The sequence below is a fragment of the Ruegeria sp. AG6 genome, from assembly GCF_056541565.1.
Genome location: NZ_JBQFYQ010000003.1, coordinates 171,206 through 359,587, shown reverse-complemented (window position 1 = coordinate 359,587; position 188,382 = coordinate 171,206). Strand labels below are relative to the sequence as shown.

The following is a 188,382-nucleotide window of genomic DNA, read 5'->3' as shown; positions in this document are numbered from 1 at the left end:
CCGCCTTCTCACGGCACTGCTTATGCTCTCCCATGATCCCCAAAGGATACTGAACAGGCATCTCCCAACCCGCAAAATCAACCATCTTGCCACCAAGTTCGACGTGAAGGTCATACAAGGGCGTGCGCTTCGGTGTGGTCATTTCTTCAACCTTTCAATCAGCGGGACTGGTCGCGGACGACCATGACGGTGCAATGCGCATTGCGCACGACACGGGCCAGGTTCGGGCCAATCTCGTAGTTCGGGAAATCGCCCTTGGTCGATGCCATGACGATCAGATCAAAGCCTTCCTTGTAGGCAAGCTTCAGGATTTCGCGGTAAACACTGCCTTCTTCGACATGGACCGGCACGTCGGAAGCCTTGGCATGATCCAGAATCGCCTGAACCGCACCCCGCACGTGGTCCTTTGCGCCGGCACCATAGTTGGCGGGAAGGTTCGGCAGCTGGATGATCTCGGGGATGACGGCAACCGCATGCAGTTCGGCACCGTAGAATTTTGCCTGTTCCAAGGCGGTCGACAGGGCCAGTTTCCACGAGCGGTCGTCGGTGTGATCAATGGGCAGCAGGATTTTAGTGGCCATCACGTCTCTCCTCGAGATATGGAATTCGGTTTCAAAGGCGGGGGGCCGGGATGGCCCCCCGTTTTGGTTGGGCCGAGCTTATTCGGCAGGTGTGCCGCCCGGCTCTTCGGACTTGCCGCCCGAGGCGAAGAACTCTTTCGTCAGTTTGAAGACGATCGGGCTCAGCAGCGCCAGGGCGATCAGGTTCGGGATGGCCATCATGGCGTTCAGCGTATCGGCCAGCAGCCAGATGAAGCCCAGATCCGCAGTTGCGCCGAAGTAGATCATCACGATCCACAGAACGCGGTAGGGCATCAGGGATTTCACGCCCAGCAGGAACTCGACACATTTCTCGCCGTAGAACGACCAGCCGAGGATGGTGGTGAAGGCAAAGATCGACAGCGCGATGGCGATCAGATACCCGCCGATACCCGGCAGCGACAATTCGAACGCGTGGCTCGTCAGCGCCGCACCGGATTCACCCGATGTCCATGCCCCCGACGCGATGATGGCCAGACCGGTGATCGAGCAGACGATGATGGTATCGATGAACGTACCCAGCATCGCGATCAGGCCCTGGTTGACCGGACCCTTGGTTTCGGCAGCGGCGTGCGCGATCGGGGCCGAACCCAGACCGGCCTCGTTCGAAAACACACCACGTGCCACACCGAAGCGGATGGCGGCCCAGACGGCTGCACCCGCGAAACCACCTTCTGCGGCGGACGGGGTGAACGCATAGGTAAAGACCAGCGACAGCGCATGTCCGATGTTGCCGATGTTGATCAGCAGAACCAGCAGGCCCGCGATGATATAGGCAACGGCCATGAAGGGGACCAGCTTACCGGCAACCGCACCGATGCGGGTGATACCACCCAGGATAACGGCTGCAGTCAGAACCATCAGAACAACGCCGGTGACCGAGGTGTTCAGGCCAAAATTGGCTTCCAGCACCTGAGCAACACCGTTGGCCTGCACACCGTTGCCGATGCCAAAGGCGGCAACCGCGCCGAACAGGGCGAAAGCCACGCCCAGCCAGGCCCATTTCGCGCCCAGACCGTTTTTGATGTAGTACATCGGGCCGCCGACATAGTTGCCCAGCTCGTCTTTCTCGCGATATTTCACCGCGCAGACGGCTTCGGCATATTTGGTGGCCATGCCCACCAGGGCGGTCATCCACATCCAGAACAAGGCGCCTGGACCGCCCAGGAAGACAGCAGTGGCCACACCGGCGATGTTACCTGTACCGATGGTCGCCGACAGCGAAGTCATCAGTGCGTTGAACGGGCTGATCTGCCCTTCGCCCTGACCTTCACGGCCTTTGAACAACAGGCTGAAACCTGTGCCGATGCGCAGGATCGGCATGAACTTCAGCCCGACCTGCAGGAAGAAGCCAACGCCGAGGATGAGGACCAGCATCATCGGCCCCCATACGACGCCATTGATGGCCCCTACGATTGAATTTAACGCTTCCATGGTTTCCCTCCCATTTGCGTTTGGTTATGCCCCGGTGGCGATGGCCCGCTGACGGGCCTGCTTGAGGGCGGCAAAGTCTTCGTCCGCATGGAACGACGAACGGGTCAGCGGCGTGGCTGACACGTGCAAAAAGCCCTTGGAACGAGCGATCTGTTCCAGTTGGGCGAACTCCTCGGGCGACCAGAACCGGTCAATCGGATGATGTTTCGGCGTCGGTTGCAGATACTGCCCGACAGTCAGAAAATCGACATTGGCCGCGCGCAGATCATCCATCACCTGACGCACGTCGTTGAGGCTTTCGCCCAAGCCGACCATCAGACCCGACTTGGTGAAAATCTCGGGGTTCGAGCGTTTGGCATCGTCCAACAGCCGCAGCGAGGCATAATAGCGCGCGCCGGGGCGAACCGTCGGATACAGGTGCGGGACGGTTTCCAGGTTGTGGTTGAACACGTCCGGCGTTGCGTCAAAGACGATTTTTGCGGCGTCGCCCTTGCCCAGGAAGTCGGGGGTCAGAACCTCGACCGTGGTGCCGGGGTTCTGATGGCGTACGGCGCGGATTGTCTGGGCGATATGCTCGGCCCCGCCATCGGCCAGATCATCGCGATCAACAGACGTAATCACCACGTGGCGCAGGCCCAGTTTCTTGACCGCCGCCGCAACCCGGCCGGGTTCGAACGCGTCCAGCGCATCGGGGCGGCCGGTGGCCACATTGCAGAACGAACAGCCCCGTGTGCAGATCTCGCCCATGATCATCATGGTTGCATGGCGCTTGGACCAGCATTCGCCGATATTGGGGCAGGCCGCTTCTTCGCAGACCGTTGCCAGATCGTGATCCCGCATCAGACGTCGGGTTTCGTAATACGCGGCGCTGTCACCTTTTTTCTTGCGAATCCACTTGGGCTTACGCGGGATCACGCTGTCGGCCTTTTTGGCCTTTTCCGGGTGGCGTGGTCTAAGCTGGATTGTCATCTGGCAAACCTCGTTAAGCGTGAATCGCACGCCCCATGGCGTCGAGACAGGCTTCCTTGACCGCCTCACCCATGGCAGGATGCGCATGGCACGAGGCTGCAACATCGGCGACCGCGGCACCTTTGGACATGGCCAGAACCAACTCGGCGATCAGATCGCCGCCATGGGCACCACAGATATGAGCCCCGAGGATCTTGCCGTCGGAACCGGCCAGAACCTTGACCGCGCCATCTGTTTCACCTGTCGAGCGTGCCCGCGAATTGGCCATGAAGGCAAACTTGCCGACAACATATTCGACGCCCGCGTCTTTCAGAGCCTCTTCGGTCTGACCAACCGAGGCCACTTCGGGATCGGTGTAGACCACACCCGGCACGGTGTTGTAATCGACATGACCGGCTTCGCCGGCCAGCATCTCGACACAGGCAACACCGTCCTCTTCGGCCTTGTGGGCCAGCATCGGGCCGGGAACACAGTCACCAATGGCATAGATACCGGGCACCGACGTCTGGAATGTGCTGTCGACTTCGATGAAGCCACGCGAGTTCACGGCCACGCCCAGCTCTTCCAGCCCAAGCCCGCGCGTCACCGGGCGACGGCCCACAGCGATCAGAACCTTGTCGGCCTCGATCACTTCTTCCTTGTCCTTGCCAACACGATCCACCGTCAGCGACAAACCCGTATCGGTTTTATCGACAGACTTCAAAGCACGGCCCAGTTGGAATTTCAAACCGCGTTTTGACAGGGCCCGCTGCGCCAGCTTGGCGATCTCGCCATCGATGCCGGGCAAAACGCGATCCAGATATTCGACCACAGTAACCTTGGCGCCCAGACGTGCCCAGACCTGCCCAAGTTCCAGGCCGATCACACCTGCACCGATCACAACCAGATGATCCGGAACGCTCTGCAACGCGATTGCACCGGTCGAACTGAGCACATCCTGCTCATCAATCTCGATCCCCGGCAGTGAGGTCGGCTCGGATCCTGTCGCAATCAGGATGTTCTTTGCTTCGTATGTGCTGTCGCCGACCTTGACCTGACCAGTGGCCGGGATGCTGGCCCATCCTTCGATCAGATCGACGCCGTTCTTCTTGAACAGGAATGCGATGCCCTTGGTCAGATCACCGACGATCTTGTCCTTGCGCCCCATCATCGCACTGACGTCGATGCTGGCCCCCTCGACCGCAATGCCATGGGAGGAGAGATGTGCAAGCTCGGCATATTTGGCCGAAGAGGTCAGCAACGCTTTGGAGGGGATGCACCCCACGTTCAGACAGGTACCGCCCAGTGCGCCGCGCCCTTCGACACAGGCCACTTTCAGCCCCAGCTGAGCCGCGCGGATCGCGGCAACATAGCCACCCGGTCCGCCCCCGATAACGATGAGGTCATAGGTATTCATTTCGCGTACTTTCAGTAGATCGGGTAGCTTGCGCAAAGAGCGCGAACCTGTTTGCGGGTTTCCTGTTCGACGGCTTCGTCACCTTCCGGCGACTGCGCGAGCGCGTCCAGAACATCACCGATCAGATGGCCGATCCTCCTGAATTCTTCCGGGCCAAAGCCACGGCTGCACCCGGCGGCGGTGCCCAGACGGATGCCGCTGGTGATGGTTGGTTTCTCTGGATCTCCGGGAACGCTGTTTTTGTTGCAGGTAAACCCGGCGCGCTCCAGCGCGGCTTCGGCGTCCTTACCGGTGACGCCCAAAGGTCTCAGGTCGACCAGCATCAGGTGGTTCTGGGTGCCGCCGGAAACGATATCACATCCGCGCGCCATCATGACGCTTGCCAAGGCCGATGCGCTGTCAACGACGCGCTGCATGTATTCCTTGAATTCGGGTTTCAGCGCCTCGCCAAAAGCCACCGCCTTGCCTGCGATGACGTGCATCAGCGGGCCACCCTGTAGGCCGGGGAAGACGGCAGAATTTATCTTTTTCGCCAGCGCCTCGTCATTGGTCAGGATGATGCCACCACGAGGCCCGCGCAGCGTTTTGTGCGTGGTCGAGGTCACGACATGTGCGTGCCCTACAGGCGAGGGGTGCAGGCCGGTCGCCACCAATCCGGCAATATGAGCCATATCAGCCAGCAACCATGCGCCAACCTCGTCCGCGATTTTACGGAATCTGGCAAAGTCGATCTTTTGCGAGTAGGCGGATGCGCCTGCGATGATCAGCCTGGGCTTTTCCGCCCGCGCCAATTCGGCAACCTGATCATAATCGATCAGCCCTGCATCGGTCAGGCCGTACTGCACGGGCCGGAACCATTTGCCGGACTGCGCCGGTTTCGCACCGTGGGTCAGATGGCCACCTGCGTCCAGCGACATGCCAAGAATGGTATCGCCCGGGTTCAACAACGCCAACTTGACGGCCCCGTTGGCCTGTGCGCCGGAATGGGGCTGAACGTTGGCATATTCACAGCCAAACAGCTTCTTGAGGCGTTCGATCGCCTCGACTTCGACCTCATCGACATATTCGCAGCCGCCATAATAGCGGCGGCCCGGATAGCCTTCGGCGTATTTGTTGGTCAAGACCGAACCCTGAGCTTCGATCACGGCCTTCGAGACAATGTTCTCCGAGGCGATCAACTCGATCTGTTCCGCCTGGCGTTCACCCTCGCGCGAAATGGACGCGGCAATGACGGGATCTGCCTCAATCAGCGACGTTTTGAACATGGTCTCCTCCTTTTGCCCCGAATCCTTAGTACGAAACTTTGTTTCCTATAAGGGAAATAATGCGCTTTGGGCAACAAAAATCTCTTATTCAAGAAGTTGCGTATTTACCGGGAGGTATGTAACCTTTGATAAAACAGGGGGAATTAAATGGGCGACGAAAGCAGAAATGATGTTTCCGGACAGGAAGATCTGGATGAAGGAGAGGCTCTGGGCCGGTCCATCCGCGATGCTCGGCGCGCGAAAGGGTGGACTCTGGAAGAAGCCGGCCGCGCTGCGGGTATCGGGCGGTCGACGCTGTCCAAGATCGAAAACAACCAGACAAAGCCAAGCTTTGACATCGTACGGCGTCTGACTCAGGCCCTGGATATGAGCACCCCGCAGTTGTTTCTTCAGTCGGGTCAATCCGGCATTTCAGGCCGCCGTGATTTCACTCCGAAAGGCGAGGGGGAAATCAAGAATACGCCCACTTACCTGCATGAACTGCTTTGCCCCGAACTGACCAGCAAGCGGATGCTGCCCTATATCGCGACTATCAAGGCGCGTGACCTGTCGGAATTCGAGACGTGGATCCGACATTCCGGAGAAGAATTCATGTATGTGCTCAGCGGTGAACTTATCTTCGTGTCTGAACACTACCGCCCCTTGCCAATGAAGGCCGGTGACTCGCTTTATTATGACAGCGGAATGGGGCATGGGTGTATTTCGACCAGCGAAGAAAACGCAAAGGTGCTGTGGGTTTCGCTGGAATAGCCCCCAGGGTTCTTTGGTTTTCCAGGAAAGCGGGCATCGCCATGCGCACCCCATTCAGCCGTCAGACAAGCTCCGGTGGCGAAACGCCGTCGGTGTCTGGCCGAATTCTGCCTTGAACGCTCGCGTCATGGCGCTGGCGTTTTCATATCCGCAACGACCGGCGATTTCGGCGATGGACTGCTCGGTATCTTCTGCCAGATTGCGTGCAAGGTTAAGCCTCAGCCGACGATACAGCGCCTGCGGCGTGGTTTTGAGCTCTGCCTGAACGCGCATTTCGATCCGCTTTTGTGAACACCCGATCTTGCGGGCCAGTTCCCTGATCGAAAGAGGTGTTTCAAGGTTCGCCTGCATGACAGCCAGTGCGCGATTGACCAAAGTGTCTTCGGACTTCAGAGGCAAAGGGTAATGATCCTGCCCATTTCGGCTCATCAGAAGATGCCCGACTTCCATGGACAAAAGGGGGCCGTGATCCTTGCGGATCAGGGCCGAGGCCAGATCGAACGCGGCCATCGCCCCAGAACAGGTCAGCCTGTTGCCATCGATGACAAAACGTTCCTGCACCGCATCCACGGCCGGAAAACTTTCTTCGAACCGGGAAAGCTCGTCCCAGTGAATGGTCGCCCGGTGCTCATCCAGCAAACCGGCGCGGGCCAGCAGCCAACTGCCGGTATCCAATCCGGCCACTTGCCGGTGTTTTCGGGCCGCAGCCAGCACGGTGCGCGTGGTCGATCGCGTGTCCAACTTGCGATACCCATAAGACGGCATGACCACCAGAACGTCGCCTTGCTGATCCAAGATTGAACCATTCGGTGTAACGACAAGGCCGCTGGAACTTTGAACGGGGTCTCCGTCAATGGAGCAGAAACACCACGAATACAAAACCTGCCTCGACAAGTTGTTCGCAGCCCTGAGCGGTTCGACCATGTTTGCAAGGCAATGGTTCGAAAACCCGTTGAAGAGCAGGATGTTGTATTGTCGCGTCAAAATTTTCGAATTTGGCATGATTTGATATCAACTCTGCATGCCGTGACCTTGAGCGATGGCGTTTGGTTGGTCAACCACCGATCCAGGGAACACGCGCCATGCAGTTTGGTCTGACAGAAGAACAGGACATGATCGTCTCGACGGTCCGAAGCTTTGTTGAAAACGAAATCTACCCGCATGAAGACGCGGTCGAGCGTTCGGGAACCGTGCCTCCTGAGCTGGGTGAGCAGATCAAGCAGAAATGTATCGATCTGGGCTTTTATGCCTGCAACTTCCCCGAGGAGGTCGGCGGCGCAGGTCTGTCTCATCTGGATTTCACCTTGGTCGAGCGCGAGCTTGGCCGCGGGTCAATGGCACTGACGCATTTCTTTGGGCGCCCGCAGAACATCCTGATGGCCTGCAACGACGAGCAGCGCGAACGGTATCTTCTGCCTGCCGTACGTGGTGACAAGATGGACGCCTTGGCGATGACCGAACCGGATGCGGGTTCGGATGTGCGTGGTATGAAATGCCAGGCGGTGCGCGATGGCGGCGACTGGGTTGTCAACGGATCGAAACATTTCATCTCGGGCGCGGAACATGCGGATTTCTTCATCGTCTTCATCGCGACCGGCGTGGACGAAACCCCCAAGGGCCCGAAGAAACGCATCACCACTTTCCTGGTGGATCGCGGTACGCCGGGGTTTGAAGTGCGCGAGGGCTACAACTCGGTCAGCCACAAGGGCTACAAGAACTATATCCTGTATTTCGACAACTGCCGTCTGCCCGATGCACAGGTCTTGGGCGAGGTTGATGGCGGCTTTGCCGTGATGAACGAATGGCTTTACGCAACCCGCCTGACGGTTGCGGCGTTCTCGGTCGGTCGCGCGCGGCGCTGCTTTGACTATGCGCTGAACTATGCGGCCGAGCGCAAGCAGTTCGGCCAGCCTATTGGTAAGTTTCAGGGCGTCGGATTCCAGATCGCCGACATGATTACCGAGATCGATGCCGCCGATTGGCTGACACTCGCGGCCGCGTGGCGTCTGGACCAAAATCTGCCATCAAACCGCGAGATTGCCTCGGCCAAGCTCTATGCCTCGGAAACGCTGGCGCGGGTGACGGATACCACACTGCAAATCTTCGGGGGTATGGGTTTGATGGACGATTTCCCGATCGAACGGTTCTGGCGCGATGCCCGGGTCGAGCGCATCTGGGACGGCACCAGCGAAATTCAGCGCCACATCATCAGCCGCGATCTTCTGCGTCCCTTGGGCGCCTGACCATGAACAAAGACCTGACCCGGCTGCTGCGCCCGAAATCCATCGCCGTCATCGGTGGCGGCGCGTGGTGTCAGCAGGTTGTTCTGCAATCCGAACGCATGGACTATGCCGGTCAAATCTGGCCGGTTCATCCCAAAGCGTCTGAAATTGCAGGACACAAGGTTTATGCCCACATCGAAGACCTGCCCGAAGCCCCGGATGCGGTTTTCATCGGGATCAACCGCCACGCCACCATCGAGGCCGCTCGTGTCCTGTCCAGTATGGGCGCAGGTGGGGCGGTGTGCTTTGCATCGGGCTTTTCCGAGGCCGTTGCCGAAGATGACACCGGCGGGGACTTGCAGGATCAACTGATTGCCGCAGCCGGTGACATGCCCATTCTTGGCCCGAACTGCTATGGCTTCATCAACGCGCTGGATGGGGCGCTGTTGTGGCCGGACCAGCACGGGGCCACCCCTGTGGACAAGGGCGTGGCGATCCTGACGCAAAGTTCGAACATCTCGATCAACCTGACCATGCAGAAACGTGGGTTGCCGATTGCCTACATGATGGCATGCGGAAACATGGCCCAAACCAGCCAGGCCGAAATCGCCTCGGCCTTGATCGATGATCCGCGCGTAACCGCCGTGGGTCTGCATATCGAAGGGTTCAAGGACATCCGGGAATGGGAGGCGCTGGCCGCGAAGGCCCACGAAAAGGGCATCCCGCTGGTCGCCCTCAAAGTCGGTGCATCCGAACAGGCACAGGCCGCAACCGTCTCTCATACCGCGTCTCTCGCGGGCAGCGATGCAGGCGCGCAGGCGCTGCTGGACCGATTGGGCATCCCGCGTCTTTCGACGTTGCCGGATTTCCTAGAAACGTTGAAACTGCTGCACTGCTACGGGCCGCTCCCCGGGGGTAACATCGCGTCGATCAGCTGTTCGGGGGGTGAGGCGAGCCTGATCGCAGACATGGCCGTCGGCACCGGCCTGAGTTTTCCACAGTTGAGCGATGACAAAAGGGCGCGCTTGCGTGACGCGCTTGGCCCTATGGTCGCGTTGAACAATCCGCTGGATTATCACACGTATATCTGGCGCGATGAAGAGGCGATGGCACAGGCCTGGTCGGGCATGACGGGTGACGACATCGACCTGACGTTCTCGATCGTAGACTATCCAACGACGGATCCGACCGACTGGAGTTGCGCGACCCGAGCTGCGTTGAGAGTGCGTGCCGAAACCGGCGCACGGTTTGCGATTGTTGCGACGCTGCCTGAACTTCTGCCTGAAGACGTCGCGCAAGACCTGATGGCCGGTGGTGTCGTTCCATTCATGGGATTGCGCGAAGCACTGGCGGCCACGCGCGCTGCGGGTCAGATTTCGCCCCCGTCCGCGCATCCTGTCTGGTTGCCTGGAACGGCTGAGGCGACCCAAACCCTGACCGAAGGCGAATCGAAACGGGCGCTGGCCGAATGCGGCCTGCACGTTCCGCAAAGCCGTACGGTTTGCGGCCCGGCAGAGGCCCATTCGACCGCGCAGGACATGGAAGCCCCCTTTGTCGTGAAAGGTGTTGGGCTTGCGCATAAATCCGAACACGGCGCTGTTCAGCTGGGCATCAAGGCCGAGGATGTGGCCGATGTCGCAGCCGAAATTGGCACAGATAGCATCCTGATCGAAGAGATGATCACCGGAACCATTGCCGAATTGCTGGTCGGTGTCGTCCGTGACCCGGCGCATGGGTTTGTCCTGACATTGGGGGCGGGGGGCGTACTGACCGAAATCCTGCGCGATACGGCGTCGGTGCTGGTGCCAAGCACGCACGAGGACATCCGTGCCGCGCTTGGCAAATTGAAAATTGCCCCGCTTTTGGCGGGCTATCGCGGCCAACGGGCGGCTGATATGGATGCAATCATCGCCGCAGTCGAGGCCGTTCAGGCCTATGTCATGCAAAATGCCGACACGCTTGGCGAGGTCGAGATTAACCCGCTCCTGTGCACGCCGGACAAGGCCGTTGCCGTGGATGCTCTGATAAGAAAGGCCTGAGATATGGACCCGATCAAAACCCGCCGCGACGGAGCGATCCTTGAGGTGACGCTGGACCGGCCCAAGGCCAACGCCATCGATCTTGTCACCAGCCGCAGGATGGGTGAGGTATTCGCCGCGTTTCGCGACGATCCAGAGCTGCGCGTGGCCATTCTGACGGGCGGCGGAGAAAAGTTCTTTTGCCCGGGCTGGGACCTGAAAGCAGCGGCCGACGGGGATGCGGTAGACGGGGATTATGGCGCCGGAGGGTTCGGCGGCTTGCAAGAGCTGCGCGACCTGAACAAACCCGTGATCGCGGCCGTCAACGGCATCGCCTGTGGCGGCGGGCTGGAGCTGGCCTTGTCAGCCGACATGATCCTTGCCGCCGACCACGCCACGTTCGCCCTGCCGGAAATCCGCTCGGGGACTGTCGCGGATGCGGCCAGCGTCAAACTGCCCAAGCGCATCCCTTACCACATCGCGATGGAGTTGCTGCTTACCGGCCGGTGGTTCGACGCAAAGGAAGCCAATCGCTGGGGTCTGGTGAACGAGATCGTCGCCGCGGATCAACTGATGGATCGCGCCTGGGAACTGGCCCGGTTGTTGGCCTCAGGACCGCCCCTGGTTTATGCCGCGATCAAGGAAATCGTACGCGATGCCGAAGATGCCAAGTTTCAGGATGCCATGAACCGCATCACCAAGCGTCAGCTCAGAACCGTGGACGTTCTCTATGCCAGCGAAGATCAGCTGGAAGGCGCGCGCGCCTTTGCCGAGAAAAGAGACCCGGTCTGGAAAGGGAAATAGGCAGACGTTTACCGTGATCGCAGAGCGTGAATTTACCATTTACTGATCCGCACGGCACGTGCACAGTTAGGCATGCCGTATTTCGAACGAAAACCATATGTTAGTGCATCTCGGGCGGTCAGCCCGATTGCGCCGCAGCCCGACGATCAACTGATTTCCGATATAGCGCGCCGCGTGCTCGAAACAGAGCGGGGCCCGCGGCAACATCTGGACGGTCCGTTCAGGTGTCGCAAATCCTGTCACCCCGGCAGCACCGCCACCATTCTGCTGTCCTTTGAAGCACCCGAAGGCGCGGCACCTGTTCAGATGCAGTTCGAACCGGGTGATCTGACCAATCCGAACGGCGACATTCTGCCGGCCAACCGCATCAGTGTGATCCCGCCACAAATCCAGCTTGAACCGGGGGAAGCAACGGATGTTGCTGTTGCGGTGACCATACCCGACCTCTCCAAACCCGGAGAATATCACGGTCGGATCGCCTGTACAGGAACGGACCAAACCTCGGTCGTGGTAATTTTCGAGGTGGCGGGCGCTCAGACCTGACGGGTCACCAGATAGTCCATGAACTGTCCCAGAAATGCGCGCGGCGCGTCTTCTGTGCCCGCGAACACCCGCGCGAACTCATTCCGGGCCGCGGCCAGCAGATCATTCGCTGCGTCCTGCGCATAGCGGATGCTGCCGTAGTGGTTCATGCGCTCCAGCACCCAGGCGACATCTTGCGTCGACCGGGCATCACGCGGGTTTGACAACATCTCGGCCAACCGTGCCTGTTCAGGCTCTTCCGCTTTCAGGCCAAGCTGGCCCAGCATCAGCGTGCGTTTGCCTTCATAGATGTCGCCGCCGATTTCCTTGCCGTAACTGTCCTGTGAGCCGACGAGATTCAAGACGTCGTCCTGAATCTGAAACGCTGCACCCAGGAAAAAGCCGAAGGCGTTGAAATCATCCAGATTCAGCGCACCGGACGCGACATCATGTGGCCGCGCAATCAGGGCCCCGATGCGCATCGGGTGAATGAAACTGTACCAGCAGGTCTTTTTCAGACACATCCTCAGATAATCTGATGCATCGACGTTCAAACGATTGTCGCGGATCCAGCCAAGCTCCAGCGCCTGACCTTCGATGGATTGCTGCAACAGATGGTCGAACTCATCCACCACGCGCATACCGGTTTCCAGGCCCAACGGCCCCAGGTTCTGACGCAGCAGACGCAGGGCAAGCGATTGCATCCCATCGCCGGTATTGATCGCCAGGGGAACCCCAAGCCGCTTGTGCATACATTCGCGCCCGCGCCGGAAATCGCTTTGATCTTCGATGTCGTCGTGGATCAGAAAAGCGTTGTGCAACAGCTCAAGAACCGCGGCCGAGACCCTTGCATTCTCGCTGTTTCCGCCGAAGGCTTCGCATGTCGCCAACAGCAGGGCAGGCCTCAGGCCCTTGCCCGAGGTTTCGATGTAATCGCGCATCGGGCCATACAGATAGGCCTGAGGCTCACCCGTCGGCAACAGGCCCAAAAGCGTTTCGCGCGCCTGATCCCCGTAGAAGGTCAGGGTTTTTAGAAAATCCTGTTTCGCCGCAGGATCCAAATGCGCGGTTCCGGATTTCACAGGCTCAGCCCTTCTGGATGATGATCACGCGGCTTTTGTTTTCCCGCGCGCCGGATCGTTCCGGACCGGCGCCAAGCGCAGAAAGCGGTTCGTCAGAAATTGGCAACGCCCTGGACAAGGCACCTGATTGACCACTGTCCCGACCCAGATCATACGCGACATCTTCCGCCAGCTCATCCCCCGGGATCGGCAGATCCGCGGTGGGCTCGTAGTTCGCGATGAGGTCGAACAGCTCTTTCGGGGGGCAGATCATTCGAAGCGCTTCGGCAATGGCTGGCTCCTCGGTGATGCCGCCGGGTTTTGAATATTCCGCCGCCGGTTCCCCAATGGCGGCAAGAGGGCCATCACCGCCACGATCAACTCCTGCCGTGTCCTGACCCATTTTCAGCGCGGCTTCGACCGCAACCGCGAACCGGTTGTCCCACGGAAGGCCAGCCTGATAGCGGGCATAATCATAAGCGCGCAGCGGTTTCAGGATGTCGGGCTCGTGCAGGTCCCAGATCTGGCAGGGCTCGGCATCCGATCCACTGCGTTGAAGAATGGCGTTGACGGCCCGACGCGCGGCCTCGTTCGCCCCTTCCATCGTGGCAAGGTCGGTAAAAGTGCGGACGTAATCCGATGCCAGGAAGAAATTCGGGATCAATGTGGCCGCATCCGGGCGCAAGCGCCAGCTGTTGATACGGTTGACCAACAAGGGTTCGACATTGCTTTGACGCTTCGGGTCGTTCGGGTCTTGAACGATATCAGGATCGAGGAACCAGTAGTGCATATCCTCGTCCCGCAGAATGGTTTGGCCATCCACGTTGATGCTGCGCTTGAGCTGTTCCCAAACCTCTTTTGCGATCTCTTCCCGGGTGCAATCGCGCGCGGTTTTTCCGTTCAGCCCCGGCTTGTCCCATTCGGAGATATCGATTGACAGCAGGCCTTTGGTCTTTCCTTCGGCCCAGTTTTCGAAATTGATCCCCGGCCAGAACTGTTTTTGCGACACAGCCGTCAAAGCCCATGGGCTGTCGATGAAAATGACGTGGCCATGGGTCAGCTCGACATCCTTGGTCAGATAGAACTGAATGCCGTTCATCCATTGCACGTCATCGGCCAGCAAAGGCAGTTTGGCAAGTGCAGGGTCAACCGCCATCATTTCCGGGGTCACAAGCGGTGCCATGCGTTCAATCGGCATGGCGCTGATGAACCAATCCCCCGTGACCTGCTTTTCTTCACCATCCTGTTCGACCGTTGCGCCAATGATCTTACCGTTCCGGCACTCGATTCCGGTGACTTTGGAGTCAAAATTGTACACGACCCCCTTGCTTGTCAGGTAATCCAGCCACGGTTGAATCCAGACAAGATTGGTGGGCCCGTTCAGCAGCCTGTTGCAGTGGGGTTCGGGCGTGGCAATGCCCAGCTGAAGCTGAACCGCAATGTCCCCCACTGTCTTCGTGCTTGCCGTCGTGGCCTTGGCGGCCACCAACGAACGGGTCAGGCCGATGGCAAGGAACTTCTGATAGGCTTCCGAGCGGTCCTGCGCACCGATGAAATCCCACCAACCGATCCGTTCATATTCGTCGAACCGGCGTTCCTTGCAAGAGCTCGCGATCCGCCACATGCAGGCGACAAAATGCTCGACATCCTCATACGCAATCTGGTCCCTCGGCGAAAGCGCGAAGGCAATGGTCTTGAAGGCATCCGCAACATCCTTGAGCGTGCGGGGGAACCGTTCCGGGACAATGATGCCGGGCTTGTCAAACTGGCTGACCAGAACTTGCGTGGTCGGGACAAGATTGTCAAAGCATGTGCCCTTGTCGTAATACGGCGTTCGGGCCATCGTGTCGGTGATATGCCGATAAAAGTTCGGAAAGAACCTGAACCCATGTTCACCGGGCAGCCAGGGCCGTTTCACGCCGGGCGGATAATTGGCTCCATCCATCTCGGCCCATTTTTCCAGTGCCTTGATGTGTTTCGCTTTCGAGCCATGATCCCCTTCACCCTTCATCACGGGAATGCTGCGGGCTTTGCCGCCGGGGATCAGCTGGCGTTCGTGGACTTCTACCTCGAACCCGCGTTCAATCAGTTCGTGCGCGGCGCTCATGCCAGCCACGCCTCCCCCAAGAATGACAACCTTGTCAGGCATCGGAAATTCCTTTCGCGGAATAGACGTCAAAGCGCAGGGTGACGTCTGACAGGCTGGCTTCGCCAATGCCAAAACCCTGCACCCGATTCATCCAGCTGTAATGCGGATTCGAGGTCAGGTAACGCGGTGCAAGCCGTACCGGAGCCGAAGCGGGCAGATTGCCCTTGGACAATGCCGCATATCCGTCCGGGCCGAAGTCACACACACCCGTATCTTCGAATAGGATCGGGGCTTGTCCGATGGACGGTCTGATAAGCGCCTTTGCATGAAGCAGCCCCACACCATCGGGCCGCACGCGCATCCAGTCTCCTCCGATCGGCTCGATCGTCCCCTTTAGATGTGGGCCTTCGACGGTGCCCCCTTCTTTGATGGCGAAATGCAGCCAAACCCCATCCGGCGTCTCGCCCGAGGGATGAAAGCTGCTATCGAACGGCACCAGAAATTTGGCAACATGTTCCAATACCGGCGACGTCACTGTGGTTTTTGCCGGTTCTGGCGCGGCAGGTTCAATTTCTTTTTCGGGCCCGGGGTCAAACTCGCGCCCTCCCGACGTCAGCACCGGACGCCAGGAAAAAGTTTTTTCCTGTTTGACCGACGGCAGAATGGCTGCGAATTGTTGAAACCCGGTTTGCGGGTCCCGCAACAAGGGCCACCCGCGAATGGCACGCTCGGCGCCGCCATCTTCCGAACAGATCAGACGTAGCGTGTCATGCGACGACACGGATGGACCGGCTTCCACCAACACCCGACTGAGACCGTCTGCGTTGATCGCCTCGGACCAACGCAGCGTCACGCCCCGATCTGAAAACTCGCGCACGACCCGATCTCCGGTCAACAGGTTATGGTGCGGACGGCCTTAGCTTCCTTGATCCTGAGATGGAACTTCTGCTGCACGCGGAAGACGTGCTCGCCCTCGGCAGAGGTTTGCAGATACTTCACGGCGATATCCGAGGGCACGACGATTTCAACCGGTGCACCCAGCAGGGACACAAGCACTGCCTTGTCCTGGGGCAGGGTGCTGGAACGCAGCAACGGCCCGTCCAGGAACGGGAGAATGCTGTCACGTGGCAGTACCATCGAATTCGGCAGCGGGGTCGTGACCGCACGGAACAGACCGTTGCCCATCACACAGGCATAGGGGCCCAGATAGCCATGCGTTTCTAGCGTGCTGATGCCCTCGACGACGGCCTCGAAAACATCGGTTCCGCTGTAGTTCTTTTTGGTCGTGGATTTGGTTTTGCCTTCGCCCGCTTCAAGCAATCCCGGATATTTGCCACCGCCGCTGATCGTATAGATCTGCGGCAATGAGGCGTGCGCGCCGCCGGCGTGTTTGGGGGCCTGTCCGGTGCCGGGTTGACCGTTGAAAATGATGTCATCTTCTACCCGTGCCACAACGGCGGCCGCTCGGCGGAACATGATCTGAGCCGCCGTCAGTTCCGGATCAGCCACCTGTGCGCCTTTCAGGTACACGTTCACCGATACGGTGGTAAGGCGCAGCGTATCATAATCGTTCACGTCAAGACGTTCTTTGGATGCACCAGATGAGTTCTCGACCAGATCCAGCTTGTTCAGCGGGACGGACTGCGTGTCAGCGGGCAGCGGTCCGTACAGGGGCAGGAAACTGGCGGCCACTCGGGCGCGAAGCGCCTCATCATGGACGGCCTTTTTCACGGCGCTCCACTGATCTTCATTCCAATCCAATGCATCGGTCATTGCAAATCCCTCTCGGTGCTGCTGCCCAATTTGGCGGGGCAGTCAATCTTGTTCATTTTTCTTCTTTCAATCTGCCCAGCAGATCGCGGGCCCGCTGCTCCTGAACAACTCCACGGCAATCCCGCGCAAGCGAAAGCGCTTTTTCCGCCTCGCTGATTGCAGCGTCCAAGTCCCCCTTTGCGGCCAAAGCCTTTGCTCGCACACGGTGATATTCAGGTTTGTTCAACGTCTCGCCGCGCTCCCAGCCGGGAATGCAAACGGTTTCCAGCCGGTCCAAAGCCTGATCAACATCTCCGTGATCAATCATCAACTCAGACAGAACAATCTGATTCTGAGGAAAAGTAAAGTTTCCACCAGATTTGGAAATCAGGTTCATGCATGTCTCGATGCGTTCCGGAACACCTGCGATATCGCCCTTTCCGGCCTGCGCGAGACCCATATAGATGTCCTGCATCGCGTGAAGGTAAAGAAACCCTTCCTCATCCGCGACTTTTCTGGCTTCTTTCATCGTTACGTCAAGCCGGTCCCATTCCCCCGCATAGGGCAGGAACATGCTGCAAGCGCCCATCACGTAGACAAGGTTGGGTGCGTGGTTCAGCGCTCTGCTGACCTCGATGGATTCCAGACGCGCGGCCTCGGCTTTTTCGAACTTTCCTTGCTGCCACAGCAGGCATCCCTGAATGGCCAGCAATGACGCGGCCGTGGAAGACTGGGTCATGGGCATCATGGCCATATCCAGCTCGGGTGTGATCAGGGCGAATGCGCGTTCCAGCTGTTGTTCGCATTCCGAAAATTCCCCGCGGAAGTAATGAGTAAAGCTCAGCGCCCGTGCCGCCAGCACATTGGCGACGGGGTCTTCGGACATGCCGGCCATCATATCCAGCGCTTGTCCCATTTCCATCGCTCGGTTCATCTGACCGGCAACAAAGAAATGGGTCCAACGGCAGAAGGTTGCGGCAAAAAGCGTCTCGCCGTCGCCCAAAGACTGGGCCAGTTCCATCGCCCGGGCGGCAGTCTCGCCGACCTGATCGGACGACCATCCGTAAATCGCCATATAGGCGGGCAGAATGTTCATTTGAACCCGAAGTTCGAAGCCATCGCGATCCGCGTTGACCTTCATAGTTCCGATGTTGCGCAGGGCGGCCCGGAAAGCGGAAATCGCGGGCAGGTTTGCCAGTCGGGACAACGCCAGTTCACCTGCCGTGACCCAATTCGTGACAGCCTCATCTTTCAATCCGCCAAGATCGCAATGATGCGCGACGGTATCAGGAGCCGGGCTGCCGAATGCTTTGTGACCGTCCAGCAATGCTTGGGCGATTTTCAGATGCACCTTCTGCCGGTCTTCCCGCAGCAACGAATTATAGGCCGTATCCTGAACCAGCGCGTGGTTGAACGTGTATGTGGCCGACCCTGAATCGCTGGTGATCAGCACGACGCCAGCCGCCATAAGCTGCATGAGGGCGCTTTCCACATCCATGTCTTCATGCGCCACCGCGTGGATCATCTGAGCGGTGAAACTGCGCCCGATGACCGATCCGAGCTGGGCGACTGGTTTGGCATGTTCCATCCGGTCAAGACGCGACATCAGCGAGTCCTGAAGGGTGGCCGGGACGCTCAGCGCATCCAGAACTTCGGCGTTGATCGGGGCATCCTGGGGCAGCTGGTCCAGAACCGCCTTTGTCATTTCTTCGATATACAGCGGCACGCCATCCGCCTTTTCGATGATCTGCCTGATCAGGATGACAGGCAGGCTGTACGGCTCGGCCACGCGCCGGACCAGTTCGGATGCCTCGGTATTGCCAAGCGGAGACAGATCAATGCGCGCGGCTCGGCTTTCGAAATGTTCCGGAGGTTCGTATTCAGGTCGGTGCGACAGAACCACCAGTACCGGAAAGTTGCTCAAGGCGGATGCAAGCGCATCCAGTACATCCAACGTGGTCGCATCGGCCCAATGAACGTCTTCGACCACCAACAACAACGTGCCGCGCCTGTCACACAGGCTGCCCAGACTGCGCAGCATCACGTCAAGGGATTTGCGCGCCTTCTTCAACGGGTCGGATTCTGACGGGGCGCCGGTCTCGATACCTGCCAGATCCAGAAGAACGGGCAAGTCTGCGTCACTCAGCCGTGAGGCCGATTGCACGAAGTCCGAAATCGCCGCCCGGATACTGTCATTTGATTTGTCGCCGGAAACGCGCCTCAATTCTCCGACAATGGGGTGCAGCGGAAGACTGGTCAGGTGCGGGATGCACTGCAATGTAAAGGGTTTGACCCCGATTGTTTCAGACAGTGACTTGATCAGCCTCGACTTGCCGATTCCCGCAGCCCCCCCGACAAGCGCCAGCCGGCCCGAGCCTTCCTGCGCTTCGCTCCAAAGCCGGGTCAGGGTTGAAAGATCATCATGCCGGGCGACAAGATCGACCGCGGATTGACCCACCCGCGCGTCGAACCGGCTGGTGGACATGATTTCCGACACCACGCGATACACTTTGCGCTGATTGTCAAAGCCTTTCAGCTCGTGGCTGCCGCGTGGCTCGAATTCAAAGGCACCCTGGGTCAGCCTCCGGGTCTCTGATGAAATGATCACTTCACCCGGTTCGGCCAGCCCTTGCAAGCGGGATGCAAGATTCGCCGTTTCACCCACCAGAAAGTCCTGAGATCCCAAGCTTTTCGAAGAAACAACGCCCACGACAACCATTCCGGTCGCAATGCCTGCCCGCAGGTCAAGCTTTTCTCCGAACTCGTTTTCAAGGTTCTGAACGGCCTCGATAGTCTCCAAAACGGCTCGTACGGCCCGTTCGGCATCATCTTCCATGGCCTTCGGGTATCCGAAATACACCATTATGCCATCGCCCTGCCGATAGGCCAGATGGCAGCCGTGCTGTTTCAAGGTGCCGATCGCCGTATCCAGATACAGGTTCATGATCTGCATCAGGTCTTCCGGATCATATCGCTGAGCCAGCCGTGTCGACCCCACAAGATCGCAGAAAACCAAAGTCAGTTGCCGACGCTCGGCCTTGGACTGGACTTCGGGCCGCTTCGACGCTTCCTGCGATTTCAGCCTGGCCTGCGCCTTTCGAAAGCGCTTCCTTTCACCAACCGTCAACCCGAGATCACGCAGTTCCGGATCAGTCAATTCGTCCAGAATGTCGTCGTCCACGCCCTCTCTCTGAAACAGAGTGGCATAGTCATTCAGATCTGCCAGATGAAGGACTTTTGAAATGCGTGGTGATGCCTCAAGGACTCGCGTCATTGGCTTGCGACTCCTTCCATAACTGTCCCCCTGTTTTCCCCTTAGTACATAAACATAATGTATATGTATAATCCAAAAATAGAGAGGAATTCATGCTGAATCCATAGCAGGAACAGATGGCACTGTTAACTTGTTACATTGATTGACCGATTTACTTCATAATTACCACACCGTCACGCGCTTTTCCTTGAATATCATAAGGTTCAAGTCTCAAGTTGACTTCACTGGCAAGGTTTTAGGGGGACCGGATATGCCGGTCTGCCCTGACGCCACGTCACGGCTGAATGAGGTTCAAAAGTGCCGTCGCCGACATGAGATACCGGGCAGAATAGCAGACTCGACCCCGGCACCAGCAAGAAGCCGAAGCGCGCTACGAGCAGATACACTTACGCTCCGGCGCATCCCGTATTTTGCCCGCCCGTTCTTCAATGGGATACAGGTATCAGGGAAAGCGGCTCAAAGATCTGAGATAAGCTAGGAAACATCCGGTATCCAGGGCGGATCTGGCTGTGGATGAAACCCTATTCCTCGGCCACGGCTCTTACATGGGCCGCAAAAGACGGGGCCAGCATCAGGGACTTGCACCGCTCGAACCGGTTCGTGGCATAGGCCCAGAAATCTTCGGCGGGGTTTTCATCCGCATGCTGAATCAATCCCCATAGCGTCCACAGCAGGTCGCACATGGCTTTGTATATCACCATGCGCCCGATCTGAGCCTCGTTCGGCGGGCCGTCGAAATAGGCGGTTAGCATTTCCAGTTCCTGTTCGTGGTTCAGCCCGGCTTCGACCGACAGATCACCCAGATCCCAAAGGGCATCGTTCATGCCTGAATACTCGTAATCCACGATCCACATGCGCTGGCCGTCATCCAGAAAATTCTCGCACAGCGGGTCGCAATGGCTCGGGACCAATGTCCCAGGTTTGTCCCGCAGCACCTCGCGGATCGGGGCCGCCTCGGCCACGACGTCCGCGTACCCATCCGGCAGGATCGCGTTTTTGTCCGCAACCACCTTCATGTAGTCGTTGATCATCGAAAACAGCTCGAACCGAAACTTGAACGGCTCGGGGGCATCGTGCAACTGCCTCAGCGCCTTTCCCGCGCGGGCGGCAGACCCGGGGCGCGTCGCAAACATCTCGGGTGTCATCGTCACGATGTCGGGCACGCAATCACTGATCATCACGCCGGATGATGCGTCTGCCCACAGAACTTCGGGGCCGACCCCGGCTTTTGCGGCCACCTGCGCGTTGTGGATTTCAACCGCGCGGTCGATATAGGCTTCGGTGCCCTCGCCGGGGATGCGCACGATCACCGTCCTTGGCCCGCCTTCGACGCGGTAGACCAGATTGGTCAACCCGCCCAGCCGGTTGGTGCGAAGGCCCGCGTCGGCAAGGTTGTCAAACCCCGCCACATTGCGAAGGGCCTGCATGATCTCAAGTTTCGGCTCGTTTTGCATCGCTCTCTCCCTCAGGCTTTCAAACGGCTGTTTGCCGGGTCGTAAAGCGGTCCGTCCACATGCTGGATAGGGTGACGCTCTCCGAACACTTCCACTTCGAATTCTGACCCACCAGCCAATCCCGCAGGCAGATAACCGTAGAGGACGGTCTTGCCGACGGTAAACCCATAGCCACCACTGCACGCCAGCGAGACTGTTTTGCCGGAATGCAGTATGGTCTCTCCTCCGGTGATCGGCAGCCGCTCATCGGTGATGAACGTGCAGAGCTGCCGCTCGGGGCCGGTCGCTATCTGCGCCTCCAGCACCGGTCGCCCGATGAAGCCCTGTTTGGATTTCAGATGGACCCGCGCGCCAAGGCCCGCTTCGATTGGCGAATAGTCGGGGGTGATGTCGGCGCTCCAGTAGAGATAGCCTTTTTCCAGCCGCAAGGACTCGATGGTGCGGTAGCCGATGTCGCGGATGCCATGGCTTTGGCCGGCTTGCCAAAGCAGGTCATAAACATGCAGGGCGAACTCGGTCGGGATATGCAGCTCCCATCCCAGCTCTCCGACGTAACCTATGCGGATCGCGCGGACCTTTGCCGTTCCCAGGGTGATCTCTCTGGCCGTTGCAAAGGGAAACGCATGGTTCGAGACGTCTTCTTCCGCGACAGCCTGCATCACATCCCGCGCCTTGGGGCCGCAGATATTGATGACGGCGCGTGCCGACGTCATTTCGATCAGCTGCGCGCGCCCATCGCGGGGCAGGTGACGTCGGATCCAATCCGCGTCATGCACGCCGAATCCGGACCCGGTGACGATGTAAAAATGGTCCCGCCCCAATCGGGTGACGGTGATATCGGCTTCAACCCCGCCGCGATTATTGCACAATTGGGTGTAGATCACCGTGCCATCCGGCTTGTCCATATTTGAAACGGCAAGGTTTTGAAGGGCCTCCAGTGCGCCGGGGCCGATCAGTTCGAACTTTGAGAAGCTGGTTTGATCGATCAGAACGACCCCGTCGCGCGCGGCCTTATGTTCCTGTTCGGCATAGGTTTTCCAACCCGGCGACAGGAAATCCAACTGATCCACCGGCTCTACACCGGCCGGAGCGAACCAGAGCGGCCGCTCCCAGCCATTCTTGGACCCGAACACCGCGCCATGTTGTTTCAGCCGCTCATGCAGGGGCGACAGGCGCAGGTCTCTGGCCGTTTCCGCCTCCTGCCCCGGATATCGCATCTTGTAGTGATGCGCGTAATGCTCGACCGCGCGAGGATACATGAAGGCGCGCGTGGCGTGATGCGGACTGAACCGGCGCACGTCCAGAGGCCACAGATCAAGGCTCGGGCGGCCTTCGACAATCCACTCCGCGATCATCTCTCCTGCGCCACCACCTGCCGCGATGCCGTACAGAAATCCGGTCGCCAGCATCAGGTTTCGCAGTTCAGGCGCCCATCCCATGACAAAATCGCCATCCGCGGAATAAGGGATGGGGCCGTTGATCACCTGCCGGATTCCAACCGTGTTGACGACCGGCGTAACCTGACCTGCCAGTTCGGCAAGGGGGGCAAACCGCTCCAGGTTGTCCGGCAAAAGCTGCCGGACAAACGCGCCCGGAATACCCCTGTCGCCGAATGGCAGCGTGTTGTCCTCATACCCGCCGATCACAAGCCTCCCGCCTGCATCCGGTTTGTAATACACCAGCCGCTCGGGATCCCGTAGGGTTGGCAAGCGTTTTACAAGTTCCGGGTCGGGCATAGGTTCGGTGACGATATACTGGTGCTCGACCGCACAGGCCGGAACAACGACACCGAGTTTCGCGGCCAGCTCGCGGCTCCACATTCCGGCGGCCAGAACGACGGTGTCCGCTTCATAGTCCCCTTCCGATGTCATCACTTTGGTGATGCGATCGTTATGGATCTCAAAATCGGTGACCTCTACGGATTGGCGGATCCGGGCACCGTGCATCCGGGCACCGGACGCAATTGCCTGACACAGGCCTGCGGGATCGACATGACCGTCCGACGGGATGAAGGCCGCGCCTTCCAACCCTTTCGCGTCGACATAGGGGAAAAGCGCCTTGGCCTCGGCGGCCGAGATTATTTCCATCTCCAGATCAAAGCTGCGGGCCATTGTCGCCAGGCGCTTTGCTTCCAGAAGCCGTTCCTTGGTTGCCGCCAGGCGCAGGCTTCCGACTTTCTTCCAGTCGAATTCCATCCCGGTTTCTTCGGCCAGACGATCATACAGCGCCACGGACCGTTTCAGCATCCGCGTCGTGTTGCGAGATGACCGCAACTGCCCGACAAGCCCCGCCGCATGCCAGGTGGCCCCCTCGGTCAGGGATGCCCTTTCCAGAAGAACAACATCCGTTTCACCGGACCGTGCGAGGTGATACGCGATAGAGCATCCGATGATGCCCCCGCCAATGATGAGATGTCTGACCGAATGCGTTGTCATGCGCCCACCCACTTCAAATGATATGTTGTCATCAAAAGTCGCAAAACAACAAAAAGCAACAAATATGTTTGAAAAATGTTGAAGTGGGTCGCTTGAACAGCGTCAACCTTGCAAGTAACCTGATGAAATCAACAAATATCGCGGCGCTTCATGTCGAAATACGAGCAAGACATCCTTAGCACGGTAAACCTGCATGGGCGAATTTCGGTCATGGAGCTGGCGCGCATTCTCAAAGTGTCGGACCAGACCGTAAGGCGAATCGTGAAGCCGATGGTCGCCAAAGGCAGCCTGTCCAAGGTGCATGGTGCATTGGTCAGCACTCAAAATGTGCTGGATCCTCCGTTTCTGGCCCGCATGGCGCAGAACCGTGCCGCCAAAGTCGCGATTGCCGACGCCGTTGCGGCGCGGATACCGGACGGTTCGGCCATTGCCATCGACACGGGGTCGACCTCGGGCTTCGTTGCTCAGGCACTTCGTGCGCGCAAAAACCTCACTGTGGTGACAAACTCGGCCTTCATCGCCGCCACGTTGTCGATGGAAGAGGGCAACAGGGTCTTCATGGCGGGAACGCAGTTGCGCAACCACGACGGCGCCGCTTTCGACCGGGTCGCCTATGACGTAATTGCAGGGTTCTCGGCCCGGACTGCCATATTGTCGGCGTCACTGGTGCATCCCAGCAAGGGCTTCATGGTCTATGATCAATGCGAAGCTGATATGGCCCGCGCGATGTCTGATATTGCGGACCAAACCTTTATGGCGGTTGATTCCACAAAATTCAACGAGGCCCAGACCAGCCCGGCTTTGCGCCTGCCCGGGTTGACAGAAAAAGACGTGCTCATCACCGATCGCACATTGCCCGCATCCTTCCAGTCCTTGCCCGGAGATGCGGAATTGGTGATAGCGGGCGTGAAATCACAAGAAGACAGTCATTGACTTGGTGACGACACTGCCCGGCCCGACGTAACTAGCCGGTTCCACCGAAACGGTGAAACCGGCTGTGTTTCAGGCTGTTGCGCCCTTGATGCGAATGGCAGTGCCGAGGCTGCCTGCACAGACGCCGACCACAATAGCGATGATCAGTTCCAGTGGCTCTACATGCGCAAACCGGAAGCCTGCGAAAACCAGCGTTTCGAATACGCCGACTGCGCCGCCCAATGCCGCACCCAGCCACAGCTTGCGGGTCATCATGCCTAGCGCCAGACCGAGTATGCCGGGCAAGCTCAGGACGTTGCCACCGATGGTTCCAAGTAACTCTAACATCTCTGCCCCCACATCAATTCGAGCTGTTGTTCAGGAAATCGCGGATGTCGTCACCCGCGGCAGCGTGCTCCTGCACAACTTCATCTTCCAATCCAGCAGTCACCTTTTCGTATGTTTCCAGATAGTTGGGTGGCAGGCTGTGGGCGATACCCTGGTGGCAATCAATACAGGTCATACCGTTGTCGATGGCGCGTTGGTGTTCCGAGGCAGCGCGGGTTTCCTGAATGGTGAAGTCCATGTAGTCAAAGTTGTGACAGTTGCGGCACTCGCGGCTGTCAGACGCTTTCATTTTCTTCCAGACGGCCGAGGCCATCGCCAGGCGGTGATCCTCGTATTTCTCGGGTGTGCTGATGGTGCCCACCAGTTCATGATAGACGTCCTTCACGGCCATGATCTTGGCTTTGATCTTGTGGTTCCACTCATCCGGAACGTGGCAGTCTGAGCAGATCGCACGCACGCCGGAGTGGTTGTTGTAGTGGATCGTCTCGCGATACTCACCCAGGTTCGTTTCCATCGTGTGACACGAGACGCAGAACTCTTCGGTGTTGGTCAGTTCCAGGGTCCAGTGAAATCCGCCCCAGAACAGGATACCGGCCAGAAATCCGGCAAGGATCAGAAAGCCCGAGCTGAACATTACCGCCGGCGTCCAGATCGCGTTCCAAAGGCGACCCAGAAAGCCGCGTTTTTCGGGGGAGTCTGCCATGTCGGTGCTCCTTTCAATCTTGTGTTGAATCAGTTGCCGGTCGAGGGCTGGAACACGTTTTCAACAAGCGGCGGCGCGTCCGCCTGCGGAACGTGACATTGGTTGCAGAAATAACGGGTCCCGGCGACGCGATCCAATTCGCGGCCTTCGCGATCCAGATAGTGTGTCATTGAAAGGGTCGGCGCGTTACGCTCACCTGCCTTGGACCAGTCATGGCAGGACAGGCACTGATTGGTGCGCACATCAATCTGATATTGCTCGATCGAATGCGGAATCAGCGGTGGCTGCTGGCGATAATTACGTTGCATCCGTCCTTCGACATTTTTGTGAATCTGATCCAAAGGGATCGGCTCGTCTACGTCCGCGCCCCGCAGCGTTTCGACTTGAGCGGACTGGGCAAAGGCCCATCCGCTCAGCAAAACTACGGGTAGAAGGGCAATTCCGCCTGTAACGATTGATCTTTTCATCTTGGCACTCCCCTAGATAGGTCTGGCAGCGCGCGGCTCAGGCGCGGCAACTGGATCGGAAGGTTGAACGACAAGGTCGTCGAACCGGTGAGTAAAGTTGAAGACGTCGACTGCGCAGACATCGATGCAGCGTCCGCAGTTTGTGCAGTCGGGTGACAGGATCAGGGGCGAGCTTCCCGGCTTGCCTTTCAGCGCGGGTGAGATCACCTGATTTTCAGGACAGACCGCATAGCAATCCATACAGTCATCACAGGCCGTGCGATTGGCGGCACTGACCCGCAGCAGGCTTTTCGACCCGATCAACCCGTAGAACGCGCCCACCGGGCACAAAAGGCCGCACCAGCCATGGCGTGAGACGAAGACGTCAAACACGAAGATGGCCGCGATCATGGCCCAGACAAAGCCCATGCCGAATACCAGCCCGCGATGCAGCATGGTGATCGGGTTGACCAGCTCCCACGCGATCACACCACTCAGGCCCGAGACCAGCAGCACGGTTGCCAGAATCCACAGCCGGGTGCCGCGCTTGGGTTGCCAGCCTTTCGGCAGGTCCAGTTTGCGGTGCACCCAGTTGGCCGCGTCTGTCACCGGGTTTATGGGGCAAACCCAGGAACAATAGACACGGCCACCAATCAGGGCATAGACCACCAGAACGATCAGCCCGCCGATCAGCGCAGTCACTTCGGGCCAATGACCTGCAACCAAGCTTTGCAACAGGATGAACGGATCGGTCAAAGGCAGCACGCCCAGCGTCAGTGATCCTGCCAAATTGCCCTCGACAATCCAGATGCCAAACCACGGGCCCAGCAGAAACAGAACCAGAAAGAACAGCTGGCTTGCGCGGCGCATCAGCAAAAAGCGATGCGCCCCGATCCACCCTTTGCCTTCAACGGCCTCCTGACCGACGGGCATGTGCGTGCGAGTACTCATTGCCCCACCCCCGGCAGATCATATTGAGGCGCAAAACCGCCGGGCGCGGCAAGATTGTCGGTTCCCGGTCCGGGCAAACGGTCCGGCAGATCGATGATCCCCTCGACCACTGGCGCGCCTTTGGCGGCTTTTTCCTCCCAACCCTTGCGGTAATGCTCGGCCGAACTGCCGCGCGCCAGCCGGGCCGGCAGAACCTTGATGGCGGCCTCGGGCAGAACACAGCTTTTCTCGCACATGCCGCAGCCGGTGCAGCGGTCGGCATGAACGGTGGGAATGAACAAAGCATGATGACCCGACCGGGTATTATGCGCCGTCTCCAACGTGATCGCCTCGTCAATGACGGGGCAGACGCGATAGCAGACGTCGCAGCGCAGACCGAGGAAATTCAGGCAGTTTTCCTGATCGACCAGAACGGCAACACCCATCTCGGCATCGTCGATATTCTCCAGCCCGGGGTCCAGCGCCCCTGTTGGACATGCGGCGACACACGGAATGTCGTCGCACATTTCGCAGGGAACATCCCGGGCGATGAAGAATGGTGTTCCCGTCGCCACCGCATCCGAGCCAAGCTCGGCCAGTTTCAGGGTATCGTACGGGCAGTCCCGCACGCATAAACCGCAACGGATGCAGGCCGACAGGAACTCCTTCTCGGGCAATGCGCCGGGCGGGCGCAATGCATCGGCGGGCAGGGCGCGGGCGTCGCGGGCCAGATAGGCCAGCAACGATCCGGCGACCACGCAGCCGCCCGCCGCCCGCGCCGAGTCCTGCAGGAACCGGCGCCGCTGCGGCGAAAGGGGTTTATCGACAAGAGACATGGGAACGCCCCGTATGATCCTTGCTGGTTACGCGCGCTCAACCTTGCAGGCGCACTTCTTGAAGTCGGTCTCTTTCGACAGCGGGCAGGTTGCGTCCAGCGTCAGCTTGTTGGTCAGCTGGTGCTCATCGAACCACGGCATAAAGACCAGACCGCGCGGCACCTTGTTCCGACCCCGTGTTTCAACACGGCTGGTGACCTCGCCGCGGCGGGTCGACAGAACAATCTCCTGACCCCGGCGCAGACCCCGATCCTTGGCGTCCTGCGGGTGCATGTAGACGACAGCGTTTGGATAGGCGCGGTGCAGTTCCGGTACCCGGCGTGTCATCGACCCTGAATGCCAGTGTTCCAGCACGCGACCGGTGCACAGCCAAAGATCGAATTCCGCATCCGGCTCTTCTGCGGCAGGTTCATAGGGCGCAAAGATGATTTTGGCCTTGCCATCCTTGTGGCCATAGAATTCCACGCCAGCACCTTCGGACACGTAGGGGTCATAGCCTTCGCGGAAACGATAAAGCGTTTCCTTGCCATCCACGACCGGCCAGCGCAGACCGCGGGCCTGGTGGTAGGTTTCGAATGGTGCCAGATCATGCGCATGGCCGCGCCCGAAGTTGGCGTACTCTTCGAACAGACCTTTCTGCACGTAAAAGCCGAAATGCTCGGATTCGTCATTGTCAAAGCCCTCGGCAGTTTCCGACAGCGGAAACTTGTCGACGCTGCCATTGGCAAACAGGACGTCATACATGGTCTTGCCACGATGCTCGGGCATGGCGGCCAGCAATTCTTCGCCCCAGACCTCTTCGACGGTGAAGCGTTTCGAGAACTCCATCACCTGCCACAGGTCCGATTTGGCCTCGCCCGGTGCCTTGACCTGCTGCCGCCAGAACTGGGTGCGGCGTTCGGCGTTGCCATAGGCGCCTTCCTTCTCGACCCACATGGCGGTGGGCAGGATCAGGTCGGCGGAAACCGCAGTGACCGTCGGGTAGGGGTCTGAAACAGTGATGAAGTTTTCCGGGTTGCGATAGCCGGGATAGCCTTCCTCATTGATGTTTGGCGCAGCCTGCATGTTGTTGGTGCACTGAACCCAATAGGCGTTCAGATCACCATCCTTCAGCTTGCGGTGTTGCAGCACGGCGTGGAAACCGGGCTTGTCAGGAATGGTGCCAGCGGGCACGTTCCATGCGGTTTCGCAGATCTCGCGGTGCTTGTCGTTCATCACCACCATGTCGGCGGGCAGGCGGTGGGCAAAGGTACCAACCTCGCGCGCCGTACCGCAGGCCGACGGCTGACCGGTCAGCGAGAAGGGCGAGTTGCCGGGTTCCGAAATCTTGCCCACCAGCAGGTGCACGTTATACATCAGCGAGTTCACCCACGACCCACGGGTATGCTGGTTGAAGCCCATGGTCCACAGGCTCATCACCTTGCGGTTCGGATCGGCATATTGCTGGGCCAGACGCTCCAGCTTGTCCGCCGGAACACCGGACAGTTCCGAGGTGTATTCCAGCGTGTATTTCGAAACGGCTTCGGCATATTCCTCGAAGCTGATCGGCTCCAACTTGCCCGAGTTCGGGTTTTCAGCCTCTTGTTGCAGGGGGTTGTTGTCCCGCAGGCCGTAACCGATATCGGTGGCGGTTTTGGTGATGTTGACGTGGTTCTTGACGAACTCTTCGTTCACCGCGCCATTCTGGATGATGTAGTTCGCAATATAGTTCAGGATCGCCAGATCGGTTTGCGGTGCAAAGACCATGCCATTATCGGCCAGCTCGAACGAGCGGTGCTCGAAAGTCGAAAGCACATGCACTTCGCAACCCGGTTTCGTCAGGCGGGTGTCGGTCAGGCGCGACCACAGGATCGGGTGCATCTCAGCCATGTTCGATCCCCACAGCACGAAGGTATCGGCGTGCTCAAGGTCGTCATAGCACCCCATCGGCTCATCAATGCCGAAAGTGCGCATGAAACCAACCACGGCCGAGGCCATGCAGTGACGCGCATTGGGATCAATGTTGTTCGACCGGAACCCGGCCTTCATCATCTTCGCGGCGGCATAGCCTTCCCAGACCGTCCACTGCCCCGAACCAAACATCCCCACGCTGGTCGGGCCCTTCTTGGCAAGGGCCTCTTTCCATTTGGCGGCCATCACATCAAAGGCTTCATCCCAGCTGACCGGTTCAAACTCGCCATTCTTGTCATACTGGCCGTTGGTCTTGCGCAAAAGCGGTGTGGTCAGGCGGTCTTTGCCGTACATGATCTTGGACAGGAAATAGCCCTTGATACAGTTCAGGCCCCTGTTCACCGGTGCGTCGGGGTCACCTTGCGTGGCGACCACGCGGCCGTCCTTGGTGCCCACCAGAACCGAACAGCCTGTGCCACAGAACCGGCAGGCAGCCTTGTCCCAGCGAATATCGGGCGCGCCGACCTGAGCGTTGGCCTGACCTGCGGCCATGGGAATGCCCGCAGCCGAGGCAGTGGCTGCCGCTGCGGACGCTTTCAGAAATGTACGACGGGATTCAGAGATGGTCATTGCATGGGCCTCCTGCTGGACGGTTGGCTTGGAGCATCAGGACGCGGAGTCGTCTCCGCGAGATCTTCGAAATGGTGATAAGTCAGTGACAGTGAGATCACTCCGGGGATCTGGTGCAGATCCATGATGGTGTCCGAGGCCAGCCTGTCGGCCGTATCCTCGACAACAACTACAAAACGGCCGTCCTCGGCTTCGGCATGAAGCTCGACGCCCTGAGTTTCGGCCATCGCCGCGCGTGCGGCATCGGTGTAATCGGGGGCGATGTGGACCAGACAGCCACAGATGTTCATTGGGTCACCTCCGGGTGGTGTGGGACGGGGCGGTGCATCACGATCGCCCCGGCGGGGCAGGCGGCGGAACAACTACCGCAACCGATGCAGGTTTCTGTTTCAAGCGCCGGTTCCGCGCGTCCGCCCAGTTGCAGGCGAAAGCGGATGGCATCCTGTTCACAATTGTCCTGACACAGGCGGCAGCTTACGCCGTTGGTCGACAGGCAGCTTGTGTCATCGATTCGTGCGCGCCATGGCCATTCGGCAACACGCTCGGTCAGCAACGCCGGGGTCGGACAAACGTCGGCGCAGTCACCACACAAGGTGCAACCGCCTGCGGACAGGTCCAGAACGGGGAAACCGGCATCGTCGAATGTGATGATGTCTTCAGGACAAGCCGCGGCGCAGTCTTCGCAACGTGTGCATAGATCGCTGAAGCCAGTTGCTACTGCCCCCGGCGGACGGATCGTATCTGGGTCCTCCCGCAGGACACGCGCGCTTAGAAAAGCGCGTCTGCTGGTCATCTGGCTCATAGCTGGCGACTCGAAATTGGATTGATAGGTTCGCGTCCTTACTTCCTAGCTGCCTTCAGCAGCGCACGAATTGACCTATATCATACTTTTTCGGATTTTTTTTGTTCAGTCTGAGATTTGTAATTCTTCATTAAACGTTTAATTCGATACGGGCGTCGGGGAAGAACGCTAGGATCTCTTTGGCTCTGTCGGCGGATGCCGCGCAAAGCGCAGTGGACAACCCATCCGCAATTGCCGCTTTCGGGGAAGAAACCGAAACGGTCCTGTCGTGGTTTGAAGGCCCATCCAAGGTAATGATGTGCCCGACGCCTTGGCCGAGCTGAGTCGCCAGCGTTGAAGATGTCGCCACTGCCCGATCGCTCAATTCAATCCGCTTCAGAACCGTTTGGTCCGGCGCCGCCAATCCAACTTTCCATGGCGCACCGTCACCAGGCGCACCCAGGGCGGCAACCTCTCCCATATTGACCAGAACATCACGCAGACCATAAGCACGCAGCAGGTCGGCGATCCGGTCGGTGATCGCGCCCTGCGCTATACCGTTCAACGTCAGCGCCGATTTTCCGGGCACCGGAAGGCGAATGGCCGAGGCGTCGAAAATTACCTTTTCCCAGCCTATTGCCTGTTGAACTTCAATCAGACCGTCCGGGCGCGCGCCCGCAGCCAATGCCGCCCACACGGGTTGAATGCTTGGATCAAATGCGCCACCCGATGCCTGATGCAGCGCTGTGCTGAGGCTTAGCACCTTCAACAATTCAGGAGCGGGCGCCGTCAGCACACCATCGCGGTTCAACCGGCTGAGCTGCGATTGCGGACGATACAGGCTGAAGATGTCTTCCAGCCGGGCAATCTCGGTCTCCATGGCGGCCATGATGGGTGCAGCTTCGGCGTCCGTCAGACCCACAAGGCGCAGGCTGGCGGTGGCACCCAGCGCGGTCCCGTGCCAGCGCGCGTCCGAGGCCGCAAGTGGTGTGGCCGCAGCACAAGCGGCTGAGATGATCAGAAATCGGCGGCGCGACAAGGCGGTCATACGGGGGTCTCCAACGACAGTTCAAGATCGACAGGGCCAAGCACTTCGGTGTCCGGAATGTCCGGCAGGCCCAGTGCCGTTCCGCCGTAAATCTCAATGAATGCCTGTGCATCGGCAGGATCGGCAAAAGGCACCACTTCGCGCGCACCCATGCCACCTGCCACATTGGCGCCGACAACAAAGGTCGCGCCATCCGCGGCGATCCAGTTCGAGATACCCGGCTGCCGCCAGCTTGGCGCAATACCCATGTCGCTGACATAGACGGCTGTGATGTCGGCATCACGTTCAGGGCTTTTGAGGTATGCCACCATGTCGCGCACCTGCGCAAAAAACAACGGTGCGGGATATCCTTCCAGATGGATCTGCCCCTTGGGGCCGCCATGTTCGGCGATGTTCATCTGGCAGAAATAGCTCAGCGCGTCCGGGGTCAGATCCACCGGATCGGGGGCCTCGGCCAGGTCTTCCTTGCAGGCTGCCAACGCGACCAGCGCGATCAACGCGAGACGCTTCATGGCTCGACCCTACGGAATGCGAGGCGGGCGAGGGCGAAGCTCAGCACCGGCCAGATCAGCAGGGAGACGGGTGCAGCCCAGACCGGCAGGGCCTGCGCCGCTCCTGTCATGCCGGATGCCATGGCAACGCCTTCAGTCGCCGCGATGTTCCACAGACGGAACGCGTCGGCCGGGTTGGCGACCATCACCCAGGGAAAGACGGATTGGGTGAAGCTGCCGCCCTTATCCATGACGACGGCCCCCAACAGGCCCAGATCATAGAGGACGACAAAAACCAGCCAGAGCCCGGCCGACATCCCCGCCGCCGCCGTGGCCCCCTTTGCCAAAGCGGACAGCAGGTATCCCAGCGCCAGAAACACGGCGCCCAACAGGATCGAGGTGAGGATCAGGCGCACCAGTGCCATCAGGCTTTCCGGTCCGGCCCCGCCAAAGAACGCGGCCACCGCGCCCGCGGTGCCGAAACCGACGGTCATGGCAAAAGCGAGAGCGGCCAGATGGGCGCAGAACTTGCCCAACAGGATTTCTCCGCGCCCCGCAGGGTAGGACAACAGCAGCGACAGGCTGCCCCGGTCCACGTCTCCGGCGATGGCATCGAACGAGATCATCAGCGCCAGAAGGGGCGCGAGGTAAACCGAAAGCGTGGTCATCGACGCAACCGAAACGGTCAGCATGTCAACGCCCAGCGTTCCGGTTGGCGCACTGCCCGCAAAGGTCAGCGCCAAGGCGAACAGCACCATGATCAGCGTTGCGACCAGCAGCCAGCGGTTGCGGCGCAAGATCAGCATTTCTGTGCGGGTGATGGCGAGGAAGCGGGTCATTGCAAATCCTCCTGTGCGTAGTGGCGATAGAGGTCTTCCAGCTTGGGCGGGGTCATTTCCACATCCGCTACCGCATCGCCCAACCCGGCGATCCGGCGCAGGGCCTCCATTTTGTCTTCGGGTGAGCAGAGCAATTCAACAGATGCCCCATTGATCCGGCTGCCGCCCAGTTCAGCGGCCAGCACATCTGGATTGGCGCTGGCGCGTACCTTCAGGCGGATCGGTAGACCGGCCAGAGCCGACAGATTGTTCAGGGTGTCGTCGGCGACCATCCGACCCTTGCGCATGATGGCGATCCGGTCGGTGCGGGCCTCGACCTCGGTCAGCGCGTGTGAGGCAATCAGAACGGCGGTGCCTTGGGCAGCCAGTTCGTCGATGATGGCGTACAGGTCCTGCCGAGAAATCGGGTCCAATCCGCTCGTCGGCTCATCCAGCAAGGCTACTTTCGGTTGGCCCAGCAACACCTGCGCCAGTCCCAGACGTTGCCGCATGCCTTTGGAATAGGTTCCGATCCGACGGTCCAAAGCGTCACTCAGGCCGACACGATCCAGCAAACCGGGCACATCGGCTTTTGCGCCTGAAAGCTGCGCAAACAGGGTCAACTGCTCACGCCCGGTTAGCGCGGGATGAAACGACACCGCTTCGGGCAGATACGCTGTTTCGCGCCGGGCCTGAGCACTACCGGGGGTGGCGTCTCCGATCCGAATGGCTCCGCCATGGATCGGCGTCAGGCCGAGGATGGATTTGATCAGGGTCGACTTGCCCGCGCCGTTATGGCCCAGCAGCGCAACGCGCTGGCCGGGGGCAAGGGACAGGGTGATATCGTCAAGAACGCGGGTTTTTCCTCGGTCCTTGAGAACATGGTCGATTGACAGGGCCTTATCCGTCATGAGGCACCTTTTTCATAGCTGGGGGTTCAGGGGCTTGCATCAATGGGTTGCTGTCCATCACGCCGCCCGGCAACAGGGCCGGGAAGGCAGATTGCGACCAGCGCACCAGTTGCACGGCGGGGGAGCCGAGCAGTAATTTGGCTGCGGGTTGGGTCCACAGCACATGGTCCATCGAGTCGTTTGGCCGATACGGGGCATCGGCGATGCCGTTGCCATCCACGTCATAGGCGGCAAAATCGGACCAGTAGTTGCCGCGCCCGTCTTCGGACCACTCGACCCATTTGGTCGAGACGTATTTCACCTGTGTCCGGTTCCCGATGAAGGAATTGCCAACGATGCGGTTGCGTTCGCTGCCGGCGGTAAAGTGGATGCCGATGCCGCATCCCTGGAACCAGTTGTCGGTGAATTCGTTCTTGTTGGAGTTATAAAGGAAGGTGCACTTTTCCTTGGCACCGATCACCACGTTTCCGGTGATCTGACTCTTGTTGGCATAATTCAGCATCACGCCATGTTCACGGTCACCGATCGAGACGTTGTCTGCGACCTTCACATTGGTCGTGAACATCACCGCATAGCCCAGATCGTTGCCGATCGAGACATTGTCGCTGACCACCGAATTGTCGGCATACATGTAATGCACGGCAAAGCGCAGATCGCGGAACAGGTTGCCGGTAAAGGTGTTCTTCTTGGACGAGTTCACGAAGATCCCGTCGCGCCCATAGCGGATGTGATTGTCCTCAACCCGCGCACCGGGCGCATTCCAGACATAGACGCCATTGCCACGGTCATTCATCCGCTGGTCCTGACGCCCTTCGATCCGGTTGCCACGCACAATGCTGTCCTTGGCACCATGAATGTCGATACCGTAAAGATTGCCCAGCAGTTCATTGTCTTCGATCACCGGCGCGCGGGCCGTCTTGGTCAGCTGGATGCCACTGTCGATCCCGTCATGGCTTGAACCCGAGCCGATCACTGTCAGGCCGCGCACGGTCACGCCCGGGCCGGTTACGGTGATGACGCTGCCGGTGCCTTGCCCGTCAATGGTGGCCTGTCCCAGCCCGTCGATCGTGACGGGCCGGTCCAGAATCAGATGTTCGGCATAAACACCGGGGCTCAGGCGGAGGGTATCTCCGTCCGCCGCCTGAGCCAGTATTTCATTGATGGCCCCCGCCCGGTTGGGCACATCCCAGTCCGCCGCCCAAAGGGGCGAGCCGAGCAGGAGCGGTATGAGCAGGGGCCAGCGCATGGGTCAGGCTCCTTGCGGTTCGACCAGCATCCGGCCGCGCATTTCCATGTGCAGCGCATGGCAGAACCACTGGCAATAGAACCAGTGCACGCCCGGACGGTCGGCGGTGAAGGTGACCGAGGCGGTTGCCATCGGTGCGACTTCCATCGCGATTCCGTAGTTGCCCAGGCAGAAGCCGTGGGTCACGTCGTCCACATCATCCAGGTTGGTGATGTAAACCGTGACCTCGTCGCCCTGTTTGACGGTGAACTTCTCGAGGCTGAAGGTCGGCGCCTGCGAGGTCATGTAGACCCGCACCTTGTTGCCGTCCCGGATCGGTTCTTCCGCACCTTCTTCCAGATCGATACCATCGGCTTCGGCCTGTTTGCGGGCGTCTTCCCAGGTAACGTCGTTGCGATCCCAGACGTTGACCGGGTTCACGATGTCGCTGCGAACGATGATCGAGTCGTGCGGCTCGGCAAAGGTCGGGCCGTCGTGCACCACTTTCATCTCATCCGACGAAATGTCGATCAGCTGTTCGTTCTCGGGTTTAAGAGGACCCACGTTCAGGAAGCGGTCTTTCGAGAACTTGTTCATCGAAATCAGCCACTTGCCGTCGGCATCCTTGGTCTCACCCATGGAAGTCGAGTTGTGACCCGGCTGATAATGCACGTCAACCTTCGAGATGATCGGGTCCACGTCCTCGCCATTGTAGGCGCGGATGGCCTTGTCGATGTTCCACTTCACGATCTGGCTGTCCAGGAACAGCGTGGTGAACGCGTTGCCCTGGCCATCATAGGCAGTGTGAAGCGGGCCAAGACCCAACTGCGGTTCACCTACGATGCAGGACCGCGGGTCGGCGTCGCTTTCGAACAGGGCGTCCAGCTTGGTGACGTCCATGATCGAGACGGTTGGCGACAGCTTGCCGTTGATGCAGACGTGCTTGCCGTCTGGCGCGGTGTTGATGCCGTGCGGAGAGTTCGGGATCGGGATGTAACGGGTGTATTTCTTGTTCTGCCCTTTGCGCCCGTCCAGAACCTTGACGCCTTTTAACTCCTGATAATCGCCGGCTTCGATGCCTTTTTCGATCTCGGCGATGTTGAAAACGACGACGTGGTCCAGCTCGTTCTCGGTCATCTCGGCCAGGTTCATGCCCATTTCCGAGTTGTACGAGGTCGAGAAGGCGTATTTGCCCTGATAGTCGCAGTCGGTGTTGTCGAGGTTGCCCGACACGATCACCTGCCACGCCACTTCCATGGTATCGCCGTCCAGCGCGGTGAAGATGTTCACGTATTGCGACGGATCGTCCAGCACGCTGCCATCGTTGACCAGCGGAGTTTCATCTTCACCATTGGCAAAGACATAGCCGGTGCGCGGGAATTTCTGCGGACGCAGACCGTGGATCGCCTTGGCGTTCGGGATCTCGGTGATCTTGTCGCATTTCATCACGTCACAGCGGACACGCGCGACGCGGGTGTTGGCCTTGTCGTTCATGAACAGATAGCGGCCGTCATAGGTGCCGTCGGTGAACGACATGTGCGGGTGGTGAAGGTCGCCGTTGTCATAGGTTTTCATGCCGCGCTTGGCGAGAAACTCCTTGGTTTCAGGCAGCAACCCTTCGGTCATGATCTTCAGTGACTCGTTGGTCTGACCCCAGCCCGTGGCCGAGCAGCGGTTGAACACCGGCACCCGCATCAGCTCGCGCATGGATGGGAAGCCCAGAATGCGCAGCTCGCCGGTCTGACCCGAGGACCAGAAACCGTAATACTCGTCCAGTTCGCCCGGTTCGAGATTGGCATTGGCCGCGGCGCTCGCCTGCTTCGCGGTCATCAGGGTCGAGCCCAGACCGGTCCCGGCCAGCACGGCACCGGTTGCTGTTGCACCCAGCATCCCACGGCGTGTGACGGTTAGTTTGTTGTCATGTTCCGACATGTTCGTTCCTCCTTTTAGGAAACGGATTGCGGTTTGGCGTTCGGATGGTTCGCCGGTGGTTGTCCGAGTGGGGTCTTCATCTGGACCGACCCTGTCTTGGCCCGCCGTTTCAGCTGGCGGATAACGACAGGACATTTGTCCTCGGACTGGTAGAGCACCTGACAATGCAGGCAGGTGACGCACTCGTTCGGATTTATCTCACCGGTGGGGTGGATCGCCTGAACGGGGCATTCATTGGCGCAGGTCTGACAGGGCGTGCCGCAATCCTTGTAGCGGCGCAGCCAGTCGAACATGCGAATTCGGGCAGGGATCGCCAGTGCGCCGCCCAGCGGGCAGAGATAGCGGCAATAGAACCGTTCAATGAACAGCCCGATCCCCAGCAGGGCCAGCGCAAAGACCACGAAAGGCCAATCGCGCATGAATTTCAGAATGATCGCCGTTTTGAACGGCTCGACCTCGGCATATTTCTCGGCCAGCGGGATCGATACGAAACTCAGGCCAAAAAGACCCAGAAAGATCATGTATTTCGCGGGCCACAGGCGTTCGTTCAGACCCCAGGGCAAAGTCCATTGCGGCACTTTGAACGCCCGCGCGATCTTGTTGGTCAATTCCTGCAACGCGCCGAACGGACACAGCCATCCGCAATAGGCCCCGCGACCCCAGAACAACAGCGCGGCGGCGACGGCGAACCATTGAATGAACACCAGCGGGTCCAGCAGGAACGCATCCCACGAGAATCCTGTGCGCAGGCTGCCTGCCAGTGCCATCAGGTTCACCACGCTCAGTTGCGCGTTGGCGTACCAGCCGATGAAGAACAGGGTCATTGTCAGGTAACCGATGCGGAACCAGTAGAAGACCCGCGCATTCATCGTCGCGTGGAACTGGAAGAAGAACGTCGCGGTCAGGACCAGCAGCATGACGCCGAGAACGGCGATTTCAACAGTGCGATCCTTCCAGATGCGCTGCCACAGGGCAGCCTTGGCGGCGGCTTCGCCGGTCGCATCCTCGACAACCTTAGAGGCTGCGACGGGCAGCAGGTAACGGTCGGGCAGTTTGTAACCCAGATCGAATGTCAGAAAGGTTTTCTCAACGGCACCCACGGCACGCTGTACCAGCAGTTGCAGGCGGAACGGCTCGGTCGGGTCGAACTCGGCATCGGCGGGGATCTTGAAGATGTCCAGCTCTGTGAAACTGGGCGCATCCGGGGCTGCAACCTTGCCAAGGCGTACTTGCTGTTTGTCGAAGAACCGGACCGAGTTGTCGCCCTGGATCAACTGGATCCGATCGAAAATTCCGCCGCGTACATAGCCTGACCCCTTGAAACTGTAGGCACCGCGCCCCAGCACCAGAATGGCCTGTTCGCCCTCGTCCAACCAGTTCACAAGGTTCTGGTACTCGGCGTCGCCCAGCAGTGACTTGCCGATCGACGGAACCGAGACAAGCGCCATATGCATGTCGATGAACGTGTCATCCGGTTCACCCGGTTCGGGCCGCTTGATCGCGCGCTGGTCTCCGGTGGCCTCGAAGGCGGCATTGACCTGCCCGACATCCAGCGTCAGCCGACGGATCGAGCCGTCGCCCGAAAGGGTTGACCAGTCATGGACCGCATTCTGCGCCATATCGACTTCGCGCTTTGGCCCGTCGGCCTGCAACGGTGACAGGCCGCCCAGACCCAATGCACGCGCCACCTTGATACCGCCACGCACAAGGCTGTCGTCGATCACCATGATCGTGACCGTCGCGCCCGAGATGATGTCGAGGTCGTGCCCCTCACCCCCGGTTTCGGCTTCAACCTTAAGGTCAAGGCCCGCATAGCCTTCGGTCAATTCAACCATGCGGGAATTGGGGATGCCGATCAGCACGATGGGTTCCGAGTGCTTGACCAGTTGCACTCCGGTCAACACCGCGTCGTTGTCGATGGCGGCAACGACGTGGATCGGTTTGCCGGAATAACCCGTCGTGCCAACAAAGTCCGAGGTCAGGAATGCCCAGGCAATGATCTCGCCGCCCTTCAGGACGGGGGCGACCTTGACGTCATCGCGCACCGGGCCAAAGGCATCGGCGCCGGGGGCCAGATCGGCAGGTTCGATGTCGGGCAGGAAACTGGCCAGGCTGTCGGCATGGGCGCTGATCGCCATCAGGCAGGACAGAGTGAAAGCCAGCAGGAAATGGATTGCGCGACTTACGACCACGGCGCACCTCCGGTTGCTAGGGTGGACGCCACGGACGCGCGCAGGGCGCGTTCAGATTCTTCTTGGGTCGCGAACGGGGGGCCTCGGGTTTCGGGCCACAGTCGCCTTGAGTTGTACAAAATGCACAGATCCCCGATTGCAGCGGGTACTGTCCGTACATTTTCGGATTGCATCAGCAGCGGCAGATCCGGCAGCGGGGCTGCCGTTGTCACCGCGCACAGCGCGCAATCGGCGCATTTCGGGCAAGGCGCGGTCGGGTCATCAGTGCCTTCCTCAAGGTCCACTTCAACCCAGACCGCCCCTGCCTCCGAGCAGATCTCGATCCACATGCTGTCCCCGGGACTCGCCAGCACCGGGCCAAGCATCTGCAAAAGCAACAGGAAAATACCCACCAAACCGCACACCGCGCGGGACACGCGATCAAACAGGCTATGCGGGGGGCGGACGGTAGGCATTGAGAATCCAGCTCGGCGTTCTTTTCTGAAACTTAGGGGATTCTTTGAGGCGGAAACTTGACTTAGGTCAGGTGCCTGAAAATTTGCACCTACCCGTCGGCCTCATCCATCAATCCACGCAGCCACCGACCGGCCAGCCATGCCGCAGGAATACCCAGTGGAATCGACCAGAGGATTGCAGGCACCGGTTCGATTGCGCCGAACCCGACGCTGTGCAGGATAAGCCCGAGCAAAAACAGGTTGATGGCCACGGTCAACGCCGTGGCCGGATACAGCAGAATGGCCAGTTTCCAAACTGGCCATTTCCCCTCAGTGGCTGGTTCCTTCCGAGAAGGTGATCTTGTTCCAGACATTGTATTTCCCCGAAGGTTTGCGCATCGGCAGGCGGCGAATTTCCTCCAGCGTCTGCGCGTCATAGACGATCACCGCGCCGTCATCTTCCCAGATTGAAACCAGCGCGTGGCTGCCATCTCTGGTGAACTCGACATGGGCCACGGTCTTGCCCGGTGCAGGGCGCAGGGTCTTTACGATTTCAAGGCTTTGCTTGTCGATGACGTGCATCGCGTCCTTGTTGGGGCCAAAGAAAACATCGGCCCAGACATAAGGCGAATTCTCATGGCTGCGCATGAAGAACCCGGGCCCTTCGGTCTTGATCCGTTTGACGGTTTCCCAGCTTTCCATGTCGATCACCGACACGGCGCCGTCTGTCAGGTGCGGCGTAGCCATCACGGTCGTATCGCCGTGTTTCCATGTGATCCCCGAGCCCAGATGCGGCATTCCGGGCAAATCCAAATCGGCCACCTTGTGCCCGATCACCAGATCAATCACTTGCCCGCCCTTGCCATCGCGGGACGCCCCCATGACATATTCATAACTCTGGTCGAAAAAGAAATCGTCCAGATAGTCAGCTGTGGTGATCTTGCGCACAGGGAATGGATCAGGGTTCTTGAACTGGCCTTCGATGCGGAAATCATGACCAAGCCCGGATTGCGGGGGATTGGCGCCGTAGAACACTTCCCAAATCTCGGGCACATCCTTCAGCGCCAGAACAAAGCTTTCCCGCGGAGGGGCCTGGTAGACTGCAGAGACGCGGCTGGGCAGGCCCTTCTTGCTTTTGACCTCGATGACCTTTGCGACGGAAAGGTCTTCGGTGGACAACACCGTCAGGCTGTTGGGCAGGTAGTTCGCCACGGCCACCCATTTGCCATCGCCCGACATGGCGATGTTGCGGCTGTTCAGGCCGGCACGCACGCGGCCCACCTGTTTCAGCGCCCAAATGTCGTACTTCTGGACCCAGCCATCGCGCGACATGATGAAGACATACCGCCCATCCGGGCTGAACTTGGGGCCGCCATGCACGGCGAAGGGGGTTTCGAACCGGTCCAAAACCTCGAACGTGTCGCCGTCCAGAACGCTGACATGGTGATCGCCGGTTTCCACAACCAAGGTGATGTTCATCGGGTCGCTGTCCCAGACGGGCGCATCCACCGGCACATATTCCTCGTCCAGCGTCCGGCTGGCCAATATCTGGGCCTCGCCCCATTCGGGGTCGGATTCCAACGGCGATTTCAACCAACCGGCCAGCTCTTCGATTTGCAGAGCATCCAGCTCGTGCGAGAAGGCCGGCATTTGTGTCGCCGCGCGCCCTTCCGCGATTACCGCAGCGACCCGGGGACCCCGCATGCGTTTGAGCGTTTCAGGGATCAGCGCGGGGCCAACCCCGCCCAGACGGTTCTCGCCGTGGCATGAGGCGCAATGTTCAGCGTAATCCGATTGGGCATCCGCCCAGGCGGTGCCCGCCAGCAACACCGAGCACAACGTACCGAATGTGAGTGTCTTAAAAGAACTGATGCGCCGGATCATGGCTTTTCCCCCGAAACGGTGTGACCTGAAGGCGTTCCCCTGCGTCATCCACACCGATTTCCTGGTTGGACAGGTAACAGGCCGGATCCTCGGCCCACGGATCACCGGTCAATTGCAGGGCGCGGATGCGGGTATTGCCGCCGCACACGTCCTTGAGTTCGCAGGCTCCGCAGCGCCCCTTCAGCGGGCGTGGGCGGGTGCGGAGCATGGCAAGCATCGGATCATCGCCGGTCCAGAGTTCGGAAAACGATTTGGTCTTTACGTTGCCCACCGTGTAGTCAGACCAGTAAGTGTCCGGATGGACCCGGCCGAGATTGTCGATATTGGCAACGCCCAAGCCACTTGAGTTTCCACCCCACGCAGCCAGGTGCGCGCGCACATGTGCAGCCTTTTCGGCGTCGAAATGCGTGCGAATCCAGTTCAGGAAATATCCGGCATCAGCGTCGTTGTTCCCGGTCACGATATCCAGCGGACGGCCGCCCGATGCGGCTTCCCAGGCGCGTTCCAGCAACAGATCCAGGCCCTTGCGCGTGCGCTGATGCGCGGCATCTTCGCCCCGGTTCTTGTCGCCGCGCCCCGCATAGACAAGATGCGACAGGTAGAATTTGTCGACACCTTCATCATCACAAAGGCTCAGCAAGTCAGGCAAGTGATGTTGCGTGCCTTCGGTCAGGCAGAACCGCAGGCCAACCTTGATGCCGCGCTTTTTACACTCTCGCACGCCGCGCAGGGCGTCCGCAAAAGCGCCCTCGACGCCGCGAAACCAGTCATTCGTCGCTCCGATCCCGTCCAGCGAAATGCCGACATAGTTGAAGCCTACATCCGCGATCATATCGGCGGTTTCGTCATAGATCCGGGTTCCGTTGGTCGACAAGGCCAGCATTGGCACCAGATCACGGGCGCGTTTTGCAATGTCGAAGAAATCGAACCGGTCCAGCGGTTCCCCACCCGAGAGGATCAGGGCCGGGACGCGAAACTGGCCCAGATCCTCAAGGGTTACCATGGCTTGCTCATGGCTGAGCTCACCTGGGAACGCGACATCCGCCGAGACGGTGTAGCAATGGCGGCACTTCAGGTTGCAGCGCCTCGTCAAGTTCCAGATCACAACCGGCTTTACCGGACCGGGGCGCCGTTTGCGCACCGGTGTCGGCTTGACCAGCTGATGCATGTATTCGGTCAGGCGGAACATGTTTCAGCCTTTCTGTTTCAGGCGCAGCCCGGTCTTTTTCAGGATGCGCGTGGAATAGAGGATGTCGCTGCCGCAGCAGGCCGATCCCAGAATCGCGGCAATCTGGCCGCGTTTATCTTCGACCTCATCGCGCGAGCTGCCGTGGACCATGGCGAACAGGTTGTAGGGCCAGTCGGGCAGGGCGCGGGGCCGTTCATAGCAATGGGTGACGAAAGGCAGTGCCCCGATATGAGCGCCCAGTTCGGTGATCAGGTCATCCTGCACGTCCCAGACGGTCATGCCGTTCGACGTCATGCCCAGCTTGTAATGGTTGGGGGCTGCCGCGATCCGTCGGATCACCCCGCGCGCCTTCAGCGCGGCCAGCCGGTCCAGCAGGGTGGCCTCGCTCAGGCCCAGATCGGCAGCGACCTGCGCATAGGGCGCGACCACCAAGGGCAGTCCACCCTGGAGCGACTCGATAATCTGTCTGTCTGTTGCGTCGATCATGCCGCCACCCGGAAGCCGATGAAAAATTCCTGAAGTTTGGGGAAACGGAGAACACGGATCCCCGTTTCCCGTTCGATGGCATCGGCGGTGGCCTCGATCCCCTCGGGCGTTTCGGTGGCCAGCACGAACCACATGTTCAGCCGATGCGTGCGTTCATAATTATGTGCCACTTCGGGATGTGCATTGACTTTGGTCAGGACGGTTTCGAATTCTTCGTCTGGAACGGCCATTGCGCAAAGGCAGAAAGCCCCACCCATGGCCGCGGCGTCAAAAAACGGACCGAACCGCGTGATGACGCGGTCATTTTTCATGCGGCTCAGACGCGACAGCAATTCCGCCTCGGACAGGCCAAGCTCTGTGGCGACGGTTGCGTAAGGGCGCGAAGTAAGCGGCAGATCCTCTTGCATACGATTCAGGATCGCTCGATCCGTTTGGTCCAGCGTCATGCGGCGACCTCCTTTGCCTGAATCAGCGCGCCGGTCTGTTTGAAACAGCGGGTTGAGAACAGGACCTTGTTCCGTGCGCCGGCCAATTCGGGCAATGCAATCGCACCCGCCAGAACATCCAAAGCCTCATTGCGTGTACGGGCGTGGATCATGGAATACAGGCGATATGGCCAGACATCGGGAACCGGATTACGCTCATAACACAGGGTCACCCCCGGGAAGGCGGCCAAAGCCGGACCGGCGGTTTCAATCTGTTCTGCCGGCAGGTCCCAGACCACCATCGCATTGGCCGACCAGCCAAGCGCCCGGTGACGCACAATGACGCCGAGTCGCGAGATTATTCCGGCGGCATGCAGGGCTTCGACCCGCTCCATCACGTCGGTCACATCCCGTTTCAGCGAACGAGCCAGAGCGGCATAGGGTTCTGAGACCAAAGACAGCCCGGAACTCAGAGACTGTAGCAGGCAGCGATCGCCCTCGCGCATGACGGATGCATCGACCTTTCGCGCCGTAGGTACGTTTTTGACTCCGCCAGTCATGCGAAAACCAAGATCCACGTTGAAAGGGCGTACCAGCCGCAGGTCCAGCACCTGCAATCCGGTGGATCGACTGATCCGCGCCAGAGTATCGTTGACATGCGTGCGGTCCGGTCCGGTCGCAACAAACCACAGGTTCCACGCGTCTTCGCGTTGATAATTGTGATTCACGCCGGGTTCGGCATCGATCAGGGCGGCAACCTCCTCCAACCGATCTTCCGGAGCCGCCACGGCAGCCAGGGTGCTGGCCGTCACCGCGCCGGGTGTGATGGTGGCGCCAACCCGTGTAATACGGCCCGTGGCGCGCATCCGGGACAAGCGATGAATGACTTCTGCTTCGTCCAGCCCGAGTGCGTTACCCAGCATCTGGAACGGTCTCTCGGTGATCGGGAAGTCGCGCTGAAATTCGTCCAGCAGGCGACGGTCGATCGGGTCCGTGATATGTCGCATCGTTTACAGCCCCGTTCTGTGCGCACGGGCGGTGAAGAAGATGCCAGACGGGCTGTCGGCGTCGATCTCGCGCAGTTTTTCAAAACTGTGCGTGTCGTAGACCATGACCTTGTTGGCGTCGCGCACGCTGATCCAGACTTCATGCCCGCGCGGCGTGAACTCCATGTGCAAGACTGCGGGGCCGGGCTTGAATTCGTGGATGATCTGTTTGCTGACACTGTCGATCACCTGAATAGTGTCATTCAGCGGGTGGGCGAAATTCACCCAGACCTGCCGTCCATCGGGGCGGGCCATGGCAAAGACCGGTTGCCCGTGGGTTTTGGTCCGTCCCGTTTCGGTCAGAGTGTCGGCGTCGATCCACAGAACCTCGTGATGGCCGACAGCGGGCAAAACGAACTCTCGGCCCGTCAGCGCCCAGCCTTCCAGATGAGGCATCTTGTAGACCGGCATTTCTTCCTGACCACGCCCGTAATCGGGAAGAACCCGGATCGGTTCGGGTGTTTCGGCCCACAGATCCAGCGCGGTCAGGCCGTCCTCGCCAAACAGACCGGTGATATAGGTGCGGCCATTGGCAGTGATCAGCGCGTCATAGGGGTTCTTGCCCATGTCTGGGATCTTGGTGATCTCTGGTGTGCCTTTTGCGAAATCGGCAATCCAGGTTTCCCCAGTGTCCCACATCGTGAAAACGAACCGCCGACCCGGCGCATCGACCAGGCCGATGGTTTTGCTGTCGGTCGGGATGTCAGCGACCATCTCAAGCGTGTCCGCATTAAACACACGCACGCCGCCGGGTTCGTAATTCGACACGGCCACAAGCTTGCCATCGTCCGAAATCGCCCCGCCGATGGCGTTGCCGGCCTGCACGACGCGGTTCACGATCTGGCGGGTCACGATGTCGATCTTGGTCAGCCCGCCGTCGCGGCCAAACACATAGGCAAACCGTTCATCAGGCGAATAGACCAAAGACGCATGCGACAGATCACCCAATCCCTCGATCCGGGCCAGAGCTGCACGGTCGGATTGATCCACAAGAAGCACCGAGCCCTTGGCGCGTTCGATGACCAGACCAAGGTCGCCTGTCGCGGTCGGTTCAGCCTGCGCTGTGGTGATCATCAATGTGGCTGCAAGGCCAAGAATGAAATGTTTCATTGTGCCTCCTGTTCCAGCAGGTAACGGGCGATCCATTCGGCCTCTTCTTCACTGATCAGGGGCCGCCATGGGGGCATCGCGGTGTCGGGGATGCCGTCAAGGATGACGCTGGTCAAAACATCCGCGTCGTAATGTTCAAGTGTCTCACTGCGCAGATCGGGACCAAGACCGCCTTTCAAGGACAGGCCGTGACAGGAACCGCAATCCTGATGCACAAGTCTTTTCAGGGTATCGGGATCGATGACATCCGCCGCGAAAGCAGAGGTCGCGGCCAGAACGGCAATGGTCAGACAGGTTCGCGCCGCCCACCCCGAGCGCCCCGGCGATCTGTCGGTGCATGTTTGGACAATCCCCTGATCTCGTCTTCCCAGCTTAGCCATGGGCCTGTTCCAGAAGCTCGGCCACAGGCCGTTCGGCATAAAGCGAAACCACCTTGCCAATGATAAACAGCGTCGGCGCCTTCAGGTCGGCCGCGCGAACATCAGTGGCCAGCTGGTCAAGCCGTGACACAAGACGACGCTCATCAGGTGTCGTGGCCTTGCCCACCGCCAGAACCGGCGTCGAGCCCGGCAGGTTTTCGGTCATCAACCCCATGGCGATCTGACCGATATTGGCGACGCCCATGTAAACCACCAGTGTCGAGTCCGGATCGGCAAGACGTTTCCAGTCCAGATCCAGTACTTTGTCGGCCTGCCGATGCCCGGTGACATATTGAACCGAAGTCGCCAGCCCGCGATGGGTCAGCGGCACACCCGTCGAACAAGACGCCCCCTGGGCTGCCGTGATGCCCGGTGCGTATTCGACAGCGACACCGCGGGCCATCAGATAGGCAGCCTCTTCCGAGCCGCGACCAAAGATCATTGGGTCGCCGCCTTTCAGCCGGGCAACCGTGTGACCTGCGCTGGCTTCTTCAAGCAGTATTTCGTTGATGCGGTCCTGCGGAACGGTGTGGCATTTGGGGGCCTTGCCGACAGGGATCAGCCGGGCGCCTTCCGCATGCAAGTTCAGAATGTCGGCAGACACCAACCGGTCATAAACCACGACATCCGCTTCTTGCAGCATCCGCAGTGCGCGCAGGGTCATTAGCTCGGGGTCGCCGGGGCCTGCGCCAATCAGAAAAACCTTACCGCTCATGTGCAAACTCGCTTGGTCTGAAAGTCTTCGAGACCCGGGATCCCATGCATATCCGTTGCGTTTGCAAGACGTTGCTGGGTGGGCCGGGCGTGTCATGGGGGAAGATTGGCCCAATCGAAAACCAACCTCCTTGACATAAGTTAAGGAGCGCGGGATTTGCGCCCGCGCTCCTTCATCTTGCCTGTATTGTGCCTTGTTTCAGGGTTCGACGGTGATCATTCCGATCATGTTCTGTGTCTCCCAATGCGGGCCGCACAGATAGTCCTGTGGGCCGGGCGTGAGAAAGGTCAGTTCAACCGATTCCTCGGGGAACAGCCGATCACTTTCAGGTTGGCTGCCATCCTTCAACAGAACGGAATGGCTGGTGCGTTTGTCGACATTCACCCATCGGACAGTTGTGCCTGCCTTCACCGTCAATTCGGATGGGCAAAAATTGTATTTGTACATCAGCACCACTTCGGCGTCTTCGACGGCCGACGAAGGCTGACCGAACAACTCGACATAGCGCTCTTCGGCCTCGGCACAGATTTCGGCGGTTTCGTCCGCCCAGGCGGGCGCGGCCAGAAGCAGCAGCGCGGGAAGAAGGCGTAGGGGTTTCATGGTCCATGTCTCCTTTCCAAAAGTGGCCGGGGCCGGTTTACCCGGCCCCGATCCGTCATTGTTTGACTACGTTGATGAACGCGCTGTCATCATCCAGCGCCAGGCTGGTATTCAGCGTCACGTGGTGGAACCGTGCGGCGGTAAAATCGTCGTGGATGGCAAAGCCAACGGTATAGGTTTTGCCGGCCTCCAATGGCACATCACCGGGCGCGCCCGAATTCAGGGGGCGTGTAAACACCACGGTCCACATGCCACCGGACAGTTCGGCCGATGCGGCGATTTCACCATCATTGACCACGCGCTGTTCCAACAGATAGCCATTGGTGGCGCTTCCGTCGGCGTAGACACGCATCAGGTCAAGATAGGTGCCGTCGGCCAGATACTGCTCGATCTGTTCCTCGGCCTTCAGCTTGTCCCAGCCCCCCAAGGCCTTGCCGCGGCGACCTTTGATCTCAACATCCGTGCGGCTTTCGCTGATGTACTTGGTAACGGTGTCCGTGGCATTGAGGCGACCGGCAACATCCGCATTGGCGGCGATCGCATCCGCTTCGGGCGCAAAAGGCATATAGGTGTTGTCGGCGTGGCACGAAGCCCAGCATCCCACCTGATCGCCAAGCTCGATACCAGTGCCGGTAATCATCATGGCAACCTTGATCTGGTTGTCCGGGTCCATCTTGCCGCCATCGACGAACGGGGCAGGGTTGTGACCCGCGTCCGGCCATTGCAGGCGAATGTACAGGTTTTCGTCGTCATGCGCCGCCTGAACGGTTGCGTCGATGACACCGCGTTTGCCCGGAATCGGGGTTGGCTCAAGATCTCCACCCGCAACGATCTTGTTGCCGATGGTGTCCAGTTCCTTGGCGTGACAGGTGGTGCACTGATCCCCGCCTTTGGTCAGGGGGCGCGCGCCACCATGGAACTTGCCATTCTGGACCCATTCAAACGAGGCCTGACCAGGGTAGAAGAGTTTCAGATCCGCCGCGGCCACTGCGTTCCAGTCGATGTTGGACCCAACGTCGCTTGCTCCGCCAGAGGGCGCCGCGGCGTCTTCACCGGAGGTTTTTGCGCGTTCTTCCTCTAAAGCAGCGTCAACAGCCGCTGCGATCTGGGCTTGAACGGCCTCTTGCTGAGCCTTTTTGGCGGCTTTTTCTGCTTCTGCTTCAGCGGCCTCTTTGGCTTCGATCTTTTCGAGACTGGCCAGATATTCCGGAGGGATGGGCCGGATGAAGTCCGGGTTCGGTGCTTCAAGCTTTTCCAGATACTCTTCGTCCGCCCGGTCGCGTGCATCCGAGTGTGCAATCCCCTTGTGGCAGTCGATACAGGTTTGTCCTACAGTCATCGCATTGAGGTGCTGCTGACGGGCGCGTGGTTTCTGGAATTCGGGCATCATCGATTCGAAATCGTGACAGTTACGGCATTCGCGCGAGTCTGTGGCCTTCATCCGCTCCCATTCGTTCATGGCCAAATGTACACGTTTGGCCTCGAACTTTTCACGGGTGTTGATGGTACCGACCATCTTGCCATACAGCTCTTTGGACGCCTTGATCTTACGGATCATCTTATGGGTCCAGTCTTTGGGCACGTGGCAGTCGGAACAGACAGCCCCCACGCCCGACCGGTTCACGTCATGGATCGTGCCGGTGTATTCTTCGTAAACAAAATCTCGCATCTCGTGACATGAGATACAGAATTCCTTGGTGTTTGTGGCTTCCATTGCGGTGTTGAACCCGCCCCAGAAGATGATGCCGGCGGCAAAGGCCCCGGCGATACCGGCCACAGGCATTCCCCATAGGAAATACCGGCGCCAGATCGGTTTTTTCTTTTCCGGTTCGGAGGTCATATCCGGGCTCCGTTTTGGCTGTATTGTCTGGCCCTTGGTGGCAGGCCGGTGAGTTTGGCTGATGACTCAAACAAGGAAAGGGCGGGCGAGGGGCCCGCCCTTTCCTGTAGTCGTCCTGACCTCGTCAGGTGACGTGGTTCGACCGGTTGTAGACGTTGAACTTGCCGGTCGGGGCGTAAAGCCCCTCAATCCGACCGATTTCTTCCAGCGTCTTCGCGTCGAAGATCACGATCTGACCGTTGGGTTCCTTCGAGTCCGACAGGTTCCACTTAGAGACCCAGACCTCGGTGCCATCCGCGTTGAATTCGAAGTGAACAGCGGCGCTGCCTTCGTCTTCGGTGATCTGGATGGTTTTCACGATCTCACCGGTCTCTTTCGAGATGACCTGCACAGATTGCTGAATCTCAGGCTCCGGGTGCTTGGTCTGGTCAGCCCAGATGTAGTCCGAATTCGGGTGGGTGCGGACAAACAGGCCGGGGCCGTCGGTTTCCACTTCGTAGCAGATCTTCCAGGCATCATCCGGACGGTTTTCAGGATCGTTCCCCCAGACAGTCACGGTGCCAACGCCAAGGTGGGTTGTACCAGCGACAGGGCCACAGTTCGGGTCGACCCAGTTGGCGCCCGGACCAGGGTGCGGCAGCGCGGCTGTGTCGATCATCGCCTCAAGCTTGTGGGTTTCGGTATCGACAACCACCATCTTGTTCGACGCGTTTGCAGCGATCTGGAAGTAACGGCCTGTCGGATCGAAGAACCCGTCATGCAGGAACTTGGCGCTGTCGATCTTGTCGATCCGAAGGTTGTCTAGATCGGTGTAATCGACCTGCCACAGCTGTCCCAGTTCTTTCACTGCAACGATCCAGGTGGGTTCGTTCGGAGTGGTGTAGATGGCAGCCACCCGGGCTTCTTCCACATACTCGCCGTCAACGTTCACGCCGCGGGTCGATACGACCTTGACCGGTTCCATGGTCTGGGCATCAACGATTGCAAAGTGCGGCGGCCAGTAGCCACCACCGATGACGTATTTACCATCGCCGGAAACGGCGACGTCACGGGCGTCATATGCAATCTTGACTTCGGATACCAACATCTTGTCCGGCGTCTGCCAAAGGTCGATCTTGGTCATCTTGCCGTCGCGACCCATGGTGTACCAGAACCGGCCAGGCTGTTCAGGCTCTTCCAGCGAGTGGTGCTCGGATGCTTTCAGAACGTGCACTGCATAGCCGGTGGGGATGTGCGTCAGCACTTCTTTGGTGTCGCCGTCGATCACGGCCACCTTGCCGACGTCACGTTCGATGACGACAAAGAAGTTTTCCCAGTTGCGGCCGTGCAGCGGCTCGGTCGGATAGTCCTCTTCTTCGACATAGACCTTACGCGTCGCCATCATCTGTTCCAGCGACATTTCAGGTGGTTTTGGCGGCTCCATCATGATGTAGGTCGCCATATCCTTGATTTCCTGCTCGGTCATGATGTCCGAGAAGTTGTTCATGCCGCCTTCGGTACCCCAGGCGATAATCTTTTCAAGACGTTCCTGCCCCAGTTGGAGGGTGCCGCCTTCTGTTACTGTGCCGTCGGCGGCGGTCTTTTTCCAATGCGGTTCCAGGTTTTTACCCGTGGCACCTTTGCGCAAGACGCCGTGGCAGCCTGCGCATTGTTCGAAATAGAGCTGTTTAGACGATTCAAAGGCTTCTTCGCTCAAAGTTGGCTCTTCGGCGAAAGTCGGAGCAGCGACGCTGCCCAACAACATTGCCAATCCGACCCCGAAGGCGCGGCCGGGTTTGTTGTAGCTGATTCCAAGTGACATGATCACTCTCCATATGCGTGGTGAGGCGGTGTCGAGAGTGAAACATCACGTGGATGTCATCCTTGACCAAAGTCAACGGGAAGGGCGCAGACCAGGCACTTTGGACAGAAAACACGGATCAAAACCCCCAATAAAACTTGTGTTTTTCACACATGTTTAAGCCCGGTCTTGATTTTGGTTAAGGGCGCCGGGTCTTGTGGGCACTACACATTGTTCAACGGCGGAAAAAGCTATGGAGAGCAGGCATGACAGCTGTAATCGCGCGTGTTTTCAGTGAAGGGTTCCGGGTCTTTTTTCTTTCGGCGGGTCTTTACGGTATGTTTGCAGGGGTCGCGTGGGGCGTATGGTTGGCGTCGCTCGACGGACTGATGCCCTATATGGACCAAAGCTATGCGATGCCCCCGGTGATGTGGCACGCGCATGAGATGATTTTTGGGTATGCAACGGCCGCCTTGGGGGGGTTTTTTCTGACCGCCGTGCCGAACTGGACCGGTGCGCCCGAGGCGCGGGCCCGTTTTATCACGCTTGTCGCATTGATCTGGATGGCCGGGCGTCTGGCGGTCTGGTTTTCCGGAGTGTTGCCACCCTTGTTCGTCGCTGTTGTGGACCTGATCTTTGTTCCCATTCTGGCGCTGAAGATTGCCAGTCAACTGGTTCGTCGACCCAAGCCCCAGAATATGGTGTTTCTGTATCTTCTGGTTCTGATGTTGGCCTCGAACGTTATGGTTCATTTGGAATGGATGGGGGTCACGGTGGATACGCTGAACACCGGTATTCGGGCCGGGCTTTTGACCTTGTGTTCGATGATCGCGATCCTGGGTGGCCGGATTACGCCGGCTTTTACACGCAATGCCATGAAAAGAGCGGGTCAACCCGAAGCATCGTGGCCGGTATCCGTGGCCAGGCTGGACAGGGCGACGATGATTCTGGCGCTGTTGCTGCCCCTGCTTGTGCTTGCACTTGATGTCGGGCTTGTTGCGGGGGCCGTTGCTTTGGTGATGGGCAGTATTCAACTGATGCGCATGGCGCGTTGGAGAACAGGCTGGGCCTTGCGTCAACCGATCCTGATCGCGCTGCATCTGGGTCTCGGGATGCTGGCGCTGGGTCTGATTCTCTGGGGGTTGGCTGCCATCGGGATGGGAAATGAGATCGGCGCGCTCCACGTTCTGGGCATTGGTTGCGTTGGCGGCATGACCCTTGCCGTAATGAGCCGCGCCGCCTTGGGCCACAGCGGTCGCCCCCTTGTCGCGCCAAAGCCCATGGCGATTGCCTATGGCTTGATGGCGGTTGCAGCGCTTGTGCGTTGGCTGGGATCCGACATGGCGGGAGGGTACATGACGGCGATGCTGACTGCGGATGGATTTTGGATCGCGGCAATGGGGCTGTATCTGTTTGCCATGTGGCCTGCCCTGACCGGCCCCCGCGCCGTGCAACAGTCCTGAAGTCTGTTCGGGCGGCGCTTATCGTTCAGCGATCAGCGGCCGCGCGTTCTTGATATGACGATGGACCAAGGCACGAGCGCGTTTCCCTTTTTCCGGTATCCGTCGTGCGGCCAGCGGAACGTAATTGCACTGATCCAATTCAGGGAACAATTCAAGAATTTCCGCCCGTGCGTCCGGGTGAACACTGGACAAGGCCTGCGCGCCGGTAAGCAGGCTTTCGGAGGGTGCGCCTTCCGCATAGATGATTTCGTGACGGTCGAACAAAAGATGGACATAGGTCACAGCACGAGTGTCATCAGCGATTGAAATGCCGGGCACGCCGACAAGAATGTGAGCAGGAACAAGAACCTCTTCGGCGTCGAACATTCTGACGGCAATCGGCGACCGGACCAACATACGGTGTTGCGGTGACACGAAAAGATCACGCTGGGGCAAGTGATCACCCAGTGAACCGGCTTGGATCCGGATGGGCTTCAGCCTGGGACGGGCGCGAAGCGCTGCTTGGTCCAGATGCCGCGTGCCGATCCAGCGTATGTGTTGCAGTCCGTTGTCCGCGGTGACGACCGCGTTACCCACCTTCAAATCCTCGATAGTCCTCGGACCTTTTGGAGTCATTATCAATGTTCCGGCTACGAAGCACGGCACGTCAATGATAGTAGTCGGATCTGTTGTGTCAGGAGCATTGGTCGGCGTAACATTCACGATGTTCATCGAGTATGTCGTGCCGGGCACAAGGGGTTCAGAGGTTATGTAACCACCCAAAGTTCCGGCAACTTCCACACGATAAACTGTAATCGTACCCCCGCCTGGTTTGGACAGAATATAGGATTCTTCCAGGTAAATTGGGCCACTAAGAAAGGTGGTCGAGCCATCAAGGGTGGTGATGGTGCCGGTCTGCGTCAGATCATCGCCGTCTTCGTTGTCGAAGCGATCACCGTTGAAAACATCGCCAGTATCGACAATGGGTGGTCCGCCGCCGTTTTGAATAAATCCACCGGCTGCGTCTGTCACGCTGAACAAACGACGATCCGTGTCAGGATCAAAATTGACATCCAATGTAACCGTATCCGGCCCAATCGTATTCACCGTGATTACGCCGGGCGTATAACCGATATAGGAATAGTTTGCCATTTTAACCCATCACTCTTTGACGCGGAATTTACACTTGTTCTCTCAAGCGCTTGGATAGCTCTGCCATACTAAAATGTCGACGCGACATTCCTCACGATTGGTTCAGATATCAAGGCGAACCCCAGGCTTTTTCGTGGTTCTTGCTGTTTGTCAGGCATCTGACCTCGTTCCAGAGCATACTTGAGAAGTCTTGACTTTCGTTAAGGCACTGCCGCGTCCCGCCCGTCATGTTGCTGACACTAGCTAATCTGCGCAAAGGAGAGCGCAATGCGAGACGTCATGACAAAGAGCATGGCCCGCAATATTTTTTATGGCGGGTCACTGTTCTTCATTCTTATCTTTCTGGCCCTTTCGGCCCATTCCCACTGGTATATCGTCAATTCCGAAAATGCCGCAAAGCTGGATGACAGTGTGGTCCGGGGCAAGCATGTCTGGGAAAAACACGCGTGTGTAAACTGTCATTCGATTCTGGGTGAAGGGGCTTACTTTGCTCCGGAAGTCGGCAACGTGATGACCCGCTGGGGCGTGCTGGACGACCCGGAATCAGCCTTTGAATCCCTCAAGGGCTGGATGGAAGCACAACCGACCGGCATTCCCGGTCGTCGGCAAATGCCCAATTTCAACCTCAGCGACGAAGAACTCCGTGACCTGACCAACTTCCTGATCTGGACGGACAACATCGACGCGCAGGGCTGGCCGCCCAACGAGGCAGGCTGAGAAAGGGAACGAAACAATGAAATACGAATCCCAAAAAATCGCCTATGCCTACTTTGCGGTAGCCATGGCGTTGTTCGCGATACAGGTGATCGGCGGCCTTCTGGCCGGTTTCATCTATGTATTCCCCAATTTCCTGAGTGAGCTTCTGCCGTTCAACATCGTGCGGATGCTGCACACCAACTCTCTGATCGTCTGGCTGATCCTGGGTTTCTTTGGCGCGGCCTACTTCCTGATCCCGGAAGAAGCCGAGCGCGAGATCCACTCGCCCAAGCTGGCCTATCTGCAACTGATCATCCTTGTTGTCGGCACATTGGGCGTGGTCGTCACCTATGTCTTCAACCTGTTCGAAGGCAACTGGCTGCTGGGCAAAGAGGGGCGTGAGTTCCTGGAACAGCCCAAATGGGTCAAGGCCGGTATCGTCGTGGCTGCATTGATCTTCCTTTACAACGTGTCGATGACCGTTCTGAAAGGCAAGAAGACAGCCATTACCAACATCCTGCTTCTGGGCCTTTGGGGTCTGGCGCTGCTGTTCCTGTTCGCCTTCTACAACCCGGGCAACCTGTCGCTGGACAAGCAATACTGGTGGTATGTCGTCCACCTGTGGGTCGAAGGTGTGTGGGAACTGATCATGGCCTCGATCCTGGCCTATCTGATGCTCAAGCTGACCGGTGTGGACCGTGAGGTAGTCGAAAAATGGCTATACGTCATCGTCGCCGCTGCGCTGTTCTCGGGCATCCTTGGCACAGGTCACCACTATTACTGGATCGGTACGCCTGCATACTGGCAGTGGATCGGTTCGATCTTCTCGAGCCTCGAGGTGATCCCGTTCTTTGCGATGATGGCCTTTGCCTTCGTCATGGTCTGGAAAGGCCGTCGTGACCACCCCAACAAGGCCGCGCTGCTGTGGTCGCTGGGCTGTGCTACGCTTGCGTTCTTCGGTGCCGGTGTCTGGGGCTTCCTGCACACGCTGCACGGGGTGAACTACTATACCCACGGCACGCAGATCACCGCAGCCCACGGTCACCTGGCCTTCTATGGCGCCTATGTCTGCCTCAACCTGGCGATCTTCAGCTATGCGATGCCGATCCTGAAGAACCGTGATCCCTACAATCAGGTTCTGAACATGGGCTCGTTCTGGCTGATGACCAGCGGCATGGTCTTCATGACCTTCGTGTTGACCTTCGGCGGCACCGTGCAGACACATATGCAGCGCGTGGTCGGAGACTACTTCATGGACGTACAGGACCAGATCGCGATCTTCTACTGGATGCGTCTTGGCTCTGGTCTGGTCGTTGTCCTCGGGGCGCTGCTGTTCATCTATTCGATCTGGGTTCCCCGCAAAGAGGTCATCGAACCCGGCGCGGCTGAAACCCCTGCGGAGTGATGGATATGGATGGCTCCATGAACCTGAAAGAGGGGGCGGCAAACGCCCCCTTCTACCTGCCCCAGGGCGATGAGTGCGACGTCTTCAACGCCGCTTACAAAAACGACCTGCCGGTTCTGCTGAAAGGCCCGACGGGTTGCGGCAAGACCCGGTTTGTCGCCCATATGGCCGCGAAGCTTGGCCGCCCGCTTTATACAGTGGCCTGCCACGACGATCTTGCTGCCGCCGACCTGATCGGGCGCTATCTGCTGAAGGGCGGCGAAACCGTCTGGGTCGATGGCCCCCTGACCCGCGCGGTGCGCGAAGGTGCGATCTGCTATCTCGACGAGGTGGTCGAGGCCCGCAAGGACGTGACCGTGGTGCTGCACCCGCTGACCGACGATCGGCGCATCCTGCCGATCGACCGCACCGGGGAAGAGCTTGAGGCCGCGCCCGGTTTCATGCTGGTGGCGTCCTACAACCCCGGCTATCAGAACATCCTGAAAACCCTGAAACCTTCGACCCGCCAACGGTTCATCTCGTTGGAGTTCGACTTTCCCTCGCCTCAGATGGAAGCCGAAGTGGTCGCGCAGGAAAGCGGCCTGCCGCTGGAACGCTGTAAGCCGCTGGTGCGGTTGGCGGGCAAGCTGCGCGGGCTCAAGGGTCAGGACCTCGAGGAAGGCGTGTCCACCCGGCTGGTCGTCTATGCTGCGACGCTGATCGCGCAGGGCATGTCCACCGACCGCGCCATCCTTGCCGCCATGATCGAACCTCTGACCGATGACGAGGATATCAAACGCGGGCTCCTCGATCTTGTCACCGCCGTCTTTGGGTGAGGCCGGCGATGGTCAGGATCGACTTTGAGCCATGGGAACCCGAAGAAACCATCGGGAAACTGTGGCACACCCTTGCCAGCCGCCTCGATGCACCCCAGGTGCATGTTGGAGCCGCGGTCGACCTTTCCGAGGTCGCGGGGCGGCTGGCAGTCCTCTTTCGGGGGCTTGGGGGTAGTCCGGGCGTTGAATTGCGCCCGGTCTCACCCGAGGTTTCGCGCCACCGCCTGAGTTGGCGCCGCAAACTTGCAACCGAAGTGGAATTGATGCCGCGCGCCTCGTTCGACGGAGAGATTTTGCGTCTGCCCGACCGTCTGGCAGTATTCCCCGCGCGCGAGGCAAACGGCGCGCTCTATGTCTGGTTGGCCGCCGCCGCGGCCCATGCCGGAACCCGAATTGACGAAGAAGATCCTCTGCGTGCCGACCTGCGTGCCTTGATCGCCGCCCGGCATATGGTCGAGGCGACTCTGGACGATGCGCCAGGCTTGCGTCCGCTGTATACCGAGCTGTGCAAGGGTGTGCTGTATCAGCGCGACATCCCCAGCCTGCCGCCTGCCGAGGCCGCGGTCGAAGAACTGATCCGTCATATGCTGGGCGATCCCAAGCCCCTGTCGGATCAGGCCGAGCACCTTCTGGCACTTGACGACGACCTGATCGCCCCGCGCGGCTATCAGCCGTTGCGCCCGGTTCCCCTGTGGCCGGAGTTGCGCGCAGTTGGGTTCTCGGAACACAACGAGGTTGAAAACCCCGATACCGAAGGCCCGCCAGAGGAATCCGGCGAAAAGACACACCGTGCCCGGCGCCGCAAATCGGATCAGGCCGAGCGCAGCGACAGTTTCATTCTGCACAAGTTCGAAGCCATCCTCAGTTGGGCCGAGTTTCTGAATATCAACCGCCGCATCGATGACGACGATCCCGACAACGCCAAGAAGGCGGCTGACGATCAGGAAGAGATCGGTCTTGGTCAGATCTCAAAGGCGCCGCCTACCAGGTTGAAGCTTCACCTTGATCTGGCGCCCGAAGACGTCAACCGCGAACGCCTGTCAGGCCGTATTCTATATCCCGAATGGGACGTGCGGACGGGTCAATACCTGCCGGATCATGTGAACGTTCTGCTTTCGGATGCCGATATCCGCGACGATGCTGCCGAGTTCGGCAAGGATCCGGCCACTGCGCGGCGCATTCGTGCCGTCAAGCGCCAATTCGAGGCACTGCGCCCGGGGCGCGTGATGACCCGGGGCCATCTGGACGGGGACCAGCTGGATATGGAAGCCGCCGTTCGGGCGCAGGTTGACCGCTGCGCAAATGGTGAAGGGACGGAACGCGTCTGGATGCAATCCCGCCCCGAGGCCCGCGATCTGGCGGTGTCGATCCTTCTGGATGTCAGCCGATCCACCGAAAGCGCGGTCACAGGCCGCGCCGTGATCGATATCGAACGCGAGGCGCTGGCGGCCTTGGCCTGGGGCCTGAATGCTTGCGGTGACGATTTCGCCATTCATGCGTTCAGCTCCCTCAAGCGTCAGCGCGTCTATGTGCAGCGTTGCAAACGGTTTGACGAACCGATGGGAACCAAAGTTGAACAGCGCATCGCGTCGCTGCGCCCCGGACATTATACAAGGTTGGGCGCGGCAATCCGACACTGTTCAGCAGATCTGGCCAGCCAGTCCCGCAAGCGCCGATTGCTGCTGGTCATTACCGACGGAAAGCCAAACGACCTAGATCACTACGAGGGGCGCCACGGCATCGAAGATACCTGCATGGCCATACGCGAGGCGCGCCGGGCCGGACAGTCGGTGTTCGGCGTTACCATCGATAAAACCGGCAAAAGCTGGTTTCCGCGCATGTTCGGGCAGGGCGGTTTCGCCGTCATTCCAGATCCGCATCGCCTGACCATGGCCCTGCCGCAGATCTATCGCCAGTTGGTCGGCGGATGAGTGATGCCCCTCTGATCGACGAACTGCCGGGCGAGTTCCTGATGTGGGTTCTGATCATTTCGGAACTGCTGGTCTTTGGCGCGGGGATGATCGCCTTCATGGGGGTACGTCTGACCGATCCGGCGGGCTTTGCCGAGGCGCAGTCGCATCTGCATCGCACGGGTGCGGCCTTGAACACGGCGGTATTGGTGACTTCCGGCTATCTGGCCGCACAGGCGTTGCATTGGCGGCGGAGCATGCAACGTTTGCGGGCCCGTTTGGCGTTGATCTTTGCCGCGCTTCTGGGTGTCGTGTTCCTGATCATCAAGGGTACGGAATACGCCGACAAGGCGTCTCAGGGGATAGGATACGAAACGCATCCATTCTTTCTGTTCTACTATATGCTGACCGGCTTTCATGCCGCGCATGTCCTCGCCGGGGTTGGAATTCTGTTGCTGGTGTCCTGGCGAGACGACCCCAGTAACGTCGAAGCGGGCGCGCAGTTCTGGCACATGGTGGACCTGGTCTGGATCATGCTGTTTCCAGTGATCTATCTGCTGGGATAGTCGGATGGCCCAACCTTCATCTTCGACGAACAGTTCACGTCAGAGGTCGCCGAACTCTCTGACCCAGGCGTGGCTTGGGCTCCTGGCACTCAGCGTGGGATCCGCGCTGCTAACCTTGATTGGGGCACCGACCGCGATCATTGCTGGCGGTATCCTGTTGTTGGCGCTGATCAAGGCCCGCGTGATCCTGAAACACTATCTGGATTTGGAGAACAGCCAAAGCTGGCTGCGTGGGTTCACCATGGTGTTGACGGGATTTTCAGTAGTGATCTTTGCGCTCTACCTGATCTGAGGCAAAAAAATGCCGCCCCGAGAGGCGGCATAAGTCAAGCAAAGGGGGGCCTTGATTACTGAGCGGCCAGTGGGATCCGCGCGATCTGACAACGCTGCCAGAGCGCCGACAAAGCACCGACCAGATGATCGATATCCTCATCTGTGTGAACCGGGGACGGCGTGATCCGCAAACGTTCGGTGCCTTTGGGGACAGTGGGATAGTTGATCGGCTGGATATAGATGCCGAATTCTTCAAGAAGCGTATCCGAGATGAACTTGCACTTCAGCGGGTCGCCCACCATCACCGGGATGATATGGCTGGGGTTCGGCAGATGCGGTATCCCTTCCGCATCCAGACGGGCGCGCACCTGATCCACACGGGCTTTTTGCAGATCACGCTCGGCGCTTGACTGTTTCAGATGCCGGATAGATGCGGCAGCACCGGCCGCGATCGAAGGCGGCAGGGCCGTGGTGAAGATGAAGCCGCTGGCAAAACTGCGAACGAAATCGCACAGCGCCGCGGAGGCTGCGATGTAGCCGCCAACCACGCCGAAGGCCTTGCCCAGCGTGCCTTCGATCACGGTCAGGCGATCCATCAGGCCCTCACGCTCGGCAATGCCACCACCGCGCGGGCCATAGAGGCCGACGGCGTGAACTTCGTCCAGATAGGTCATCGCGCCGTATTTCTCGGCCAGGTCGCAGATTTCCTTGATCGGCGCGATATCACCATCCATGGAATAGACGGATTCAAAGGCGATCATCTTGGGCGCGTCGGGGTCGGCGGCGGCCAGTTTGGTCTCCAGATCCGCAAGGTCGTTATGTTTCCATATCACCTTCTGCGCCCGTGAGTGGCGGATGCCTTCGATCATCGAGGCATGGTTCAGCGCATCAGAGAAAACGATCAGACCGGGGATCTTCGCAGCCAGCGTTCCCAGAGCGGCCCAGTTTGATACATAGCCCGAGGTGAACAGCAAAGCGGCCTCTTTGCCATGGAGATCTGCCAATTCTGCCTCAAGCAGAACGTGGTCATGCGTCGTGCCCGAAATGTTGCGCGTTCCGCCCGCACCGGCGCCACAACGCTCCAGCGCATCGTGCATGGCGTTGATGACCGCAGGGTGTTGCCCCATTCCAAGGTAGTCATTCGAGCACCAGATACGCACATCCCGCTGGATCGAACCATCGGTCTGGCGAGCGTTCGGGAAGGCTCCGCAACGTCGCTGCAAGTCGATGAAAACCCGATAGTTCCCTTCATCTTTCAAAGCGTCGAGGCTCTGGCTGAAAAATCGCTCGAAATCCATCTGACATGCTCCCCGGATAACTGGCTGTGAACCGAACCTAGGACAGCGACGGGCCCCGTGACATGACAATTGTCAAGTTGATCTTCAAGAAAAAGGCTGGCACTGCCACGCCGGCTTTGGCATAGCAGGGCATTGGGGATGATATCCCGGGCCATCGCCCGGACTGGATGAAGAAGGGAGTGCCTTCATGTCACACGAGGCACAAAAGGCGATTGCGCGGCAGTCTCTGCTTCTGCGCAGCTTGCCGGATCAGCATGTGGATACATTGCTGCGGCAAGCGATTTGGCGGCAATATGACCGTGGCGAGACGATCTTTCTGCAAGAGGAAGAAGCCAAGGCCGTGCACGTCGTGCTGGCGGGTTGGGTCAAGCTGTTCCGTATCTCTCCGACCGGGGCAGAAGCGGTGGTGAGCGTTTTCACCCGCGGAGAAAGCTTTGGTGAGGCCGTTGCGCTGCGCAACGTGCCGTATCCCGTGTCCGCCGAAGCCGTCTCAGCCTGTGAAGTGATGCATATTCCCAGCCCGGTGTTGCTGTCCCTCATGAAAGAAGACCCGGAAATCGGCGTTTCAATTCTGGCTGCGACGTTCACGCATCTGCATGCTCTGGTGGCGCAGCTGGAGCAATTGAAGGCGCAAACCGGGGCGCAACGCGTTGCAGAGTTTCTGTTGAACCTGTGCGATCGCGAGTCCGGTCGCTGCGAGGTGGAACTGCCTTACGACAAGATGCTGATCGCCGGACGTCTTGGGATGAAGCCCGAAAGCCTGAGCCGCGCGTTTTCGCGGTTGAAACCCATTGGCGTCAAGATCAACAGGAACCACGCGGATATCGCCGACATGGACGATTTGCGCAACTACGCCGAAAGCGACACCAGCGAGAGGTGATTGATCACCGTCGACCGGACCCTTTGACGTTGCAAATTCACGGAAAACCCGTGATCCGAAACTGGCCCGCTTCAACGGGGGCTCCAGTCGGACGCTTTTGCGCGTGACCGGCTGTCTTCCACGCTTTCCAAAACCTCACTATCCTGATCAGCAGTGCCATCCATCGGCACGAGTCTTTTGCATGAAAATAAAGGGCACCTGGTCCATGATAGACGCAGCGCTTTCAAACTATCCCCGCGCAAGGTTGATGACATCGGTCACACCGGTCGAACGGCTTGAGCGTCTTTCTGACCAACTGGGGCTGGACCTGTGGATCAAGCGCGACGACCTGACCGGGCTCAGCTTCGGCGGAAACAAGACCCGCCAGCTGGAATTTTATTTGGGCGAGGCGCTGAGGCAGCGGGCGGACACCATCCTGATCACAGGTGCCGTGCAATCCAATTTCGTGCGCACTGCGGCAGCTGCGGCGGCAAAGCTGGGAATGTCATCCGTTCTTCAATTGGAGGACCGCGTGACGAATATGGGCGAATACTACCATCGATCCGGAAATGTTCTTCTGGCACAGCTTCTGGGGGCGGAACATATTGGCTATCCCTGGGGTGAGGACGAGGCGGGCGCTGACGGCGTTCTTCACGAACGTGCCGAGGATCTGGTTGCCATGGGTCGAAAACCATACGTGATCCATCTGGGCATCGATCACCCTCCGCTGGGGGCATTGGGCTATGTGGCGGGGGCGGCCGAGTTGCATACTCAGATCAGCGATTTCGACGCCGCAGTGGTGCCGTCTGGAAGCGGGGCAACCCATGGCGGGTTCCTGGCCGGATTGCGTTTGGTCGGACAGACTGCGCCTGTTTACGGCATATGCGTGCGTCGCGATCAGAACCAGCAGCACGCGCGTCTGCAAAAGGTCCTGAGGCGATTGGCGACCATGATGGGTTTCGACCCTGCTTTGGTCATGGAAGACATCTGTACCTGGGACGGCGCCTTGGCACCCGGATATGGGCGGATCGGTCGAGCAACCCGCGAGGCGTTGACCCTGATGGCGCGCTCCGAAGGCATCTTTCTTGACCCTGTTTATTCTGCCAAAACCTTTGCGGGGCTTCTTGGACTGCTTGAACAAGGCATCATCAAAAAAGGTCAGAAAGTTGTTCTGCTGCACACGGGTGGTCAACCTGCGTTGTTCGGATACCAGGACGAGTTGCAACCGAGTTGAAACAGCGCAGCATTTTGCCTTTGGTCCTGCGGGGCGACAGGATGAACGGAAAGGTGTTGCCCGCAGAACTGGCCGGGTAAGTACTCTACGACACTTTCGATTGATTGAGCAAAGACATGGCCCGCGCGACATCGCGGGTCTGCGCGCTGCCAACGATCATAGCCAGAATCTTTCCAAGATCCGGCGGCGAGGCCGGTGAGCAGCCAAAGCGGTCGCAGGTTTGCACGTAATCCACCGCTGTGCGCAGTTCGAACATTCTTGCCTGCTGTTTGCGTGCGGTTTCCAGAGCCTCCGTGAACAGATCATCTGCGGCAGTGCCCATGGAGCGCACCAACGCCTGTATCCGATCCGTCTCGGGCTGAGCCCAGGCTTCATTGGTCAGAACCTGTTGTTCACGGGCTTCATCCAGCAGGCGCTGAGCCGCCTTCGGGTCGTTCGCCTTCAATGAAGCTTCGGCAAGGGCCGTCAGGAACACCGGTTTGTAGTTTCCGGCCCCGCTGGCCCACCAGGCTTCGGACGCGTCGCGCATTGCTCGGATCGTTTCCGGGCCTGGCTTGATCTGCGCGTCCGCCCAACACCGCCAGACATTCGCCGTCAGTGTCATGAAGGGGAAGGTGTGTTTGGTTGCCAGTTCCTCAAGGCGCGCGGCAACGTCGTAAACCTGTTCAGGTTCACGCCGCAACAGGTGCAACATACACAGATATGTCAGCGTCTGTGCCAGGCTATGAGCGTGATTGAGTTTCTGCGCCGCCGAGATCGCCTGATGCTGGATCTCGAGCGCGCGGTCGGGTTCTCCGCGCAACCAGACCGTCATGCTCAGGAAGCAGGATGTAATGGCAGCATGATCCGTGCCGTAGACATAGGCAAGACGGCTGTGCTGCTGAGGATCATACAAGTGCAACGCTTGTCGCAGATGTGCATAGGCGGCGTCCTGCTGCCCGATATGCAACAAGACGGCACCCATGGCCCGATGGGCAATCATTATGTGATGCGTTTCGTCGGTCAGCTTGGACAGGTCCAGCAACTGCGCCGCGACGTCCTTGGCAAGGTCGTATTCGCCGCGGACCAGATGATACGCATAGAGACCATTGAGCACAGGGAACAATTGTTCGGTTTCGCCCAGCCGATTGCACAGGTCGCGGATCCGGGCATACACCGCCCCCGTTTCATCGGCCGCGATGCCAGCGGTCGAGCGCAGAACGCCGGCCCGCAAGGTCTGGATCTTGGTTTCCATGCGGTCGCGGTCAACCGAGTCTTCCTGCTGTTCAAGCAACGCCAACGCACGCCCCAGCTGAGTGGCTGCTTCAATCCCGGCCGAGCGTTCCACGGCACGTTGTCCGGCCAGATACCAGTGTTCTATCGCTTCGTCCGGCATATCTGCCATCGTGTAGTGATGAGCCAGAATTTCCGGACCGGCAGAGTTTTCGTGCAACGAGGCAGAGTTCAGTGCTTGGACCACACGCGCATGCAGCGTTCGCCTCTCGCGTTTCAGCAGGCTGTTGTAAGCGGTGTCGCGAATGAGAGCGTGACGATAACTGAACGTTTCCTCGGGCTCTGAGTCTGAAACGATCACGATCCCGGCATCCACCAGCAAATCCAGACCGGAACGCAACGCCCGTTCATCAAAACGGGACACGCTTGCAATCATCGGATAAGAGAATTGCGGGCCAATGACAGCGCCGATCTGTGCCACTTCCTTGGCCGAGCTCAGTCGATCAAGACGAGCCATCAAGGCGTCATGCAGTGTTTTCGGCACAGTTTGTGATGGCGTGGACCGGTCCATCGTATAGGCGTCGGCGCGTTCGGTCAGAAGATCGGATTCCAGCAGATCCTTCGTCACCTCTTCTACGAACAGCGGGACACCGTTGGATCTGGCGGCAATCAGATGGTGAACTTCGTCCGGGACGGTCTTGCCCTTGGCAACATCGTTCACGATCTCTTTGACCTGCGCGAAATCCAGTTGTTGAAGCGCGACGTGCATCAAGGTGTGTGACTGCGGCCAGCCCGGATCAAAGCCTGTCCGATAGCTCATGACCATCAGCAGGCGCGCGTCCTCTATCCGGGTTACAAGCTGATCAAGCAGAGTCTTTGTCGTTGGATCGATCCAATGTGCATCTTCAAACAGCAACAGGGTCGGGGTTTCCTGCGCCATGCCGATCACATGGTTGACCAGCATGTCCAGCGTCTGCTTCATGATCTGCTCTGGGGTCAGATCCAGCGGGCCAAGCCTGTCTTCAAACGGGACCGACAACAGTGCCGCAGCCAGTTTCAGTGACCCTTCAGAAGGATCGCCCAGAACGCCGTGGATCTTGTTCAGTTTTTTGTCCACACTGTCACCGGCCCGAAGTTCGGCCGCGTTTTCAAGCTGGCGTATGATCGGATACAACGCGCTTGCGTCATGAAAGGGCGAACACTGAAATCGAAGCTGTCGGTGTTTTGCATCCGGGATCGTGCGGCGAAGCTCTTCGATCAGCCTGGACTTTCCTATGCCCGCCTCGCCCGAGACCAGCACCACCTGACCTTGACCCTGACGGGCCAGCTTCCACTTGCTTTGAAGGGTTTCATGCTCCTGCGCGCGCCCGACCAATGAACTCATCCGGGCGTCGTCTGCCGCAAGAAAACGGCTGAGAGTCTGGCGCGTGCCGGTAACTTGCCAGGCTTCGACCTCTTTGGCAAAGCCTTTCAATTGAAACGTGCCCCGGCGCACATATTCGAACGCATCACCCGCCAGTTCCCGCGTCGTCGGCGCGACGATCATTGTCCCCGGATCAGCCATCGATTGAAGCCGTGCGGCCAGGTTCGGGGTCTCGCCCATGGCGGTGCCATCCTCGAACATCTTCTCTCCACGCAGGTCACCGACGACAACCAGGCCGGTCGCGATCCCTATGCGGACTTCAAGATGTACATGCGTGCGGAGTTCCGGAATTTCGCGAACGATCCGAAGACCTGCATGAATGGCGCGTTCCGGGTCGTCTTCATGCGCATGCGGAAAGCCAAAAAACACCATGATACCGTCGCCATAGTAACTGGCGATATGCCCGTCAAAAGCGGCGACAGCAGCGGCGCAGGTCTCTTTGAACAGCCTCAGAACCTCGGCCAGATCTTCAGGGTCCAGCTTTTGCGATATCGCCGTCGATCCAACAAGATCAATGAACATGACCGTCAGCTGTCTGCGCTCTGCAATGATGTTGGGTTCTTGATGCGCGCGATGTGATCCCGCAGGCTGCCCGGTTTCATCCCGTATTGCTTTCAGAAAGCGGCGTCTGGGTCCAAGGGGCAGGCCGATCGTGACAAGGTCATCGTCGCTCAGTTCCGGCAGATCACCCAGTTCGACCTCGTGCCGGGAGAAGGCATCGACATATTTGGACAAGCCGTTTCGGATCAGCCATTCATCAATGTCAGCCATTTGACCACCATGCATGACCGCAACCAGGCGGATCCAAGCATTCCCCATTTCCCTATGGTTAAAAGGACCAGCCCCGGGCATAGTCCGGGAAAACACAGTTCTATCAAGGACGACCCGCGAATTCCGGTCAAGTGTTCAATTTAAGGGTGAGGAAATTTCATTGCACGAAACTGTATCGGAGCCTGCCATCTCTATTCGTCGGTCCGAAAATCGATGTGAATGTGATTGCCGTCCGGATCCCAGACGTTCAACTGAACGGTGTCGATCGCCGTCAGTTCTACACGGCGATAGGAGACGCCATTTGTTTTAAGATGCGCTTCGAACCGATCCAACCCTGTCGCCGAAAAAGCGAAATGCTCAAGCTTTAGGTCTGCGTCCGAACCCGTGGCCTCGGCCTCGACACCGACCAGATGCACGAAAGCGTTTTCTTCGACATAAAGCCAGGCTCCGGGAAAAGGGAAGGGCGGGCGTGGCCCGACCCGCATCCCCAGCAAGTTGCAGTACCAATCGATCATCTCGTCCAAACGCGTGGTGCGAAGGTTAACATGATCCAGTGACGTGATCTCCATGGCCTAGCCTCGGGTCCATTTGATCGAACATCCCATTGATGGAATCTGGTCCTGGGGGCCTTGCCCGGTCTCGGCAATTTGCAGCATCGCATTGACCAGTTCTGGTTCGCGCTTGCCCGTCTGGCCGCGGCCCAGATTGTCCAGACGGCCCCGGTACTGCAACTTTCCATCCGCATTCAATCCGAAGAAATCCGGAGTGCAAACAGCACCATAAGCCTTTCCTACGGATTGATCCTCGTCCACGAGATATGGAAAGTTGAAGCCGTTCTGCCGTGCGAATTCCAACATGTTTGGCGGCGAATCTTCGGCGTAATCGCGATAGTCGTTCGACATGACCGCCAACACGCCGATCCCCTTGGACATCAGCAGGTCCGTGTCCTGGGCAAGCCGGTCCGTGATCGTTTTGACATAGGGGCAATGATTGCAGATGAAGGCGATCAGCAACCCGTTTTGCAGGTGATCGGACATCTTGAAGGCCTGACCGTTCGGGTCCTTGAGCGTGAAGTCCGGGGCTTCCCAACCGAAATCGCAGATCGGAGTGTCGAGCAGCATGATTGTCCTTTTTGTGACCAGTTGGCATGTTCAGGCCAGCTTAGCTTACGGGCGCAAACAAGTAGAGCGTGATTTCCGGCACCATGTTTGCGACGGAATGCGCCTGCAAACGTATCTGGTTCAGATCAGCAGCGTTGACAGGCTTGGGTAATAGCTTAGCAGAAGCAACACCAAAGTTACTGCGATCAGGAAAGGCCAAAGCGATTTCAGGATTGAACCGGGCGATGTGCCGCTCATGGACGAGGCGATGTACAATCCGATCCCGACCGGGGGCGTCAGCAGCCCAAGCACAAGGTTCAGGCAGGCAACAATGCCGAACTGATAGGGGCTGATATCGTATGAACCGGTTGCAATCGGCAGCAGGATCGGAGTGATCAGGATGATCGCGGCGATGCCATCGATCACCATTCCAACCAGCAAAAGCGCAAGGTTAACGATCAGCAGGAACACGAACGGGTCCGAGGTGACCGAGGTGATTAACCCAGCCAGTTGCTGCGGTATTTCCTCATAGATGATGACCCAGCCGAACACGCTGGCGGCCGCGATCATGAACAGGATCATCGACGCATTGGCCGCCGTGCGTTTGAACATCTGTGCCAGGTTGCTCGGCTTCAGGTCCCCGTAAACCAACCAGCCCACCAAAAACGCGATCAGGGACGCGATTGCAGCGGATTCGGTCGGTGTGGCGATCCCGAACAGAATGCCGCCTATGATCGACATCGGAATCAGCAGGGCAGGGGCCGCGCTGATCAAGGCCTGGACGGCTTCGGCACGCGTCATCCAATGCCCTTTCGGAAAGCTCTGCCACCACCCGATCAGGGTGATGACCGATGCAAACGCCCCGGCAAGGATCAAACCGGGCAGGATTCCTGCAATGAACATGTCACCAATCGGGATCTGAGCCAGAACACCGAAGATGACAAACATCATCGACGGCGGGATGACCGGAGCCAGCAGCCCGCCCGCGGCCGTCGTGGCAGCGGCGAAACCCTTGTCATAGCCCTCCTCCTCCATCGCGGGGACCATGGCGCGCGACATCACCGCGATCTGCGCCGTCGCAGACCCGATGATGGCCGCCATGAACATGTTTGCCAGCAAGTTGATATAGGCCAGCCCGCCGCGAAACCCGCCGACAAACACCCGGGCCAGCGCGACAAGGCGCCGGGTCATGCCGCCTTCGTTCATCAATTCTCCGGTCAACATGAACAGAGGAATTGCCAGCAGGCCGTAATTCTCGAGACCGCCGAACATTTTCTGCGCGAAGCTGTCATAAAGAACCGTGTTGCCGCTTTCCCAGATGTACCAGATGGCCGTGATTGCCAGCACGATCGCCACGGGCACGGACAGTAGTAAAGTGGCCAGAAAGACGATGGGGCTCATGGCTGTGCCCCTTTGCCCGGGGCGCTCAGCAGATGCATGGTGGAATGCAGCGTCGCGCCCACTGCGAAAAGCCACATCACCAACCAGAACAGGTACTTTGGCAGGCCCAAGGTCAGCGTTGGCTCGGCGTAGATGAAATTGAATGTCTGACCTTGAAACGCCGCCACGTCAAATCCGCTGCTGGCGATGTCCAGCGGAAGGAACCAGCGCCAGCAGAACCACAGCATCGCAAGGGAAAAAGCAAACACGACCACGTCCACACCCTTGCGGATCAATGGTTTCGCGCGTTCGGGCACGTTGTCGGAAACGATGGAGATCGACACAGAACTGCGATGGTGCAATGCGGAAGACGCGCCCAGAAAGGTCATCCAGACCATCGCGTAGATCGCCAGCTCATCAACCCAGAACAGGGCGTTGCCCGCCGTTCGCGTTACGACATTCAACAAGATCAGAACCGTAATGCAGACTGCCAGAAAGGCAGCGCACCACAACTCGACCCGCGCCAAGCCTGCCGACAGCCGATACAACATCGCTGTTCTCCCGTGAAAAAGGGCGCAGGATCGAGCTGCGCCCCTTTCGTCATGCCGTTTTCGTTATTTTGTTTCTGCCGCAGTCTGCCGCAAAGCGTCAAGGGAAGAGGTCTTCTGGGACCAGATCCCGTTCCACTCTTCGATCGCGTCGCCAAAGAACGAGGCATCGACCTTTTTGTAGGCTTTGCCAGTGCCCTCGATCTGCTCCAGCCATTTGGCATCGTTTTCGACGTAGGCATCAATGGTGCTGTCCACATGTTTGGCCATGAGTTCCGCGATCATCGCGCGGTCTTCTTCGGACAAACCAGCCCAGACCTTGGCCGATACCAGCCCGACCATCGGGAACATCATGTGATCCGACTGCACGATCGTGTCGGCGTGTTCATAATATTTCAGAACCCAGATCAGCTCGGCATCCATGTCGATGGCGTCAACCTGACCATTGGCCAGCGCATCATAGACGGCAGGCAAGGGCATGGGCGTGGGTGCTGCCCCCACCGCGTTGTAGAAATCCAGAATCGGTGTGAAGGGCGTGATACGCAGTTTCAGGCCTGATAGATCTTCGGCGGAGGAAACCTCGCCCCGGCTGACGATCTGGCGCAATCCTGCCATCCCATATCCCAGTCCAACGACACCAACCTGCCCCGGCAAGGGTTCCAGCATGGACTTGGCCGTATCGGATCGCAGGATGCGCCCCGCGTGCCCAATGTCATCTGCCAGATAGGGCGCATAGAACGCCCCCAACTCGGGCGCGCGGTTGGAAACCTCGGCCACCGTCATGAAAGCCATGTCCAACGCGCCGGTCTGCAATTGTTGCAGCATTTCTGCCTCGTTCCCCAACTGGCGGGCCGGGAAGACCGATACCGAATGCGCGCCACCACTGGCCTCATTCAACTCGGCCCCAAACGCTTCGGCGGCTTTGGTCCAGATATGCGGTGGCGGCGTGATCAGACCTAACCGAAACTCTTCGGCGTGAGCGGCAACAGACGCCAGTGCCAACGCAGCCGCAGAGGCGGCGATTTTTGCGAAATGTCTCATTACTTCCCCTGTTTGATCTTGTTTTACAACGTGACCCAGCCCTCGGGCGGTTCCTTTCCCGGGTGCACAGCCTGACAATTGGGGCAGGTGCGGTCTTGTTCCGAGGCATAGAACTTCTGATAAACCGGAGGCAGGTCATCAACGATGGACTTTAGCTGCATTTCCGCTCGATGCACCAGTGATCCGCATTCAAAGCAATACCATTCGATGGCGTCCAGCTCTCCGGTCTGGCGCTTGGGTTCAATCACAAGCCCGATCGAGCCTTCCTGAGGGCGCTGTGGCGAATGGCGTACATGCGGAGGCAGCAGAAAAACCTCGCCCTCACGGATCGGAACATCATAGAACTCCTCTCCGTCATAGATTTTCAGCACCATGTCGCCTTCAAGCTGGTAGAAGAATTCTTCCACCGGGTCATCGTGGTAATCGGTTCGCTTGTTCGGGCCACCCACAACGGTGACCATCAGATCGGCGTCTTCCCAAACCTGACGGTTCCCTACGGGCGGTTTGAGCAGATGGCGATGCTCGTCGATCCAGGCCTTAAAGTTGAACGCTTTCAGTTTTGACATGTCCCACTCCCTATCCCTGAAAGTTTGGCGCGTTTTTGCATGACCGCAAAGAAATTATCAGCATCTCGCTATCCGATTTCCTTATACTGCCCGGCCTCACCCAGCTCAGACGCGCAGCCCGCATTCGTCGAACGCTTTGCGAATGATCGCTTTTTCCGCTTCGGTCAGTTCCAGCATCGGCGGGCGTACACGGCCACCGACCTGACCCAGCAACTCTTGCCAGTACTTTCCGAATGCAGTGGGTTTGCCCGCAGGGCGCGCGCGTTTCATCGCGTCGCGGACCGGGTTCAGACTGTCAAAGACACGCCGCGCTTCATCGGCCTTTCCCGCAAAGGCCAGACGCGTGTATTCGTTCATCCGCTGATCAACCTTGCTTTGCAGCTGATAGGGCGGGGACGAGCAGAGATACAACTTCCAGTCCAGTTCCAATATGTTGTTCAGCCATTCATGTTCGGCCGAGGTCGAGACATGGATCCTGTCGCCCACCATGTGGGTCAGCTTCACGTACATCTCACGCGGGACCGAGTATTTTATCGCAACGATATTGGGTAAGTCCGCAATGCGGGCGCATTCTTCGGGCTGCATCAAATAGCCACTGTCTGGATGGCTCCACATGGCGATGCCGATATCCAGTTCGTCACAAAAACGCTTGTAGTACTGGTACAAAACCTCTCCGCGATCCTGCACAAAGCTCAGAACCGGCGCGTGCAGAACGATGTAATCCGCGCCGCAATTCTGTGCGTGATGCGCCAGGTCCAAGGCCGTATTCATGTTCTGGTCCGAGACCGAGACGATGACACCGGCTTTGCCTGCGCATTCGTCAACGGCAATTTCGAAGTTGCGCTTGCGCTCTTCGATGCTCATCGAAAAGAACTCGCCCTGTTTGCCGGCGACGAAAAGGCCCTGGATGTCCAGATCGTCGATCCAATGGCGGATGTTGGCGCGCAGTCCCGATTCATCCAGAGACAGGTCATCATTGAACGGGTTCAGTGCCGCTGCCCATATCCCAGTCATATGTTCGCGGGCATAGGCCTTCGCGTCGTGTTTTGAGTATTTCATTTCCAACGTGGTCCCCGTGGCTTCAACAGGAACAAAACACACCAGGCGGGTCGGTCCAGTGCCATTTCAGGGAAATGGATATCTGAAAAAAATATACCACAAACTTACCAATTCAGATTTTTTCAATGCTGGTCTAGGGTCCAGACATGAAGATCGCAGTCATCGGAACCGGCGCAATCGCGCAGTTTGTGCAGCGCATGTTGCCAGAACATGGGCATGAGTTGGTAGCCATTCTGGTCAGACCACACCGCGTTGATCCAAAATCGCCCAAGTCAATTTGTTCGGTTGATGACCTGCCGGCTGGAATCAAAATTGTTCTGGATTGCGCGGGGCACGAGGCACTGGCCGGTTTGGGTCCGGACATTCTGGCACGAGGGCTGGATATCATCAGTGTCTCTGCCGGCGCACTTGCGGATCAGCAGGTCAGTGATCGGCTGGACAGGGCCGCGCGAAAGGGCGGGACGCGGCTGCATCTGGCAAGCGGTGCCATAGGTGGGCTGGACTGTCTCAGCGCCGCAGCGGTCGGGCCGCTCAAATCCGTCACATATGTGGGGCGCAAGCCGCCGGCGGGGTGGAAGGGATCCCTTGCCGAACACAGTCTTGACCTCGGCAATATCACCGCGGCTGAAACCCATTTTCAAGGTTCCGCAAGAGAGGCGGCGCTGGCTTACCCAAAGAACGCAAATGTCGCCGCCGCCGTCGCCTTGGCGGGCGTGGGGTTCGATAACACACAGGTTCGTCTGATCGCCGATCCGACGATCCACAAGAACATTCACGAGGTCGAGGCCGAAGGCGATTTCGGCACGTTTCAGTTCCGGATCAGCGGTACCGCGCTGCCCGACAACCCGCGAAGCTCGGCGCTTGCGGCCATGAGTGTGCTGTCCAAGCTGGATCAGCTTTGCAAGCCGATTGTGCTGTAGCCATGGTTGGGCGTCACTCTCGCATCGTTGACCGCGCCTTGACCCGCCTGAAGCTGCGGCAGCTGCGTCTGCTGGTTGCAGTTGGCGCGCATGGAAACATTCAGAATGCTGCGCGTGAGCTGGGAATATCTCAGCCAGCGGCAACCAAGATGATTCAGGATCTTGAACTGGATTTCGAAGTCAAGCTGTTCACGCGCACCAACCGAGGCGTTGTGCCAACGGTTTTTGGCGAAACTCTCATACGTCACGGGAAACTGATATTTGCTCAGGTTTCCAATGCCGCGCAGGAACTGGACGACCTGAACGAAGGAAATTCCGGCCGTGTCGTGGTGGGAACACTGCTTGCGGCGTCAACCAGCCTGCTACCTGCCGCCATTGAACTGCTGCTGGAAGACCGCCCGAACGTTGCGGTCAAGATCAGCGAAGGGACAAACGAGGTGCTCATGCCCCGGCTGCTGTCGGGTGAGATCGACATGGTTGTAGGACGCCTGCCGTCGCACCGGCATCGCGACAAGATTCGACAGGAAAAACTGTTCGAGGATCGGATATTGGCCATTGTCGGTCCTCAACACCCGCTTGCTGAGCGGGACGCCGTGACCTTTGCGCAAACCAAGCCGTTTGGCTGGATTCTTCCCCCGCAAGAGACCACGTTGCGACGTCAGGCGGATCATTTTTTCGTCGGCCAGCAGCAATACGTGCCACCGGTCGCCATTGAATCCGTGTCCTACCTGACGAACCGGGCGCTGCTGCAATCCCGCGACCTGATCGGCCTTATGCCAGCCGAAGTCGTCGTCCAGGATATCGAAAACAACCATCTTGCCCAGCTCACCTGGGAGGTTCCGTTCGGGCAGGGACCAATTGGAGTGTCTTTCCGCGCCGACGACGATCTGTCGCCCGCTGGGCGCGCTTTCAAAACGGCCCTGCATCGGGCGGCGCAGAGCAGACAGACCAGATATCCGCCAATTTGATATCCGTATTCGCGCAATGCGCTTGAACTCATGCGAGGCATCGCGCGATCAAAAATCAAGGCAAATGGAGGCGCCAGTTTCATGTATCCAGAGCTCAGGCTGTTCATTGGCGGCACGTGGCGAAAAACCGGGCGCGATATCCCGGTTGTCAACCCGGCAACCGAGGAAGAACTCGGTCGGTTGCCTTGCGCATCGGCGAAAGACCTGGACGACGCGCTGCAAGCGGCCGTCGAAGGCTTTCGACTGTGGCGCCGCACATCGCCGCGGGAACGCGCGGATACGATCCTGCGGGCGGCAGCCCTCATGCGTCAGCGGCAGGAAGAAATCGCGCATTCCATTACTCTGGAGCATGGCAAGCCTTTGAAGCAGGCCCGGCTGGAGGTCATTCGAGGCGCCGAGTTCTTTGAATGGGATGCGGGCGAGGCGATGCGGACCTATGGCAGGATCATTCCGGCGGCGCAGGGTCACAAATTTGCAGTTCATCACCAGCCTGTCGGCGTTGTCGCGGCATTTTCGCCGTGGAACTTCCCCATGAGCCAACCTGCCCGGAAAATCGCGGGTGCTTTGGCCTCGGGCTGTTCAGTGATCCTGAAAGCGGCAGAAGAAACGCCTGCCGGCGCTTTGCACATAGCAAAAGCGTTCGAAGATGCCGGTCTGCCGGCAGGGGTTCTGAATTTGGTGTCCGGTGAACCATCCGAGATATCCGGTCATCTGATCCCGCAGGACCCCGTTCGCTTGGTGGCCTTCACCGGATCGACAACCGTCGGGCGTCATTTAACCACTTTGGCGGCCCGGCACGACACCCGAGTGCTTATGGAGTTGGGTGGCCACGCGCCGGTCATCGTTTGCGAAGATACGGATGTGCAATCGGCGGCCGTTTCAGGCGCGGTCCGCAAAATGCGCAATGCCGGTCAGGTCTGCACATCCCCAACCCGTTTCTTCGCGCATGACAGTATTTTTGACGCCTATGCGGCCGGATTTGTTGCGAGGGCCGAGGCCACAGTTGTCGGCAATGGGCTTGACGCAACCGTTGAAATGGGCCCAACGGCCAACGACCGGCGCGTGCCAGCCTTGTCAGAGCTGGTTGAAGACGCAGTGGCGCAGGGGGCAACGCTTGCCACAGGTGGATCGCGGCTGGGTGAGCGGGGATATTTCTTTGAACCCACGGTGTTATTGAACGTTCCTAAAGCGGCTCGGATCATGCGCGAAGAGCCGTTTGGACCGGTTGCGGTGATCAACCCGGTGGCTTCGCTGGATGAGGCGATCGCTCTGGCGAATTCAGTTCCCTACGGGCTGGCGGGGTACGCTTTCACCAATCGGGCGGATTACATCGACCGTCTGATCGACGAGGTCGAGGTCGGCAATCTCTCGATCAACACACTTGAAGCATCCATGCCGGAAACGCCCTTTGGGGGCGTGAAATCCAGTGGCTATGGTCGGGAAGGCGGAACCGAAGGCCTTGAGAATTACATGACGGTCAAGAACGTCTGGCATTCGGCCAGGATCTGCTGAAAAAGATCCCGACACCTGCTCTTGTCGACTTTTCGCGACCAAGCCAGCCTTTTTCCTTTCGAAATCGACCAAAGGGCCAGCGCTGCGATTGTGATTTCATTACTTGCGGAACCGAAAGACGCGACAATGTGCCCTTTCTGATGGGACGCCCGAACGCGGATCATGACCTATGTCAATGACAGTAAACCCGCCTTGCTGTCCATTGGCCGGGAATTTCTGGCCGGACCGTGCGACAAAACCATCGCGTCCTTTTGCCGGTGATGATCAGCGTTTTGGCTGACCTGCGGGGGGTTTCCCGCCGGGTGGCCTGAGCTCCGGAGGGACGGATGAACACTTGGCTGACGCTATCTGCACCAATCCCTGCCAAGGATACCGAGGGCTTCGAGAGAATGGCTGGGCTGCCCACCGTAACGTCCACCTTTGGCATGAACTCTGACTGCGCGCGCGTGTCTGAGCTTTGCGGCCAACCCGAGCAGGATTTGTCGTCCGTGAAAGAAGGCGATGACGGCACAGGTCGCGCCGCACATGGTCGGCATAACGTGGGTACGCTGCCGGTCGTTGCTGATCCCAGCTCGGACTTGGAAAAATTCAACGACGGCCTGCCCAATCTGGATCCGGACGAACAGCCGGGATTTGCAGGACGCTTAATATTTTCGGAGATTCAAAATGGCTGATGGATGTGCCTGTGACCGCCACGCCGACATGTATCTGACTGTCGAGGACGCCCTTGAACGCGGTCTTTCCGTCGCCGATCCTGTTGCCGAAACCGAGATTTTGCCGCTGGAACAGGCTATAGGCCGGGTTCTGGCCGAGGATTGCGCCAGCAAGGTTGATATGCCTGCCTTCGACAACTCGGCCATGGATGGCTATGCCATCCGCACCGGTGATCTGGGTGACGGGCCGGTGTTCGAGCTGCCCATCGCCGGGCGCGTGGCTGCGGGTGACTGCGGCGACCATGATGCACCCGAAGGCAGCGCTTTACGCATTTTCACGGGCGCTCCGGTGCCACCTGAATTCGATGCCGTGCTGATGCAGGAAGATTGCGATCTTTTGATCGACAGGATTCGATTCAGCCGCCGCCCGAAACCCGGCCAGCATATCCGACGCTCAGGGGAAGATCTTTGTGCCGGGGGTCCGATCCTGCGACGCGGCTGTGAAATTGGACCGCGCGAGATGGCCGCCCTGGCATCCGCCGGGTATGGTGAGGTCCTGGTGTTTCGAAAACTGAAGGTCACGATCTTTTCGACAGGCAGCGAACTGCGTCAACCGGGCGAACCCCTCGACCCCGGCCAAATCTACAACTCGAACCGTTATATGCTGCTGGCGCTGTTGCAAAAACCCTGGATCGAACTGATCGACCGGGGACCGGTCGTGGATGACCCGACCCGTCTGGAACAGGTTCTGCGCGAGGCATGCGTTGCCTCGGATCTCATCGTCACGACCGGGGGCGTGTCCGTCGGGGATGAAGATCACATGCCCCGGCTGTTCAGCGCGATTGGCGGCGAAACCGATGTCATGAAAGTGGCGATGAAGCCCGGTAAACCGGTCATGTTCGGGCGGCGCGGGCGTGCTCTTTACGTTGGCCTGCCCGGCAACCCGGTGTCAGCCTATGTGACATGGCAGATAATCGGGTCGCAGATGATGGCGCGGCGCGCAGGCTTGTGCCACAGACCTCAGGTACCTGTTCAGGCCGTGTTGGCCGAACCGGTGCAGCGTCGCGCGGGTCGGCAGGAATATCGCCCGGTCCAGATTGACGGTACCTCGCCGCGTGGCCTTCCCAATGTGCGTCTGATGGCGCCCTCCTACAGTGGCCGTGTTGCCTTGCTGGCGCAGGCAGACGGGTTGGCGATCATACCGGCCGAGATCGAAGACCTGCCCGCCGGGCATTCGATTGAATTGTTGAGGTTCTGATCTTCGCACCAGGTGCGTTGCTTTTTATCCTGCAACCTCAACGCTGCGGTCATGGTGGGCACCCGGAAAATTGCCCGGTCGCGCGCCAATCAATCCCAATACCGGTCTGAAAATTGTCGCAACCGATAAACTCCGTGACGGATTACGTCGTGACTGGGGCTTTCCCGGCGGCACATGATGCTTCGGCGCACTGAGGGTTAAGGACACAAATTCATGCGGTATTCGGCACTCGCGATTATGCGGCAGGTTTTGAACGGGCACCGGGGCTGGACACCGGCTTGGCGTGATCCCGAGCCTCAATCAAGCTATGATTTCATCGTGATTGGCGGCGGCGGCCATGGCCTTGCGACGGCATATTATCTGGCCAAGGAACACAACGCCGCCAAGGTTGCCGTTTTGGAAAAAGGCTGGATCGGTGGCGGCAACGTCGGGCGCAATACAACGATCATTCGCGCCAATTACCTGTTGGATGGCAACCAGCCATTCTATGAGCTGTCGCTGAAACTGTGGGAAAATCTTGAACAGGACCTGAACTACAATGCGATGGTCAGTCAGCGCGGTATTCTGAACCTCTGTCATACGGACGCGCAGCGTGACGCGTATCGTCGTCGTGGCAACGCGATGATGTTCACCGGCTCTGGGGCCGAACTGCTGGATGCAGAGGGCGTTCGCGCGATGTATCCGTTCCTGAACTTTGACGATGCGCGCTTTCCGATCAAGGGCGGTCTGTTGCATCGCCGCGGTGGTACGGCGCGTCATGACGGTGTCGCTTGGGGCTATGCCCGTGCCGCGGATCAACGGGGGGTCGACATCATCCAGAATTGCGAAGTCACCGGGTTCCGCATCGAAAACGGAAAACTGCTGGGCGTTGAAACCACAAGGGGTTACATCGGCGCCAAGAAGGTGGGCGTGGCGGTTGCCGGGTCTTCCGGGCGCGTGATGGCACAGGCGGGGATGCGCCTGCCGATCGAAAGCCACGTGCTACAGGCCTTTGTGACCGAAGGGCTGAAACCGGTGCTTGACGGGGTGATCACGTATGGCGCCGGACATTTCTATGTCAGCCAATCGGACAAGGGCGGTCTGGTCTTTGGCGGCGATATCGACGGCTACAACACCTATGCACAACGCGGCAACCTGCCTGTGGTCGAGGACGTGGCCGAAGGTGGCATGTCCCTGATGCCGATGATCGGTCGCGCGCGCCTGCTGCGGATGTGGGGCGGCGTGATGGATATGTCGATGGATGGTTCGCCGTTCATTGATCACACCGGAATTGAAGGGCTCTATTTCAATGGTGGCTGGTGCTACGGCGGGTTCAAGGCAACGCCAGCATCTGGTTTTTGTTTCGCGCATCTGATGGCCACCGACCGACCGCATGACGTTGCATCTGCCTATCGTCTGGACCGGTTCAGAACCGGGCAGATGATTGACGAAAAAGGCGTGGGCGCACAGCCCAACCTGCACTGAGGAGGCCCGGACATGATCATCAATCATCCACTGCTTGGCCCGCGTGACGCGTCCGAATTCACCTATCTGGGCGACGCGAGTCTGATCAATCGGCCCGACTGGCAATCCGACACGGCCGCCGCCGAGTTTCACGACTATGTCTACCTGCGCGACAACCCGGCAGGAACCCACCGAGAGCTGTGGTTTCACGAGCAGGGCGACCGCTCGTGGCTGGTTGTGACACGCGACACGCTGACCCATGAAATTCTGGCTACAGAACTGGCGCGGGATGTAGCCCGCAAGACGGGACGGGGAAAATGACCCAGAACAATCGTTTGCAGGGCGGTCTGATCGACCGGTCCAAAAAGCTGCGTTTTACCTTCGATGGCAAATCCTACGAAGGCTATCAGGGTGATACGCTGGCCTCGGCGCTGCTGGCCAATGACGTGCGCCTGGTTGGCCGTTCGTTCAAATACCACCGTCCACGCGGTGTGCTGGCCTCGGGTTCGGAAGAGCCCAACGCGCTGGTCGAGCTGCGCACAGGCAACAGGCAGGAGCCCAACACACGCGCGACCACGGTCGAACTGTTCGACGGGCTCGAGGCGACATCGCAGAACCGCTGGCCCTCGCTCGCCTTCGATGCGCTGTCGATCAATGATCGGCTCTCGCCCTTTTTGACGGCGGGTTTCTATTACAAGACCTTCATGTGGCCTAAGGCGTTCTGGGAAAAGCTATATGAGCCGATGATCCGCAAGGCGGCCGGTCTGGGCAGCCTGACGCAGGAGGCCGACCCGGATATCTACGACAAGGGCTATTTGCATTGCGATGTCCTGGTTATCGGCGCCGGTCCCTCCGGCCTGATCGCGGCGTTGACGGCGGCGCGGTCTGGCGCGCGGGTCATTCTGGCCGACGAAGACAGCCGGATGGGTGGGCGTTTGTTGTCTGACTGTGACCGGTTCGAGGGCATTTCGAATGCCGATTGGGTCGCGCAGACACTGGGAGAGCTGGCATCGATGGACAACGTGCGCCTTCTGACGCGCACCACCGTGTTCGGCGCCTATGATCACGGCATTCACGGCGCGCTTGAGCGGGTCTCGGATCACCTTGCGGTGCCCGAGGCGGGGAAACCACGCCAGATTTTGTGGCGCATCTACGCGAAGCACACGGTGCTTTGTGCCGGCTCTGCCGAACGTCCGATTGCTTTCGAAAACAACGACCGACCGGGCATAATGCTGGCGGGCGCGATGCGGGCCTATGCAAACCGCTGGGCCGTGACACCGGGCCAGCGCGTGGCGACCTTCACCAACAATGACGAAGGACACCGCGCCGCACAGGATTTGATCAAAGCCGGGATCAATGTTGTTGCCGTGATCGACCCGCGCCACGATGCACCGCGCATTGCCGAATGTGAATTGCTGGCCGGGGCGCAGGTCACGAATACGCAGGGCCGTTTGGGGCTGAAATCGATCACCGTGCAGATGGCCGATGGTCAAACCCGCCCCATCGAAGTAAGCGGTCTGGGCGTTTCGGGTGGGTGGAATCCGAATGTGCAACTGACATGCCATCAGCGCGGCCGCCCGCAATGGTTCGAACCGCTTGCAGCCTTCATCCCACCTGCCGAACTGCCCAAGGGTATGAGTGTCGCCGGTGCCGCCGCTGGCAACCTGACCAGCCACGGGGCGATCGCCTCGGGCACCAAGGCGGCACTTGCGGCGCTTGACGGGCTGGGGATCAGGGCCTGCCCGGTCGACCTGCCGAAAGCCGAGGATGATGAGATCCTCATCACCCCGTTGTGGCATGTGCCCGGCAAAGGCCGCGCCTGGCTGGATTTCCAGAATGACGTGACCGTCAAGGATGTCAAACTGGCCGAACAAGAAGGCTTCCGCAGTGTCGAGCATCTGAAACGCTATACCACCCTTGGCATGGCAACCGATCAGGGCAAAACCGCGAACGTCGGCGCGCTGGCCGTGATGGCCGAGATCACCGGCAAGAGCATTCCCGAAACCGGCACGACCATCTTCCGGCCACCCTACACGCCCGTGGCGATGGGGGCCTGGGCCGGGCGCTCGGTCGGAAAAGAATTCAAACCCACGCGACTGACGCCCAGCCATCAATGGGCCGAAGAACAGGGCGCGGTATTCGTCGAGGTGGGCCTATGGCTACGCGCGCAATGGTTCCCCAAGGCTGGTGAGACCCATTGGCGCGAATCCGTGGATCGCGAAGTTCTGGCCGTACGCAGCGGTGTCGGCGTCTGCGACGTGACCACGCTGGGCAAAATCGACGTGCAGGGCGCGGATGCCGCGGAATTCCTCAACAAGATCTATTGCAACGGCTTTGCCAAACTGCCGGTGGGCAAAACCCGTTATGGCTTGATGCTGCGCGAAGACGGCATAGCCATGGATGACGGCACTGCCGCCCGCTTGGCCGAAGATCACTTTGTGGTCACCACCACAACCGCAAACGCGGTTGGTGTCTATCGCCACATGGAGTTCGTGCATCAATGCCTGTTTCCGGACATGGATGTGCAGATGATCTCGACCACCGACGCCTGGGCACAATATGCCATAGCGGGCCCGAAATCCCGTGAGTTGCTGCAAAGGGTCGTTGATGACGGCCATGACATCAGCAACGAAGGTTTTCCCTTTATGGCGTGTGGCGAGGTGACCATTGCCGGGGGGGTCCCGGCGCGGCTGTTCCGCATCTCGTTCTCGGGTGAGTTGGCCTATGAGCTGGCTGTTCCTACCCGGTACGGTGACGCGCTGATCCGACATCTGATGGCGCTTGGAGAGCCCTTTGGCGTAACGCCGTATGGCACCGAAGCGCTTGGCGTTCTGCGGATTGAAAAGGGCCATGCCACCGGAAACGAACTGAACGGAACCACCAGCGCCCACAATTTGGGCATGGGGCGCATTCTCTCAACCCAGAAAGACAGTATCGGTGCGACGCTCAGCGCACGCGAAGCTCTGACCGATCCGGATGGTCTGGCTTTGGTCGGCATTCAGCCGGTCAACAACGCCGATGCCGTGCTGGCCGGAGGCCATGTGTTCGACGAGGATGCGCCACACCTGCCGGAAAACGATCTGGGCTATGTCACATCGGCTGCCTATTCGCCGCACCTGTCCAGCAGCATCGGACTGGCCTTTGTAAAACGCGGGGCGCAGCGATTGGGCGACACCGTGCAGATTGTCAGCCCGGTGGATGACACCAACATCAAAGCGACGCTTGTCAGCGCGCATTTCGTTGACCCCGAAGGAGAACGGCTCCGTGCGTGATTTTGTTGCCAAGACCGCCATTGGCGGCAGTGAACCCAAACGGGACGTGGTCGGAACTCTGACCTTTCAGGAACGAGAGGATGTGGCACTGGCATCCGTCTCAGCCAGGCTGGGACACGAGGAAACCGTCAAAACCAAACTTCAAACCGTTTGCGGAATCCCGGTGCCTGAGGCGGGGCGGTGGGAAAAGGGCGAAACCAGCAGCCTGCACTGGCTGGGCCCGGATCAGTACCTGTGCGAAGAAGCTTTTGCAGGCCCGTTGGAGTTGGCCAGGCGTATGGAAACCGAGCTGGTCGGCATGGCGTCGGTGACCGATCAGTCGGACGCGTTCACACGCATCGACATGACCGGGCAGGGTGCCACCGTCTTGCTGCAACGCCTGACCGTTCTGGATGTCGAGCAGATGCAGGCCGGAGCCTTCAACCGCACCGCAATCCATCATGTGGGGTGCCTGCTGCGCTGCAATGAGGCGAGAACGGATTTTTCGATCTACGCGCCACGCAGCTATGCGATTTCAGTTCACCACATGCTGATTGAGGTGGCCAGGGCCCTGTGAAGGACGGTGCCCTAAGGACAAAGCCGCGTGTCTGGCGCCGCGGCTTCGTTCCTTGCGCTCCTGAGCTGGCGGCAGACCGAATGCGCGCCGATAGTTGCTTGAAAACGAACTGGCGCTGTCATACCCGACCGAAAGCGCGATTTCCTGCAAAGGCTGATCGGTGTAAAGCAGCTTCTGCCGCGCCGCATCCAGTCGCAGTCTGCGATAGTACCCTCCGGGGCTGATCCCGGTTTCCTTCTTGAAATGCCGCTCCAATTGCCGGATGGACATGCCAACGCGTTTCGAAACCTGCTCGATCGAGATCTTGTTTTCGATGTTGTTTGCAAACAACTCGATGGCCCGCCGCACCGGGCGCGGCAGGGCATTGCGGGTCTGATTTTTGCTGTAGCCCGGCAAAACCTGCAACGTATCCGCATCACGCAAAGTCGCGTATTGGAACCAGCAGGCCGTTTCGACGGCAACCGCATCGGACACCTCATCCGAAATCACGCCCAGCATGAATTCAAAAACCGCTGAAGTCCCGGCAAAGGACATTCGGTTGCGATCTATCGTATAGAGCGTGTCGCACAGGTTCACCCTGTCGAATTGTTCCTTCAAAGCAGCGGTATAGCAGAAATGCGCGCTACAGCTGTAACCATCGAAGAACTTTTCTTCCGCCAGCGCAAAAAGTGAACCGCTGACCGAACCGATCCGCGCGCCACGGGACAAAAGCCGTCGCAGCGCTCCGCCCGAAGCCTTGCGATCCTTCAACCGGGCTGAGGCCCCGGCAAAGACCAGCACGACGTCGGTTTCCTCCACGTCGGACAATGCCTTGTCAGGGTTGATGCTGAGGCGTGAGCTGGACATGATCTGTTGTCCATCTTCCGAAACGACAGTCCAGCCAAGACCATCGCTGCGGCTGATCTCATTGGCCACGCGCAGCGGGTCGATGGCCATGGACAGGGCAGCAAGCGGGAAATCTTCGAGGCACAGAAAGGTAAAATGGGTCATGCTTTGTCTCTTTGCCAGCACGATACCCCAACTACACCGATTTCGTCAGAACACCAAACGATGGGCGCGGCCGCGCTCGTATAGTTTTCGGTTCAACTCATCCGCTTCGGGCGCGCCGTATTCCAGCGCGAACACAAACGCATGTGTAAGGTAAAAACAAGCAGCGTCGAGATCCTGGTTTTGCTCGGCCCGGTCGGCTGCCTCGTGGTACAGCCGGATCAGCGCAGGCACATCATTATCCGCGTGAGCCTGCAACAGGTGCTTGTCGAGTTCTTGCAGATCCAAGGTCAGCCTCTTACCGGAAACGCGAAGTGTGTTGGCCTGTACGCAATCATACGCTTTCTACCTTTTTGCGCCTGAATCCTGATTTCCCAGCGCCGTCAACGATGCGGACCGGCCCTTGATGAACCCATCACACGCATCCGCACGCGTCTTTGCGCAATCTTGGAACATCGCCTGCATCTGCGATGTTCCTGATTGCAAATGACCGCGCAGGATACTTCCGTGGCGCCCTCAGCCCATGATCCGGCCGGAAAGCCGCCTATGCCTCGGCACGGGCTTTTTCGATCTGAGTGGCCACCCAGTGGTGGAAACAATGCGTTGGGCCATCCATCGCGGGCGAAAAACGGCCGCCGTCGAATTTGACACCGTGACGGCCTTTCTGCATGCCCTCGACCACGAACACATCCTCTTCGAAAACGGTTTTCCAAAGCTGCGCATTCTTTGCGCGCAACGCTTCGTGCTCGGGTGCGTCTTCCGGTTTTTTGGCGTAGTACAGCTCGATCCTTTCGTTTGACCGTTCATGCGTGATCGGATCGATGATGAAGGCAAATCCATGGTCGCGTTGAACACCCAGCAAGGTGTTCGGGTACACGACGATGTATTCCGCCCCTTCGTTCCACTTTTCGCTCAGATTCTGGAAGTCATCCAGTTTTTCGCCGTTCTGACCTTCGAACTGGCGATAGACATAGGTGCCCTGACCCGAATACTTGCCCAGTTCATTGATGTTGTAGTGGTCTTCCAGGCGCGAATAGCTGTTGAGACCCGGGTGAACCCAGGGCAGGTGATAGCTTTCGCAGAAATTCTCGACCGCCAGTTTCCAGTTCGACTTCAGCTCGAGCCGGACAGACGCGCCGGCACCGCCATGATACATGGGCTGTTCAAAATCTTTCCAGCGTTCCATCAGCTCGCCATGAACCTCTTCGAACTCCGGGGCGTTGCCATCCACATTCACGAAGACAACATCGCGCCAGACAAAGGAACGTATGCGGATCAGGCCCAGTTCAGCAAAGTCCAGATCTTCATGCGTGTTCTGTCCGGGGCCTCCGACATGCGGCGCCGTGCGCAGCTCGCCATTCAGGCCGTAACACCAGCTGTGATAGGGGCAACGGATCGCGCCGCGGATTTTCTGCGGCTTGTCGACCAAGATCATTCCGCGATGGCGGCAGGTGTTCTGGAAAACGCCGATCTGTCCGTCACGGTCGCGCACCATCAGAAGCGGCACGCCGAGAAAGTCGATCGGAAAGGCATCACCCGCTTCGGGAATGTCCTTGCCAAAACCGATGCCCGACCAGTTCGCGAACAGGACCGCCTCCCGTTCCTCGGCGAAGATATCGGGATCGATATAATGCTCGTTCGGCAGGCCCTTGGCGGTGTTTACCGGGGTCAGAACAGACGAAAGCGCTGAATGCTTGTTCATCGGTTGCTCCTGAGTAATTCGGAATGTGTTGAACGTTACCCCCATTGGCCGGTCGAGCCGGCTTCATTCAATATCAAAAAACCTCATGGCCGATTGAGGCAGACTAAACCGAACCGCCGGACAATTCATCCAGCAACCAGTTTTTCAGCGCCAGGGCACCTTCTGTCAGCTGGTCGTCCGGGCGACCGACGAGGTAAAAGTTGTTCGGGGCAGGGATGCTGAATTCTTCTAGCACAACAAGTTTTCCTGATGCCAGCATGGGCTGGATCAAGCGTTTCCACCCCAATGCAAGCCCGGCCCCTTTGCGGGCCAACTGCAAGGCCAGCGCATAGCTGTTTACGCGCGACTGTACCGGTACAACTCCGGTATATCCGAGGTCGTGAAACCAAGATGGCCAGGTGGTCCAGGTGTTGTCCTGCGTTTCAAGGTGGATCAGGCGACGTTCGACCAGGTCTTCCAGGCTTGCCCCCTTCAGTTCCAGGGCCATCTCGGGGCTACAGACCGGCGTCAGAGTATCGCGGTACAGTTTAGTATGGTTCAGCTGCGAGTTCACGTCACGACCGTAGCGGATGAAAAAGTCGATATCCGGCCTGTCCGAGAATGGCTTGTCCTGTGCCATCTGGTTCACTTTCACGTGCGGGTAGTCCTGCCAGAACCGGATGACCGACGGAGAAAGCCACAACGCCGCCACAGCGGTAGTGGACCCGACCGTCACTGGATTTTCTGAATCGCCGCTGCGAATCTTTTCGAGCACCTTCGATATCTGCCGGAACGACGAACCGAGCACCTCGAACAGGTCCTGGCCATCCTCGGTCAGTTCCACGCCCCTGTGCTTTCTGACGAACAGCGCCGAACCCAGTTCACTTTCCAGCGCCTTTATCTGGTGGCTGACAGCGCCCGGCGTAACCGACAGTTCGCTGGCCGCTTCTTTGAAGCTGAGATGCCGCGCGGCGGCCTCGAAGGCCGACAAGGTCGTGAGAGGTGGAAGATTATAGTGGCGTCGTGACATGGTTGCTGCGTTGCTCAAAAGGTAGAGGTGAGTTACATTCATCCGAATGTGAGAAATTTTGCAATTGAAATCTATGTTTTTTCCTGCTGTTTGCGATCGGGTACAGGACCAAAGTCGACCGAGAACGAACAGGATGTGTGATGGATACACAAGTTGCCCGCCTCGTGCGCAAAACACGGCTAAGCCCGGACACGTCCGATTTTTGCTTTGAAATCGAAAACGGCCGCTTCACAAGCCTTCAACCCGGCGCACATGTCGATATCCATCTGGCCGACGATCTGGTGCGGCAGTATTCACTGTGGAGCTGGAGTCAGGACGGCTGCGTAATCAATGTCGCCGTCAAACGCGAAGATGAAGGGCGTGGCGGCTCGGTGGCCATGCACGCGCTTCAAGAAGGGGCGATGGTCGAAATCGGCGGGCCGCGGAATCACTTCAAACTCGAAAACCACGATCGGCATGTCACGTTGATCGCAGGCGGCATCGGGGCAACTCCGCTGGTTGCAATGGCGCGGGAATTGATGAACCGCGGGCAGGATTTTCGGGTCTACTACCTTGTAAGGTCAAGAGAATTTGCAGCGATGGACGCGCAGTTCAGGGCCCTTGGGCTGGATGAATGGTATCATTTGCATTGCGATGACACAGACGGCTGGTTTGATCTGGCATCGGTCATGCAATCGATGCCCGTCGGTGCGGATGTGTATACCTGCGGACCTGAACCGATGCTGAACGCTGTTCTGGAAGCAGGTGCATCCTTGCGTGGCGGGGCAATCCATTTTGAACGATTTGCACCCGCTTCTGACATCGACCACGATCCAAACGCGGAATTTCAGATCGAAATTCAGTCAACCGGCGCGGTCTACCCGGTCGGAAAAGAGGAAACTATTCTCGGAGTATTGCAAAACAACGGCGTGCAGGTCGATTTCGGCTGCTCTGAAGGGTTGTGCGGGTCATGCATTGTTGACGTAGTGTCAGGGCAGGTCGATCACCGCGACGGAATACTCACACCGCAAGAGCAGGAAAGCCACGAATTCCTGTGCACCTGCGTTTCGCGGGCCAAGTCCGATAAACTGGTCCTGAAGCTGTGAAGGACGTAGTGGTCACAACAAATCATGTCGTCGCATTGTTCTCGCTAACATCGCAATCGAGTGAATTCGGTGGTCGCTTCATGTGATCGAAGTGTCGGATTCTCAGGTTAGAACATCTCACCCTTGCTATAGGTTTTTCGAAACTGGAAACCCAATAACCACTTAAGATGCTGCGACGACATTCAACCACACGCTGACTTATCACCGGGATCGGTGATGACAGCAGGCAGCGAGCAATCGGGAGGAAATTTGCAGTAAGAGACGTAATGGGAGCAAGCGTTGTTACTGCAAGCCCAAGTTTGGGCTGAACACAACTCAACATCGGTTCGTGCATCGTGCATGATTGTCCACGTCGTGCAACGCGATGTTTTCCAGCATTTTTTCAGAAGAACAAAGAACGACACACTCGAGGAGGAACGTGCGATATGTCGATACCCGAACCTTTCACGGACGTTGAAATAGAAACGGCTGATTCCGGATTCTATGAAAACTACAGCGTCCCAATTGCCCTGATCAGCAAAGCCATCATGGTCGGGCTGGTGCTGTGGGCCCTGGTTTTCCCAGCGAATGCAAACAGCACATTGGGCAGCCTGAACAGCCAGTTGCTGGAAGTCTTCAACAGCTTCTACATCGTCATTGTCGGTTTTTTCTTCTTTTTCCTTGCCGTTGTTGCGATCATTCCGTCCACGGGTCGTAGGATCATGGGAACGCCGGGGGAAAAGCCCGAGTTTTCGAACTTCTCATGGTTCTCCATGATGTTTGGTGCCGGTCTTGGTGTGGGGCTCATGGTTTTCGCCACAGCAGAACCGCTGGGCCTTTGGGGGTCTAACCCTGTGGTTTTGTCGGGTGAAGTTGCAGGAAATGACCCTGAATCCGTTCAATCGGCTTATCGTTTCACTTTCCTGCACTACGGCTTTCACGCCTGGGCGATCTATGTGGTAACCGGCCTGTCCCTGGCCTACTACGCCTATACACGCGACATGCCTCTGACGATCCGCTCTGCGCTGACACCGTTGTTTGGCCGTTTCGTCAACGGCTTTTTCGGCCACGTGGTTGACGTTTTGGGCGTTGTCGCAACGATCCTCGGCGTGTCCGTAACCATCGGCTATGGCGTCAGCCAGTTCATCGACGGCCTTTATGCCATCACCGGCATGCAGTGGATCATGGATCTGGGCGGCGAGGTGCCGACCCCCAGCAAGGTCGGTCTGATTTCAGGCTTGGTCGTTATCATGGGCCTGTCGATCATTTCGGCGGTTTCCGGTGTCGGCCGGGGTGTCAAGTACCTGTCCAACCTGAACCTGGTGCTGTCGATCATCCTGCTGGGCACTTTCGTGGTCTTCGGTTCGTTTGTCTTTGCCATGACCACTTATGGCACTGCGATGATCGACTACATCCTGCACTTCCTGTCGCTCAGCTTCAATGCCTATGGCCCGCTGTCGGCCGAAGCATTCGCAGCGGCTCTGCCGGCCGAGGCGCAAGCACATGCCGCAGATCTGATGGGTGGGGCGACCAATGCCTGGGGTAGCTTCGACGGCTTCAAAAGCGGTCTGGAAGGTGCAGCGGCCGAGTTGGACGAAGCAACCTTGGCCGCGTCCTACGCTGCGGGTGAGCAAGGTCGTCAGTTTGGCTGGCAGGCAGGCTGGACCACCTTCTACTGGGCGTGGTGGATCGCATTCTCGCCCTTCGTGGGGCTTTTCCTGGCGCGCATCTCCAAGGGTCGGACCGTCCGCGAGTTCATCTTGGGCTGCGTGTTCGCGCCTGCGCTGGTGTGCTTTGCCTGGATGACCGTTTTGGGCGGCACAGCGATCGATCTGGAACTGGCAGGCGCGGCAGAAGGTGCGATCATCGGCGCATCGAACACCAACAAGCTGTTCACGACATTGTCCTTCATGATCGATGGTGGGCTGCTGTCCATGCTGAACGTTATGTGCGTGATCCTGATCATGACCTTCCTGGTAACCTCGGCGGACTCGGGAATTCTGGTGATGAACACCATCATGTCGGGTGGTAGCCAGGAAACCGGTATCAAGCACCGCATCATCTGGGGTGTGATCCTGACGGCAGTGATCGGCGCGCTGATCCTGGCGGCGGGTGAAAACAACCCTATGGATGCGCTGCGCAATGCCATGATCATCGGTGCGCTTCCGTTCACCATGGTGATGGGCCTGATGTGCGTATCGCTGGCCAAGGCGCTGTTCCGCGACAGTCAGCGTGACAAGCACTCTGCCAACAGCGCGCAGGCAGCCGAGTAAGGCGTAGGCACAAGAAAAAACCTGGTCAGGCCGCCCTAACTGGGCGGCCTGTTCTTTTTCGGTAAAGCGTCGCCCTTGACGTGAAAAACTCCAATACCACCCCGGGGCTAATGCCGTAATGAACGGCGAACCAGGTCTGCCCCCTACCGACCGGCCGAATACCCCGTACTTCCGCCACCTCTGGCTGCTGAGGTGACGGTTTGCGCACCGGACCGGCGAGGGCCGCATCACCTGTCACGGTCGATTTCCTTGCGGCTGCAACTTTGGATGCAGGACTGCCTTAGGGCCGCGGGCAGGGACTTAGAACTTTCGTCGAATGTCCCTGCGAAGGGTGGAAAGTTAGTCTTTCGATCATGCGCGTACTCACAGGCATTCTGATGCTGCTTTTCGGCGGCCTAGTGATTTTGGCCGAACCTGTGTCGCGCGATGATATCGAATCCTACATCCGCGCGCCGTTCGCATTGGGGGCGGCGTTGTACGAAAACGGCGTCTACAGTCTGCTGAACTCCGGCGGGGCCGATGCAGGCTATGTCTTTGAATCGAAACCCATGGCGCCATTGCCCGGTTTTTCAGGCGCACCAATCAACATGTTGATCGTGCTGGATCTTGAAGGGCGTTTTCTTGACGTGCAGTTGATTGAACATAACGAACCGTTCTTTGTTTAAGGGCTCGGAGAGCCCCTTTCCACAAATTCTTCGAGCAATACAGGGGCCTTTCGATCTCGGATTCCATCGTTGTTGGAACCCCGTACGGCGGTGCAGCAAGCGGGTCGTCATTGGTCTATCTGGACGGGGTTACAAAGGCGACGGCAAGTTGTGCGGATCGTGCATGAATCGGTCATGGGCGCTGCTTTGACAGTCGCGCGCGAGAAAATGCAGGGATTGGCAACCGCGCCGCCTGCATTTCCGGATCCCGATTATCAAGAAGAACTCAACTGGCAGGATCTGATCGATCAGGGCATCGCCACATGCAAGGTCTACACGAATGCGCAAGTTGACGCTCTGTTCAATGGCACCCTTTGGGAAGATGACGATCCCGAGCCGCAGTACAGTCCCGACGACCCTTATCTGGATCTGTGGGTCGTGGATGTGGGCCCAAAAGCCATCGCTCGCGCTGCCTTGACCACGGACAGTTATGAAGAGTTGCAGCGCTTCATGGAAATTTCGGACAATGACGAGCTGATCCTTGTGATCGAAACGGTGCGCCATGGTCCGGTCAGCGAAGACTTTGTACGCAATACCGCGCCGGACTGGATTTCGGCCGAGCAGAGCGGATTGCCGGTCGCTCTGCGTGATGCCGATCTGCTGGTCGAGTTGGCGGATAACATGCCAGATGGCGTTGCCATGATCCTGCGCACCGACCGGCGCCTGGGGTTCGAACCTTCCCGAGAATGGGTGTTGAAGGTTCTTGCAGTTCGCGAACATGGCATGTTCCAGCCTGAAACAGGATCCGTCACTTTGGATGTTGCACATATCTCACCTGAAAGGTTCTTTGATCGACCAGAACAGATTGTTCCGGCACCGCCCTGGCTTGAAGCGCTGCGAAATCGCCAGTTGGATCTGGTTTTCCTGGGTGTGTTTCTGGCTGCGCTGTTGGCCGTTTAGGCCCTGCGAATGAATGCCCTTGCGGCGCGACCATTGTTCACTCCCGTACGTCTTGGCGTTCTTGCCCTTGTCACAGTTTTCGTGGGTTGGTGGGGGCAAGGGCAGCTATGGATCGTCACGGTTTTGGGGGCATTGCGTACGGCATTGGACGGCGGCAGTTCTGCCTTCCTGCTCTATGATCCGTTCTCGTTGCTGATCTGGGCCGTGACCCTTGCGGGTTTGATTGCTTGGGGCAGGGGATTGTTCTGCGGATGGCTCTGCCCTTTCGGTGCCCTTCGGGAATTCGCACATCATCTGGGCAAAGCCCTTCGTATCCCTCAGGTTGAACCGTCAAAAAAATGGGCAACCGTCTGAAATGGTTAAAATACGCGGTACTGACGGCCTTGCTTGCGTTGTCTTTGCCGCACCTGATCAGGTCGATAAAGCGGCAGAGGTTGAGCCCTTCAAAACAGCGATCACGACCTTCTTTTTTCGCGAATGGTATTATGTCGCCTACGCCATCTTCTGGCTGGTTCTGGGAATGGCGGTGTTCAAGGGCTTTTGCCGATATGCCTGCCCCTTGTGCGTGTTCCTTGCGATCGGTGGGTTGCTTCGGGGCCGCGACTGTATCGAACGCCGCGCCGAATGCGGGTCACCCTGTCAGCTACGCAAGGTCAAATGCAAATTTGGCGCGATCACGCAAGCCGGGCAAATTCAGTTTGATGAGTGTTTTCAGTATCTCGACTGCGTCGCCATATATAACGACCGCAACCGCTGCGTTCCCCTGATCGTCGCGGCTCGCCGCCGCACGAGAGAGGTTGTAGCCGAATGATCAACCGTCGCCGCTTTCTGGCCATATCTGCCGCAGCACTGGCATCTCCGTCTCATGCACAGCCTATCCGTCGGCGTGGCTACGCCATGGGGGCCGAAATCAGCCTGACACTGGATGCTGACCCTGTGGAGGCAGAACATGCCATTGCCGCTCTGCGATCCATTCTGGAGGAATGCGAGGCGCTCTTCAGCCTGTATCGCCCGAACTCTGCCCTGTCGGAGCTCAACCGGAAAGGGTATCTCAAAAGCCCCGATCCCACTTTTGTGTCTCTTTTGACAGCGTGCAGCGCGGCTTACGACCTCACAAATGGTCGCTTTGATCCCACAGTTCAGCCAATTTGGCTTGCCGCGTCCGAGAATGAGGCTCAACACGCGCGAAGGCTGATCGGGTGGAACCGCGTAGGTCTAACTAAGGAACTCGTGCAATTGGGCCCTGATCAAGCGCTTATCCTGAACGTCATCGCTCAAGGTTTCGCCACCGATCTGGTCGTTCGCGCCTTGCGCAAAGCCGGGTGGGAAAAGGTTCTGGTCAATATCGGAGAATATTATGCAAGTGGTCGTCAGCGGCTGCTGGGCGTCACGGATCCAGTGCACCGACTTGTCGAAGTCACGCATTTGAAGGACCGCGCCATTGCTACGTCCAGCGCTGACGTCATGCGCCTGCGGTCGGGCGGCGCTCACATCATCGACCCGATGGGCGGAAACGCACCGCTTTGGTCAACGGTCAGTGTCCAGGCACCGGATGCTACGACGGCAGACGCGCTTTCAACAGCATTCCGTCATGCTTCCGAGGCTGAAATAGCAGCGACCCTTGCGCAGGCAGCCGGCGAGCGCATCGCGATCCGTGTACGCCCCAATGGGAAAGTGGTGACGCTGCAAGGATAAAAAGCCCCGGATAACACCGGGACTTTTCGATTTTCCCGACCAATTCTTTACAAGCAGTCTTCAACCGCGCGTTTGGTCATGACCGAAACAAGATGCGCTCGATACTCCTTGCTCCCATGCAGATCCGCAATCATGTTCGCCGGGTTTACGCGCAGGTCCATAAGGGCATCAGGGCGAAATTCCTTGTTCAGCGCCTGTTCAGCCTCGGACCACCGGAAAACGCCGTCCTCGCTCGCGCCGGTTACCGCGACGCGCACCCCGTCCGCAAAGCGGGCCAGGTAGACCCCGACAAGCGCAAAACGCGAGGCTGGCTGAAGGAACTTCCGGTAGCTCGCCGCTTGCGGCACCGGGAAACGGACCGATGTGATGATTTCACCCTCATCCAGTGCTGTCGTGAACATTCCCTGGAAAAAGTCATCGGCGGCAATCTGGCGGGTATTGGTCCGGATAGTCGCCCCTGAACCCAATACCCCTGCCGGATAACAGGCCGCAGGGTCATTGTTGGCAACCGAGCCGCCAATCGTCCCGCGGTTGCGAACTGCCGGATCGCCAATCTGACCGGCCAGCGCTGCAAGCGCTGGATACGAGCCCACGGCCTCGCGGGCGACGACAGCGTGGGGCGTCGCGCCACCGATCGACACCGATCCGTCATCCTCGATGCAAACGCCTTGCATCTCGGGAATTCCGCTCACCGACACCAACTTGGACGGGGCCGCCAACCGTTGCTTCAATGTTGGGATCAGCGTCTGTCCGCCTCCCAACGCCTGCGCATCCTCTGCTGCCAATGCTGCAACCGCGTCAGCAATGGTCGAGGGCTTCTCAAACTCGAAATTGTACATTTCGTTCTTCCTTTCCGAAAAGGCGCTGATCCGCCCTTCATCTGGCTATAAAAATCCCGGGGAGCGCGAGGGGCTGGCCCCTCGCACCTTAACCTCTCAACCATGCATCGCCGTCCAAACGCGTGACGGGCTCATCGGCATGTCGATATGATCAACAGCCCTTCCACCTGAGTTCAACGCATCCAGCACCGCGTTGACCACCGCAGGCGGTGAGCCGATCGCACCGGCCTCGCCGCAACCCTTCACACCAAGCGGATTGTGCGTACACGGCGTCTGGCTGGAATGATCTACGCCGTAGAATGGCACGTCATCCGCACGCGGCATCGCATAGTCCATGAAGGACGCACTCAGCAGCTGGCCGTTCTCGTCATAGGCACAGTTCTCCAGCAGGGCTTGACCGATGCCCTGACCAATACCGCCATGCACCTGGCCATCAACGATCATTGGATTGACGATATTGCCAAAGTCATCCGCAGCCGTGAATTTCTCAATCGTGACCTGACCTGTGTCTGGATCAACCTCGACCTCACAGGCATAAGCCCCTGCCGGGAAAGTAAAGTTGGCCGGGTCGTAAAACGCGGTTTCCTCCAGTCCCGGTTCAACTTCCAGCGGATAGTTGTGCGGTACGTAAGCCGTAAGGGTCACATCCCCCCACGCCACCGACTTGTCGGTCCCCGCAACACTGAACTGACCGTCCTTAAGTTCGATATCTGCCTCGGACGCTTCCAGCAAATGGGCTGCAATCTTTTTGGCCTTGTCGATCACCTTCTCGGTGGCCTTGACCATAGCCGAGCCGCAGACCGCCAGCGAGCGTGAGCCATAGGTGCCCATGCCAAACGGGATCTTCGAGGTGTCCCCGTGCACGATCTCGACCATTGACTCGTCGATGCCGATCATGTCGGCCACGACCTGCGGGAATGCTGTTTCATGGCCTTGCCCGTGGCTGTGTGCGCCAACCATCACACTTATCGAACCGGTGGCGTTCACCCGAACTGTCGCCGCGTCGTAAAGACCCGCACGGGCCCCCAACATGCCGACGATATTCGAAGGCGCGATACCACAAGCCTCGATATAGCAATTGACGCCGAGACCGCGCAGCTTGCCTTTGGCCTCACTCTGCGCGCGTCGTGCTGCAAAGCCCGCGAGATCAGCCGCAGCCTCAAGCTTGTCCATCGTCCCGTTGTAATCCCCGGTGTCATAGGTCAGCGCCACCGGCGTGTCATAGGGGAACTGGGTGACAAAGTTCTGTCGCCGCAGGGCGATCGGATCGACACCCAGTTCGCGCGCGGCTTTGTCGATCACACGTTCCAACTGGTATGTTGCCTCAGGGCGGCCCGCGCCGCGATAGGCGTCCACCGGCACCGTGTTGGTGAACATCGCCTTCACGTTTACCTGAATGACCGGCGTCTTGTAGTTGCCCGCCATCAGCGTGCCGTGCAGCCAGGTCGGGACCGAGCTGGAAAAGGTGGATAGATACGCGCCCAGATTGGCATATGTGTTGGTACGCAGGCCGACGAAATTGTTGTCGGCATCCAGCGCCAGCTCGATCTTGCTGACATGGTCGCGGCCCTGTGCATCCGACATGAACGCCTCGGACCGGCTGGCCGTCCACTTGACCGGGCGGTTGCAGGCCTTGGCGGCAAAGGTGCAGAATGCCTCTTCCGCATAGTGGAAAATCTTGGTGCCGAAACCGCCGCCCACATCCGGCGCCACGACGCGGACCTTGTGTTCGGGCAGGCCGAGCACAAAGGCGCACATCAGCAGCCGGATCACATGCGGGTTCTGCGACGTGGTATAGAGCGTATACTCATCCGTGCCCCGGCTGTATTCCGCCACGGCCACGCGCGGTTCCATCGGGTTGGCAACCAGACGGTTGTTCACCAGTTCCAGAGTGGTGACATGCGCGGCGTTGGCAAACACCTCGTTCACCTTGGCGTCGTCCGCCTCACCCAGCTGCCAGTCATAGCAGATGTTGTTTTTCAGATCGTCATGGACCAGGGTCGCGCCATCCTGCGCGGCGGCTTTCATGTCGATCACCGCGGGCAGTTCCTCGATATCCACCTCGATGGCCTCAGCCGCATCGCGGGCCTGCTCAAGGCTGTCGGCCACAACGGCCGCGATCGGGTCGCCCACATGGCGCACTTTGCCCTGCGCCAGAATGGGGTGAGGGGGCTCTTGCATCGGCGCGCCGTGCTTGTCGGTGACTTCCCAGCCGCAGGGCATGCCGCCCACGCCTTCGAAATCCTTGCCGGTAAACACCTTGACCACTCCCGGCATGCCTTCGGCCGCCGAAGTGTCCACGGACTTGATCCGGCCATGCGCGATGTCGGACCGCAGAAAATGCACATAGGCCTGGCCATGTACGTTGATGTCGTCGGTATAATTGCCTGCTCCGGTCAGAAAGCGTACGTCCTCGCGCCGCTTGGAACTGGCTCCGATGCCACTGTCTTTGGGCATTGCTTATTCTCCTCCCATAAACGGATGCTGCTGCATCCCTCACTCATCCCACGGGCGTGTTTCCGACGCCCGCAGCGGCATCATTCCGCAGCGATGCTGCCCACGTCCTGGCCGGATGCGGCCATGATCGCTTTGACGATGTTGTGATACCCAGTACAGCGGCACAGGTTGCCCTCCAGATACTTCCGGATTTCGGCCTCGGTTGGGCGCGGGTTCTCTTTCAGCAGCGCGGCGGCGCTCATCACCATGCCCGGAGTGCAGAATCCGCATTGCAGACCGTGGTGATCCTGAAACGCCTGCTGTATCACGTTCAGTGAGCCATCCGCTGTTGCCTGGCCTTCGATCGTGCCGACATCGGCCCCATCTGCTTCGGCGGCCAGCATGTTGCACGATTTCACCGCTTCGCCATTCACATGCACCACGCAAGCTCCACATTGCGCGGTGTCGCACCCCACATGCGTGCCCGTCAAAGACAGATGATCGCGCAGAAAACCGGACAACAATGTCCGGCCCTCGACGTCTCCGCTTACGGCTTTGCCGTTCACGGTCATGGAAATTTTCATGACTTTCTCCTCCCTGAATTCCAAAGGATCAACCGCCTAACACGCGCTTGATCCAACCTTTCTTTTTTTCCCCGGTCTCGCCTTCTTCCGAGGTTTCGGGCTCGGGCACATCCTGAGGTTCGACCGCGTTCTGGAAGTTCTCAAAGAACTGGTCGGCCATTTTTCTGGCAACCCCATCAATCACGCGGCCCCCCAACTGAGCCAGTTTGCCACCGACGCGTGCATCGACCGCGTAGGTCAGTAGTGTGCCTTCGGGGGCATCCGACAAGGTGACGTCGGCCGCGCCTTTGGCAAATCCGGCGGCTCCTCCCTTACCTTCACCCGATAACTTCACGCTTTCAAGCTCCACGAGATCAGAAAGGGTCACAGAGCCTTTGAACGTCGCTTTGACCGGGCCTACTTTCTGCACGACGGTGGCCTCGAACCCGTCTTCGACCGAGCCTGTCATCTCCTGACATCCCGGCACGCATTCCTTCAGAACATCTGCCGACAAAAGCGCGGCCCAGACTTTGGAACGCGGCGCGGCGATGACGCGGCTGTCATTGAGTTCCATTTCACTTCTCCAAGTATATTTTTGTTACGCTACGCGGTGTTCGCAGCCTTGCCTATAAGACCTTGGGTGTAGTCACCGCAGTATGGACGGCGAATGTGTAAGGCCGTGACGTTTGAAGATTTCGGCGATGCGCCTGTCCTGCAACGCCGCATAAATGGCGTCGTCCACAGCATAGCAGAGGCCGCTATAGGCGAAATGAACGTCCACGCCAGTAGTCCATGAACTGACGGCAAAACCGGGCAGGGGTGGGGTATGGATGTCAAGCTCTGGCGTCAGCCTGGCCTCAAGGTTTTCGCCGGCAGCCACCAGATTGAAACGCGCGTCGACCCCCAGCTCTTCGGCGATCAATGTTCCGGTGTCGATATCCACGCCCTGTATCTTGCCGTCTTTCTCATAGGACCACGGGGCAAAGTCGTCATAAGCCGCAAATTTGATATAGCCGCGCGCGACGATGGTATCGAGATCAGCGCCAACGATATCCCGGCTGGCGTTTTGTGGTTTGGGTTGAGGCACATGATCCTCGCATCGGGCCATCGCCATTCCGGTTGAAAGAGTGGCAGCCAACAGAGAGAGAAAAAATGTGCGTCCGATCATGTGTCTCAGTCTGCCGTCCTATTGCGCGGCAGACAATCCAATTGTCAGTTGCTCCGCCGCCTATGAGAAATCAGGGCTGTCGCCCGAGATCAGAACAGCGGCGCGAAAGGCCACGCTGTCAGCCGCAGGGCGCCCGATCCTGTTTCCAAAGTGCCGGCAATCTGGCTGAGATCCGACTGAAGCGCTGCGGCATCACCTTCCCCGCCGTCGGCCATCGCGGCCAGCAGGTCGCGGGGCGACGTCTCCGTGCGAAAACGCCATGCCACCTGCGGTCAGGCCAGCCAGCGCTGTGTTGAAAAACACAAGACCCATCGTCTCCTCCTTCTGATGCTGGCTCTGGTCTTAGCTCAGGGAAAACCATCGTGAAATTCGACCTTGTTTGCAGATGAGCCGCTGCGTGCGACTAAGGTCGAATGGCATGCCGCCCAAGGACTCATTTTAGTGGAGCAGCATCGGAGGAGGAGCAAACACGGCCATGTTTTTTGGGTCTTTGCAACTCTTGTTCTGTTGCCAATGGTTGCTGCAGCTGAGGTCTCTGTATCTGCTGTCTATCTTCATCAACAGGTCAGACGACCACCGGTTTTGTCGAACCCTGACCCATTGCCCGACGATCTGGGCACGGCAGGTGCAGAACTGGCTTTGTCAGACAACCTGACAACGGCCAAGTTTCTGGGCCACACGTATGAACTGACAGTTTTGACCGTCCCGAAAGACGGGAATTGGCTTGATACGGCGCGCCGGGCCTTGTCCCAGACAAGCTTCCTGATATTGGACGCTCCGGCGCGGGCGCAACTGGCGGTCGCTGATCTTCCCGAGGCCGCCGACGCCATCTTGCTCAACGCGTCTGCCCGCGACCGCGACTTAAGACATACCGCCTAGCCGTGCCAACCTGCTGCACACCATGCCGTCCGATGCGATGCGCACGGACGCTCTGGCACAATTTCTGGTCAAAAGGCGCTGGGACGATCTGGTTCTGGTCGCCGGAGAACACCAGTCGGACACGGCCTTTGCTGACGCAATGAAACTGTCCCTGACCAAATTCGGACTGGAAATTCGGGCGGAAAAGACCTGGCGTTTCGATGCTGACATGAGGCACAATGCGGCGCAGGAAGTTCCTGTTTTCACGTAGGATTTCGTGGACTACGATGTCACGTTGGTCGCGGATGAGTTGGGCGACTTCGCAAGATATATACCGTTCAACACATGGGAACCCAGGCCGGTCGCAGGTTCGGAAGGGTTGCGACCGGTCACGTGGTCGCCTGTGGTCGAGCAATGGGGCGCGGTTCAGTTGCAGAGCCGGTTCGCCGGTTAAGCAGGCCGGTCGATGAGGCCAATCGACTATGCGGCATGGGCTGCGTTTCGGTCCTTGGGCGAGGCCGTGGCCCGAACGCAATCTGGCGATCCCGCGGTTCTGCGGGACTACATTCTGTTGGAAAAATTTGAACTGGCAGGCTTCAAGGGCCGGGCGATGAGTTTCCGCGCCTGGAACGGTCAGTTGCGCCAACCCATCCCGCTGATGACGGATCGAGCGGTCGTGGCCCTCGCACCGCTCGCGGGTTTCCTGCACCACAGGACTGAACTGGACACTCTGGGAATTGACCAGGCCGAATGCCTGTGCACGGCCTTTAGCGAGGACTAAAGATAAAGTTTTCCGTCTTTTTGGCCGCTGCTGCATTTTGCACTCCGGCGGTTTCGGACGAGATTTGGATCAGCAATGAAAAAGACGACACGCTCAGCGTGATCAATATCGAAACGTTTGAAGTGATCCGCACCCTTAAAACCGGAGAACGACCACGCGGGATCACATTTTCCAAGGACTACTCGGTTCTCTACATCTGCGCGTCAGATAATGACTCGGTGCAGGTCATGGATCCTGAAACCGGAGAAGTCCTTTATGATCTGCCGTCGGGCGAAGACCCCAAACAGTTCGTTTTGCACCCGAATGATCGGCATCTGTACATCGCCAACGAAGATGACGCGATAACAACTGTCGTCGACACGGTATCGCGGACCGTAATTGCCCAGATAGACGTGAGTATCGAGCCGGAAGGGATGGCGGTCTCACCTGACGGCATGATCGCTGTCACCACGTCCGAGACCATCAACATGGCTCATTGGATCGATACCGAAACACAGGAGTTGTTCGCCAACGCCCTGGTGGACTCGCGCCCGCGCCACGCGGAATTCGTCAAGGGCGGAACCGAACCTTGGGTCAGCTCTGAAATCGACGCCGGAAACTGAATCAAGCTCCTGAATTTCAGCGGCAATGGTGGTCGGTAGATTTTTGGGCGGCCTGAAAGGTCAAGGAAACATATCCCTGCATTCTGGGCGGGACGTCGCGGGACAGACCCGTTCCGAACGACGCGTGCAGGGCCAAATAGCGCAACCGTATCAAGATCATGTTCGTCCGGGAGAAGGATCGGCGCCGCGTCGCAAACCGTTGCGACAGATGCCCGAAAGTGGTCCGATAAGTCACCGCTGGTGCCGCCGAAACCATGAGTGTGGAGCCCGGATAAAATGCGCGAATTGCCCCCACGACCATTGTGCAATTTCGCCGACAGACCCGCCTGCGAATAGTTGCCGTGCCAACAGCTCTGACCTGTCGGCGATTCGGTGCGGAGGGAAGACACAAGTCTAGGGAGGACACCGATGAACCGGTTCACAATGGCGGCAGTTGCAAGCGTGATTGCAGTGGGCACGGCCCATGCAGAAGTTACCGAGGACGATCTGGCCAACGACCAGTCAATTGCGACCCAGGTCGTGACAAACGGGATGGGACGCCACTTGCAGCGCTACAGCCCGTTGGACATGCTGAACAAAGACAACGTCAAGAACCTGTTGCCGGCCTGGGCGTTCAGCCTTGGTGGCGAAAAACAGCGCGGGCAGGAAACCCAACCGCTGATCTATGGCGGCATGATGTATATCACCGGATCGTATTCGCGCCTTTATGCAATTGATCTGGAAACCGGCAAAGAGGTCTGGCGATACGAGGCGTGCCTGCCCGAAGGCATTCTGCCTTGCTGTGACGTGGTGAACCGGCGTGCCGCCATCTACGGCGACAAGGTGATTTTCGGCACCCTTGATGCCCGGATTGTGGCCCTGAACAAAGACACCGGCGACGTCGTGCGGCGTGACAAAATCGCGGACTACAAGGCGGCGTATTCTTACAACGCGGCTCCGCTGATCGTTGACGGGCTGGTGATCACCGGAAATTCCGGTGGTGAGTTTGGCATCGTTGGCGCTGTGCAGGCACGGGACGTGAACACCGGTGATCCGGTATGGGAACGCCCGGTCATAGAAGGCCATATGGAGACGCTGAACGATGAAGAAAGCACCATGACGGGCGAGTTGAATGCGACGTGACCCGGCGACATGTGGAAGACCGGCGGTGGCGCAACCTGGCTGGGTTGTTCCTATGACGCGGACACGGATACGCTTGTTTTCGGGGTCGGAAACCCGGCGCCGTGGAACTCGCGGCTGCGCAATGCGGGCACGCCGACGGAAGGTAACGCCGGAGACAACCTTTACGCGGCCAGCCGCATCGGAATCGATCCGAAAACCGGCGAAATCAAATGGCATTTCCAGACCACGCCGCGCGAAGGTTGGGACTATGACGGTGTAAACGAGGTTGTTGCCTATACCGACCGTGAAGGAAACAAGCGTTACGCAACCGCCGATCGCAACGGGTATTTCTATTTTCTGAACCGCGAAGACGGTGCCTTTGTATCGGCTAATCCGTTTGTCAAAGACATAACATGGGCGTCCGGCGTGGATGAGACCGGCCGACCGGTCTTTGTCGAAGAAAACCGCCCCGGGGATCCGTCGTCAGCGGCTGATGACAAGAAGGGTGAAGTGATCTTTGCATCGCCTTCTTTCCTTGGCGGCAAGAACTGGATGCCGATGTCCTTTTCGCAACGTACCGGCAATTTTTATGTACGGTCGAACGAATGGGGCATGGATATCTGGAACCAGCCGATCTCGTACAAGAAGGGTGCCGCCTATCTGGGCGCAGGCTTTACGATCAAGCCCAACTACGAAGATCACATTGGATCTCTCAAGGCCATCGATCCGGATACCGGCGAATGGGAATGGGGATACAAGAACAACGCGCCGCTGTGGTCAGGCGTGATGACGACAGCCGGTGGCCTGGTGTTCTTTGGCACGCCTGAAGGTGAGTTTATCGCGCTGGACGACGAGACCAGCGAGAAGCTGTGGTCGTTCCAGACCGGCTCGGGCAGCGTGTGACCTGGGAACAGGATGGTGAACAATATGTCGCGATCATTTCCAGCTGGGGCGGCACTGCACCGCTCTGGGGGGGTGAGGTGGCCAAGAAGGTCAACTATCTGAACCAGGGTGGTACCTTGTGGACCTTCCGCCCGCCAAAGGAACTGGCATCGGCGAACTGACACGGGATCCAGCAAAACCCTGATGCGTACCTCTGATCCGGGGTGCGCGTTACTATACGACCTTCCGCCAGTATGCGTGGTTTTCATTCATCGCTAGGATTGGTTAGGCTGGAGACCATTTGAATGCAAAAGGCTATACCAGATGCTTGCTGAATCCGCCGCGCGCAATAATTTCGAAAACGTGCTGATCGTTGATGACCATCCATTGTTTTGCGACGCCTTGTCGATGACCTTGCAAAGTGTGGCTCAGATCCGGAAAATCCATACGGCAGACCGGCTGGAGGACGCCTTGGATCTGCTGGCAAGTGGGCTGAAACCCGATGCGGTCATGCTGGATCTCAATTTGCCGGATGTGGACGGCCTGGAAGGTTTGATCCGCTTGAAGGCTGCCGCAAACGCACCGGTGATCGTAGTGTCGTCGCTGACGGACAACCGCGTTGTCAGCCAGGTGATACAGGCCGGCGCATCAGGCTATGTCCCCAAGCACAGTCAGCGCGACGTGTTCCGCACTGCATTCGAGACAGTGCACGCCGGTGACGTTTTCGTGCCAGAGGGCTGTGTTTTGATTGACACAGAGGAAGAGGACGAACACGACGAAGCGGTCAAACGACTGGCGACACTGACAAATCAACAGGCGCGCATCCTGCAACTGATCTGCGAAGGCAAACTGAACAAGCAAATCGCCTATGACTTGTCGATTGCGGAAACGACGGTCAAAGCGCACGTGACAGCAATAATGCGAAAACTGGGTGTTCAAAGTCGTACGCAGGCGGTTCTGATCGTCAAGAAAGCGTCCTTTGCCAGTGTCTTGCAAGACCAAGGCTAAGCGTCATACTCTCACGTCATCGTCGCGCTTTTAGGGAGGAGGCACGATGGACCAAGCAGTCGGGTGGGCAACAGCCCGGGCCCGCACGCCAGGCATCGTCAAAACGGCTTTTGCACGCCACGACACCGGGCAGTCGATCGAGACCCTCAGACGCCAGTTGGGTGATGACCCACTTGCGCTTGTCATTCTTTTTGTCAGCCCGAACGCCGATGCATCCGTGGTGATCGCGGATGCCGAGCGCGCCTTTGCGCCGACCCCGATTGTTGGTTGCACCACCGCCGGAGAGCTGGCGGATAGTGGGTATTGCGAAGATCAGATCGTCGCGATCGGCCTGCCGCAATCCCATTTCGACATACGCACGGTTCTTGTTCCGGATCTGAACGAATTCGAGTCCGACAGCATCATCAAAGAGATGATCCACAACAGAAATACGATGATGGCGAACGCACCCGACTGGAGCCATGAATTCACGTTCCTGATGATTGACGGGTTGTCGACAAAAGAAGATGAACTGACGTCGGAATTGGCTGTGGGGCTGGGGCCGGTGCCATTGTTCGGCGGTTCGGCCGGGGATGGAACCAAATTCGGGCGCACTTATGTTCTGTATCAGGGGCAGGCAAGAAGCAACGCAGCCGTACTCACGCAGGTTCGCACGCGGTGTCCGATCAAGGTGTTCAAGACCGATCACCTTCTGCCCACCGCCTATCGCATGGTCGTGACCAAGGCAGACCCGGCAAAACGCATCGTTCAGGAAATCAATGCCGAACCCGCTGCCCGCGAATACGCCCGTATTCTCGGCAAAGACCCGGAACAGCTCACCACATTCACATTCGCGGCCCATCCAGTCGTTGTGCAAATAGGCGGGCAACACCATGTCCGCGCGATCCAGCAGGTAGCGGGAAATGGCGATCTCGTCTTTTTTTCGGCGATTGACGAAGGCTTGGTCCTGACGCTGGCAGAACCTCGGGACATGGTTGAACATCTACAGGAAGAAATCAGCCTGTTGACCGAGAAGCAGCAACCCGACACCATTTTGGGTTGTGACTGCATCCTTCGCCGGCTGGAGGCCCAGCAAAAGCAGAAGACGCACGCGATCTCGGACATCCTGTCTCGCCATCACGTGGTCGGTTTCTCGACCTATGGAGAGCAATTCAATTCGATCCATGTGAACCAGACCCTGACCGGCGTGGCGATATACCCGCCCGAGAAAGAGTAAGGTATGATCGAGCATCTCACAGACCCCTCGGACTCCCTTGAACGTCAGAACGAAAAACTCAGGAAAATTGCCGAAGCCCTGATGCGGCGGGTCGAAGAATCCACCAATGCCTCTGGCGCGGCTTATGCTCAGTTCCAACGGGCGGCGGTGCTTGAACAAGAGGTTCGCGCCCGAACGGATGACCTTGAGCGCGCGCTTGAACTTCTGAATGACTCCAACGCCAGGTTGGCGCAGGCCAACAAGGAAACCGAAGCAGCGCGCGCAGATTTGGCAAATGCGATCGAAACGGTGCAGGAAGGCTTTGCCCTGTTCAATCGTGACGAAGAACTGGTGCTGTGCAACAGCAGGTTCGGGATGCATATGCCCGATATTCAGGAACAGCTGAACCCCGGCTTGTGTTTTGCCGACTACGTGGAACTGGTCAGCCGATCCAGGTTCCTGTCCTTGCCAGAGACAATGACCCCAGAGGACTGGGCCAAAAGCCGTCTGGATCGTCACGCAGATGACCACGTGGTGTTCAATGTTCGTCTTTCGGGCAATCGGTGGACGCAAGTGTCAGAACACCGCACGCCAGACGGGGGCACCGTGATCCTGCAAACCGACGTGACAGATATCATGCGGATCGAACGGCAAGAAAGGGATCGCATTCTTGACGACAAGGCGCGGCTGATCCGCGCCACGCTTGAACATATCGATCAGGGCGTCTGTATCTTTGACAACAAGCACCGCATGATCGGGTGGAACACCCGCGCAAGCGAGCTTTTGGCCATACCGATCACTCAGTTTCAGATGGGCATGCGGTTTGAAACCCTGTCCAATCGCCTGGGCGACAACATCAGCTTTCAGAAAGGCATAACCGAGGCGGATCTGCTGGATTGGGTCAGCCGACCAACCTACCGCCGCCCTCTTCAGTTCCAGATGCATCAGGGGCGATCGAAAATCCTGTCGGTCTTTGCGCAGGAAATGCCAGACCGGGGCTTTGTGATTTCCTTTACCGATGTAACTGCGGAACGGAGGTCTGCGCAGGCCTTGTATGAAGCCAAGGAACTTTTGGAACAACGTGTGGCGTCACGCACAATGGAGCTTGCGGATGCGCTGAACGAGGCTGAACGGGCGAACGCGTCAAAATCGCGTTTTGTGGCCGCCGCCAGCCATGACCTGTTGCAGCCTCTGTCTGCTGCAAAGCTCTATGTTGCGTCACTGGGCAGCGGTTTGGACACTGACACCGCCCGGACCGTTGCAGCAAAAGCAGAAAGCGCCCTGAACAGTGTCGAACACATTCTCGAAGCCCTGCTGGACATCTCAAAGCTGGATTCCGGGCGGGCCAAGGCGCATCTGTCCACAGTGTCGGTGGGCGAGCTTTTCTTGCAGATGGAAGACGCATTCAAGCCCGTCGCCCAGGCCAAGGGTTTGAGTTTGCGTTTTGTTGACACAAAGGCTCTGGTCACAAGCGATGCCAGTTACCTTCGGCGTATATTGCAGAATCTGCTGTCAAACGCGATCCGGTACACCGAGACCGGCAAAGTTCTTGTTGGTGTCAGGCATCGCAAGAACGCAATTGCTTTGGAAGTCTGGGATACGGGCATTGGCATAGCATCAGATCAAAGAGATATCGTGTTTCAGGAATTTCAGCGTTTGCATTCAGATGCCAGCGCCGCCGAAGGAATGGGGTTGGGTCTTGCGATTGTCGAGCGGGCCTGCGGGTTGCTACAACACCCCATCCACCTGTTTTCCGAAGTTGGAAAGGGCACGGGGTTTTCGGTCGAAATACCTTTGGCCCGGGTGAAACCAGAGGTTTTTCTCTGCTCTTCAGTGGTACAAAAACCAAACTTGAATGTGCTGGGCAACACCGTCGCCCTGTTGATCGAAAACGATGAAAACCTGCGCGGCGCGTTGACCATGACCATCGAATCCTGGGGCGTCGAGGTTCTGGAATGCGAAAGCGAAAGCGAAGCGATTGGCCTTCTGCGCGAAATAGGCATCCTGCCAGACTTTGTTGTCGCCGACTATCAATTGAACAACGGAAAAACAGGCACGGACGCCATGCGCGCCCTGACGGATGAATTCGGGCATTTGCCCGGCTGTATTATCTCAGCCAATCGATCACAAGAGCTTGTTCAGCAGTGCAAACAAGCAAAGCTGCCGCTGTTTTACAAACCGATAGATCCGCAACTGCTAAAATCGACGCTGGAGGCCTCGGTCGCGCGCGTCATCTGAGTTTTTCCGGTTGTCGCACATTTCCAAGTTCGGCCGGGTGTCTTTCAGAAGTCTTCCGTCCGCGGGTTGGCGTTGGTCTGATCCAGCATCGACACAACTTCCGCCTTCCATCCCGCTTTTATTTTCAGCGCCAATTGCGAAGGGGGGCGGTGATCCGGCGACAGGATGGCGTATTCGTATCTGAGGGGGTCCTTGAAAGGCAGGAATACCACACGGCCATGCGAGATATTCAGCTTCCGTTCCGTCGCAACAGTCAACGGATCGACAATCGAGCAGCACTGCCCCGATCCAACAAACGGAATGAGCGGAAGAAAATACTGGCACGTCACACTAGGTTTGTAAGTGGCGGCAACCATCTGAAAAGCGCGCTGCACTTTCTTCTGAAAAGGGTGGGTGTCATACAGTCCACCCATTGGCACATCATCGAGATCCGAAATCGTCACAGCCTTTTCTTGCGCCAACGGGTTGTCCCGATCCATTGCGCAAAAGCAGTCTCCGCTGATGATCTCTGCCGTGAATTGCGGCTTCTTTCCGACCGGGTGTTCGAAATCAGCAAACCCGAAATCAATGTTCTGAGTGCCTGCAAGTTCCATTATCTGTGGCGAACTGCGGGTGGACAGCGTAACCCGGATGTCCGGATTCCCGCCAACTGAACGGCTTATGAAATTCGGGAAGGCAAAAATGGACGGTCCCGGCATGGCGGCAATGTTCAGGCTGCCTGAATTTCCTTTAAGAAGACCGTGCATCGTACTGGAAACCGTAGATAATCTGTCCAGTATTCCGGTGGTTTCTGCCAACAGGTAATGCGCCTCTGGCACTGGGATCAGACGCCGGCCTTTTCGTTCGAACAAGGTCAGTCCCAGACTCCTTTCCAGGTTCTTGATTGCCAGGCTGATCGCGGGTTGTGTCCTGTTCAGCTTCTTCGCGGTTTGAGAGATGGACCCGGTTTCCATCACCTCACGAAAAACTGTCAATTGAGCAAGGTTCATATCTAAAACATAAGCTAAACTTTCATTTTGTTAAATATAACAAATTTGTATTTATGCTAAAACTCCATAGGCTGAACGGATCAGAATTCGAACAAACCGAATCCAATGATCCACAACTGGGAGCTTACGATGAAATTGATGAAATGCCTGACGGGTTTGGCTTTGGCGGGTGCATTGGCTGCACCGGCGTTTGCACAGGACCCAACCTTTTTTCGCATCGGCACCGGCGGTGCAGGCGGCACTTATTTCCCGATCGGCGGGACCATCGCCAACGGAATTTCGGCCCCTCCAGGCTCACGCCCCTGCGAAGAGGGCGGCCAATGCGGCGTGCCCGGGTTGATCGCGATTGCACAGTCGACAACTGCGTCAGTCTTCAACAATGCCGCCGTGCAAAACGGCGAGCTTGAGGCCGGCCTGGCCGCGGCAGATGTAACCCGTTCGATGTATCTGGGTGAGGGCAAGTTTGAAGGCAAACCCCACCCGAAACTGCGCATCGTCGCAAACCTGTTCCCGGAAGACCTGCACCTGGTGCTGCCAGCCGGTCAGACGATCAACGATCTGAGTGATCTCAAAGGCAAGCGCGTTGGTATTGCCCAGGCTGGTTCCGGCACGCAGGTGGCCGTTTTGCAGATGCTGGACGCCTGGGGCGTCAATCGCGACAATATGGACGAGGCCGAGCTGAACAACAGTCAGAGCGCCGAGCGTTTGGCCGACGGTCAGCTTGACGCCTATTTCTACGCAGCAGGCTGGCCGGTTGCCGCAATGGTGCAGCTGTCATCGACCAAGGGCATGAACCTGCATTCCTTCAGCGATGAAGATCTGGCAAAGATCAACGAGATCATTCCTGCCTATATCCCGTCCGCTATCCCGGGCGGTGTATATGAAGGCATCGATTCCGAAACCAAGACCCCTGCGGTCAGCGCAATGCTGGTTGTGTCATCGGATCTGTCCGAAGATCTGGTCTATCAGCTGACCAAGGCCCTGTGGAACGACAACACGCGCAAGCTGCTGGACAACGGCCACGCAAAGGGCAAGCAGATCACGCCTGATACTGCCCTCGACGGCGTCGAGGCGCTGGGTGTTCCGCTGCATCCGGGTGCTGAGAAGTTCTATAAAGAAGCCGGTCTTCTTCAATAACCACACCTGACTGAAACCTGTCGTCGGTGCCCCTTCTTGGGGCACCGCACTCTGGAATTTTGCGAAATCGGGGGGCCATCATGTCCGAGACCCAGAAACTTGATGACCACGAACTGACGGCCGAGGAGCTGGCGGCCATCGAAGAACAGTTCGACGAAGGCGCCGCTGTCCGGCAGGTCACGCCCACGGCAGGCAAGGTGTTGCGTGTCGTCGCCCTGATCTTTGCATTCTACGAATTCTTCACGGCTGGGTTCGGCTTGCCGGCCGACCACTGGCATATGGGCATCTATCTGGCTCTGCTGTTCATTCTGGTCTACGCCACGATCCCGATTGTCGGGACCAAAAGCCTCTATGCTCTCAAAGTCAGTCGCTTCCGCATCGGCAACGTCCCTCTTTATGATCTGGTGTTCATGGCGCTTGGCATCGTCGCCGCGCTTTACGTTGGTTTCGCCTGGCGCGGCATCCCGTTCCTGGGGATCGAGGAACAAACCTTCCGCATGGGCAACCCAAACAGCTATGATGTGATCCTCGGCGTCATCATCATCCTTCTGGTACTGGACATTGCGCGCCGCACGCTGGGTTGGGTATTGCCGCTGATCATCTGCGTATTCATCTCATACGCGCTGATGGGTCCCTATTTTCCCGGGTTGCTGCAACATCCGGGCGTGAACTTCAAAACCTTCGTGTCGTCGATGTACTTCCCGCAGGAAGGAATCTATGGCGTGACGCTTTGGGTTGTTTCGACCATCGTGTTCCACTTTGTCCTGTTCGGCGTGATCGCTCAGCGAACGGGGCTTGGACAATTGTTCATTGATAACGCAACCATTTTGGCGGGTCGCTATACGGGCGGTCCGGCCAAAGTGTCGGTGGTATCCTCGGCCTTCTTCGGCACGATCTCGGGCTCTTCGGTGGCCAACACCGTTTCGACCGGCGCGCTGACAATTCCCAACATGAAGCGCCTTGGATACCCCGGTCACTTTGCAGGCGGGGTCGAGGCCGCGTCTTCGGCCGGTGGTCAGATCACTCCGCCCATCATGGGCGCTGCGGCCTTCATCATGGCCGAGTTCCTCGAGGTGCCCTATACCACAATCGTGATCGCGGCGATCTTTCCGGCGATACTGCACTATGTCGGCGTCTTTGCCGTGGTGCACCTGATGGCGCGTAAGCTGAACCTGCAAGGTCTGGCGAAAGAGCAATTGCCACAGCTCAAGGCCGTCTGGGCCGAGGGTTGGGCCAATATCGTTCCGTTGATCGGTTTGTTGGTCGTCCTGTTTACCGGCTACACGCCGTTCATGTCGGCCTTCTGCGGTATTTCGCTGGCGGTTATCGCGGGCATGTCGCGGATCAAGCAACCGCCAACACTGATCTACGCGGTGGCGTTTCTTGCGTTCGTGCTTTGGAAGTTCTCCGACGGTGGGTTTGACCTGTCCATGACAGCGATTCTGTGCGGATTGTCGGTGATTGCCACGCTCAACCCGCAGAAACGAATAGAAGTGCCCGAGATGTTGGCCGCGGTCGAACTTGGGGTAAAGTACTCGCTGGCCGTGGGGGCCGCTGCCGCCGCTGTTGGTATCGTGGTGGGTGTCATCAACACTACCGGCATCGGCTTTCGCATCGGCTTCATGGTCACGCAGGGCGCGGGCAATCTGGCATCCGATCTTTACAACATGATCTCGTTCGGCAATTTCCAACTGTTTGCGATGGAAGACCTGCAATTGTTTATCTCGCTGGTCTTTATTGCCATCGTTTGCATTCTGATGGGTGCCGGCATCCCGACCACGGCGCTGTACATCATGCTCGTCTCGGTGGCGCAGCCTGCGCTGGCGCAGTTGGGGGTTCCACCCATCGCCAGCCATCTGTTCGTGTTGTATTATGGCGTGGTCTCCGAGATCACACCTCCGGTCTGTACGTCGGCCTATGCGGCGGCAGCGATTGCGAATTCCAACCCGTTCCGCACCGGGCTGTCCGCCTTTACGCTGGGACTGGGCAAGGTCATCGCGCCAATGGCGTTCGTCTATGCGCCGGTTTTGCTGTTCGTGTCTTCCACCGGGTTCGATCTTTGGGAATTCACCTATACCGCCGCCAGCTGTATCGCCGGTGTCATCGCCCTTTCGGCAGCGGTCGTGGGGTATTGGTTGCAGCCACTCAACCTCGTGTCGCGCATCCTGATGGCCATTGCCGGGGTTATCTTCGTGGCGCCCACGCTGACGGCTGACCTGATCGCATTGGCGGTGGCGTCTCCTGTCATCATCACACAGGTGATCGCCCGCAGCCGAATTCAAGCAACGGTCTGACATGCCTGAACAAGTGACCATCATCGGCGCCGGGATCGTCGGTCTGTGCTGTGCGCTCTCGTTGCAGGAGCGCGGTATTGCCGTGCGTCTGATCGACCGTGGAGAACCGGGGCAGGAGACATCGTTCGGCAATGCCGGTGTCGTCTCGCCCTGGTCGGTCATTCCACAGGCCACGCCGGGTATCTGGAAAACGATCCCCGGGATGCTGTTGGACCCGAAAAGCGCGTTGACCGTCAGACCTGCGTTCTGGCCCAGGATGATACCTTGGGGCCTGAGGTTCCTGAAGAATTCAAGCGTGAAATCCGTACGCAATATCTCGGACGCAATGGAGGTGCTGTGCCGCCCTTCGATAGATCTGTACCGAAGACATCTGCAAAATACCGGGCACGAAGACCTTATTGTTGATTCCAACTATGTCCACGCGTTTCGCAACCCGGATCAGGCTGACCTGAAAGAATTGGGATATCTGATCCGGCAGGAAAAAGGCGGACATCTAGAGCGGATCGACGGACCAGAATTGCGCCGGATCGAACCTGCGTTATCCAGAGATTTCAAGGCTGCGATCCTGATCAAGGGACAGGCGCGGGTCACGTCTCCTGGCCGGGTTGGTGCGGTTTTGGCCGACAAGGCCCGTCAACAAGGCGCCGAGTTCGTGCGGACAGAAGTCAAAGAACTAGAGCGCACGGAAGACGGCCAATGGCATTTGACCTCGTCGGCCGGCGCGCTTCACGCCGATACTGTCGTGCTGGCCGCCGGTGTTTGGTCTGCCGAGTTGCTGAAACCCTTGGGTTTGCCCGTGCCACTGGTGGCCGAGCGTGGATACCATGTCCAATTCCCGACCCCCTCTGCCAGCCTGGAAAACTCGGTGATGGACGTGGACGCCAAGGTGGTGGCCAGTTCGATGCAGGACGGTCTGCGCGTGGCGGGCACGGCCGAATTCGGCAGCATCGACGCGCCGCCAGATCCACGCAAACAGTCGCTTCTGACCGCACAGGCCCGCGCAATGATGCCGGATCTGAACACCTCGGATACACAGTTCTGGATGGGCCGACGCCCGTCTTTTCCCGACAGTTTGCCTGCGATCGGTCCGGTTGAGGGGCACAAGGGCCTGTTCACCGCCTTTGGTCATTCCCATTACGGTTTGATGATGGCCCCCAAAACCGGCGAGCTGGTGGCTGATCTGGTGTCAGGGCAGCGCCTCAACATCCCATTGGATTCAATCGCCTTGTCGCGATTTTGACGCGTAACAACCACCGTTTCTAAGAAGGATTACCCAATCATGCCGATCTATCAGGGTGGACAGAATATCTGCGGAGCCTCAATCGGGGTTTTGTGTCTGGAAAGCTATTTTCCCAAACCTCCCGGTCATATCAAGAACCCTTCCAGCCTGCCGTTCCCGGTGCTGTACGAGATGATAGATGGCGTCACGGTGCCAACGCTGCTGAACAATCCGACGCCTGATCTGCTGAACCCATTCATTAAAGGCGCGCAACGGCTTGAGGCTGAAGGCGTACGCGCCATTACCGGAAGTTGCGGGTTTCTCGCCCTGTTCCAAAAAGAGTTGGCCGCGGCCGTATCGGTGCCTGTCTTCGCTTCGAGCCTGATACAAGTGCCGTTGGCCTTTCACATGACCGGGGCCAGCGCACCGGTCGGGGTGATTACAGCGGATTCGTCAGCGCTGACGCAACGCCATTTCGAAGGCGTTGGAGCGGGGGGCGTTCCGGTGGCCGTACAGGGTCTGGAACACACCAGCGAGTTTGCCGAAGTCATCCTGCGCAACGCGCGCACCCGTATGGACACAGATCTGATCGAGGCCGAAGTGCTTGACGCTGCGCACAGGCTGAAGCGCGATACGCCCGAAATACGCTCCGTGGTATTGGAATGCACGGATCTTCCCCCTTATGCAAAACGCATTCAGGAAAACCTGAAACTGCCGGTCTTCGACCTTACGACGCTGGCGCAAATGGCGCATAATGTAAGCGCACGCACCGGGTATTGCGGGCTGATGCCGTGGGGGTGAGGCCCTTGCAGGCTGGTGTTTCCTTTCAATGGCTCAGAAGCGTCGAATAGCCGCGAAAACAGTTGCTATCCGCTGATGCCTTTGGACGGACCGGTACAAGGGACTTTCCCTTGCTGAAACGGCTGGTTAAGAAGCCCTTCCACTGCCGTTTCAGGAGGCCCCCTTGGACCGTATCGCCCGCACCATAGCCACCGAGATCAATGCACGTCCCGATCAGGTCGGTGCTGCGATCAATCTATTGGACGACGGAGCGACGGTTCCTTTTGTCGCCCGCTATCGGAAAGAAGCAACCGGTGGGTTGGACGACACCCAATTGCGCCTTCTGTCCGAACGTTTGACCTATCTGCGTGAGCTTGAGGCACGGCGGGAAACCATCCTGAAGTCGATAAAAGAACAGGGGAAGCTGACCGAAGATCTGAGTAAATCGATAGCTCGGGCAGAAACCAAGGCCCAGTTGGAAGACATCTATCTGCCTTACAAGCCCAAGCGGCGCACCAAGGCGATGATCGCGCGTGAAAACGGGCTGGAACCCCTGGTCGAAGCCATTCTGGCCGATCGCGATGCGGACCCGGAAACACTGGCCGGGGCATATTTGAGCGAAGCCGTTGCCACCCCTCGTGACGCGCTGAACGGCGCGCGGGACATTCTGACCGAACGATTAACGGAAAATGCGACACTGCTGGGTGAGTTACGGGCCTTCATGCAGCGCGAGGCGCTGCTCAGTGCAAGAGTTGTCGACGGGAAAGAAAAGGAAGGCGCCAAGTTCAGTGATTATTTTGACCATTCCGAACGATGGACGGATGTTCCATCGCATAGGGCTTTGGCAATGCTGCGGGCGTCAAAAGAAGGCATTGTTTCACTTGATATCGCGCCGGAACCGGAGTTCGGGGCAGCCCGGGCCGAATCCATCGTGGCCGCGCATTTGCAGACCCGTGGCCAAGGGCCGGGTGATGCCTGGTTGCGCAAGGTGGCCGGGTGGACCTGGCGGGTCAAGCTTTCGCTGTCCATGATGGTCGAACTGATGGCCGAACTGCGCAGTCGGGCACAGGACGAGGCAATTCAGGTCTTTTCACGCAACCTCAAGGACTTGCTGTATGCTGCTCCGGCGGGTGCCAAGGCCACTTTGGGCCTCGATCCCGGCATCCGCACCGGCGTGAAAGCGGCGGTGGTTGACGCAACGGGCAAGGTCGTGGCCACTGACACGCTGTATCCCTTCCAACCCAAAAACGATTTGCGCGGAGCGCAGGCTACCATCCTAAACCTGATCTCGGCCCACGAGATTGAACTGATCGCCATCGGAAACGGAACAGCGAGCCGCGAAACCGAACGGTTGGTTGCAGATACTTTGGCTCTGCTCCCCAAGGCGGTAAAAGCACCGACCAAGGTAGTAGTGTCCGAAGCGGGGGCTTCGGTCTATTCCGCGTCGGAACTGGCAGCACGAGAGTTTCCCGATCTGGACGTTTCGCTGCGTGGGGCGGTGTCCATCGCCCGGCGATTGCAGGACCCTTTGGCAGAACTGGTCAAAATCGAACCGAAATCCATCGGCGTGGGGCAATATCAGCATGACGTTGACCAGCACCGCCTGTCGCAATCCCTGGATTCCGCGATCGAGGATGTCGTGAACGCGGTCGGGGTTGACCTGAACACGGCCTCTGCACCTTTGCTTGCGCGTGTGTCGGGGCTGGGCCCCGCGCAAGCCGAAGCCGTCGTCGCCCATCGCGATCTGAACGGGCCGTTCCAATCGCGCAAGGACCTGTTGTCCGTTGCCGGGCTGGGTCCGCGTGCCTTTGAGCAATGCGCCGGGTTTCTTCGCATAAGGGACGGCGCCGAACCGCTTGATGCGTCGTCGGTGCATCCCGAAGCCTATGACGTCGCCCGCCGCGTCGTGTCGGCCTGCGGGCGGGATATCAGGCACATCATGGGCCATGAGGGGGCCTTGAAAGGGTTGCGGGCACAACAATTCGTAACCGAAGATTTCGGCCTGCCCACGGTTCTGGATATCTTTGCCGAGCTTGAGAAACCCGGACGAGACCCCCGGCCCAGCTTTGTCACGGCCACTTTCGCGGATGGCATCGAAGAGATAACCGATCTGAAGCCCGGAATGGTTCTTGAGGGCACCGTGACAAACGTGGCAGCCTTTGGGGCATTCGTGGATGTGGGCGTTCATCAGGACGGTCTGGTTCACGTTAGCCAGTTGGCCGACCGCTTCGTCAAGGACCCGCATGAGGTCGTCAAGGCCGGGCAAGTCGTGAAAGTGCGCGTTGTCGAGGTGGATGTACCCAGAAAACGGATCGGGCTTTCGATGCGCAAACAGGGCGGCGGTGGAAATCGGCGCGCCTGATCTGCAATCCGCACATTATCCGGGCTTAACGACATAAAGGCGTTACCCGCCGGAAATAGCGTGCAGACCGATACGGGCAGCCGGCATGCGTTGTTTCCATTGCGCGCTGAACTGGGTATCAGCAAGAGAGTTCTCAGTGTCGCCAAACGGATCGAAATGGAAACGACAGTTCATGCAGTACCACAACACGCCTTACGACAAGCTTCAGGTCGGTGATACTGCCGAGTTGGCCCGCACGTGCTCGGTTGATGATTTCTATGTGTTCGCCAACAATTCCGGCAATCACAATCCGCTTCATCTATCCAGCGAAGACGGCGACGGCGACCACATCAACGAAGCGGTTGCCCCTGCCATGTTCGTTGGGGCCCTGATCTCGGCCGTTTTGGGAAACGTTCTGCCGGGGGCAGGGACGCTCTATAAATCGCAGCGATTTGATTTTGTGGAAAGGGCGCATGCCGGTGATGAGCTGGTATCCAAAGTCACCCTTCTGGAAAAGCGACCAAACCGGGAAGTTGTCTTTGAAACGGTCGTTACGCGCCCATCGGACGGTGCCGTGATCGTCAGCGGGCAGGCCGTCGTGATCGCGCCGGAGAAAGAGATGGTGTTCGCCGAGTTGGATCTGCCCGGGCTGGTGGTGAAACGTCATCGTCACTTTGATGCCATGCTGGAAAAGGTGCGCCCGTTGCCGCCCATGCCGACCGCCGTTGTAGCCCCGGAAGAGCCCAACGCCTTGGGTGGGGCGCTGCTGGCCGCGCATGAGACGATCATCACACCCATTCTGATCGGTAACCCGGACAAAATCTCTCACGCGGCCGCCGAAATCGGAGCGTCGTTGGATGGGATTGAAATCATTGCGCAGAGCGATCACGTCGGTGCGGCCCATGCGGCGGTCGATCTGGTTGCAGAAGGTCGTGCGAAAGCGCTGATGAAAGGGCATCTGCATACGGATGAATTGCTGAAGGCTGCGCTCAGGCGTGAAAACGGCCTGCGCACCGGCCGCCGCTTTACCCATGTCTTTGTCATGGACGTGCCCGGCCAACCCAGACCTTTGTTGGTGACGGATGCGGCGGTCAATATCGAGCCGGACCTGGAAACCAAGATTGATATTGTCCAGAACGCAATCGACCTGGCCCTGTCGCTGGGGATCGAAAACCCCAGGGCGGGTGTTCTGTCTGCCATCGAAACCGTCAATCCGGCGATCCGATCCTCGGTTGATGCGGCTTTGTTGTCGAAAATGGCGGAACGCGGTCAGATCACGGGCGGGCTTGTTGACGGCCCCCTTGCCATGGACAATGCCGTCAGCCTTGCGGCTGCGCGTTCCAAAGGGATTGTGTCGGATGTCGCGGGCAAAACCGATATTCTGGTGGTGCCAAATCTGGATGCCGGGAACATGATGGCCAAGCAGCTGACCTATATCGCCAATGCAGAAGGGGCCGGTCTGGTCATGGGGGCCAAAGCTCCGATCATTTTGACCAGCCGCGCCGATGACGACAAAGCCCGGCTGGCATCCTGTGCCGTGGCGGCACTGCACGAAGCCTTTTCCTTACCGCGCACCGGAGCACCCGCATGACACATGTCGTGACACTGAACGCTGGATCGTCTTCCATGAAATTTGGTCTGTTCGAGCTGACCGATGACGATCCGATCATGGTGTGCACCGGCGCGGTCGAGCGGATTGGAGAACCAGAGCCGTTTGTCAAGGCGAAGTCTTCCGACGGAAGTGTCCTTGCCAGCGGCACCGCCGGAGAAATACGCGATCACGCCGCAGCGCTGGACTGGGTTTTGAACCTGCTTGCGCGCTCATTTCCAAACAGCGACGTGACTGCGGTCGGGCATCGTGTTGTCCACGGTGGACCTGACATCGACGCTCCGGTGCCATTGACCAAGGCGTCCATTCAAGAGTTGGACAAGCTGTCGCCGTTCGCGCCTTTGCATCAGCCGCACAATCTGGCCGGAGCCCGGGCCGCGATGGAACGTTTTCCGAATGCGGTTCAGATCGCCTGTTTCGACACCGCCTTTCACCGCAATCATCCGTGGGAGAATGACGTTTTTGCCTTGCCGCGCGAGTATTACGACAAAGGTGTTCGGCGTTATGGCTTTCACGGGCTCAGCTATGAATTCATTTCGGATCACATGGCAAAGACAGCGCCGCTTTTGCACGAAGGGCGCGTGGTCGTGGCCCATCTTGGCAATGGTGCATCGATGTGTGCGATGATCGGAGGGCGTTCCGTCGGATCGACCATGGGCTTTTCGGCACTGGACGGGCTGCCGATGGGGTCACGCTGTGGTCAACTTGATCCTGGCGTGGTCCTGTATCTGATGGACCAGGAAGGGCTGAGCGCTGACGAAATCTCAGACCTGTTGTTCCGGAAATCTGGGCTGTTGGGCCTGTCCGGGCTGTCCAACGATATGCGTACCCTGGAAAAGGCGGACACACGCGAAAGCCGACAGGCGATCAGCTATTTCACCTTCCGTATCCGGCGCGAGCTTGGCGCGATGGCGGCCATTCTCGGCGGTATCGACGCCTTGGTGTTTACCGGTGGGATCGGAGAAAACTCACGCCTCGTGCGTGACCGGGTGTGCTCTGGGATGGGATGGCTGGGCATCGAGCTCAATCCTGATGCAAATGCGGACAATGACCGGATCATTTCAACCGATCTGTCCCGCGTCGTGGTCATGGCAATCCCGACCAATGAAGAACTGGTCATTGCCCGTGCAGCGGCTGACCTGTTGGCCAAACGCCCACGGCTCAGAACTGCCTAGCGATCTAAGTTTCGACATAGGTCCAGCGATAGGCAGGCGGGGTCGGTCCCTTGTTCCGGCCGCCTTGCTGCATCTGTTCCCACGCATGGGCCAGAATGCCAACCGATCTGGATAGGCAAAACAGACCGCGTGCCAGTGGGGGCGCAAAGCCCAACTCGGCATAGATCACCGCGGTGGCGCCATCTATGTTCATAGGAACAGGCTTTCCTTTGCAGTGGGCCAACTCTGCCTCGATCGCCTGTCCAATCTGTAGGAACTGACCATCACAAGCCCCGTCCGTCACAGCATCACGGACCAACGCCATCAGACGTGGTGCGCGCGGATCCGTCGGCGTGTGGAAACGATGGCCAAAACCCGGCAATATCTTTCCTTCACGCTCGATCCACTCGTCCAGCGTTTGATCCAACCGGCCAGGATGTTGCGCCACGAAATGGTACAGCATAACCGCTTGCTCACCAGCCCCGCCGTGAATATCCCCCAACATGTTCACAGCGCTCGCCATCGCGTTGTTCAGGGGCAGCCCGCAGGTCACGGCCATGCGCGCCGTTGCGATGGAAGGGGCCTGAGGTCCGTGGTCCACGGCGGCGACCAGCGCGGCCTCGAACAACCGGACCTGCGCCCCAGATGGTCGGTCGCCACGAACCATGAACCAGATCATCTCGCTGAAACTGAGATGTCCGATCAGATTCTGGATCGGCTCTCCGCGCAGGTCGATCCGGCCCGGTTCCATATCGATGATGGAAGTCGTCCACCAATTGGACACATCGCTCATATGATGCCTTCCTTGCTCAAAGCGTCCATTTCCGCGCCGGTCAACCCAACTTCAGACCAGATCACTTTATTGTCTGCTCCAAGTTCAGGCGGCGCGGTTTGGGGCATTTGCCGTTCGCCGTCCATGACAATGGGGCTGCCTGCAAGTTTCATGTCTTCGCCCTGCACTCGAAAAGATCCGATCAGGCCACGACCGGCAAGCTGTTCGTCATCAAGCGCCTCGGGCACGGTCAATACCTGCCCGGCCGGCACTCCGATTGCGTTGAGTTCGCTGACCCAGTCCGATGCCGCTTTGGTCCGCAAGGTCTCCTCCAGCGCCGCGCGCAGGGCGTGGCGATTGCGCTTGCGGTCTTCGCGCGTTTCATAATCCGGGTGGGCCAGCAGGTCTTGCCGGCCCAGATGCCTGGCCAGTGCCTGCCACTGTTCGTCGCGGTTGGCGGCAATGTTGATGGGCGCGTCAGAGGCTGCAAATGTTCCAGACGGTGCTGACGTCGTGTTTTCGTTGCCATGGGCCCCGGGAATGGCACCGGCGATCAGATAGTTCGACACGACCCAACCCATTGTCGAGATCACGGCTTCGGACATCGCCACATCCAGATAGGCCCCGCGAGGATCCGCGTTCAGGGCGGCGGACACTGCAAAAGCAGCCGTCATCCCACCGATCGTGTCCGCCAAAGGATAGCCAACGCGATAGGGTGCGGTGTCAGGACCGCCGGTGACAGACATCACGCCACTGATACCCTGCACGATCTGGTCATAGGCCGGATCGCCTCGGCGGGGACCGTCCTGACCGAATCCGCTTATGGCACAGTAAATCAGGCTGGGTTTCACATCGCGCAAGACGCCATACCCAAGTCCAAGCCGATCCATGACCCCGGGGCGAAAGTTCTCTACCAACACGTCGGCTGTCTGGACAAGGCGTTTCAGGAGCGCCTTGCCCCGTTCTGATTTCATGTTGAGCGTGATGGACTTTTTTTCAGCATTCTGCGCCAGAAAGCTGACGCCCATACCGGCCTTGTTTCTGGCGGGATCAGCACCCAGGACGCGGGCAAGGTCGCCACCGTCAGGGCGTTCGACCTTGATCACTTCGGCACCCATGAGCGCCAGTTGATAGCAGCAATACGGACCCGCGAGGACATTCGTCAGATCGAGAACCCGTATTCCTGCCAGTGGCTCAGTCACCGTCGGCAACCCCTGCGGCCCGGGCACGCGCGCGGCGTGCGCGATAGCTGGGCAACAGCACCAGCAGCACCGCGACAACAAGCAGACCCAGCGTCATCGGACGTTCCCAGATGAAAGCAATACCGTCATAGAGCTGCATCGAGCGGGCAAAGTTGTCCTCCATCATCCCCCCGAGGATGAAACCGATCAGCAGCGGCGCAAGCGGGTAGTCGGCAAATTTCAACGCCGTGGCGCAAACACCGAAGCCAACAAGTATCAAAAGCTCGGTCGCATTGTTCTGCCCGATATAGGCCCCCATCAGAGTGAAGAACAAAATGAAGGGGATCAGGTAATTGCGCGGTACCGAGAGAACCTTTGCGATATATGGGATCAGCGGCAGGTTCAGGATCAGCAGAACGAGGTTGCCAATGAACATTGACATGATGACGGCCCAGAATATCTGCGGCTCGTCCAGCATCAGCCGTGGGCCGGGTGTCACGTTCAGGGCAATTAGTGCGCCAAGCAGGATCGCGGTTGTGCCGGACCCGGGAATGCCCAGTGTCAGTAGCGGCACGAAAGAACCGGTGCATGCCGCGTTGTTCGCCGTTTCGGGCGCGGCCAGACCTTTTATTGACCCTTTGCCGAATTCGTCCTGCTCCTCTTTCGGGGCAATGTTGCGCTCGACTGCGTAGCCGAGGAAGCTGGCAATCGTTGCCCCCGCACCGGGCAGAACCCCGATGAAGAAGCCCTGTACAGATTGGCGACCGATCACCGGCGCGATGGCCTTGGCTTCGCTGCCTGTGATGCGCAGGTCCTTGATCTCGCCGTCATCCCCCTGAAGGTTCTTTGGTTTGAGTACCAGAAACAGCGCTTCGGGCAGGGCGAACATGGCCATGGCAAGCGTGATGAAGCCAAAGCCCGATTGCAGATCCATGATACCCATTGTGAAACGTGGCAGGTTGAACAATGCACCTTCACCGACCGTTGCCATGATCAACCCAAGTAGCGTCATGATGACGGCTTTGGCCACTTGACCGGTGCCTGCGAAGGCTGCGATTGCCGACAGGCCCACGACCATAAGCGCGAAATACTCGGCTGAGTGGAACAGCAATGCCACCGAAGATAGAGCAGGGGCAAAGACCATCAACAAAATGGCCCCGATCGTACCGCCGGCAAAACTTGCAATAGCTGCAACAGTCAACGCTTTGCCTGCTTTGCCTTGGCGGGCCATCGGATAGCCGTCGAAACTGGACGCAACAGTGCCCGCGACCCCCGGCGCGTTGAGAAGGATTGAAGATGTCGAACCGCCAAAGATGGCGCCGTAATACACTCCGGCCAGCAGGATCAGCGCTGCGGACGGGTCGCCCATGGAAATCGCCACCGGGATCATGATGGCGATGATCGACATCGGCCCAAGACCCGGAAGCATGCCGATGAACGTGCCGATCAGGCACCCTGCGACCACCATCAGCAGGTTTTGAATTGAGAATGCCGTTTGCAGACCGATCAGAAGTCCTTCGAGCATGTCAGCCTCCGAAAATGCCCGGCAATGGGCGCATGTAGATGCCAAGAACTTCCTGAACCAGATACCAGACCGCGCCTGTGGCGATCAGCGCGACGGGTAGCATGACGTGCCATTTGCGCTCACCCAGAATGAAAGACCCGAGGATCAGAAAGGCCGAGGTCGAGATCAGAAACCCAACAGGGCGCAGGCAAAGCGCGTAAATCACCATCAAGGCCAGCAACATAAGCGCTTGATCAAGATGGTATTCCCCCAGTCGCCGGTAATCGATATCGGCTTCCTTTGGTTCCGCCTTTTCAAAGCCCAGCAAAATAATCGTGGTGGTGACGACACCCAGAACCGACAGCACTTTGGGGAAGGTGCTGGGCCAGATCGGATTTCGCTGCATGAAAGGGGGCAGGCTGCCGTCCATCGTGAACCAAGCGGCGTAGCCATATGTCAAACACACACCCAGAAGAATGAGCGCGATCCAGCGATCCAGCGCCATGAGAGCCCCTCCCTGTTCCTTTTCGTGGGAAGGCAGAGCGGCGGATCCGCTCTGCCGAAAATGGACTTAGAGGAAGCCCAGCTTTTTCATAAGATCGCCGATCTGCTGTTCCTGCTGCTCCAGGAACGTCTGGAAATCTGCGCCCGAGTTGTGGATGTTGACCCAACCATTGCGTGCACGAACCTCTTCCCATTCCGGGGTGTCGTACATCTTGGCAATCGCTTCCTGGTAGGCGGCCAGCTTTTCTTCGGGCAGGCCGGGGGCCGCGAAGAAGCCGCGCCAGTTCACGAAGGTGGTATCAATGCCCTGTTCCTTCATCGTCATCGCGTCAGGAGCCGCATCAACGCGCTCTTCGGATGTCACGCCGATAATCTTGACTTCACCCGCATTCGCCAGATCGACCGCTTCCGAAAAACCGGTGGACAAGGCGGCGATTTCACCCGACAGCAGGGCCGCCATGGCTTTGCCGCCCGCATCATAGGGGATGTATTTCACGCCAAGCGCATCCTTGCCTGCTGCTTCCATCACCATCGCGGCGACCAGATGGTCCATGCCGCCGGGAACCGAGCCGCCACCGATCGCTGTGCCGCCTGGGTCCGCATCAAACGCGGCAAGCAGATCCGCCATCGAGTTGATCGGGCTGTCTTTGCCAACAACGATCGCGGCATAGTCGCCGATAGTACCCGAAACCAGCGTCAGATCGCGGAAGTTGTGAGGAAATACACCGGTCAATGAGCGGATCACGATCGGCGTCGAATTCACCATCAGAGTGCCATGATTGCTGTCGGCATTTTCAATCAGATATCCGATGGCTTTGCCACCACCGCCGCCCGACATGTTTTCGTATGACGCCGTGCCGACAAGGCCAGCTTTTGTCAGCGCTTCGCCCGTGCCGCGCGCGGTTCCGTCCCAGCCGCCACCGGCGCCACCGGGGATCAGAAAGTGAATGCTGTCCACGACCTGATCTTCAGCCATGGACGGCCCGGCCAGACCAAAGGCAGCCACAGCTGCAATCAGGGCGCGACGGCCCAGTGTGAATGTCGTCATGATGTCCTCCCATTTGACAACCAGCCGCATGGCGGCTCAGATTGGGTGGAACAAAAACACATCAACCTGACATCAACCTGTCACGCAGAAAAAATAGCAAAAATCCCATGAAATTCCTCCTTGTGGAAGACAATCTTGATCTGGCGAACGCCATCTGTTCGCGCATGAGGTTAGACGGCCATGTGGTTGATCATGCGTCTAAATTGGACGAGGCGACTGCCTTTACCGAAACTCAGGAATACGACCTTATTCTGTTGGATATCATGTTGCCGGATGGGGACGGGCGCGACTTTCTCAAACGGCATCGCGCAGGTCATCTGGACACCCCCGTGATCGTTTTGACCGCACGCAGCCAGGTTTCGGATCGAATCGGTTCGCTGGATCTGGGGGCCGACGACTATGTTACCAAACCGTTCGACCACGCCGAACTCGAGGCCCGCTGCCGGGCCGTTCTGCGTCGCAAATCCGGGAATTCACGGACAACGATTGAAGTGGGAGGAATAGTCTTTGATCCATTGGCAGGCCATCTGACCGTAGGGGATGAGACTGTTTCGTTGCGCAACCGGGAGCTGCGCCTTCTGGAACTGTTCATCAGCGCGCCTGGTCAGGTTTTTTCGAAACAGAAACTGACCGACCGGCTTTTTTCATATGATGACGATGTCTCGGACAATGCAATCGAGGTTTACGTTGGCCGCCTTCGTAAACATCTTGAAGCGTCGGACCTGAAGATCACCACGCTTCGCGGTCTTGGATACAGGCTGGATCATGCCTCCTGATCCTTATGTGTCAGGATCGCTTCGGAACAGGCTGGTCCTGACTTTGATCGGCGGTGCCGCTATATTGGCGTTTCTTCTGTTTATCGCAGTTCGCAACTATGCCGCACAGGTCGCGCAACAAGGGCAAGACAGCATCCTGGGGGCGTCGGTCACCTCAATTCTGGACGCAGCCGCCTTGCGCGACGGTCAGTTGGAGGTTGATATTCCCTATGCAGCTTTCGCCATGCTCAGCACACCGTCCGACGACCGGGTTTTTTACGCGATTTTTCAGGATGGCGCGTTTTTGTCAGGGTATGAAGATCTGCCGCCGGCCACAGGGCAATTCGACGGCAAGTGGAGCTTTCAAACAAGTCGGATACGGGGTGAAACCATACGTCAGGTCAGTGCTCGGCGAACCCTTGTGGGCCTGAACAAACAAACCATCATCGAGGTCGCGTTGGGCCAAACGCAGGACGCGCTTGCGGAAACTCTGGACCAGATTTCACGCAACGCGGCGATTTTGGGCATCGGGTTCTTTGCTCTTGCCGCTGCGCTGTCATTCTGGGCCACCTCGTCCACGATTGGCCAATTGAACAGGCTTACGACCTCTGTCACCCGGCGCGGTCCGCAGGACCTGAGCCCGTTCAAAAAGCCCGTACCCCGCGAAATGGCGCCTTTGGTGGCGTCGTTGAACTCTTTGATGGGGCGACTGGATCAGTCACTGAGCCAATCGGAGGATTTCATCGCCGAGGCGGCCCACCGGGTGCGCACCCCTTTGGCAACCGTTCGATCTTATGCCGATGCCACGTTGCAGAGGGTTGAAAAGGAAGAAAATCGCGAAGCATTGCGCTCGATGGTGCGGGCCATTGATGAAAGCTCGCGCGCGGCGGGGCAATTGCTGGATCATGCGATGATCACGTTCCGCGCCGATCATCTGGAACGCGAAGACATTGATCTCAATGCTTTGGTCCGTGATCTGGTGCAGCGTCTCACGCCAATCGCCGAGATGAAGGACTTGTCGCTTTCCCTGAGTGGCGATCCAAAGGTTTCCTACTCGGGTGATCCGATTCTTATTCAAAACGCTGTGCGCAACATGATCGACAACGCTCTGAAATATGCCCCTGCCGACAGTGTCGTACGCATCGAGGTCGTTTCGGAGCCACGCATTCAGATAATTGTCAAAGACCGTGGGCCGGGGTTTCCTCCTGACGAGATCGGCACTTTGACGCGCCGTTTTGAGCGCGGGAAGAACGCAAGCGGAACCATCGGATCCGGATTGGGCCTTACAATCGTTCAGGACGTTGCATCTGCACATGGTGGCACACTGGAATTGACCAATCGACAGGGGGGCGGCGCGTGCGTTATCTTATCGCTTTGATTATCTTCAGTCTTCCTGTCGTTGCTGCCGCCCAAACCTGGGAGGACAGGCAGGTTTTCAACGCCTCGGCGGATGAGGCGCATCTACGCGTGATCTCAAGCACGGACACCTTTCTGTTCGAACCCTTGATTGCGGGTTTCATCGAAGAAAACCCCGGTATCTCTGTCGAATACCTGGTGACCGGCACCGCAGATATTGACCGAATAGTCCGCGCCGCACCGGAAGACTTCGATGTCGTCATATCCAGCGCGATGGACCTGCAACTGAAGCTGGCAAACGACGGTTTCGGGCGTATCATCGACGACATACCGCTGCCATCCTGGGCGCAATGGCATCAAAGCCTTTTCGCGTTCACATCGGAACCGGCGACAATCGTAATTAACCGCGCGGCCTTTGCTGGCGGCCCCATCCCCGAGACCCGGCAACAACTGATTGAAATCCTTCGTTTGCGTCCCGATGATTTCAGGGGCCGTGTGGGCACCTATGACATCCGTCAATCCGGTCTGGGATATTTGTTCGCAACGCAGGATGCCCGCGCGTCCGAGACGTATTGGCGGCTTATGGAGGTGATGGGTGGATTGGACGTACGCCTTTACTGTTGTTCGGCGGATATGATCGATGACCTCGTCAAAGGTGAGATTGCAGTGGCTTACAACGTTCTGGGCAGCTATGCCGAAGCCCGCGCTGGAAGCAAGGACACGGTGGAAATCATTCTGCCGTCGGATTTCCAGACGACCATGATGCGCACGGCCATGGTTCTGAATGGCACCCCTCAACCGGACGCGGCCACGTCTTTTCTCAAACACCTGATTTCCAACCAAACCAAACGGGTAGGCGACCCCGTTACCTTGCCGCCCTTGGCCCCACACGAAACTGGCACCGATCGGGAAACGATTGGGCTGGACCCAGGGCTCATGACATTTCTGGACAGGCTGAAACGCCGCCGTTTTTTGGCTGAATGGGAAAACGCGGTCATCCAGCGATAACCGCGTCCGCATCATTCGCGAAACGCGCGGTTGAAGTAGTCTGCCATCGGTTTCACAAGATAGGACAACGGCGTGCGTTCGTCGGTCTTGATCAATGTCTCAACCGGCATACCCGGCAAAAGTTCCTGGCCATTGAGCCGGTCTATCTCACCGTCATTCAGCACCACTTCGGCGCGGTAAAAGGTGAAACCGGACTGTTCATCCGTGAACGTGTCCGCAGAGACGTTGTTGACCTGTCCTTCAAGTTCGGGCGTTTCGCGTTGATTGAACGCAGGAAAGCGCAGGGCAACGGATTGCCCGACATGCAACTGATCCACATGGATCGCATCCACCCGCGCTGCGACCAACAGCGGCGTGTCCTGCGGAACCACATACATCATGGGTTCACCCGGCTGAATGACCGATTGCAGGGCAAAGACCTGACTGCCGTAAACCGTTCCGCTGACAGGTGCGCGAATTTCAAGCCTGGCCAGACGTTCCGCCAGGGACAAACGTCGTTCCCACAGCTCTGCCACCTGCGCCTGAACGTCCCGCAAAGTGGTGATCGCTTCTTCCCGCCGGGTCGCGGTCAGTTCGACAATCTTGATCTCGGTTGATGCAATCTGTCCTTTAAGGCGCGCAACGGAGGCTTCCAGTTTGCCGATTTCGCCTGTCAGACTGGCTTCTTCGCGTTGCAGCGCCAGCACGCGGCTGTTTTGTGTCAGACCCCTGCTCAACAGGCTTTGCTGATCCTTCAACTCCGCCTCGATCAACTCTGTCTGGCGGCGCAACGAGACCAACTGAGCCTGCGTGCCTGCGATCTCGCTTTCTATCTGAACCAACTGTTTGCGCAGTTGTTCGTCCTGCTTGGACAGCGTTTCCAGCCGGGCATCGAACAGGTTCTGTTGCCCTGCAATCAGGTCCGGATCGATATCGTATTCTTTTTGAACCTCAGCCAGGCGCGCCGCCAATTCTTCGGATGTCAGGCCATCCCGCTCGGCCTCCAGCCGGGCCCGGCGGGCCAAAAGATCAAAGAGTTGAGATTCTACGATCGTCTGTTCCGAAGACAGAAATGTGTCATCCAACCGCAAAAGCAAATCGCCCGAGGCAACCGTATCACCGTCGCGCACGAAAATCTCGCCAACCACGCCGCCGTCAGGATGTTCAACGACCTGACGGTTGCTTTGAACTTCGATGACACCCGAAGATACAATCGCCCCGGCCAGCCGCGTTTTCACGGCCCAAAGGCCCAACCCGCCGACCAGAATGCCAAGGGCAAGAAATCCCACCAACGCAGGTATTTTGATGCCCCAGACGGGGACGGGTGTCTTGGTTGATTTTTTCGCCATTATTCACCTACGGGGCTAAGCTTGCGCTTAATCGCGCCCGCATTCTGGACCATTGCGTTCAGAACCTCATCGCGACTGCCAAACCTCACCACCTGGCCTTTTTCCACAACAGCAAGATCGTCACATTCCGAAATAGCCTGCGGGCGGTGCGTCATGATGATGGCAGCCTTTCCCGCTTCCTTGAGGCCGCGCACGGCAGCATTCAAAGCTTCGGTGCCATCTGCGTCGAGGGCCGAGTTCGGCTCGTCCAAAATGAGAAGGACCGGGTCGCCATACAGCGCTCGGGCCAACGCAATACGCTGTTTCTGGCCGCCCGACAACTGACTGTCATTGCCTTCAAGAAAGGTGCCGTAACCCTTTTCCAATGACAGAATCAGTTCGTGTGCCTTGGCCTTCTTGGCCGCCGCCACCACCGCTTCTGAATCCGGGTTTTCCGACATCCGTGCAATATTCTCAGCAACGGTTCCGTTGAACAGGGTCACCTGCTGCGGCAAGTATCCTATGTGGCTGCCCAGATCGTTGGGATCGTATTGGTCCAACGTGGCGCCGCCCAACCGGATCTCGCCAGCTGCCGGTCTCCAAAGCCCAAGCAGAGCCTTGGCCAGGGTCGTTTTGCCCGACCCACTTTTGCCGATCACACCAAGCGCCTTTCCCGGCTCCAGTTTCAGGTTCACATTTCGCAAGGTTGGCGCAGAAGCACCCGGAGGGATTACTGTCAGGGATTTGGCTTCCAACTGGGATTTTGGGATCGGCAAACGAATCCGCTGTTCCTCTGGCGGTGTCTGGTCCAGAAACCGGTTCAGCGAATTCCAGGCCGTGCGGGCCCGTTCGACCAAACTCCATTGGCCGACAGCCTGTTCCACCGGGGCCAAAGCCCGTCCCAAGAGAATCGAGCCCGCAATCATCGCCCCGGGCGTCATTTCGTTTTGCAATACCAACCACGCGCCCAAAGCCAGCATGGCAGATTGCAGAAAAAGCCGAAGCGATTTCGTCAGCGACGTGAAGCTACCAGTCCAGTCATTAGCGGAAATGCTTTGACGCAAAGCTTCGGAACGCTGGTTCAACCACCGCCGGGTCACGTCCGCCTGCATTCCCTGAGAGCGCACAACCTCTGCTGCTTGCCTTGCGTGTTCGGAAAAGGCATTCGCCCGCGCCGCCGCGGATTGTGCTTCGGCCACCTTGCGACTGGTCAGGGCCTGGTTGAGCAATGCGATCAGCACAAGTAGCACGCCACTTGCAACGGCCAACCAGCCAAGCAGAGGATGAAAAATGAAAATCGCCCCCAGGAAGACAGGCGTCCATGGGATATCCATAATTGCAAGCAGCACGGGCGAAGAGCACAAGGTGCGAATGGTCTCGAGATCCCGCAATGCAGTCGCCGGAGCCGATCGCACCTGGGGCACCAGAGACCGGCGCATCGTGGCTTCGAAAACGCGCTCATCCAGCTGCGACTGGAACCGTGCACCAAAGCGGGCAACGATGCGACCGCGCGCATAATCCAGCATGGCCATCAGCGCATAAAGCAAAGCGACAAGCAAAAACAGTGCGGTCAGAGTTTCAACTGCCCGAGAACCAAGAACCCGATCATATACTTGCAGCATGAACAGCGGACCTGTCAGCATGAGCAGGTTGACGAAGATGCTGAACAAAAACGCCAAGGCCAGAAAGGCAATGCCCTGATTGCGCACGTTGCGCAATTCATGGCGAGGGGCCGCTGATAGGCGGTGTTTAGGTTTCACAGTTTACATTCCACATCATTCGGACAGGCATCGCCGCATTTAGAAAGTTAGTTCAGCATTGCCAAGTTTGCACATGTTTTTTTGAGCAAGAAACCGCAGACAGCGGGATGGAAGAAGCACTTTTTGGCCAATGCCACAAAGAGTGTTTCAACCTTTGAACGCGGTGCTTCCGGCGCGCGGAAACTATGCGGTCGCGGCCCAAAACACCTGGCTAATTCCGAGGTCTGGAGCAGCGCAAGATCAGGTTAGCGGCGACGGGCGCGCCGATGATGACCAGCACGATCCGCGTTAGGTGATGGCTGATTACAAAGCCCAGATCAGCGCCCGAGACGATGGCCAGAACCGTCATTTCGGCCTGCCCCCCCGGTGCGAAAGCCAGAAAGGCTTCGACGGGCCGCCCCAAACCAAGAGACGTGACAATGGCAGTGAAACCTGCTGCCAGAACTGCAAGTACGAAAACATATGCAACGCCCGCAGCAACAACCCGGCGCAGCTCCCCCCAGGTTACGCCAACAAATTTTTCTCCAATCGCGCAACCGATGAAAAACTGCGCGACCAGCACGGCTTCGCGCGGCGGGCGAGAATGAATGAAATCCCCCAACGACAAAGCCGCCGTTAGGATCATCGGCCCAAGGATGGATGCGCCGAAAAGCCCTATTCTCTCTCCGCCTTTCCAGCCGATGAAAGCCGCCAGAACCATCAGCAGCAGTTCATGAACAGGAAGCTCACGCGCCGGCTGTCCTATGGGATTGGTGAGTTCCGCATCGTAGAAAAGCGTCAGGAACAACGGCGCCAAAGTGACGATGATCAACACGCGCGTACCGTGGATCAGGGAAAGGGTTCTTGGGTCGGCTCCGGCTTCGGCGCCGAAAATGATCATGTCCTGCAAACCGCCCGGCATCGCTGCGTAAAATGCGGTTTTTTCGTCAAATCCCCAGATTTTTCGAAAAAACGGCACACCAACAAAAGCAATCAGGATTATGAAGACGGGAACCAGCATGATCGATGTGACCATCTTGGGCAGTTCGACAAAAAGTGCCGGCGTGATCGAGGCACCGACTGCTACGCCCAGAATCGTTCTGGCGGCAACGGAAATCTGCCCAAACCCTTGCATTGGCGCCTGGGCAAGCGCGGCGATCAGGCAAGCTGCCATGGGGCCGAACAAGAACGGCAGCGGCAGGTCCAAAACCCAAAAGACCGCTGTGCCAAGCACTGCAATTCCAAACGTCACCGACCTTTTCACAAGGGGGGAAGGGTGGTTCTTCAAGATGAGCAAAACCTGAATTCCATTGCCATTGACCCGTAATGTGTTCAACTGTATTCCTTTGGATACAAAGTGCAAGCAAGAACATGATGACCTTTCAGGACGACTCAATTCAGCCAGGCCCCCAAGGCAATTCCGTGTATCAACGGTTGCTGGACGAGATTCGCGAAGGGGCGCTTTTGCCCGGCGATCGCTTGAGAGAGATTGACCAGTCCAATCGGTTGGGCGTCAGCCGAACTCCTGTGCGCGAAGCGATCCGACAGCTCGAGGCGGATGGGCTTGTCACGCATGTGCCAAGGCAGGGCGCAACGGTCCGAAGCCTGAGTTATGCCGAGGTAATGGAGCTTTATGAGATGCGTGCCGTGCTTGAAGGCACTGCGGCCCGTCTGGCGGCCCGAGCCGCGTCAGATATCGAATTGGACGAACTTGAGGTTCTGAACGACCAACTTGCCCAGGCAGGTACGGGGCCAGAGGCCGCCCGGATCAACAGGGTATTTCACGCCACCCTGTTGGATGTGGCCAAAAACCGGTTTCTGGCGAAATCCATGCTTTCATTGCAAAAAGCGCTACTGATACTCGGACCGTCGCAACTGTTGGACAATGAACGGGCGGATGCCGCAGTCGCGGAACACAGGCGCATTATGGCAGCCCTCAAGTCGCGTGATAGTGCTGCCGCCGAGATGGAAATGCGAGCACATATTCAAGCCGGCCAGAGGATGCGCATTCGCGCCCTTCAGGAGCGCGACCGCACAGCCGATCAGGACCAATAGAACCAACGGATTATTCCTCCAAGAAACGTTGCCTGGAATATCACCGTGATCGATGGCGGCAGTTCGCGCGGCACCCTATGGGTTTTGGACGTTGCCAGACCCGCCTGGAAACTCCGGTGCTGCCTTGCTGGCGGCAGGGTGTGTTGCCGCGGCTCCGCTCTGGCAAAAGCCCGACCCAATTCCTGGCGACCCGTCAGCTTGGGCTGGCGTTTTTGCTTTCGTCCAGCTGTTAGGTTCGACAGAGCTGACAACGCGGGCCCGGAAGGCCGGGGTACTGATCGAAATCGCAAGCCTAAGCAGCGAACTACGCCAGAAACTGCACCGTCAGTTTGACAGAACGGGCCGTCTCCAGCGCCAATGCACATCTATATCCAAAAGCTGTCTTCTTCCAAAAGGGGCATCAGTGCCGGGCTGATCTCGTCACCCTCGACGTCCACATTGCCACTCGGAACGGCGGCCAATGCGTCTTCGGAAACGGAAAGCGCTGTGTCCTGAGCCTGATGCAAGCTCACCAGCGTGTAGACGTCTTCTGCGTCTTCGGGCGCCTCAAGATCAGGGGCGAACTTCAGATAATCGACCGTTTCATCCCAATCGGTCTCTCCCAATACTTCTTTCTGATCACCTTCCGAAAGCCGAGCGAGCTTGGGCAATTGGTACCCCACAGTTCCACTGCCATCGATATCAAAACCATAGAAGGATTCGACCGCCACCACGTCAGCGACGGTGTTGGAACTGACATATACACCATTGGAATCCGTGACCCATTCACCGTAGGACCCATCCGCATTCTTCCACAGCACCCGGTAGCCGCCACCTGAAGCCTCGGCGTGAATGGCCTGCCAGCCGGAGAAGCTGTTCGGTCCGACGGTGGCGTTGTTGAATGTCAACTTGGTGGTGCCGCCAATCAGATACTCACCTTGGGTTGTCGCCCCCAGCGTCGTCGCGCCGCTGGATTCAATGCTGATTGTTCCATGTCCCGTCAGCCCGTCATTGTTCAGGTCAACGCCATAAAAGACCTCTACATCCGCAACATTGCTGATTGTTGTGCTGCTCTGGAATTCACCGGCCGCATTCGTCGTCCATTCACCGTAGGACCCGTCCGAGTTCTTCCACAACACCCGATAGCCGCCACCGGATGCCTCGGCCTGAATGGCCTGCCAGCCCGCGAAGCTGCCAGGACCGGCATTAACCTGGTTGAGCGTCAAGTCGATGCTGCCGCCGATTACATATGCGCCATTGGTTGACGATCCCAGCGTCGTGGAACCGTTGGATTCGATGCTGGTCGTGATATGGCCGATTTGCCCATCATTGTTCAGATTTGCGCCATAGAAGACCTCGACATCCCTAACGTCGTCTATGATGCGGCTGCTGACAAAACGGCCACTGGCATCCGTCACCCATTCCCCAAACGTGCCATCCACGTTTTTCCACAGCACTTTGTAACCGCCGCCCGAAGCCTCGGCGTGAATGGCCTGCCAGCCGGGAATACTGCTTGGGCCGGCTTTGGCACCGTTGAGGGTCAGTTCAATGGTGCCGTTAATCAAATACGAACCCAGGCTTGACGAAACGAGCGTCGTGGAGCCGTTGGTTTCAACCGTGACCGTACCATGCCCCGTCAGCCCGTCATTGTTCAAATCAGCGCCATAGAAGGTCTCAACATCAGCCACGTTGCTGATGCTGCTGCTGCTGAGGAACTGACCATTGGCATTTACGGTCCATTCCCCGTACGTCCCATCCACGTTTTTCCACAGCACTTTGTAACCGCCGCCCGAAGCCTCGGCGTGAATGGCCTGCCAGCCGGCGATCGTGTTTTGACCAACAGCCTGACCATTAAATACCAGCGTCACGTTCGAGCTGCCTGCATCCAGAACGTAAATGCCCTGACTTGCATGTTTCAGTGTGGTGCCGGTCGTCTCGATATCCGAAAGCTGCATGGCAGCTTCGATATTCGAACGAGTATACGCCTGTGATCCATTCAGGAACTGAATGGCCTCGACGTCATCTTCCACCGTGAAGGTGATACGTGAAACGGCATCGACAAATTCGTATTTCGTGCCGTTTTTAATGAACAGATAGCTGCTGATGGCGCTGACAAATCGGACTGTGTCAGTACCGCTTCCTCCGGAAAACGAGCCGGCATTGTTGGTCACAATGGCCCAATCGTCGCCCTGGCCGCCGAAAACCTGGTCTGCACCGGAACCGTTCGCCAGATAAATGGTGTCGTTCCCCAAACCGCCATAAACGGTGTTGTTGTTGGTTCCGTCGGACACTGAATAGATTTTGTCGTGACCATAGTTGCCATTCAGAACGTTCTGAGCGGTATTCCCGACGATCACGTCGTCACCGGTCCCACCGATCGCGTTTTCAATCACAACGCCATGCGCGATTGTAAAGCCGCCCTTTATACCCTCTGCGTAAGACACTACGCCGCCGCCGGTCTCGGAATAATCCAGTGTTGCGGCCCGCAAGTCGATCCGCGCCTTCGAACTGCCGACATGCTGGATGGTATCGTTTCCACCAGTATCCCAAATAGACTGATAGCCGGTACCCGCGACGTTTGCCCAAGGAAGCGTGTAGGTATTATTGGCAGAGTTGTGGCTGGTATTGGCGCCATACATCGCCTGCAACGCAGCAATGTCCAGTGCGCCGAGCCCAGTTGAACCACCATAAGTCGCGTTGACAGAGAGAATTCCGTTCTTTTCGGTCCAGCCATCATTATACGACATCACCGTGTAGACACCCTGATTCAGGCTGCCGGTCCCGAAAGAGTCAAATGGCGATGTAACGCCATTCATCACGGTTGTACCCAAACCGGTGTCGTGGGGATGACCCAATCCCAGCGCATGGCCCAGTTCGTGGAGCAACGTAGTAAAGAAAAACCCGCCCGGATCGCCGTTTCCATTTGTTCCGGCAGTCCAGTAAGCGGTGTTGAAAGCGCCTACGGAGGGACCGCTTGATGGCGTATAGTGGTAGCCAAGCGTTCTGGGATTTGAAAAAAAACTTGTGGGCGCAATAACTTCCACCAAGTCGGCAGAAGCACTGCCGGATTCGACAAAAGTCACATTTGCGACGGCCTCGATGGCAGAAAGAGCCGCTCGGAATTCCGCCTTGTATTCCGCAGTCCACGCTTGTGTACCCGCGTATTGTTCGAAGTGATAAGAAATTGTGGTGGTGTTCGAAGGATTGCCGTCACCGTAGGCAACATAACCTTGTATTGGACTGAGCGGCGAAGAAGCGGAAGGTCTTGGTATTATAGTCGTAGTTGCCATTGCTCAGCCCTGTACCTCGGAAGATTAGATTGCACTCGGATGCACGCTCAAATTGTTCTTTTTATGACAAACTACTATGCACCGATCTTTTTGAAACAGCAGGTGCACCATGTTTCAAATGACACTTTCTTTCAACGGCAGAACCGTCTCATAAGTGCAACAGAAACCCGTGTTCTTTGGCTGAACCGGGCATCTGCGGCCGTTTAGGGTTTAGGCATTCTGCCAAATATTTTTTAATTTTTTTGGACCCGTTCTCGAAGCTTTTGATCCGGTGGCAAGCTTTCGCTTATTCCATGGACTCTGTAGTGGGGATTTGCCCAAGGCGGTGAACCGGTCAGAACCGCCGAGGGTAACATCCATGCCATTTTCGGCAGATTGCAGGCCCTATTTGCGCCAACGTCAGACAAAGCTCCAAGGGCCAGATACCGGACCGCATAGGCACCGAGCGAACTGAGCCTCGTGAATGATCTGTTACGTTAACCGTTCGCGACATACTCAGCAATGGCGGCCCGGCTGCCACGCTGCCATATCAGGGTCAGCCAGCGGGCAAAGGCGTTGGAAAACTGTGTACTGATCCCAAAGTCACCGCTGTAGAACCCCTGTTCCAGCCAAAGCTCAGGATCAGTTTTGGACGCTTTTGCGGTGCTGTTCAGGCTTTCCCACTGGGGATCATTGGGAGAGATCTCGGAGCCATCCTCACGAATACCCGCACACATCCGGCACCAGAACGCTTCGGCGAGAGCGAGCCCGTTTGCAGAAGACCCTGATGTAAATGCATCGCGGAGCGACGGTAGCAAAAATCCGGGATGTCTTGCCGATCCGTCGAATGCAACCCTGCGTGTGGTGTCGTGAATCGCCGTGTTTGCAAATCGGCTCTCGATCAACTCAAGGTACTCATTTGCAGTGGTCTCGGGAACCGCTTCGACATGCGGAAGGATTTCTTCGACCTGCACTTTTCGAAAAAACGCCACGATGTCCGGGTCCTTCATGCAGTCGGCAATCGTCGAAACACTCAGTATTTCTCCGACATTCGCCAACAGTTGATGACCTCCGTTCAAAATGCGCAACTTCATGGTCTCGTAACCATGGACGTTGTTGGTCAGTATTGCTCCGACGTCTTCGAGGGGCGGTCGCCCGGCGCAGAAGGCATCCTCGATGACCCATTGGCGAAAGTTCTCATGCGAGACGGGCGCTCTGTCATCGACGCCAAGGGCGCGGCATTGCGATACCAATTGGTCGGTGGTCGCTGGTACGATGCAATCCACCATCGAGTTGGGAAACGCGCCATGCCTGTCGATCCAGTCGGCCAGTTCCGAGTCAGACATGCGCGCCAATTCCACAACACAGTTTCGCAAAATCGTTCCGTTGCCCTGAAGATTGTCGCAGCTGAGCGCCGTGAACGGGGTCAACCCCTCGGCGCGCCGTCGTCTGAGCGCCGCAACCATCGCACCGAAAGCCGTACGGGGCTGATTGGGGTTTTCTGCGTCATGACGGATAACTGCGTGATCGAAATCGAATGCTCCGCTGTTGGCATCCAGAAAATAACCCCCCTCGGTAACAGTCAGCGAAACGATCCGGGTGGCCGGATCTGCCATCGCGTGGATGAGGGCAGCGTTGTTTTCCTCGATCGGCAGGTAGTCGATCATCGGGCCAACCACCTCGGCGGACATTCCGTTTGGCCCTAACTCGATCAGCGTTGTGAGGCAATCCTGCGCCAGCAATCGTTCTCGCATGACAGCGTCATAGCTTCGCACACCCGCTCCGACGATTGCCCAGTCATGGGCCAGCCCCTGCTGCATGAGCTTGTGAACATACCAGGCCTGATGCGCGCGATGGAAATTACCCAATCCAATATGAACGATGCCCGGCGTCAGATCCGAACGTTCGTACATCGGGGTCTTCACGGTGGTTGGCAGCTTGGACAGACTCTCTTGCCGCAGCCGTGCAGGGGTTTTTGCGTTCGCCAGAGGGTCCATCAGCTCATCCAATTTCCGCCGTCGACGTTGTAAGTCTGCGCGACGATGTACCTGGCCTCATCAGAGGCCAGAAAAACCGCCATGCCTGTCAGGTCTTCCGCGCGCCCCATGCGGCCATATGGAACAGCTGACGCCACTTCACGCTTCTTCTGGCCAAGGGGCTTGCCTTCGTGTTTTGCAAAAAAGGCGTCCACACCATCCCAGTGTTCGCCATCGACGACACCAGGGGCAATCGCATTTACGTTGATCCCATGAGAAATCAGGTCCAGCCCCGCCGATTGGGTCAGGGATATGATCGCCGCCTTGCTGGCGCAGTAGACAGCGACCAAAGGTTCACCCCTTCGCCCGGCCTGCGAGGCCATATTGATAATTTGGCCTTTGGTTCCGTGCTCGATCATATGTTTGGCGACGGCCTGCATCGTAAACAGCGCGCCCGCGACGTTGATGTCAAAAACGCGATTGTAGTCGGTGCGCTCGATCTCGACGATTGGTGCGGCGGTGAAGATGGCCGCGTTGTTGATCAGAATGTCGATTGGGCCGAATTGCGTCGCGGTTTTGGCTATGGCCCTATCGATGCTCTGCTGGTCGGTCACGTCCATTTCGACAGCGAAAGCTGCCGCGCCAATTTCAGCGACCGCGTCCTGTGCGCGCTGGATGTCGATGTCGGCAACTGCGACCCGCGCGCCCTCTGCCACATAGGCCTTGGCAAATGCCAATCCAATGCCCCGCGCAGCCCCTGTGATCAGGGCGGTTTTGCCCGTCAGACGTTTCATTCGATCCGCAGACCGTCTGCGTCAAATCTGTGGATCACATCGGCGCGTGGGGTCAGATGAATGCGATCCCCATGGCGGAAACCAACCTCGCCATCGGCACGAACAGTGATTGTCTCGGCCAGTCCGGTGTCGTGGACGTGGAAAAATGTGTCCGAACCAAGATGTTCAGAGACGCTGACGCGCCCGGACCATTCTCCTTCGGAGTCCGACACCGCGATGTGTTCCGGTCGAATGCCGATCGTTTGTGCGCCATGCTTTGCCGCTTCGGGCCCTTCGATAAAATTCATCTTGGGCGAGCCAATGAACCCCGCAACAAACAGGTTGCGTGGCGTTCGGTACAGTTCCAGCGGGCTGCCAACCTGTTCGATCACGCCAGCCTGGAGCACAACGATCTTGTCCGCCATGGTCATGGCTTCGACCTGATCGTGGGTGACGTAGATCATCGTTGTCGCGAGGCGTTCATGCAGCTCGCTGATCTCCAACCGCATGCCCACCCGCAACGCTGCGTCGAGGTTTGAAAGGGGTTCATCGAACAGGAACGCGGCTGGCTCACGAACGATAGCCCTACCAATGGCGACGCGCTGGCGTTGACCACCGGACAACTGGCCCGGGCGGCGATCCAGGTAATCGGTCAGGTTCAGGACACTGGCCGCGCCCTCAACCCGCTTGTCGATTTCAGCCTGATCCAGTTTCGCCATGCGCAGCGGAAATGCGATGTTCTTGCGAACGGTCATATGCGGGTAAAGCGCATAGGACTGGAACACCATTGCCAGCCCCCGCTTGGCGGGTGGCACGTCTGTTGCGTCTGCTCCATCGATTTCTATGTGGCCACTGGTGATGTCTTCCAGCCCGGCGATCAGGCGCAGCAGCGTGGATTTGCCACAGCCCGAAGGGCCGACGAAAACGGTGAACTCGCCATCTTCGATGGTCAGGTCCAGCGGAGGGATGACCTGAACGTCGCCGAAGCTTTTGGTCACGGACTTGAGTTGTATGCGTCCCATGAGGAATGCTCCTTATTTCACAGCGCCGAAGGTCAGGCCGCGGACAAGTTGTTTCTGGCTGAACCAGCCAAGGATCAGGATGGGTGCAATTGCCATGGTCGAGGCCGCGCTGAGCTTGGCAAAGAACAGGCCCTCGGGGCTGGAATAGCTGGCGATGAAGGCCGTGAGCGGTGCCGCGTCAACAGCGGTCAGATTGAGGGTCCAGAATGCCTCGTTCCACGCAAGGATAAAGTTCAGCAGGACGGTCGAAGCGATGCCGGGAATGGCCATGGGGGTTAGGACATAGAGGATTTCCTCTTTCAGCGTCGCCCCATCCATCCGTGCGGCTTCCAGAATTTCACCCGGAATTTCGCGGAAATAGGTGTAAAGCATCCAGACGATGATCGGCAGGTTGATCAGCATCAGCACCACGACCAACCCTCCGCGCGTATCCAGAAGGCCCAGTTGGATGAACAGCAAGTAGATCGGGTACAGCACACCTACGGCCGGCAACATCTTGGTGGACAGCATCCACAACAGGATGTCCTTGGTTCGTTTGGACGGAACAAACGCCATCGCCCAGGCGGCGGGCACGGCGATGATCACGCCCAGCATGGTCGACCCACCGGCGATGATCACCGAATTCCACAGAAACCGCATATAGTCCGAGCGTTCCTGCACGATGGCGTAGTTTTCCAGCGTCCAGTCAAAGTTCAGGAACAACGGAGGGCTGGCAATGGCCTGCGCTTCGGTTTTGAAGCTGGTCAGGATCGTCCAGAGGATCGGGAAGAAAATCAGCAGTCCCACGGCCCAGGCAAGGGCGGTGTTCAGCGATTTGCGTCGGGATGTGACAGCGCGGGCCATGGGTTTTCCTCCTCACGCGTCCAGGTTCTTGCCGACGATGCGCATCAGGAAGATCGCAACGATATTGGCAAGGATGATTGCGTAGACACCTCCGGCTGATCCGAGACCAACATTCTGGCTCTCCAGCACACGCTGGAAGATCAGGTAGGTGAGTGTACGGGTGCCGAATGCGCCGCCGGTGGTCACGAAGATCTCGGCGAAGATCGACAACAGGAATATTGTCTGGATTAGGATTACGATGGTGATCGCGCGGCTCAGATGCGGCAGAATGATGTGGTAGAAGCGCTTCAGAACCGGTGCGCCATCCATTTCGGCTGCTTCCAGTTGCTCGCTGTCCAGCGACTGAATTGCGGTCAACAGGATCAGCGTTGCAAAGGGCAGCCATTGCCACGAAACGATCATGATGATCGAGGTCATCGACGCCTCGGACAACCACGAGATCGGCTCGGCCCCGAAAAAACGCCACAGATGGGCCAGCAAACCATTGACCGGGTCCATGAACATATTCTTCCACACCAGCGCAGACACGGTGGGCATCACGAAGAACGGCGCGATGACAAGGATACGGACAATGCCTTGCCCCCACATCGGCTGATCCAGCAGCATGGCGAGCAGAATTCCGAGAATGACGGTTATGATCAGAACACCGCCAACAATGACCAGTGTTGCCTGCACCGCGGGCCAGAATGTACTGGACGAGACAAAGCGGACGTAGTTGTCGAACCCGACCCAGCCCAGATCACCCCCGCGCAGAGGCAGATATTTTTTGAAAGAAAAGTACAGCGTCATCGTCAATGGCACGAGCATCCAGCCAAGCAGCAGGACCACTGCGGGTGCCATCATCAGGCGAGCAACGGATCGGGAGTGTTGAGTAGCCATTACGCAAACCCTCTCTGTTCAGGCGTAACTCAGCCTGCGAGAAAAACGCGAGTTGTGGAAGTGGAGAGAGCAGGGGACAGATCACCTGTCCCCTACTGGGAGGGATGCCTCAGTACCCTGCGGCTTCCATTTCTTCAGCCGTAAAGGCCTGCGCCTTTTCAAGCGCTTCATCTACAGTCTGCTGTCCGGCATAAACCGCCGAGAATTCCTGACTGACCTGTGTGGCAATGCCCGCGAATTCCGGGATCGCAACGAACTGGATGCCAGTATAGGGTGTTGGCTTGGCACAGCAGTTCTGCGGGTCGGCCAACAGGATCGACTCGAGCGTCATCTTGGCGAACGGAATGTCCTTGTAGTTCGCGTTCTCATAAAGCGAGGTGCGCGCGCCCGGAGGGACATTGGCCCAACCTTCGTTTTCCGCCACCAGTTCGATGTAATCCTTTGAGGTCGCCCATTCGATGAACTGCTTGGCTGCATCCTCTTTCTGGGTTCCCGCCGGAATGGCCAGTGCCCAGGCCCACAGCCAGTTGGCGCGCTTGTCGACGCCTTCCGAATTTGGTGCCAGAGCAAACCCGACCTTGTCCGCGACAGTTGAATCATCCGGATTTGTCACAAAGGACGCCGCAACAGTGGCGTCGATCCACATTCCGCACTTGCCCTGCTGGAACAGCGAAAGGTTTTCGTTGAAGCCGTTGGTCGCGTAACCGGCAGGGCCGGATTCATTCATCATGTCGACAAAAAAGGTCAGCGCCTCTTTCCATTCGGGCTGATCAAACTGAGGTGTCCAATCTTCATCAAACCATCGTGCACCAAAGGAATTCGCGGTCACAGTGATAAAGGCACCGCCTTCACCCCAGCCCGCCTTGCCGCGCAGGCAGATGCCGTTGATGTCGTTGTCACGGTCCGTCATCGCAGCCGCCGCCTCACGGATGAGCTGCCATGTTGGCGCCTCAGGCATCTCCATCCCGGCCTTTTCCATCAGGTCGGTGCGATACATGATCATCGAGCTTTCGCCATAGAACGGTGCTGCATACAGCGTGCCGTCATGGCTCAGGCCACCCGCCATCGCAGGAAGCAGGTCGCCGACATCATATTCCTCAGACAGCCCATCCAAAGGAACCAACCAGCCATTTGCGCCCCAGATCGGCGTTTCGTACATGCCGATGGTCATGATATCGAACTGACCGCCCTTGGTGGTGATGTCGGTGGTAACACGCTGACGCAAGACGTTTTCCTCCAGCGTCACCCATTCCACGTCGATACCAGTCGCCTCGGTGAAGTTGTCGGTATAGCCCTGCATCCGGATCATGTCGCCATTATTGACGGTTGCGATCGTGATCGTTTCTGCATGGGCCGCGGCCGTTGCGACAAAGGTCAATGCCGTCGCCGCACGAAGTGCATTCTTCAAATACATCCTTGTCCTCCCTGAGCTTGGATGCCGTACTCGGAAAGTAGTGCGTAATTTGTCGCGGCGTCAATAAAAATTTTACGCGCGTTAAAAAACGAAGCTACGCAGAATCCCTCAAAACCAGTCGTGCGGGGAATAACGTTTCCGATCGCGCCTGAAGTTTCCCGCCACTTTCAATGAGTTGGAACAGGGTTTCGACACTGCGCGCCGCTACATTATCATAGTCATGCGCTGCCGTTGTCAGGGATGGACATGTAAATTTTGCGAACGGGTGACCATCATTCGAAGCTACACGCAACGTACAATCCTCTTTCCGACCGACCCGAATCCCCTGTTCGTAGCAAGCGGCAAGAAAGCCGATGGCGAGCCGGTCATTGCTACACAGAACCGAGTTCGTCCTCAATTGACCTTCCTTCAAGATCTTCATCGTGCCTCTGTGTCCAATTTCTTCAAACGCCCAACCTTTGCCATCAACCTTGAGAATATGCGGCTCATGTCCGAGTCGCTCCATGATTTCGACATACGCCTTGCGCCGTTTGTTGGCATTGGGGTTCGCGGGTGTTCGCATTTCGAAGAAGGACGGGGGTTCACCAGTGCGGGTCATGTATTCGACGGTTTGCGACACAAAGCTAAAGTTATCCGATCCGACAAAGGCTGCTCCCAGACCATCAAGATTGCTGTCGAACAGAACGGTCGGCACATTGGCACAGAATTTCTCGATCGCAGATCTGTCCGAAATTCGGCCCAAAGGGGCCAAAAGAACACCGGCGGGTTTCATCGATTGCAAGCCGTCCAGAATTTCGTTCTCCAGCTTCTGCTCGCCATGAGAGCTGAACAGGGACGGCCGATAACCTGCCGCAATGCAACTTTGTTCCAGATAGCGTGCAATCTCGACAAAGAACGGGTCCGCCAGATAGGGCACGACGATTCCGATATTCTTGGTAAGCTTCCGGTTCTGGTTCACCGCGTAAATGTTGGGGCGATAGTCGAACCGTTCCAGCGCCTCTTCGATTCGGGCCCGCGTCGTGGGGCGAACGCTGTCGGGATCGTGAAAGTATTTGGAAACCGTAGGGCGCGAGATGCCGCTGAGCGCTGCAAACTCTTCCATGTTCTTTATCTTGGTCATGCCAGTCTGCCTGCTGGTATTGTTCGTCGTGAACTTATCATAGATTTACATATTCTTTGCGCGCGCTAATAAATCAATAGCCAGAGCGGCCTCGTGCTACCAGCGTGCGACAAGGCGTTCAAAGGGTTTCGAGAGCGACGCCGCCCTTTTGGCAAGATTCATTCAAATTGATGACAAGGCTGGCGAAACGTATCCAGGAAGGTCTGTGTGTAGCTTGGCCGGCGCTTACGGCCGAGAACTGTGGACTGAACAGCAGGCTTGGACGGGGTAAGAAAAAGGCTAGAATATTATGATCGAACACTAAACCCAAATTCTTGACGATCTTATCTAAGCGATTGGTTTTAAACTATGGATGCTATTGCCCAACTGACCAATTGGATGATTGCCGAGGGGCGTCGTTCGGATGACCCGGAAAAAGTTGTGTCATATTTCTGTTCGTCTCTGATCGAGGCGGGTGTGCCGCTCTGGCGGGTCAATATCGGTCAGCGTTTCGCCAATCCGCTGCTCATCGCATGGGGGATCGTCTGGACACCGGATGGCACCGAAAGCTATGACGTGACACATGAGACCATGCTGACGGATGGGTATGTCGGCAGTTCATTCGAATACATTCTTGAACACCGTAAGCCACTTCACAAAAGTCTGCGGTAATTGGATCCCAAGACCGAGCACTTATCATATCTTGAATTCGCTGAGTTGGGTGGCACCGATTACTATGCTACGCTGCTTTATTACGGAGACGGATCGCTGCACGGCTGCACTTTTGTCACCCGGTCGCCAGAAGGCTTCTCGCCCCGGCATCTGAAAATGATTGAGGGTGCATTGCCCGCTCTGTCCTCTGCTCTTGAACCTGTCACCATGCGCAAGTCGTCCAAAGGTCTTCTGAGAACCTATCTTGGCGATGGGCCCTCTGATGCTGTGTGGAACGGGCGGATCAAGCGAGGGGAACGCACAACCCTTGACGCAGTTGTCATGTTCTCTGACCTGCGCGGTTTCACCGCTCTTTCAGACAGGGCATCCGAAGAAGACGTTTTCGACATGTTGAGTGGATATTTTGATCTGGTCGTGCAGTCTGTCGAAGAGAATGGCGGCGACATTCTCAAGTTCATGGGCGACGGCATTCTGTCGATATTCACTGTCGAGACACAGGAAGGTTTGAACGCCCAATGCAAAAGGGCAGCACAGGCCGCTCAAAGTGTTTTGACCGGTTTGGCCGCACTCAACCATCGCCGCGATGAGGCTCAGAAGCCGCCGTTGGACATAGGCATCGGGATCAATGTCGGGCAGGTCAGCTATGGCAACATCGGCAGTCCCGGCAGGCTGGATTTCACTGTTCTGGGCAGAGCGGTCAACCTCGCAAGCCGTATTGAGGGGTTGACGAAATCCCTGGGCCACAGAGTTCTGGCGACGTCAGCCGTTGCCGCTGCTTCGCCTGAACTGTTCTCAGCTTGTGGGTTTCACGAAGTTCGAGGGCTTGCCGAATCCATCGAGTTGTACTCTCTCGTCGAAAAGGAGCCTCAAGCCAGCCCCATGCCGGATCGCCACATGGATCCGGACAACATGGATTGAGAATCGCAAGCTTCTACATTGTCCGCAATGCCGAATTCGATTTGGGCTGCGGGCGACGAGGCCGCGCACTGCGCTGATTAAGGTCCCGTCGCAGGACCCTTGGACGAAATGTATTCGCGCTCAAGGACCTGGGCGCATCCGAAGCTGATGCTGCGGACACACCTGGCCTTTTCGCGTCACAAAGCAATCCGGGCCGAGGTCATGGCTTTTCCGTAACCACCCGCCATGAGGCCCGTGATTGCGCCATTCACGATATCCAGATCGACCTTTATCAGGCTCGGGCTTGCCGGGTTCATAAACACCCCCTGCTCGATTTCAAATGATCGCTGAGACGTGCCGCCGAAATCGTGCAACACGCATGCAAGTGGCCCGGCCGCCATCCCAGTGGCGGCTTCTTCATCTATCGCGTATCTGGGTGCGAACATACGGGTTGTGGCGTCCCGGCTGGTGATTGAAGGGTCATTCGTGAATACGTAATAGCCAATCAGATCCAGTTTCTCGCTGATTTGCTTGATTTTGGCCAAATCTGGTCTGATTTTGGCAAAGCCCGCCGCATCCGAAAGACCAACGACGATGAAGCTGTTGCCGGTGTTGACCAGAACCGGAGCAAACCTCTGATCTAGGTCAGTTTTGTCGACCCCGAGAGAGCTCAGCACATCGTCGAGTTTCACGCCCTTTTCGATCCATTCCTGAGCACCCGAGTAGCGTGGGGCCAATTGTTCCATATAGGCGGCGCCGTCTTTCATGAGTATGCGCCTGGGGCCATCAACTGTTTCCTTCGACGTATCGGGCTTGGGGATCCGACCCAACGCATCAAGGTGAGAGAAGGCGGCGATTGTTGCATGACCGCAATGAGCGATGCGCCGGTTCGGTGTGAAGAAATCCAGCTTGAAGCCTTCCGTCTTGGACCGCGAGACAAACGCCGTCTCGGACAATCCAACTCTTGCCGCCACGGTTTGCATATCTTGCGCGCTCAGATCATCAGCGTCCAGAACGACGCCTGCGGGATTTCCTCCGGTGCCACCGTCGACAAACCCGTGCACGATTTCAACCGTGACATCCCTGGCAGTGTTTGTTTGCGTATTCATTGATCGTCTCCAAACATGAGGCCGCGCCCCTGATCGAGGCGCGGCCAGTTGCGCATCAGTTGCCGGCGGCGGTGATGCGGTTCAGGAATGCAGTCATCTGTTCCGCAATTTCAGGCCCATATTCTTCCAGCGCGAAGTGTCCGGTATCAAGCAGATGAAACTCAAGATCCTTCAGGTCGCGTTGATAGGGCAGGGCGCCTTCGGCCGGAAAGATGTGATCATTCTTACCCCACATCAGCAGCGCAGGTGGTTGATGCTCACGAAACAACGCCTGCCATTTCGGGTACTCGGCAACGTTGGTGCCGTAGTCCAGGAAAAGTTCAAGTTGCACCTCCTGATTACCTTCGCGATCAAGCAGGTATTGGACGTGCCAATAGTTATCCGGGCTGATCAGTTCCAGCCTCTGTACACCGTGGGTGAACTGCCACTTGGTCGCATCCAGAGTAAGAAACCCTCGAAGCTGGTCGCCATTCTCTTTCGAGGGGTCGGCCCAATAGGCTTTGATCGGGTCCCAGAATTCGCGCAGCCCTTCCTCATACGCATTGCCGTTCTGAATGACGAAGCCAGTGACCCGTTCGGGTTGTTCGGCAAACATCCGGAATCCAACCGGGGCACCATAGTCCATCAGATAGACCGCGTATTGATCGACACCCTTCCGATCCAGCAGAGACGTCATGATTTCGGCGATATTCGCAAAGGAATACTCGAAGTCTTCGGCTTGCGGCATGTCCGAGGCCCCAAATCCGGGGAAATCGGGCGCGATCACGTGATAGTTCTTGGCCAGTTCGGGGATAAGGTTGCGGAACATATGTGACGAGGTCGGAAACCCATGAAGCAAAAGAACGGTTGGCCTGCTCGGGTCTCCGGCCTCACGATAGGCGATATTGACCTCGCCGATTTTTTCTGCGCGGAAATTTACCGCTTGGGTGGCTTCAATGCCGGTCTCACTTGCGATTGCAGGGGCCGGAGTTAATGGCACCGCGATGGTAAGCGCGAGAAGACTTGCGCTCAGGATGGATTTCACATTGCGCGACATGGGTATTTCCTTTCTTGGGGTTTTGGGGGCGCGTCTGAACGCGCGGGGTTCAGCATCGGTCAGCGTTTCTGGCCGGGCTTTTCTTTGTGCTCTGTGTTTTGAGCTTTCAGTTCCGCCAGTTCATCGCGAAGCGGTGCCATATGCTCTTCAAACTCTTCCAGGGTCAGGCGTTGGGGGATGTGCTGCGGGCAGTTCCAGTCCATCGCTTCAAGCTTGATCACAATGGCCCGCTCCGGGTGGCCCCTGTAATTCGGGTCACTCAAACGTTGCGTCAGGGCCGGATCATCCGCGCCATCAACAAGTTTCGCCCGGCCCCAGATCTTGAGGCGTCTCCGGTTGGGATAGTCCATCAAGATTAAAGAAATGCGGTCGTTGTTCAGCAGGTTACCTGCGCTCAGATATTGCCGGTTGCCGCGAAAATCTGCGTAGGCCAGCGTCCGTTCATCCAGCACTTTCAGAAAGCCTGCCGGTCCGCCGCGGAATTGAACATAAGGCCAGCCGGTTTCAGAGACGGTCGCCTGATAGAAGCCGTCCCTTTGTGCGATGAAGCTCGCCTCGACCGGGCTGATGAGGTCTTCCTGAACAGCGCCGGCCAGAAACTTTGCATAACCTTCAGCCGATTTGTTCTTGGCCTGTGTTGCACGTACGGAAGGCGTAAAAGTGATTTCTGCAAAAGGACGTGACATCGAATTCTCCATCTCAGCCGGGCAGAGCCCTGGGGTTGAGGTGAAGCTAGTCCAAGCCTTGGTGTTGCAGAATATCCCTAATTGGCAATATATTATTCCAAAATATGGAATAGTTGTTTGGATAGATTTCAGGCTCTGAGCGTTTTTGTGAAGGTGGCCGAGCTGAAAGGCTTCGCGGCCGCAGCGCGCCACCTCAATATGTCGCCACCAACGGTAACCCGACTGGTCTCCATGCTGGAGGACAGCCTGGGGCTTCGTCTTTTTGTGCGCACCACGCGATCAGTCATGCTGACGGACAGCGGGCGAAGGTTCTTTGAAGATGCCAGACGCATTCTGATGGATCTCGAGGAGGCAGAGCGTGCCGCCGTCGGATCCTATGCCGAACCGACCGGGGAACTCAGCGTGACCGCATCGGTGTTGTTCGGCCGCATGTTCGTCACTCCGATTCTGGGTGAATTTCTGGAACTGTATCCAAAGCTCTCTGCGCGCACTCTCTATGTGGACCGCGTGGTCAATCTGGTGGATGAGGGCCTCGACGTCGGCATCAGGATTGGAAATCTTGCAGATTCAAGCCTGATGGCGGTGAGATGTGGCGCGGTGAGGCAGGTCGTGTTTGCCGCTCCGGCATATCTTGATGCGCGCGGCGAACCAGACACACCCGACGACCTGGCCAATCACGCGATCATAAACTCAACCGCCCTGCACGCCTCGGCCCAATGGCATTTTCAAAAAAGCGAAACGGTCGTGACAAAGCGCGTGAACCCGCGCATCAGCATGAACACCAATGACGCGGTGATCGAGCTGGCGCTGCAAGGGCATGGCATCGGGCGGCTTTTATCCTATCAGGTTGCACCCTACGTTGCGGACGGGCGGCTCAGGACCGTTCTGAATTCGTATGAACCGCCCGAGGTCCCCATCCATCTTGTGCATCAAGAGGGCCGCACCGTGTCTGCAAAAGTGCGCGCCTTTGTCGATTTTGCGGCCAAGCGTCTCAAATCCGACCCCTATTTGCATGGATTCCGGCACAGGCCTGAGAGTTAGGCCAAAAGATCCGCCGAACCACGCCATCCGGTCGCGGCCAGGGTCGCCAGGGCCCTGACCGACAGATCGCTTTGGGCATGCGCTTTGAGGTGGTACAGCGCAAGGGCGAGCATGTGCAACAAAGCTTGCCACCAACTAGATTTGCCGGCACGAAACTGAAATCTCAGATCCCGGGTGCATACGCTTTTCGAAGCGATAGGGCCAGCATTGAGCATGCAATCACGTTTGACCCATGGTTTAGTCGGTCTTGCCCCAAGCATCGTGCGCGATCAGCGCGGCCTCGACCCGGTTTCGGGCGTGGAGCTTGGAGAGGATTGCCGTCATGTAGTGCTTTACGGTTTTTTCCTGAAGATCCAGTTGATCTGCGATCTCCCGATTGCTCATCCCCTTCGCCACACGTCGAAGTATTTCTTCCTCGCGATGTGTGAGATCATCCAGAACATCACTGTCTTTGGAAGCTTCTGCCTCTCTGTTGATCTGAAGCAGCAAGCGCGAGGCCAACCCGGGTGACACGAATCCTTCACCTGCGGCGATGCTGCGCAGTGAGGCCGTCAGTTCGCTAGCCGTCACACCTTTGACGATGTAGCCGATTGCCCCTGCTTCCAAAGCATCCGCAACGTCACTGTTGTTTTCCGAGACCGTCAATATCGCGATAAATGGCGGGTTTGCCATGGCCGCGATTTTTCGCGTCGCATTTATGCCGCCCCCGGGCATCGAAAGATCGAGGATGGCGATGTCAGGTTGATGAATGCTGACAAGTGAAATTGCCTCATCCGCGCTCGAGCCGGCAGCGAGAACTTCGAACCCATCGGCTTCGTCCAATGTCCGGTGCAAACCGTCCCTGAAAATCGGGTGATCATCCGCTATTACGACAGATGTTGTCATGACGTACTCATCTTTCTGGGAAATAGTATCATTGTGACAGAGGTACCTTTGCCAGGGCTTGACCTGACTTCGAACCTGCCGCCGATACTCTCAACCCGATCTCGCAAACCCAAGAGCCCCTGGCCTCCATCGTCACGCAGTACTTTTCCGTCCGAGGGGTCAAATCCGGGCCCGTCATCGTTGACATGAATGACGACCCGATCGTTATGCGCCTCGCAAATGACCGTGCATCGAGAATTCGGAGCATACCTGGCGGCGTTGGAAAGCGTTTCCTGAAGGAACCGGAAAACACACAGCTTGTCGGACACGGACAACTCGATCGTCTGGCTTCCCTGAAGTGAAACATCCGGCCGTAACGGGCTGTGTTCCGAGTGATCTTCTATCGCTCTTTTCACCACATCAATCAGCGCCAGATTGTCGATGTCCGGAGCGGACAACCCCCGCGACAACGCGCGAATTTCGGCCAGGGACTTCTGCAAAGACTGTTGAATCTCCTCGGCCTCAGCAGGCTTTTCATGCCTGTCCGAGAACGCCGCCTCCAACCTGAGGGCCGCGAGGGACAGATATTGAGCGGGACCGTCGTGAAGCTCGGAACCAAGCTTCTTCAGAAACCGGTCTGTTTGCGTGGCATATCGTTCCGACGCTTCGACCACGCGCGACCGCAGCCTGGCGTTCTGCTCTGCCATCTGCTCACTCTCTTTCAGACGCCGCTCCAACAGGCGCCCCTGACGTCGAATGGTGTTGTCACCGATTGCCACGATGGAAAACAGCACGATTGTGCTTGCTGCAAATGCTGACCCGACGACCAGCCAGCTTGTCCGGCGGGCTTTGGCCATATCAACTTCCAGCTGTTCGGCTTTCTCGTAAAACTCTGCAACTGCAATAATTTCGCCTGACCAGAGTTCGCGGATCGGGCTGTACACTTCAAGTAGCGGGATCCCAAGTGCTGCTTCTGCGGCGCTTTCGGCATGGTCGAGATCTTCGAAAGAACCCGAAATCGCTCCGCTCCAGGCTCGGCTCAGATCATCAGTCGGGTCGAAACGGCGTCCAATGATGGTTGGATCCGACGCGTGCGCGATCACGCCGCCTTGTTTCCAAAACTTGAAAGACACAATGCGGTCCCGCATCGGCTGGGTCATGAATATTTCGTCCAGCGCCCGCCTTGCTTGATCGGAAAGACGATCCCCGTATGCAAGTTCCTGGCTGAGAGGGGATACGATGCTCTCCATATACAGCGCTGCGGAATTGGCAGAATTTTGGACAACTGCATTCTCGATCCGATTTGACACCCATGCGCCAACTATCGCGGTGGCCGTTCCCATCACGACAATGCAAGCCGCAAGAAAAACGCGCGACAATGACCAATTGCGAACTGACAGATCAGAAATCTCGGGTCTCATTTCGTGATCAACTATGAACGACATTCCCTGACCGCGCCACCGACCTTGGTCTGAACTCACCAGCGTTCGGATTCGGAACTCGGATCATGTCAGAACCCTCGGTCGCGCAATCGCGCAGGCGGCAGACAGAAAGCACGCGTGGCCTTGCAGGAAGTACACGGAGCTCGCTCAAAACTCCGTCCAGACGATCAGCGCATCGGCCCAAAGCCGTCCTTGGAGGAGCCATACCTACGGGCGAGATTTTTGATTTGTCACCCCGGCAGAACAATGGAAAGGCGTTCAACCAAAGCTCTTTGCACGATGGCAAATCTCGGAGTGCGCGCTATCTCGTCCAGAGCCGCCACCCACAGCGGGACATCTATTCTGGGATCAATTTCTGACGACCGATGAAGCCTAGGATCCGCGTTCCCAATAAACGAGGGCAGGATCGTTTTGCCCACCCCGGATGCTGCCATCTGTTGAAGCACCAAAAAGCTGTCTGCCCCGTTGGTCATTTCATCGGCGCTGACATGTTCGGCCAGCCATTTGGCGGGAAGCGAGCGGCTCAACGCTCCATCAAGCCTCATCCATTTTCGGTTTGGGGAACCGTCGTCAAAAACGCCGAATGACAATGTTCCCGCACGTTCGCTGACAAGCCCTTCTTCAAGTTTGATCGAGGGTCGCACTGCGATGTCCGCGGTCAACCTTGACAGATCATGATGGCTGTTGCCGCTTAACAAAGTCAGCTCCAAATCGGGATAAAGCCGCGATATCTCAGTCAGAATTTGGGGCAATACAAACTGACAAAGGCTGTCCGTAGACGCAATGCGGACCTGACCCGCAGGGGACCGGTTTGCCCCCACAATTGCCCGCTCTACGGAAAGTACGGCCTCTTCAACGCTTTCCATCGCCGAAAGAATAGCTCTGGCCTCGGGTAGGGCAGTGTACCCTGACGGGTGTTTTTGAAAGATCACGCATCCAAAACGGTCTTCAAGCGCGGCGACTCTGCGCAGCACCGTTGCATGAGTGACACCAAGCGCCCCGGCAGCCGCATTCAGTGATCCGTGTTTCCTTACGGCCAGCGCGTATCGAAGATCATCCCAGTTTTGGTTGTGCATAAATTAACAAGGAACAACAAATAACAAACAATTACAAGAAAAAATGTTCAGGCTAGTATTCGACGCATTGAACAGGGAGACGCACAATGATCAAGAAAATCCCGGCCGTTGCGGCAGGTTTGTTGTCGGTAGCCGTTATTGGATCAGCCATCGCCCATGAAAGCGAAAATCCTGCGGTGAAGGCTCGGACCTCAATCATGCAGCTCTATGCCTTCAATCTTGGCACGTTGGGCGGCATGGCCAAGGGAGAGATTGAATATGATGCCGAGGCAGCAACACGGGCCGCAAATAACCTGGTTGTTCTGACGCAGATCGATCAATCTGCGATGTGGCCTGCCGGATCCGACAATGCGTCCGACCCGTCCACCCGGGCCTTGCCAGCCATCTGGGAGAACTTTCCGGATGTAAGCGCAAAAGGTCAGGCCATGGCGGAAGCCGCCGTTGCGATGCAGGCGGCAGCAGGCCAGGATGTTGATGCCCTTAAGGCGGCGATGGGTGATCTGGGCGGATCATGCTCGGCATGTCATAAGGCTTACAGGGCACCGAAAGACTAAAGGAGCGCTGGCCATGCGGCGTTTGTTCATTTTCGCCGCAGGTATCGCTGTACTGGTCGGGCTGGTCGGTTTGGTGCTGACCCGTCCGAAAACAGTTGACCAGACACAACTGAACGGGATTGTCCCTGATCTCAGTCGAGGTGAGGCAGTGTTTTACGCGGCTGGATGCGCGTCCTGTCATTCTGCTCCGAACGCAACGGGTGAGGAAAAGCTGGTACTCGCTGGCGGTCGTCGGTTTGCGTCGGATTTCGGCACGTTCATAGCCCCGAACATATCCAGTGATCCGGTTGCCGGCATCGGATCGTGGTCCGCATCGGATCTGGCCAATGCCCTGCTCCACGGGACCGGGCCCGAAGGACAGCACTATTTCCCCGCATTTCCCTATACGTCCTACGCCAACATGTCAGCCGAGGACGTTGTTTCACTGCATGCCTTCCTCGGCACTCTGCCGGCGGTTCCAAGCCAAGGCGCAGCGCACGAGGTTGGCTTTCCTTTCAATATTCGACGCGGGCTGGGCGGGTGGAAGCTGTTGTATCTGAAACCGGGCTGGGTTGTGGAAGGCGATCTGACTGACCAGCAAATTCAAGGCCGATACCTGGTAGAGGCGTTGGGACATTGCGCAGAATGTCACACGCCGCGTAACGGGCTAGGGGGCCTGAAACGCGATCTCTGGCTGACAGGTGCACCAAACCCCAGCGGAAAGGGACGCATCCCCGGGCTGACTTCTGCCCAACTGGATTGGTCCGAGGCTGATATTGCCGAGTATCTGAAATCCGGCTTCACGCCGGATTATGATAGCGCGGGTGGTGAGATGGTCGAAGTCATCGAAAACACATCCCGCCTTACGGATGACGACCGTCTGGCGATTGCGGCCTATCTCAAGGCCGTGCCCGCGTCACCGACAGACTCGCCGTCAGAGTAACCCTCTTTGGCGCCATGCGGCCGATGCCAGATGTCTTTGCCAGCCGTCAGCACGAAGCCGCAAGGCCTATTCCCTTTTCGCCAAACTCCTGTTTTACGTTCTGGGCACCGGAACGCAGCACACGCCCGCGTTTCTGTTCAGGATTGATTGAGGGTCGTGGCCAAATGACACAAAAAATCGCGCTTTGGTCCATTCCGATATCCCTGGCGGTACTGGCCCTGAAGCTGCTGGCCTGGTGGCTGACAGGTTCGGTGGCGTTGTTGTCGGACGCGATGGAATCCACCGTCAATGTCGCAGCGGCCCTGCTGGCTTATTTTGCGGTTCGGGTCGCAAACAAGCCCCCTGATGAAAACCACCCCTTTGGCCACAAGAAAGCCGAGTATCTTTCCGCTGTCGTCGAGGGCGCATTGATTGTGTTGGCGGCGTTCTTGATCATCAGAGAGGCCGTGCTGGCCCTTCCCAATCCACATCTTGAGGATGCGCCTTTTCTTGGAATCGCCGTCAATGTCATTGCAACGGGCGTGAATGGCGCATGGGCCTACCTGTTGCTTAAAGTCGGCAGGCGCGAGGGTTCACCTGCATTGGAGGCAAGCTCGCGGCACATTTTTACAGATGTCATGACGTCAGTTGGTGTCATCGCGGGGCTCACACTTGCACTTGTCACCGGCTGGCTTGTCCTTGACCCGATCCTTGCAATTCTGGTCGCGCTGAACATCCTGTGGGAAGGTTGGAAAGTCATTCGTGCGTCCGTTGACGGCCTGATGGATGTGAGCCTTTCTGAACATGACTTGCAGGTTGTTTCCAGCACCATTGAAAACAATCTGGGCGCTGCGCTGGAATACCACGACCTCAAGGGGCGCAGATCCGCGAATGTCATCTTCGTCGAGTTTCACCTTGTTGTGGACGGCGCAATGCCGGTCAGCGCAGCCCATGACATCTGCAATGAAATCGAACACGCACTGGAACGTCTTTATCCGGGTTCTGTTTTTGTCATTCATCTCGAACCCGATGACGAGCTGGAGGGTAACGGAGAACAACCGAACCAGGTTTCTTAAACCACTTGGTGCAATCGACTACGACCGAAGTCGTGGTTTTGGCGGGGACGTTCGGCCCGCAATTCATCAGACCTAAGCCCGATGTCGGGACGCAAAGCCCCGGATAACCTGTCACCGACACCATGAGTTGGGTCGAACAGAACCGGAGGCGAAAAAATGAAACTTCAAGGAAAACTGGGCCAGCTTCTCAGCACAGCAGCGCTGGCTTCGTTGATTGCCGCGACGCCTTACGTGCCGAAGTTTGACGCGGAAGGTCGCCTGCACCTTGAACCAGCCTATGCCTTTGCCAAAAGTGGCAGCGGAAAAGACGGGGATGGAGGCGATGACGACCGAGGGGATGATCGTGGCGGCGAACGGGACGACAACTCGGGGTCGGGCAACAGTGGTCGCGGTGGTGATCGCGACGACGACAGGGACGATGACCGCGACGATGATCGGGACGACAATTCCGGATCCGGCAAAGGTGGTCGCGACGACGATGACGATGACGACTCGAAGCGTTCAAATCGAGGCAGTGGCAAAAAGGATCAATCCCGGTCAGGCGGCGGGTCATCGCGCTCTGCCGGCATAACGAAGGTTGAGACGAACGCCAACGGCATCGAAGTGCGCTATGCCGATGGAACCAAGGAAGAAATCGAAAACGGTCGGTATGAAAGGAAGAATGCTCAGAACCGCACTGTGGAAGAACGGCTGGCGACAGGCGCCGATGTCTCAAGGCTCCGGTCATTGGCAGATGGTATCTCCATCGACAACGTGCGCTCGTCCGGCCAAGGAGGTACTACGGGAATCCGCCCGACGAAAGTTGAACGTCAGGGCAACAATATCGAAGTGAACTACGCCAATGGCTGGAAAGAAGAGATCGAGTTTGGCCGTTATGAGTTGAAAGACCCATACAACCGGACTGTCGTTGAGAGAAATGCAACCGCCGCTGACCGTCGGAGATTGCAGTCGGCAGGCAACTAGGCAACTACGTCAGAACGAAAGACAAAAGGCGGCTTCTCATCGTCAGAAGCCGCCTTTTCTAATCGTCATTGCCAGCGGTTATTGGCGTACTGCATTGCGATCAATGGCTTCTTGCCCAAGGTGTTGACGCAATATTCCGCCCAACACGAAAGGCACGGGCACCAATGTCGCAACCCGCCATAAGCGACGTCTCATGTATGTCCTGACCCTTTCGCGCTTGCAACGACCAGTCATCCACTGGTTGTGAACCCTGATCCTAACGTTCACCGCGCCGATAGGGTGCCATCAGTGCGGCAGGCACTTCGGCCCTGCGGGCGACGAGAACGAGCGCGACGATGGAAAGCACATAGGGCGCCATCAGGAAGAGTTGATATGGCACGCCTTCAATCGCCGTTTGCAGCCGCAACTGGTATGCATCAAAAAAAGCAAACAGCACGGCACCGATCAACGCCTTGCCAGGCCGCCAACTTGCGAACACAACCAGTGCGATGCAGATCCAGCCGCGTCCTTGAACCATGCCCGGGAAAAAACTGTTGAACGCCGTTGTCGTCAGGAACGCGCCACCCACTGCCATCAACGCTGATCCGACAACCACTGCACCAATGCGAATGCGAATGGGGTTCAACCCCTGCGCCTCAACCGCGTGCGGGTTTTCACCGGTCATGCGAATGGCCAGCCCCAGCGGTGTCCGGGCAAGGACGTAGGCCATCACAGCCACCGCAAACAGAGCGAGGTAGGTCGGCAGAGCCTGGGAAAACAGGATCGGACCCAAAATGGGGATATCGGAAACGCCCGGAACATCGAGTGGCTGGAAAGGTTCTATCGTCGGGGGCAGATCGCCCACTTCGACAAGCAACCGGTAAAGGTAGTAGGCCAGCGCGGATGCAAACAGCGTGATGCCAAGCCCCGAGACATGTTGCGACAATCCAAGCGGGACCGTTAGCATGGCGTGCAGCAATCCTAACATTGCGCCGCAAAGTGCCGCTATCATCAGGCCAACCAGCAAAGGCGCGCCCATGTAGACGGCAAGCCAACCGCTCATCGCGCCCATGGTCATGATCCCCTCGATCCCCAGATTGAGAACACCCGAACGTTCACAGAGCAACGCGCCGAGGACTCCGAAAATAAGCGGCGTTGCAATGCGCAGCACGGACGCCCAGAGGCTGGTATTCAGCAGCAGGTCAATTGCATCACTCATCGGCGCACCCGGTAAGTTGTGAAAAGAAGGGCCACGATCATGGTGAGCAGGCAGAGCGCCACGATCACGTCGGCAATGAAGCTGGGAACGCCGGTTGCGCGGCTCATGGCATCGGCCCCGACAAAAACGGTGGCGACGAAAACCGCGGCGGCGACCACACCCGCCGGATGCAAAGCGGCCAGCATTGCGACGACGATGCCGGCATAGCCGAATCCGGGGCTCATGGTTGTCGTGACCCCGGCTGTAACACCCATGACTTCGACGGAACCTGCCAGCCCTGCCAAAGCGCCTGACAGCAGGGCCACACCCATGATCGTTTTTGGAAGGGAAATTCCGGCAAAGGCGGCGGCACTGGCGTTCAAGCCTGCGGCGCGTGTTTCAGCACCAAAAACCGTGCGGGCCAGGATCAGCCAAACAACACCTGCTGCCGCGATGGCAAAAAGCAACCCGATATGAAGGCGCGTGCGGGGAATAAGATCCGGCAGGCGGTACTCTCCGCTCACGGGCACTGAGGAAGGCCAGCCAAAGGCCATCGGATCGCGCATCGGACCCTCGATCATGAGGCCGACGAAAAGGATCACAATAAAGTTGAGCAGTAGGGTCGTCACCACCTCATCCACCCCGAAACGCAGGCGCAAATAAGCGGGGCCCGCCAACAGGGCCGCACCCGCCGCCATGCCCGCCAGCATCAAAATCGGAATCCCGATCCATCCGGAAACCCCGAGAGAATGCCCGATCCACGCGGTAATCAGCGCGCCGACGAAGAACTGCCCCTCGCCGCCGATGTTCCAAAGACGCGCCCGAAAGGCGACGGCCGCGGCAAGCCCGGTAAATATCAGCGGCGTGGCGCGGGTCAGCATCTCGGTGATCGAAAGGCGCGAACCAAGCGCGCCGGTCAGCATTTCACCATAGGCAGTCAGCGGGTTCACACCTGCCGCTGCGATTAGACCCGCAGCCAATAACAACGCGGTAAAGATCGCGGCCAGCGGCGCAATGACCACAAGGTACAGCGGTACATATGTGCGTCGTTCAAGCCGCATCATCATCTTCCTTCCAGACACCTGCCATCATCAGGCCAAGGCGTTGCGGGTCAGCCTCATCAGCGGATATCGGTTTCGACAATCGACCCTTTACGATGGCCTGTATCCGGTCTGAAAGAGCTACGGCTTCTTCCAGTTCCTCCGAAATTAGCAGGATCGCAGCACCCTCGGCCCGTGCGGCCAGAAGCTCGGCATGAACTGCGGCAATTGCCCCTTCATCAAGGCCCCGCGTCGGCTGGTTGGCGAGCACGAAACGCGGTCCGTTGGTCAGGACTCGCCCCAGGATCAGCTTTTGCATGTTGCCGCCAGACAGCAGCCGTGTGCGCGTGTCGGGACTGGCCCCTCGGATATCAAATCGTTCGATAAGCCCTGCGGTGTATTCTCGGGCAGCGCGTTGTCGGACAAAGCCTCGGCGCGAAAACTCTAGTGTGCGCAGACGTTCAAGAACTGCATTTTCCCACAGGCTCAATTCACCCACGACACCTTCTGCATGGCGGTCTTCCGGTACCCTGCCTGCGCCAGCTTGGATCATGCCGCGCGGGCCCAGATGGCCGATATCCTTGTTCAGCAGTGTCAACTTCCCGGCGCCAGGGTGGATCAGCCCAGACAACAGCCCGCCAAGCGAGGCCTGACCATTGCCTGATACGCCGACGATACCAAGGATCTCGCCAGCGTGGACAGTGAATGACACGTCATCCAGCCGCAATTCACCGTCTTTTTCCACGCGCACATCGTTTGCGACCAGAACCGGCGCGCCAATCTCGTGGTCTTGACGAACGGGCCGTTCCACTTTGCGGCCAACCATCAATTCCGCCAACTCTCCGGGGGTGGTTTCAGAGGTCCTGCGTTCCGCGACCAACCTACCGCCACGAAGAACGGCCACACGGTCAGAGGCCGCCATGACCTCATGCAGTTTGTGACTGATGAAGATAAGCGACAGACCCTCTTTCGTCATGTCGCGCAGCGTCTCGAACAAGCGCATTGCTTCGGGCCGGGCCAGAACGGCCGTGGGTTCATCCAGGATCAGTATGCGCGCGTCTCGGTACAGCGCTTTCAGAATTTCGACGCGTTGACGTTCACCCACGGAAAGGGACTTGATCCTGTCGTCGGGGTTCACGGGCAGACCAAACCGATCCGCGATCTGCAACAACTTTGCGCGCGCCTCGCCACGTGCGGACCGTGCGCGTGTCAGGGGTTCTGAACCAAGCATAACGTTTTCAAGAACCGTGAGGTTGCCCGCAAGCGTAAAGTGCTGGTGTACCATGCCCACACCCACCTCGATCGCTGCGCGGGGCAGACCCGGAGGCAACGCTTTGCCAAACACCCTGACAGAGCCTTCGTCGGCTGCGTAATGGCCGAACAGGATGTTCATCAGCGTCGTCTTACCCGCGCCATTTTCACCCAACAATGCAAGGATTTCACCCTGGGCCAATGACAGGGTCACATCATCATTGGCGGTAAGCGTTCCAAAACGCTTTGTTATGCCGTGAAGTTCCAGAACCTTGTTCATGTGGGCAGGCCTGCGATTGGAGACGGAAAGGCAAGTTCGGGCGCACGCGCCTCGATCAGAGCGCCAAGTTTCAGCAACGCAAGATCCGAGCCGGGTGGTCCCATCAGTTGCACACCGATTGGCAGGCCATTTGCCATGCCAAAGGGCAATGCCAAAGCCGGCAAGCCCGCGACATTGGCAAGTGCTGCGTTTGGGGCAAAGGCCTCCAACCGCGCCATGTGTTCATCCGCGGAGGCGCCAGAAAGGTCCAAAGTGCCGATAACAGGCGGCGCAAGCGATAGGACCGGCATCAGGACAGCATCCACAGAACTGAAAATCTTGCGAGCACGATATGTCAGGCGCGCAAGCTGTCTTGAGGTCGCAAAAAGCGCGGTGGCGGATGTGGCACGGCCCTCGGCAGCCATGGCGGCGGCAAGCGGTGGAACCTGGTCATCAGATATCCTGAGTGCAATGAGCCACTCGGCCAGCGAAACAGCCAGTATAGTTCGGGCAATTGCATGAGCCTCGGCCCCCATCTCGTCCGGGGTACAAATGTCATGCACCTCGCAGCCTGCATCGCGCAGAGCGTCAGCCGCATCCTTGGCGGTTTTGCACTGGTCAGTTCCGCAACGCTCGGGCAGTGCCAATGCAATGCGGGGGTGGTCCGCCGGATGTACCGGGGTCATGGGCTGGGCTACGGCTTGAAAGGCGGTTTCCACATCGCGTAGGGACCGCGCCAGAACCAGTTCTGACGCTATCCCCATCAGGTGATTGGCGAAATCAGGGCCGTCGGGCACCGCACCACGAGACGGCTTGAGCCCGGTCAAGCCGCAGCACGCGGCTGGGACTCTGATAGATCCGGCCGCATCCGTGGCATGAGCAATGGCGACGATGCCGCCTGCAACCGCAGCCGCGGCGCCGCCAGATGAGCCACCGGGCGTCAACGCGGGATTCCACGGATTGCGGGCCGCAGCCATGCCATCTGGTTCGCATGTCAGGGAAAGGCCGAATGGCGGTGTTGCCGAGACACCAAAAGGGATCAGGCCGGTCTGGCGCAAATCCTGCAACAGGCAGCTGTCACGTTCGGATTTTCGCCCTTGCGCGCGGATTGCCGCAGACCCGGCAGCAGCGGGCAACCCTATGGCGGAACCGCCGAGGTCTTTGACCAGGAACGGAACCCCGTGAAAGGGCCCACGTCGATCAGATGGCGCTGCATCTGCCGCCCTCGCGCCGGCGCGGGCCATGTCTTCGTCCAGGAACACCACGGCGCCCAGATCCGCCTGCGCGTGGCAGGCGGAAAGGCTTGCTTCCATCGCATCGGTGGCAGTGATCTGCCCCGCAGAAACGGCAGCAGCAAGAGCCGTGGCATCGGTCACGTCAAAGCCGCCGCGATCAGGAGGGCTCGCTTTCGTCGATCGGAACGTCCCATTCGCCGGATTGGATCGCGGCCTGTTTGGCCTCCATCGCAGGGACGGCGTCGTCAGGCACTTCGTCGGCGACATAGATCAGCTCATTGCCGCCATGAGCCATGAAGGAATATTCGGTATAATTGCGCCCGGTGGGATTGCCGGCCTGAACATCCGCCACGATGGCTTCGATGGTTGGCCCATAGTTCCATATCGCGTTGGCAAAGACCGTGCCGGGATAGCGCGGTGTATAATCTATCAGTGAACCGATGGCCTTCACGCCGCGCGCCTGAGCGGCGTCAGCGGTGCCAATGCGTTCACCAAACAGGATGTCCGCGCCCGCGTCGATCTGGGCAATCGCGGCTTCCTGCGCGCGAGCCGGATCAAACCATGCTCCGATGAAACCGTTAAGGAAAGTGGCGTCAGGGTTCACTTCACTGACGCCCATCCGGAAAGCATTGATCAGGAGGTTCACCTCGGGGATCGGATAACCGCCGACGGAACCAAAAACATTGCTTTCTGACATTTGGCCGGCAAGCATTCCGGCCAGATAGGCCGCCTCGTGGTTGCGGGTGCCGAAGACGCCAAAATTGTCGCCCTCCGGTCCGCCGGAGGACCCCATCAAAAACGCGGTATCGGGGTAATCACCCGCCACTTCGCGTGCTTCGCGTTCCACCGCGTAAGACTCGCCCCAAATGATTTGCGCGCCGCCTTCGGCGTATTCGCGCATCGCACGGGGATAGTCGGTCGGAGCCACACCCTCTGAAAACTCATATTCGATCAGGCCAGCCTCGGCGGCTTCCTGCATCGCCACGTGGATCCGGCTGTTCCATGCATTTTCGACCGGAGACATATGCACGCCAGCGACGCGGGTTGCAGATTGTGCATTGGCGCGGCGGATATAAGCCGGCAGGGCCAGCATGGCCGCGGCGCCGACCATCAGTTGACGACGTGTAGTGGTGAGTTTCATCGGAGTATCCTCTTCTGTTGGTGGCAACTATTCTTGTTCTTGGGCTTCCTAAATATTGGGCCTGGGCGCGTAATCCGCGGGATCCAGGGTCGAGGGGCGGCTGGGCAAGGAAAGCGCGGCCAGTCTTGGTTCGGTACGCGCCAGCACCTTGCCGTTTTTGATGACGGCAAGACGTGTGGCTTTCATACGAACAGCTTCAATCGGGTCACGCGCTTGCAGCACAACCATGTTGGCTGGGCCGCCTTTGCGAATTGTCGGGTCAGGCAGACCCATGGTCTTGGCACCGTTCTGGGTAACGGATGTGAAAGCCCATTCCATCGCTTCGCGGGATGTCATCGGCACCGCATGCACGCCCATATGGGCCACTTCCAGCATGTCGGCGGACCCAAGAGAATACCATGGATCCATAGTGCAATCCTGCCCGAAGGAAACGTTCACACCTGCTGCACGCAATTCTGGTACGCGGGTCAGGCCACGGCGGCGCGGATAAGTGTCCGAGCGGCCTTGCAGCGTGATATTGATAAGCGGGTTCGGTACGACGTTCATGCCGCTTTCCGCGATCAGCGGAACAAGCTTCGAGGCATAGTAATTGTCGTATGAATGCATCGCCGTGACGTGGCTTGCAGTCACACGACCCCCGAGCCCAAGGCGTGTGGTCTCATAGGCGAGGGTTTCCACATGGCGCGACATCGGATCGTCACTTTCATCACAGTGCAGGTCCAGCATCAGGTCGCGATCTGCGGCAATCTCGGCCAGCCTCGTGACCGATCGAGCGCCTTCCGACATCGTGCGTTCAAAATGCGGGATGCCGCCCACCACATCGACCCCCATATCGAGCGCCCGGATCAGGTTCTTTTCGGCATGTTCTGATCGATAGAGGCCATCTTGCGGGAATGCCACCAATTGCAGGTCAATATAGGGGGCAACAAGCTTGCGCACTTCCAGCAAAGCTTCGACACCCACCAACGGAGTTGACGAAACATCCACATGCGAACGGATTGCCAGCAATCCCTGCGACACGGCCAGATCGCAATATCGCATGGCCCGCTCGATCACCGCTTCGGGCGTCAGAAGGGGCTTTAGTTCTCCCCAAAGCGCGATGCCCTCCAAAAGCGTGCCCGAAACATTCATACGTGGCGACCCGAGGCTAAGGGTGGCGTCCATATGGAAGTGCGGGTCGACGAACGGAGGTGAAACCAGGCGGCCCGTTGCATCAATTTCTTCGTGCGCCTCACCCATGATGTCAGCGGCAATTTCTGCAACACGGTCGCCGTTGATCGCAATATCCACCGGTTCGCGGCCATCCGGCAAGCTGGCCTTTCTGATGATGATGTCAAACATTCATCTGCCCCCTAATTTGACCACATGGTAAAAGTATTCAAAAAAATTGCTATTTATTTTTGCGATGTTTTGGAATTGGTGCCTGTGACGGCTTCTCAGCTGCTCATTATCAAAGCCCGACTGATTAAACTTTGGCCGTCTACAGCCCGGGATTTGGGGCAATGAACGCCCCGAGCCAAAAGAGCGCCCAATACATCCGCAAGATTGCTTGCCGATGCAAACAAAAGCTCTGCCCGCCACCGCACAGCAATATTCGATGACCGGTGCGGCGAACAGGGGCGACAGCCCACTGAAATAAGCTCAACCGGAGCGTTGATTGGTGAAGACATTGCCAATCCGCGACCTACATTCGCCGTGTTTCATCTCGACCGGAATTGGTGATACCTCCTTGCACGTCATGACCAATGTCGCGCCAACGATCCTTTCCACGGTTTCCAGCCAGTTTATCGATGACTGGCTGACGGCATTGCGTAGGCTATGTCCCGAGGTTCAGATGGCATCGCTTCTCGCCCGGTCGGGTTTGGTCGCGGATACGCGTCACCCTCATGGTCGCGTCACGCTGGATCAAATCGTGTGTCTCTATCAACTTGCCGCAGTTGAGACCGGTGATGAGATGATGGGGCTTTGGAGCCGCCCAATCCGGCCGAGAGCCCTGCAACATCTTTTGACGACAGTCCGGGAAGCCACGTCTCTTTCATCGGCACTTTATCGCTTTTCGACCTTCTGGAACTTGTTGCTGGATGACTACCAGTTTGATCTGGATGACGCCGATAACATGTTGGTGCTTACGCTGAAGCCACGGGGCGCGGCTCAAGTTCAGCGGTTCGGGCACATGCTGATACTTAAACTTGCCCACGGGCTCATGTCTTGGCTGGCGGGGCACGAAGTTCCGGTCAAGGCTGTCGATTTCGTGTTTGAGCGCCCGGACTTTGATCAGGATTACGCGGTCATCTTTCCGGCACCGCTACGGTTCGGCCAAGGTGCCACCGCGATTTCGTTCGATCCGAATGCGTTGGGTCCAGTGCAGGCGCTCAGCACAAATGACCTTGACAGATTTTTGCAAAACGCGCCCCGAGACTGGATCTTTACCAGTTCGCGAGAGCACACCCAATCGCTGCGGGTGCGCACCTATCTGGTCCAATCGGGATGGGACGCGGCAACCCTGACCCAGACGGCATCCGCGATGCACATGACCCCCCGCACCCTGATCCGCAGGCTGCATGCGGATGGTACATCGTTTCAGGCCATCAAGGATGCCCTGCGGCGTGATATCGCTATCCGTGATCTTCAGGCGGGGCGCAAAAGCGTTGAAGCCATCGCACATGATGTCGGATTTTCGTCGGCGGCCAATTTCCACCGGGCCTTTCAGCGCTGGACCGGAAGCATGCCAAGCTCATACCGCAGGGTGCAAATGTAGGGCGCCCGATTTGTCACTTTTGGACAATGATCTGTCATTGCACGAGATGGTCCCCAGCGGGCAGGATCGCTAGATCTTGCTGTAGAAAAACTTCTTTTCGGAAGTTTTGCCCTCAAAAACTCATCATTCCGCTCATCCATGGCTTCCCGGTTGTGGCGCCATCTGAGAATGACCGTCGTGAAAGGATCCGCCAATGTCAGACAAACTCGACACCATACTCCAAGCCGCACGCGACCACGCCGTGCAGGTGATCCTGCCCAATGTGGATGCCTGGAACGCCGCGAAGAAGTGGCCGCGCGATGCTTCGGACAAGGCCGGAGCCGCTGGCCTGGCGGGCCTCTACGCCCCCGAAGAGTTTGGCGGTCAGGGCTTGCCGCTGGCGCAAGGCATTCAGGTCTATGAACAACTGGGACGGGGCGATGGTGCCTATGCCTTTGCCCTGTCGATGCATAACATCTGCACCTTCGCGGGCTGCGGTTATGGCACAGATGCCTTCAAGGAAAAGTGGGCGCGGGACATGACATCTGGTCGCAAGCTGGCGAACTTTGCACTGACCGAACCACAATCCGGATCGGACGCAACAAACATGTATTCACGCGCCGTGGTCAATGACGACGGCACATGGACGATCAGCGGCGCGAAGGCATGGGTCAGCCTCGCGACCGAGGCGGACATCTATTTCACTGTGGTCAAGACCAGCGACACACCCGGCCACAAGGACATGGCGATGATCGCCATTCCCGCCGACGCACCGGGCCTCAGCTTTGGGCCGCTTTACGATACCCCGTCCTACAACTTCCTGCCCCTGGCCGAAATGTACATGGACAAGGTCGTGGTCGATGAAACCAACATCATCCTACCCATTGGTCAGGGTCTTCAAGGCGCGCTCATGGCCATCGACATTGCCCGTGTTTCGATTGCCTCAGGATGCTGTGGATTGATGCAATCTGCGTTGGATACGGCGTTGTCCTATTCCAAGAACCGCAAGATGTTTGGCGGCAGGAACCTTGATCTGGACGGGATCCAGTGGATGCTGGGCGAGGTTGCAACCGACCTTGAAGCCTCAAAGCTTCTCTACCGAAAGGCGGCAGACTCCCTTGGCACGCCCGAAGGCCCCTTGATGGCCGCTCATGCCAAACGGTTTGTGCCAGATGCCGCAGTAAAGGCTGCGAACACCTGTACGCAGGTCCTGGGTGGTGCAGGGCTGTTGCAACCCTACGGCCTGGATCGCTTGTCCCGCCTCGCGCAAATGCTGCGGATCGTGGACGGGACGACAGAAATCAGCCGTGTGGTCATCGGGCGGGCCTTGCAAAAACGCGCGGCAACTCTGCCTGATCTGCCGGTACCGAAAGGTTTTGGCGAGACCGACTGAATGTCCCGCACCGGTTCGATGGGCGCAAATCTGAGATTCTGCGCAGACATCAGCAAGATCAAAAGGTACCGCATTATTGCGGCCGGTTGCCTGAATGGTTGACCGTGGTGCTAACTCGCCATGAACAAGGTCGCGCAAAGCGTATGAAGCTTTGCTTTCTGACGACACTGACATGTGGGACGGTGAAAGGTGGGGGCAGGGGAGTCGGGCGCATCAATAATCCCGACCTCTCCATCCAGCCCGAAACATGCCAATCGCGATTACGGAACATTGCAATCTGACGAACCGGAAGCCTTTCAAGGCAGACATGCTCCGTTAAGCCGACGACGGCCATGCGCATAAAGCGGGCATTGCACAGGTCGGAATGCGGCCCAAGCCGGACATGAGCTCAGCGCTCAGTTGTTGAGGATGGTTTTCCAAGGCCGCCGTTCACACGCGGCGCTTCATGCACTTCGGCGGCATGTTCGCAACGCAGATTCACCGGATGTTCGAGTTAACAGGAAAACGTATCTAAGCGGAACGCCCTGACATCAAGGCCGGTTTAAAACAAAGTTCGGTGCTATCCCTGCCTTCATGATCGCTGCTTCAACATCATGCCCTGCGAAGAAACCGTATCCCGAGATGAGTGCGGAAGCTATGCCTGCTTCTCGTGCGCCCAGTATGTCGGTGTGAAGGCTGTCGCCAACCATCAGAACCCGGGACTTGTCGATGTGTCCGAGACGTTGGAAAGCAATATCATAGATATTGGCGAAAGGCTTTCCAAAGAACTGAGGGGCGACGCCTGTCCGGTCTGCCAGCCGGTGCGCGTAAAGACCGGGTTCCTTGGAAAAACCGTACTCGCGCGGAGCGACAATGTCAGGGTTGCCGACCAATACCGGGCGGGGACGCTCTTGCAAAGTGGCCTCCAACATGGCTTGTCGCGCTTCATTCCAAACCGCTGACCCGATCAACAAGAACCCGTCGACGGTTTCGTAGGGCTTCGGGTCATCCTCCAGGTAGGACAGTTTCAGCCCCTCCAGATCGCGAAGGCCGGCACTGGGGGCCGCCATCAATCCCCAATGCAAATCACTTTGGCCGTTCAGTTCAGACAACAACGTGGCCCGGCTGGTGATCACGTCTTGTGGTGCAAAATCGTAACCAAGCCTGTTGTACTTCTCCATAAGAGTTGCGTGGGGAAACCCGGCGGCATTCGACACGACCAGAACACGTTTGCCGGCGGCTGTCAGCGACCTGACCCGATCTGGCGTATCCGGGATTGCCGTATCACCAATATTGAGAACCCCGAAAGCATCGAGGAAGAACACGTCAAACTCATGAGCTATGTCCTCCAGCGTGTCCGCCTGGCGATAGCTCAATTCGGTAGATCTGGTTTGCGGCAGGCGATGTCGCACAGCCTCGTAGGCGTCAAAAGCTTCTTGCACAGAGAAACCGGTCAAATGATGGCCCCTCGTACTTTCGCCGAAACCCATTCACTGATCATAACCGCGACGAGAATGACAATCAGGATCAGGCTGACTTGTGGCCAAGCCAGAACGTTGAGCGAAGCCGACAATTGCAACCCGATACCTCCGGCTCCAACCAGCCCGAGCACCGTGGATTCGCGGATGTTGATATCCCATCGAAAAACGGCAATGCCTGCAAACGCGGGCAGGATTTGCGGTACGATCCCATAGGCCATGACCTGCCAGCGTGAAGCACCGGTTGCCGTGATTGCTTCGACCTGCGTGTGATCAATCTCCTCGATCGCTTCGTAAAGAAGCTTTGCGCAAAACCCGATTGAACGAATGGCGATTGCTATGACACCGGCGAAAACTCCGGGACCAATAATTGCGATCAGAAGAAGCGCCCAGATCAACGAGTTGATAGAGCGAGTCGAGACAATGACCAACAGGGCAATCGGCCGGATGAACAAGGCCGATGGCGTTGTGTTACGGGCCGCCAAAAAGGCGACGGGCACTGCCATGCACAGGGCAATGATTGTTCCCAATGTGGCGATATTTAGCGTGTCCCAAATCGGGCGGCCCAGTTGGGTGATGTACTCCCATTTAGGGGGCGTTGCCCGTGTCCAGATATCATTGGCGATGCGGGGCGCGTCCCAGACGAAAAACCAAGTGGTCGATTCCGAGATCAGCTGCCAGCAGTAAACAAAGATCGCCACGCCCAACAGCCAGCCGAACCAACGAACCAAGCTCTGACCGGTTGTCCGGCGACGCCAGATTTGCGCATCGTCGCGTTCAAGTATCGGCATTATTGAACCCTCGCTCGAATAATTCCCGAAAGGTATTCCAGAGCCATCACGATGCCGATGATCAGAATGAGAATGGCCGCCGCGGTGTCGTATTCATAGCGGTCGAATGCGGTGTTCAAAGTCGCACCAATTCCACCAGCCCCCACAAGCCCGAGGATCGCGCTTTCCCGGAAGTTGATGTCGATCCGATACATGGAAAGGCCCACAAGTCGCGGCATCACTTGCGGCTGAACTCCATAGTTGATCCATTGTGGCCAACGCGCTCCAGAGGCCTTGATCGCCTCGGCCTGAACCTTGTCCATGGCTTCGATGTCTTCGGCCAGAAGTTTCGAAAGAAACCCTATGGTGGCGAAGGAAAGCGTCAGAAATCCGGCCAACGGGCCAAAGCCGAAGATCGCCACAAGCAATATGGCAACGATGATCTCTTGCAATGCCCGGCTTATCGCAACAATACCTCGGCAAATCATATAGATTGGCAATGGCGCGATGTTACGGGCAGCCCCCAGCCCGATCGGGATCGATATCAGGATACCCACGACCGACGCGGCCACGGTCATCACGATACTTTCCAGAAGGCCGCTCCAAATATCTGACCACCGTGAAATGAAGTCTGGGCTGGTGAATGCAAGCACAAACGCCCAACCGCGATCCAGCCCTTCATAGACACGACCCCAATCGACTTCGATGGTCATAAAGGCTGCGATCAGGTAGGCGAGAAATCCAAAGAGCAATGCCCAGCGGAGCACTGGGTTCTTGACAAAGGCAGGCTTACGCCAGCCTTTTCCCAGCATGTCGTCCAATTCTCGATGGCTCATTCTGCGGCCTCGACATCTTCATCTTCGTCCACTTTTTCGATGGTTGCCTCCCAGTCCTCTTCCCCATAGATCTCGGTCAGCTTCTCAGGGGTAAGGCCGGTGGGAAGCCCATCATACACAATTTCGCCAAATCGGAGTCCCACAACACGGGGAACAAACATCTGAGCGAGCGCCACATCATGGATATTGATGATGGCCGCCAATCCGCGTTCCTGACATAACTCGGTGATCAGCCGCATGATTTGACGGCTGGTCTTTGGGTCCAGCGACGCGGTTGGCTCATCAACCAGCAACAGTTTCGGGTTTTGAATCAATGCTCGACAAATGCCCACCCTTTGGCGTTGACCACCAGATAGCTCATCTGCCCGCTTGTCAGCCATGTGTAACAACCCGACCCGATCGAGCAAGCGGAAGGCTTCGTCCACATCCGACTGCGGATACCGCCGCAGGAAACTGCGCCAGAATCCCACGTATCCCAGCCTGCCGGACAATACGTTTTCCATCACCGTGAGGCGTTCGACCAACGCATATTCCTGAAAGATCATACCCATTTCGCGGCGTGCTTTCCGAAGCGCGCCCGATCCGAGCTTGGTCAGGTCAACCTCATCCAGAAGGACACCGCCGCTTGAAGGTTCAACCAAGCGGTTGATGCAACGGATCATGGTCGATTTGCCCGCGCCCGAGGGCCCGATCAACGCCAGAACCTGTCCTTTTGGAACCTCAAGATCGATGGCCTTCAGCGCCTGATCTCCGGTCTTGTATGTTTTCGTCAGCTTTTGAAGACGCAGCATGAAATGCCCCAGATTAGGGTGAACAGCAGGCCCTTTCAGGCCCGCCGGATGAGCCAAAAATTACTGGCAGGCGTAAGAGACGCCATTTGCCGCGTCAATTTTACGAATGACGTCCCAGAATTCCTGATAGGTCATCTCAAGGAATTGGCCTTCGTTCGATTTTGAGAACTCCGCCTCCAGTGTCGTGCCTTCCCATTCGAAACTAAAAAACGCATTGCGGATTTTTTCCTGCAACTCGGGCGTCAGGTTGTAAACGGTGCCAAACCCTGTGGTCGGGAAGGTCTGCGACTTGTAGATCGTAACGACATCATCTTCCTTGATCACATCGCGCGAGATCATCCGGGATTTTACCGAATTCGCGATGGATGCCGCCAGGTAATCCTTGTTGGCGACACCCAGGATCGAGTTGTCGTGCTTGCCCGAGTAGACAGGTTCGAAATCGCGTTCGGGCAGAAGATCAAAATCGCTTTTCAGGATCGCCGAGGGCGCTTTGAATCCCGAGTTGGATGTAGGCGATGTGAAAGCCAGTTGTTTCCCCTTGATGTCTTCGACCTTTTCGATGCCCGAACCTGGATAGGTGATGATCTCCATCTCGTAACCAAAATTTCCGTCCTTCGAAGCCATGATCGTGAAGGGGCGGAACCCGGCGCAGTTTACCGCCAGTGGGTTGGAACCGGTGTTGAAGCCTGCAATGTGCAAACGCCCCGAACGCATCGCCTCGATCTGGGCCGCGTTGTTTTGAACAGGGAAAAAGACGACGTCCTTGCCAGTTTCTGCTTTCAAATGGTCAAGAAAATCTGACCACGCGGTTTTATATACGGCGGGGTCTTCAACCGGCGTATAGGCAAAAATCAAAGTGTCGGGATCTATCTGCTCGGAAGGATCTGTGGGGATATCCGCGATCAAATCCCCGTCGGCATCACAAAAACGCTCGTCCAAGTCACCGCGTGGACAATCCTGCGCCGACGCCGTTCCACTTATCGACATGAGCGCGATTGCAGATGCCCCAAGCAATAGTTTGATATCGATCTTCATGTTTTCCTCCCAGTCAAGTGCGGTGCTTTTTATCCGCTGTTAATCAGTCATTTCATATCTACCCGGCGACGATAACGTCGACCCGGGCGCTTTCAATGGCGTTACGCAATTCTCCTATTGGGTTTTTGTCGGTGATTATTGAATCCAGGTCGTCAAGGTCCCCTACTTGAGACAGGCCTTTCCGGCCGAATTTCCCGGAATCGACAAGAAGGTGCCGTTTCTCGGCTCGCGACAGCATTGCCCTCTTTATTGCCGCAAAGCCGCGCACTGTTTCTGAAGGTCCATCGGTCGAAAACCCAGAGGAACCGATCATGCACCTGTCGACGTTGAAACGGGACAGAAACTCCAGCGTTTCGGTTCCGATCGTTGCAGACTCGGTTGCCAAGTATTCCCCCGGGCATAACAGCACTTGTGCAGCCCCATGGCCAAGGGTCATGGCTACGGGAATGGAATTGGTGATTACGGTGCAAGGTGTGCCAATATAAGCCAGTGCGCGTGCCATTTCGATTGTGGTCGAGCCGGAATCGATCATGACCGTTTCACCGCTCTGGATCACTTCTGCCGCTGTGGCGCCAATTCGTTCACGCTCCTCAACCTGAGCGTTTGTTCGCTCATCCAGACCCGGATAGTGCCCTTGCGCGGCGGCCGATGCCCCCCCGTGTGCCCGCGCTATCAAGCCATCATTCGACAGAGCATCGAAGTCTCTGCGTACCGTCTCGGTGGAGACGTTGAACCGCTGCGCCAGTTCGTTGATGCGAACGTGCGGGCGCAGCTTCAGTTCCAGCAATATCTGCTGGCGCCGGTCGGATTTCTTTACCCGGCTGTGGTTCTTTTCAGACATTTTGCCGCGCGTTTTAGTTTTGGACATCCGACGACCCGACTAGGTTTCGAAATCCACTTTTGTGGGCTTTCGGTCATAATGCAATATTTTTTGTTGCATAACCCTCGGAAGGTTGTGAGAATTCGAGCGAACACAAGTATTTCGAAGCGCAAAGCAAAGATGCACAGGCTGATCAAATTCAAAATACGAGCCAAGGCAAAGCGTTGACCGGCCAACTTGCCAATGAGACTGCTTCCTTTTGGTTCTTGATCGTGTGGCATTGAGAGGCGGCATGAGCGACAGCGAAACGGCAGATCAGATTGCGGCGCTTCCGATGCGCTGGGACAAGGCTGGCAAGTTGCGCGTTCTTATGGTCACTTCGCGGGATACCGGCCGGTGGGTTATCCCGAAAGGATGGCTGATGGACGGCAAAAAACCATGGCAAGCCGCTGAAATCGAAGCGCAAGAAGAAGCAGGCGCCGTCGGCACCATATCGAAACGGCCAATCGGTCATTTTTTCTATGATAAACGATACGAGGGGCAAAGCAGCGTTCGCTGCCGCGTCACCCTTTATCCGATGGTCGTCGAAAAGCTGAAGCGACGCTGGAAGGAAAAAGGTGAACGTACGCGTCACTGGTTTTCACCGGCAAAGGCCGCAAAGTTGGTTCAAGAAAGCGACCTGTCAGATTTGCTGAACAATCTGACAGACAATCCAGAAGTCAAAATTGTCATAAAGAAACTTCGACAGGCTGCATGAGGAAGGGCATGAAAGAACCGGGAAACCCGGACGCATCAAGCTCAAAGGGAGGAAGAAAATGAGGAAATTGATATCCACCACGGTTGGATCGGTGATCGCCCTGGCTGCGTCACTGTCGGCGGCACAGGCCGACAAACTGACATTTTATTGTTCGGCGCAAGAAGACTGGTGCCAACTGATGGCGCGCAGCTTTGAAGATGCGACGGGCATCGACGTCAACATGACCCGGAAGTCGTCAGGGGAAACCTTTGCACAAATACGCGCCGAAGGCTCGAATCCGAAAGGGGACGTTTGGTGGGGCGGTACGGGTGATCCGCATTTGCAGGCCGCCGAAGAGGGCCTGACGATGGAATACATTTCGCCAATGCGCGATCAGCTTCATGATTGGGCGATATCCCAGGCAGAAAGCGCGGGTAACAGAACGATCGGCATCTATTCGGGCGCACTTGGCTACGGCTACAATGCCGATCTTATCGCTGCAAACAACCTGCCCGAACCGGCCTGTTGGAAAGACCTGCTGAAGCCCGAATACAAGGGCCACGTTCAGATGGCGAATCCGAACTCATCAGGTACGGCCTATACCACGCTGGCGTCGATGGTGCAGATCTTCGGCGAGGATGAAGGCTTTGAGTTCATGAAGGGCCTGCATTCGAACATCAATCAGTACACCAAATCCGGATCGGCGCCGATCAAGGCCGCCGGTCGTGGCGAGAACACAATTGGTATCGTCTTCATGCATGACGCCGTGAAACAGGCCGTTTCCGGGTTCCCGATCAAGGTCGTCGCGCCATGCGAAGGTACGGGATACGAGATTGGCTCGATGTCGATTATTGACGGAGCCCGCAACGAAGAAGAAGCGAAGAAGTTCTATGATTGGGCTCTTTCGCCCGAAGCTCAGAACCTTGCTTTGCAGGTCAACGCGTTCCAGGTGCCATCGAACAAGAACGCAAAAACTTCGGAGAGCGCGCCAGACATGAGTCAGATCAAGCTGATTGATTATGACTTCAAAAAGTATGGGTCCTCGGACGAACGGAAGCGTCTGTTGCAGAAATGGGACGAAGAAGTTTCGACTCTGCCGCAGTAAATGACTGACCGGACTTCAAAAACGACCCATCCGGTTCTGATCTTCTGGATCACGGCCGGGTGGGTCGGATTCTGCCTGTTGCCTTGGTATATGGTCGACGGTGGCCTTTGGTCGTTCGAGTGGCTTTTGGACGGCTATCCATTCGATGAGGATTACGCCCCCGCTGCGTTTCTGATTGGGCAGGGCGAAAAACTTTGGCTCGCGCCGCTTTTGATCGCACTGGCCCTGCCGCTTCTGGTGTTGAAGCGCACCAAATCTGATCCAGTTTACGCCCGCATACTGATCCTGTCAGGGGCGCTTGGCTTTGGCTGGCTGATCGCTCAGGGGTTCAGCATTGGCATCAGAGGTTTCAACTTTCATTGGTTGGAGGCGATGTTTGGCGAGCTTGGCGACCGTCAGTTCGGCATGGGCTATGGCGCGATGATTTGCGCCTCAAGCTTTCTGTTCCTGCTTACTCAGGGGATTGCGGCAAGGGGTGCCATTAACGGTGACGTCTTTGTCGTAAGCGCCATCGGAGGCGTTATTACAATTGTCACCGTGTTTGTCTTTTTTCCCATCGCAAAGATGCTTTTCGCTGCCTTCATCACCGAAGACGGCGCGTATTCCATCGCGGTCTTCTTCTCGAAGTTTTTCGATGATCGACTGTGGGGTCTGGGGTGTTTTCAGGGCGCGCGTTGTGGCGCCGCCTGGAATTCACTGTTCCTTGCCATCCTCGTTGGCGTCATCACCACGGTCCTGGGTCTTTGCTTTGCACTTGTCGTGACGCGCTCAGGCTTTCGCTACAAGCGCGCGCTGCGGGCTCTGACCGTTCTGCCAATAATCACCCCTCCATTCGTGATCGGCCTGGCGCTGATCCTGCTTTTTGGCCTGTCCGGCTCTGTCACCCGGTTCTTTGCCGACCTGTTCGGCACGCAACCGACACGCTGGCTGTATGGAATGCCGGGCATCCTGATTGCGCAGACACTCGCGTTTACACCAATTGCGTTTCTTGTTCTGATTGGTGTGGTTGAAGGCGTCTCTCCGTCGATGGAAGAAGCGGCGCAAACGCTCCGCGCCAGCAGATGGCAGACATTCAAGACGGTTTCCTTGCCCCTGATGCGGCCTGGTCTTGCGAACGCATTTCTTCTGGGCTTCATCGAAAGCATGGCCGATTTCGGAAATCCGCTTGTATTGGGCGGAAATTTCGACGTGCTTTCGACCGAGATATTCTTTGCCATCGTCGGCGCTCAGTACGATCAAGGCAGGGCTGCGGTTCTGGCCATGGTGCTGCTGTTCTTTACTCTTTCCGCCTTTTACGCGCAGCGTGTCTGGCTGGGGAAGAAAAGCTACACAACCGTCACCGGCAAAGGGGATGCCGGCGTCCATCCACTGATGCCCACTGGCCTTTCTGTTCCGGTACTGCTCGTCGCTCTGGGTTGGGCGCTGTTCACAATTGTTGTCTACGCGATGATCATTTACGGCAGTGTTGTCGAGCTGTGGGGCGTCGATAACTCGCTGACGATCAAACACTATATCACTGCATTCTCGGTCCGCTTCGAAGAAGAGGGTATTCGCTGGACCGGGGCAGCTTGGGACAGTTTCTGGACCACCATAACCATCGCGGCCATTGCTGCCCCGTTGACTGCCGCCGTTGGCCTGGTGACCGCCTATCTGCTGACAAGACAAAGTTTTGCAGGCAAGAACGCTTTCGAATTTGGAACAATGCTGTCCTTCGCCATCCCCGGGACAGTGATCGGCGTCAGCTACATTCTGGCCTTCAACGTTCCGCCGATTGAAATCACGGGTACGGGTGTCATTCTCGTGGTCAGCTTCATCTTCCGCAATATGCCGGTCGGCGTTCGTGCGGGGATCGCGAGCATGTCGCAGCTTGACCGCAGCCTTGATGAATCCTCGCTGACCCTTGGTGCGAACTCGTGGCAGACGTTCCGAAACATCATTCTGCCGCTGTTGCGCCCTGCGATACTTGCCGCGCTTGTATACAGCTTTGTGCGCGCCATGACGGCGATCTCGGCTGTCATCTTTCTGGTCAGTGCAGAATATGACATGGCGACCAGCTACATCATCGGTCGGGTCGAGAACAACGACTATGGCCTTGCGATCGCCTATTCGACGACGCTGATCTTCGTGATGCTCGCGGCGGTCGGCTTATTGCAACTTCTCGTCGGTCGGGTCCAAATTGGCCGACGCACGCAGCACGGAACGGAGACATCGCCATGACCGACACCAAAATCGGTTCCAAGGCTGCCCCGGTACGCTTTGAGAACGTGTCGAAAGTGTTCGGCAAGGATGTCGTCGCTGTCGACAACATCAACCTGAACGTCGAGGCGGGAAAGCTCGTCACACTGCTTGGCCCGTCAGGCTGTGGGAAAACAACGACTCTGCGCATGATTGCCGGGTTGGAAATGGCAAGCTCGGGCAAGATCCTGATCGGAGATCGGGACGTGACCAAATTGCCTGCCACCGACCGTGACGTATCCATGGTGTTCCAGTCATACGCGCTTTTCCCTCACATGAGCGTGCTGGAAAACGTGATGTATGGCCTCACCTTCTCGGGTTTTGCAAAGGATGAAGCCCGCAGCCGCGCTCTGAATGGATTGGAACTTGTTGGTCTTCAGGGGTTCGACAACCGTCTTCCCTCTGAACTGTCGGGGGGTCAACAACAGCGTGTTGCAGTCGCCCGCGCGCTGGTTCTTGAGCCGCAGGTTCTGCTGTTCGACGAGCCGTTGTCCAACCTCGATGCCAAGCTTCGCCGTCAGGTGCGAGAGGATATTCGGGCAATCCAGCAAGAACTTGGTTTGACAGTTGTCTACGTGACCCACGATCAGGAAGAGGCACTGGCGGTCTCGGATGAGATTGTCGTCATGCGCAACGCAGCAATCGCCCAAATGGGCACACCCCGCCAGCTTTACGATGCCCCGAACGACCGATTTGTTGCCGATTTCATAGGCGAGGCAAATCTTTTGGAGTGCCAAATCGTCGAAATCAACGGCGACGCGGCAACGATAGAAATAGAAGGTTACCACCACACGCTACCACGTCGCGGTTTGTCCGAAGGACCTGCGACCATCGCTGTGCGCCCCTCGCGTCTGGTCATCGGCTCAGACCAAGGCATCCCAGCCACGGTGGCCAAGGCGACCTATGTTGGCGTTCGGATGGAATATACGCTGACCGGTGAATTCGGTCAGGTTTTTGCTGTACACGATGACGTCGATACGCCGCTTGATCCCGGCACAAAAACCAAAATGGGCTTTGCTGACAAAGGCCCCGTTCTTTTGCCGGATTAAATGCCGAAACTCATTATCATCTCGCACCCCGAGGTCTCTGTCGATCCGGCCGTCCCGATAACTGAGTGGGGATTGAACGCTGTGGGCCGCAAACGCGCTACCGAATTTGCATCCAGTGAAGTCTTATCCAACGTGACGCAGATATGGACCAGTGGCGAGTGGAAGGCCCGCGAAACAGGTGAGATTCTTGCTGCACCACAAGCGTTACCCGTGAATTGCAACTGGGGTCTTGGTGAGAACGACCGCAGCGCAACCGGTTACTTGCCTCGGGACGATTTCGAGGCCGCCGCCGATGCTTTCTTTGCGCAGCCGGATACGAGCTATCGCGGTTGGGAAACAGCTGTCGAGGCGCAGAGACGCATTCATCGCGCAGTAACAGAGATAATCCAGACGCATGATGCCGGGGATCTTGCAATCACGACACACGGGGCAGTAGGCACATTGCTTTGGTGCGCACTTTCGGATTGTTTGATAGACCGCAAGTATGACCAGCCCTCACAAGGCCATTTCTGGCAGGCTGATCTAGCGACACTCAAACCTGATTCAGGTTGGGTCTCTTTGACTTAGACGTTAAGCGCTCCATGCGTTTTCTGCGATCTCACGCAACGTCTCGAACACATCTGGCGTGCCTGCGATCACGCGCCCACCGTCTCGGATCATCGCATCGGCGTTCTGATCCTCGACAACGCCGCCCGCTTCCGCGACCAGCAATTGCCCAGCCAGACAATCCCAAGCATTCATGTGTTCCTCAACGTAACCCAAAAGGCGTCCGGCAGCGACGTAGGCCAACGAAAGCGCTCCGCTGGCATTTCTGTGAAACATCGCCCCGTGCTCGATCAGATTCTCGATCACGGGTAAAACATGACGGCTTTCAATCCGGTTCGAGTATCCTACGGCCACGGTTCCGTCGCGCAAAGGCACTCCTGAAGCGACCCATATCGGTGATCCGTTAAGTGTTGCTGTTTCTCCGCGCGTTGCGACAAAAGTCTCATCCACGCTTGGATCATGGATCACGCCAATCTCCGTTTGGCCGTTGGTGACACCAGCCAGAACAATGGTCCACGCTGGAATACCGTTCACGAAATTCGTGGTTCCATCAATTGGGTCAATAACCCAGTCAAAGCCACTCTCTCCCGCTACCGCGCCATGTTCTTCACCGTAAATGCCATCTTTGGGCCAAGCCTCCGAGATCTTTTGACGAATGAAGGTTTCGACGCTCCTGTCCGCCTCGCTGACCCAGTCCTGAGCGCCTTTTTGATCAACGACAAGATTGACCCGATCTGCAAAGAACTTTTTGGCCATTACCCCAGCCTGCTCGCAGATTTCGGTGGCAAAGTCTCTGCGGTCTGAAAGTCGAGACATAGGAGCTCCTTTTTCGGTTGGAGAGTTGCCCAGCAACATTGCAGGCGAGCCAAGGCCAGGCAAGACAGATAGTCTTTTTGTTTATTTCAGGGGCATTGTTGACTCCGCAAACTTTCAGTTGCTGGTGTATTTCATCTCCCTCGCGCCCAGAGTGCCGGAGCAGGGGATTCTACCGATCAACTATGCTCAAGTAAGACACTCTGCGCCGGTTTCCAGGTTGCGAAGAGGTTTGCTGGCTTTCCGTTTGACGTGGACTTGAAGCGCTTGAACCGTCGAAACATTCAAAAAGCGCAAGAATCTTGAGGTGTTGAAATCAAGGTGAGACGAGACTCAGTCGCTCGATCTCACTCTTACGTACTCCGACATCCGAAGACTGTGAGCGATACCTGAACTGCGACTCCTATTGCCTTTAAGGGTAGGGGGCTCGGCCCATTTCTTCCATCATCTTTTCCCGGAACACCTCGGCGGGCGTCTTCCAGCCCAGGCATTTTCTGGACGTCGCATTGAGGCGGTCACTGATCACCTTCAAGTCATGATCAGTGAGGGCCATAATGTCCCGCTTCCTTGGCGGCCATCTTTGAACGCGGCGGTTGGTGTTTTCGTCCGTGCTTTTCTGCAAGGGTGAGGACGGCTTGCAAAACCAAGTCTGCGTTCCGATCTCGGCCTGCAAATTTGGCCACGAGACAAACTCGGTGCCGCGATCGAAGGTGATGGATTTCCGTACCAGATGGGGCAGGTTGCCCACCGCCTTCATGATCTTGCCCATCACGGGCCTCGTGCGCTTGTTCGGGTTCTTCAGCAGCACCGTAAACCGGCTGACGCGTTCGACCAGTGACGTGACATTTGACTAGCCAAGAGCCTGTTTGAACAGCATCAAATCTCCCTCCCAGTGACCGTACTGACGTCGATGCGCCACGTCATCCGGGCGAAACAGGATGCTGACATCACAGTCAAACTTGGGGGGCTGGCGCTTTCTGGCGCGGCGTGGCCGACGAAACATTCGATGCTCGTGCAGATACCACCAGAGCTCGTCGGCCATGCCTTCTCCGGAATTGATGTAGCGGTAGATCGTTTCCTGACAGACGCGTAGCTTTGCGCCTTCATAGATCATTCGGTTGCCGATCTGCTCAGGCGTCCAGCCATTCTTTAGCCGCTCGACGACACGCTTGCGCAACTCGGGATGGCGGATCAGTTTACGTTGCCGGACGCGCCGATCCGCAGCTTTCCGATGCGCAGACGCGCCGTAGCAGCCATCGCATTTCGGCAGACAAGGATCCGAGAAGAAGTTTCGCATGATCTCTCGATGGATGGTGGCTTTCGAGCGCTTCAACACACGTGCCACCTCTCGAACAGGAACTTCCGCGTGCCTCCAGCGCTCAATTCTACAGCGCTCTTCGATGCTGAGTTGCGAATACACTGTCCTCATGCCATGACCTCCTCATTAGATAACCCATTAGTTTCTAATAGGCGTCGCACTTGGAAGTAGCGCGCACCTGGGCGCACTTATAATTCGTATAATGATGATTATGGTAAATTCATATGGTGCGGGTGGAGGGACTTGAACCCCCACGCCTTGCGGCGCCAGAACCTAAATCTGGTGCGTCTACCAATTTCGCCACACCCGCAACCAAGCGCGTTTGCGCTGGACTGAAGCGGTCAATAACAAAGCTTGCATCGGAGTGCGAGAGGGAAAATTCGAGGAATAGAAAGTTTGTGACTTGCCGGGCCGCCTGGTTGAAAACTGCAACCTGTTTTCGGCCTGGTTGATACCGCAAGCAACGCAACGGTCGCGAAACCAGAGGCGTCTGAAACCCTACCTGCAACCGGTTTGCAAGCAGCTATATGACGCTGCTTTTCGACTTTTGGTTCTCAGGTTGACGCCTGGCACAATCAAGCCATTAAAAACGCGCTAACGTTGAATAGACGCCAGAACTACAAGTCGGAACTTGTGCCGCCAGACTTGATGGAGAATCAAGGCACAACGGACCAGAGTTGATGCAGTCTGATCCGGAAAACTGTCGCAGACTGTGTTACTGGATCTTACAAGGAACATGGTTACATCCTCCAAATCCGGTGTTTTCGGTAAAGCAACGAAACATAAATATCTGTTTTTATTCGAAAGTATAAAATCAAAAGGTTTTCGACCTCCAAATCTTTCGAATGCACCTGAAAAGACGTCACCTTCGCGTCATTTGGCTGCGCCGACTATGCATGCATACAAGCTTGCCGGACGTTTCTCGGTCTGATCTGCCTCTTCGAGATACTCGCGTCGGTTGAGGCATTCTTATGAGAGATCGACCACATTGCCGCCACAATTCAACCGCTAAAAAATCTTATTCGCGCCAAAATAACACCGCCTTGAAGGTACTTGTTGTTTATCAGGAGTTAATGAGTCTTTTTGCCACTTTGGCGCCGGTACGAGTTTTTTTGCTCAACTCCAATACAAGGCTTTCTGCTGTGACCGATTTGAATCCCTCCGCTGCCGCCGAGCAAGAAGCCGTCTTCTTCGCTCGTGAGAGTTTCCTTGGTGAGCTCAAAACTCTGAATCGCGACCATCCGAATACAGGCTTTGGCATTTCGCTTCGAACGCATTCCGGTGAACATTACCTGCTTGCGAACGCACGCATGCCGTTGCCCGCCGCAAAATCCGAAGGTTTCCCGACCGGGCGCCGTGTTGCGTGCCTCAAGAACGGCGACCGCTTCAGCTCGATCGAAGTTCTGGCAGATTCCAAATCGTACGAGACCATTACACCTCGGGCCGAAGCTGAAATTCTGGGCAATGCATTGGACCTGATCGCGCGGATCGACACTCTGACAAGCATTCCGGCGGGGCGTGTCGCGCACGAACCCGAAATTGCTGCAACGGGAACCGGAGGTTAAGTATGGCGCGCAACGATCACCTTTTGTCTGTGGGCAACGAAGCACTGGCACCGATGACGGCGACCATGGCTTCACTGACGGCTCAGATTGATCAACTGACTGAGGTGGCTGATGCGCGCTCCTCGGCACGGCTGGCGACCCTCAAGACCCGGATGGAGAACTTTACCGCTAGTGTCACGATGGTGGGCCAGGTCAAGGCCGGAAAATCCTCGATCGTCAATATTCTTGCCGGGCACCCCGGCCTGCTTCCGTCAGACGTCAACCCTTGGACGTCGGTGGTTACGACGTTGAACATCAACACGCGCCCGCCCGGTGACACAAAGGCCAAGTTCACGTTCTTCGAGCAGGAAGAATGGGACAACCTGATGGTCGGTGGCGGTCGTCTTGGCGAATTGGCCAATCGCGCCGGCGCAGATGACGAGATGGAGGACATCCGCCGCCAGATTGGTGAGATGAAGGCCAAGTCAGAGGAACGTCTTGGCAAACATTTCGACCTGATCCTGGGTCAAAGCCATCAGTATGATCATTTCGATGAGGAACTGATTCAGCGTTATGTCTGCCTGGGCGATGAAGACGATCCCGATATTGATCCCAAAACGGGCCGGTTTGCTGATGTCACCAAATCAGCCGAGCTGTATATGGACATTCCGCAATACCCCATCGCACTGAAACTGTGCGACACACCGGGTGTGAACGATACGTTCATGGTGCGCGAACAAATCACTCTGCGCAGCCTGCGCGGATCCGAAGTCTGCGTTGTGGTATTGGCGGCAAGCCAGGCCCTGACGACAATGGACATGGCCTTGATGCGCATTATCGCGCAGTTCGAGAACCGGCAGATCATCCTGTTCGTCAACCGGATCGACGAGCTGTCCGATCCTGTGAGCCAGGTGCCAGAGATCCGTGACCGCATTCAGGACACGCTGAAACAGAACAATATCGACACAAATACCAGCGTCGTTTTTGGCAGTGCGCTGTGGGCCGAAGCGGCGTTGACCGGGAACCCGGATATTCTGACAGAAGAGTCGCGCCAGGCTTTGAATACGTTCTACCTGGCCGCCGGTTTCGGTGATCAGGCGGCCTCGCTCGATAAAATCTGGGCGCTGTCCGGTCTGCCCGATCTGCTACTGGCCATGAATGAGCGCATTGCAGAAGGTGCCGGAGCGCGACTGATGGACCGCGTCCGCCATCGGGCGCGAAACATTGCCAGTCAGATCCGCGCGACTGCGGTTGCCAGGAATCTTTCCGAAGGTGAAGGCGTTGCACGGGATCTTGACGGCGTATCGCCCGAAGAGGCGGTTAACACGGTGTCAGCCGAATACGAAAAGAAAGTCGCCGAGTTGACAAATGCGCTGCGCGACAAGGTGTTGGAGCGTCTGAAGTCAGCCGAGGACAATTTCGTCAAACGCGCGACGGACTCTCTGATCGCGCATCTTGAAAAAAATGGCGAACAAGGCACATGGCAATACGATCCAGCAGGTTTGCGGACGTTGCAAAAAGCTGCCTATTTCAGTTTCGCCCGCGCCATGCGAAAAGATGCCGGGGCGTTGTACGCAACCGCTGCTGCGGATGTTGAAGCGCTTTATCATAAGATACTCGGCAACCATCTGGGCGAATTCAGCATCGAAGCGCCCATTGTTCCCCGTGTTCCACCGCCTCTCGGCATCGGCCGGACGATCGCACTGGACTTGCAAAGCACCTGGTGGCGACGTTGGTGGCAACGACGAAAGGGATTTGAGGCATATGCGGCGGATTACACGCGGTTGATCGCGTCCGAGGCAAATTCGATCACCAAGGATATCGAGGAAAACCAGATCGCGGCGGTTCTGGAAAACGTTCGCGCGATCCTGACGGATTTCCTGCGCGAGCAGAAGGAAACTCTGCTGAGCATCTCGTCTTCTGCCGACAAGAACCCGGGTCAGACTGCGGCGGCGATGGCGGGCTTGCAGCCACAGAAATCCAAGGACGAGATTCTGGGTGACATACTGAAAGATCTAAGCAACGAAGCGGCATAAGTAGAAAAATGGCAAAAGATACACAAACACGCTTTGTTTCTCCGAAGGCATGGGAACGCATCGAGCAGTGGTCCCGTCGCAAACCGGTTTTCGCCCTGATGGGCGAGTTCAGCGCCGGCAAATCCACGTTGATGAACTTTTTGCTGCGAACGCAGACCTTGCCGACGCAGGTGACGGCAACCCAGTTGCCACCGGTCTGGTTTAGCTGGGGCAATCAGGCGCCCTATATCAAACGCCATGACGGAAGTACTGAACTGATCGAACTGGATCAGCTTGAAACCGTTGGCGTCAATGACGCACAGTTCATCCGCATCTTCCTTGAGGCCGATATTCTGGAAGCTGTCGACCTGATTGACACACCCGGCATTTCGGACCCCAAGATCTCGACGGATGTGTGGCAACGCGCGGTGGGTCAGGCAAACGGCGTTTTGTGGTGTACCCACGCGACACAAGCCTGGCGCGAAACCGAACGCGCGACATGGGTTTCCCTACCCGAGAGGTTGCAACACAACTCTTTGCTTTTGGTGACGCGGGCAGATGCCCTGAGCCTCAAAGACCGTCAAAAAGTACTGCGCCGCGTTAACCGCGAAGCTGGTCACCTGTTCAATCGGTCCATTTTGTTTTCGGCCCGCGACGCGATCACGGCCCGGGACAAGACAGGCGATGCCGAGATGTGGTCGCGCAGCGGCGGCGGCAAGATGATCGACAGTTTCCTGGAGATCACGGAACAGATTATGGACAACCGTGCCGATCAGCTGGCTCGATACCAGATCGACAAGAGCCAAGCCGACGCACCCAAAGTCAAACCTTTGCGCCCTGCCCGTTCATCAAACGAGCCGACAGCCAAAGACGAAGCCACACCCTTGAGGTTGGTGAACCCGTTGGAGGCCGCCGGGCAATCGAACGCTGTAGGCGAAACAGTTGTAACCAGCTTCCCGGTACGACCTGCCCGGGTCGAGCGGCGCTCGGATGAGGCCGAGCGGGTTCGGATCGATGCCGAAGAGGCTGAACGGCTGCGCGCAGAGATGACATCAGAGCCGGTTCCGCTGCCCGTTGAACCCGACACAAGCGATGATCTGCGTTCCTTTTTCAAAGACACCTCGAACGACCCGCTGGAATTGACGAATGTCGCGGGCCTTGAGGATGACGAAGACGAATTCGAGCTGTCCGTTGACGCCGATCTGGAGGACGAATTGGATGACGACACGGGCGCTCTGGATGATGCGGAAATCAGCCCCGCACCTCTTGCGGCTGTTGACAATTCCGATGACGTGCTTGCCTCGCTGAACACTTCGATGCGAGAGACCCCGATCGTGCCGGATGGCGCAGAAGAGGAATCCGAGCAGGCCGATTTGGCTGAAGATCGCGGCATAGAAGTTTCTGTATCCTCGATTACGGCATTGATGGCCGCGCAAACCGGCAACACTGCGGATGAGTATGAGCCGGAACCCGAAACCAGCGGTTTGATCGAAGCTGCCACCACCGAACAGGTTGACGCAGTTGAAAGAAACGTTGCCGCGCTAGGTGACCTGCACGAAGTTGCGGTCGGATCGCCTCTCAGCGCGTCGGATATGTGGCACGAGGTTTCAAGAAATGAAGACTTGCCGCAGGATGCAGCAGGGCTGAAGAACGTATTCAAGGCCTTTCTGGCCGAGTTTGATCAGATCGCCATTGAACACAACGAAAGGCAAACCAAAGAGGCACTTCGATCCATTCCGAAAGCCAAAGAAAACAGCGGTGCTGAATGGCATGTGTTGTAAGGGTGTCCGAATCGAAGTAATGAGAAACTCATAAATGAAAACAATGGATTAGATGTCTATTCAAACCGCACTGAACTCCGCCATGGAAACGATACCCGACTGTATAGCAGCCGGGTATATCGACATGGAGACGGGGATGCTTTTGGGCAGCTCTGTTTCTGATTCCGACTGCGCGGATTCGTTGGATGTTTTGGCGGTGGCTGTGGCCAATCTGTTTCAGGGGCGCGGGGTTGCAGCCTTTGAAGCGCTCTTGCGTCAGGCCGGCAGTGCAGACGAAGAAAACGCTGGCTTCGGGGAAGTCGCCGTTTTTTCCAAGGACAGGCTGAACATCTTTCTGCGGACCAAGGAATATCCTGATCATGTGGTCTGCTATATCTGTCGCAACAGTGCGAATGTCGGACTGGCGCTTACCAAATCACATCTCAGTCTGGGGCCGGTCGCGGCCGCGGTTTGAACGGGACCAGAGGGGGTCACGGCATGATGGACACGGACATTCTCGACCTGCTTGAAGATATCAGGCGGACCTCGGTCGCACGGCTGTCTCCGACCGTGCGGATCGCTGGGGAAACAGCGGCCGCGCGCCGTTCTGCGGTATTGCGGGCAATCCGCGGCACAGTATTGCCGCGCCGGTTGGAATTTACCGCCGCAAACGGGGATTGTCTGGCAATCGAGGTGAACAGCTCCCGGATCACGGATGTTTTTAAGGTTCCGGCAGGTGAGGTTCCGGACTTTGAAACGGAATCACGCGCCGAACTGATCGAGAAACTAGCCGGATTGGTCTCCGGCATCTCCGGTTCGCCTGCTCCGCTTGAACTGACGTCGGGCAGACCGGACACAGCGCTTGAAGTGGATGACGTGGGTATCACCTACAGTGAAATCGAGAAAGCCTGCGCTGCCATTGAGCTTCCGTCCGAGCCGATTGTTTCCGTCGTCCCGAGTGCTGAGAAACCTGTTGATGACTTTCCATCCGCCGAGGCAACACCCGATGCAGCGGAAACACTTGCCCAACGTTTTTTTGAAGCGTCGAGCCGCTTTGCCTCGGGTCGTGTGTTCGTGGACAATTCGGACGAAGCCGCACCTCTTTTGGAAGGCGTTTGCAAGCCATCTGAGCCGATGCATCCCGACCAGGACACGCTGGCCCGTTTTGTGGCTGATCTTGCCGGCTGGGATGGCGACTCTCAGCATGAGAGTGAAGACCCGCAACTGATTGTCATGCGGCCATCGGGCGGGAAAGGGGCTGGTCTGGCCGTCTTGAGTGACCAAGGTCAGATCGCGGTCGCCATCCACGAAGCCCGCAAACTGGGGGCGGTCGTCAACCTGTGGACCTCTTTGCAGGAGGCCGAGAAATGATTGCCTCCGTTGAATTCAAATTTTCGACTACTTCAATCTGTTTATTATTGTAATCAGGGTAATGAGTAATGAGTGAAACACATCGCCGCGAACTTATTCGCATAGCAGAAGAAATGAACGGGGCAAGCAATGATGAAACGCGCCAATTCATTTCGCGCATCATTGGTGATCTTAGCAATCTGAAACCGTCAATTGCGTTTGTCGGGCAAATCAAGGCTGGAAAATCGCGTCTGATCAACGGCTTCACCGGTCAGGCAGAGTATTTGCCTTCGGATGTAAACCCCTGGACAACTGTTATAACCGACATGCATTTCGGGCACCCTTCCCGCAGAACCCAAGGTGCCGAATTCCACTTCTTCGACAATTACCAATGGCAATCACTGATCGCCGAAGGTGAAGAACTGCGCAACATGTTTCCCGATGACGAGGACAGCTATAAGCGCGAGATGATCGAAGAACAGGTCGAGGCCATGAAGGTCCGGGCGCGTCGGCGTCTGGGTGACAGCTATGAACAGCTGCTGGGCCAACAGCACGATCTGGACGAACTGACGTCAGATGACCTCGCCAGATATGTCTGTGCCGGGGATGATCCGTCCGAGGACGGGGCTTTGGACCCCGGAAGCGATCGCGGCCTTTACAGCGACATCACTCGCAAGGCCGAGGTTTATTTTGACTTGGGCCATTTTCCGTTTCCGCTGACGGTCACCGACACGCCCGGTGTAAATGACCCCCTGCTGATCCGTGAAGAAATTTCACGACAGTATCTGAAGGAATCCGATTTCTTTGTGGTGGTTCTGTCCGCGCATCAGGCATTGTCGCGCGCGGATCTGAAACTGTTCCGGTTGATGCAAGCGCTGGAACTCGGGCAGATCGTCGTCTTCATCAACCGTGTGGATGAACTGGGCGGCGGGGCCGAAGACGCGGCCAAGGTTCGTCTGGATGTATTGGAGGGGTTGGAAAAGGCGCTCGGCAACTCGAACATCGATGTCCTGATGGGCAGCGCGCAATGGGCGCACTATGCTCTGACCGGTGATGAAACCGGAGTGAACCACGACCACGTTCTGGCATGGCTGCGCGCCCACCCGGAACAGATGCAGCAATATCTCAACGGTGTGGCCGAGATCAAACAAGGCCCGGGACCGATCAGCCGCGAAGCGGTTCTGCGCTTTGCCGCAATGATTGCGTCCGGCCTGCCCGATCTGCGCCGTCATGTCACTCAGGCTTTGACGGACGGACCGATCAACGAACAGTTGCGTATGGCCTGGCAACATCTCGACAGCTTCGCACGCGGGGAGCTTGAGCGCTCTCAGGTTCGTTTGCGGGCGCTGCAAGATGAAGACGGCTTGGATGTCCGAAATACCGATGAAAGCGACAAGACACTTGGCGACCTGCGGAAACTGATTGCTGAAAAAACGCAAGAGATCACGCGTGACATGGATGATGTCCTGTCGAATCTGCGCGGGGTCATGGATGACACTGTCTCGGAATCGGTGGCTATCGTTGTGCGCGGGCCGGACGGCCAGTCGCCTCTGCTGGCAAAAGGCGGAGAGACCGAGCTTAATTTTACGCCATTGCGCGAGCGTATGCGTGAACTGGTACAGGGGGCATCGCAAGTTGTTCGGCAGCGCATGCTCAGCGAGCTTTACGCGATCGACATGCATTGCAATGCCGCCTTGCGGGCATTGCCGGGATGGCAAGAGCCGGTCGACAATCGCATGAACACCAGTGCTGTACGTTGGTTCCGGCCGGACACCACCGCCCTGACCCGTGGCATTACCGTTGAATTGCGTGTAAACTGGCTGTCGCGTCTGATCTCGCGCAATAGCGTTGTGGCGCGTGCAGAAAGGCTGATCGTGCAGGAGTTCGAGCTGATCGGGGATGACCTGATCGACACGACCCGCGACGATCTGTTGGAACGGCTGAATACGGTTCTGGACCACTATATGGCCCTTCTGGCCGGTCATCTTGAGCACCGTTCCAACTCAGGAGAACTGAACGCCCAGGCGGAAGCGCAAGGTGCCTTCGACAAAGCACGTCGCATTGCAGCTGAGCTGGAGACGGTTTTTGGAACACCCGATGCGGATGAAAGACAAGCAGAGGCTGCGGAATGATTGAATTTCCCGGAACTGAAAAGGAAGTACGCCAACTGGAGCGCTTCCTGACCGCAACTGAAAACCTGACGCCTGACGAGGCGTTGGAGGATATGCGTGCGCGGGCTCTGTC

General features: G+C 57.8%; 167 protein-coding genes, 1 tRNA gene and 4 pseudogenes (1 of these 172 running past the window's edge). 72 read left to right on the top strand and 100 right to left on the bottom strand.

The features are described from left to right. From gcvT to glyA, 6 genes and pseudogenes are all read right to left on the bottom strand, one after another. Positions 1-142 (bottom strand): annotated as a pseudogene (gene gcvT, locus ACR0I0_RS10720) (glycine cleavage system aminomethyltransferase GcvT); the annotation flags it as partial. Positions 143-158: 16 nt separating this feature from the next. Next, positions 159-581, bottom strand: a complete 423-nt coding sequence (locus ACR0I0_RS10715) for a universal stress protein (RefSeq protein ID WP_171723662.1) — start codon at positions 579-581, stop codon at positions 159-161. A gap of 78 nt (positions 582-659) precedes the next feature. Beyond that, on the bottom strand, positions 660-2,033 hold the full coding sequence (locus tag ACR0I0_RS10710; RefSeq protein WP_171119391.1) for an alanine/glycine:cation symporter family protein: 1,374 nt from the start codon (positions 2,031-2,033) through the stop codon (positions 660-662). A gap of 24 nt (positions 2,034-2,057) precedes the next feature. Further along, complete coding sequence (lipA, locus tag ACR0I0_RS10705) at positions 2,058-3,002, bottom strand: lipoyl synthase (protein ID WP_209834078.1); 945 nt, start codon at positions 3,000-3,002, stop codon at positions 2,058-2,060. Between the two features lie 13 nt (positions 3,003-3,015). Continuing rightward, on the bottom strand, positions 3,016-4,398 hold the full coding sequence (lpdA, locus tag ACR0I0_RS10700; RefSeq protein ID WP_480491350.1) for a dihydrolipoyl dehydrogenase: 1,383 nt from the start codon (positions 4,396-4,398) through the stop codon (positions 3,016-3,018). A gap of 11 nt (positions 4,399-4,409) precedes the next feature. Further along, complete coding sequence (gene glyA / locus ACR0I0_RS10695) at positions 4,410-5,663, bottom strand: serine hydroxymethyltransferase (RefSeq protein WP_171635837.1); 1,254 nt, start codon at positions 5,661-5,663, stop codon at positions 4,410-4,412. 147 nt (positions 5,664-5,810) lie between these two features. Here glyA and ACR0I0_RS10690 point away from each other — a divergent pair, with 147 nt between their 5' ends. Next, positions 5,811-6,413, top strand: coding sequence for a helix-turn-helix domain-containing protein (locus tag ACR0I0_RS10690; RefSeq protein WP_171635839.1), 603 nt, complete (start codon positions 5,811-5,813; stop codon positions 6,411-6,413). Positions 6,414-6,467: 54 nt separating this feature from the next. On the opposite strand, the gene ACR0I0_RS10685 is transcribed toward ACR0I0_RS10690, so the two are convergent. Then, on the bottom strand, positions 6,468-7,337 hold the full coding sequence (locus tag ACR0I0_RS10685; RefSeq protein ID WP_480491365.1) for a GlxA family transcriptional regulator: 870 nt from the start codon (positions 7,335-7,337) through the stop codon (positions 6,468-6,470). Between the two features lie 158 nt (positions 7,338-7,495). Here ACR0I0_RS10685 and ACR0I0_RS10680 point away from each other — a divergent pair, with 158 nt between their 5' ends. From ACR0I0_RS10680 to ACR0I0_RS10665, 4 genes are all read left to right on the top strand, one after another. Beyond that, positions 7,496-8,656 (top strand): acyl-CoA dehydrogenase family protein, encoded by a 1,161-nt coding sequence (locus tag ACR0I0_RS10680; protein ID WP_152460401.1) that lies wholly within the window; start codon positions 7,496-7,498, stop codon positions 8,654-8,656. 2 nt (positions 8,657-8,658) lie between these two features. Then, positions 8,659-10,674 (top strand): acetate--CoA ligase family protein, encoded by a 2,016-nt coding sequence (locus ACR0I0_RS10675; RefSeq protein WP_480491348.1) that lies wholly within the window; start codon positions 8,659-8,661, stop codon positions 10,672-10,674. A gap of 3 nt (positions 10,675-10,677) precedes the next feature. After that, the gene (locus ACR0I0_RS10670; protein WP_209834070.1) at positions 10,678-11,457 is read left to right on the top strand and encodes a carnitinyl-CoA dehydratase; all 780 of its coding nucleotides are present in this window, start codon (positions 10,678-10,680) and stop codon (positions 11,455-11,457) included. A gap of 72 nt (positions 11,458-11,529) precedes the next feature. Continuing rightward, complete coding sequence (locus ACR0I0_RS10665) at positions 11,530-12,000, top strand: hypothetical protein (RefSeq protein ID WP_480491346.1); 471 nt, start codon at positions 11,530-11,532, stop codon at positions 11,998-12,000. On the opposite strand, the gene ACR0I0_RS10660 is transcribed toward ACR0I0_RS10665, so the two are convergent. From ACR0I0_RS10660 to ACR0I0_RS10630, 7 genes are all read right to left on the bottom strand, one after another. Beyond that, positions 11,991-13,061, bottom strand: a complete 1,071-nt coding sequence (locus ACR0I0_RS10660) for a polyprenyl synthetase family protein (protein WP_480491344.1) — start codon at positions 13,059-13,061, stop codon at positions 11,991-11,993. The genes ACR0I0_RS10665 and ACR0I0_RS10660 overlap by 10 nt on opposite strands. Positions 13,062-13,065: 4 nt before the next feature. Beyond that, positions 13,066-15,189, bottom strand: coding sequence for a hydroxysqualene dehydroxylase (locus ACR0I0_RS10655; protein ID WP_171635849.1), 2,124 nt, complete (start codon positions 15,187-15,189; stop codon positions 13,066-13,068). Next, the gene (locus ACR0I0_RS10650; RefSeq protein ID WP_480491342.1) at positions 15,182-16,006 is read right to left on the bottom strand and encodes a DUF3237 domain-containing protein; all 825 of its coding nucleotides are present in this window, start codon (positions 16,004-16,006) and stop codon (positions 15,182-15,184) included. The genes ACR0I0_RS10655 and ACR0I0_RS10650 overlap by 8 nt, the downstream gene beginning before the upstream one ends. A gap of 14 nt (positions 16,007-16,020) precedes the next feature. After that, positions 16,021-16,902, bottom strand: coding sequence for an encapsulin (locus ACR0I0_RS10645; protein ID WP_171635851.1), 882 nt, complete (start codon positions 16,900-16,902; stop codon positions 16,021-16,023). Between the two features lie 52 nt (positions 16,903-16,954). Further along, positions 16,955-20,155 carry an adenylate/guanylate cyclase domain-containing protein gene (locus ACR0I0_RS10640; protein WP_480491340.1) on the bottom strand — a complete coding sequence of 1,067 codons (3,201 nt, stop codon included), beginning with the start codon at positions 20,153-20,155 and terminating at the stop codon, positions 16,955-16,957. Between the two features lie 521 nt (positions 20,156-20,676). Further along, on the bottom strand, positions 20,677-21,609 hold the full coding sequence (locus ACR0I0_RS10635) for a choline/ethanolamine kinase family protein (RefSeq protein WP_480491338.1): 933 nt from the start codon (positions 21,607-21,609) through the stop codon (positions 20,677-20,679). Between the two features lie 11 nt (positions 21,610-21,620). Further along, entirely contained in the window at positions 21,621-24,044 is a 2,424-nt protein-coding gene (locus tag ACR0I0_RS10630) for a GcvT family protein (RefSeq protein WP_480491336.1), read from the bottom strand. Positions 24,045-24,194: 150 nt separating this feature from the next. Between ACR0I0_RS10630 and ACR0I0_RS10625 the strand changes: the two genes are divergently transcribed. Then, the gene (locus tag ACR0I0_RS10625) at positions 24,195-24,977 is read left to right on the top strand and encodes a DeoR/GlpR family DNA-binding transcription regulator (protein ID WP_480491335.1); all 783 of its coding nucleotides are present in this window, start codon (positions 24,195-24,197) and stop codon (positions 24,975-24,977) included. A gap of 69 nt (positions 24,978-25,046) precedes the next feature. Here the strand turns inward: ACR0I0_RS10625 and ACR0I0_RS10620 are convergent, their stop codons facing one another. From ACR0I0_RS10620 to ACR0I0_RS10485, 28 genes are all read right to left on the bottom strand, one after another. Then, a complete protein-coding gene (locus tag ACR0I0_RS10620; RefSeq protein ID WP_152460390.1) occupies positions 25,047-25,304 on the bottom strand; it encodes a hypothetical protein in 258 nt (85 codons plus the stop codon). Positions 25,305-25,317: 13 nt separating this feature from the next. Beyond that, complete coding sequence (locus ACR0I0_RS10615; protein ID WP_171635858.1) at positions 25,318-26,007, bottom strand: NapC/NirT family cytochrome c; 690 nt, start codon at positions 26,005-26,007, stop codon at positions 25,318-25,320. A gap of 29 nt (positions 26,008-26,036) precedes the next feature. Beyond that, positions 26,037-26,474: a nitrate reductase cytochrome c-type subunit gene (locus ACR0I0_RS10610; RefSeq protein ID WP_152460388.1), complete on the bottom strand. Its 438-nt coding sequence runs from the start codon at positions 26,472-26,474 to the stop codon at positions 26,037-26,039. 12 nt (positions 26,475-26,486) lie between these two features. Further along, positions 26,487-27,404: a quinol dehydrogenase ferredoxin subunit NapH gene (gene napH, locus ACR0I0_RS10605; protein WP_480491333.1), complete on the bottom strand. Its 918-nt coding sequence runs from the start codon at positions 27,402-27,404 to the stop codon at positions 26,487-26,489. Then, positions 27,401-28,219 (bottom strand): ferredoxin-type protein NapG, encoded by an 819-nt coding sequence (napG, locus tag ACR0I0_RS10600; protein ID WP_171723679.1) that lies wholly within the window; start codon positions 28,217-28,219, stop codon positions 27,401-27,403. The genes napH and napG overlap by 4 nt, the downstream gene beginning before the upstream one ends. Positions 28,220-28,246: 27 nt before the next feature. After that, complete coding sequence (gene napA, locus ACR0I0_RS10595; RefSeq protein WP_171723680.1) at positions 28,247-30,739, bottom strand: nitrate reductase catalytic subunit NapA; 2,493 nt, start codon at positions 30,737-30,739, stop codon at positions 28,247-28,249. Then, positions 30,736-31,029 (bottom strand): chaperone NapD, encoded by a 294-nt coding sequence (locus tag ACR0I0_RS10590; protein WP_480491331.1) that lies wholly within the window; start codon positions 31,027-31,029, stop codon positions 30,736-30,738. Before ACR0I0_RS10590 ends, napA begins: the two co-directional genes overlap by 4 nt. Further along, positions 31,026-31,532, bottom strand: coding sequence for a ferredoxin-type protein NapF (napF, locus tag ACR0I0_RS10585; protein WP_480491329.1), 507 nt, complete (start codon positions 31,530-31,532; stop codon positions 31,026-31,028). Before napF ends, ACR0I0_RS10590 begins: the two co-directional genes overlap by 4 nt. Positions 31,533-31,671: 139 nt before the next feature. Next, a complete protein-coding gene (locus ACR0I0_RS10580) occupies positions 31,672-32,568 on the bottom strand; it encodes an FAD:protein FMN transferase (RefSeq protein ID WP_480491327.1) in 897 nt (298 codons plus the stop codon). Further along, positions 32,565-33,080 carry a nitrous oxide reductase accessory protein NosL gene (locus tag ACR0I0_RS10575; protein WP_209834050.1) on the bottom strand — a complete coding sequence of 172 codons (516 nt, stop codon included), beginning with the start codon at positions 33,078-33,080 and terminating at the stop codon, positions 32,565-32,567. The genes ACR0I0_RS10580 and ACR0I0_RS10575 overlap by 4 nt, the downstream gene beginning before the upstream one ends. Beyond that, positions 33,077-33,898, bottom strand: coding sequence for an ABC transporter permease (locus ACR0I0_RS10570; RefSeq protein WP_480491325.1), 822 nt, complete (start codon positions 33,896-33,898; stop codon positions 33,077-33,079). Before ACR0I0_RS10570 ends, ACR0I0_RS10575 begins: the two co-directional genes overlap by 4 nt. Further along, positions 33,895-34,788, bottom strand: coding sequence for an ABC transporter ATP-binding protein (locus ACR0I0_RS10565; RefSeq protein WP_171723684.1), 894 nt, complete (start codon positions 34,786-34,788; stop codon positions 33,895-33,897). Before ACR0I0_RS10565 ends, ACR0I0_RS10570 begins: the two co-directional genes overlap by 4 nt. Further along, a complete protein-coding gene (locus ACR0I0_RS10560; RefSeq protein WP_171635875.1) occupies positions 34,778-36,034 on the bottom strand; it encodes a nitrous oxide reductase family maturation protein NosD in 1,257 nt (418 codons plus the stop codon). The genes ACR0I0_RS10565 and ACR0I0_RS10560 overlap by 11 nt, the downstream gene beginning before the upstream one ends. A gap of 3 nt (positions 36,035-36,037) precedes the next feature. After that, on the bottom strand, positions 36,038-37,945 hold the full coding sequence (nosZ, locus tag ACR0I0_RS10555) for a TAT-dependent nitrous-oxide reductase (RefSeq protein ID WP_171723686.1): 1,908 nt from the start codon (positions 37,943-37,945) through the stop codon (positions 36,038-36,040). 14 nt (positions 37,946-37,959) lie between these two features. Continuing rightward, positions 37,960-40,083, bottom strand: coding sequence for a NosR/NirI family protein (locus tag ACR0I0_RS10550; RefSeq protein ID WP_245218076.1), 2,124 nt, complete (start codon positions 40,081-40,083; stop codon positions 37,960-37,962). 44 nt (positions 40,084-40,127) lie between these two features. Further along, entirely contained in the window at positions 40,128-40,592 is a 465-nt protein-coding gene (locus ACR0I0_RS10545) for a DUF2946 family protein (protein WP_216600140.1), read from the bottom strand. Between the two features lie 89 nt (positions 40,593-40,681). Continuing rightward, positions 40,682-40,945 (bottom strand): hypothetical protein, encoded by a 264-nt coding sequence (locus tag ACR0I0_RS10540; RefSeq protein WP_171169778.1) that lies wholly within the window; start codon positions 40,943-40,945, stop codon positions 40,682-40,684. After that, positions 40,902-42,455, bottom strand: coding sequence for a nitrite reductase (locus ACR0I0_RS10535; RefSeq protein WP_171635881.1), 1,554 nt, complete (start codon positions 42,453-42,455; stop codon positions 40,902-40,904). The genes ACR0I0_RS10540 and ACR0I0_RS10535 overlap by 44 nt, the downstream gene beginning before the upstream one ends. Beyond that, positions 42,430-43,644: a heme d1 biosynthesis radical SAM protein NirJ gene (gene nirJ, locus ACR0I0_RS10530; RefSeq protein WP_171635883.1), complete on the bottom strand. Its 1,215-nt coding sequence runs from the start codon at positions 43,642-43,644 to the stop codon at positions 42,430-42,432. Before nirJ ends, ACR0I0_RS10535 begins: the two co-directional genes overlap by 26 nt. A gap of 3 nt (positions 43,645-43,647) precedes the next feature. Next, positions 43,648-44,130: a siroheme decarboxylase subunit beta gene (gene ahbB / locus ACR0I0_RS10525; RefSeq protein ID WP_171723688.1), complete on the bottom strand. Its 483-nt coding sequence runs from the start codon at positions 44,128-44,130 to the stop codon at positions 43,648-43,650. Beyond that, the gene (locus ACR0I0_RS10520; protein ID WP_171635888.1) at positions 44,127-44,576 is read right to left on the bottom strand and encodes an Lrp/AsnC family transcriptional regulator; all 450 of its coding nucleotides are present in this window, start codon (positions 44,574-44,576) and stop codon (positions 44,127-44,129) included. Before ACR0I0_RS10520 ends, ahbB (ACR0I0_RS10525) begins: the two co-directional genes overlap by 4 nt. After that, positions 44,573-45,562, bottom strand: a complete 990-nt coding sequence (gene ahbB / locus ACR0I0_RS10515) for a siroheme decarboxylase subunit beta (RefSeq protein ID WP_171635890.1) — start codon at positions 45,560-45,562, stop codon at positions 44,573-44,575. Before ahbB (ACR0I0_RS10515) ends, ACR0I0_RS10520 begins: the two co-directional genes overlap by 4 nt. A 3-nt stretch (positions 45,563-45,565) precedes the next feature. Continuing rightward, positions 45,566-46,711 (bottom strand): cytochrome D1 domain-containing protein, encoded by a 1,146-nt coding sequence (locus ACR0I0_RS10510; RefSeq protein ID WP_209834039.1) that lies wholly within the window; start codon positions 46,709-46,711, stop codon positions 45,566-45,568. Further along, positions 46,708-47,091, bottom strand: a complete 384-nt coding sequence (locus tag ACR0I0_RS10505; RefSeq protein WP_171723690.1) for a c-type cytochrome — start codon at positions 47,089-47,091, stop codon at positions 46,708-46,710. The genes ACR0I0_RS10510 and ACR0I0_RS10505 overlap by 4 nt, the downstream gene beginning before the upstream one ends. Then, positions 47,084-47,845: a uroporphyrinogen-III C-methyltransferase gene (cobA, locus tag ACR0I0_RS10500; protein WP_171228836.1), complete on the bottom strand. Its 762-nt coding sequence runs from the start codon at positions 47,843-47,845 to the stop codon at positions 47,084-47,086. The genes ACR0I0_RS10505 and cobA overlap by 8 nt, the downstream gene beginning before the upstream one ends. 198 nt (positions 47,846-48,043) lie before the next feature. Then, the gene (locus ACR0I0_RS10495; RefSeq protein WP_171635896.1) at positions 48,044-48,445 is read right to left on the bottom strand and encodes a cupredoxin domain-containing protein; all 402 of its coding nucleotides are present in this window, start codon (positions 48,443-48,445) and stop codon (positions 48,044-48,046) included. A 55-nt stretch (positions 48,446-48,500) separates the two neighbouring features. Next, positions 48,501-50,285: a NapC/NirT family cytochrome c gene (locus ACR0I0_RS10490; RefSeq protein WP_480491320.1), complete on the bottom strand. Its 1,785-nt coding sequence runs from the start codon at positions 50,283-50,285 to the stop codon at positions 48,501-48,503. Positions 50,286-50,409: 124 nt separating this feature from the next. Beyond that, the gene (locus tag ACR0I0_RS10485) at positions 50,410-52,086 is read right to left on the bottom strand and encodes a cytochrome D1 domain-containing protein (RefSeq protein ID WP_171635900.1); all 1,677 of its coding nucleotides are present in this window, start codon (positions 52,084-52,086) and stop codon (positions 50,410-50,412) included. A gap of 245 nt (positions 52,087-52,331) precedes the next feature. Here ACR0I0_RS10485 and ACR0I0_RS10480 point away from each other — a divergent pair, with 245 nt between their 5' ends. Continuing rightward, the gene (locus ACR0I0_RS10480) at positions 52,332-53,528 is read left to right on the top strand and encodes an NnrS family protein (RefSeq protein WP_480491319.1); all 1,197 of its coding nucleotides are present in this window, start codon (positions 52,332-52,334) and stop codon (positions 53,526-53,528) included. Between the two features lie 18 nt (positions 53,529-53,546). On the opposite strand, the gene ACR0I0_RS10475 is transcribed toward ACR0I0_RS10480, so the two are convergent. Beyond that, complete coding sequence (locus ACR0I0_RS10475; protein WP_253283265.1) at positions 53,547-54,659, bottom strand: Hint domain-containing protein; 1,113 nt, start codon at positions 54,657-54,659, stop codon at positions 53,547-53,549. 267 nt (positions 54,660-54,926) lie between these two features. Here ACR0I0_RS10475 and ACR0I0_RS10470 point away from each other — a divergent pair, with 267 nt between their 5' ends. The 6 genes from ACR0I0_RS10470 to ACR0I0_RS10445 are packed head-to-tail and all read left to right on the top strand — an operon-like array spanning position 54,927 to position 60,343. Further along, positions 54,927-55,376, top strand: coding sequence for a c-type cytochrome (locus ACR0I0_RS10470; RefSeq protein ID WP_152460362.1), 450 nt, complete (start codon positions 54,927-54,929; stop codon positions 55,374-55,376). Between the two features lie 16 nt (positions 55,377-55,392). Then, positions 55,393-56,760 (top strand): cbb3-type cytochrome c oxidase subunit I, encoded by a 1,368-nt coding sequence (locus ACR0I0_RS10465; RefSeq protein WP_152460361.1) that lies wholly within the window; start codon positions 55,393-55,395, stop codon positions 56,758-56,760. Positions 56,761-56,765: 5 nt separating this feature from the next. Beyond that, positions 56,766-57,575 (top strand): CbbQ/NirQ/NorQ/GpvN family protein, encoded by an 810-nt coding sequence (locus ACR0I0_RS10460; RefSeq protein ID WP_371732252.1) that lies wholly within the window; start codon positions 56,766-56,768, stop codon positions 57,573-57,575. An 8-nt stretch (positions 57,576-57,583) separates the two neighbouring features. Next, on the top strand, positions 57,584-59,506 hold the full coding sequence (locus ACR0I0_RS10455; RefSeq protein ID WP_480488975.1) for a nitric oxide reductase activation protein NorD: 1,923 nt from the start codon (positions 57,584-57,586) through the stop codon (positions 59,504-59,506). Continuing rightward, the gene (locus ACR0I0_RS10450; protein ID WP_480491317.1) at positions 59,503-60,051 is read left to right on the top strand and encodes a cytochrome c oxidase subunit 3; all 549 of its coding nucleotides are present in this window, start codon (positions 59,503-59,505) and stop codon (positions 60,049-60,051) included. The genes ACR0I0_RS10455 and ACR0I0_RS10450 overlap by 4 nt, the downstream gene beginning before the upstream one ends. Positions 60,052-60,055: 4 nt before the next feature. Further along, positions 60,056-60,343, top strand: coding sequence for a cytochrome C oxidase subunit IV family protein (locus ACR0I0_RS10445; RefSeq protein WP_480491316.1), 288 nt, complete (start codon positions 60,056-60,058; stop codon positions 60,341-60,343). A gap of 55 nt (positions 60,344-60,398) precedes the next feature. Here the strand turns inward: ACR0I0_RS10445 and hemA are convergent, their stop codons facing one another. Beyond that, a complete protein-coding gene (hemA, locus tag ACR0I0_RS10440; RefSeq protein WP_480491314.1) occupies positions 60,399-61,622 on the bottom strand; it encodes a 5-aminolevulinate synthase in 1,224 nt (407 codons plus the stop codon). A gap of 187 nt (positions 61,623-61,809) precedes the next feature. On the opposite strand from hemA, the gene ACR0I0_RS10435 reads away from it, so the two are divergent. Together ACR0I0_RS10435 and ACR0I0_RS10430 are read left to right on the top strand one after the other, a co-directional pair. Next, positions 61,810-62,502 (top strand): Crp/Fnr family transcriptional regulator, encoded by a 693-nt coding sequence (locus tag ACR0I0_RS10435; protein ID WP_171635915.1) that lies wholly within the window; start codon positions 61,810-61,812, stop codon positions 62,500-62,502. Positions 62,503-62,707: 205 nt separating this feature from the next. Then, positions 62,708-63,715 carry a D-cysteine desulfhydrase family protein gene (locus ACR0I0_RS10430; RefSeq protein ID WP_480491313.1) on the top strand — a complete coding sequence of 336 codons (1,008 nt, stop codon included), beginning with the start codon at positions 62,708-62,710 and terminating at the stop codon, positions 63,713-63,715. A gap of 85 nt (positions 63,716-63,800) precedes the next feature. Here the strand turns inward: ACR0I0_RS10430 and ACR0I0_RS10425 are convergent, their stop codons facing one another. The 8 genes from ACR0I0_RS10425 to ACR0I0_RS10390 all read right to left on the bottom strand — a co-directional run bounded on the left by ACR0I0_RS10425 (position 63,801) and on the right by ACR0I0_RS10390 (position 72,815). Further along, on the bottom strand, positions 63,801-67,121 hold the full coding sequence (locus tag ACR0I0_RS10425; protein ID WP_480491311.1) for an ATP-binding protein: 3,321 nt from the start codon (positions 67,119-67,121) through the stop codon (positions 63,801-63,803). Between the two features lie 191 nt (positions 67,122-67,312). Next, complete coding sequence (locus tag ACR0I0_RS10420; protein WP_171635920.1) at positions 67,313-67,690, bottom strand: VOC family protein; 378 nt, start codon at positions 67,688-67,690, stop codon at positions 67,313-67,315. A 3-nt stretch (positions 67,691-67,693) separates the two neighbouring features. Next, positions 67,694-68,242, bottom strand: a complete 549-nt coding sequence (locus ACR0I0_RS10415; RefSeq protein ID WP_171723701.1) for a thioredoxin family protein — start codon at positions 68,240-68,242, stop codon at positions 67,694-67,696. Between the two features lie 120 nt (positions 68,243-68,362). Further along, positions 68,363-69,622 carry a TRAP transporter large permease gene (locus ACR0I0_RS10410; RefSeq protein WP_171364398.1) on the bottom strand — a complete coding sequence of 420 codons (1,260 nt, stop codon included), beginning with the start codon at positions 69,620-69,622 and terminating at the stop codon, positions 68,363-68,365. Beyond that, on the bottom strand, positions 69,619-70,152 hold the full coding sequence (locus ACR0I0_RS10405; RefSeq protein WP_209834020.1) for a TRAP transporter small permease: 534 nt from the start codon (positions 70,150-70,152) through the stop codon (positions 69,619-69,621). Before ACR0I0_RS10405 ends, ACR0I0_RS10410 begins: the two co-directional genes overlap by 4 nt. 63 nt (positions 70,153-70,215) lie before the next feature. Further along, entirely contained in the window at positions 70,216-71,190 is a 975-nt protein-coding gene (locus ACR0I0_RS10400; RefSeq protein WP_171169737.1) for a TRAP transporter substrate-binding protein, read from the bottom strand. Positions 71,191-71,213: 23 nt separating this feature from the next. After that, entirely contained in the window at positions 71,214-71,756 is a 543-nt protein-coding gene (locus ACR0I0_RS10395; protein WP_152460347.1) for a 3-hydroxyanthranilate 3,4-dioxygenase, read from the bottom strand. A gap of 105 nt (positions 71,757-71,861) precedes the next feature. Next, on the bottom strand, positions 71,862-72,815 hold the full coding sequence (locus ACR0I0_RS10390; RefSeq protein ID WP_480491308.1) for a dihydrodipicolinate synthase family protein: 954 nt from the start codon (positions 72,813-72,815) through the stop codon (positions 71,862-71,864). 146 nt (positions 72,816-72,961) lie between these two features. Between ACR0I0_RS10390 and ACR0I0_RS10385 the strand changes: the two genes are divergently transcribed. From ACR0I0_RS10385 to ACR0I0_RS10345, 9 genes are all read left to right on the top strand, one after another. Continuing rightward, positions 72,962-73,735 (top strand): aspartate dehydrogenase, encoded by a 774-nt coding sequence (locus ACR0I0_RS10385; RefSeq protein WP_480491307.1) that lies wholly within the window; start codon positions 72,962-72,964, stop codon positions 73,733-73,735. 2 nt (positions 73,736-73,737) lie between these two features. Further along, positions 73,738-74,703 carry a LysR substrate-binding domain-containing protein gene (locus ACR0I0_RS10380; protein ID WP_171635933.1) on the top strand — a complete coding sequence of 322 codons (966 nt, stop codon included), beginning with the start codon at positions 73,738-73,740 and terminating at the stop codon, positions 74,701-74,703. 81 nt (positions 74,704-74,784) lie between these two features. Beyond that, positions 74,785-76,215: an NAD-dependent succinate-semialdehyde dehydrogenase gene (locus ACR0I0_RS10375; protein ID WP_480491305.1), complete on the top strand. Its 1,431-nt coding sequence runs from the start codon at positions 74,785-74,787 to the stop codon at positions 76,213-76,215. A gap of 326 nt (positions 76,216-76,541) precedes the next feature. After that, on the top strand, positions 76,542-76,889 hold the full coding sequence (locus tag ACR0I0_RS10370; RefSeq protein WP_171723706.1) for a hypothetical protein: 348 nt from the start codon (positions 76,542-76,544) through the stop codon (positions 76,887-76,889). Then, a complete protein-coding gene (locus ACR0I0_RS10365; protein WP_480491303.1) occupies positions 76,882-78,126 on the top strand; it encodes a molybdopterin molybdotransferase MoeA in 1,245 nt (414 codons plus the stop codon). Before ACR0I0_RS10370 ends, ACR0I0_RS10365 begins: the two co-directional genes overlap by 8 nt. 213 nt (positions 78,127-78,339) lie before the next feature. Beyond that, positions 78,340-79,590, top strand: a complete 1,251-nt coding sequence (locus ACR0I0_RS10360) for a sarcosine oxidase subunit beta family protein (protein ID WP_171723708.1) — start codon at positions 78,340-78,342, stop codon at positions 79,588-79,590. A 12-nt stretch (positions 79,591-79,602) separates the two neighbouring features. Continuing rightward, the gene (locus ACR0I0_RS10355) at positions 79,603-79,890 is read left to right on the top strand and encodes a sarcosine oxidase subunit delta (protein WP_152460339.1); all 288 of its coding nucleotides are present in this window, start codon (positions 79,603-79,605) and stop codon (positions 79,888-79,890) included. Continuing rightward, positions 79,887-82,841 (top strand): sarcosine oxidase subunit alpha family protein, encoded by a 2,955-nt coding sequence (locus ACR0I0_RS10350; RefSeq protein WP_480491301.1) that lies wholly within the window; start codon positions 79,887-79,889, stop codon positions 82,839-82,841. The genes ACR0I0_RS10355 and ACR0I0_RS10350 overlap by 4 nt, the downstream gene beginning before the upstream one ends. Further along, positions 82,834-83,397, top strand: coding sequence for a sarcosine oxidase subunit gamma (locus ACR0I0_RS10345; RefSeq protein ID WP_171723710.1), 564 nt, complete (start codon positions 82,834-82,836; stop codon positions 83,395-83,397). Before ACR0I0_RS10350 ends, ACR0I0_RS10345 begins: the two co-directional genes overlap by 8 nt. Here the strand turns inward: ACR0I0_RS10345 and ACR0I0_RS10340 are convergent. From ACR0I0_RS10340 to ACR0I0_RS10325, 4 genes are all read right to left on the bottom strand, one after another. Further along, complete coding sequence (locus ACR0I0_RS10340) at positions 83,356-84,387, bottom strand: GlxA family transcriptional regulator (protein ID WP_480489003.1); 1,032 nt, start codon at positions 84,385-84,387, stop codon at positions 83,356-83,358. The genes ACR0I0_RS10345 and ACR0I0_RS10340 overlap by 42 nt on opposite strands. Positions 84,388-84,432: 45 nt before the next feature. Further along, positions 84,433-84,672 carry a hypothetical protein gene (locus tag ACR0I0_RS10335; RefSeq protein ID WP_171119331.1) on the bottom strand — a complete coding sequence of 80 codons (240 nt, stop codon included), beginning with the start codon at positions 84,670-84,672 and terminating at the stop codon, positions 84,433-84,435. 256 nt (positions 84,673-84,928) lie between these two features. Next, entirely contained in the window at positions 84,929-86,086 is a 1,158-nt protein-coding gene (locus tag ACR0I0_RS10330) for an aromatic ring-hydroxylating oxygenase subunit alpha (RefSeq protein WP_480491299.1), read from the bottom strand. 103 nt (positions 86,087-86,189) lie between these two features. Beyond that, positions 86,190-87,095 (bottom strand): LysR substrate-binding domain-containing protein, encoded by a 906-nt coding sequence (locus ACR0I0_RS10325; protein WP_209834007.1) that lies wholly within the window; start codon positions 87,093-87,095, stop codon positions 86,190-86,192. Between the two features lie 140 nt (positions 87,096-87,235). Here ACR0I0_RS10325 and ACR0I0_RS10320 point away from each other — a divergent pair, with 140 nt between their 5' ends. The 7 genes from ACR0I0_RS10320 (at position 87,236) to ACR0I0_RS10290 (ending at position 93,731) form a co-directional block, all read left to right on the top strand. Then, a complete protein-coding gene (locus ACR0I0_RS10320) occupies positions 87,236-88,180 on the top strand; it encodes a PDR/VanB family oxidoreductase (protein WP_480491297.1) in 945 nt (314 codons plus the stop codon). Between the two features lie 425 nt (positions 88,181-88,605). After that, the gene (locus tag ACR0I0_RS10315; protein WP_480491296.1) at positions 88,606-90,432 is read left to right on the top strand and encodes a BCCT family transporter; all 1,827 of its coding nucleotides are present in this window, start codon (positions 88,606-88,608) and stop codon (positions 90,430-90,432) included. A gap of 353 nt (positions 90,433-90,785) precedes the next feature. Continuing rightward, entirely contained in the window at positions 90,786-91,097 is a 312-nt protein-coding gene (locus tag ACR0I0_RS10310) for a hypothetical protein (protein ID WP_480491294.1), read from the top strand. Positions 91,098-91,271: 174 nt separating this feature from the next. After that, entirely contained in the window at positions 91,272-92,036 is a 765-nt protein-coding gene (locus tag ACR0I0_RS10305) for a hypothetical protein (protein WP_480491292.1), read from the top strand. A 9-nt stretch (positions 92,037-92,045) separates the two neighbouring features. Then, positions 92,046-92,390, top strand: a complete 345-nt coding sequence (locus ACR0I0_RS10300; RefSeq protein WP_371732254.1) for a 4Fe-4S binding protein — start codon at positions 92,046-92,048, stop codon at positions 92,388-92,390. Position 92,391: 1 nt separating this feature from the next. Beyond that, positions 92,392-92,847, top strand: coding sequence for a hypothetical protein (locus ACR0I0_RS10295; RefSeq protein WP_480491290.1), 456 nt, complete (start codon positions 92,392-92,394; stop codon positions 92,845-92,847). Further along, positions 92,844-93,731: an FAD:protein FMN transferase gene (locus ACR0I0_RS10290; protein ID WP_480491288.1), complete on the top strand. Its 888-nt coding sequence runs from the start codon at positions 92,844-92,846 to the stop codon at positions 93,729-93,731. Before ACR0I0_RS10295 ends, ACR0I0_RS10290 begins: the two co-directional genes overlap by 4 nt. Before the next feature lie 47 nt (positions 93,732-93,778). Here the strand turns inward: ACR0I0_RS10290 and ACR0I0_RS10285 are convergent, their stop codons facing one another. From ACR0I0_RS10285 to ACR0I0_RS10260, 6 genes are all read right to left on the bottom strand, one after another. Further along, entirely contained in the window at positions 93,779-94,570 is a 792-nt protein-coding gene (locus ACR0I0_RS10285; protein WP_480491287.1) for an FAD binding domain-containing protein, read from the bottom strand. A gap of 96 nt (positions 94,571-94,666) precedes the next feature. Next, entirely contained in the window at positions 94,667-97,027 is a 2,361-nt protein-coding gene (locus ACR0I0_RS10280) for a xanthine dehydrogenase family protein molybdopterin-binding subunit (protein ID WP_171723718.1), read from the bottom strand. An 80-nt stretch (positions 97,028-97,107) separates the two neighbouring features. Further along, positions 97,108-97,590: a (2Fe-2S)-binding protein gene (locus ACR0I0_RS10275; protein ID WP_152460328.1), complete on the bottom strand. Its 483-nt coding sequence runs from the start codon at positions 97,588-97,590 to the stop codon at positions 97,108-97,110. A gap of 28 nt (positions 97,591-97,618) precedes the next feature. Beyond that, on the bottom strand, positions 97,619-98,143 hold the full coding sequence (locus ACR0I0_RS10270) for an SRPBCC family protein (RefSeq protein WP_171723719.1): 525 nt from the start codon (positions 98,141-98,143) through the stop codon (positions 97,619-97,621). Between the two features lie 72 nt (positions 98,144-98,215). Next, the gene (locus ACR0I0_RS10265; RefSeq protein WP_480491285.1) at positions 98,216-98,737 is read right to left on the bottom strand and encodes a transporter substrate-binding domain-containing protein; all 522 of its coding nucleotides are present in this window, start codon (positions 98,735-98,737) and stop codon (positions 98,216-98,218) included. An 89-nt stretch (positions 98,738-98,826) separates the two neighbouring features. Further along, the gene (locus ACR0I0_RS10260) at positions 98,827-99,003 is read right to left on the bottom strand and encodes a hypothetical protein (RefSeq protein WP_480491284.1); all 177 of its coding nucleotides are present in this window, start codon (positions 99,001-99,003) and stop codon (positions 98,827-98,829) included. 316 nt (positions 99,004-99,319) lie between these two features. Between ACR0I0_RS10260 and ACR0I0_RS10255 the strand changes: the two genes are divergently transcribed. From ACR0I0_RS10255 to ACR0I0_RS10215, 9 genes and pseudogenes are all read left to right on the top strand, one after another. Beyond that, the gene (locus tag ACR0I0_RS10255; protein ID WP_480491283.1) at positions 99,320-99,616 is read left to right on the top strand and encodes a hypothetical protein; all 297 of its coding nucleotides are present in this window, start codon (positions 99,320-99,322) and stop codon (positions 99,614-99,616) included. Between the two features lie 22 nt (positions 99,617-99,638). Next, a complete protein-coding gene (locus ACR0I0_RS10250) occupies positions 99,639-99,866 on the top strand; it encodes a hypothetical protein (protein ID WP_480491282.1) in 228 nt (75 codons plus the stop codon). A gap of 6 nt (positions 99,867-99,872) precedes the next feature. Continuing rightward, positions 99,873-100,049 (top strand): hypothetical protein, encoded by a 177-nt coding sequence (locus ACR0I0_RS10245; protein ID WP_348539519.1) that lies wholly within the window; start codon positions 99,873-99,875, stop codon positions 100,047-100,049. 12 nt (positions 100,050-100,061) lie between these two features. Next, positions 100,062-100,376: a hypothetical protein gene (locus ACR0I0_RS10240; protein ID WP_480489027.1), complete on the top strand. Its 315-nt coding sequence runs from the start codon at positions 100,062-100,064 to the stop codon at positions 100,374-100,376. Between the two features lie 2 nt (positions 100,377-100,378). Then, positions 100,379-100,963 (top strand): annotated as a pseudogene (locus ACR0I0_RS10235) (YVTN family beta-propeller repeat protein); the annotation flags it as partial. Positions 100,964-101,386: 423 nt separating this feature from the next. Continuing rightward, positions 101,387-103,143, top strand: a pseudogene (locus ACR0I0_RS10230) (PQQ-dependent methanol/ethanol family dehydrogenase). A 142-nt stretch (positions 103,144-103,285) separates the two neighbouring features. Continuing rightward, positions 103,286-103,969, top strand: coding sequence for a response regulator (locus ACR0I0_RS10225; RefSeq protein WP_171635969.1), 684 nt, complete (start codon positions 103,286-103,288; stop codon positions 103,967-103,969). Between the two features lie 46 nt (positions 103,970-104,015). Continuing rightward, complete coding sequence (locus tag ACR0I0_RS10220) at positions 104,016-105,185, top strand: FIST N-terminal domain-containing protein (protein ID WP_171723722.1); 1,170 nt, start codon at positions 104,016-104,018, stop codon at positions 105,183-105,185. A gap of 3 nt (positions 105,186-105,188) precedes the next feature. After that, complete coding sequence (locus tag ACR0I0_RS10215) at positions 105,189-107,402, top strand: hybrid sensor histidine kinase/response regulator (protein ID WP_210092873.1); 2,214 nt, start codon at positions 105,189-105,191, stop codon at positions 107,400-107,402. A 44-nt stretch (positions 107,403-107,446) separates the two neighbouring features. Here ACR0I0_RS10215 and ACR0I0_RS10210 read toward each other — a convergent pair whose 3' ends face one another. Beyond that, positions 107,447-108,376: a LysR family transcriptional regulator gene (locus tag ACR0I0_RS10210; RefSeq protein ID WP_253283270.1), complete on the bottom strand. Its 930-nt coding sequence runs from the start codon at positions 108,374-108,376 to the stop codon at positions 107,447-107,449. 144 nt (positions 108,377-108,520) lie between these two features. Between ACR0I0_RS10210 and ACR0I0_RS10205 the strand changes: the two genes are divergently transcribed. From ACR0I0_RS10205 to ACR0I0_RS10175, 7 genes are all read left to right on the top strand, one after another. Beyond that, positions 108,521-109,528, top strand: a complete 1,008-nt coding sequence (locus ACR0I0_RS10205) for a TAXI family TRAP transporter solute-binding subunit (protein WP_171635979.1) — start codon at positions 108,521-108,523, stop codon at positions 109,526-109,528. 80 nt (positions 109,529-109,608) lie between these two features. Next, positions 109,609-111,822, top strand: a complete 2,214-nt coding sequence (locus ACR0I0_RS10200) for a TRAP transporter permease (protein WP_480491278.1) — start codon at positions 109,609-109,611, stop codon at positions 111,820-111,822. 1 nt (position 111,823) lies between these two features. Then, positions 111,824-113,062: an NAD(P)/FAD-dependent oxidoreductase gene (locus ACR0I0_RS10195; RefSeq protein WP_480491276.1), complete on the top strand. Its 1,239-nt coding sequence runs from the start codon at positions 111,824-111,826 to the stop codon at positions 113,060-113,062. Between the two features lie 39 nt (positions 113,063-113,101). Continuing rightward, the gene (locus ACR0I0_RS10190) at positions 113,102-113,842 is read left to right on the top strand and encodes an aspartate/glutamate racemase family protein (protein ID WP_209833988.1); all 741 of its coding nucleotides are present in this window, start codon (positions 113,102-113,104) and stop codon (positions 113,840-113,842) included. Between the two features lie 163 nt (positions 113,843-114,005). Beyond that, positions 114,006-116,183: a Tex family protein gene (locus ACR0I0_RS10185; protein WP_480491274.1), complete on the top strand. Its 2,178-nt coding sequence runs from the start codon at positions 114,006-114,008 to the stop codon at positions 116,181-116,183. Positions 116,184-116,355: 172 nt separating this feature from the next. Next, positions 116,356-117,753 carry a bifunctional enoyl-CoA hydratase/phosphate acetyltransferase gene (locus tag ACR0I0_RS10180; protein WP_480491273.1) on the top strand — a complete coding sequence of 466 codons (1,398 nt, stop codon included), beginning with the start codon at positions 116,356-116,358 and terminating at the stop codon, positions 117,751-117,753. Next, complete coding sequence (locus ACR0I0_RS10175) at positions 117,750-118,946, top strand: acetate/propionate family kinase (protein ID WP_171635991.1); 1,197 nt, start codon at positions 117,750-117,752, stop codon at positions 118,944-118,946. Before ACR0I0_RS10180 ends, ACR0I0_RS10175 begins: the two co-directional genes overlap by 4 nt. Before the next feature lie 4 nt (positions 118,947-118,950). Here the strand turns inward: ACR0I0_RS10175 and ACR0I0_RS10170 are convergent, their stop codons facing one another. From ACR0I0_RS10170 to ACR0I0_RS10150, 5 genes are all read right to left on the bottom strand, one after another. Then, positions 118,951-119,718 carry a citryl-CoA lyase gene (locus tag ACR0I0_RS10170; RefSeq protein ID WP_480491271.1) on the bottom strand — a complete coding sequence of 256 codons (768 nt, stop codon included), beginning with the start codon at positions 119,716-119,718 and terminating at the stop codon, positions 118,951-118,953. Next, positions 119,715-120,899: a CaiB/BaiF CoA transferase family protein gene (locus ACR0I0_RS10165; protein ID WP_480491269.1), complete on the bottom strand. Its 1,185-nt coding sequence runs from the start codon at positions 120,897-120,899 to the stop codon at positions 119,715-119,717. The genes ACR0I0_RS10170 and ACR0I0_RS10165 overlap by 4 nt, the downstream gene beginning before the upstream one ends. Further along, a complete protein-coding gene (locus ACR0I0_RS10160) occupies positions 120,892-122,403 on the bottom strand; it encodes a tripartite tricarboxylate transporter permease (protein ID WP_171635998.1) in 1,512 nt (503 codons plus the stop codon). Before ACR0I0_RS10160 ends, ACR0I0_RS10165 begins: the two co-directional genes overlap by 8 nt. Before the next feature lies 1 nt (position 122,404). Beyond that, positions 122,405-122,887: a tripartite tricarboxylate transporter TctB family protein gene (locus ACR0I0_RS10155; RefSeq protein ID WP_152460311.1), complete on the bottom strand. Its 483-nt coding sequence runs from the start codon at positions 122,885-122,887 to the stop codon at positions 122,405-122,407. A gap of 66 nt (positions 122,888-122,953) precedes the next feature. Continuing rightward, the gene (locus tag ACR0I0_RS10150) at positions 122,954-123,934 is read right to left on the bottom strand and encodes a Bug family tripartite tricarboxylate transporter substrate binding protein (RefSeq protein ID WP_171636000.1); all 981 of its coding nucleotides are present in this window, start codon (positions 123,932-123,934) and stop codon (positions 122,954-122,956) included. 107 nt (positions 123,935-124,041) lie between these two features. Between ACR0I0_RS10150 and ACR0I0_RS10145 the strand changes: the two genes are divergently transcribed. Genes ACR0I0_RS10145 through ACR0I0_RS10135 form a run of 3 tightly spaced genes read left to right on the top strand, consistent with a single transcriptional unit; the run spans position 124,042 to position 127,053 of the window. Beyond that, a complete protein-coding gene (locus tag ACR0I0_RS10145) occupies positions 124,042-124,710 on the top strand; it encodes a response regulator transcription factor (RefSeq protein ID WP_171636003.1) in 669 nt (222 codons plus the stop codon). Next, complete coding sequence (locus ACR0I0_RS10140; RefSeq protein WP_480489044.1) at positions 124,700-126,067, top strand: sensor histidine kinase; 1,368 nt, start codon at positions 124,700-124,702, stop codon at positions 126,065-126,067. Before ACR0I0_RS10145 ends, ACR0I0_RS10140 begins: the two co-directional genes overlap by 11 nt. Continuing rightward, positions 126,046-127,053, top strand: coding sequence for an ABC transporter substrate-binding protein (locus ACR0I0_RS10135; RefSeq protein ID WP_171723733.1), 1,008 nt, complete (start codon positions 126,046-126,048; stop codon positions 127,051-127,053). Before ACR0I0_RS10140 ends, ACR0I0_RS10135 begins: the two co-directional genes overlap by 22 nt. Before the next feature lie 11 nt (positions 127,054-127,064). On the opposite strand, the gene ACR0I0_RS10130 is transcribed toward ACR0I0_RS10135, so the two are convergent. The 3 genes from ACR0I0_RS10130 to ACR0I0_RS10120 form a co-directional block, all read right to left on the bottom strand. Then, entirely contained in the window at positions 127,065-128,381 is a 1,317-nt protein-coding gene (locus ACR0I0_RS10130; protein ID WP_171723734.1) for an HlyD family type I secretion periplasmic adaptor subunit, read from the bottom strand. Beyond that, positions 128,381-130,120 carry a type I secretion system permease/ATPase gene (locus ACR0I0_RS10125; protein ID WP_480491266.1) on the bottom strand — a complete coding sequence of 580 codons (1,740 nt, stop codon included), beginning with the start codon at positions 130,118-130,120 and terminating at the stop codon, positions 128,381-128,383. Before ACR0I0_RS10125 ends, ACR0I0_RS10130 begins: the two co-directional genes overlap by 1 nt. Before the next feature lie 211 nt (positions 130,121-130,331). Beyond that, positions 130,332-131,351, bottom strand: coding sequence for an AbrB family transcriptional regulator (locus ACR0I0_RS10120; protein WP_371807742.1), 1,020 nt, complete (start codon positions 131,349-131,351; stop codon positions 130,332-130,334). Between the two features lie 170 nt (positions 131,352-131,521). Between ACR0I0_RS10120 and ACR0I0_RS10115 the strand changes: the two genes are divergently transcribed. Further along, positions 131,522-132,154: a GntR family transcriptional regulator gene (locus ACR0I0_RS10115; RefSeq protein ID WP_480491265.1), complete on the top strand. Its 633-nt coding sequence runs from the start codon at positions 131,522-131,524 to the stop codon at positions 132,152-132,154. A 365-nt stretch (positions 132,155-132,519) separates the two neighbouring features. Here the strand turns inward: ACR0I0_RS10115 and ACR0I0_RS10110 are convergent, their stop codons facing one another. The 8 genes from ACR0I0_RS10110 to ACR0I0_RS10075 all read right to left on the bottom strand — a co-directional run bounded on the left by ACR0I0_RS10110 (position 132,520) and on the right by ACR0I0_RS10075 (position 143,429). Beyond that, positions 132,520-135,423, bottom strand: coding sequence for a M10 family metallopeptidase C-terminal domain-containing protein (locus ACR0I0_RS10110; protein WP_480491263.1), 2,904 nt, complete (start codon positions 135,421-135,423; stop codon positions 132,520-132,522). Positions 135,424-135,899: 476 nt separating this feature from the next. After that, on the bottom strand, positions 135,900-137,399 hold the full coding sequence (locus ACR0I0_RS10105; RefSeq protein WP_480491261.1) for a mannitol dehydrogenase family protein: 1,500 nt from the start codon (positions 137,397-137,399) through the stop codon (positions 135,900-135,902). After that, complete coding sequence (locus ACR0I0_RS10100; protein WP_480491259.1) at positions 137,399-138,172, bottom strand: L-iditol 2-dehydrogenase; 774 nt, start codon at positions 138,170-138,172, stop codon at positions 137,399-137,401. Before ACR0I0_RS10100 ends, ACR0I0_RS10105 begins: the two co-directional genes overlap by 1 nt. Continuing rightward, positions 138,169-139,173, bottom strand: a complete 1,005-nt coding sequence (locus ACR0I0_RS10095) for an ABC transporter ATP-binding protein (protein WP_152460302.1) — start codon at positions 139,171-139,173, stop codon at positions 138,169-138,171. Before ACR0I0_RS10095 ends, ACR0I0_RS10100 begins: the two co-directional genes overlap by 4 nt. A 12-nt stretch (positions 139,174-139,185) precedes the next feature. After that, complete coding sequence (locus tag ACR0I0_RS10090) at positions 139,186-140,016, bottom strand: carbohydrate ABC transporter permease (protein WP_152460301.1); 831 nt, start codon at positions 140,014-140,016, stop codon at positions 139,186-139,188. Positions 140,017-140,028: 12 nt separating this feature from the next. Beyond that, positions 140,029-140,895: a carbohydrate ABC transporter permease gene (locus ACR0I0_RS10085; RefSeq protein WP_171636017.1), complete on the bottom strand. Its 867-nt coding sequence runs from the start codon at positions 140,893-140,895 to the stop codon at positions 140,029-140,031. A gap of 109 nt (positions 140,896-141,004) precedes the next feature. Next, positions 141,005-142,309 carry an ABC transporter substrate-binding protein gene (locus tag ACR0I0_RS10080; RefSeq protein ID WP_480491256.1) on the bottom strand — a complete coding sequence of 435 codons (1,305 nt, stop codon included), beginning with the start codon at positions 142,307-142,309 and terminating at the stop codon, positions 141,005-141,007. Between the two features lie 94 nt (positions 142,310-142,403). Further along, on the bottom strand, positions 142,404-143,429 hold the full coding sequence (locus tag ACR0I0_RS10075) for a LacI family DNA-binding transcriptional regulator (protein WP_480491255.1): 1,026 nt from the start codon (positions 143,427-143,429) through the stop codon (positions 142,404-142,406). Between the two features lie 348 nt (positions 143,430-143,777). Between ACR0I0_RS10075 and ACR0I0_RS10070 the strand changes: the two genes are divergently transcribed. Next, positions 143,778-144,080 carry a hypothetical protein gene (locus tag ACR0I0_RS10070; RefSeq protein WP_480491253.1) on the top strand — a complete coding sequence of 101 codons (303 nt, stop codon included), beginning with the start codon at positions 143,778-143,780 and terminating at the stop codon, positions 144,078-144,080. After that, complete coding sequence (locus tag ACR0I0_RS10065) at positions 144,081-144,998, top strand: adenylate/guanylate cyclase domain-containing protein (RefSeq protein ID WP_480491252.1); 918 nt, start codon at positions 144,081-144,083, stop codon at positions 144,996-144,998. It abuts the gene before it with no gap. A gap of 176 nt (positions 144,999-145,174) precedes the next feature. Here the strand turns inward: ACR0I0_RS10065 and ACR0I0_RS10060 are convergent, their stop codons facing one another. From ACR0I0_RS10060 to ACR0I0_RS10050, 3 genes are read right to left on the bottom strand one after another with little or no spacing between them, the layout of a single operon-like run. Then, a complete protein-coding gene (locus ACR0I0_RS10060) occupies positions 145,175-146,086 on the bottom strand; it encodes a PhzF family phenazine biosynthesis protein (RefSeq protein ID WP_480491251.1) in 912 nt (303 codons plus the stop codon). Positions 146,087-146,141: 55 nt separating this feature from the next. Beyond that, positions 146,142-147,122 (bottom strand): alpha/beta fold hydrolase, encoded by a 981-nt coding sequence (locus ACR0I0_RS10055; protein ID WP_480491250.1) that lies wholly within the window; start codon positions 147,120-147,122, stop codon positions 146,142-146,144. Between the two features lie 59 nt (positions 147,123-147,181). Continuing rightward, positions 147,182-148,000, bottom strand: coding sequence for a pyridoxamine 5'-phosphate oxidase family protein (locus ACR0I0_RS10050; protein ID WP_480491248.1), 819 nt, complete (start codon positions 147,998-148,000; stop codon positions 147,182-147,184). Here ACR0I0_RS10050 and ACR0I0_RS10045 point away from each other — a divergent pair. Continuing rightward, on the top strand, positions 147,956-148,849 hold the full coding sequence (locus ACR0I0_RS10045) for a LysR family transcriptional regulator (RefSeq protein ID WP_480491246.1): 894 nt from the start codon (positions 147,956-147,958) through the stop codon (positions 148,847-148,849). The genes ACR0I0_RS10050 and ACR0I0_RS10045 overlap by 45 nt on opposite strands. Before the next feature lie 237 nt (positions 148,850-149,086). On the opposite strand, the gene ACR0I0_RS10040 is transcribed toward ACR0I0_RS10045, so the two are convergent. The 3 genes from ACR0I0_RS10040 to ACR0I0_RS10030 form a co-directional block, all read right to left on the bottom strand. Next, on the bottom strand, positions 149,087-149,734 hold the full coding sequence (locus ACR0I0_RS10040; RefSeq protein ID WP_480491245.1) for a response regulator: 648 nt from the start codon (positions 149,732-149,734) through the stop codon (positions 149,087-149,089). Then, entirely contained in the window at positions 149,731-150,873 is a 1,143-nt protein-coding gene (locus tag ACR0I0_RS10035) for a sensor histidine kinase (protein ID WP_480491244.1), read from the bottom strand. The genes ACR0I0_RS10040 and ACR0I0_RS10035 overlap by 4 nt, the downstream gene beginning before the upstream one ends. Positions 150,874-151,385: 512 nt before the next feature. Beyond that, positions 151,386-152,231, bottom strand: coding sequence for a LysR family transcriptional regulator (locus ACR0I0_RS10030; RefSeq protein WP_171723745.1), 846 nt, complete (start codon positions 152,229-152,231; stop codon positions 151,386-151,388). A gap of 86 nt (positions 152,232-152,317) precedes the next feature. Between ACR0I0_RS10030 and ACR0I0_RS10025 the strand changes: the two genes are divergently transcribed. The 4 genes from ACR0I0_RS10025 to ACR0I0_RS10010 all read left to right on the top strand — a co-directional run bounded on the left by ACR0I0_RS10025 (position 152,318) and on the right by ACR0I0_RS10010 (position 155,725). After that, positions 152,318-152,785: a c-type cytochrome gene (locus ACR0I0_RS10025; RefSeq protein WP_171636035.1), complete on the top strand. Its 468-nt coding sequence runs from the start codon at positions 152,318-152,320 to the stop codon at positions 152,783-152,785. Positions 152,786-152,798: 13 nt separating this feature from the next. Beyond that, a complete protein-coding gene (locus ACR0I0_RS10020) occupies positions 152,799-153,707 on the top strand; it encodes a c-type cytochrome (RefSeq protein WP_480491242.1) in 909 nt (302 codons plus the stop codon). A gap of 164 nt (positions 153,708-153,871) precedes the next feature. After that, complete coding sequence (locus ACR0I0_RS10015) at positions 153,872-154,762, top strand: cation diffusion facilitator family transporter (protein WP_480491240.1); 891 nt, start codon at positions 153,872-153,874, stop codon at positions 154,760-154,762. A 156-nt stretch (positions 154,763-154,918) separates the two neighbouring features. Further along, a complete protein-coding gene (locus ACR0I0_RS10010) occupies positions 154,919-155,725 on the top strand; it encodes a hypothetical protein (RefSeq protein ID WP_480491238.1) in 807 nt (268 codons plus the stop codon). 256 nt (positions 155,726-155,981) lie between these two features. Here ACR0I0_RS10010 and ACR0I0_RS10005 read toward each other — a convergent pair whose 3' ends face one another. The 6 genes from ACR0I0_RS10005 to ACR0I0_RS09980 are packed head-to-tail and all read right to left on the bottom strand — an operon-like array spanning position 155,982 to position 163,169. Further along, a complete protein-coding gene (locus ACR0I0_RS10005; RefSeq protein ID WP_171119292.1) occupies positions 155,982-156,923 on the bottom strand; it encodes an ABC transporter permease in 942 nt (313 codons plus the stop codon). Next, complete coding sequence (locus ACR0I0_RS10000; protein ID WP_171636039.1) at positions 156,920-157,963, bottom strand: ABC transporter permease; 1,044 nt, start codon at positions 157,961-157,963, stop codon at positions 156,920-156,922. The genes ACR0I0_RS10005 and ACR0I0_RS10000 overlap by 4 nt, the downstream gene beginning before the upstream one ends. Next, a complete protein-coding gene (locus tag ACR0I0_RS09995; RefSeq protein ID WP_480491235.1) occupies positions 157,953-159,473 on the bottom strand; it encodes an ABC transporter ATP-binding protein in 1,521 nt (506 codons plus the stop codon). The genes ACR0I0_RS10000 and ACR0I0_RS09995 overlap by 11 nt, the downstream gene beginning before the upstream one ends. After that, positions 159,470-160,828, bottom strand: coding sequence for an amidase (locus tag ACR0I0_RS09990; RefSeq protein ID WP_480491234.1), 1,359 nt, complete (start codon positions 160,826-160,828; stop codon positions 159,470-159,472). Before ACR0I0_RS09990 ends, ACR0I0_RS09995 begins: the two co-directional genes overlap by 4 nt. Before the next feature lie 16 nt (positions 160,829-160,844). Further along, complete coding sequence (locus ACR0I0_RS09985) at positions 160,845-161,828, bottom strand: BMP family protein (protein WP_480491233.1); 984 nt, start codon at positions 161,826-161,828, stop codon at positions 160,845-160,847. A gap of 48 nt (positions 161,829-161,876) precedes the next feature. Next, entirely contained in the window at positions 161,877-163,169 is a 1,293-nt protein-coding gene (locus tag ACR0I0_RS09980; protein WP_480491232.1) for an amidohydrolase family protein, read from the bottom strand. Positions 163,170-163,566: 397 nt separating this feature from the next. On the opposite strand from ACR0I0_RS09980, the gene ACR0I0_RS09975 reads away from it, so the two are divergent. Together ACR0I0_RS09975 and ACR0I0_RS09970 are read left to right on the top strand one after the other, a co-directional pair. After that, positions 163,567-164,586 carry an AraC family transcriptional regulator gene (locus ACR0I0_RS09975; RefSeq protein WP_480491363.1) on the top strand — a complete coding sequence of 340 codons (1,020 nt, stop codon included), beginning with the start codon at positions 163,567-163,569 and terminating at the stop codon, positions 164,584-164,586. Positions 164,587-164,779: 193 nt separating this feature from the next. Beyond that, a complete protein-coding gene (locus ACR0I0_RS09970) occupies positions 164,780-165,958 on the top strand; it encodes an acyl-CoA dehydrogenase family protein (protein ID WP_480491230.1) in 1,179 nt (392 codons plus the stop codon). Positions 165,959-166,488: 530 nt separating this feature from the next. Here ACR0I0_RS09970 and ACR0I0_RS09965 read toward each other — a convergent pair. Genes ACR0I0_RS09965 through ACR0I0_RS09940 form a run of 6 tightly spaced genes read right to left on the bottom strand, consistent with a single transcriptional unit; the run spans position 166,489 to position 171,715 of the window. Beyond that, positions 166,489-167,394 carry an HAD-IIA family hydrolase gene (locus ACR0I0_RS09965; RefSeq protein WP_480491229.1) on the bottom strand — a complete coding sequence of 302 codons (906 nt, stop codon included), beginning with the start codon at positions 167,392-167,394 and terminating at the stop codon, positions 166,489-166,491. Continuing rightward, positions 167,391-168,206, bottom strand: coding sequence for a phosphonate ABC transporter, permease protein PhnE (phnE, locus tag ACR0I0_RS09960; RefSeq protein ID WP_171120783.1), 816 nt, complete (start codon positions 168,204-168,206; stop codon positions 167,391-167,393). Before phnE (ACR0I0_RS09960) ends, ACR0I0_RS09965 begins: the two co-directional genes overlap by 4 nt. Next, positions 168,206-169,021: a phosphonate ABC transporter, permease protein PhnE gene (gene phnE, locus ACR0I0_RS09955; RefSeq protein ID WP_209833948.1), complete on the bottom strand. Its 816-nt coding sequence runs from the start codon at positions 169,019-169,021 to the stop codon at positions 168,206-168,208. The genes phnE (ACR0I0_RS09960) and phnE (ACR0I0_RS09955) overlap by 1 nt, the downstream gene beginning before the upstream one ends. Further along, positions 169,018-169,812 carry a phosphonate ABC transporter ATP-binding protein gene (gene phnC, locus ACR0I0_RS09950; protein ID WP_170651922.1) on the bottom strand — a complete coding sequence of 265 codons (795 nt, stop codon included), beginning with the start codon at positions 169,810-169,812 and terminating at the stop codon, positions 169,018-169,020. The genes phnE (ACR0I0_RS09955) and phnC overlap by 4 nt, the downstream gene beginning before the upstream one ends. Positions 169,813-169,872: 60 nt before the next feature. Then, entirely contained in the window at positions 169,873-170,847 is a 975-nt protein-coding gene (gene phnD, locus ACR0I0_RS09945) for a phosphate/phosphite/phosphonate ABC transporter substrate-binding protein (protein ID WP_171636055.1), read from the bottom strand. A 58-nt stretch (positions 170,848-170,905) separates the two neighbouring features. Further along, complete coding sequence (locus ACR0I0_RS09940) at positions 170,906-171,715, bottom strand: DeoR/GlpR family DNA-binding transcription regulator (protein ID WP_480491226.1); 810 nt, start codon at positions 171,713-171,715, stop codon at positions 170,906-170,908. A gap of 244 nt (positions 171,716-171,959) precedes the next feature. Here ACR0I0_RS09940 and ACR0I0_RS09935 point away from each other — a divergent pair, with 244 nt between their 5' ends. Genes ACR0I0_RS09935 through ACR0I0_RS09915 form a run of 5 tightly spaced genes read left to right on the top strand, consistent with a single transcriptional unit; the run spans position 171,960 to position 177,359 of the window. After that, complete coding sequence (locus ACR0I0_RS09935; protein WP_171636059.1) at positions 171,960-172,424, top strand: NUDIX hydrolase; 465 nt, start codon at positions 171,960-171,962, stop codon at positions 172,422-172,424. A gap of 58 nt (positions 172,425-172,482) precedes the next feature. Next, positions 172,483-173,508, top strand: coding sequence for an ABC transporter substrate-binding protein (locus ACR0I0_RS09930; RefSeq protein WP_480491224.1), 1,026 nt, complete (start codon positions 172,483-172,485; stop codon positions 173,506-173,508). Further along, entirely contained in the window at positions 173,509-175,725 is a 2,217-nt protein-coding gene (locus tag ACR0I0_RS09925) for an ABC transporter permease (protein WP_480491222.1), read from the top strand. It abuts the gene before it with no gap. Then, positions 175,722-176,792 (top strand): ABC transporter ATP-binding protein, encoded by a 1,071-nt coding sequence (locus tag ACR0I0_RS09920; protein WP_210092902.1) that lies wholly within the window; start codon positions 175,722-175,724, stop codon positions 176,790-176,792. Before ACR0I0_RS09925 ends, ACR0I0_RS09920 begins: the two co-directional genes overlap by 4 nt. Beyond that, a complete protein-coding gene (locus ACR0I0_RS09915; protein ID WP_480491220.1) occupies positions 176,793-177,359 on the top strand; it encodes a histidine phosphatase family protein in 567 nt (188 codons plus the stop codon). Positions 177,360-177,362: 3 nt separating this feature from the next. On the opposite strand, the gene ACR0I0_RS09910 is transcribed toward ACR0I0_RS09915, so the two are convergent. From ACR0I0_RS09910 to ACR0I0_RS09900, 3 genes and pseudogenes are all read right to left on the bottom strand, one after another. Then, positions 177,363-178,154, bottom strand: coding sequence for an inositol monophosphatase family protein (locus tag ACR0I0_RS09910; RefSeq protein ID WP_209833936.1), 792 nt, complete (start codon positions 178,152-178,154; stop codon positions 177,363-177,365). A 409-nt stretch (positions 178,155-178,563) separates the two neighbouring features. Next, positions 178,564-179,580: pseudogene (locus tag ACR0I0_RS09905) on the bottom strand (IS30 family transposase). A 114-nt stretch (positions 179,581-179,694) separates the two neighbouring features. Then, positions 179,695-179,779 (bottom strand) — tRNA-Leu (locus ACR0I0_RS09900). Between the two features lie 661 nt (positions 179,780-180,440). Between ACR0I0_RS09900 and ACR0I0_RS09895 the strand changes: the two genes are divergently transcribed. The 7 genes from ACR0I0_RS09895 to ACR0I0_RS09865 all read left to right on the top strand — a co-directional run. Continuing rightward, entirely contained in the window at positions 180,441-181,034 is a 594-nt protein-coding gene (locus ACR0I0_RS09895; RefSeq protein WP_253283273.1) for a hypothetical protein, read from the top strand. Between the two features lie 2 nt (positions 181,035-181,036). Next, positions 181,037-183,049, top strand: a complete 2,013-nt coding sequence (locus ACR0I0_RS09890; protein WP_171636071.1) for a dynamin family protein — start codon at positions 181,037-181,039, stop codon at positions 183,047-183,049. An 8-nt stretch (positions 183,050-183,057) separates the two neighbouring features. After that, complete coding sequence (locus ACR0I0_RS09885; RefSeq protein ID WP_171636073.1) at positions 183,058-184,809, top strand: dynamin family protein; 1,752 nt, start codon at positions 183,058-183,060, stop codon at positions 184,807-184,809. 82 nt (positions 184,810-184,891) lie between these two features. Further along, a complete protein-coding gene (locus tag ACR0I0_RS09880; protein ID WP_253283274.1) occupies positions 184,892-185,263 on the top strand; it encodes a hypothetical protein in 372 nt (123 codons plus the stop codon). 23 nt (positions 185,264-185,286) lie between these two features. Further along, complete coding sequence (locus ACR0I0_RS09875) at positions 185,287-186,159, top strand: hypothetical protein (RefSeq protein WP_480491217.1); 873 nt, start codon at positions 185,287-185,289, stop codon at positions 186,157-186,159. Positions 186,160-186,227: 68 nt separating this feature from the next. After that, entirely contained in the window at positions 186,228-188,270 is a 2,043-nt protein-coding gene (locus ACR0I0_RS09870; protein ID WP_171723765.1) for a dynamin family protein, read from the top strand. Then, positions 188,267-188,382: the start of a dynamin family protein gene (locus ACR0I0_RS09865; protein ID WP_209833922.1), read on the top strand. Its footprint extends 1,171 nt past the window's final position; the window shows 116 of its 1,287 coding nt (coding positions 1-116); it begins with the start codon at positions 188,267-188,269; its stop codon lies beyond the right edge, outside the window. Before ACR0I0_RS09870 ends, ACR0I0_RS09865 begins: the two co-directional genes overlap by 4 nt.

What these genes read in the sequence shown, in the direction of transcription:
- napA (WP_171723680.1), bottom strand. Translation starts at nt 30,739, where the DNA reads ATGACCATCTCTGAATCCCGTCGTACATTTCTGAAAGCGTCCGCAGCG.
- ACR0I0_RS10200 (WP_480491278.1), top strand. Translation starts at nt 109,609, where the DNA reads ATGTCCGAGACCCAGAAACTTGATGACCACGAACTGACGGCCGAGGAG.
- ACR0I0_RS09970 (WP_480491230.1), top strand. Translation starts at nt 164,780, where the DNA reads ATGTCAGACAAACTCGACACCATACTCCAAGCCGCACGCGACCACGCC.
- ACR0I0_RS10505 (WP_171723690.1), bottom strand. Translation starts at nt 47,091, where the DNA reads ATGGCTAAGCTGGGAAGACGAGATCAGGGGATTGTCCAAACATGCACC.
- ACR0I0_RS10580 (WP_480491327.1), bottom strand. Translation starts at nt 32,568, where the DNA reads ATGACCGCCTTGTCGCGCCGCCGATTTCTGATCATCTCAGCCGCTTGT.
- ACR0I0_RS10610 (WP_152460388.1), bottom strand. Translation starts at nt 26,474, where the DNA reads ATGAAAAGATCAATCGTTACAGGCGGAATTGCCCTTCTACCCGTAGTT.
- ACR0I0_RS10450 (WP_480491317.1), top strand. Translation starts at nt 59,503, where the DNA reads ATGAGTGATGCCCCTCTGATCGACGAACTGCCGGGCGAGTTCCTGATG.
- ACR0I0_RS10485 (WP_171635900.1), bottom strand. Translation starts at nt 52,086, where the DNA reads ATGTCACTTGGAATCAGCTACAACAAACCCGGCCGCGCCTTCGGGGTC.
- ACR0I0_RS09935 (WP_171636059.1), top strand. Translation starts at nt 171,960, where the DNA reads ATGAGCGACAGCGAAACGGCAGATCAGATTGCGGCGCTTCCGATGCGC.
- ACR0I0_RS09940 (WP_480491226.1), bottom strand. Translation starts at nt 171,715, where the DNA reads ATGTCCAAAACTAAAACGCGCGGCAAAATGTCTGAAAAGAACCACAGC.
- ACR0I0_RS10265 (WP_480491285.1), bottom strand. Translation starts at nt 98,737, where the DNA reads ATGATCGGACGCACATTTTTTCTCTCTCTGTTGGCTGCCACTCTTTCA.
- ACR0I0_RS10655 (WP_171635849.1), bottom strand. Translation starts at nt 15,189, where the DNA reads ATGCCTGACAAGGTTGTCATTCTTGGGGGAGGCGTGGCTGGCATGAGC.
- ACR0I0_RS09930 (WP_480491224.1), top strand. Translation starts at nt 172,483, where the DNA reads ATGAGGAAATTGATATCCACCACGGTTGGATCGGTGATCGCCCTGGCT.
- ACR0I0_RS10010 (WP_480491238.1), top strand. Translation starts at nt 154,919, where the DNA reads ATGAAACTTCAAGGAAAACTGGGCCAGCTTCTCAGCACAGCAGCGCTG.
- ahbB (WP_171723688.1), bottom strand. Translation starts at nt 44,130, where the DNA reads ATGATCGACGCAACAGACAGACAGATTATCGAGTCGCTCCAGGGTGGA.
- ACR0I0_RS10560 (WP_171635875.1), bottom strand. Translation starts at nt 36,034, where the DNA reads ATGCGCTGGCCCCTGCTCATACCGCTCCTGCTCGGCTCGCCCCTTTGG.
- ACR0I0_RS10435 (WP_171635915.1), top strand. Translation starts at nt 61,810, where the DNA reads ATGTCACACGAGGCACAAAAGGCGATTGCGCGGCAGTCTCTGCTTCTG.
- ACR0I0_RS09870 (WP_171723765.1), top strand. Translation starts at nt 186,228, where the DNA reads ATGAGTGAAACACATCGCCGCGAACTTATTCGCATAGCAGAAGAAATG.
- phnE (WP_171120783.1), bottom strand. Translation starts at nt 168,206, where the DNA reads ATGCCGATACTTGAACGCGACGATGCGCAAATCTGGCGTCGCCGGACA.
- ACR0I0_RS10365 (WP_480491303.1), top strand. Translation starts at nt 76,882, where the DNA reads ATGGCTGATGGATGTGCCTGTGACCGCCACGCCGACATGTATCTGACT.
- ACR0I0_RS09910 (WP_209833936.1), bottom strand. Translation starts at nt 178,154, where the DNA reads ATGTCTCGACTTTCAGACCGCAGAGACTTTGCCACCGAAATCTGCGAG.
- ACR0I0_RS10035 (WP_480491244.1), bottom strand. Translation starts at nt 150,873, where the DNA reads ATGACCCAGCCGATGCGGGACCGCATTGTGTCTTTCAAGTTTTGGAAA.
- ACR0I0_RS10415 (WP_171723701.1), bottom strand. Translation starts at nt 68,242, where the DNA reads ATGCTGCTCGACACTCCGATCTGCGATTTCGGTTGGGAAGCCCCGGAC.
- ACR0I0_RS10590 (WP_480491331.1), bottom strand. Translation starts at nt 31,029, where the DNA reads ATGAACATCTGTGGCTGTCTGGTCCACATCGCCCCCGATTACACCGAT.
- ACR0I0_RS10445 (WP_480491316.1), top strand. Translation starts at nt 60,056, where the DNA reads ATGGCCCAACCTTCATCTTCGACGAACAGTTCACGTCAGAGGTCGCCG.
- ACR0I0_RS10220 (WP_171723722.1), top strand. Translation starts at nt 104,016, where the DNA reads ATGGACCAAGCAGTCGGGTGGGCAACAGCCCGGGCCCGCACGCCAGGC.
- ACR0I0_RS10040 (WP_480491245.1), bottom strand. Translation starts at nt 149,734, where the DNA reads ATGACAACATCTGTCGTAATAGCGGATGATCACCCGATTTTCAGGGAC.
- ACR0I0_RS10095 (WP_152460302.1), bottom strand. Translation starts at nt 139,173, where the DNA reads ATGGGACGCATACAACTCAAGTCCGTGACCAAAAGCTTCGGCGACGTT.
- ACR0I0_RS10280 (WP_171723718.1), bottom strand. Translation starts at nt 97,027, where the DNA reads ATGCCCAAAGACAGTGGCATCGGAGCCAGTTCCAAGCGGCGCGAGGAC.
- ACR0I0_RS09915 (WP_480491220.1), top strand. Translation starts at nt 176,793, where the DNA reads ATGCCGAAACTCATTATCATCTCGCACCCCGAGGTCTCTGTCGATCCG.
- ACR0I0_RS10160 (WP_171635998.1), bottom strand. Translation starts at nt 122,403, where the DNA reads ATGCTCGAAGGACTTCTGATCGGTCTGCAAACGGCATTCTCAATTCAA.
- ACR0I0_RS10455 (WP_480488975.1), top strand. Translation starts at nt 57,584, where the DNA reads ATGGTCAGGATCGACTTTGAGCCATGGGAACCCGAAGAAACCATCGGG.
- ACR0I0_RS10180 (WP_480491273.1), top strand. Translation starts at nt 116,356, where the DNA reads ATGCAGTACCACAACACGCCTTACGACAAGCTTCAGGTCGGTGATACT.
- ACR0I0_RS10060 (WP_480491251.1), bottom strand. Translation starts at nt 146,086, where the DNA reads ATGAATACGCAAACAAACACTGCCAGGGATGTCACGGTTGAAATCGTG.
- ACR0I0_RS10630 (WP_480491336.1), bottom strand. Translation starts at nt 24,044, where the DNA reads ATGACAACGCATTCGGTCAGACATCTCATCATTGGCGGGGGCATCATC.
- napG (WP_171723679.1), bottom strand. Translation starts at nt 28,219, where the DNA reads ATGTCTCTTGTCGATAAACCCCTTTCGCCGCAGCGGCGCCGGTTCCTG.
- ACR0I0_RS10405 (WP_209834020.1), bottom strand. Translation starts at nt 70,152, where the DNA reads ATGTTGTATCGGCTGTCGGCAGGCTTGGCGCGGGTCGAGTTGTGGTGC.
- ACR0I0_RS10625 (WP_480491335.1), top strand. Translation starts at nt 24,195, where the DNA reads ATGTCGAAATACGAGCAAGACATCCTTAGCACGGTAAACCTGCATGGG.
- ACR0I0_RS10330 (WP_480491299.1), bottom strand. Translation starts at nt 86,086, where the DNA reads ATGAACAAGCATTCAGCGCTTTCGTCTGTTCTGACCCCGGTAAACACC.
- ACR0I0_RS10420 (WP_171635920.1), bottom strand. Translation starts at nt 67,690, where the DNA reads ATGGAGATCACGTCACTGGATCATGTTAACCTTCGCACCACGCGTTTG.
- ACR0I0_RS10155 (WP_152460311.1), bottom strand. Translation starts at nt 122,887, where the DNA reads ATGGCGCTGGATCGCTGGATCGCGCTCATTCTTCTGGGTGTGTGTTTG.
- ACR0I0_RS09875 (WP_480491217.1), top strand. Translation starts at nt 185,287, where the DNA reads ATGATGGACACGGACATTCTCGACCTGCTTGAAGATATCAGGCGGACC.
- ACR0I0_RS10150 (WP_171636000.1), bottom strand. Translation starts at nt 123,934, where the DNA reads ATGACGACATTCACACTGGGCCGTCGCGCCCTGATTGCAGCTGTGGCT.
- ACR0I0_RS10575 (WP_209834050.1), bottom strand. Translation starts at nt 33,080, where the DNA reads ATGAAGCGTCTCGCGTTGATCGCGCTGGTCGCGTTGGCAGCCTGCAAG.
- napF (WP_480491329.1), bottom strand. Translation starts at nt 31,532, where the DNA reads ATGACCAGCAGACGCGCTTTTCTAAGCGCGCGTGTCCTGCGGGAGGAC.
- ACR0I0_RS10640 (WP_480491340.1), bottom strand. Translation starts at nt 20,155, where the DNA reads ATGACGCGAGTCCTTGAGGCATCACCACGCATTTCAAAAGTCCTTCAT.
- ACR0I0_RS10350 (WP_480491301.1), top strand. Translation starts at nt 79,887, where the DNA reads ATGACCCAGAACAATCGTTTGCAGGGCGGTCTGATCGACCGGTCCAAA.
- ACR0I0_RS09980 (WP_480491232.1), bottom strand. Translation starts at nt 163,169, where the DNA reads ATGTTTGACATCATCATCAGAAAGGCCAGCTTGCCGGATGGCCGCGAA.
- ACR0I0_RS10105 (WP_480491261.1), bottom strand. Translation starts at nt 137,399, where the DNA reads ATGGACCCTCTGGCGAACGCAAAAACCCCTGCACGGCTGCGGCAAGAG.
- ACR0I0_RS10620 (WP_152460390.1), bottom strand. Translation starts at nt 25,304, where the DNA reads ATGTTAGAGTTACTTGGAACCATCGGTGGCAACGTCCTGAGCTTGCCC.
- ACR0I0_RS10275 (WP_152460328.1), bottom strand. Translation starts at nt 97,590, where the DNA reads ATGAAAATTTCCATGACCGTGAACGGCAAAGCCGTAAGCGGAGACGTC.
- ahbB (WP_171635890.1), bottom strand. Translation starts at nt 45,562, where the DNA reads ATGCGACATATCACGGACCCGATCGACCGTCGCCTGCTGGACGAATTT.
- ACR0I0_RS10570 (WP_480491325.1), bottom strand. Translation starts at nt 33,898, where the DNA reads ATGACCCGCTTCCTCGCCATCACCCGCACAGAAATGCTGATCTTGCGC.
- ACR0I0_RS10675 (WP_480491348.1), top strand. Translation starts at nt 8,659, where the DNA reads ATGAACAAAGACCTGACCCGGCTGCTGCGCCCGAAATCCATCGCCGTC.
- ACR0I0_RS10535 (WP_171635881.1), bottom strand. Translation starts at nt 42,455, where the DNA reads ATGATCCGGCGCATCAGTTCTTTTAAGACACTCACATTCGGTACGTTG.
- ACR0I0_RS10100 (WP_480491259.1), bottom strand. Translation starts at nt 138,172, where the DNA reads ATGAAACGTCTGACGGGCAAAACCGCCCTGATCACAGGGGCTGCGCGG.
- ACR0I0_RS10300 (WP_371732254.1), top strand. Translation starts at nt 92,046, where the DNA reads ATGAATGCCCTTGCGGCGCGACCATTGTTCACTCCCGTACGTCTTGGC.
- ACR0I0_RS10665 (WP_480491346.1), top strand. Translation starts at nt 11,530, where the DNA reads ATGCCGTATTTCGAACGAAAACCATATGTTAGTGCATCTCGGGCGGTC.
- ACR0I0_RS10370 (WP_171723706.1), top strand. Translation starts at nt 76,542, where the DNA reads ATGAACACTTGGCTGACGCTATCTGCACCAATCCCTGCCAAGGATACC.
- ACR0I0_RS10070 (WP_480491253.1), top strand. Translation starts at nt 143,778, where the DNA reads ATGGATGCTATTGCCCAACTGACCAATTGGATGATTGCCGAGGGGCGT.
- ACR0I0_RS10130 (WP_171723734.1), bottom strand. Translation starts at nt 128,381, where the DNA reads ATGGCGAAAAAATCAACCAAGACACCCGTCCCCGTCTGGGGCATCAAA.
- ACR0I0_RS09985 (WP_480491233.1), bottom strand. Translation starts at nt 161,828, where the DNA reads ATGAAACTCACCACTACACGTCGTCAACTGATGGTCGGCGCCGCGGCC.
- ACR0I0_RS10540 (WP_171169778.1), bottom strand. Translation starts at nt 40,945, where the DNA reads ATGTCTGGAACAAGATCACCTTCTCGGAAGGAACCAGCCACTGAGGGG.
- ACR0I0_RS10240 (WP_480489027.1), top strand. Translation starts at nt 100,062, where the DNA reads ATGAGGCCAATCGACTATGCGGCATGGGCTGCGTTTCGGTCCTTGGGC.
- ACR0I0_RS10470 (WP_152460362.1), top strand. Translation starts at nt 54,927, where the DNA reads ATGCGAGACGTCATGACAAAGAGCATGGCCCGCAATATTTTTTATGGC.
- ACR0I0_RS09925 (WP_480491222.1), top strand. Translation starts at nt 173,509, where the DNA reads ATGACTGACCGGACTTCAAAAACGACCCATCCGGTTCTGATCTTCTGG.
- ACR0I0_RS10565 (WP_171723684.1), bottom strand. Translation starts at nt 34,788, where the DNA reads ATGACGGATAAGGCCCTGTCAATCGACCATGTTCTCAAGGACCGAGGA.
- ACR0I0_RS10520 (WP_171635888.1), bottom strand. Translation starts at nt 44,576, where the DNA reads ATGACGCTGGACCAAACGGATCGAGCGATCCTGAATCGTATGCAAGAG.
- ACR0I0_RS10005 (WP_171119292.1), bottom strand. Translation starts at nt 156,923, where the DNA reads ATGAGTGATGCAATTGACCTGCTGCTGAATACCAGCCTCTGGGCGTCC.
- ACR0I0_RS10285 (WP_480491287.1), bottom strand. Translation starts at nt 94,570, where the DNA reads ATGTACAATTTCGAGTTTGAGAAGCCCTCGACCATTGCTGACGCGGTT.
- ACR0I0_RS09890 (WP_171636071.1), top strand. Translation starts at nt 181,037, where the DNA reads ATGGCGCGCAACGATCACCTTTTGTCTGTGGGCAACGAAGCACTGGCA.
- cobA (WP_171228836.1), bottom strand. Translation starts at nt 47,845, where the DNA reads ATGAGCGGTAAGGTTTTTCTGATTGGCGCAGGCCCCGGCGACCCCGAG.
- ACR0I0_RS10495 (WP_171635896.1), bottom strand. Translation starts at nt 48,445, where the DNA reads ATGAAACCCCTACGCCTTCTTCCCGCGCTGCTGCTTCTGGCCGCGCCC.
- ACR0I0_RS10475 (WP_253283265.1), bottom strand. Translation starts at nt 54,659, where the DNA reads ATGGCAAACTATTCCTATATCGGTTATACGCCCGGCGTAATCACGGTG.
- ACR0I0_RS10195 (WP_480491276.1), top strand. Translation starts at nt 111,824, where the DNA reads ATGCCTGAACAAGTGACCATCATCGGCGCCGGGATCGTCGGTCTGTGC.
- ACR0I0_RS10545 (WP_216600140.1), bottom strand. Translation starts at nt 40,592, where the DNA reads ATGCCTACCGTCCGCCCCCCGCATAGCCTGTTTGATCGCGTGTCCCGC.
- ACR0I0_RS10430 (WP_480491313.1), top strand. Translation starts at nt 62,708, where the DNA reads ATGATAGACGCAGCGCTTTCAAACTATCCCCGCGCAAGGTTGATGACA.
- ACR0I0_RS10550 (WP_245218076.1), bottom strand. Translation starts at nt 40,083, where the DNA reads ATGGCGATCAGCGCCCATGCCGACAGCCTGGCCAGTTTCCTGCCCGAC.
- ACR0I0_RS10375 (WP_480491305.1), top strand. Translation starts at nt 74,785, where the DNA reads ATGTATCCAGAGCTCAGGCTGTTCATTGGCGGCACGTGGCGAAAAACC.
- ACR0I0_RS10290 (WP_480491288.1), top strand. Translation starts at nt 92,844, where the DNA reads ATGATCAACCGTCGCCGCTTTCTGGCCATATCTGCCGCAGCACTGGCA.
- ACR0I0_RS10510 (WP_209834039.1), bottom strand. Translation starts at nt 46,711, where the DNA reads ATGAAACATTTCATTCTTGGCCTTGCAGCCACATTGATGATCACCACA.
- ACR0I0_RS10325 (WP_209834007.1), bottom strand. Translation starts at nt 87,095, where the DNA reads ATGTCACGACGCCACTATAATCTTCCACCTCTCACGACCTTGTCGGCC.
- ACR0I0_RS10140 (WP_480489044.1), top strand. Translation starts at nt 124,700, where the DNA reads ATGCCTCCTGATCCTTATGTGTCAGGATCGCTTCGGAACAGGCTGGTC.
- lpdA (WP_480491350.1), bottom strand. Translation starts at nt 4,398, where the DNA reads ATGAATACCTATGACCTCATCGTTATCGGGGGCGGACCGGGTGGCTAT.
- hemA (WP_480491314.1), bottom strand. Translation starts at nt 61,622, where the DNA reads ATGGATTTCGAGCGATTTTTCAGCCAGAGCCTCGACGCTTTGAAAGAT.
- ACR0I0_RS10355 (WP_152460339.1), top strand. Translation starts at nt 79,603, where the DNA reads ATGATCATCAATCATCCACTGCTTGGCCCGCGTGACGCGTCCGAATTC.
- ACR0I0_RS10320 (WP_480491297.1), top strand. Translation starts at nt 87,236, where the DNA reads ATGGATACACAAGTTGCCCGCCTCGTGCGCAAAACACGGCTAAGCCCG.
- ACR0I0_RS09880 (WP_253283274.1), top strand. Translation starts at nt 184,892, where the DNA reads ATGGAAACGATACCCGACTGTATAGCAGCCGGGTATATCGACATGGAG.
- ACR0I0_RS10685 (WP_480491365.1), bottom strand. Translation starts at nt 7,337, where the DNA reads ATGGTCGAACCGCTCAGGGCTGCGAACAACTTGTCGAGGCAGGTTTTG.
- ACR0I0_RS10465 (WP_152460361.1), top strand. Translation starts at nt 55,393, where the DNA reads ATGAAATACGAATCCCAAAAAATCGCCTATGCCTACTTTGCGGTAGCC.
- ACR0I0_RS10615 (WP_171635858.1), bottom strand. Translation starts at nt 26,007, where the DNA reads ATGGCAGACTCCCCCGAAAAACGCGGCTTTCTGGGTCGCCTTTGGAAC.
- ACR0I0_RS10305 (WP_480491292.1), top strand. Translation starts at nt 91,272, where the DNA reads ATGGGCGCTGCTTTGACAGTCGCGCGCGAGAAAATGCAGGGATTGGCA.
- ACR0I0_RS10190 (WP_209833988.1), top strand. Translation starts at nt 113,102, where the DNA reads ATGCCGATCTATCAGGGTGGACAGAATATCTGCGGAGCCTCAATCGGG.
- ACR0I0_RS10645 (WP_171635851.1), bottom strand. Translation starts at nt 16,902, where the DNA reads ATGACCGATGCATTGGATTGGAATGAAGATCAGTGGAGCGCCGTGAAA.
- ACR0I0_RS10295 (WP_480491290.1), top strand. Translation starts at nt 92,392, where the DNA reads ATGGTTAAAATACGCGGTACTGACGGCCTTGCTTGCGTTGTCTTTGCC.
- ACR0I0_RS10410 (WP_171364398.1), bottom strand. Translation starts at nt 69,622, where the DNA reads ATGAGCCCCATCGTCTTTCTGGCCACTTTACTACTGTCCGTGCCCGTG.
- ACR0I0_RS10025 (WP_171636035.1), top strand. Translation starts at nt 152,318, where the DNA reads ATGATCAAGAAAATCCCGGCCGTTGCGGCAGGTTTGTTGTCGGTAGCC.
- ACR0I0_RS10225 (WP_171635969.1), top strand. Translation starts at nt 103,286, where the DNA reads ATGCTTGCTGAATCCGCCGCGCGCAATAATTTCGAAAACGTGCTGATC.
- ACR0I0_RS10090 (WP_152460301.1), bottom strand. Translation starts at nt 140,016, where the DNA reads ATGGCCCGCGCTGTCACATCCCGACGCAAATCGCTGAACACCGCCCTT.
- ACR0I0_RS10145 (WP_171636003.1), top strand. Translation starts at nt 124,042, where the DNA reads ATGAAATTCCTCCTTGTGGAAGACAATCTTGATCTGGCGAACGCCATC.
- ACR0I0_RS10205 (WP_171635979.1), top strand. Translation starts at nt 108,521, where the DNA reads ATGAAATTGATGAAATGCCTGACGGGTTTGGCTTTGGCGGGTGCATTG.
- ACR0I0_RS09995 (WP_480491235.1), bottom strand. Translation starts at nt 159,473, where the DNA reads ATGAACAAGGTTCTGGAACTTCACGGCATAACAAAGCGTTTTGGAACG.
- ACR0I0_RS10670 (WP_209834070.1), top strand. Translation starts at nt 10,678, where the DNA reads ATGGACCCGATCAAAACCCGCCGCGACGGAGCGATCCTTGAGGTGACG.
- ACR0I0_RS10250 (WP_480491282.1), top strand. Translation starts at nt 99,639, where the DNA reads ATGCCGTCCGATGCGATGCGCACGGACGCTCTGGCACAATTTCTGGTC.
- ACR0I0_RS10425 (WP_480491311.1), bottom strand. Translation starts at nt 67,121, where the DNA reads ATGGCTGACATTGATGAATGGCTGATCCGAAACGGCTTGTCCAAATAT.
- ACR0I0_RS10015 (WP_480491240.1), top strand. Translation starts at nt 153,872, where the DNA reads ATGACACAAAAAATCGCGCTTTGGTCCATTCCGATATCCCTGGCGGTA.
- ACR0I0_RS10110 (WP_480491263.1), bottom strand. Translation starts at nt 135,423, where the DNA reads ATGGCAACTACGACTATAATACCAAGACCTTCCGCTTCTTCGCCGCTC.
- ACR0I0_RS09895 (WP_253283273.1), top strand. Translation starts at nt 180,441, where the DNA reads ATGAGAGATCGACCACATTGCCGCCACAATTCAACCGCTAAAAAATCT.
- ACR0I0_RS10385 (WP_480491307.1), top strand. Translation starts at nt 72,962, where the DNA reads ATGAAGATCGCAGTCATCGGAACCGGCGCAATCGCGCAGTTTGTGCAG.
- ACR0I0_RS10175 (WP_171635991.1), top strand. Translation starts at nt 117,750, where the DNA reads ATGACACATGTCGTGACACTGAACGCTGGATCGTCTTCCATGAAATTT.
- ACR0I0_RS10315 (WP_480491296.1), top strand. Translation starts at nt 88,606, where the DNA reads ATGTCGATACCCGAACCTTTCACGGACGTTGAAATAGAAACGGCTGAT.
- ACR0I0_RS09885 (WP_171636073.1), top strand. Translation starts at nt 183,058, where the DNA reads ATGGCAAAAGATACACAAACACGCTTTGTTTCTCCGAAGGCATGGGAA.
- ACR0I0_RS10215 (WP_210092873.1), top strand. Translation starts at nt 105,189, where the DNA reads ATGATCGAGCATCTCACAGACCCCTCGGACTCCCTTGAACGTCAGAAC.
- ACR0I0_RS10020 (WP_480491242.1), top strand. Translation starts at nt 152,799, where the DNA reads ATGCGGCGTTTGTTCATTTTCGCCGCAGGTATCGCTGTACTGGTCGGG.
- ACR0I0_RS09920 (WP_210092902.1), top strand. Translation starts at nt 175,722, where the DNA reads ATGACCGACACCAAAATCGGTTCCAAGGCTGCCCCGGTACGCTTTGAG.
- ACR0I0_RS10710 (WP_171119391.1), bottom strand. Translation starts at nt 2,033, where the DNA reads ATGGAAGCGTTAAATTCAATCGTAGGGGCCATCAATGGCGTCGTATGG.
- ACR0I0_RS10690 (WP_171635839.1), top strand. Translation starts at nt 5,811, where the DNA reads ATGGGCGACGAAAGCAGAAATGATGTTTCCGGACAGGAAGATCTGGAT.
- ACR0I0_RS10030 (WP_171723745.1), bottom strand. Translation starts at nt 152,231, where the DNA reads ATGCACAACCAAAACTGGGATGATCTTCGATACGCGCTGGCCGTAAGG.
- ACR0I0_RS10680 (WP_152460401.1), top strand. Translation starts at nt 7,496, where the DNA reads ATGCAGTTTGGTCTGACAGAAGAACAGGACATGATCGTCTCGACGGTC.
- ACR0I0_RS10000 (WP_171636039.1), bottom strand. Translation starts at nt 157,963, where the DNA reads ATGCGGCTTGAACGACGCACATATGTACCGCTGTACCTTGTGGTCATT.
- ACR0I0_RS10310 (WP_480491294.1), top strand. Translation starts at nt 90,786, where the DNA reads ATGCGCGTACTCACAGGCATTCTGATGCTGCTTTTCGGCGGCCTAGTG.
- nirJ (WP_171635883.1), bottom strand. Translation starts at nt 43,644, where the DNA reads ATGTTCCGCCTGACCGAATACATGCATCAGCTGGTCAAGCCGACACCG.
- phnE (WP_209833948.1), bottom strand. Translation starts at nt 169,021, where the DNA reads ATGAGCCATCGAGAATTGGACGACATGCTGGGAAAAGGCTGGCGTAAG.
- ACR0I0_RS10715 (WP_171723662.1), bottom strand. Translation starts at nt 581, where the DNA reads ATGGCCACTAAAATCCTGCTGCCCATTGATCACACCGACGACCGCTCG.
- ACR0I0_RS10395 (WP_152460347.1), bottom strand. Translation starts at nt 71,756, where the DNA reads ATGTCAAAACTGAAAGCGTTCAACTTTAAGGCCTGGATCGACGAGCAT.
- ACR0I0_RS10490 (WP_480491320.1), bottom strand. Translation starts at nt 50,285, where the DNA reads ATGACCTCCGAACCGGAAAAGAAAAAACCGATCTGGCGCCGGTATTTC.
- ACR0I0_RS09975 (WP_480491363.1), top strand. Translation starts at nt 163,567, where the DNA reads ATGACCAATGTCGCGCCAACGATCCTTTCCACGGTTTCCAGCCAGTTT.
- ACR0I0_RS10400 (WP_171169737.1), bottom strand. Translation starts at nt 71,190, where the DNA reads ATGAGACATTTCGCAAAAATCGCCGCCTCTGCGGCTGCGTTGGCACTG.
- ACR0I0_RS10360 (WP_171723708.1), top strand. Translation starts at nt 78,340, where the DNA reads ATGCGGTATTCGGCACTCGCGATTATGCGGCAGGTTTTGAACGGGCAC.
- phnC (WP_170651922.1), bottom strand. Translation starts at nt 169,812, where the DNA reads ATGCTGCGTCTTCAAAAGCTGACGAAAACATACAAGACCGGAGATCAG.
- ACR0I0_RS10390 (WP_480491308.1), bottom strand. Translation starts at nt 72,815, where the DNA reads ATGAAATACTCAAAACACGACGCGAAGGCCTATGCCCGCGAACATATG.
- ACR0I0_RS10085 (WP_171636017.1), bottom strand. Translation starts at nt 140,895, where the DNA reads ATGGCTACTCAACACTCCCGATCCGTTGCTCGCCTGATGATGGCACCC.
- nosZ (WP_171723686.1), bottom strand. Translation starts at nt 37,945, where the DNA reads ATGTCGGAACATGACAACAAACTAACCGTCACACGCCGTGGGATGCTG.
- glyA (WP_171635837.1), bottom strand. Translation starts at nt 5,663, where the DNA reads ATGTTCAAAACGTCGCTGATTGAGGCAGATCCCGTCATTGCCGCGTCC.
- ACR0I0_RS10380 (WP_171635933.1), top strand. Translation starts at nt 73,738, where the DNA reads ATGGTTGGGCGTCACTCTCGCATCGTTGACCGCGCCTTGACCCGCCTG.
- phnD (WP_171636055.1), bottom strand. Translation starts at nt 170,847, where the DNA reads ATGAAGATCGATATCAAACTATTGCTTGGGGCATCTGCAATCGCGCTC.
- ACR0I0_RS10635 (WP_480491338.1), bottom strand. Translation starts at nt 21,609, where the DNA reads ATGCAAAACGAGCCGAAACTTGAGATCATGCAGGCCCTTCGCAATGTG.
- ACR0I0_RS10340 (WP_480489003.1), bottom strand. Translation starts at nt 84,387, where the DNA reads ATGACCCATTTTACCTTTCTGTGCCTCGAAGATTTCCCGCTTGCTGCC.
- ACR0I0_RS10080 (WP_480491256.1), bottom strand. Translation starts at nt 142,309, where the DNA reads ATGTATTTGAAGAATGCACTTCGTGCGGCGACGGCATTGACCTTTGTC.
- ACR0I0_RS10075 (WP_480491255.1), bottom strand. Translation starts at nt 143,429, where the DNA reads ATGACCAAGATAAAGAACATGGAAGAGTTTGCAGCGCTCAGCGGCATC.
- ACR0I0_RS10270 (WP_171723719.1), bottom strand. Translation starts at nt 98,143, where the DNA reads ATGGAACTCAATGACAGCCGCGTCATCGCCGCGCCGCGTTCCAAAGTC.
- napH (WP_480491333.1), bottom strand. Translation starts at nt 27,404, where the DNA reads ATGAGTACTCGCACGCACATGCCCGTCGGTCAGGAGGCCGTTGAAGGC.
- ACR0I0_RS10055 (WP_480491250.1), bottom strand. Translation starts at nt 147,122, where the DNA reads ATGTCGCGCAATGTGAAATCCATCCTGAGCGCAAGTCTTCTCGCGCTT.
- ACR0I0_RS10460 (WP_371732252.1), top strand. Translation starts at nt 56,766, where the DNA reads ATGGATGGCTCCATGAACCTGAAAGAGGGGGCGGCAAACGCCCCCTTC.
- ACR0I0_RS10480 (WP_480491319.1), top strand. Translation starts at nt 52,332, where the DNA reads ATGACAGCTGTAATCGCGCGTGTTTTCAGTGAAGGGTTCCGGGTCTTT.
- lipA (WP_209834078.1), bottom strand. Translation starts at nt 3,002, where the DNA reads ATGACAATCCAGCTTAGACCACGCCACCCGGAAAAGGCCAAAAAGGCC.
- ACR0I0_RS10170 (WP_480491271.1), bottom strand. Translation starts at nt 119,718, where the DNA reads ATGAGCGATGTGTCCAATTGGTGGACGACTTCCATCATCGATATGGAA.